The sequence below is a fragment of the Pseudomonas sp. GW821-FHT03C07 genome, from assembly GCF_059420925.1.
Map to the genome: position 1 here is coordinate 1 of NZ_JBWKUQ010000012.1, position 198,555 is coordinate 198,555.

At 61.3% G+C, this 198,555-nt stretch carries 171 protein-coding genes, 2 tRNA genes, 2 rRNA genes and 6 pseudogenes; 82 read left to right on the top strand and 99 right to left on the bottom strand.

Annotation, left to right across the window (positions count from 1 at the left end; genetic code table 11):
• Positions 1 to 140: 140 nt before the first annotated feature.
• From maiA to hmgA, 3 genes are read right to left on the bottom strand one after another with little or no spacing between them, the layout of a single operon-like run.
• Positions 141 to 779 carry a maleylacetoacetate isomerase gene (gene maiA, locus AC07VG_RS21530; protein ID WP_495001065.1) on the bottom strand — a complete coding sequence of 213 codons (639 nt, stop codon included), beginning with the start codon at positions 777 to 779 and terminating at the stop codon, positions 141 to 143.
• Between the two features lie 12 nt (positions 780 to 791).
• Entirely contained in the window at positions 792 to 2,096 is a 1,305-nt protein-coding gene (fahA, locus tag AC07VG_RS21535) for a fumarylacetoacetase (RefSeq protein WP_495001066.1), read from the bottom strand.
• Between the two features lie 3 nt (positions 2,097 to 2,099).
• Positions 2,100 to 3,398 carry a homogentisate 1,2-dioxygenase gene (hmgA, locus tag AC07VG_RS21540; RefSeq protein WP_495001067.1) on the bottom strand — a complete coding sequence of 433 codons (1,299 nt, stop codon included), beginning with the start codon at positions 3,396 to 3,398 and terminating at the stop codon, positions 2,100 to 2,102.
• 185 nt (positions 3,399 to 3,583) lie between these two features.
• On the opposite strand from hmgA, the gene AC07VG_RS21545 reads away from it, so the two are divergent.
• Positions 3,584 to 4,378: an IclR family transcriptional regulator gene (locus AC07VG_RS21545; protein WP_495001068.1), complete on the top strand. Its 795-nt coding sequence runs from the start codon at positions 3,584 to 3,586 to the stop codon at positions 4,376 to 4,378.
• Positions 4,379 to 4,525: 147 nt separating this feature from the next.
• Here AC07VG_RS21545 and AC07VG_RS21550 read toward each other — a convergent pair whose 3' ends face one another.
• The 3 genes from AC07VG_RS21550 to AC07VG_RS21560 form a co-directional block, all read right to left on the bottom strand.
• Positions 4,526 to 7,075 (bottom strand): LuxR C-terminal-related transcriptional regulator, encoded by a 2,550-nt coding sequence (locus AC07VG_RS21550; protein WP_495021852.1) that lies wholly within the window; start codon positions 7,073 to 7,075, stop codon positions 4,526 to 4,528.
• A 245-nt stretch (positions 7,076 to 7,320) separates the two neighbouring features.
• Positions 7,321 to 8,688 (bottom strand): DUF1329 domain-containing protein, encoded by a 1,368-nt coding sequence (locus AC07VG_RS21555; RefSeq protein ID WP_495001070.1) that lies wholly within the window; start codon positions 8,686 to 8,688, stop codon positions 7,321 to 7,323.
• Between the two features lie 24 nt (positions 8,689 to 8,712).
• A complete protein-coding gene (locus AC07VG_RS21560) occupies positions 8,713 to 10,497 on the bottom strand; it encodes a DUF1302 domain-containing protein (protein WP_495001071.1) in 1,785 nt (594 codons plus the stop codon).
• Between the two features lie 543 nt (positions 10,498 to 11,040).
• Between AC07VG_RS21560 and AC07VG_RS21565 the strand changes: the two genes are divergently transcribed.
• Positions 11,041 to 11,814, top strand: a complete 774-nt coding sequence (locus AC07VG_RS21565; protein ID WP_495001072.1) for an N-acetylmuramoyl-L-alanine amidase — start codon at positions 11,041 to 11,043, stop codon at positions 11,812 to 11,814.
• Between the two features lie 146 nt (positions 11,815 to 11,960).
• Here AC07VG_RS21565 and AC07VG_RS21570 read toward each other — a convergent pair whose 3' ends face one another.
• From AC07VG_RS21570 to AC07VG_RS21585, 4 genes are all read right to left on the bottom strand, one after another.
• On the bottom strand, positions 11,961 to 12,872 hold the full coding sequence (locus AC07VG_RS21570) for an SDR family oxidoreductase (RefSeq protein WP_495001073.1): 912 nt from the start codon (positions 12,870 to 12,872) through the stop codon (positions 11,961 to 11,963).
• 175 nt (positions 12,873 to 13,047) lie between these two features.
• Entirely contained in the window at positions 13,048 to 13,830 is a 783-nt protein-coding gene (locus AC07VG_RS21575; RefSeq protein ID WP_495021853.1) for a class II aldolase/adducin family protein, read from the bottom strand.
• A gap of 132 nt (positions 13,831 to 13,962) precedes the next feature.
• Positions 13,963 to 14,649, bottom strand: a complete 687-nt coding sequence (locus AC07VG_RS21580; protein ID WP_495001075.1) for an LrgB family protein — start codon at positions 14,647 to 14,649, stop codon at positions 13,963 to 13,965.
• On the bottom strand, positions 14,639 to 15,025 hold the full coding sequence (locus AC07VG_RS21585) for a CidA/LrgA family protein (protein WP_495001076.1): 387 nt from the start codon (positions 15,023 to 15,025) through the stop codon (positions 14,639 to 14,641). Before AC07VG_RS21585 ends, AC07VG_RS21580 begins: the two co-directional genes overlap by 11 nt.
• Positions 15,026 to 15,122: 97 nt before the next feature.
• On the opposite strand from AC07VG_RS21585, the gene AC07VG_RS21590 reads away from it, so the two are divergent.
• On the top strand, positions 15,123 to 16,028 hold the full coding sequence (locus tag AC07VG_RS21590) for a LysR family transcriptional regulator (protein WP_495001077.1): 906 nt from the start codon (positions 15,123 to 15,125) through the stop codon (positions 16,026 to 16,028).
• Between the two features lie 129 nt (positions 16,029 to 16,157).
• On the opposite strand, the gene AC07VG_RS21595 is transcribed toward AC07VG_RS21590, so the two are convergent.
• Positions 16,158 to 16,610, bottom strand: a complete 453-nt coding sequence (locus AC07VG_RS21595; RefSeq protein ID WP_495021854.1) for a flavodoxin — start codon at positions 16,608 to 16,610, stop codon at positions 16,158 to 16,160.
• 158 nt (positions 16,611 to 16,768) lie between these two features.
• Between AC07VG_RS21595 and AC07VG_RS21600 the strand changes: the two genes are divergently transcribed.
• A complete protein-coding gene (locus AC07VG_RS21600; RefSeq protein ID WP_495001079.1) occupies positions 16,769 to 17,233 on the top strand; it encodes a PAS domain-containing protein in 465 nt (154 codons plus the stop codon).
• 47 nt (positions 17,234 to 17,280) lie between these two features.
• Here the strand turns inward: AC07VG_RS21600 and AC07VG_RS21605 are convergent, their stop codons facing one another.
• Positions 17,281 to 18,252, bottom strand: coding sequence for a MerR family transcriptional regulator (locus AC07VG_RS21605; RefSeq protein ID WP_495021855.1), 972 nt, complete (start codon positions 18,250 to 18,252; stop codon positions 17,281 to 17,283).
• Between the two features lie 211 nt (positions 18,253 to 18,463).
• On the opposite strand from AC07VG_RS21605, the gene AC07VG_RS21610 reads away from it, so the two are divergent.
• From AC07VG_RS21610 to AC07VG_RS21640, 7 genes are all read left to right on the top strand, one after another.
• Complete coding sequence (locus AC07VG_RS21610; RefSeq protein WP_495001081.1) at positions 18,464 to 19,033, top strand: antibiotic biosynthesis monooxygenase; 570 nt, start codon at positions 18,464 to 18,466, stop codon at positions 19,031 to 19,033.
• 247 nt (positions 19,034 to 19,280) lie between these two features.
• Complete coding sequence (gene folM / locus AC07VG_RS21615) at positions 19,281 to 19,991, top strand: dihydromonapterin reductase (protein ID WP_495021856.1); 711 nt, start codon at positions 19,281 to 19,283, stop codon at positions 19,989 to 19,991.
• Between the two features lie 24 nt (positions 19,992 to 20,015).
• Entirely contained in the window at positions 20,016 to 20,576 is a 561-nt protein-coding gene (folE, locus tag AC07VG_RS21620) for a GTP cyclohydrolase I FolE (protein WP_495001083.1), read from the top strand.
• A gap of 2 nt (positions 20,577 to 20,578) precedes the next feature.
• Positions 20,579 to 20,950 (top strand): dihydroneopterin triphosphate 2'-epimerase, encoded by a 372-nt coding sequence (gene folX, locus AC07VG_RS21625; protein ID WP_495001084.1) that lies wholly within the window; start codon positions 20,579 to 20,581, stop codon positions 20,948 to 20,950.
• A gap of 75 nt (positions 20,951 to 21,025) precedes the next feature.
• Positions 21,026 to 21,322: a DUF1244 domain-containing protein gene (locus AC07VG_RS21630; RefSeq protein WP_495001085.1), complete on the top strand. Its 297-nt coding sequence runs from the start codon at positions 21,026 to 21,028 to the stop codon at positions 21,320 to 21,322.
• Positions 21,315 to 21,653, top strand: a complete 339-nt coding sequence (locus tag AC07VG_RS21635; protein ID WP_495001086.1) for a HopJ type III effector protein — start codon at positions 21,315 to 21,317, stop codon at positions 21,651 to 21,653. Before AC07VG_RS21630 ends, AC07VG_RS21635 begins: the two co-directional genes overlap by 8 nt.
• Before the next feature lie 123 nt (positions 21,654 to 21,776).
• Complete coding sequence (locus tag AC07VG_RS21640; protein WP_495021857.1) at positions 21,777 to 23,027, top strand: 2-aminoadipate transaminase; 1,251 nt, start codon at positions 21,777 to 21,779, stop codon at positions 23,025 to 23,027.
• A 118-nt stretch (positions 23,028 to 23,145) separates the two neighbouring features.
• On the opposite strand, the gene trxB is transcribed toward AC07VG_RS21640, so the two are convergent.
• Positions 23,146 to 24,108 (bottom strand): thioredoxin-disulfide reductase, encoded by a 963-nt coding sequence (gene trxB, locus AC07VG_RS21645; RefSeq protein ID WP_495001088.1) that lies wholly within the window; start codon positions 24,106 to 24,108, stop codon positions 23,146 to 23,148.
• A gap of 301 nt (positions 24,109 to 24,409) precedes the next feature.
• Between trxB and cysZ the strand changes: the two genes are divergently transcribed.
• The 4 genes and pseudogenes from cysZ (at position 24,410) to AC07VG_RS21665 (ending at position 29,377) form a co-directional block, all read left to right on the top strand.
• Entirely contained in the window at positions 24,410 to 25,165 is a 756-nt protein-coding gene (gene cysZ, locus AC07VG_RS21650; RefSeq protein ID WP_495021858.1) for a sulfate transporter CysZ, read from the top strand.
• A gap of 491 nt (positions 25,166 to 25,656) precedes the next feature.
• Positions 25,657 to 27,768 (top strand): tetratricopeptide repeat protein, encoded by a 2,112-nt coding sequence (locus tag AC07VG_RS21655; RefSeq protein WP_495021859.1) that lies wholly within the window; start codon positions 25,657 to 25,659, stop codon positions 27,766 to 27,768.
• A 191-nt stretch (positions 27,769 to 27,959) separates the two neighbouring features.
• A pseudogene (locus AC07VG_RS21660) lies at positions 27,960 to 28,076 on the top strand (sulfate transporter CysZ); the annotation flags it as partial.
• Positions 28,077 to 28,153: 77 nt separating this feature from the next.
• Positions 28,154 to 29,377: a glycosyltransferase family 4 protein gene (locus tag AC07VG_RS21665; RefSeq protein WP_495021860.1), complete on the top strand. Its 1,224-nt coding sequence runs from the start codon at positions 28,154 to 28,156 to the stop codon at positions 29,375 to 29,377.
• Between the two features lie 51 nt (positions 29,378 to 29,428).
• Here AC07VG_RS21665 and AC07VG_RS21670 read toward each other — a convergent pair whose 3' ends face one another.
• From AC07VG_RS21670 to AC07VG_RS21680, 3 genes are all read right to left on the bottom strand, one after another.
• Positions 29,429 to 30,532, bottom strand: coding sequence for an NADH:flavin oxidoreductase (locus AC07VG_RS21670; protein WP_495001108.1), 1,104 nt, complete (start codon positions 30,530 to 30,532; stop codon positions 29,429 to 29,431).
• Positions 30,533 to 30,790: 258 nt separating this feature from the next.
• Positions 30,791 to 31,273, bottom strand: coding sequence for a glutathione peroxidase (locus AC07VG_RS21675; RefSeq protein WP_495001109.1), 483 nt, complete (start codon positions 31,271 to 31,273; stop codon positions 30,791 to 30,793).
• A 136-nt stretch (positions 31,274 to 31,409) separates the two neighbouring features.
• A complete protein-coding gene (locus AC07VG_RS21680) occupies positions 31,410 to 31,895 on the bottom strand; it encodes an FKBP-type peptidyl-prolyl cis-trans isomerase (RefSeq protein WP_495001110.1) in 486 nt (161 codons plus the stop codon).
• Between the two features lie 5 nt (positions 31,896 to 31,900).
• Here AC07VG_RS21680 and AC07VG_RS21685 point away from each other — a divergent pair.
• From AC07VG_RS21685 to yihG, 3 genes and pseudogenes are all read left to right on the top strand, one after another.
• Positions 31,901 to 32,203 (top strand): annotated as a pseudogene (locus AC07VG_RS21685) (DUF3565 domain-containing protein); the annotation flags it as partial.
• Between the two features lie 57 nt (positions 32,204 to 32,260).
• Positions 32,261 to 34,360, top strand: coding sequence for a phosphate acetyltransferase (gene pta / locus AC07VG_RS21690; RefSeq protein WP_495001111.1), 2,100 nt, complete (start codon positions 32,261 to 32,263; stop codon positions 34,358 to 34,360).
• A complete protein-coding gene (gene yihG, locus AC07VG_RS21695) occupies positions 34,361 to 35,266 on the top strand; it encodes a 1-acylglycerol-3-phosphate O-acyltransferase, YihG family (protein ID WP_495001112.1) in 906 nt (301 codons plus the stop codon).
• 193 nt (positions 35,267 to 35,459) lie between these two features.
• Here yihG and cysN read toward each other — a convergent pair whose 3' ends face one another.
• From cysN to AC07VG_RS21710, 3 genes are all read right to left on the bottom strand, one after another.
• Entirely contained in the window at positions 35,460 to 37,358 is a 1,899-nt protein-coding gene (gene cysN, locus AC07VG_RS21700; protein WP_495001113.1) for a sulfate adenylyltransferase subunit CysN, read from the bottom strand.
• A gap of 13 nt (positions 37,359 to 37,371) precedes the next feature.
• A complete protein-coding gene (gene cysD / locus AC07VG_RS21705) occupies positions 37,372 to 38,289 on the bottom strand; it encodes a sulfate adenylyltransferase subunit CysD (protein ID WP_248794828.1) in 918 nt (305 codons plus the stop codon).
• Positions 38,290 to 38,500: 211 nt separating this feature from the next.
• Positions 38,501 to 39,259, bottom strand: a complete 759-nt coding sequence (locus AC07VG_RS21710) for a Nif3-like dinuclear metal center hexameric protein (RefSeq protein WP_495001114.1) — start codon at positions 39,257 to 39,259, stop codon at positions 38,501 to 38,503.
• A 102-nt stretch (positions 39,260 to 39,361) separates the two neighbouring features.
• Between AC07VG_RS21710 and algW the strand changes: the two genes are divergently transcribed.
• Positions 39,362 to 40,519: a Do family serine endopeptidase AlgW gene (gene algW, locus AC07VG_RS21715; RefSeq protein WP_495001115.1), complete on the top strand. Its 1,158-nt coding sequence runs from the start codon at positions 39,362 to 39,364 to the stop codon at positions 40,517 to 40,519.
• A 201-nt stretch (positions 40,520 to 40,720) separates the two neighbouring features.
• Here the strand turns inward: algW and hisC are convergent, their stop codons facing one another.
• The 10 genes from hisC to AC07VG_RS21765 form a co-directional block, all read right to left on the bottom strand.
• Positions 40,721 to 41,773 (bottom strand): histidinol-phosphate transaminase, encoded by a 1,053-nt coding sequence (hisC, locus tag AC07VG_RS21720; RefSeq protein ID WP_495021861.1) that lies wholly within the window; start codon positions 41,771 to 41,773, stop codon positions 40,721 to 40,723.
• Complete coding sequence (gene hisD / locus AC07VG_RS21725) at positions 41,770 to 43,104, bottom strand: histidinol dehydrogenase (protein WP_495001118.1); 1,335 nt, start codon at positions 43,102 to 43,104, stop codon at positions 41,770 to 41,772. Before hisD ends, hisC begins: the two co-directional genes overlap by 4 nt.
• Before the next feature lie 141 nt (positions 43,105 to 43,245).
• On the bottom strand, positions 43,246 to 43,881 hold the full coding sequence (gene hisG / locus AC07VG_RS21730; RefSeq protein ID WP_218223576.1) for an ATP phosphoribosyltransferase: 636 nt from the start codon (positions 43,879 to 43,881) through the stop codon (positions 43,246 to 43,248).
• A gap of 173 nt (positions 43,882 to 44,054) precedes the next feature.
• Positions 44,055 to 45,320, bottom strand: a complete 1,266-nt coding sequence (gene murA / locus AC07VG_RS21735; protein ID WP_495001119.1) for a UDP-N-acetylglucosamine 1-carboxyvinyltransferase — start codon at positions 45,318 to 45,320, stop codon at positions 44,055 to 44,057.
• A gap of 24 nt (positions 45,321 to 45,344) precedes the next feature.
• Positions 45,345 to 45,596: a BolA family protein gene (locus AC07VG_RS21740; RefSeq protein WP_495001120.1), complete on the bottom strand. Its 252-nt coding sequence runs from the start codon at positions 45,594 to 45,596 to the stop codon at positions 45,345 to 45,347.
• A 116-nt stretch (positions 45,597 to 45,712) separates the two neighbouring features.
• A complete protein-coding gene (locus AC07VG_RS21745) occupies positions 45,713 to 46,018 on the bottom strand; it encodes an STAS domain-containing protein (protein WP_495021862.1) in 306 nt (101 codons plus the stop codon).
• Entirely contained in the window at positions 46,011 to 46,670 is a 660-nt protein-coding gene (locus AC07VG_RS21750) for an MlaC/ttg2D family ABC transporter substrate-binding protein (RefSeq protein ID WP_495001122.1), read from the bottom strand. Before AC07VG_RS21750 ends, AC07VG_RS21745 begins: the two co-directional genes overlap by 8 nt.
• An 11-nt stretch (positions 46,671 to 46,681) precedes the next feature.
• Positions 46,682 to 47,149 carry an outer membrane lipid asymmetry maintenance protein MlaD gene (gene mlaD / locus AC07VG_RS21755; protein ID WP_495001123.1) on the bottom strand — a complete coding sequence of 156 codons (468 nt, stop codon included), beginning with the start codon at positions 47,147 to 47,149 and terminating at the stop codon, positions 46,682 to 46,684.
• Positions 47,149 to 47,946, bottom strand: coding sequence for a lipid asymmetry maintenance ABC transporter permease subunit MlaE (mlaE, locus tag AC07VG_RS21760; RefSeq protein WP_495001124.1), 798 nt, complete (start codon positions 47,944 to 47,946; stop codon positions 47,149 to 47,151). The genes mlaD and mlaE overlap by 1 nt, the downstream gene beginning before the upstream one ends.
• A 2-nt stretch (positions 47,947 to 47,948) precedes the next feature.
• The gene (locus tag AC07VG_RS21765; protein ID WP_495001125.1) at positions 47,949 to 48,758 is read right to left on the bottom strand and encodes an ATP-binding cassette domain-containing protein; all 810 of its coding nucleotides are present in this window, start codon (positions 48,756 to 48,758) and stop codon (positions 47,949 to 47,951) included.
• A 291-nt stretch (positions 48,759 to 49,049) separates the two neighbouring features.
• Between AC07VG_RS21765 and AC07VG_RS21770 the strand changes: the two genes are divergently transcribed.
• From AC07VG_RS21770 to AC07VG_RS21815, 10 genes are all read left to right on the top strand, one after another.
• Positions 49,050 to 50,024 (top strand): KpsF/GutQ family sugar-phosphate isomerase, encoded by a 975-nt coding sequence (locus AC07VG_RS21770; protein ID WP_495001126.1) that lies wholly within the window; start codon positions 49,050 to 49,052, stop codon positions 50,022 to 50,024.
• Positions 50,025 to 50,549 (top strand): KdsC family phosphatase, encoded by a 525-nt coding sequence (locus AC07VG_RS21775; RefSeq protein WP_495001127.1) that lies wholly within the window; start codon positions 50,025 to 50,027, stop codon positions 50,547 to 50,549.
• Positions 50,550 to 50,557: 8 nt separating this feature from the next.
• Positions 50,558 to 51,130, top strand: a complete 573-nt coding sequence (lptC, locus tag AC07VG_RS21780) for an LPS export ABC transporter periplasmic protein LptC (RefSeq protein WP_103498072.1) — start codon at positions 50,558 to 50,560, stop codon at positions 51,128 to 51,130.
• Positions 51,117 to 51,662: a lipopolysaccharide transport periplasmic protein LptA gene (gene lptA / locus AC07VG_RS21785; protein ID WP_248794845.1), complete on the top strand. Its 546-nt coding sequence runs from the start codon at positions 51,117 to 51,119 to the stop codon at positions 51,660 to 51,662. Before lptC ends, lptA begins: the two co-directional genes overlap by 14 nt.
• Positions 51,662 to 52,387: an LPS export ABC transporter ATP-binding protein gene (gene lptB, locus AC07VG_RS21790; RefSeq protein ID WP_495001129.1), complete on the top strand. Its 726-nt coding sequence runs from the start codon at positions 51,662 to 51,664 to the stop codon at positions 52,385 to 52,387. Before lptA ends, lptB begins: the two co-directional genes overlap by 1 nt.
• A gap of 187 nt (positions 52,388 to 52,574) precedes the next feature.
• Positions 52,575 to 54,071 carry an RNA polymerase factor sigma-54 gene (locus tag AC07VG_RS21795; RefSeq protein ID WP_495021863.1) on the top strand — a complete coding sequence of 499 codons (1,497 nt, stop codon included), beginning with the start codon at positions 52,575 to 52,577 and terminating at the stop codon, positions 54,069 to 54,071.
• 126 nt (positions 54,072 to 54,197) lie between these two features.
• On the top strand, positions 54,198 to 54,503 hold the full coding sequence (hpf, locus tag AC07VG_RS21800; RefSeq protein ID WP_017126531.1) for a ribosome hibernation-promoting factor, HPF/YfiA family: 306 nt from the start codon (positions 54,198 to 54,200) through the stop codon (positions 54,501 to 54,503).
• A 9-nt stretch (positions 54,504 to 54,512) separates the two neighbouring features.
• Positions 54,513 to 54,977, top strand: coding sequence for a PTS IIA-like nitrogen regulatory protein PtsN (ptsN, locus tag AC07VG_RS21805; RefSeq protein WP_495001131.1), 465 nt, complete (start codon positions 54,513 to 54,515; stop codon positions 54,975 to 54,977).
• Between the two features lie 2 nt (positions 54,978 to 54,979).
• Positions 54,980 to 55,837 (top strand): RNase adapter RapZ, encoded by an 858-nt coding sequence (gene rapZ / locus AC07VG_RS21810; protein ID WP_495001132.1) that lies wholly within the window; start codon positions 54,980 to 54,982, stop codon positions 55,835 to 55,837.
• Positions 55,838 to 55,853: 16 nt separating this feature from the next.
• A complete protein-coding gene (locus AC07VG_RS21815) occupies positions 55,854 to 56,126 on the top strand; it encodes an HPr family phosphocarrier protein (protein WP_177093208.1) in 273 nt (90 codons plus the stop codon).
• 222 nt (positions 56,127 to 56,348) lie between these two features.
• Here the strand turns inward: AC07VG_RS21815 and pmbA are convergent, their stop codons facing one another.
• Positions 56,349 to 57,695, bottom strand: coding sequence for a metalloprotease PmbA (gene pmbA, locus AC07VG_RS21820; RefSeq protein WP_495001133.1), 1,347 nt, complete (start codon positions 57,693 to 57,695; stop codon positions 56,349 to 56,351).
• A gap of 108 nt (positions 57,696 to 57,803) precedes the next feature.
• On the opposite strand from pmbA, the gene yjgA reads away from it, so the two are divergent.
• Entirely contained in the window at positions 57,804 to 58,325 is a 522-nt protein-coding gene (gene yjgA / locus AC07VG_RS21825; protein WP_495001134.1) for a ribosome biogenesis factor YjgA, read from the top strand.
• 51 nt (positions 58,326 to 58,376) lie between these two features.
• Here yjgA and tldD read toward each other — a convergent pair whose 3' ends face one another.
• From tldD to mreB, 8 genes are all read right to left on the bottom strand, one after another.
• A complete protein-coding gene (tldD, locus tag AC07VG_RS21830; RefSeq protein WP_495001135.1) occupies positions 58,377 to 59,819 on the bottom strand; it encodes a metalloprotease TldD in 1,443 nt (480 codons plus the stop codon).
• A 19-nt stretch (positions 59,820 to 59,838) separates the two neighbouring features.
• The gene (locus AC07VG_RS21835; protein WP_495021864.1) at positions 59,839 to 60,684 is read right to left on the bottom strand and encodes a carbon-nitrogen hydrolase family protein; all 846 of its coding nucleotides are present in this window, start codon (positions 60,682 to 60,684) and stop codon (positions 59,839 to 59,841) included.
• Between the two features lie 93 nt (positions 60,685 to 60,777).
• On the bottom strand, positions 60,778 to 64,593 hold the full coding sequence (locus AC07VG_RS21840; RefSeq protein ID WP_495021865.1) for a YhdP family protein: 3,816 nt from the start codon (positions 64,591 to 64,593) through the stop codon (positions 60,778 to 60,780).
• A gap of 75 nt (positions 64,594 to 64,668) precedes the next feature.
• A complete protein-coding gene (gene rng, locus AC07VG_RS21845; protein ID WP_495001138.1) occupies positions 64,669 to 66,126 on the bottom strand; it encodes a ribonuclease G in 1,458 nt (485 codons plus the stop codon).
• A 59-nt stretch (positions 66,127 to 66,185) separates the two neighbouring features.
• Positions 66,186 to 66,791 (bottom strand): Maf family protein, encoded by a 606-nt coding sequence (locus AC07VG_RS21850; RefSeq protein ID WP_495001139.1) that lies wholly within the window; start codon positions 66,789 to 66,791, stop codon positions 66,186 to 66,188.
• 84 nt (positions 66,792 to 66,875) lie between these two features.
• The gene (mreD, locus tag AC07VG_RS21855; protein ID WP_218223558.1) at positions 66,876 to 67,364 is read right to left on the bottom strand and encodes a rod shape-determining protein MreD; all 489 of its coding nucleotides are present in this window, start codon (positions 67,362 to 67,364) and stop codon (positions 66,876 to 66,878) included.
• Entirely contained in the window at positions 67,364 to 68,452 is a 1,089-nt protein-coding gene (mreC, locus tag AC07VG_RS21860; RefSeq protein ID WP_495021891.1) for a rod shape-determining protein MreC, read from the bottom strand. The genes mreD and mreC overlap by 1 nt, the downstream gene beginning before the upstream one ends.
• 147 nt (positions 68,453 to 68,599) lie before the next feature.
• A complete protein-coding gene (gene mreB, locus AC07VG_RS21865) occupies positions 68,600 to 69,637 on the bottom strand; it encodes a rod shape-determining protein MreB (protein WP_002555108.1) in 1,038 nt (345 codons plus the stop codon).
• A 256-nt stretch (positions 69,638 to 69,893) separates the two neighbouring features.
• Here mreB and gatC point away from each other — a divergent pair, with 256 nt between their 5' ends.
• The 6 genes from gatC (at position 69,894) to AC07VG_RS21895 (ending at position 75,393) form a co-directional block, all read left to right on the top strand.
• Positions 69,894 to 70,181 carry an Asp-tRNA(Asn)/Glu-tRNA(Gln) amidotransferase subunit GatC gene (gene gatC / locus AC07VG_RS21870; protein ID WP_191485694.1) on the top strand — a complete coding sequence of 96 codons (288 nt, stop codon included), beginning with the start codon at positions 69,894 to 69,896 and terminating at the stop codon, positions 70,179 to 70,181.
• Between the two features lie 16 nt (positions 70,182 to 70,197).
• Positions 70,198 to 71,649 carry an Asp-tRNA(Asn)/Glu-tRNA(Gln) amidotransferase subunit GatA gene (gene gatA, locus AC07VG_RS21875; protein ID WP_495001140.1) on the top strand — a complete coding sequence of 484 codons (1,452 nt, stop codon included), beginning with the start codon at positions 70,198 to 70,200 and terminating at the stop codon, positions 71,647 to 71,649.
• Between the two features lie 134 nt (positions 71,650 to 71,783).
• Positions 71,784 to 73,244 (top strand): Asp-tRNA(Asn)/Glu-tRNA(Gln) amidotransferase subunit GatB, encoded by a 1,461-nt coding sequence (gene gatB, locus AC07VG_RS21880; protein WP_495001141.1) that lies wholly within the window; start codon positions 71,784 to 71,786, stop codon positions 73,242 to 73,244.
• 286 nt (positions 73,245 to 73,530) lie between these two features.
• Positions 73,531 to 73,902, top strand: coding sequence for a septal ring lytic transglycosylase RlpA family protein (locus tag AC07VG_RS21885; RefSeq protein ID WP_495001142.1), 372 nt, complete (start codon positions 73,531 to 73,533; stop codon positions 73,900 to 73,902).
• Between the two features lie 49 nt (positions 73,903 to 73,951).
• Positions 73,952 to 75,001, top strand: a complete 1,050-nt coding sequence (locus tag AC07VG_RS21890; protein WP_495021892.1) for a calcium/sodium antiporter — start codon at positions 73,952 to 73,954, stop codon at positions 74,999 to 75,001.
• 11 nt (positions 75,002 to 75,012) lie between these two features.
• Entirely contained in the window at positions 75,013 to 75,393 is a 381-nt protein-coding gene (locus AC07VG_RS21895) for a carboxymuconolactone decarboxylase family protein (protein WP_495001143.1), read from the top strand.
• A 107-nt stretch (positions 75,394 to 75,500) separates the two neighbouring features.
• Here the strand turns inward: AC07VG_RS21895 and AC07VG_RS21900 are convergent, their stop codons facing one another.
• The 3 genes from AC07VG_RS21900 to AC07VG_RS21910 all read right to left on the bottom strand — a co-directional run bounded on the left by AC07VG_RS21900 (position 75,501) and on the right by AC07VG_RS21910 (position 77,575).
• On the bottom strand, positions 75,501 to 76,442 hold the full coding sequence (locus AC07VG_RS21900) for an AEC family transporter (RefSeq protein ID WP_495001144.1): 942 nt from the start codon (positions 76,440 to 76,442) through the stop codon (positions 75,501 to 75,503).
• A gap of 98 nt (positions 76,443 to 76,540) precedes the next feature.
• Positions 76,541 to 77,014 carry a WbuC family cupin fold metalloprotein gene (locus AC07VG_RS21905; RefSeq protein WP_495001145.1) on the bottom strand — a complete coding sequence of 158 codons (474 nt, stop codon included), beginning with the start codon at positions 77,012 to 77,014 and terminating at the stop codon, positions 76,541 to 76,543.
• Between the two features lie 3 nt (positions 77,015 to 77,017).
• Positions 77,018 to 77,575: a hypoxanthine-guanine phosphoribosyltransferase gene (locus tag AC07VG_RS21910; RefSeq protein ID WP_495001146.1), complete on the bottom strand. Its 558-nt coding sequence runs from the start codon at positions 77,573 to 77,575 to the stop codon at positions 77,018 to 77,020.
• Between the two features lie 163 nt (positions 77,576 to 77,738).
• On the opposite strand from AC07VG_RS21910, the gene upp reads away from it, so the two are divergent.
• Positions 77,739 to 78,377, top strand: a complete 639-nt coding sequence (gene upp / locus AC07VG_RS21915; RefSeq protein ID WP_495001147.1) for a uracil phosphoribosyltransferase — start codon at positions 77,739 to 77,741, stop codon at positions 78,375 to 78,377.
• A 1-nt stretch (position 78,378) separates the two neighbouring features.
• On the top strand, positions 78,379 to 79,653 hold the full coding sequence (locus tag AC07VG_RS21920) for a uracil-xanthine permease family protein (RefSeq protein WP_495001148.1): 1,275 nt from the start codon (positions 78,379 to 78,381) through the stop codon (positions 79,651 to 79,653).
• 129 nt (positions 79,654 to 79,782) lie between these two features.
• Here the strand turns inward: AC07VG_RS21920 and hemH are convergent, their stop codons facing one another.
• Both hemH and AC07VG_RS21930 read right to left on the bottom strand, forming a co-directional pair.
• Positions 79,783 to 80,808 (bottom strand): ferrochelatase, encoded by a 1,026-nt coding sequence (hemH, locus tag AC07VG_RS21925; protein WP_495021866.1) that lies wholly within the window; start codon positions 80,806 to 80,808, stop codon positions 79,783 to 79,785.
• A gap of 13 nt (positions 80,809 to 80,821) precedes the next feature.
• Positions 80,822 to 81,724, bottom strand: coding sequence for a TIGR01777 family oxidoreductase (locus tag AC07VG_RS21930; RefSeq protein WP_495001150.1), 903 nt, complete (start codon positions 81,722 to 81,724; stop codon positions 80,822 to 80,824).
• Between the two features lie 195 nt (positions 81,725 to 81,919).
• On the opposite strand from AC07VG_RS21930, the gene AC07VG_RS21935 reads away from it, so the two are divergent.
• The 7 genes and pseudogenes from AC07VG_RS21935 to AC07VG_RS21965 all read left to right on the top strand — a co-directional run bounded on the left by AC07VG_RS21935 (position 81,920) and on the right by AC07VG_RS21965 (position 87,161).
• Positions 81,920 to 82,906, top strand: a complete 987-nt coding sequence (locus AC07VG_RS21935; RefSeq protein ID WP_495001151.1) for an NAD(P)/FAD-dependent oxidoreductase — start codon at positions 81,920 to 81,922, stop codon at positions 82,904 to 82,906.
• Positions 82,903 to 83,118 carry a TIGR02450 family Trp-rich protein gene (locus AC07VG_RS21940; RefSeq protein WP_495001152.1) on the top strand — a complete coding sequence of 72 codons (216 nt, stop codon included), beginning with the start codon at positions 82,903 to 82,905 and terminating at the stop codon, positions 83,116 to 83,118. Before AC07VG_RS21935 ends, AC07VG_RS21940 begins: the two co-directional genes overlap by 4 nt.
• Positions 83,119 to 83,292: 174 nt before the next feature.
• Positions 83,293 to 83,817, top strand: a pseudogene (locus tag AC07VG_RS21945) (YbgA family protein); the annotation flags it as partial.
• Position 83,818: 1 nt separating this feature from the next.
• Entirely contained in the window at positions 83,819 to 84,742 is a 924-nt protein-coding gene (locus AC07VG_RS21950) for a MerR family transcriptional regulator (protein WP_495001153.1), read from the top strand.
• 29 nt (positions 84,743 to 84,771) lie between these two features.
• Positions 84,772 to 86,217, top strand: a complete 1,446-nt coding sequence (gene phrB / locus AC07VG_RS21955) for a deoxyribodipyrimidine photo-lyase (protein WP_495021867.1) — start codon at positions 84,772 to 84,774, stop codon at positions 86,215 to 86,217.
• A complete protein-coding gene (locus tag AC07VG_RS21960; RefSeq protein ID WP_495021868.1) occupies positions 86,210 to 86,341 on the top strand; it encodes a hypothetical protein in 132 nt (43 codons plus the stop codon). Before phrB ends, AC07VG_RS21960 begins: the two co-directional genes overlap by 8 nt.
• Positions 86,342 to 86,378: 37 nt before the next feature.
• Entirely contained in the window at positions 86,379 to 87,161 is a 783-nt protein-coding gene (locus AC07VG_RS21965) for an SDR family NAD(P)-dependent oxidoreductase (RefSeq protein ID WP_495021869.1), read from the top strand.
• 54 nt (positions 87,162 to 87,215) lie between these two features.
• Here AC07VG_RS21965 and AC07VG_RS21970 read toward each other — a convergent pair whose 3' ends face one another.
• Positions 87,216 to 92,069, bottom strand: coding sequence for a dermonecrotic toxin domain-containing protein (locus AC07VG_RS21970; RefSeq protein ID WP_495021870.1), 4,854 nt, complete (start codon positions 92,067 to 92,069; stop codon positions 87,216 to 87,218).
• Between the two features lie 173 nt (positions 92,070 to 92,242).
• On the opposite strand from AC07VG_RS21970, the gene AC07VG_RS21975 reads away from it, so the two are divergent.
• Positions 92,243 to 92,548, top strand: coding sequence for a YkgJ family cysteine cluster protein (locus tag AC07VG_RS21975; RefSeq protein ID WP_495001242.1), 306 nt, complete (start codon positions 92,243 to 92,245; stop codon positions 92,546 to 92,548).
• 29 nt (positions 92,549 to 92,577) lie between these two features.
• Here the strand turns inward: AC07VG_RS21975 and AC07VG_RS21980 are convergent, their stop codons facing one another.
• Complete coding sequence (locus AC07VG_RS21980; RefSeq protein WP_495021871.1) at positions 92,578 to 97,452, bottom strand: dermonecrotic toxin domain-containing protein; 4,875 nt, start codon at positions 97,450 to 97,452, stop codon at positions 92,578 to 92,580.
• Positions 97,453 to 97,729: 277 nt separating this feature from the next.
• Here AC07VG_RS21980 and AC07VG_RS21985 point away from each other — a divergent pair, with 277 nt between their 5' ends.
• Positions 97,730 to 103,951, top strand: a complete 6,222-nt coding sequence (locus AC07VG_RS21985; protein ID WP_495021872.1) for a TcdA/TcdB pore-forming domain-containing protein — start codon at positions 97,730 to 97,732, stop codon at positions 103,949 to 103,951.
• An 18-nt stretch (positions 103,952 to 103,969) separates the two neighbouring features.
• On the opposite strand, the gene AC07VG_RS21990 is transcribed toward AC07VG_RS21985, so the two are convergent.
• The 6 genes from AC07VG_RS21990 to hemA all read right to left on the bottom strand — a co-directional run bounded on the left by AC07VG_RS21990 (position 103,970) and on the right by hemA (position 109,330).
• Positions 103,970 to 104,488: an acyloxyacyl hydrolase gene (locus AC07VG_RS21990; RefSeq protein ID WP_495001160.1), complete on the bottom strand. Its 519-nt coding sequence runs from the start codon at positions 104,486 to 104,488 to the stop codon at positions 103,970 to 103,972.
• Between the two features lie 109 nt (positions 104,489 to 104,597).
• The gene (gene murI / locus AC07VG_RS21995) at positions 104,598 to 105,389 is read right to left on the bottom strand and encodes a glutamate racemase (RefSeq protein WP_495001161.1); all 792 of its coding nucleotides are present in this window, start codon (positions 105,387 to 105,389) and stop codon (positions 104,598 to 104,600) included.
• Positions 105,382 to 106,137, bottom strand: a complete 756-nt coding sequence (locus AC07VG_RS22000; RefSeq protein WP_495001162.1) for a molybdopterin-synthase adenylyltransferase MoeB — start codon at positions 106,135 to 106,137, stop codon at positions 105,382 to 105,384. The genes murI and AC07VG_RS22000 overlap by 8 nt, the downstream gene beginning before the upstream one ends.
• Positions 106,131 to 106,961 carry a peptide chain release factor N(5)-glutamine methyltransferase gene (gene prmC, locus AC07VG_RS22005; protein ID WP_495021873.1) on the bottom strand — a complete coding sequence of 277 codons (831 nt, stop codon included), beginning with the start codon at positions 106,959 to 106,961 and terminating at the stop codon, positions 106,131 to 106,133. The genes AC07VG_RS22000 and prmC overlap by 7 nt, the downstream gene beginning before the upstream one ends.
• On the bottom strand, positions 106,962 to 108,044 hold the full coding sequence (gene prfA / locus AC07VG_RS22010; protein WP_495001164.1) for a peptide chain release factor 1: 1,083 nt from the start codon (positions 108,042 to 108,044) through the stop codon (positions 106,962 to 106,964).
• Positions 108,041 to 109,330, bottom strand: a complete 1,290-nt coding sequence (gene hemA, locus AC07VG_RS22015; RefSeq protein WP_495001165.1) for a glutamyl-tRNA reductase — start codon at positions 109,328 to 109,330, stop codon at positions 108,041 to 108,043. Before hemA ends, prfA begins: the two co-directional genes overlap by 4 nt.
• A 184-nt stretch (positions 109,331 to 109,514) precedes the next feature.
• On the opposite strand from hemA, the gene AC07VG_RS22020 reads away from it, so the two are divergent.
• The 11 genes from AC07VG_RS22020 to AC07VG_RS22070 all read left to right on the top strand — a co-directional run bounded on the left by AC07VG_RS22020 (position 109,515) and on the right by AC07VG_RS22070 (position 120,462).
• Positions 109,515 to 111,239: a tetratricopeptide repeat protein gene (locus AC07VG_RS22020; RefSeq protein WP_495001166.1), complete on the top strand. Its 1,725-nt coding sequence runs from the start codon at positions 109,515 to 109,517 to the stop codon at positions 111,237 to 111,239.
• Positions 111,240 to 111,243: 4 nt separating this feature from the next.
• Positions 111,244 to 111,861: a lipoprotein insertase outer membrane protein LolB gene (gene lolB / locus AC07VG_RS22025; protein WP_495001167.1), complete on the top strand. Its 618-nt coding sequence runs from the start codon at positions 111,244 to 111,246 to the stop codon at positions 111,859 to 111,861.
• Between the two features lies 1 nt (position 111,862).
• The gene (gene ispE / locus AC07VG_RS22030) at positions 111,863 to 112,714 is read left to right on the top strand and encodes a 4-(cytidine 5'-diphospho)-2-C-methyl-D-erythritol kinase (RefSeq protein ID WP_495001168.1); all 852 of its coding nucleotides are present in this window, start codon (positions 111,863 to 111,865) and stop codon (positions 112,712 to 112,714) included.
• Between the two features lie 34 nt (positions 112,715 to 112,748).
• Positions 112,749 to 112,823, top strand: a tRNA-Gln gene (locus AC07VG_RS22035).
• 46 nt (positions 112,824 to 112,869) lie between these two features.
• Positions 112,870 to 113,811, top strand: coding sequence for a ribose-phosphate pyrophosphokinase (locus AC07VG_RS22040; protein ID WP_003171603.1), 942 nt, complete (start codon positions 112,870 to 112,872; stop codon positions 113,809 to 113,811).
• Positions 113,812 to 113,949: 138 nt separating this feature from the next.
• Entirely contained in the window at positions 113,950 to 114,543 is a 594-nt protein-coding gene (locus AC07VG_RS22045) for a 50S ribosomal protein L25/general stress protein Ctc (RefSeq protein ID WP_495001169.1), read from the top strand.
• Positions 114,544 to 114,712: 169 nt separating this feature from the next.
• Positions 114,713 to 115,297, top strand: a complete 585-nt coding sequence (gene pth, locus AC07VG_RS22050; protein WP_495001170.1) for an aminoacyl-tRNA hydrolase — start codon at positions 114,713 to 114,715, stop codon at positions 115,295 to 115,297.
• A 22-nt stretch (positions 115,298 to 115,319) separates the two neighbouring features.
• Positions 115,320 to 116,420 carry a redox-regulated ATPase YchF gene (ychF, locus tag AC07VG_RS22055; RefSeq protein ID WP_495001171.1) on the top strand — a complete coding sequence of 367 codons (1,101 nt, stop codon included), beginning with the start codon at positions 115,320 to 115,322 and terminating at the stop codon, positions 116,418 to 116,420.
• A gap of 406 nt (positions 116,421 to 116,826) precedes the next feature.
• Positions 116,827 to 118,284: a sensor histidine kinase gene (locus AC07VG_RS22060; protein WP_495001172.1), complete on the top strand. Its 1,458-nt coding sequence runs from the start codon at positions 116,827 to 116,829 to the stop codon at positions 118,282 to 118,284.
• 2 nt (positions 118,285 to 118,286) lie between these two features.
• Positions 118,287 to 118,721 (top strand): response regulator, encoded by a 435-nt coding sequence (locus AC07VG_RS22065; RefSeq protein WP_495001173.1) that lies wholly within the window; start codon positions 118,287 to 118,289, stop codon positions 118,719 to 118,721.
• Complete coding sequence (locus tag AC07VG_RS22070; protein WP_495001174.1) at positions 118,696 to 120,462, top strand: EAL domain-containing response regulator; 1,767 nt, start codon at positions 118,696 to 118,698, stop codon at positions 120,460 to 120,462. The genes AC07VG_RS22065 and AC07VG_RS22070 overlap by 26 nt, the downstream gene beginning before the upstream one ends.
• A 254-nt stretch (positions 120,463 to 120,716) precedes the next feature.
• Here the strand turns inward: AC07VG_RS22070 and AC07VG_RS22075 are convergent, their stop codons facing one another.
• The 6 genes from AC07VG_RS22075 to AC07VG_RS22100 all read right to left on the bottom strand — a co-directional run bounded on the left by AC07VG_RS22075 (position 120,717) and on the right by AC07VG_RS22100 (position 128,219).
• Positions 120,717 to 123,575 (bottom strand): autotransporter outer membrane beta-barrel domain-containing protein, encoded by a 2,859-nt coding sequence (locus AC07VG_RS22075; protein ID WP_495021874.1) that lies wholly within the window; start codon positions 123,573 to 123,575, stop codon positions 120,717 to 120,719.
• Between the two features lie 309 nt (positions 123,576 to 123,884).
• A complete protein-coding gene (locus AC07VG_RS22080; protein ID WP_495001176.1) occupies positions 123,885 to 124,925 on the bottom strand; it encodes a helix-turn-helix domain-containing protein in 1,041 nt (346 codons plus the stop codon).
• Between the two features lie 3 nt (positions 124,926 to 124,928).
• Complete coding sequence (locus tag AC07VG_RS22085) at positions 124,929 to 126,227, bottom strand: MFS transporter (RefSeq protein ID WP_495001177.1); 1,299 nt, start codon at positions 126,225 to 126,227, stop codon at positions 124,929 to 124,931.
• A gap of 213 nt (positions 126,228 to 126,440) precedes the next feature.
• Positions 126,441 to 126,752: a hypothetical protein gene (locus AC07VG_RS22090; RefSeq protein WP_495001178.1), complete on the bottom strand. Its 312-nt coding sequence runs from the start codon at positions 126,750 to 126,752 to the stop codon at positions 126,441 to 126,443.
• Positions 126,753 to 126,775: 23 nt separating this feature from the next.
• Positions 126,776 to 127,120 carry a CC0125/CC1285 family lipoprotein gene (locus AC07VG_RS22095; protein ID WP_495001179.1) on the bottom strand — a complete coding sequence of 115 codons (345 nt, stop codon included), beginning with the start codon at positions 127,118 to 127,120 and terminating at the stop codon, positions 126,776 to 126,778.
• Between the two features lie 175 nt (positions 127,121 to 127,295).
• Positions 127,296 to 128,219 carry a TAXI family TRAP transporter solute-binding subunit gene (locus tag AC07VG_RS22100; RefSeq protein WP_495001180.1) on the bottom strand — a complete coding sequence of 308 codons (924 nt, stop codon included), beginning with the start codon at positions 128,217 to 128,219 and terminating at the stop codon, positions 127,296 to 127,298.
• 218 nt (positions 128,220 to 128,437) lie between these two features.
• Between AC07VG_RS22100 and AC07VG_RS22105 the strand changes: the two genes are divergently transcribed.
• The gene (locus tag AC07VG_RS22105) at positions 128,438 to 129,451 is read left to right on the top strand and encodes a LysR substrate-binding domain-containing protein (RefSeq protein WP_495001181.1); all 1,014 of its coding nucleotides are present in this window, start codon (positions 128,438 to 128,440) and stop codon (positions 129,449 to 129,451) included.
• Between the two features lie 47 nt (positions 129,452 to 129,498).
• On the opposite strand, the gene AC07VG_RS22110 is transcribed toward AC07VG_RS22105, so the two are convergent.
• From AC07VG_RS22110 to AC07VG_RS22120, 3 genes are all read right to left on the bottom strand, one after another.
• Positions 129,499 to 130,086 (bottom strand): hypothetical protein, encoded by a 588-nt coding sequence (locus AC07VG_RS22110; protein ID WP_495001182.1) that lies wholly within the window; start codon positions 130,084 to 130,086, stop codon positions 129,499 to 129,501.
• Positions 130,087 to 130,090: 4 nt separating this feature from the next.
• Positions 130,091 to 130,534, bottom strand: coding sequence for a DUF3592 domain-containing protein (locus AC07VG_RS22115; RefSeq protein ID WP_495021875.1), 444 nt, complete (start codon positions 130,532 to 130,534; stop codon positions 130,091 to 130,093).
• A 220-nt stretch (positions 130,535 to 130,754) separates the two neighbouring features.
• The gene (locus tag AC07VG_RS22120; RefSeq protein WP_495001184.1) at positions 130,755 to 130,889 is read right to left on the bottom strand and encodes a hypothetical protein; all 135 of its coding nucleotides are present in this window, start codon (positions 130,887 to 130,889) and stop codon (positions 130,755 to 130,757) included.
• A 116-nt stretch (positions 130,890 to 131,005) separates the two neighbouring features.
• On the opposite strand from AC07VG_RS22120, the gene AC07VG_RS22125 reads away from it, so the two are divergent.
• On the top strand, positions 131,006 to 132,358 hold the full coding sequence (locus tag AC07VG_RS22125) for a Fic family protein (protein WP_495021876.1): 1,353 nt from the start codon (positions 131,006 to 131,008) through the stop codon (positions 132,356 to 132,358).
• Between the two features lie 91 nt (positions 132,359 to 132,449).
• Here AC07VG_RS22125 and AC07VG_RS22130 read toward each other — a convergent pair whose 3' ends face one another.
• The 4 genes and pseudogenes from AC07VG_RS22130 to AC07VG_RS22145 form a co-directional block, all read right to left on the bottom strand.
• A complete protein-coding gene (locus tag AC07VG_RS22130; RefSeq protein WP_495001186.1) occupies positions 132,450 to 133,502 on the bottom strand; it encodes a GGDEF domain-containing protein in 1,053 nt (350 codons plus the stop codon).
• Between the two features lie 136 nt (positions 133,503 to 133,638).
• Positions 133,639 to 134,406 (bottom strand): methyl-accepting chemotaxis protein, encoded by a 768-nt coding sequence (locus AC07VG_RS22135; RefSeq protein ID WP_495001243.1) that lies wholly within the window; start codon positions 134,404 to 134,406, stop codon positions 133,639 to 133,641.
• A 135-nt stretch (positions 134,407 to 134,541) separates the two neighbouring features.
• Positions 134,542 to 135,594: pseudogene (locus AC07VG_RS22140) on the bottom strand (cache domain-containing protein); the annotation flags it as partial.
• A gap of 218 nt (positions 135,595 to 135,812) precedes the next feature.
• Positions 135,813 to 136,595 (bottom strand): SDR family NAD(P)-dependent oxidoreductase, encoded by a 783-nt coding sequence (locus AC07VG_RS22145; RefSeq protein WP_495001187.1) that lies wholly within the window; start codon positions 136,593 to 136,595, stop codon positions 135,813 to 135,815.
• A 210-nt stretch (positions 136,596 to 136,805) separates the two neighbouring features.
• On the opposite strand from AC07VG_RS22145, the gene AC07VG_RS22150 reads away from it, so the two are divergent.
• Positions 136,806 to 137,954: an aldose epimerase family protein gene (locus AC07VG_RS22150; protein WP_495001188.1), complete on the top strand. Its 1,149-nt coding sequence runs from the start codon at positions 136,806 to 136,808 to the stop codon at positions 137,952 to 137,954.
• A gap of 227 nt (positions 137,955 to 138,181) precedes the next feature.
• On the opposite strand, the gene araH is transcribed toward AC07VG_RS22150, so the two are convergent.
• From araH to AC07VG_RS22185, 7 genes and pseudogenes are all read right to left on the bottom strand, one after another.
• Complete coding sequence (gene araH / locus AC07VG_RS22155; RefSeq protein ID WP_495001189.1) at positions 138,182 to 139,150, bottom strand: L-arabinose ABC transporter permease AraH; 969 nt, start codon at positions 139,148 to 139,150, stop codon at positions 138,182 to 138,184.
• A gap of 9 nt (positions 139,151 to 139,159) precedes the next feature.
• The gene (araG, locus tag AC07VG_RS22160) at positions 139,160 to 140,704 is read right to left on the bottom strand and encodes an L-arabinose ABC transporter ATP-binding protein AraG (protein WP_495021877.1); all 1,545 of its coding nucleotides are present in this window, start codon (positions 140,702 to 140,704) and stop codon (positions 139,160 to 139,162) included.
• A gap of 64 nt (positions 140,705 to 140,768) precedes the next feature.
• Positions 140,769 to 141,773 (bottom strand): substrate-binding domain-containing protein, encoded by a 1,005-nt coding sequence (locus AC07VG_RS22165; RefSeq protein ID WP_495001191.1) that lies wholly within the window; start codon positions 141,771 to 141,773, stop codon positions 140,769 to 140,771.
• Positions 141,774 to 141,837: 64 nt separating this feature from the next.
• Positions 141,838 to 142,713, bottom strand: coding sequence for an SMP-30/gluconolactonase/LRE family protein (locus AC07VG_RS22170; protein ID WP_495001192.1), 876 nt, complete (start codon positions 142,711 to 142,713; stop codon positions 141,838 to 141,840).
• A gap of 50 nt (positions 142,714 to 142,763) precedes the next feature.
• Positions 142,764 to 144,344 (bottom strand): aldehyde dehydrogenase (NADP(+)), encoded by a 1,581-nt coding sequence (locus AC07VG_RS22175; RefSeq protein WP_495021878.1) that lies wholly within the window; start codon positions 144,342 to 144,344, stop codon positions 142,764 to 142,766.
• Positions 144,345 to 144,354: 10 nt separating this feature from the next.
• On the bottom strand, positions 144,355 to 145,347 hold the full coding sequence (gene araD1 / locus AC07VG_RS22180; RefSeq protein ID WP_495021879.1) for an AraD1 family protein: 993 nt from the start codon (positions 145,345 to 145,347) through the stop codon (positions 144,355 to 144,357).
• Between the two features lie 16 nt (positions 145,348 to 145,363).
• Positions 145,364 to 146,018: pseudogene (locus AC07VG_RS22185) on the bottom strand (MFS transporter); the annotation flags it as partial.
• A 193-nt stretch (positions 146,019 to 146,211) separates the two neighbouring features.
• Between AC07VG_RS22185 and AC07VG_RS22190 the strand changes: the two are divergent.
• Both AC07VG_RS22190 and AC07VG_RS22195 read left to right on the top strand, forming a co-directional pair.
• A complete protein-coding gene (locus AC07VG_RS22190; RefSeq protein ID WP_495001195.1) occupies positions 146,212 to 147,948 on the top strand; it encodes an IlvD/Edd family dehydratase in 1,737 nt (578 codons plus the stop codon).
• 109 nt (positions 147,949 to 148,057) lie between these two features.
• Positions 148,058 to 148,780, top strand: a complete 723-nt coding sequence (locus tag AC07VG_RS22195) for a FadR/GntR family transcriptional regulator (RefSeq protein WP_495001196.1) — start codon at positions 148,058 to 148,060, stop codon at positions 148,778 to 148,780.
• 37 nt (positions 148,781 to 148,817) lie between these two features.
• Here the strand turns inward: AC07VG_RS22195 and AC07VG_RS22200 are convergent, their stop codons facing one another.
• The 5 genes from AC07VG_RS22200 to AC07VG_RS22220 form a co-directional block, all read right to left on the bottom strand.
• On the bottom strand, positions 148,818 to 149,621 hold the full coding sequence (locus AC07VG_RS22200; RefSeq protein WP_495001197.1) for an IclR family transcriptional regulator: 804 nt from the start codon (positions 149,619 to 149,621) through the stop codon (positions 148,818 to 148,820).
• A 62-nt stretch (positions 149,622 to 149,683) separates the two neighbouring features.
• A complete protein-coding gene (locus tag AC07VG_RS22205) occupies positions 149,684 to 150,994 on the bottom strand; it encodes an MFS transporter (protein WP_495001198.1) in 1,311 nt (436 codons plus the stop codon).
• An 87-nt stretch (positions 150,995 to 151,081) separates the two neighbouring features.
• Positions 151,082 to 152,230, bottom strand: a complete 1,149-nt coding sequence (dgoD, locus tag AC07VG_RS22210) for a galactonate dehydratase (RefSeq protein ID WP_495001199.1) — start codon at positions 152,228 to 152,230, stop codon at positions 151,082 to 151,084.
• A 48-nt stretch (positions 152,231 to 152,278) separates the two neighbouring features.
• Complete coding sequence (locus tag AC07VG_RS22215) at positions 152,279 to 152,899, bottom strand: 2-dehydro-3-deoxy-6-phosphogalactonate aldolase (protein ID WP_495001200.1); 621 nt, start codon at positions 152,897 to 152,899, stop codon at positions 152,279 to 152,281.
• A gap of 31 nt (positions 152,900 to 152,930) precedes the next feature.
• Positions 152,931 to 153,908: a 2-dehydro-3-deoxygalactonokinase gene (locus AC07VG_RS22220; RefSeq protein WP_495001201.1), complete on the bottom strand. Its 978-nt coding sequence runs from the start codon at positions 153,906 to 153,908 to the stop codon at positions 152,931 to 152,933.
• Between the two features lie 1,709 nt (positions 153,909 to 155,617).
• Between AC07VG_RS22220 and AC07VG_RS22225 the strand changes: the two genes are divergently transcribed.
• Positions 155,618 to 156,673, top strand: coding sequence for a methyl-accepting chemotaxis protein (locus tag AC07VG_RS22225; protein WP_495001244.1), 1,056 nt, complete (start codon positions 155,618 to 155,620; stop codon positions 156,671 to 156,673).
• Between the two features lie 115 nt (positions 156,674 to 156,788).
• Positions 156,789 to 156,865: transfer RNA gene (locus AC07VG_RS22230), tRNA-Met, on the top strand.
• A gap of 114 nt (positions 156,866 to 156,979) precedes the next feature.
• Here the strand turns inward: AC07VG_RS22230 and AC07VG_RS22235 are convergent.
• Positions 156,980 to 157,312 carry a hypothetical protein gene (locus AC07VG_RS22235; RefSeq protein ID WP_495001202.1) on the bottom strand — a complete coding sequence of 111 codons (333 nt, stop codon included), beginning with the start codon at positions 157,310 to 157,312 and terminating at the stop codon, positions 156,980 to 156,982.
• Positions 157,313 to 157,385: 73 nt separating this feature from the next.
• Positions 157,386 to 157,574 (bottom strand): annotated as a pseudogene (locus AC07VG_RS22240) (helix-turn-helix domain-containing protein); the annotation flags it as partial.
• 438 nt (positions 157,575 to 158,012) lie between these two features.
• Between AC07VG_RS22240 and AC07VG_RS22245 the strand changes: the two are divergent.
• A complete protein-coding gene (locus AC07VG_RS22245; protein ID WP_495021880.1) occupies positions 158,013 to 158,858 on the top strand; it encodes a LysR family transcriptional regulator in 846 nt (281 codons plus the stop codon).
• 1 nt (position 158,859) lies between these two features.
• Here the strand turns inward: AC07VG_RS22245 and AC07VG_RS22250 are convergent, their stop codons facing one another.
• From AC07VG_RS22250 to AC07VG_RS22265, 4 genes are all read right to left on the bottom strand, one after another.
• Positions 158,860 to 158,985 (bottom strand): hypothetical protein, encoded by a 126-nt coding sequence (locus AC07VG_RS22250; RefSeq protein ID WP_495001204.1) that lies wholly within the window; start codon positions 158,983 to 158,985, stop codon positions 158,860 to 158,862.
• Positions 158,986 to 159,342: 357 nt separating this feature from the next.
• Positions 159,343 to 159,681, bottom strand: a complete 339-nt coding sequence (locus AC07VG_RS22255) for a hypothetical protein (RefSeq protein WP_495001205.1) — start codon at positions 159,679 to 159,681, stop codon at positions 159,343 to 159,345.
• Between the two features lie 284 nt (positions 159,682 to 159,965).
• Positions 159,966 to 160,757: a type I methionyl aminopeptidase gene (map, locus tag AC07VG_RS22260; RefSeq protein WP_495001206.1), complete on the bottom strand. Its 792-nt coding sequence runs from the start codon at positions 160,755 to 160,757 to the stop codon at positions 159,966 to 159,968.
• Complete coding sequence (locus AC07VG_RS22265) at positions 160,754 to 161,020, bottom strand: ParD-like family protein (RefSeq protein WP_248794918.1); 267 nt, start codon at positions 161,018 to 161,020, stop codon at positions 160,754 to 160,756. Before AC07VG_RS22265 ends, map begins: the two co-directional genes overlap by 4 nt.
• Positions 161,021 to 161,395: 375 nt before the next feature.
• Here AC07VG_RS22265 and AC07VG_RS22270 point away from each other — a divergent pair, with 375 nt between their 5' ends.
• Entirely contained in the window at positions 161,396 to 162,829 is a 1,434-nt protein-coding gene (locus AC07VG_RS22270) for an acyltransferase family protein (RefSeq protein ID WP_495021881.1), read from the top strand.
• Positions 162,830 to 162,856: 27 nt separating this feature from the next.
• On the opposite strand, the gene lysA is transcribed toward AC07VG_RS22270, so the two are convergent.
• Positions 162,857 to 164,095 (bottom strand): diaminopimelate decarboxylase, encoded by a 1,239-nt coding sequence (gene lysA / locus AC07VG_RS22275; protein WP_495001208.1) that lies wholly within the window; start codon positions 164,093 to 164,095, stop codon positions 162,857 to 162,859.
• Between the two features lie 153 nt (positions 164,096 to 164,248).
• Here lysA and AC07VG_RS22280 point away from each other — a divergent pair, with 153 nt between their 5' ends.
• Both AC07VG_RS22280 and AC07VG_RS22285 read left to right on the top strand, forming a co-directional pair.
• Positions 164,249 to 165,184, top strand: a complete 936-nt coding sequence (locus AC07VG_RS22280) for a LysR family transcriptional regulator (RefSeq protein ID WP_495021882.1) — start codon at positions 164,249 to 164,251, stop codon at positions 165,182 to 165,184.
• Positions 165,185 to 165,228: 44 nt separating this feature from the next.
• A complete protein-coding gene (locus AC07VG_RS22285) occupies positions 165,229 to 165,432 on the top strand; it encodes a hypothetical protein (protein WP_495001210.1) in 204 nt (67 codons plus the stop codon).
• 353 nt (positions 165,433 to 165,785) lie between these two features.
• Here AC07VG_RS22285 and AC07VG_RS22290 read toward each other — a convergent pair whose 3' ends face one another.
• Entirely contained in the window at positions 165,786 to 166,193 is a 408-nt protein-coding gene (locus AC07VG_RS22290) for a PBECR2 nuclease fold domain-containing protein (RefSeq protein WP_495021883.1), read from the bottom strand.
• A 280-nt stretch (positions 166,194 to 166,473) separates the two neighbouring features.
• A complete protein-coding gene (locus AC07VG_RS22295) occupies positions 166,474 to 166,905 on the bottom strand; it encodes a nuclear transport factor 2 family protein (RefSeq protein WP_495021884.1) in 432 nt (143 codons plus the stop codon).
• Between the two features lie 11 nt (positions 166,906 to 166,916).
• On the opposite strand from AC07VG_RS22295, the gene AC07VG_RS22300 reads away from it, so the two are divergent.
• The 3 genes from AC07VG_RS22300 (at position 166,917) to AC07VG_RS22310 (ending at position 169,398) form a co-directional block, all read left to right on the top strand.
• A complete protein-coding gene (locus AC07VG_RS22300; protein ID WP_495021885.1) occupies positions 166,917 to 167,207 on the top strand; it encodes a tautomerase family protein in 291 nt (96 codons plus the stop codon).
• A gap of 183 nt (positions 167,208 to 167,390) precedes the next feature.
• Complete coding sequence (locus tag AC07VG_RS22305; protein WP_495001214.1) at positions 167,391 to 168,062, top strand: ATPase; 672 nt, start codon at positions 167,391 to 167,393, stop codon at positions 168,060 to 168,062.
• A 376-nt stretch (positions 168,063 to 168,438) separates the two neighbouring features.
• Positions 168,439 to 169,398: a cation diffusion facilitator family transporter gene (locus AC07VG_RS22310; RefSeq protein WP_495001215.1), complete on the top strand. Its 960-nt coding sequence runs from the start codon at positions 168,439 to 168,441 to the stop codon at positions 169,396 to 169,398.
• Between the two features lie 59 nt (positions 169,399 to 169,457).
• On the opposite strand, the gene ddlA is transcribed toward AC07VG_RS22310, so the two are convergent.
• From ddlA to AC07VG_RS22330, 4 genes are all read right to left on the bottom strand, one after another.
• Complete coding sequence (gene ddlA / locus AC07VG_RS22315; protein ID WP_495001216.1) at positions 169,458 to 170,552, bottom strand: D-alanine--D-alanine ligase; 1,095 nt, start codon at positions 170,550 to 170,552, stop codon at positions 169,458 to 169,460.
• Between the two features lie 225 nt (positions 170,553 to 170,777).
• Positions 170,778 to 171,230 carry a carboxypeptidase regulatory-like domain-containing protein gene (locus tag AC07VG_RS22320; protein WP_495001217.1) on the bottom strand — a complete coding sequence of 151 codons (453 nt, stop codon included), beginning with the start codon at positions 171,228 to 171,230 and terminating at the stop codon, positions 170,778 to 170,780.
• A gap of 291 nt (positions 171,231 to 171,521) precedes the next feature.
• Positions 171,522 to 172,391: a Dyp-type peroxidase gene (locus AC07VG_RS22325; protein WP_495021886.1), complete on the bottom strand. Its 870-nt coding sequence runs from the start codon at positions 172,389 to 172,391 to the stop codon at positions 171,522 to 171,524.
• A 74-nt stretch (positions 172,392 to 172,465) separates the two neighbouring features.
• A complete protein-coding gene (locus tag AC07VG_RS22330; RefSeq protein ID WP_495001219.1) occupies positions 172,466 to 174,070 on the bottom strand; it encodes a sensor domain-containing diguanylate cyclase in 1,605 nt (534 codons plus the stop codon).
• Positions 174,071 to 174,229: 159 nt separating this feature from the next.
• On the opposite strand from AC07VG_RS22330, the gene AC07VG_RS22335 reads away from it, so the two are divergent.
• The gene (locus tag AC07VG_RS22335; RefSeq protein ID WP_495001220.1) at positions 174,230 to 174,709 is read left to right on the top strand and encodes a RidA family protein; all 480 of its coding nucleotides are present in this window, start codon (positions 174,230 to 174,232) and stop codon (positions 174,707 to 174,709) included.
• On the opposite strand, the gene AC07VG_RS22340 is transcribed toward AC07VG_RS22335, so the two are convergent.
• Both AC07VG_RS22340 and AC07VG_RS22345 read right to left on the bottom strand, forming a co-directional pair.
• Positions 174,702 to 176,018, bottom strand: a complete 1,317-nt coding sequence (locus tag AC07VG_RS22340; RefSeq protein WP_495021887.1) for a methyl-accepting chemotaxis protein — start codon at positions 176,016 to 176,018, stop codon at positions 174,702 to 174,704. The two genes, AC07VG_RS22335 and AC07VG_RS22340, sit on opposite strands and share 8 nt — an antisense overlap.
• Positions 176,019 to 176,181: 163 nt before the next feature.
• Entirely contained in the window at positions 176,182 to 177,495 is a 1,314-nt protein-coding gene (locus AC07VG_RS22345; RefSeq protein ID WP_495001222.1) for an MFS transporter, read from the bottom strand.
• Between the two features lie 257 nt (positions 177,496 to 177,752).
• Between AC07VG_RS22345 and AC07VG_RS22350 the strand changes: the two genes are divergently transcribed.
• The 6 genes from AC07VG_RS22350 to AC07VG_RS22375 all read left to right on the top strand — a co-directional run bounded on the left by AC07VG_RS22350 (position 177,753) and on the right by AC07VG_RS22375 (position 186,909).
• Positions 177,753 to 179,171 carry a short-chain fatty acid transporter gene (locus AC07VG_RS22350; RefSeq protein ID WP_495001223.1) on the top strand — a complete coding sequence of 473 codons (1,419 nt, stop codon included), beginning with the start codon at positions 177,753 to 177,755 and terminating at the stop codon, positions 179,169 to 179,171.
• Positions 179,172 to 179,464: 293 nt separating this feature from the next.
• On the top strand, positions 179,465 to 180,151 hold the full coding sequence (locus tag AC07VG_RS22355) for a helix-turn-helix transcriptional regulator (protein WP_495001224.1): 687 nt from the start codon (positions 179,465 to 179,467) through the stop codon (positions 180,149 to 180,151).
• Positions 180,152 to 180,342: 191 nt separating this feature from the next.
• Positions 180,343 to 182,040, top strand: a complete 1,698-nt coding sequence (locus tag AC07VG_RS22360) for an acid phosphatase (RefSeq protein ID WP_495021888.1) — start codon at positions 180,343 to 180,345, stop codon at positions 182,038 to 182,040.
• A gap of 211 nt (positions 182,041 to 182,251) precedes the next feature.
• Positions 182,252 to 183,949, top strand: coding sequence for a molecular chaperone HscC (locus AC07VG_RS22365; RefSeq protein WP_495001226.1), 1,698 nt, complete (start codon positions 182,252 to 182,254; stop codon positions 183,947 to 183,949).
• A gap of 13 nt (positions 183,950 to 183,962) precedes the next feature.
• A complete protein-coding gene (locus AC07VG_RS22370) occupies positions 183,963 to 185,597 on the top strand; it encodes a J domain-containing protein (RefSeq protein ID WP_495001227.1) in 1,635 nt (544 codons plus the stop codon).
• Positions 185,598 to 185,736: 139 nt separating this feature from the next.
• Positions 185,737 to 186,909 carry a hypothetical protein gene (locus AC07VG_RS22375; protein ID WP_495001228.1) on the top strand — a complete coding sequence of 391 codons (1,173 nt, stop codon included), beginning with the start codon at positions 185,737 to 185,739 and terminating at the stop codon, positions 186,907 to 186,909.
• A 195-nt stretch (positions 186,910 to 187,104) separates the two neighbouring features.
• Here the strand turns inward: AC07VG_RS22375 and can are convergent, their stop codons facing one another.
• The 3 genes from can to AC07VG_RS22390 form a co-directional block, all read right to left on the bottom strand.
• Positions 187,105 to 187,749, bottom strand: coding sequence for a carbonate dehydratase (gene can / locus AC07VG_RS22380; RefSeq protein ID WP_495001229.1), 645 nt, complete (start codon positions 187,747 to 187,749; stop codon positions 187,105 to 187,107).
• A 69-nt stretch (positions 187,750 to 187,818) separates the two neighbouring features.
• Entirely contained in the window at positions 187,819 to 188,271 is a 453-nt protein-coding gene (gene rimI, locus AC07VG_RS22385; protein ID WP_495001230.1) for a ribosomal protein S18-alanine N-acetyltransferase, read from the bottom strand.
• Entirely contained in the window at positions 188,264 to 189,043 is a 780-nt protein-coding gene (locus AC07VG_RS22390) for an energy transducer TonB (protein WP_495001231.1), read from the bottom strand. Before AC07VG_RS22390 ends, rimI begins: the two co-directional genes overlap by 8 nt.
• A gap of 167 nt (positions 189,044 to 189,210) precedes the next feature.
• Here AC07VG_RS22390 and mksB point away from each other — a divergent pair, with 167 nt between their 5' ends.
• The 3 genes from mksB to mksF are packed head-to-tail and all read left to right on the top strand — an operon-like array spanning position 189,211 to position 194,031.
• Entirely contained in the window at positions 189,211 to 190,491 is a 1,281-nt protein-coding gene (mksB, locus tag AC07VG_RS22395; protein ID WP_495001232.1) for an Mks condensin complex protein MksB, read from the top strand.
• Positions 190,481 to 191,194 carry an Mks condensin complex protein MksE gene (gene mksE, locus AC07VG_RS22400; protein ID WP_495001233.1) on the top strand — a complete coding sequence of 238 codons (714 nt, stop codon included), beginning with the start codon at positions 190,481 to 190,483 and terminating at the stop codon, positions 191,192 to 191,194. Before mksB ends, mksE begins: the two co-directional genes overlap by 11 nt.
• Positions 191,191 to 194,031 carry an Mks condensin complex protein MksF gene (gene mksF / locus AC07VG_RS22405; protein WP_495021889.1) on the top strand — a complete coding sequence of 947 codons (2,841 nt, stop codon included), beginning with the start codon at positions 191,191 to 191,193 and terminating at the stop codon, positions 194,029 to 194,031. The genes mksE and mksF overlap by 4 nt, the downstream gene beginning before the upstream one ends.
• A gap of 190 nt (positions 194,032 to 194,221) precedes the next feature.
• Here the strand turns inward: mksF and AC07VG_RS22410 are convergent, their stop codons facing one another.
• From AC07VG_RS22410 to AC07VG_RS22430, 5 genes are all read right to left on the bottom strand, one after another.
• A complete protein-coding gene (locus AC07VG_RS22410; protein ID WP_495001235.1) occupies positions 194,222 to 196,525 on the bottom strand; it encodes a PqiB family protein in 2,304 nt (767 codons plus the stop codon).
• On the bottom strand, positions 196,518 to 197,141 hold the full coding sequence (locus AC07VG_RS22415) for a paraquat-inducible protein A (protein ID WP_495001236.1): 624 nt from the start codon (positions 197,139 to 197,141) through the stop codon (positions 196,518 to 196,520). Before AC07VG_RS22415 ends, AC07VG_RS22410 begins: the two co-directional genes overlap by 8 nt.
• Entirely contained in the window at positions 197,128 to 197,787 is a 660-nt protein-coding gene (locus AC07VG_RS22420; protein ID WP_495021890.1) for a paraquat-inducible protein A, read from the bottom strand. Before AC07VG_RS22420 ends, AC07VG_RS22415 begins: the two co-directional genes overlap by 14 nt.
• A 307-nt stretch (positions 197,788 to 198,094) precedes the next feature.
• Positions 198,095 to 198,210: ribosomal RNA gene (gene rrf / locus AC07VG_RS22425) — 5S ribosomal RNA — on the bottom strand.
• A 171-nt stretch (positions 198,211 to 198,381) separates the two neighbouring features.
• Positions 198,382 to 198,555 (bottom strand): 23S ribosomal RNA (locus AC07VG_RS22430); the annotation flags it as partial.

Sequence of the window (198,555 nt, forward strand, 5' to 3'; positions counted from 1 at the left end):
CCCCCCCCCCCCCCCCCCCCCCCCCCCCCCCCCCCCCCCCCCCCCCCCCCCCCCCCCCCCCCCCCCCCCCCCCCCCCGCTCCCACAAGTTTTACAGCGCGCTTTACTGCGGGGTGTTCCCTACAGTTTTTGCGGTGCGCCTTACAGCGGAGTATCCGGCTGGTTCGCCGGATGCGCCTTGATAAACGCCGGATGCTGTTCCGCCAAGGCGGCCACCCGACGAATACGTGGGTAAGCCTCCAGCGAGACCTTGAAACGCTGCGCCGCATACAGCTGTGGAATCAGGTAGACATCCGCCAGACCCGGCTCCTTGCCGAAGCAATAACCGACCTCGCCAATCAACTGCTCCACCGCCGCCAGCCCCTGGCTAACCCAGTGGGCGATCCACTCCTGCACCTGGGCGTCGTCATGCCCCCACTGGCGCAGCAGGTTGGTGGTGCCGGAGTTGTGCAGCGGATGAATATCGCAACCGATCAGCGCCGCCACCGCCCGCGCGCGGGCACGGGTCAGCAGGTCCGAGGCCAGCAGCGGCGGCTGTGGATAACGTTCTTCGAGAAACTCGATGATCGCCGGTGACTGCGTCAGCACATCGCCGGCGTCCGTACGCAAGGCCGGCACCCGGCCCTGCGGGTTCACCGTCAAGTACGCGGCCTGGCGCTGTTCACCGCCGCCCGGGGCAATAAGATTGATCGGCAGCGCGTGGTAATCCAGCCCCTTGAGGGCCAGGGCAATCCGCACGCGGTAGGACGAAGTCGAACGGTAGTAGGTGTAAAGCTCCATGGTCCTGTCCTCTCAACGCGCCGAGACAATCTTGCCCCGGCATTCGCCGAAGCCAATGGAAGCAAAACCTTCACGGCGGCAACGCGCCCGCAGGATGATTTCGTCGCCGTCCTCAAGAAACTTGCGCACTTCACCCGAGGCCAGTTCCAGCGCTTTCTTGCCACCTTCGGTGATCTCCAGCAGGCTGCCGAACTGCCCGGCTTCAGGACCGGACAAGGTGCCCGAACCGAACAGGTCGCCGGCCTGCAACTGGCAGCCGTTGACACTGTGGTGGGCAACCAGTTGCGCCACGGTCCAGTACATGTGCCGGGTGTTGCTCAGGGTCAAGCGCTGGGCCGGCAGGTTCTGCTCGCGCATGGCCTCGGTCAGCAGCAACACTTCCAGTTCGATATCAAAGGCACCGCCCTGCTGATCGCGCGCGTCGAACAGGTATGGCAACGGCTGCGGATCGCCTTGCGGACGCGCCGGCTGGGCCTGGCGGAACGGCTCCAGTGCCTCGGCCGTCACCACCCAGGGCGAGACGCTGGTGATAAAGCTCTTGGACAAAAACGGCCCCAACGGCTGGTACTCCCAGGCCTGGATATCCCGCGCCGACCAGTCGTTGAGCAGGCAGAAACCGGCGATATGCTCGGCGGCATCGCCGATGGCAATCGACTCGCCCATGGCATTGCCCGGGCCGATCCAGATGCCCAGTTCCAGTTCGTAGTCCAGGCGTGCACAGGGACCGAAGGTCGGCTCGCTCTGTCCGGCGGGCAAGGTCTGACCCTTGGGCCGCCGAACCTCGCTGCCGGACGGGCGTACGGTCGAGGCGCGGCCGTGATAACCGATGGGTACGTACTTGTAGTTGGGCAGCAACGGGTTGTCGGGACGGAACAATTTGCCGACATTCTGCGCATGCTCGATGCCGACATAAAAGTCGGTGTAGTCACCGATCCTGGCCGGCAGGTGCAACTGGCAATCGGCGGCCAGATGCAGCAGCTTGGCGCCCTGGGCTTCAATCTTGCCGCGCAGGCTGCTGCCTTCGCCAAGCAGTTCCAGCAGGCGAGCACGCAAGGCCACACGGGCTACGGCGCCGAGCGCAAAGAACGCATTCAACTGACCACCACGGGTCGCTTCGACAGCGACCTTGGCCTGGCCTTCAAACAAGCCAAGTTCCAGGGCCGCTTCCAGGTCGAAGATCTGCTCGCCAATCGCCACGCCACTGCGCGGGGTCGAGCCCTCGTAGCTGAACACCCCCAGCGGCAGGTTCTGCAACGGGAAATCGGCATGGCCGTTGGCGGACGCAACCCAGCTGCGAAGGATGGTTGGCTGAGTCATGGGTTATCTCCGATTCGGGTTGAAAGTGACGGGCACTGTGGCCCAGCAAGTATCGTAGTTGCTTTGCAGCTGCGGGCAATCCAGGGCGAAACGGCTCGGGCGCAGCACCTGGCTGGTCTCGAACATGAAGGCCATGGTGTTGTCGATCTTGCTCGGCGCCAGTTCGGCGGCAATCGCCCGGGTGCAGGTTTCACCGTCCGGACCATGGGCGCTCATGCAGCTGTGCAGCGACGCGCCGCCAGGCAGGAAACCTTCGGCCTTGGCATCGTAGGCGCCCTGGATCAGGCCCATGAACTCGTTCATCAGGTTGCGGTGGAACCACGGTGGACGGAAGGTGTTCTCGGCCACCATCCAACGCGGCGGGAAGATCACGAAGTCGAGGTTGGCCAGGCCAGGCACGCTGGTGGGTGAGGTCAACACGGTAAAGATCGACGGGTCCGGGTGATCGAAGCTGACCGTGCCAAGGGTGTTGAACCGGCGCAGGTCGTATTTGTATGGCACGTTGTTGCCATGCCAGGCGACCACGTTGAGCGGCGAATAATCAAGCTCGCAACCCCAGAGTTCACCGAGGAACTTCTGCACCAGGGTCGTCGCTTGCCGCAGGTCTTCATAGTGGGCGACCGGGGCCAGGAAGTCCCGCGGATTGGCCAGGCCATTGCTACCGATAGGGCCCAGGTCCGGCAGGCGCAGCGGCGCGCCATGGTTCTCGGCGAGGTAGCCACGGGCTTGCGGGTCAAGCAGTTCGACGCGGAATTTCAGGCCACGGGGCAAGACAGCGATTTCCAGTGGCTCGATCTCCAGCACCCCCAGCTCGGTGACGAGCCGTAGCCGGCCCTGCTCCGGAACCAGCAGCCATTCGCCGTCGGCATTGAAGAACACTCGTTCCATGGAACGATTAGCACGGTAGCCGTAAATACTGATGCCAGCCGGTGTCTGCGCCGCCGAATTGGCCGCCATGCTCACCAGGCCATCAAGCAAGTCGGTGGGCTCGCCCGGAATCTCCAGCGGGTTCCAGCGCAGGCGGTTGGGGGTGACCGCACCCAGCGGGCCACCGGCCAACTGCCGCTCCAGCTTGACGAACGCCGGGTGCCGGGCCGACGGCTGGATGCGATACATCCAGGTGCGCCGCGCTTCGCTGCGGGCCATGGTGAAAGCCGTGCCGGAGAACAGTTCGGCATACAGGCCGTAGGGTGCTTTTTGCGGGGAGTTCTGGCCGACCGGCAGCGCACCGGGCAGGGCTTCGCTGCTGAATTCGTTACCGAAGCCGGACTGATAGGCCAGCACCGTGGAATCGGGGTTCATGGAGCCTCCTGGAGGGAGTGGACCTGGGGCTGCCTCCAGATTCGGGAGGAGTGCAACACGGGTCGGTTTATTTTTATGGAGATGAAATTATGCATTACGTAACTTGATTATGCAGAACGTAATTTGATTGACAGTGCCCGTCAAGCTATAAAGACGCCCATTCGTCCCGGGATTACATTGCCTCCATGGAAAAGCCGCGCCCTACCAGCGACAGCAACGGTAAACAGAAAGTCCGCTCGGCTGAGGTCGGTACCGACATCCTCAAGGCCTTGGCCGAGCTATCGCCCAGTACTTCGCTGTCGCGCCTGGCCGAGCATGTGCAGATGCCGGCGAGCAAGGTCCACCGCTATCTACAGGCCTTGATCTCCAGTGGGTTCGCCGAGCAGAACCCAGCGACCAACCACTATGGCCTGGGTCGTGAAGCGCTGCGGGTCGGCCTCGCCGCGCTCAACAGCATGGACGTGCTGCACGTGGCGGCGATGCCGCTGGCGGAACTGCGCGACGACCTGAATGAAAGCTGTTTCCTCGCCGTGTGGGGCAACCACGGGGCGACCGTGGTGCATATCGAACCGGCCGTGCGCACGGTGACGGTGGTGACGCAGCTGGGTTCGGTGTTGCCATTGCTCAGTTCGTCCACCGGGCTGGTGTTCAACGCCTTCCTGCCGGATCGGGAAACCGTCGAGTTGCGTGAGGCGGAACTCAAGGCCGGACATCCGCATCCGCTGGCCGATGTCAGCGCGTATACCGCGACTTGTGAACAGATCCGCCAGCGCGGACTGCATTTCGTCCATGGCTTGCTGATGCCGGGGGTCGATGCCTTGTCGGCACCGGTGTTCAATGCCCTGGGCCAGGTGGCGGCAGTGCTGACGGTGGTGGGGCCGACGTCGCTGTTCCACGCCGATGAAAATGGCCCGGCGGCCAAGCGGTTGCTGGCGGCGAGCGAGGCGGTGAGTTGGCGGATGGGCTATCAGAAGACCTGAACCCTCTCGAACCTGGCGATATCCTGCAGCGAAACACCGTCCTTGTAGGAGCCGGCTTGCTGGCGATGGCGGCCGATCAGGCGATGCAAGACTCACTGGCCTCATCGCCAGCAAGCCGGCGCCTACAAGGACCGCATCAACCCGTCGTTAGCCCATCAAACCCAAAGCCTTGGCTTTGGCCACCGCCTGGGTCCGCCGCTCCACCCCGAGTTTGCTGTGAATCCGCCGCGCATGGGTTTTCACCGTGTGCAGTGAAATAAACAGCTGATCGGCGATCTGCAAATTGGAGCTGCCCAGGGCAATCAGCTTGAGCACTTCCAGTTCACGCTGGCTCAAGGGATTGTCACCGGTGGCGATCAGCACCTCCTCGAACCCCAGGCTCGCCAGCATCCCTGACTGGCGCAAACGCAACTCACGCAAGGCCTGTTGCAGGTTGCAGCGGCTGACCAGCGCCAAGCCCTCCTCCAAATGACTCTTGGCCAGCGCCGTTCGCCCTTGCAGAAACGCCACTTCCGCCAGTGCCAGGCGCAGCTCGGTTTCTATCCCCTGCATGCCGCGCCGCTGGGCCTGTTCAAGCAACAGCGCCAGCGCCTCCAGCGGCGCCTGAGCCTTGTGCAGATAGACCTGCGCCAGCACCAACAGGTATTCAAGACGTGGAATCAATTCCAGCGTCGCCGGGGGCGCCTGCACCCCATTCGCGCCGCTGTAGTGACGCAACACCCGGGTCAGCGCCTCTTCCGCCAGCTCGGGTCGCCCCTGCTGCAACCAGAAATGGCAACTGACCATCAGCAGCACCGCGCGATACACCACATCGGGGATATGCCGTTGCTGCATCAAACGTTCGGCGTCGCGCAGGCGGACAAACGCCTGGGCGTAATCGCCGTGGTTGGCATCCAGCAAGGCCAGCCCGAGAAAGCCGTACAAGGCCTGTTTATCCTGGCTGCGCAGGCACTCGTCCAGACCCGTCTGAAAATACTCGGCCGCCTGTTGATCGCGGCCCTGGCGCAGGGCGATCCGTCCCTGACGCAAGGCGATCCGCCCCAGCAGCGGCCCGGCCAGATGGCGTTTGGCCGATAACAGGGCCTGCATGTTGTCCAGCAGGCTCTCGCTGCGGTGCAGGGCACCACGCTGCTCCAGCAACTGCGCATGATCCAGCTCCAGCAGCGCCTCGAACAGCAACGAGCCTTGTGCCCGCGCCAGGCACAGGGCGTCGCGACTCAAGGCGTGAGCCTGCTCCAACTCGCCCGCGAGCAGCGCCTGCTGGGTCAGCCCCGACAAACAGAACAACCGCGCCGGCCAGGCGGCTGGCGGCAGATCCTGCAAGGACTCGAGAAAATGCCCACGCGCACATTGCGCCTGTCCCTGCAAATGCAGCAACCAGCCCTGCTGGGCCTGCCAACGCGCCACCAGTTGCCGTTGTGCCGCCGCCGATGGCTGCGGGATAAAACGGGCCATCTGCTCGATGCTGTGGGCCGCCTCGTCGAAGCGCCCGGCGAACAGCAACGCGGTGGTGATCAAGCCCACCAGATGCGGCGTGCCGAACATCAGCTCGTCTGGCTGATGCTCGTGCAGGCGCAACAGCAGCGCCACGTTCTGCTCCTGGAACAGGTAATCGAAGGTGAAGTTGTGCAACAGGCTGGCCGCCACTTCGAACTCTTCGGCGGCCAGGGCCTGCTCCACCGCCGCCTGCCAGTCACCGTGGGCGCTGAACCACTGGCAGGCGCGCCGATGCCAGGAGCGTCCGGCCGGCCAGGGTTCATCGCGCAGCAACAGGGCCAGTGGCGCGAACACCCGTAGCCATTCCGCGGAGTCTTCCCAGGGTTCGATAAAACACCCCAGCTCTTGCAGGGTGCGCATCCACTGGGCGCCCTCCCCCGCACCGAACAGGTGCTCGCAGAGGTCGGCATTGAAACGTGGCAGATGTACCAACACGCGCCAGGCTTCGGCCAGCTCCGGTGCCAGGGCATCGAACAGTTCGTGTTGCAGGTAGTCGAGCAAGGTCGCCGAACGTCGCGACCCGGCGTCGGGCGCGTTGGCGATCCAGGCCGGCGCCTCGAGCATGGCGACCCGCACCCCGGCGCACCATCCGGCGGTGTACTGGTCCATCCGGTCGAGGCACTGCGGGGTCAGGGTGATCGACGGATGACTGACCAACCGTTCGATTTCACCGCGCGCGAAGGCCAGGCTCGGGCCTTCGACTTCGTAGAGTTCACCTTCGAGCAACAGCCGCGGCCAGTTGCAGTGCGGCCGCCGCCGCACGCCCAGCCACCAGCTGAGGACCGGACTGCTGACCGCCAACAAGCGATCGAGCAGTTGATCCAGTGCCGGGTTGGGCAAACGACAGTAGTCGTCGAGAAAAATCCAGGTGGGGGTGGTCCAGCGCGCCAGCCGTGCCAACAGACTCGACTCGTCCTGGGGCTCGTCCAGCCCCAGCGCCTGGGCCAGGGCCGCGCAAAATGCGTCGGTCGTGAGGCTCGCCCCGGACAACGGCAGCCAGCACACGCCACAGCTGGGTGGGGCTTGCAGCAAGCATTCGGCGAGCAGGGCGCTCTTGCCGCTGCCGGCGGGCGCACAGAGCAAGCGGACCCGTGCCTGGGACTCGATCAACGGGGTACTCAGACGCGGACGTGGCAAATGACGGGAGGATAAACGAGGCAGGAACCCGGGACGGTCCAGACGCGGGGTCATGGCGGTCATTGCGGCGGCCTTTCTTGATTTTATCCAGTCACCCTAGCCCTGTTCGAGCCGGAGGATGAACAAATATTCAGGAAACTTATCGCTGACCATAAAAAACAGGCCCCAAGGGCCAATGAAAGGGATCTTGAAAACACCCCAAACCCTGTAGGAGCCGGCTTGCCGGCGATAGCGGCCGCAAGGGCGACGCAAGGCTCAAGGGCCTCATCGCCGGCAAGCCGGCTCCTACAGGGGGGATGGCGAAGCGTTTAGCGCACCCCGCTTGCCCGCAGCGCCGCCGGCGTGTAATCCGCCGCCTTGCCGACAAAACCGAACTGGAAGCTGTGCTTCTCTTCGTTCTTCATGCCCAGGGCGATATAGCGCCCGGCAATCAGGTCATACAGCGCTTCAACGGTATAAGCCGGCACCTGGTGGTCGTAGTAGAACTGCGCATGACCTTCAGCCACCCGCCACAGTTGGCCGCGACCGTCGTAGTGATCCACCAGCGCGACCTGCCAGCTGTCCTCGTCGATGTACATATGACGCTTGGCATAGATATGCCGCTCGCTTGGCTTGACCGTGCCCTCGATTTCCCAGACCCGGTGCAGCTCGTAGCGGGTCAGGTCCTGGTTGATATGCCCGGCCTTGATCACGTCGGTGTACTTGAGGGTCGGCGAGTCCAGCTTGTAGCTGTTGTAAGGGATGTACATCTCCTTCTTGCCGATCAGTTTCCAGTCGTAGCGGTCCGGCGCGCCGGAGAACATGTCGAAGTTGTCCGAGGTACGCAGGCCGTCGGCGGCGGTGCCCGGACCGTCATAGGCGACTTGCGGGGCGCGACGCACACGGCGCTGGCCGGCGTTGTAGACCCAGGCCAGGCGCGGCTCCTTCACCTGGTCGAGGGTTTCGTGCACCAGCAATACGTTGCCCGCCAGACGCGCCGGCGCGGTGACTTCCTGCTTGAAGAAGGTCAGCACGTTGGCGCCCTTGTCCGGCGCCAGGTCGGGAATTTCCGATGGCACGGCGGCTTCTTCCTCGAAGGTGATCGGGGTGAAGGAGCCGTCGGTCTGCGGCGTGGCCTGGGTGATGGTGCGGCGCAGGTTGCCGCCGTGGTAGCGGGTGATGTGGTTCCACAGCACTTCCACGCCGTTCTTCGGAATCGGGAAGGCGTAGTAGCGGTTGCCGGTGAAGTTCGCCAGACCGTTACCGTCGTTGATTGCCGTGACATTCAGGGCGCTGCGCTTGGCCGCCTCCAGAACCGCATCCGGCAGCACCACGCTGCGGTGCGTCGGATAGACCGGGATCTTGTAGGTCTGCGGATAACGCTTGAACATCGCCAGTTGGCCTTCGGAGAGCTTGGCCTTGTACTGTTCGGCGGTGGCCGCAGTGATGATGAATAGCGGCTTTTCATTGGCGAACGGGTCGGCCAGGAAGCCTTTGCTGTCCACCGCGCCGGCGTTTTTCGGGATACCGCCGGTGTAGGCCGGGATCGAGCCGTCGGCGTTGCCGGCCTTTTCCGCGCCGATGGCAGTCAGGCTGGTACCGAGCTTGGCCGCTTCCTCCGGGGAAACCGCCGCCATTACGTTGGCTGCCAGCAGGCTCAAGGCCAGGGCGCCACATTGCAAAATCATCTTGCGCATAAAGTTGTCCTTCTCAAGCCTGGATCAGAAGTTCGCGCCGACGCTGAGCGCCACGAAGTCACGGTCAATCAGGGTGTTGTAGTTGCCACCGAAAAAGTCGGTGTAGCTGAGGCTCGCGGTGTAGGTGTTGCGGTAGTCGGCGTCCACACCGATGCTGACCGCCTTGGCGCCCTGGTTGAACAGGCCGTTGGGGCCGTATCCCTTGACGTCATGGGACCAGGACACGTTGGGCTTGAGGTTGATCCCGGCGAACACGTTGCTGTAGTCGAGGATCGCCCGGGCACGGTAGCCCCAGGAGGTCGCGGTGACGAAACCGCTGGTATCGCCCTGGTAACCATAGGCACCGTAGACCGAGTCACGCCCGTAACGCAGCTTGTCCTTGGTCTCCAGGCCGCCGACATAGGTCATCCCCGCCTCGCCCACCAACGTCAGGCGCTCGGCACCGAGGACCTGGTCGAAGAACTGCGTGAAGGTGGTTTGTACCTGGGTGATTTCCTTGCGACGGTAGCCGGAGTTGTCCGAACCAGGACTGGTCTGGATCGGCGAGGCGGCGCCACCGGCAATCGGGTTGACCAGCGCCAGGGTCAGGTCGGTGGTGTTGAGCTGCACCGGAGCGTTGGGACGATAGCTGATCTCGCCACTCCAGGCGGTGCCGGTCGGCAGGGTGGTGGAGAAGCTGGCGCCGTAGAGGCGGATGTCTTCCGGATACTCAAGGTAGTACTGACCGCGTCCCAGCATGATGCTTTGCGCCAGACCGCTACGGAAGGCGGCTGGCGCCAGCGGCAGGATACTGCCCAGCGCCGTGATGGTGCTGGCACTGGCGGTGGTGGTGCCGACGGTCGGGGTACGACTGTGGTAGTTCATGAAATACAGGCCGTACTCGGTGTCGCTGCCCAGCCAGCGCAAGGCCATGCCCCATTGGCCGCCGTCACGGGCATCGCGGTCATCGCCACGCTGCACCACGACACCTTCCGGAGTGACCTGAAAGCCCTGGCCGAACGCCGCGGCCAGCGGTTGCAGCGGCGCAATCGCCGGACTGCCGACGGTGTAGTTGTTGTTGCAACCGTGCTGCACCACATCGTTGCCGAAGAAGGTGCCGCAGTTGTCGACGACGGTGTTTTCCCAGTTCAACTGGTAGAACCCTTCGACCGTCAGTTGGTCGGTCAGGCTCTGGGAGGCGAAGAACATGTTGACCGGGATCAGGCCTTCCTTGATCTCGGCACCTGGCCGGCGGAAGGCCGATACGTCGATGGGGTTGATGCTGTTGATCGAGTTGCCGATAAAGGTACTCTCACCCCAACTGACCACCTGCTTGCCCAGGCGCACGGTGCCCGGCAGGTCGGCGATGGAGTAGTTGTGGTAGACGAAGGCGTCGAGCAGTTGCGCGCCGGAAGAACGTGCCGCTTCATCGCGATGGTGATCGCTGATGTCCTTGAAGTCCTGGCCGCCGTCGGCTGTCGCAAAGTCGTACCAGTACTTGCCGCGGACGAAGACGCCGGTGTCACCGTATTTCAATTCCAGGTCGTGAATACCCTTGATGATCTTCGAGAAGGCTTCGCCCTTCTTGTAGTTCAGGCGTCCGTCATCACCGGTGGCGGCCTGGCCGGTACCGCCATTGGGCACCCCCACCAGGCTCTTGTCGGCATCGCGCAGGCCCCAGCTCACGCCGGCCGACAGGGATGAGTCGAATTTGCCTTCGATTTCTCCGATGTTGAACGAAACAGCCTGCGCCTGCGCACTGACGCTCATGGCAACCGCGATGGCCAGAGCCTGCGGCGTGAAGATGGCGCGCATTGTTGTTTTTGTCATGCGTCTTCCCCGGTGTGTGACAGAAGGCTTCACCCTACTCACCACCAACGGGAGCGATAAGCGCACCAAGGAGGTATTCGTGCTGTACCTCGAAAGGATGAATGCAGGCTTGCGACGCGGTTTGCAGCGGACCATCGAACCGGTGGATAGCGTGTCATAGCGCACATGGATAGAGGATTGTCCGGGATGACTCCGGTTGCCGCAAATGGAAAAGCGACTGTTACCCCAGCGGTAACGGTGATTGTCGCAAAGCGGGCTTTTTCAGCCGGGGGCAGGTCCTTATTATGCTCATCATTCATTGTTTACTGACGTTGATTTACTCCTTGATCGAACGTCTTCCCTTGGCCACTGCGTTTGCAGTGGCCTTTTTTATGCCTGCGTCATTCGCCCCCGTACAACGTCTCATCAGCGCTGACACGAGCAAAATCAAACACCGAGACCCTTCGTACACGGTTGAAAGACCCAAGCCTCTTCCCACTGATTGAGACCGGGATTCACTCTGTAGCACTCAACTACATCACGTCATGGGGAAAGGAATCGCTGATGAAACCGATCAACTACAACGCCTACCGCAGCACGCGGAGTTTCAACGACCGGGTTCGCTTGCTGGTCATGCATTACACCGCCGGCGACTTCGCCAGCGCCCTCGGGTTTCTGACCGGTCCTAATGTCAGCAGTCATTACCTGGTGCCCGATGTCACCGACCCGAGCTATCTCCAGGCTGGCTTCAAGGAACAGGAAGTGTTCAATCTGGTCGACGAACAAAAACGCGCCTGGCATGCGGGCATCAGTGCCTGGGACGGCAGGACGCAGCTCAATGACACCGCGATCGGCATCGAGATCGTCAACCTGGCGTCCGAGAGCGCGGGACAGTTTCATTTTCCGCCTTATGAGCCGCGGCAGATCGAAGTGCTCAAGCAATTATCGCTGAATATCCTCGCCCGCTATCCCGATATCGGCCCCACCCAGGTGGTCGGGCACTCGGATATCGCCTGGAATCGCAAGAGTGATCCGGGAGCCGCCTTTCCCTGGCACGACCTGTATCTGTCGGGCATCGGTGCCTGGTTCGACGAAGCAACCCGCGACCAGTACCTGCGCAAATACACGTGCGACGGCCTGCCACCTCGGGCAACGGCATTGGAGCAGTTCAAAAAGTATGGGTATGACGTGACGGGAGCGGACACGGAGAAGGGATTCAAACAACTGGTCAGGGCGTTCCAGTTGCATTTCCGGCCAAAGGATTATGCCGGCGCGCTCGATGCCGAGACCGCCGCCATCCTCGCGGCGTTGGTGGAGAAATACTTCCCAAGGGCATAAAACCGACACAGGGCCAGCCCTTATCCCGGTCATTGAAAACACCGCGTACTGTACAAGCCGGCTTGCTGGCGATGAGGCCCTTGAGCCCTGCATCGCCGGCTCGGCAGCGCCTACAGGTGCTGCCTTGTGTCAGGTAGAGCCGTTATTCAGGCTATGTACTTCTGCAGGTTCACCATCATTTCCCGTAGCGCTTCGGGTGTGTCCTTCGGATGCACGGCACCCTCGAAATCGCAGATCTGCTTCCAGCTGGCCGCCACGTCTTCCACGGAAAAACCGTTGTGCGGGTCGAAGCCGGCGCCCAGGCTGCGCTCCCAGCGGGTCTTGCCGATCCAGCCGCCACCGACTTCGAACAGACCGGAAGTTTCATCGCACTGCTCACTGCCGAGGAACACCACCAGCGGGCTGATCAGCTCCGGCTTGAGCAGCTCGAAGACCTGCGGCGGGATCAGGCCTTCGGTCATGCGCGTGCCGCCAGTCGGGGCGATGGCGTTGACCAGGATATTGTTCTTGCGGCCCTCGATGGCCAGGGTCCGGGTCAAGCCATACAGGCCGAGCTTGGCCATGCCATAGTTGGACTGACCAAAATTGCCGTAGATGCCGGACGTCGACGCGGTAAAGATCACCCGCCCGTAGTTCTGCTGGCGCAGATGTGGCCAGGCGGCGTGGGTGACTTTGTAGGCACCTTCGACATGCACCCGGTAAACCAGGTCCCAGTCGGCGTCCTCCATCTTCAGGAAGGTCTTGTCCCGCAGGATCCCGGCGTTGTTCACCACCACATCGATACGGCCAAAGGCATCCAGGGCGTTCTGCACGATCTTGTCGCCATCGGTGACCGAGTCGTGGTTGGCCACGGCGGTACCGCCGGCCTCGCGAATCTCGGCCACCACCTTGTCCGCCGCCGAGGCGTTGGCGCCCTCACCGTGGGCCGAGCCGCCGAGGTCGTTGACCACCACTTTCGCCCCATGGCGGGCGAACAGCAGTGCATGGGCACGCCCCAGGCCGCCACCGGCGCCGGTAACGATCACCACTTTATCTTCGAAGCGCACAGACTCACTCATACAGGACTCCAGCCAGGGCCGATGGAAATAGAAGCCGAGTGTCGGACACCCGGCCTTTGCTCACAATAAAGTCGGCCAGGGCTGAATAGTGTGCGATAAGGCAGCGGGATAGTCCGGCCCTGGCCGCGACTGCCCGCATTGACGCCCACTCCCCGGGCAATCCCGGACGCTGGCCTCAGAGTCTGAATCCGGGGTCCTGCTGGTCCAACTTGCGCAGCAGCGCCGGCCAGGCCAGCGCACCGCCCATGCCCTGGGCGCTACGGGTCACCGCGGCGACCATGGCCTTGGCCCCGGCGAGAATCTGCGGCTCGATGACGATCAGTGGCGCCGCGCCATTTTGCGCCAGCACCTGGATATCGCAGGCCCGTTGGAAGGTGAACATCATCAGGAAGGTATCGGCGATGGTCGAGCCGCAGGTCAGCAGGCCGTGGTTGTGCAGCATGAGAAAGTTGTTTTCGCCGAGATCGGCCTGCAACCGCGCTTTCTCCTCATGGTTGAGGGCCACCCCTTCGTAGGCGTGATAGGCCAGGCTCGACAGCACGAACAGCGATTGCTGGCTGATGGGCAGCACGCCCTGCTGCTGCGCCGAGACCGCGACACCGGCGGCGGTGTGGGTGTGCAGCACACAGGTCACGTCGTGACGCACCTCATGAATGGCGCTGTGGATAGTGTAGCCGGCCGGGTTGATCTCATAGGGGCTGTCCAGCAACTTGTTGCCGGCCTGATCGACCTTGACCAGGCTCGACGCGCTGATCTCGTGGAACATCAGCCCGTAGGGGTTGATCAGGAAATCCTCGGTACCCGGGACCTTGGCCGATATATGGGTGAAGATCAGGTCGTCCCAACCGTGCATCGCCACCAGGCGATAACAGGCGGCCAGGTCCACGCGGGTCTGCCATTCGGCGGCGCTGACTTGGCTCTTCACATCGGGTGCGGCGGTAACAGGGGCTGCGTTCACGGCACTGACCTCGGCGGTTTTCGGTTTTTATTCTAGTACCCGCCAGTCTAGAGCAGCCCGTTGCCGCAACGGAGTTGCCTTGCCAGCCAGCTTGATGACCCAGCGAGTCAGCCAGGGCGGCCGAAGATGAAATCAGATCATTGCCGCCAACAAGGGCGCGGCAAACAGGTTCAGCAGACCGGTCAGAACCATCACCAGGCCCGCCACCGAGCCCTCTTCACCGCCCACTTCACGGGCGCGGCTGACCCCGGCACCGTGAGCCCCGACGCCGAACAACGCACCGCGCGCCAGACTGCTGCGCAGCGGCAACCACTTGAGCAGCAGCCCGCCGAGAAACGCCCCGAAAACCCCGGTGACCATCACGAACACCGCGGTCAGCTCGGGCACGCCACCCAGGTTCTGCGCCAGCGGCATGGCAAAGGGCGTGGTGATCGAGCGCGGCACCAGCGACAAGGTCAAACTGTTATCCAGCGACAGCGCCCTGGCCAGCCAGTAAGAGCTGCCGATAGACGCCGCGCTGCCGGCCAGCATCCCCAACAGCAACGCCGGGCCATGGCGCAGCAGCATCTGCCGCTGCTGCCAGATCGGCACCGCGAAGGCCACGGTGACCGGCCCCAGGATCAACATCAACCAGTGGGTATCGCGCGAGTATTCGGCGTACGCCGTGTGCAGCGGTAGCGCCACCGCGAGCAGCACGAAGGGCACCAGGATCAGCGGCGACAGCAGGTAACGCCCCGTGCGGCCATACACCCAGCGGCTGAACACATAGGCCAGCAGGGTCAGCCCCAGCCAGAACAAGGACATCCACTCAAGCTTCACGACGGGTGCTCCAGCGACAAACGAACTCGACGGTAAAAGCGGTCGCCAGCATCACCGCCAGGGTACTGACGCCGATCACCAGCAGGATCCGCCAGCCGTCCTGGCGCACCATGGCGCCATAGTCCAGCAGGCTCATCAACGCCGGGATGAAGAACAGCAACATCTCCGCCATCAACAACCCGGCCCCCAGTTGCAGGGTGGCAGGCTTGACCCAGCCAGTGGCAAAGGCCAGCAACAGCAGCGCCAGGCCGATCACCCCGCCGGGAATCGGCCAGTGGCTCCAGGCGGCGAACAGCATGCCCAGCTGATAGAGCCCCAGTAATACGGCCAGTTCGGCCAGCAGGCGACAGGATTTTTTCAGCAATAGACGGTTCATCGGATTCAGTCCTCTCTGGAAACCAATTTTAAAGTTGTCGCTACCATCCCAAAAGCGAATTGTTAGACTAGAAGTCATTCCAATTTGGAATCAGGTCATGGAATTCAAGCAACTGCGCAGCTTTATCGAGGTGGTCCGTCAGGGCGGCTTCACCCAGGCGGCGAAAACCCTGCACATCAGCCAGTCGGCGGTCAGCAAGCAGGTTGCCCAGCTCGAACACGACCTCGCCACGCCATTGTTCGATCGCCAGGGTTCACGGGTCCTGCTGACGGCGGCCGGCGGCGTGGTGCTGCAACGGGCTGAAGAAATGCTGCGCCTACGCGACGGGTTGCTCAGCGAACTGGATGACCTGAGCCACCTGGCCCGCGGCGAACTGCGCCTGGGTCTGCCGCAACTGGGCGGTGAAACGCTGTTCGCCAGCCTCTTCGCCGAGTACCGGCGGCGCTACCCGAATATCAGCATTCACCTGCTCGAAGGCGGCAGCCTGAATATCGAGCCGGCGGTGCTGAGCGGCGAACTGGAGCTGGGCGGCAGCCTCAAGCCGAGCGACCCGGCGTTCGACTACCAGCTGTTTTGCGACGAGCCACTGGATGTGTTGCTGGCGAACGATCATCCGCTGGCCGAGGAAGGCTCGATCCGCCTGGAACAATTGGCCGATACGCCGTTTCTGTTGTACCAGCGCAGTTTCGTGCTCAATCACCGCCTGATGGAAGCTTGTCGGCAAGCCGGCTTCACCCCCAAGGAGAGTGGACGCAGCGGCCAGGCCGACTTTCTCGCCGCGCTGGTGGCCGCCGGGCAAGGCGTGGCGCTGCTGCCCAGCGTGGTTGCACGCTCGCTGATACGACCCGGCGTGGTCCGCCTGACTTTGAGCTCACCTAGCGACCTGCGCTGGGATATCGCCTTTATCTGGCGCCGCGGCGCTTACCTGTCGAAAGCCGCCCAAGCCTGGCTGGCATTGTTGCGCGAGCAGCCAGTCAGCCACCGGTACAATACCCCCGTGTAGGAGCCAGCTGGCTGGCGATTGCGATCCGATAGCCAACATCGTTGTCGCCTGAACAATAGCTATCGCCAGCAAGCTGGCTCCTACAGTGTGGTATTTCAAGACAAGATCGGCGACGCCCGCTCGCAGGCCTTAGCGCAAGGCGCTGATGAACTCGGCCAGCCACGGCTCGGCATCGGTTTCCGGGGTGACGCTTTCGCTGGCATCCAGACGCAGCATTTCCTTCACCTCCCGCACGCCCAGCTCGGCAAACAACTCACGCATCTGTTCGCCTCCGCCACAGAAAGTATCGCCGTAGCTGGAATCACCCAGGCCGATCACCCCGCCCGGCAGGCCACGCCACGCCGCCGGCAACTGGTCGCGGATGGCGTTATACAGCGGTTGGAGATTGTCCGGCAGCTCACCCATGCCAGTGGTGGCGGTCACGGCCAGGAAGGCCTCCGGGGCGAAGGCCTGAACATCGGCCAGGGTCGCCCGCGGGTTGTGCCAGGCTTCAAAACCGGCCTCGCGAAGGATTTTTTCAGCGTGGCGGGCAACTTCTTCGGCGGTGCCGTAGACCGAGCCGGAAAGGATGGCAACTTTCATCAATCTGATCCTGATGCTGGATAAAAACCCCAGGATACCAGCAGATGAGAGACTTTCTCACAAAACCCGCCCCTCGCCGCAAGCAAATGGAATGGATTATTCAAGACGATGTCTTAAACTTCGACAGATTCGTCAATGGACTGCGGGTGCGCTGAAGAATGATAAATCCCAAACTGTTGCAACTGGTGATTGATGCGTCGAACGACGGTATCGTCGTGGCCGAACAGGAAGGCGAAGACCATATCCTGATCTACGCCAACCCGGCGTTCGAACGCCTGACCGGCTACACCAACGAAGAGACTCTCTACCAGGATTGTCGTTTCCTGCAGTCGGGCGACCGCGACCAGCCGGCACTGGAACTGATCCGCGAAGCCCTGCACACACGCAAGCCGTGCCGTCAGATCCTGCGCAACTACCGCAAGGATGGCAGCCATTTCTGGAACGAGCTGTCGCTGTCCCCCGTGCTCAACGAAAGCGACCAACTGACCTATTTCGTCGGTGTACAGAAAGACGTGACGGCGCAGGTCAAGGCGCAACAGCGGGTAGCCCAACTGGAAGCAAAACTGGCCGAGGTTCAGGCTGAGCTGGATGCGCTCAAGGCCGCCACCGGCCAGCCGCGATAACCCAGGCAGCAATCCCCCGTCGGCCAAGGCAGACGCCTGATCGTCGATCAGGTATCGAGCCGACCGGCCAGCAATTGCTGCAAGCGCCGGCGCATCAGCCGGCCGTCATTGCCCAGGCAGCCGATGCTCGAGCCTTCCAGGCGTTCCTGCAACAACTCCGCAACATCCCCGGCCAGCATCACCGCGCAGTCCACCGACAGCGCCAGGCGATTGAGCCGGCGTGGCAGGTCGGCCATCGGCGAACGGTTGGAATACAGCACCAGCGCCTCGGGCCGGACCCTTTCACAGACCAGGGTCAGTTCATCGAAGGGCTGGCCAACTGCCAGAACGCTGACGGAGCGGTCGCCGTCGCCCAGCAACAGGCCGGCCACCAGCAATTCGAGTTCACGACATTGATCCGGTAAAGCGGCGAGCACGATACGCTGGGAAGGCAGCCCGCGAACCAGGTGCAGGCGCTGCAGGACCCGCGCGCGCAGGAACGCATCGAGAAACAGCCACTCGCTGACCTGGCCGAACTCGTTCGTCTGCAGCAGCAGGCGCTGCCACAGCGGCAGGAGGATATTCTGGAACACCACGGTCAGCGGATAACAGGAAAACACCTGCCCGTAGAGGCGTTCGAGGGCCGGTTCGTCGAAAGCGCTGACCGCGGCACGCAATTGCGCCTGCCACTCATCCCATTCCGTCTGGGCAATCGATTGCGTGGAAATGCCGGTGGGTGTGTGGATGGACACGGCCTGGACGGCGGTTTTCGCCAGAATCTTGCCCACCTTGCTCACCGCCACACCGCGCTCGATCCAGCCCATGATGGTACGGACTGTCTCGATATCGCTCATGGCATAGAGCCGATGCCCACTTTCGGTGCGCGTCGGTTGAATCAGACCGTAGCGTCGCTCCCACGCCCGCAGGGTGACCGGGTTGACGCCGGTCAGGCGCGAGACTTCACGAATGGGAAACAACTCCTCCTGTTTCAACGCCCGCAACAGCGGCGTGGCAGGTTCAAGTTCGGTCATGACGGGCATCTGTCACACATTTATGAATAGGATTTGACCGATATTCTAGCCCACGGGATCCAACTCTCTGCAAATCGTACGCAATACGAGTCACTTGCTTGGTGCATTTCGCGAGAATAGGGAATAATTCTTGCCTGTCCACACACGCAGCCCACCACCCCGGCGCTGCGTTGCGCATCTGCCTTACCCGGGCGGCATGCTTGTCTTACGGAGATACATGATGTCTACCTCACCCGTCACCATGATGGTTGCCCGGCGTGTCGCCGAGGGCCGCTACCAGGAGATGCTCGCCTGGTTGCATGAAGGCGAATTGCTCGCCACCGACTTCCCCGGTTACCTGGGCTCCGGCGTGCTCGCCCCGCCGTCCGGCGATAACGAATTCCAGATGATTTTCCGCTTCAACGATGCCGCGACCCTCAACGCCTGGGAGCATTCCGCCTCGCGCAAGGCCTGGTTGGCGCGTGGCGGCGACCTGTTCGCCGGGCCGCAGGAACGGCGGGTCAGCGGCATCGACGGCTGGTTCGGCGCCGTGGGCCAACGACCGCCACGTTGGAAACAGGCGGTGGCGATCTGGCTGGCGTTCTTTCCGGTGTCGCTGCTGTTCAACTTTGGCCTGGGGCCGTTGCTGGCCGAGTTAAGCCTGGGGCCGCGGGTCCTGGTCAGTACCCTGGCGCTGACACCGTTGATGGTCTACTTCTTCATTCCGCTGTCGACCCATTTGCTGGCGGGTTGGTTGCACAGTACGAAGGCCTTGGCGCTGCCGAGCGACACGGCCACCGCCAGGCGTTGAAACAACAGGGTCCTGTAGGAGCCGCCGGTCGACGCTCGATTGCCAGCGATAGCGATGCAGCATTCACCGCCGTCATCGCTGGCAAGCCAGCTACAGGTTTCGCGGTGCCAATAAGACCCCGTTCTCATTGACAGATCGGTACCGTGGCAGCGCTCGCCACGTACAACGGTTGTACAAGCCCAGTGGCTGGTATAGTTTTGACTTCAACGTCAACCGACGCCTCTCCACCGCTTGCCACGAGCCATCGATGCCACCGTCTAGTGCCCCAATCCTGATTACTGGCGCCGGCCAGCGTGTCGGCCTGCACTGCGCAGAGCGACTGCTGGCCGACGGCTACCCGGTGATCGTCAGCTATCGCAGCGAGCGTCCCGGGGTCCAGGCCCTGCGCGACCGCGGTGCCACCGCGCTGTTCGCCGATTTCTCCAGCGAAGCCGGGATCCTGGCCTTTATCGAGGCGCTGAAGCAGCACACCGACTGTCTGCGGGCGATCGTTCACAATGCCTCGGCCTGGATTAAAGAAGGCCCTGACAATGAAACCGCGGCCTTTACCCAGATGTTCAGCCTGCACATGCTGGCGCCCTATCTGATCAACCTGCATTGCGCCGAGTTGCTGGAGCGCTCGCCAATGGCCGATATCGTGCATATCAGCGACGATGTCACCCGCAAGGGCAGCAGCCAGCATATCGCCTACTGCGCCAGCAAGGCCGGCCTGGACAGCCTGACCCTGTCCTTCGCCGCCCGCTACGCGCCACGGATCAAGGTCAACGGCATCGCCCCGGCCCTGCTGATGTTCAACCCCGACGACGACGCGGTGTACCGCGCCAGGACCCTGGCCAAATCGGCCCTGGGTATCGAACCCGGAGCCGGGGTGGTCTACCAGAGCCTGCGCTACCTGCTGGACAACCCGTATGTCACCGGCACAACCTTGACCGTCAACGGCGGCCGGCACCTTAAATAAGCCGCCCCGCGAGGAACCCTTTCCATGAGTGCCACACTGCCCGAGCATTACCGCGAAATCCTTCTGGGGCTGGGCGAAAACCCCGACCGCGAGGGCCTGTTGGACACCCCGAAACGGGCCGCCAAGGCCATGCAATACCTGTGTCACGGTTATGCCCAGAGTCTCGAAGAAGTGGTCAACGGTGCGTTGTTCGCCTCCGACAACGACGAGATGATCATCGTCAAGGACATCGAGTTGTACTCGCTGTGCGAACACCACCTGCTACCCTTCATCGGCAAGGTCCACGTCGCCTACATGCCGACCGGCAAGGTCCTGGGGCTGTCGAAGATCGCCCGGATCGTCGACATGTTCGCCCGTCGCCTGCAGATCCAGGAAAACCTCACCCGGCAAATCGCCGACGCCATCGAACAAGTGACCCAGGCCGCCGGCGTGGCGGTGGTGATCGAAGCCCAGCACATGTGCATGATGATGCGCGGCGTGGAAAAACAGAATTCGACCATGAACACCTCGGTGATGCTCGGCGCCCTGCGCGACTCAAGCACCACCCGCATGGAGTTCCTGCAACTGATTGGACGGAGCAAGTAGCAATGCCACAACTTCAACCAGGCATGGCGCGCATCCGGGTCAAGGACCTGTGCCTGCGTACCTTTATCGGCATCAACGAAGACGAGATCCTCAACAAGCAGGATGTCCGGATCAACCTGACCATCCTCTATGCGGCCCAGGAAGCGGTGCGCGACAACGACATCGATCACGCCCTGAACTACCGCACCATCACCAAGGCGATCATCCAGCATGTGGAGGGCAACCGCTTTGCCCTGCTCGAGCGCCTGACTCAGGAGCTGCTCGATCTGGTGATGAGCAACGCAGCCGTACTTTATGCCGAGGTCGAGGTCGACAAGCCCCACGCGCTGCGGTTTGCCGAGTCGGTGTCGATTACGCTCGCGGCGAGCCGTTGAGCCACTGAGCCGTCTGGCATTCGCCGCGCCAGGCTCTTATCATCGCGGCCTACCTTCACCCCCACAGAGTCCATCATGACCGAGCAAGAACGCCTCGAACTCGAAGCCGCCGCCTTTCGCCGGCTGGTCGCCCACCTGGACAGCCGCAAGGATGTGCAGAACATCGACCTGATGAACCTCGCCGGGTTCTGCCGCAACTGCCTGTCCAAGTGGTACAAGGCCGAAGCCGACGAACGCCAGATCGAGGTCAGCCTCGACGACGCCCGTGAAGTGGTCTACGGCATGCCTTATGCCGAATGGAAAGCCCAATACCAGCAAGAAGCCAACGCCGAACAACAGGCGGCGTTCGCCAAAGGAAAACCCCATGAGTGATTTGAACACCCTGCGTGCCAGCCTCAACAGCGGCGCCCATGTTTTTGCCGAGACCCTGGCGTTCGTTGCCGCCGGTTACGACTACCAGCCACAAGCGTTCAACAACGGCGGCGTGGAAAACGCCGCCGGACAGAACGAAGGCTCGTGCAAGACCCTGGGTCTGGCGCTGCTGGAAGGCTTGAGCGATCAGGAAGCGTTGCTCGCCTTCGGCGAACATTACCGTTCGGTCCTGGCCACCCCCGAGGGCAGCGACCACGGCAATATCCGCGCGTTGATGAGCCACGGCCTGGCCGGCGTGAAGTTCACCCAGGCGCCGCTGACTCGCCGCTGATCCAGGGCCCGGCCAGCACATCGCGACTTTTAAGATTGACCCGGCGACTTTATTTCGTTTGCCGGGGAGCGCTGCTCACGGCTTAGATAAAAAGAAGTCTTCCTTCTTTCGAGTCAGGTCTCCATGAGCAGCGAAACCATCAGCCAGTCGATCTCCATCGTTCACCCCATCAGCCTCAGCCACGGCAAAAACGCCGAGGTCTGGGACACCGACGGCAAACGCTATATCGACTTTGTCGGCGGCATCGGCGTACTCAACCTCGGCCATTGTCACCCGCGCATCGTTGGGGCCATTCGCGAACAAGCCACCCGGCTGACCCACTACGCATTCAACGCCGCGCCGCATGCGCCCTACCTCGAACTGATGGATCGGCTGACGGCGTTTATTCCGGTGTCTTACCCGGTCAGCGGCATGCTCACCAACAGCGGCGCGGAAGCGGCGGAAAACGCCCTGAAAATAGTCCGTGGCGCCACCGGCCGCACGGCCGTGATTGCCTTTGACGGCGCCTTCCACGGCCGTACCCTCGCCACCCTCAATCTCAACGGCAAAGTCGCCCCCTACAAACAGAAAGTCGGGGTGCTGCCAGGACCGGTGTATCACCTGCCCTTCCCCAGCCAGGACAACGGCGTGAGCTGTGCCGAGGCGCTGAAGGCCATGGAGCGGCTGTTCAGCGTCGAGATCGATGTCGAGGACGTCGCCTGTTTTATCCTTGAACCGGTGCAGGGCGAAGCGGGATTTTTGGCGCTGGATGTGGAGTTCGCCCAGGCCTTGCGACGTTTCTGCGATGAGAAAAATATTCTGCTGATCGCCGATGAAATCCAGTCCGGATTCGGCCGCACCGGGCAGCGCTTTGCCTTCTCGCGACTGGGGATTGAACCAGACCTGATCCTGCTGGGTAAAAGCATTGCCGGCGGTGTGCCACTAGGAGCGGTGGTCGGACGCAAGGCGCTGCTCGACAGCCTGCCCAAAGGCGGACTGGGCGGCACCTATTCGGGTAACCCAATTGCTTGTGCCGCGGCATTGGCGACCCTGGATGAGATGACTGACGCTCACTTGCAAGCCTGGGGCGCGCAACAGGAAGAGGCGATTGTCAGCCGTCACCAGGCTTGGCGCGCCAACCAGCTGTCACCCTATCTGGGGCGCTTGACCGGTATCGGCGCCATGCGTGGCATCGAGTTGATCAACCCTGACGGCAGCCCTGCGTCGGCACAGTTGACGCAATTACTGGCCCTGGCCCGCGCGGCCGGCTTGCTGCTGATGCCCAGCGGCAAGTCGCGGCATATCATCCGGCTGCTGGCACCTTTGACCACTGAAGCGGCGGTGCTGGAGGAAGGGCTGGATATCCTTGAGGCATGCCTGGCCAGACTTGCCTGACCCTTGCATGCGGTTCACTCAAGCCGAATGCGTCCCCTGATGTGGGAGCGGTGCTTGCCCGCGAAGAGGCCCTTCAAGGCGCTGAAAAGCTTCGCGGGCAAGCACCGCTCCCACACAATCAGAACGAAGCGTTCTGCAGGTCGTCGAGGTAGCGCTCGGCGTCCAGGGCCGCCATGCAGCCGGCGCCGGCCGAGGTAATGGCTTGACGGTAAACGTGGTCAGCCACGTCGCCGGCGGCGAACACACCTTCCACGTTGGTAGCGGTGGCATTGCCTTCACGGCCGCCCTGCACCACCAGATAGCCGTCTTTCAAGGTCAACTGCCCCTCGAACAACGAAGTGTTCGGGGTATGGCCGATGGCGATGAACACGCCGTCGACTGTCAGCTCGTCGAAGCTGCCGTCGTTGTTCTTCAGGCGGGCACCGGTGACGCCCATGTTGTCGCCCAGCACTTCGTCCAGGGTGGCGTTGAGCTTAAGGACAATCTTGCCCTCGGCGACGCGAGCATGCAGCTTGTCGATCAGGATCTTCTCGGCGCGGAAGGTCTCGCGACGGTGCACCAGGGTCACCTTGCTGGCGATATTGGCCAGGTACAGTGCCTCTTCCACGGCGGTGTTACCGCCACCGACCACGGCGACTTCCTTGTTGCGATAGAAGAAACCGTCACAGGTCGCGCAAGCGGAAACGCCCTTGCCCATGAACGTCTCTTCCGACGGCAGGCCCAGATAACGAGCGCTGGCGCCAGTGGCGATGATCAGCGCATCGCAGGTGAAGGTGCCGCTGTCGCCCACCAGGGTGTAGGGCTTCTTCGCCAGGTCCACCGCGTTGATATGGTCGAAGACGATTTCGGTTTCGAAACGCTCGGCGTGCTCTTTCATCCGGTCCATCAGCGCCGGGCCGGTCAGGCCGTGCACGTCGCCGGGCCAGTTGTCGACTTCGGTGGTGGTGGTCAACTGGCCGCCGGCCTGCATGCCGGTGATCAGCAGCGGCTTGAGGTTGGCACGCGCGGCATAGACCGCGGCGCTGTAACCGGCAGGGCCGGAACCGAGAATAATCACCCGCGAATGACGTACTTCAGACATGACTCACTCCTATCGACCGCCCGTCAGCTACCGGTGCGGAGCGCCGGCGGACCGGCTGGAATAAAAAAGGACTGCGACAGCACTTGGGGAAGGCTTGTAGCACACAGTCCTGAAAAATAATGAGGTGCAGCGTATCGAGGAGGCGAAGATTAAGGAAATACGCAATAACAATCCAGCTCATAGCGGCTCTCTATCCTGAGCGCTGTTATTTTCGACGCCTTTGTTACTGCAAATGTCGGCCCTTTCACCGCCCCGGCAAAGTCGGTAAGGTCGGCGCGTTTTCCTTCTCTCGGAGCACGTTATGCCCGCACCCGTCCTGTCCGGCCCGCAATACCTGCGCGAAGGCCTGAAACTGGTCCTGAGCCCGGGCCTGCGCCTGTTCGTCCTGCTGCCGCTGGCGATCAACCTGGTGCTGTTCGTCGGTTTGATCTACCTGGCCGGCCACCAGTTCAGTGCCTGGGTCGACAGCCTGATGCCGACCCTGCCGACCTGGCTGAGTTTCCTCAACTACATCCTCTGGCCGCTGTTCGTGGTGCTGGTGCTGTTGATGGTGTTCTTCACCTTCACCCTGATCGCCAACGTGATTGCCGCGCCCTTCAACGGCTTTCTCGCGGAAAAGGTCGAAGTGGTGGTGCGCGGTACCGACAATTTCCCGGCCTTCAGCTGGGCAGAACTGCTGGCGATGATTCCGCGCACCCTGGCGCGGGAAATGCGCAAGCTCGGTTACTTCCTGCCGCGGGCCATCGGCTTGTTGATCCTGTCGTTCATCCCCGTGGTGAATATCATCGCCGCTCCGCTGTGGTTGCTGTTCGGGGTGTGGATGATGGCGATCCAGTACATCGACTACCCGGCGGACAACCACAAGTTGAGTTGGCAGGGCATGCTCGCCTGGCTGCGGCAGAAACGCTGGCAGTGCATGAGCTTTGGCGGGATCGTCTACCTGGTGCTGCTGGTGCCGGTGGTCAACATCGTGATGATGCCTGCCGCCGTGGCCGGGGCGACCTTGTTCTGGGTTCGTGAGCGCGGTGAAGAAGCCGTGGCCAGCGAGAAGCGCTGAGGCAGCGCAAACCTTTTAGAGACCGTTCGCTAATCACGCTTGAACTGCCCTTTCCCAGCCCACTGATACACAAGGCTGGTACACATGGCACTGATAGCACAACCGTTCCGGCACCCTGTTGCAACGGTCTACCGAGTCAAGCGGGAGGTCTAGGTAGTAGGCCTCCTACACTGGGGGGGAAGGAATCACGCACGCCCTAAGTGATATCATCTGGCCTTCATCCTAAAATTTATCAATTTGATACCGCCCTTTGAGTCCTTGCATCGAGGCAACGCCAATGGTGGGATCGTAAAGTAAGTCGGCTAAACCGGATACACCGCCAATACCGGTGATGTGCAGGTGCGCTGGCAGTTCTGATCCGTTAAATTGAGTTCACCGGATAACGCCCATTTTTCAGTCATGAACGATGGGCGTTTATCTTTCGGTCGGCAGCGGATGTGTACGAAAATCCTTTGCACAACAGTCTCCACTCCCGAATTGGAAGAGCCCGTATGAACGGCACACCGACAGCGTCCGGAAGTACGCAATTGACGCTCTCCGAAGCCATGACCCTGGCCCATCAACACTGGAACGCGGGTCAGGCACAAAAGGCCGAGCAGCTGTGTCAGCGCATCTTGGCGCAATGGCCACAACAGGCCGACGCGCTGCATTTACTCGGGCTGATTGCCCACGCTTTTGGTCGGCTGGAGTTGGCAGTCACCTACATGCGTCAGGCCTGCCTGACGTTGAGCGCACCGGCGATTTACTTCAGTAACCTTGCCGAAATGTGCCGACAACAAGGCCTGCTGGTGGAGGCCGAACAGGCCGGTCGACAGGCCGTTGCGCTGGATCCCGCGCTGGTGGATGCCTGGAGCAACCTGGGGATCATCCTGCAGGAAAGCGGCAAACTGGACGACAGCCTAGAGTGTTTAAAACGCGTCGTAACCCTGCGACCGGAGTCTGCACAGGCGCACAACAATCTGGCCAACACCTATCGCCGCCTGGATCGACCGGACCGTGCCGAGTGGCATTACAAACAGGCGTTGACCCTCGACCCGAATTACGCCGAGGTATACAGCAACCTGTCTTTCTTGCTGAGTTCACAAGGGCATTTCGACGATGCGGTGGCGGCCGGACGACGGGCCATCGAACTCAACCCCCGGCTGATCGATGCGTACCTGAATATCTCCGAAGCCGAAACGCAACGCTTGAATCATGGCGAGGCGTTGCGCTGGCTGGATGCACTGAACACGTTTGCTCCCCAGCATGTCGGTGGCCTCACGGCACGAGCCCTCGTTTTGAAAAATGACGAAACCCAGCGGTGCGCACGGCAAGCGCTGGCATTGGCGCCCAACGACACCCGTGTCCACAACGCCATGGGCAATGCGCTACAGGCCGTCGGTCTGCACGATGAGCCCCTGGAGCATTTCAATCAGGCGCTGGTATTGCCTGGCCCGGTGACCGAAGAGGCGATGATCGCGCGAGCCGTACTGCTTCTGGAAAGTGGTCGCGAGGAAGAGGCCACTGTAGCCTTCGAACAGGCTTTGACCGCGTTTCCGGGGTCGATCCGGGGCCCGCTCGCCCTCTGGCATCTGCTGGGTCGGGCCATTCGCCTGCAAGGCCGTATCGTCGAAACCCTGTCGATCCAGGAAATGATCGTGCAAGCGCAGCCGGCCAACATGGCGGCTCGTTTCGATCTGGCCGAAACCCTCCTGCTGCTCGGTAACTTCACCCGGGGCTGGCAGGAATACCGTTTTCGCTACGAACAACAGCACACCCAGGCGCTGGCCCGGCGAGTGCAGCGACCGCGCTGGCAGGGCCAACCGATCCCTGGCAAGACCCTGCTGATCCACGATGAGCAGGGCTTCGGCGATACCTTTCAGTTCATCCGCATGGTGGCCTGGGCCCGCAATCGCTGCGGCGCGCGAGTGGTCTTCCAGGTCAATCCGGAAAGCCTCGGACTGGCCCGGCGTTACCTGGGCAGCGAGGACGTCATTGCCTATAACGAGTTGCCACCGGACTTCGATTTTCATTGCGAACTGATGAGTCTGCCACTGGCCATGAACCTGCAACCGAGCGATCTGCCAGGCAGCGTGGCGTACCTGAGTGCGGATCCGAGCCGCGTGGAAAAATGGCGCGCCCGGCTGGCGAACTTGCCACGGCCACTGGTCGGGCTGGTCTGGGCCGGTCGTCCGACCCACTGTAACGATCTCCGGCGCTCAATCGCCCTGAGCGATCTGGCACCTTTGGTCCAGCCGGGCGTCACCTTCCTGGCCTTGCAGAAAGGTCCGGCCAGCGCCCAGGCCGCCACGCCACCCGAGGGCATGTCCCTGGTGTCGCTGAGTGATGAAATTCTCGATTTCGAAGACACCGCGGCCCTGATGATGCTGATCGACCTGACGATCTCCGTGGACTCGGCGCCGATCCATCTGGCGGGCGCGCTAGGGCGCCCGGGCTGGGTCATGTTACCGTTCGTGCCTTGTTGGCGCTGGTTGCTGGAGCGGGACGATTCGCCCTGGTACCCGAGCCTGCGGCTGTTCCGCCAGCCGGGGCCGGATCAATGGCAACCGATGCTCGAATCCATGGCCCAGGACCTTCGCCAACTATCAGTCCAACCCCAATGAGCACTTAGGGGCGGTGGCTGCCGGCAATCCTCACAGGTTGCGCCGATCCGAATCAGCACGCCGAGCCCCCCGCGCACAGGCAATTTGCCGCGTGATCAGGTCGATACCGATAGCTTTGTACTGACCAGCTTTTATCGGATAACCCGTCCAGACCTGCCGTTGACCGTCTATATCGAGGGCGACGGCATGGCCTGGCGCTGCGGGTGCCGGTGGTCAACATCGTGATGATGCCGGCGGCGGTGGCCGGGGCGACCTTGCTCTGGGTCCGTGAACGGGGCGAAGAAGCCGTGGCCAGCGAGAAGCGCTGAGGCATTCACGCCACCTCGTCACAAATCCATCATCAAACAGCCACAGTGTCGCAACCGCCCGGGGCGACACTGTAAACATGACGACAGCTCTGCATATCACCCTGATCACCGAAACCTTCCCACCGGAAATCAATGGCGTGGCCAATACCCTTGGCCGCTTGTGCGACGGATTGCGCGCCCGCGGGCATCAGATCGAGCTGGTCCGCCCGCGCCAGAGCTGCGACCAGGCCCGTCCCAGCGACACCGAACTGCTGCTCTGCCGTGGCTGGCCGCTGCCTGGCTATCCCGGCCTGCAATGGGGGCAGTCGTCGATGCACAAGTTGCTGCGGCGCTGGAAAAGCCAACGCCCGGACGTGCTGTATATCGCCACTGAAGGCCCCCTCGGCTTGTCGGCCCTGCGCGCGGCCAGGCGTTTGGGCATTTCCGTGGTCAGCGGTTTCCACACCAACTTCCAGCAGTATTCCCATCAATACGGCATGGGTTTGCTGACGCGCGTACTGACCCACTACCTGCGCTGGTTCCACAACCGCTCCAAGCTGACCCTGGTGCCCAGCGTCAGCCAGCGCATGGAGCTGGAGCGGCGGCATTTCGAGCGTCTGGAACTGCTCTCCCGTGGCGTCGACAGCCAGTTGTTCCATCCGGCCAAGCGTTTGAGTGCTCTGCGCGACAGCTGGGGGCTGGCGGACGGTGATATCGCGTTGCTGTATGTCGGACGGCTGGCGACCGAGAAAAACCTCGGTTTGCTCAAGCGAACCTGCGAGCGTCTGCGGGAGACTTATCCACAGCGGCGGATGAAGTTGGTCGTGGTCGGCGATGGTCCACAACGCGGCGTGCTGGAAAAGGAATTGCCCGAGGCGATTTTCTGCGGCACACAGCGGGGCGAGGCCTTGGCCTGCCACTATGCGTCGGCGGATCTGTTCCTGTTTCCGAGCCTTACCGAAACCTTCGGCAATGTGGTGCTCGAGGCACTGGCGTCAGGGTTGGGGGTGGTGGCTTACGATGAGGCCGCGGCGGCCCAGCATATCCGCCATGGTTACAACGGCGTGCTGGCCATGCCTGGCGACGAGGAGGCGTTCTGCGATGCCGCCTGCTGGTTGCTGGAAGGTCGGGAGACCTTGCGCAATGTGCGCCTCAACGCCCGCCAGCATGCCAGCCGGCAGGGCTGGGGGGCGATTGTCGAGCAGTTCGAGAAGCAGTTGCGCGAAGCCTGCGACGCTCCGCCTGTGGATAAACATGTTTCGGCCATGCCGGCGGATGTCGTCGCGACAACCGCCCTCCTGAAAACACCACCAAACCTGTAACTGGCTTGCCGGCGATGGCGGCCGCACAGCCACCATCATCGGCGCGGCCGCTTACACCAGGCTCATCAACGCCTCACGGCTGAACGGCAGGATGTCCTGCTCGCGCCCGTCGCGTACCTTCACCGCCCAATCCGGGTCCACCAGCAGGGCACGGCCCACGGCGACCAGGTCGAACTCGTCGTTGTTCAGACGCTCCAGCAGTTTTTCCAGGCTCGCCGGCTGAGCCACTTTGTCGGTGTTGACCATGAACTGCAGGAACTCGCCATCCAGGCCGACGCTACCCACGGTGATGGTCGGCTTGCCGGTCAGCTGACGGGTCCAGCCCGCCAGGTTCAGCTCGGAACCGTCGAACTCCGGCTCCCAGAAACGCCGCGTGGAGCAGTGGAAAATATCCACGCCGGCGTCGGACAACGGTTTGAGGAATTCGCCCAGGGCCTCCGGCGTTTGCACCAGACGGGCACTGTAGTCCTGCTGCTTCCATTGCGAAAAACGGAAGATGATCGGGAAGTCCGGCCCCACTGCCGCGCGCACGGCCTGGATCAGCTCGATGGCAAAACGTGAACGCTTGGCCAGGCTGCCAGCGTATTCGTCAGTCCGCTGGTTGGTGCCTTCCCAGAAGAATTGGTCGATCAGGTAGCCGTGGGCGCCATGGATCTCGACACCGTCCATGCCGATGCTTTGGGCATCACGGGCGGCCTGGGCAAATGCCGCGATCACCGCGTCGATGTCCTGCTGGGTCATTCCGTGCACCACGACCTGACCGTCCTTGAGCTTCTCGCACGGGCCATAACCCGGCACGCTGGCGTCTGGCTCAGTGCCCAGGCGCCGCACATTACCCACGTGCCAGAGCTGCGGAACGATCTTGCCACCTTCGGCGTGTACCGCGTCGACAACCTTTTTCCAGCCGGCCAGGGCCGCTTCGCCGTAGAACTGCGGCACGTTCGGATAACCATTGGATGCCAGGTGACCGACGGTGGTGCCTTCGCTGATGATCAGGCCGACACCCGCCGCCGCACGCTTGCGGTAATACTCGATGACTTTCGAATTGGGTACGCCGCCCGGGGAAAACGAACGGGTCATCGGCGCCATGACGACACGGGTCGGCAACTCCAGCGCGCCAAGATGGAAAGGTCGGAACAAGGCTTTAACGGGCATGGGAGCACTCCACGGCGCAGGGGGAATTTATGATCAGGATAATATTCCGCCGTGAACACGCCGCCCAGCACTATTGATCTGAGTGATTAAGCTTTAGAAGTGCCAGGAAAGGTATGGCTGTGGGAGCGGAGCTTGTCGGGACGCCGCACCGCCGCGAAGAACGATAACGCGGTGTAACTGAAAAACCGCGCTGCCTCATTCGCGGGCAAGCTCCGCTCCCTCAGGAAGGAGTAGAGCCAACCCATCTGAACAGCAGCATCAAGCCAGGGCTTTTTCGATCGCATGGATCACCGCCGGATCATCCGGAGCGGTACGCGGCGAGAAACGTGCCAGCACGCGACCATCCTTGCCCATCAGGAACTTCTCGAAATTCCAGGTGATATCGCCAGGGAACTCCGCGCCCTCGCCCGCCAGCAGACGGTACAGCTGGTGCCGGTCATGACCGTTGACCTCCAGCTTGCTGCTCAACGGAAAGCTCACGCCATAGTTCAGACTACAGAACGCCTGGATCTGCTCCTCGGAGTCCGGCTCCTGCCCGGCAAACTGGTTGCACGGCAGACCCAGCACGCTGAAGCCCTGAGCCTTGTATTGCTGATAGAGGTGCTCAAGGGCGGCATATTGGGGCGTCAAGCCGCACTTGGAAGCCACGTTGACCACCAGCACTACATGCCCTTTGAAAGGCGCCAGCGGCAGTTCCTGACCATCCAGCGCTTTTAGTGTCAGATCGTGAAAAGCACTCATGACGAACTCCCGTTTTTCCCGGACTTATACGCAAACATTGTTGCCCGACAGCCTGACAGGTTTCCAGTTAAAAACCGCAGCGGACTAAAAAGGCGCCCGTGGGCGCCTTCCAACTACCAGAGCTTAGCAGCAGAAATCAGTGGTGATGGCCGCCTTCGCCATGGACGTGACCATGGGCAACTTCTTCCTGGCTGGCGTCACGGATTTCGATGATCTTGACCTGGAAAGTCAGGCGCTGGCCAGCCAACGGGTGATTGCCATCAACGGTGACATCGTCGCCGTCCAGATCGCGGATGGTGACGATCTGCATCTGGCCGTCCGGAGCGGAAGCGTGAAACTGCATGCCCACTTCCAGCTCGTCGACACCTTCGAACATGCTGCGGCTCAGGGTGCTGACCAGTTCAGCGGAATATTCGCCGTAGGCGTCTTCCGGCTCGACGACCACCTTCAGCTCGTCGCCGACCTTCTTGCCTTCCAGGGCCTTTTCTAGACCTGGGATAATATTGCCGGCACCGTGCAGGTAAACCAGCGGGGCGCCGCCGGCAGAGCTGTCGATGACCTCACCAGCATCGTTGGTAAGGGTATAGTCGATGGAGACAGCCTTGTTGGCAGCGATCGTCATATGAGCGAGACCTTTTGCATAGGAATAAAGAGCGGACAAGTCTAAACAAGGATTCGTCCGAAAGCGAACGGAACCCGGACAGACGGCCCAAGGCCACGCCTGTCACTATTATCGGCTTTCATCAGGACGAAGACGGGCATTGGGTCGCCGAGCTTTCTTGCGGCCATACCCAGCACCTGCGCCATCAACCGCCCTGGCAGTCGCGTGCCTGGGTGCTCGACCCGCGGCAACGGGCGGAAAAAATCGCTCAAGGCTTTGAATGTGGTTGGTGCGCTCAAGGCTCGGTTAACGATAACCTTGGCGACTGAACTTCGCAGACAGCCAGTCATAGGCCGTCGCACTTGCGCTCCCTAAAGAGAATACGCATGCAAACTTTTTTTATCGCGCCCACCGATTTTGGTGTGGGTCTGACCTCGATCAGCCTCGGGCTGGTACGTACCCTGGAACGCGCCGGCCTGAAAGTCGGCTTTTTCAAACCCATTGCCCAGCCCCATCCCGGCGACCTGGGCCCGGAGCGCTCCACTGAACTGGTGGCCCGCACCCATGGCCTGAAACCGCCACAGCCGCTGGGCCTGGCCCATGTCGAGCGGATGCTCGGCGACGGCCAGCTCGATGAGCTGCTGGAAGAAATCATCACCCTCTACCAGCAGGCCGCCGTCGGCAAGGACGTGCTGGTGGTCGAAGGCATGGTCCCGACCCGCAGCGCCAGCTACGCCGCGCGGGTCAACCAGCACCTGGCCAAGAGCCTGGATGCCGAGGTGATCCTGGTCTCGGCGGCGGAAAACGAAGTGCTCAGCGAACTCTCCGGACGGGTGGAACTGCAGGCCCAACTGTTCGGCGGCCCCAAGGACCCGAAAGTACTCGGCGTGATCCTCAACAAGGTCCGCACCGACGAGAGCATGGCCGATTTCTCCGCCCGCCTGAAGGAGCATTCGCCACTGCTGCGCAGTGGCGATTTCCGCCTGCTGGGCTGCATCCCGTTCCAGCCCGACCTCAATGCCCCGCGCACCCGCGACGTCGCCGAACTGCTCGGCGCGCAAGTGCTCAACGCCGGTGACTACGAGCAACGGCGCATGAACAACATCATCATTTGCGCCCGTACCGTGCGCAACACCATCGACCTGCTCAAGCCCGGCGTGCTGGTGGTGACTCCCGGCGACCGCGACGACATCATCCTCGCCGTAAGCATCGCGGCGATGAACGGCGTGCCCCTGGCCGGCCTGTTGCTGACCAGCGACACCCTGCCCGATCCGCGCATCATGGAGCTGTGTCGTGGAGCGATGGCGGCGGGCCTGCCGGTGTTGTCGGTGAGCACCGGCTCCTACGACACCGCCAACCAGCTCAATGGCCTGAACAAGGAAATCCCCATCGATGACCGCGAGCGCGCGGAGATTATCACCGACTTCGTCGCCGGGCACCTCGACGCCGACTGGTTGCACCAACGTTGCGGCACCCCACGGGAAATGCGCCTGACCCCGGCGGTGTTCCGTTATCAATTGATCCAGCGCGCCCAGGAAGCCAACAAGCGCATCGTCCTGCCCGAAGGCAGCGAACCGCTGACCGTGCAGGCGGCCGCCATCTGCCAGGCCCGCGGCATCGCCCGCTGCGTGTTGCTGGCCAAGCCGGCGGAAGTCGAAGCGGTGGCCCGCGCCCATGGCTTCGAATTGCCGCCTGGGCTGGAGATCCTTGACCCGGACCTGATTCGCGGACGCTACGCCGAACCCATGGTGGCCCTGCGCAAGAGCAAGAGCCTGAACACACCGATGGCCGAGCAGCAACTGGAAGACACCGTGGTGATCGGCACCATGATGCTGGCACTGGACGAAGTCGACGGGCTGGTCTCCGGGGTCATCCACTCCACCGCCAACACCATCCGCCCGGCCCTGCAACTGATCAAGACCGCGCCGGGTTGCACCCTGGTGTCGTCGGTGTTCTTCATGCTGTTCCCGGACCAGGTGCTGGTCTATGGCGACTGTGTGATGAACCCCCATCCGTCGGCGGCGGAGCTGGCCGAAATCGCCTTGCAAAGCGCCGACTCGGCCCAGGCCTTCGGCATCACCCCACGGGTGGCGATGATCAGCTATTCCAGCGGCGAATCGGCCAGTGGCGAGGAAGTGGAGAAAGTCCGCGAAGCCACTCTGCTCGCCCATGAGTCGCAAAGCACCTTGCTGATCGACGGCCCGCTGCAGTACGACGCCGCGGCCAACGAAGCCGTGGCCCGGCAACTGGCGCCCAACAGCCAGGTGGCGGGACGCGCCACGGTGTTCGTGTTCCCCGACCTGAACACCGGCAACACCACCCACAAGGCGGTGCAACGCAGCGCCGACTGCGTCAGCCTGGGGCCGATGCTGCAGGGCCTGCGCAAGCCGGTCAACGATCTGCCGCGTGGCGCCCAGGTGGACGATATCGTCTACACCATCGCCCTCACCGCGATCCAAGCCGCCAACCGACCTGTGGATATCTAGATGCTCGACTTTATGCCTGCGTCCCTGCGCGGCGTGATCGCCTCGCTGCTGTTGACGTTGAATACCCTGCTGCTGTGCTCGTTCCTGTTCTGCGTGGCCCTCCTCAAGGCCCTGCCCTTTGCCCTGACCCAGCGTTTCACCGGCTGGTTGATGAACCATACCCATGAAGCCTGGGTCAGCAACAACAAGGCCTGGATGCAACTGGTCCGCCGGACCCGCTGGCACCTCAGCGGCCTGGAGGGTCTGGACTACCAGCATTCCTACCTGGTCACCAGCAACCACCAGAGCTGGGTCGACATCATGGTCTTGCAATACGTGCTCAACCGGAAGATCCAGCCGCTGAAGTTCTTTCTCAAGCAGGAGCTGATCTGGGTCCCGGTGATCGGCCTGGCCTGGTGGGCCCTGGGTTTCCCCTTTATGAAGCGCTATTCCAAGGCGTATCTGGAGAAGCACCCGGAAAAGAAAGGCAAGGACCTGGAAACCACCCGCAAGACCTGCGCGAAGTTTCGTGACAACCCTGTGGGTATCTTCAACTTTGCTGAAGGCACGCGCTTTACCAAGGGCAAGCATGCGCAGCAGCAGTCACCCTTTCGTTATCTGCTCAAACCCAAGGCCGGTGGTATCGCCTTTGTGCTGGATGCCATGGGCGAGCAGTTGGAGTCCATCGTCAACGTGACCATCCACTATCCAGGTGGCAAACCGGGCTATTGGGATCTGCTGTGTGGCAACGTGCGCGACGTGGTGGTGCACTTCCAGGAACTGAAGATCCCGCCGCAGTTTGTCGGCAGGAACTATGACCAGGACGGCGAATACCGCCTGGCGTTCCAGGGCTGGATCAACCAGCTGTGGGAGGACAAGGACGCCTTGCTGGCGCAGATGCATCGCGAGTATCCCGTCAAGTCTTGAGGCGTCTGCAAGGGCCTCTTCGCGGGCAAGCTCCGCTCCCACAGGTTTTCGGTCGTGCACAGATCTTGAGCACGACCCGGACATTGTGGGAGCGGAGCTTGTCGGGGCGCCGAACCGCCGCGAAAGCGATCTCCAGAACGCAAAAAACCCGCAGCCGATCACTCGACTGCGGGTTTTTTAATGCATCGGATCCTTAGATCGCGCCGCGCTGGCGCAACAGCTCCAGGACTTTCTTCACGCTGTCTTCCAACGACAAAGCCTGCGTATCCACCATCAGGTCGGCATTCAACGGCACGTCGTAGGGAAACGACTCGCCTGGAATATTATCGCCACCGGCCGCATACAAGCCCTGGGGATCACGCGCCTGACAAGCCTGCGGCGAAGCCTGGACGTACACCGTCAACATACGCTCGGCGCCAATCAGTGCCTTGGCCTGCTCACGACCTTCGGCATCCGGCGCAACGAACGCGGCCAGGGTCAGCAGGCCAGCCTCGTTGAACTGACGCGCCACGTGGGCGGCACGCCGCCAGTTCTCGGTGCGCCCGGCGCGATCCTGCAGCAAGCCCTTGTTCAGGTCATGACGCAGGTTCTGGCCATCCAGCACGAACACCGCACGACCCAGGTCGAACAACTTGCGCTCCACGGCGTAAGCCAGGGTGCTCTTGCCCGCGCCCGACAGGCCGGTGAACAGCACCGTCGCCGGTTGCTGGCCAAAACGCTGGGCACGCTCCTCGGTGGCGACATGGGCCAGCTTGCCGTGATGGGTGGTGCTGCCATGGGCCAATGGCTGGGCGACAATCATGCCGGCGCCCACGGTGCCATTGGTCAGGCGGTCGATGATGATGAACGAGCCGGTGGTGCGGTTGCTGTCGTAACCGTCCAGGGCAATCGGTGCATCCAGGGCGATCCTGACCTTGCCGATTTCGTTCAACTGCAAGGCGCTGGCCGGACCTTCTTCCAACGTGTTCACATCGACCTTGTTGACGATGCTGGCAATCGAACCCGGCACGTAGCTGGTGGCGCGCTTGATGTCGTATTTCTTGCCCGGCAACATCGGCTCTTCAGCCATCCAGACCAGCATGGCCTCGAAGCTGTCGGTCACTGGCGGGACATTGTCGGCATGCACCAACAGGTCGCCACGGGAGATATCGATCTCGTCTTCCATGGTCAGGGTCACCGCCTGACCGGGACCGGCGTGCTCCAACTCGCCATCGAAAGTGACGATGGACTTGACCCGGCTGCTCTTGCCCGAGGGCAGCACCACCACGTCGTCGCCCTTCTTCACGATGCCGCTCGCCAGGGTGCCGGCGAAGCCACGGAAGTTCAGGTTCGGCCGGTTGACGTACTGCACCGGGAAACGCAGGTCGGTGAAGTTACGGTCGCCCGCCACTTCCACTGTTTCGAGGATTTCCATCAGCGACTGACCGGTGTACCAGGGCGAACGCTCGCTCTTGTTCACCACGTTGTCGCCCTTCAAGGCCGACATCGGCACAAAGTGCATGCTGGTCGGCTTCAGCTTCAAGCCTTCGGCGAACTTCAGGTAGTCGGCCTTGATCGACTCGAACACGCCCTGGTCGAAGTCCTTGAGGTCCATCTTGTTGATGGCGACGACGATGTGCTTGATCCCCAGCAAGGAGGCGATAAAGCTGTGGCGACGGGTCTGGGTCTGCACGCCATAGCGGGCGTCCACCAGGATGATCGCCAGGTCACAGGTCGACGCACCAGTGGCCATGTTGCGGGTGTACTGCTCATGGCCGGGGGTGTCGGCGATGATGAACTTGCGCTTGGCGGTGGAGAAATAGCGGTAGGCGACATCGATGGTGATGCCCTGCTCGCGCTCGGCCTGCAGGCCGTCGACCAGCAACGCCAGGTCGATATCGTCACCGGTGGTGCCGACTTTCTTCGAATCGCGGGTGATGGCTTCCAGATGGTCTTCGTAGATCATCTTGGAGTCGTGCAGCAGGCGCCCGATCAGGGTGCTCTTGCCGTCGTCGACGTTACCGCAGGTCAGAAAGCGCAGCAGTTCCTTGCGCTCGTGCTGGCCCAGGTAGGCGAGGATGTCCTCGCTGATCAAATCAGATTGATGCGACATGCTTAGACCCTACTTAGAAATAGCCCTGACGTTTTTTATCTTCCATTGAGCCTGCGCCATCGTGATCGATGACCCGGCCCTGACGCTCGGAAGTACGCGTCAGGAGCATTTCCTGAATGATGTCCGTGAGGGTTTCAGCCTCGGACTCCACCGCGCCCGTCAACGGGTAGCAGCCAAGGGTACGGAAACGCACCTTCTTCTTGACGATGCGCGCCTTGTCCTCGTCGGACAGGTGCTCGAGGATCCGCTCGTCGTCGATCATGATCAGCGTGCCGTTCTTCTCGATGACATCGCGCTCGGCGGCGAAATACAGCGGCACGATCGGGATGCCTTCGAGGTAGATGTACTGCCAGATGTCCAGCTCGGTCCAGTTCGACAAGGGGAAGACGCGGATCGACTCACCCTTGTTGACCTTGCCGTTGTAGACGTTCCACAGCTCCGGACGCTGATTCTTCGGGTCCCAACGGTGCTTGCTGTCGCGGAAGGAGTAGACGCGCTCCTTGGCCCGCGACTTCTCTTCGTCACGCCGGGCGCCACCGAAGGCCGCATCGAAGCCGTACTTGTCCAGGGCCTGCTTGAGGCCCTCGGTCTTCATGATGTCGGTGTGCTTGGCACTGCCGTGGGTGAAGGGGTTGATGCCCTGCGCCACACCCTCTGGGTTCACGTGGGTGATCAGGTCCAGGCCCAGCTCGGCGACCATCTTGTCGCGGAAACTATACATCTCCTGGAATTTCCAGCGAGTATCGACATGCATCACCGGAAACGGCAGCTTGCCCGGGAAAAACGCCTTGCGCGCCAGGTGCAGCATCACGGCGGAGTCTTTACCGATGGAGTACAGCATCACCGGATTATCGAACTCGGCGGCCACCTCGCGGATGATATGGATGCTTTCCGCCTCCAGCTGTTTCAGATGCGTCAGTTTGTCGACCATGGCTACTCACGAAAAGCGTTCTTATGGACGGCCAACGGGCCGTGTTCGAGCGAGGCATGCTAGCACAGCACCCTATTCTATTGAGGGGGCTAACTAGATCGAAACGGTATAAGAATATACCCCCCTGTTTGGCCAGATCGGACCTGGGGGAGCGGAGCTTGCTCCCACAAGGGCAGCGCACCCACCCGGGCAAATCGGTGTTGTGCCGTTGCTAGATCGGATTCGGGCAATCGATAAACAGATGCTCCAGGGCGAAACGTCGCGCCAGGTACTCGCCCAGCGCCTGCACGCCATAACGCTCGGTGGCGTGATGGCCGGCGGCGATAAAGCTGATGCCGTTCTCCCGTGCGCTGTGGAAGGTCTGCTCGGACGCCTCGCCACTCAGGTACAGGTCCACACCGGCCAGCACCGCCTGGTCGATATAACCCTGGCCACCCCCGGTACACCAGCCGACCCGACGAATCATCTCATCGCCTTCGATCAGCAACGGCTCGCGCCCCAGCACTTCCTGAACCCTGCGCGCGAAGTCACGGGCGCTCAGCGGTTCGTTCAGCGAGCCCACCAAGCCGACAATTTTCGGGTTTTCCGGGTCCAGCGGGCCCTCCACGGTAATATCCAGTTGCCGCGCCAACTGCACGTTGTTGCCGACCTCCGGGTGCAGGTCCAATGGCAGGTGATAGGCCAATAAACTGATATCGTGCTTGAGCAAGGTCTTCAGCCGACGCTGCTTCATGCCGGTGACACAAGGGTCCTCGCCCTTCCAGAAATAACCGTGATGCACCAGGATCAGGTCGGCCTCGGCCTCGACGGCCGCATCCAGCAACGCCTGGCTGGCGGTGACACCGCTGACGATACGCATCACCTGCGGCCGGCCCTCGACCTGCAGGCCATTGGGGCAATAATCGGCAATCCGCGCGCTGTTTAGAAAGCGATCCGCTTCCTCGACCAACGTATTCAATGAAACCGCCATAAAAACTCCTGAATATCCCATTCAGAGGCGCTCGCGGCCTCGTATAATGCGCCACATTATGGGCCGTCCGACATGGCCTGCAACCTTCCAGGACTTTGCTCAATGCTCAAGGCTCTGCGTTTCTTTGGCTGGCCGTTGCTGGCCGGTGTGCTGGTAGCTTTGCTGGTTATCCAGCGCTACCCGCAATGGGTCGGCCTGCCCAACCTCGATGTGAACCTGCAACAGGCGCCGCAGACCACCCTCAACCAGCAGGGTCCGGCCTCCTACGCCGACGCGGTGACCCTTGCCGCGCCAGCGGTGGCCAACCTGTACACCACCAAGATGGTCAACAAGAACAGCCATCCACTGTTCGAGGACCCGCAATTCCGACGTTTCTTCGGCGACAACCTGCCCAAGCAGAAGCGCATGGAGTCGAGCCTGGGCTCGGCGGTGATCATGAGTCCCACCGGCTACCTGCTGACCAACAACCATGTGACTGCCGGGGCCGACCAGATCGTGGTGGCCCTCAAGGACGGTCGCGAAACCCTGGCCAAGGTGGTCGGCAGCGATCCGGAAACCGACCTGGCGGTGCTCAAGATCGATCTGCCGAACCTGCCGTCGATCACCATTGGCCGTTCGGATCAGATCCGCATCGGCGATATCGCCCTGGCCATCGGCAACCCGTTCGGGGTTGGCCAGACCACTACCATGGGCATTATCAGCGCCACCGGCCGCAACCAGTTGGGCCTGAACAACTATGAAGACTTCATCCAGACCGACGCGGCCATCAACCCCGGCAACTCCGGTGGCGCGCTGGTGGATGCCAATGGCAACCTGACCGGCATCAACACCGCGATTTTCTCCAAGTCCGGCGGTTCCCAGGGCATCGGCTTTGCGATCCCGATCAATCTGGCGGTGGAGGTGATGAAGGCGATCATCGAGCACGGCCAGGTGATTCGTGGCTGGCTGGGGATCGAGGTACAGCCCCTGACCCAGGACCTGGCGGAGTCGTTCGGCCTCAGCGGTCGTCCGGGCATCGTGGTGGCGGGGGTGTTCCGTGACGGTCCGGCGCAGAAGGCCGGTTTGCAACTGGGGGATGTGATTCTCAGCATCGACGGCGAACCGGCCACGGACGGTCGTCGCTCGATGAATCAGGTGGCGCGGATCAAGCCGACCGACAAGGTGGCCATCCAGGTGCTGCGCAACGGCAAGGAGCTCAAGCTGATCGCCGAGATTGGCTTGCGCCCACCGCAGCAGACGCCGCCGCAGGAAGAGGAATAAGGTCACCCTGTCGATGCGGGGCCTGGCTTTGCTCCTGGAAGTCCCGCGTCGTCTATCAGGCCGCTATCGCCAGCAAGCCGGCTCCTACAGGGGCCGTGACAACAGGGCACTTTGCGCTGAGAGTGCCGACTTGTAGGAGCCGGCTTGCTGGCGATGGCGACGCTGAAGATTGCATCGCCATCGCTGACAAAGATCAAAGCGTCAGAGATCGCCCAGGGCGTCGATCAGGGCCTGGTTCTGAGCAGGCAGCCCGATGGTGATCCGCAGAAACTGGGCAATCCGCTCCTGCTTGAAGTGCCGCACGATCACCCCCTGCTCCCGGACCTTGGCCGCCAGTGCCGCCGCATCGTGTTGCGGGTGACGGGCGAAGATGAAGTTCGCCGCCGACGGCAACACCTCAAACCCCTTGGCCTGTAACTGCGCCACCAGCCACTCGCGACTGTCGATGACCTTGCGGCAGCTGTCCTCGAAATACGCCCGGTCCGCGAACGCCGCCGCCGCGCCGGCAATCGCCATGCGGTCCAGCGGGTAGGAGTTGAAGCTGTTCTTGATCCGCTCCAGGGCCTCGATCAGGTCCACATGCCCAACCGCCAGGCCGACCCGCAGCCCCGCCAGAGAGCGCGACTTGGACAGGGTCTGGGTCACCAGCAGGTTCGGGTAACGGTCCACCAGGCCGATGGCCGTTTCGCCACCGAAGTCGATATACGCCTCGTCGACCACCACCACCGAATCCGGACTGGCCTTGAGTATCTGCTCCACCGCGTCGAGCGCCAGCAGGCAACCGGTTGGCGCGTTCGGGTTGGGGAAAATGATCCCGCCGTTGGGCCGGGCGTAATCCGCCACACGGATCTGGAACTGCTCGTCCAGTGGCACAGCATCGAAGCTGATGCCGTACAGGCCGCAGTACACCGGATAGAAGCTATAGCTGATATCCGGGAACAGCAGCGGCCGGTCCTGTTGGAACAGACCATAGAAGATGTGCGCCAGGACTTCGTCGGAACCGTTGCCGAGAAACACCTGGTTGGTCTTCACCCCGTAGTACTCGGCCACGGCGTGCTTGAGCAGGTCGCCGTTGGGGTCCGGGTACAGGCGCAGGTCGTCGCTCACTTCAGCCTTCATCGCGGCCAGGGCCTTGGGCGAAGGACCGTAGGGGTTTTCATTGGTGTTGAGCTTGACCAGCTTGCTCAGCTTCGGTTGTTCACCTGGCACATAGGGCACCAGGTCCTTGACGAATTTGCTCCAGAACTTGCTCATGCTTGTTTCCCCTGTTCCTTATCAGCGACGATCCGGTATTCCGCACTGCGGGCGTGAGCGCTCAGCGACTCGCCACGGGCCAGGACCGAAGCGGTTTTGCCCAGTTCGGACGCGCCCTGCTCCGAGCAGAAAATGATCGACGAACGTTTCTGGAAGTCATACACCCCCAGCGGCGACGAGAAGCGTGCGGTGCCGGAAGTCGGCAACACGTGGTTGGGACCGGCGCAGTAGTCGCCAAGGGCCTCGGAAGTGTGACGGCCCATGAAAATCGCCCCGGCATGACGGATCTGCGGCAACCAGGCCTGCGGGTCGGCGACCGACAGCTCGAGGTGTTCCGGGGCGATGCGATTGGCCACGTCGATGGCCTGCTGCATATCACGCACCTGGATCAGGGCACCGCGGCCGTTGAGCGAAGTCTCGATAATCGCCGCGCGCTCCATGGTCGGCAGCAGCTTGGCGATGCTCGCGGCGACCTGGTCGAGGAACGCGGCGTCCGGGCTGACCAGGATGGCCTGGGCATCTTCGTCGTGCTCGGCCTGGGAGAACAGATCCATGGCGATCCAGTCCGGGTCGGTCTGGCCGTCGCAGACCACGAGGATCTCCGACGGTCCGGCGATCATGTCGATACCGACCTGGCCGAACACGTGACGCTTGGCCGTGGCCACATAAATATTGCCGGGGCCGACCACCTTGTCGACCTTGGGCACGCTCTCGGTGCCGTAGGCCAGTGCCGCGACCGCCTGAGCCCCGCCGATGGTGAACACCCGATCGACCCCGGCAATGCACGCCGCCGCCAGCACCAGTTCGTTGATCTCACCACGCGGGGTCGGCACCACCATCACCACTTCGGCAACCCCCGCCACCTTGGCCGGAATCGCGTTCATCAGCACCGAAGACGGATAGGACGCCTTGCCCCCCGGCACGTACAAGCCGGCGCGGTCCAGTGGCGTGACCTTCTGGCCGAGCACCGTGCCGTCGGCCTCGGTGTAGCTCCAGGAGTCCTGCTTCTGCTTTTCGTGGTAGCTGCGCACGCGCTCGGCGGCCTTTTCCAGGGCCTCGCGCTGCGGCGCGGTGATCCGCGTCAGAGCCAGTTCCAGGCGCTCACGGGGCAGGATCAGGTCAGCCATGGAAGCGACTTCCAGGCCGTCGAAACGCTGGGTGAATTCCACCAGCGCCGCATCGCCGCGCTCGCGCACGGCCTTGATGATGTCCAGCACCCGCTGGTTGACCGAGTCGTCGGACACACTTTCCCAGCTCAGCAGATGATCCAGATGATGAGCAAAGTCAGGATCGGCGGCGTTGAGTCGGCGAATTGCGTTGGACGTGGTCATAGCGAGGGCCTCAATAATTGGCAAATGCTTGGGAACAGCAGATCTCAGGCGCCGCAAGACAACCAAGCCATCCGCGTGGGCACCTGAGAATTCTGGCTATGACACGGATAGATGGGCGCGGCTCAAGGCCGCGCAATTGAATCAGCTGCGGTGTCGCGACTCCACTGCCTTGCGCAGGGTATCGATCAGGGACTGGATACGGGCGTGCTGCATTTTCATCGACGCCTTGTTCACCACCAGGCGGGAGCTGATGGTGGCGATCAGTTCCTGGGGTTCCAGGCCGTTGGCCCGCAGGGTATTGCCGGTGTCGACAACGTCGATGATCTTGTCGGCCAGGCCGATCAGCGGCGCCAGCTCCATGGAGCCGTAGAGTTTGATGATATCGACCTGACGGCCCTGTTCGGCGTAGTAGCGCTTGGCCACGTTGACGAACTTGGTCGCCACGCGCAGACGGCCCTTGGGCTCGACGGCACCGATGGCGCCGGCGGTCATCAGCCGGCACTGGGCGATCTGCAGGTCCAGGGGTTCGTACAACCCCTGGCCGCCGTATTCCATCAACACATCTTTACCGGCCACACCGAGGTCAGCCGCGCCATGCTCGACATAAGTCGGCACGTCGGTAGCCCGCACGATCAGCAGACGGACGTCGTCCTGGGTCGTGGGAATGATCAGCTTGCGGCTCTTGTCCGGATTCTCGGTCGGCACGATGCCCGCTTCAGCGAGCAGCGGCAGGGTGTCATCGAGAATGCGGCCCTTGGACAGTGCAATGGTCAGCATGGGAAAACCTAATTCCTTCAATCAGGATACTGCAACACTCTAACAGACCGACCCGCCCCTGTAGGAGCAAGCTTGCTCGCGATGGTAGTCGGGGACACCGCGGGGCATCAGACTTCCCGCGTTATCGTTGACGCCCATCGCGAGCAAGCTCGCTCCTACAGGGGGGAACAGCACTAGCCCGGAACGCGGCGGATCTTGGCACCGAGCATCTGCAACTTCTCTTCGATGCACTCATAACCACGGTCGATGTGGTAGATGCGGTCGATCAGCGTGTCACCTTCAGCGGTCAGCGCCGAAATCACCAGGCTGGCCGAAGCCCGCAGGTCGGTAGCCATGACCGGCGCGCCTTTCAGGCGTTCGATACCGGTGACGATGGCAGTGTTGCCTTCGACCTGGATCTTCGCGCCCATGCGATGCAGCTCGTACACGTGCATGAAACGGTTTTCGAAAATCGTCTCGATCACCGCGCCAGTGCCTTCAGCGATGGCGTTGAGCGAAATGAACTGGGCCTGCATGTCGGTCGGGAATGCCGGGTACGGCGCGGTGCGCACGTTGACCGCCTTCGGCCGCTTGCCATGCATGTTCAGCTCGATCCAGTCTTCACCGGTGGTGATTTCGGCACCGGACTCTTTCAGCTTCTCCAGCACGGCTTCAAGAATGGTCGGATCGGTGTCCTTGACCTTGACCCGGCCACCCGTAGCGGCCGCGGCCACCAGGTAGGTGCCGGTCTCGATACGGTCCGGCATCACCTTGTAGGTGGCCGAGTGCAGGCGCTCGACACCGTCGATGGTGATGGTGTCGGTACCGGCACCGCTGACCTTGGCGCCCATGGCGTTGAGGAAGTTCGCCAGGTCGACCACTTCCGGCTCGCGCGCGGCGTTCTGCAGCACGCTGCGGCCACGGGCCAGGGAGGCGGCCATCATGATGTTCTCGGTACCGGTCACGGAGACGGTATCAAAGAAAAAGTTCGCCCCGCGCAGGCCGCCTTCCGGCGCCTTGGCCTTGATGTAGCCGCCTTCGACGTCGATCACCGCACCCATGGCTTCCAGGCCGCGGATGTGCAGGTCCACCGGACGCGAGCCGATGGCGCAACCGCCAGGCAGGGCAACTTCGGCTTCACCGAAACGGGCGACCATCGGCCCCAGCACCAGGATCGAGGCACGCATGGTTTTCACCAGCTCGTACGGCGCGATCAGGGTCTTGATGCTGCGCGGATCGATTTCCACGCTGAGCTTCTCGTCGATCACCGGCTCAATGCCCATGCGCCCGAACAGCTCGATCATGGTGGTGATGTCGTGCAGGTGCGGCAGGTTGGCCACGGTCACCGGGCCATCGCACAGCAACGTGGCGGCCAGGATCGGCAGGGCGGAGTTCTTCGCCCCGGAAATGCGGATTTCGCCATCAAGACGAACGCCGCCAGTAATAATCAGTTTGTCCATAAGGGTCTCGACGCCAATTCAGGCTCAGGTGCGCTCGGCCCAGGCCGCGCGGCTGAAAAATTTCATAGTGACCGCATGGATGCTGCCATCGGCGATCCACGGGTTCAAATGGGCATAGATGCTCTGCTGACGCTTCACCGGGCTCAGGGCCACCAGTTCGTCGCTAATTACGTTCAGCTGGAAGTTGCAGCCTTCGCCTTCAACTTCAACCTGCACTTTTGAAAGAGTGTCCGACAGCTTTTCTTCAAGGAAGCTCTTTACTTCGTAAGCCTGCATGCTCAACCTCAATCGGCGCCCAACGCGCGCGGGTCGGCCATCATACAAAAAAGCCCCGCGCCTGCGAACCCCGCATTGCAGGACACTGACGGGGGGCTTCTTTATTCATGGCACTATCAATGAACGCCGAGGATCTCCGTCAACTCGGAAACCTCGGCGATTTCTCGCATGTCTTGCGGCATGGCGCGAATGCTCAAGGCTTTGCCGCCCTCGGCGGCGTCACGCATGAACGCCAGCAGCAAGGCCAGGCCGACACTGCTGGATTTCTCCACTGCGGAGCAGTCGACCACCACGGCCGGCGCAGTGCTGGCCTTGATCAGCACCTGCCCGTCCTTGCGCAAGGCCGGGCCGGTGCTGTAGTCGATCACCCCGGCCAGCAGCACTTCACCTGCCTCACCGGCGCGAACGCTGGCTTCACTCACTCTGCGCGCCCTTCTGCGGGTTTTTCTCGGATTCGGCCTTGGCCTTCTCCACTTCGCTGGCCCAGTTGTTGATGGTCTGGTCCAGGTTGTTGTTGTTACGTTGCATCGCATCGGTGAACTGATCGCGGAACAGCTTGCCGATATTGATGCCGTTGATGATCACGTTGCGCAGCTTCCACTCGCCGTTGATTTTCTCCATGGTGTAGGAAACCGGATAGATCGCGCCGTTGTTGCCCTTGACGGTCATGCCGACGCTGGTACGGTCGCCCGACTCATCCTTGGGCTGATCGACGGTGATGCCCTGGTTGTTGTACTCCAGCAAGGCGTTGCCGTAGAACTGGAACAGGCCCTTCTTGAAGTTTTCCTCGAAGGTCTTCATCTGCTCGGGCGTGGCCTTGCGCGAGTACTTGACCGTCATGATGCTTTTGGAAATGCCTTCGGCATCCACCACCGGGCCGATGATGGTGTTCAGCGCCTCATAGAAAGCTCCGGGGTTCTGTTTGTACTGCGCCTTGTTCGCTGTAAGGTCGGCCAGTATCCGGTCAGTGGTGTTCTTGACCAGGTCATGGGCCGAGGTCGCAGCCAGGGCAGTGCCCATCAAGGGCAAGGTCGCCAGCAGCACCAGCAGACTACGTCGCAACATCGAGATCATGGAAAAACTCCTCATTTGGCGTCTTTATTCACGGTATTGAGCAGGAATTTACCGATCAGATCTTCCAGCACCAGCGACGACTGGGTGTCGTGGATAGTCCCACCATCCTTGAGCAGGGTGTCTTCCCCGCCCACGCTGAGGCCGATGTACTTCTCACCGAGCAAGCCCGCCGTGAGGATAGACGCAGTGGAATCAGTCGGCAGGTTGTTCACGCGTTTTTCAACTTGCATGGTCACCCGACCGGTGAAACTGTCATGGTCCAGATCGATCGCCGTTACCTTGCCGATGGTGACACCGGCCATGGTGACCTTAGCTCTGACAGTCAAACCGGCGATATTGTCGAAGTACGCATATAATTTATACGTTTCAGTGTTTGCCGTAGGGGACAGTCCACTGACCCGCAACGCAAGCAGCAGCAAAGCCAGGATGCCAGCCAGCAGAAAAAGGCCGACACCGATTTCCAGGGTGCGGTTTTGCATCAGAAATCTCCAAACATCAAGGCGGTCAGAATAAAGTCAAGGCCCAGCACTGCCAGGGAGGCATAGACCACGGTCTTGGTCGTGGCACGGCTGATCCCCTCGGAAGTGGGTTCGCAGTCGTAGCCTTGAAACACGGCAATCCAGGTCACCACGAAGGCGAACACGATACTTTTGATGATGCCGTTCAGCACATCACTGTTGAACGTCACACTGTTCTGCATGTTGGCCCAGTAGGAGCCCTCATAGACCCCCAGCCAGTCCACCGCCACCCACGAACCGCCCCAGATCCCAACCACGCTGAAGATCATTGCCAGCAGCGGCAGGGAAATGAAGCCGGCCCACAACCGCGGCGCGATGATGTACTTGAGCGGATCGACACCGATCATCTCCAGGCTGGAAAGCTGCTCGGTGGACTTCATGTTGCCGATTTCGGCGGTCAGCGCCGAACCGGCCCGCCCGGCGAACAGCAACGCGGTGACCACCGGCCCGAGCTCGCGCAACAGGGTCAGGGCGACCATCTGCCCCACCGCCTGCTCGGAACCGTAGCTGGAGAGGATATTGAAACCCTGCAGAGCCAGGACCATGCCGATGAAGACCCCGGAGACGACAATGATCACCAGGCTCATCACGCCCACGGAATGCAATTGCTTGATCAGCAGCCCGAAGCCGCCGCCGATGCTGCCGCGGCCGAACAGCACATGGGAGAGAAACAGGGTCGAACGACCGAACACGGCGAGCACGTCCAGGCCCGAGCGACCGAACAGACGCACTCTCTCGATAATGGATTTCTTGCGCATTGTCAGCGCTTCCCCAACAGGTCGGTGCGGTAGTCCGGCGCCGGAAAGTGGAACGGTACGGGACCGTCGGGATCGCCCTTCATAAACTGGCGGATACGCGGGTTATCGGCGTTCATCAGTTCTTCCGGGGTACCTTGCCCGAGCACCTCGCCATCACCGACCACATACAGGTAGTCGGCGATGCTGGCGGTTTCGGCCAGATCATGGGAGACCACAATGCTGGTGATGCCCAGGGCGTCATTGAGCAGGCGGATCAAGCGCACGAGTACGCCCATGGCGATCGGGTCCTGACCGACGAACGGTTCGTCGTACATGAGGATCTGCGGGTCCAGGGCAATGGCCCGGGCCAGAGCCACACGACGTTTCATGCCGCCGGACAATTCGTCGGGCATCAGGTCGACCGCCCCGCGCAGGCCTACCGCCTGCAATTTGAGCAGGACAATGTCACGAATCATTTCTTCCGGCAGTTCGGTGTGAACCCGCAGCGGAAAGGCGACGTTCTCGAAAACGTCCAGGTCGGTGAACAGTGCACCGCTCTGGAACAGCACGCCCATGTGCTTGCGCGCATCGAACAGATCGCCGCGCGACAGGGTGGGGAGATTCTGACCATTGACCCAGACTTCGCCGCCGCTAGGGCGCAGTTGCGCGCCTATCAGCCGCAACAGGGTGGTCTTGCCGCACCCGGAAGGCCCCATGATGCCGGTGACCTTGCCTCGCGGGATACGAATGTCGACATTATTGAAGATGCTGCGCGCACCGCGCTTGAAGGTCACACCCTTCAGCTCGACCGCGTAGGCGTTATCGGCGCTCATCTAAACTCCTTGCGATGCGGCCTCGGACTCGGACACCCGGCCTCTCTTGAAAAGAGGCGCATACGTCCTGAGCGGGCCGAACTAGCCGCGAACTATATCACCGCTGATACGAGCCGCCCAAGACCGAAGCCACCCTTGTTCAGGATAAATACAGCCGGGCTTGACAGCTTGCGAGATAAAAACCGAAGGCAAACTCCTACAGCCTCCACGCAAAACGCAATGATCTAGTGTGAGTGGAGAAGTCATTGCCGCTATAATCGCGCCTTTTCATCAGGCTAACCGATTTCTGACATGAGCCAATCCAGCGACCTGATTCAATCAGCACAACGCACCATCCGCCTCGAACGCGAAGCCGTAGAAGGCTTGCTCGCCCACATCGACGCGGATTTCGTACGCGCTTGCGAAATGATTCTGGCCAGCAAGGGCCGTGTGGTCGTGGTCGGCATGGGCAAGTCCGGGCACATCGGCAACAAGATCGCCGCGACCCTGGCCAGTACCGGCACCACGGCGTTTTTCGTGCATCCCGCCGAGGCCAGCCACGGCGACATGGGCATGATCACCCGGGACGACATCATCCTGGCCCTGTCCAACTCCGGCTCCACCGCGGAAATCGTCACCCTGCTGCCCTTGATCAAGCGCCTGGGCATCCAGTTGATCAGCCTGACCGGCAACCCCGACTCGCCGCTGGCCAAGGCCGCCGAAGTCAACCTGAACGTGCATGTCGAGCATGAGGCCTGCCCGCTGAATCTGGCCCCGACCTCCTCCACCACCGCCGCCCTGGTGATGGGCGATGCCCTGGCCGTGGCACTGCTCGAAGCCCGCGGCTTCACCGCCGAGGACTTTGCCTTTTCCCATCCGGGCGGCGCCCTGGGTCGTCGACTGTTGCTGAAAGTGGAAAATGTCATGCATGCCGGCGACGAGTTGCCACAGGTACTGCGCGGCACCCTGCTGAAAGACGCGCTGATGGAAATGACGCGCAAAGGCCTCGGCATGACCGTGATCGTCGAAGCCGACGGGCGCCTGGCCGGGATCTTCACCGACGGCGACCTGCGCCGGACCCTGGACCGCACCATCGACATTCACACGGCCCTGATCGAAGACGTCATGACTCCCCACGGCAAGACCGCACGGGCCGAGATGCTCGCCGCCGAAGCCCTGAAAATCATGGAAGACCACAAGATCAGCGCGCTGGTGGTGATCGACGGCGAAGATCGCCCGGTGGGCGCCCTGAATATGCACGATCTGCTGCGCGCGGGAGTGATGTAAATGAACGACGATCTGTTGCAACGCGGCAAAGCCATCAAGCTGGCGGTCTTCGACGTCGACGGCGTGCTGACCGATGGCCGCCTGTACTTCCTCGAAGACGGCAGCGAATTCAAGTCGTTCAGCACCCTCGACGGCCAGGGCATCAAGATGCTGATGGCCGCCGGCGTGCAAACCGCTATTATCAGCGGTCGCAAGACCGCACTGGTCGAACGCCGCGCGCAGAACCTCGGCATCCCCCATGTCTACCAGGGTCGCGAGGACAAGCTGGTGGTGCTCGACGCCCTGCTCGCCCAGCTCAATCTAAGCTATGAACAGGTCGCCTACCTGGGTGACGACCTGCCGGACCTGCCGGTGATCCGCCGCGTCGGATTGGGCATGGCGGTGGCCAACGCCGCCAGCTTCGTCCGCGAACACGCCCACGGTATTACCCGGGCCCGGGGTGGCGAAGGCGCCGCCCGCGAATTCTGCGAGCTGATCCTGCAAGCCCAGGACAGCCTTGAAGCGGCTCACGCCGCCTACCTGTAGAGCTATTTATGCTGAGCAAGAAAATTCGCAACATTCTGCTGTTCGCTGTCATTGCTGCGATTTTCGCGGCTGTTGGCTACTGGAACATCAGCCCGGAACGCTTCCTCGAGCGCCCGGTGGCGCAGGTCGATGAAACCCAGATCGACTACTACGCTATTAACGCCCACAGCATTCAGTACATGCCGGACGGCCGGGTCCAGTACGACCTGACCGGTGACAAGGTCGAACACCTCAAGGCTTCCGACGTGACCCTGGTGACCAAGCCCGACATGCACATCTACCGTGGCACGGTCTATCCCTGGCACGTCCAGAGCGAGCACGCCGAGGTCAACCCGGACGGCACCGAGATCGAACTGATCGACTCGGTACGGGTGGCGCGCACTGACGAACTACAGCGGGAAGTGATCATTACCAGCAGTCGAATGACAGTATTCCCACAGAAGCAATATGCGCAGACCGAGCAAGCCGTTAGAATCGACGGTGCCGACGGCGTGACCACTGGCAAGGGAATGAAAGCGTATTTGAACGACAGCCGGATACACCTGCTGTCCAATGTAAGAGGACAGTATGAGTCTCGTTAAAACCCTCCCTATTTTGCTTGGCCTGGGTGCGGCACTGGGAAGCGTGAGCGCCTGGGCACTGCCGACCGACAGCCAGCAGCCCATCCGCATCCAAGCCGACGACGCTCAACTGGACGACAAGCAAGGCATCGCCACCTACAAGGGCGATGTGGTCATTACCCAAGGCTCGATGATCGTCAAGGGCAACACCGTGACGCTGACCCGGACCAAGGACGGCGCCATCGACGTGGTGACCTCCGTGGGCAACCTGGCCTACTTCGAGCAACTGCAGAAAGTCGGCGATCCGAAGCCGGTGCAGGGCTATGGCGTGACCATCCAGTACCACGCTCAGCAGAACCGCATCATCCTGATCGACAAGGCCAAGGTGATCAACGACGGCAACACCACCGAAGGCGAGAAAATCGTCTACGACACGGTGAAGCAGATTGCCCAGGCCGGTCGCGCCAACGGTAGCGCGATCACCGCACCGCGCCCACGCATCGACATGGTCATCCAGCCGAAGCAGAAAACCGAACAGCAGAAGGCGCAGTAATGGCAACCCTGAAAGCCCAGCATCTGGCCAAGGCCTACAAAAGTCGCCAGGTGGTGCGTGATGTCAGCCTGTCGATCGACAGCGGGCAGATCGTCGGCTTGCTCGGCCCCAACGGTGCCGGCAAGACCACCTGCTTCTACATGATCGTCGGTCTGGTTCAGGCCGACCAGGGTCGCGTGCTGATCGACGACCAGGACGTCAGCCACCAGCCCATGCACGGCCGCGCGCGCGCCGGGATCGGCTACCTGCCCCAGGAAGCGTCGATTTTCCGCAAACTGTCGGTGGCGGACAACATCATGGCAATCCTCGAGACCCGCAAGGACATCGACAAGAACGCTCGCCGCAAGGAGCTGGAAAGCCTGCTGCAGGAATTCCACATCAGCCACATCCGCGATAACCTCGGTATGAGCCTGTCTGGTGGCGAACGGCGTCGCGTGGAAATTGCCCGCGCCCTGGCCACCGCGCCGAAATTCATCCTGCTCGACGAACCCTTCGCCGGGGTTGACCCGATTTCCGTAGGCGATATCAAACAGATCATCTATCACCTCAAGGCCAAGGGCATCGGTGTATTGATCACCGACCACAACGTCCGCGAGACCTTGGACATCTGCGAAACCGCCTATATCGTCAATGATGGACAGCTGATTGCCGAAGGCGATTCGGCCACCATCCTGGCCAACGAACTGGTCAAGGAAGTCTACCTGGGCCACGAATTCCGCCTGTAAACATCGAGGCAAAGGATCAAGCGCCAGAGCGCGCCCCGTTCAATAAAAACCACACAATTTTTATTGTTACAACGCTCTAGGCAAAGGCTCGGGTTTCAGGCATATAATTTGCTTATGTTTGGCGCCCCGGCGCCCTGTAGAGTGGATGGCGCATGCGCGCCGGCGAATAAGGTGTTAAGCCCCTGCCATGAAACCATCGCTAGTCCTGAGAATGGGCCAGCAGCTGACGATGACACCGCAGCTGCAACAGGCCATCCGCCTGCTCCAATTGTCGACCCTGGACCTTCAGCAGGAAATCCAGGAGGCCCTGGAGTCCAATCCGATGCTCGAACGCCAGGAAGAAGGCGACGACTTCGACAATACCGACCCGCTGGCCGACAACGCCGAGCACAAACCCAACACCGAGGTCGAAGAACCGTCCTACCAGCAGGAAACCGCGCCGACGGTGGACAATCTCGAGGAAGGCGACTGGAACGAGCGCATTCCCAACGAGCTGCCCGTCGACACCGCCTGGGAAGATGTCTACCAGACCAGCGCCAGCAGCCTGCCAAGCAACGATGACGACGAGTGGGACTTCACCACCCGCACCTCGGTCGGCGAGAGCCTGCAGAGCCACCTGCTCTGGCAACTGAACCTGGCACCGATGTCCGACACCGACCGGCTGATCGCCGTAACCCTGATCGACTGCATCAACAATCAGGGCTACCTGGACGAGACCCTCGAGGAAATCCTCGACGCCTTCGACCCGGAGCTGGATATCGAGCTGGACGAGATCGAAGCGGTGCTGCATCGCATCCAGCAATTCGAACCGGCCGGCATCGGCGCGCGCAACCTCGGCGAATGCCTGTTGCTGCAACTGCGCCAGCTGTCGGCCCGCACGCCTTGGCTGGCCGAAGCCCAGCGCCTGGTCAGCGACTACATCGATCTGCTCGGCAGCCGCGACTACAGCCAGTTGATGCGGCGCATGAAGCTCAAGGAAGACGAACTGCGCCAGGTCATCGAACTGGTCCAGAGCCTCAACCCGCGCCCGGGCTCGCAAATCGAGTCCAGCGAAGCCGAATACGTGGTGCCGGACGTGATCGTGCGCAAGGACAACGAGCGCTGGCTGGTGGAACTGAACCAGGAATCGGTACCCCGCCTGCGGGTCAACCCGCAGTACGCCGGTTTTGTCCGGCGTGCCGACACCAGCGCCGACAACACCTTCATGCGCAACCAGTTGCAGGAAGCTCGCTGGTTCATCAAGAGCCTGCAGAGCCGCAACGAAACCCTGATGAAGGTCGCCACCCAGATCGTCGAGCACCAGCGCGGCTTCCTGGAGTACGGTGACGAGGCGATGAAACCGTTGGTCCTGCATGACATCGCCGAAGCGGTGGGCATGCACGAATCGACGATTTCCCGGGTGACCACGCAAAAATTCATGCATACCCCCCGCGGTATCTATGAACTGAAATACTTTTTCTCCAGCCACGTCAGCACCTCCGAAGGCGGCGAATGCTCGTCCACGGCGATCCGCGCGATCATCAAGAAACTGGTTGCAGCGGAAAATCAGAAAAAGCCGTTGAGTGACAGCAAGATCGCTGGTTTACTGGAGGCACAAGGCATTCAGGTGGCCCGTCGTACCGTCGCCAAATACCGTGAGTCCCTGGGGATCGCCCCCTCCAGCGAGCGGAAGCGACTGATGTAGTGGACGGGGCCGCGTTACAGCGTCTGGGCTGCTTTCTGAAAGTCGCCGATCGGTGACTTTCAGGGCGTAGCACTGTGGCAGGCAATCGCCTGCCGCGTTATGCACTGGCAACGAAGGAGAAGCTGTATGCAAGTCAATATCAGTGGACACCAACTGGAAGTGACCGAACCCCTGCGTGCTTACATCGGCGAGAAACTCGACCGACTGGAGCGTCATTTCGACAAGATCACCAACGTACAGGTGACCATGGCCGTCGAAAAACTGAAGCAGAAAATCGAAGCCACCTTGCATATCCACGGCGGTGAAGTGGTCGCCAACGCCGAGCATGACGACATGTATGCGGCGATCGACCTGCTTACCGACAAGTTGGACCGACAACTGAAAAAGCATAAGGAAAAGAACCTGCACCTGCTCCAAGGTACAGGTCGCTGATACCCATCCATGATCCGACTTGAAAGCATCCTGACCCCCGGCCGTTCCTTGGTGAACGTGCCGGGCGGCAGTAAAAAGAAAGCCCTCGAGCAAATTGCCAACCTGATCAGCCAGGAAGTTCCTTATCTGGCGATGCAGGATGTCTTCGACAGCCTGATCGCGCGGGAAAAACTCGGCTCGACCGGTTTCGGCAATGGCATTGCCATCCCGCACTGCCGCCTGAAGGGTTGCGTGGCACCCATCAGCGCCCTGATGCATCTGGACGCCCCCATCGATTTCGATGCCATCGACGGCGCGCCGGTTGACCTGCTGTTCGTCCTGCTGGTCCCGGAAGCCGCCACCGATGCCCACCTGGAGCTGCTACGGCAGATTGCCAGCATGCTCGACCGCAAGGACGTGCGTGACAAGCTGCGCGGTGCAACCTCCAACCAGGCCCTGTATCAGGTGGTCCTGGACGAGCAGAGTGGTCACTGACCATGCGCTTGATCATCGTCAGTGGTCGTTCCGGCTCGGGTAAAAGTACCGCCCTCGATGTCCTCGAGGACAGCGGCTACTACTGCATTGACAACCTACCGGCCGGCCTGTTGCCGGAACTGGCCGAGCGCGCGCTGATCCATACCGAGCTGGCGCAACCGCTGGTGGCCGTTTCCATCGACGCGCGCAACCTGCCCAGCCACCTGTCGCGCTTCCCGGAACTGCTCGATGAAGTGCGCAGCCGGCACATCCAGTGCGATGTGCTGTACCTGGACGCCGACGAAGAAACCCTGCTCAAGCGTTTTTCCGAAACCCGTCGCCGCCACCCGCTGAGCAATGCCAATCGTTCCCTGGCCGAGGCCATTCGCGACGAAAGCAACCTGTTGGGGCCGATCTCGGACCTGGCCGACCTCAAGGTCAATACCACCCACCTGAACCTCTACCAACTGCGCGACACCATCAAGCTGCGCCTGCTGAACCAGCCGGAACCAGGCACCGCCTTCCTGGTCGAATCGTTCGGCTTCAAGCGCGGAATGCCGGTGGATGCCGACCTGGTGTTCGACGTACGTTGCCTGCCCAACCCCTACTGGAAACCGGAATTGCGCGAGCAGTCCGGGCTCGACCAACCGGTGGCCGAATACCTGGCCGCACAAGCCGACGTCGAGGAAATGTACCAAGATATTTCCAGTTATTTGCTCAAATGGTTGCCGCGTTTTGCCGCCAGCAACCGGGCTTATGTCACTATTGCCATCGGCTGCACGGGCGGGCATCACCGCTCCGTCTACCTCACCGAACGCTTGGGCAAGGCCCTGCAACAATCCCTGAAGAACGTCCAGGTCCGCCACCGCGACCTTAGCTGAAAGGACCACCACCGCGATGCCCGCTCTGGAAATTGAAATCATCAACAAACTGGGTCTGCATGCCCGCGCTTCGGCGAAGTTCGTCGGCGTGGCCGGCCAGTTCCCCTGCCAGATCCGCGCCGGGCGTACACCGGAAAGCATGGTCGACGGCAAGAGCATCATGGCCATGATGATGCTCGCGGCCGGCAAAGGCACCAAGATCCACCTGAAGACCGAAGGCGAGCAGGAAGACGATGCGATGGCCGCGCTGGTCAAGCTGATCAACAACTATTTCGACGAAGGCGAATAACGCCGGCCTGCCCCGTACTCTGTAGGAGCGAGCTTGCTCGCGATGGTAGCCCTGACACCAAGGGGCACCAGGTTCCCCGCATTATCGTTGACGTCCATCGCGAGCAAGCTCGCGCCTACACCCTTCGCCAACAGGCGTTTCAGTCAGGCCATTGCGGGCGTGTAAAACGCCACAAAAAAGGCGCGCCATCCAACGGATGGCGCGCCTTTTTAATCAGTGCAATCAGCTACCGGCGACGGTCATCCGCTCGATCAATACCGAACCGGTACGGATATGGCTGCGCAGTTCCAGATCGCTGCCCACCGCGACGATCTGCTTGAACATATCGCGCATATTGCCGGCAATGGTCACTTCCTGAACCGGGAACTGGATTTCGCCATTCTCGACCCAGAAGCCCGCCGCACCGCGCGAATAATCCCCGGTGACCATGTTCAGGCCATGGCCCATCAACTCGGTCACCAGCAGGCCGCGGCCCATGCGCCGGATCAGCGCGTCCTGGTCCTCGACCCCATGGGTGACGAACAGGTTGTGCACGCCACCGGCGTTGGCCGTGCTCGGCAGGCCCAGCTTGCGGCCCGAGTAGGTACCCAGCACGTAGGAGACCAGGGTGCCATTTTCGACGAACGGCTTGGCATAGGTCGCCAGGCCGTCGCCGTCAAAGGCCGAGCTGCCCATGCCCTGCATCAGGTGCGGACGCTCGTCGAGGGTCAACCATTCCGGGAACAGGCGCTGGCCCATTGCCCCTTCGAGGAATGACGACTTGCGGTACAGGTTGCCGCCGGAGATTGCCGAAAGGAAATTGCCGAACAAACCACCGGCCAATTCCGCCGAGAACAGCACCGGCACTTCGCAGGTCGGCACCGGGCGCGCACCCAGGCGGCTGGCCGCCCGCTGCGCGGCCTTGCGGCCAATGCCCGCGGCATCCGCGAGCAATTCACCCTGGCGATTGACGTCATACCAGTAATCGCGCTGCATCTGGCCATCGCCTTCGGCGATCATCACGCAGCTGAGGCTGTGCCGGGTCGAGGCCGAGCCGCCGATAAAGCCGTGGCTGTTGCCATACACACGGCAACCCTGGGACGTACTCAGGGTGGTGCCGTCGGCATTCTTGATCCGGCTGTCGGCGTCGAACGCCGCCGCTTCACAGATCAAGGCGCGCTCGATGGCCTGCTCGGGTGTGATGTCCCAGGCATGGAACAGGTCGAAGTCCTTCAGCTCCTTGGCCATCAGGGCGGCATCAGCCAGGCCCGAGTGCTGGTCTTCCGAGGTGTGCTGGGCGATGGCCAGGGCCGCCGCCACGGTTTCGCGAATCGCCTCGGGACCGCTGGCCGAGGTGCTGGCCGACCCCTTGCGCTGCCCCACATACAAGGTGATGCCGAAGCCCTGGTCGCGGTTGAACTCGACGGTTTCAACTTCCCGCTGGCGCACCGAAGTCGACAACCCCTGTTCCAGGGACACTGCCACTTCACAGGCACTGGCGCCCTGGCGTTTGGCTTCGGCGAGAATCTGCTCGACCTGCTCCTGCAGGACCGGCAACGCCTGCGGGCCGACGCTTTGTGCTGAACTCATGGCTTTCTCCACTCAAATTCTGCTTTCGGTCAAGGTCTTCGAGCGACCGGGCCGGACAAGCGGCCCCCGACTGGTTATCATGGCGACGTTTCTTTGCGGACTGCCACCATGGTTGATTCTTACGACGACTCCCTCGATGGGGAGAAAAGCAAAACCCAGGTCAAACGCGAGCTGCATGCTCTGGTTGATCTCGGCGAGCGCCTGACAACACTCAAGCCCGACTTGGTGGCAAAACTGCCACTGACCGACGGCTTGCGCCGTGCCCTGGCCGAAGCGCCGAAGCACACCGCGAATATCGCGCGTAAACGGCATATCCAGTTCATCGGCAGGCTGATGCGCGACCAGGACACTGACGCCATCCTGATGTTGCTCGACCAACTCGATGCCTCCACCCGGCAATACAACGAACGCTTCCACAATCTCGAACGCTGGCGCGATCGCCTGATCGCCGGCTCCGACGATGTCCTGGAAAAGTTCGTCGTCGAATACCCGGACGCTGATCGCCAGCAACTGCGTTCCCTGATCCGCCAGGCTCAACACGAGCTTGCGCAGAACAAAGCGCCGGCCGCCAGCCGTAAAATCTTCAAATACATCCGTGAGCTGGACGATACTCAACGCGGTCTGCGTTGATCTTCGCCCCGGGTGAGTCGCCTTGGCGCTCACCCGACGCTCCACCTCTTCCTACGACCCCGTGCCACCCACGGTGATAGCATCGATCTTCAAGGTCGGCTGACCGACACCCACCGGCACCGACTGCCCATCCTTGCCGCAGGTCCCCACGCCGCTGTCCAGCGCCAGGTCGTTGCCGACCATCGACACCCGACTCATGGCTTCCGGGCCGTTGCCGATCAGGGTCGCGCCCTTGACCGGTGCGGTGATCTTGCCGTCTTCGATCAGGTAGGCCTCGCTGGTGGAGAACACGAACTTGCCACTGGTGATATCGACCTGGCCACCACCGAGGTTGGCGCAGTAGATACCGCGTTTCACCGAAGCGATGATTTCCGCCGGATCGCTTTCACCGCCCAGCATGTAGGTGTTGGTCATGCGCGGCATCGGCAGGTGCGCGTAGGACTCGCGACGACCGTTGCCGGTCCGCGCCACGCCCATCAGCCGGGCATTGAGCTTGTCCTGCATATAACCTTTGAGCACGCCGTTTTCGATCAGCGTGGTGCACTCGGTTGGCGTGCCTTCGTCATCGACGCTCAGGGAACCGCGCCGGCCCACCAGGGTACCGTCATCGACGATGGTGCAGAGTTTCGAGGCGACCATTTCGCCCATCCGCCCGCTGTAGGCCGAACTGCCCTTGCGGTTGAAGTCGCCTTCCAGGCCGTGGCCGACCGCCTCGTGCAGCAGCACCCCGGACCAGCCGGAACCGAGCACCACCGGCAAGGTACCGGCTGGCGCGGGAATCGCCTCGAGGTTGACCAGCGCCTGGCGCAAGGCCTCGCGGGCATACCCCATGGCCCGGTCTTCAGTCAGGAAATAACGATAGTCGGTACGCCCGCCGCCGCCGTGACCGCCGCGTTCGCGACGACCGTTCTGCTCGACGATCACGCTGACATTGAAGCGCACCAGTGGCCGCACATCCGCCGCCAGGCCGCCGTCGGTGGAGGCAATCAGAATCCGCTCCCAGACCCCGGCCATGCTCACCGAGACCTGCTGGATACGCGGATCCAGGGCCCGGGTGGCGACATCGACCCGCTTGAGCAACTCGACCTTCTCGGCCCGGCTCATGACGTCCAGCGGGTTGTCCGGCGCATACAACTGCGTGACATCCTGGCTGCTGAACACCTGCACCTTACCATGCTGCCCGGCCCGGGAAATCGAGCGCGCGGCACGCGCCGCCGAGCCCAGGGCTTCGAGGGTGATCGCGTTACTGTAGGCAAAGCCGGTTTTTTCGCCGGACTGGGCGCGCACGCCGACACCCTGGTCAAGGTTGAAACTGCCTTCCTTGACGATGCCGTCTTCCAGGGCCCAGGACTCGGAAATCTGCCCCTGGAAATACAGGTCGGCGGCATCGATGCCCGGCCCGGCCAGATCGCTCAGCACTGCTTGCAGGCTTTCGATGGTCACGCCACCCGGCGCCAACAGGTGTTCGCTGACTGAGGACAACAACTCGCTCATAGTTTTGCGCCTTATTTCGTCATTCCGATGCAGGTCGCTGCGCGCCCTGCGAGAAAAAGCGCCGATGGCTCACCACCGGCATCCGCGCCCGGATGGACGCCTGTTCATTACTGTCGCGTTCGGCCAGCAACACCGCTTCGCCTTGATCCTGTTCGGCGACGATACGCCCCCATGGGTCGACAATCGCCGCATGGCCGAAGGTTTCCCGTGGCCCCGGATGCACCCCACCCTGGGCCGCCGCCAGCAGGTAGCACTGGGTCTCGATGGCCCGGGCGCGAATCAGCACCTCCCAATGCGCCGCACCGGTCACGGCGGTAAAGGCCGAGGGCGCGCTAATCAATTCGGCACCGGCCTTGCGCAACTCGCTGTAGAGCTCGGGAAAGCGCAGGTCGTAACACACGCTCAGACCCAGGCGCCCGACCGGGGTGTCGGCCACCACCACCTGGCTGCCATAAGCATAGTCATCGGATTCGCGATAACGCCCGCGCGTGTCCGCCACGTCCACATCGAACAAATGCAGTTTGTCGTAACGTGCCACCGCCTCGCCCTGCTCGTCGATCAACAGCGAACAGGCGTTGGCCTTGGCATGCGGCTGGTCGACGGGCGGCAACGGCAAGGTGCCCGCCACTATCCATAACTTGAGGTCGCGGGCGGCCTGTTTCAACCAGGGCAGGATCGGTCCTTCGCCCAAGGCTTCGGCCCGACCGATCTCGGCGATGTCACGACGCCCCATGGCGGCGAAATTTTCCGGCAGCACGGCCAGCCGCGCTCCGCCTTCGGCAGCCCGCTCCAGCAGCGCGCGCGCCTGGGCCAGGTTGGCCAGGACATCGCTCTGGCTGACCATCTGGATGACGGAAAAGGTCATGGCGCACTCCTTCAAAGACATAGCGTCATGCTACTCCATGCAGCTGCACGCCCAGTACGAAAAATGCCAGCGCAACCGATTTGCGCCGGGGCCTTACTTCGACTTGTCAAACGGCTTGTCGAAAGTGATCTTCGGTTCTTTCCAGGGGCCCGTGACGCTGTATTTGACGCTGGCGAAACGCGCTACGCGGTCGCCGATCAACTTGTCGATCAGGAACAGTGCGCCGCCGATGGCCGGCGCGCCGACGATCAACGCGGCAATCGGCAGATTGTTGGTCACCGGCAAGGTCACCAGCAGCTTGGCATCGACCCGATCGGCGACCATATCGAGGGTGCCGTTGAGCTCCAGGTTGCTCGAAGGCCCGGTCAGGGTGATCGGCATGCGCGTCACATACACGCCATCGCTGGCCACCAGCAGGCCCTTGACCCGGTCGTAGCTCAGGCCTTTGCCCAGCAGGTCGGAAAAGTCCAGGCGCAGGCGGCGACCGATGGAGTTGAAGTTCAACAGGCCAAATACCCGCAGGGCCTGGGCACCGCCATCGGCCTCAACGAACTGGCCCTTGTTCAGGGTTGCATCGATACTGCCCGAGAAGCGCTTGGGCCCGACCCAGGCCGGCGAGCCGGGCCAGCGGCCGTCGACGTCGACGTGGAAATCCTCACTGGTGACGGTCGGGGCAAAGCTCCAGGCCTTGAGCACGTCCGCCAGGTTCTTGCCCTCCAGGCGCCCGTTGAACCAACTGCCGCTGCTGCCCGGTAGTCCTTCCCAACCGCCGGAACCTTGCAGCAGCATGCCCTTGAGGCCAAGATTGAGATCATTGAGCTTGATGCCCGTGGGGGTCGGACGCGCCTTGAGCGACCAGGCACCCACCAGGTCATTGCCCTGGAACAGTTGCTCGATGCTCAGGTCCACGGATGGAATCTGCCGCGGATCGACCGACGCCAACGGATCCGGGGCATTCTCATCCGCCACCACGCTCGGGTCCGGCGCCGGCAAACGCACATAGGCCAGCTTGACGCCAATCGGCACACCTTTGGTATCCGGCAAGGTCACGCTGCCCTTGACCTGCTGGCTGTCGATCTGCAAGCCCCAGGCATTGGCGCTACGGGCCATCTGCAGATTCACCTGGTCGAACTGGATACCGAAAGCACTGAGCTTGTCGACCTTGACATCCTCGCTGCTGAGCAATTGCTTGGCACTGCCGCCCGGATCCTGCCCCACATAACGGTCGGCGACGGCCTGCCAGGACTCCAGGTCGAGCTCCGACAATACCCCGCGGACTCGCAGGCCCTTGGTCGCCGGTAGTTGGGCATCGCCTTCACCGAGGAGCAGTTCACCACGCCCCTCGCCGAACCTGCCGCTCGGCGCGGCAAAGGTGAAGTTGGCCAGGGTGCCGTAATCGAACCAGTAACGCCGTTCGGCGCCTTGCAGGGTCATGCGGAACACGCTGTCGCGGCCCTGGCTGGCCGGCATGCCGAACGGCGCCGGCAAGTCGACGGCAACGCCCTTGAGGTTGGAGTTGATCATCAACTGGCTGTCGGCGCCGTCCAGGGTCAGTTGCAACTGGTAAGGCAGGTCGCCCGAGACCGGCAACGCCTGGCCGACACCCAGCCAATCGCCGAGTTTCTTGATCGCCACCTGCCCCTTGGCCACCACCCGGGTATTGAGACTGCCCGCTTTGCCGTCGGCGAAAATCTGCGCGCTGATGGGCCGCTCGAATGCCTGGGCACTGATGTTTTCGGCACTCAGCCCCTTGGTGCTGTCGAAGCGGAAGCTCCCCTTGAGCTGGCTCAGTTCCAGGGCCGGATCAGGCAGCTTGAGCGTGGCCTTGTCGGTCTTGAAATCCACCAGGATCTTCGGTGCCTCGGCCTTGACCAGCGGCACATCGAGGCTCACCTTGCCCGACAGGTCACCTGTGGCCTGCCAACCGGCAAAGGTCGCGGCGGTGCCGATCGGCGCTTCCTGGAGAATCTTCAGACCGTCGCCCAGCCCACCGGCAAAGTTGCCGTCAAGCAACATGCGGCTGTGCTGCCCACTCGGCACATGGGGAATATTGACCACGATGTCGCTGACCTGGGTGTTGAGCAACTGGCCTTCGCTGGCCTTGATCCGCACCCCGCTGTCTTCGATGAAGACATCGCCCTTGACCTTGCTGACATGCGGCCAGCCCGGCTGGAACGCCAACTCCGTATCATGGACTTTGAAGAACAGGCTGATATTGCGCGCCGCGGCCGAGGCGTCGTGGTTCAGCGACCCCTGGTACTGGAAGAAGCCCTGCTCCACCGCGCCATGCAGGATCGAGCTGCGCAACCATTCGTCCAGCGTCGGGCTCAACACCGCCGGCAGGTACTTGGACGTGAAGCGACCTTCGCCATCCACCAGGCCGACCCGCAGATCCATGTAGTCTTCCGTGCCTTGGGCGAAGTGCAGGCGAATGAGGAAATCGGCGGCGATCCTGCCCTCTTCCCCGAGCACCTTGATGTAGGGCGCAATCAGGGTGAAACCTTCCTGGTCCAGGCGCCAGGTCAGGCGTGCATTGGCTTGCAGGTACTGCCAGGGGTTGTTGAAGATCGGGTACAGATGCAGGGAAAAATCCTTGCTGTCCATCCGCAGTTCGCCCTGGCCGAGGTCGCCGCTGATGCTGCCGCTGACGTTACGCGCCGCCGGGGCGCCATGGTAGGCGTCGAAACCGACCCGCTCCAGGTTCGCGGCGAAACTCAGCTTTTGATCACCGGTTTCTTCAGGGCGGTAATCCAGCAGCACATTGCGCAAGGCGCCGCTGACTTTCAGGTGATCGATAGCCGTGGCCAAGCCCTCGGGCAAGGGTGCCAGGGCATCGAGCAAGGGGGTGATCGGCGTCAGGTCGAGGCGATCGGCCTGCAGGTGCCAGTGCTCCGACGCCTTGTCAGTGGCGGCAAGTTGCTGCAATTGCAGATGGCTTTCCCAGCGCGTCTTCCCCAGGTTCATGGCCAGGGAATTAAGCTGCACGTCAAAACCCTGTCCGGTGTGCTGGACATAGGCGTTGAGGGCCAGGTTGTCGATGCTCACCGCCTTGCGCTGGGCATAGGCGCCCTGGAATTGCGGCGCATTGAGCCGGACCACGGCGTTCTGCACCGTGCCATTGGCCCAGTTCAACCAGAACTCGCCACCGGCCTTGAGCTCGGTGATTTTCATTTGCCCGCTCAGCCGCGCCGGCAGCCAGCGCGCCCAGTCGCTTTGCGGCAGGCTCAGGTAGGCCTGCGCGCTGCCGTTGCGCCAGTCGCTGGCGCGCAGGCGGGTTCTCAGGTTCAGGGCCACCGGCTGGCCGTCGGGCAAATTCAAGCGCAGGTCGAGGCGTTGGCGCGACACACCGCTTTCCAGGTTGAGACCGACATAAGTGAGGGTCAGCGGCGACTCGCCGAATGGCTGCAAGGTCACCTGACTGTCGAGCACCGAGAGCTGCTTGATCATCTGCCAGCGGGTCAGCAGCTGCGCGGGGTCCAACGGCTGATCGTCCTGGACCGGCAAGCCCTGGAGAGCCCAGTGGCCGTCCTGGTCTTCCTTCAGGCTCAGTTGCAGGCCGCCCAGTTCAAGATGGGCGATCCGCACTTCGCGAGCCCGCAGGCTGGCCCAGAGATCGGGCACCACCTGGACCTTGTCCAGCAACAACATCGACGCGCCCTGGCCGACCTTCACGTCGTGGGCCAGCAGCACCGGGGCCAGGCCGTGCCAGCGCCCTTCCAGGCTGCCGATGGACAGCGGCAGCCCCACGGCGGCCTGGGCCCTGCTTTCGATCTCGGCGCGATACTCGGCCACCAGCGGTACCAGTTGCCGGCCCAGGCTGACATATAACGCCACCAGCACCAGCAGCAACGCACAGAGGCCCATGCTCCAACGGGTCAAGCCGGCAACAAAGCGTGTCAGACGCTCCATGTCAGTGCCCCCTCAGGCAAGGTTCAATGAACAGGCCGACGCAGGACCGGGCTAGCAGGTTCTCAGTACAGGAAATCAGAGCAGCACCACGTCATATTGTTCCTGGGAATACATGGTCTCGACCTGGAAACGAATGGTGCGGCCGATAAAGCCTTCCAGCTCGGCGACATTGCCGGACTCTTCGTCCAGCAGGCGGTCGACGACCTTCTGGTTGGCCAACACTCTATAACCTTCGGCCTGGTAGGCGCGGGCTTCACGCAAAATTTCACGAAAAATCTCGTAGCAAACCGTTTCCGGGGTCTTCAACTTGCCACGCCCCTGGCAACTGCTGCAGGGCTCGCACAGCACCTGCTCAAGGCTTTCGCGAGTGCGCTTGCGGGTCATCTGCACCAGGCCCAGCTCGGTGATGCCGATGATGTTGGTCTTGGCGTGATCGCGCTCCAGTTGTTTTTCCAGGGTCCGCAGGACCTGGCGCTGGTGCTCCTCGTCTTCCATGTCGATGAAGTCGATGATGATGATCCCGCCGAGGTTACGCAGGCGCAGTTGCCGGGCAATCGCGGTGGCCGCTTCGAGGTTGGTCTTGAAGATGGTTTCTTCGAGGTTGCGATGGCCGACGAAAGCACCGGTGTTGACGTCGATGGTGCTCATGGCTTCGGCCGGGTCGACCACCAGGTAGCCGCCGGACTTGAGCGGGACCTTGCGTTCCAGGGCCTTCTGGATCTCGTCCTCGACGCCATACAGGTCGAAGATCGGCCGCTCGCCGGGGTAATGCTCCAGGCGGTCGGCGATTTCCGGCATCAGTTCGGCGACGAACTGCGTGGTCTTCTGGAAAGTTTCCCGCGAGTCGATACGAATCTTCTCGATCCTCGGGCTGACCAGGTCGCGCAAGGTGCGCAGGGCCAGGCCCAAGTCTTCATAGATCACGCTGGGGGCGCCGATGGTCTTGATCTGCGCGCCGATCTGGTCCCAGAGGCGCCGCAGGTAACGGATGTCCATCATGATCTCGTCGGCCCCGGCGCCCTCGGCCGCCGTGCGCAGGATAAAGCCGCCGGCTTCGGTGATGCCTTCACGGGCCACGCAATCGCTGACCACCTGCTTGAGGCGCTCGCGCTCGGCTTCGTCCTCAATCTTCAGGGAAATGCCGACATGCGCGGTACGCGGCATGTACACCAGGTAACGCGAGGGGATCGACAGTTGTGTGGTCAGGCGTGCGCCCTTGGTGCCGATGGGGTCCTTGGTGACTTGCACCACCAGGCTCTGCCCTTCGTGCACCAGCGCGCTGATGCTCTCCACCGCCGGCCCTTCGCGCATGGAAATTTCCGAGGCGTGGATAAACGCCGCCCGGTCCAGGCCGATATCGACGAACGCCGCCTGCATGCCCGGCAACACCCGCACCACCTTGCCCTTGTAGATATTGCCGACAATTCCGCGTTTCTGCGTACGCTCGACATGAACCTCTTGCAACACGCCGTTCTCTACCACCGCCACGCGCGATTCCATCGGCGTGATGTTGATCAGGATCTCTTCACTCATGGCTGGGTCTCGTTCAGGCGCTTTCACAATAAAGTTGCCGTATCGCGGGCGTGCGGCAATCAGCGCACGACAAGGTTTTGCCAACAGGGTATGCCGAAATGGCCAAGCAGTTCTGCGGTTTCGCACACGGGCAGGCCGACCACGCCGGAATAACTGCCGTTCAGCCCCGCCACGAACACCGCCGCCAGACCTTGAATAGCATAGGCGCCGGCCTTGTCCCGTGGCTCGCCGCTGGACCAGTAGAGATGAGCTTCTTCCGAGTTTATCGGGCGAAATCTCACCAGACTGCGTACCACCCGCGACTCGCAGCGCTCACCGTCGAGCACGGCAATGGCCGTCAGCACTTCGTGTTCGCGAGCGGACAAAGCCTGCAACATGGCCAGCGCATCGGCTTCATCCACCGGTTTACCGAGAATCCGACCATCCAGGACCACGGCGGTATCGGCACCCAGCACGCAGGTACCGGCCGCGGCTTGCCCGGCACCCAGGCGCGCACGCCCGGCCGCGGCCTTGCTTCGCGCCAGACGCTCGACGTAGGCCAGCGGGCTTTCATCGGACAGCGGGGTTTCATCGACCTCGGCACTGATGACGCTGAACGGCACGCCGATCTGCGTCAGCAGTTCACGCCGACGCGGTGAGCCGGAAGCCAGGTAGAGCGAGGTCATCGAGACATCTCCATGTCGGGGCTCTTTATAGGAGCTATGTCAGCAGAGTCAGCAACTCACCCGGAAATGACCGGCGAGATCCCGTCAGTTGATTTTGTAGCGGCGCCGCAGTCCGCGCAGACCGAAGCTGACCCAAGGCCAGAGCAAGGCGCTGACCAGGGCCGGCAGCACCAGCGCCAGGGTCGGTTGGCGATTGCCGGTCAAGGCGCTGAGCCAGAGTTGCACCAACTGCGCCAGGCCGAAGATCACCAGGAGCACCAGGCTCTGTTGCCACATCGGGAACATCCGCAGACGTTGTTGCAGCGACAGCACGAGGAAAGTGATGAGGGTCAGGATCAATGCGTTCTGCCCCAGCAGGGTGCCGTAGAGCACGTCTTCGGCCAGACCCAGCAGGAACGCGGTGACCATGCCGATCTTGTGCGGCAGGTACAGCGCCCAGAACGCCAGCAACAGCGCCAGCCACAACGGGCGCAGGATCTCCATGAACTGTGGCAGCGGCGAAACGCTGAGCAACAGGCCGATGGCGAAGGTCAGCCAAACGATCCAGCCATTGCGGGAAAAGGTACCAGCCATTATTCCTCCGTCCGGGGGGCTGCCCGTGGCGCCGCTGGCGGTTTGCTGGCGGCGGGTTTGGCAGCGGTTGGCTTGACGGCATGGGCCGCCGGCTTGGCCGGGGTTGTCGGCGCAGCGGCAGCAGAGGCCGGTGCGGCCGGTTTGGCCGGGGTCACTGGCGCGGCAGCCGGCTTGGGCACCGTGGCCGGCACTAGCGGCGCGCCGTCACCGCCCTGGCGTTCCGCTTCCTGGGCCTGGGCGGCTTCGTTGGCACGTTCTTCCGGGGTCCGGCTGTCGCTGAACACCAGCAACAGGTAACGGCTGCGGTTCAACGCAGCAGTCGGCACGGCGCGGACAATGGCGAAAGGCTGGCCGGAATCGTGGATCACTTCCTTGACCGTCGCCACCGGGTAGCCCGCCGGGAACCGCTGGCCCAGGCCGGAACTGACCAGCAGGTCGCCTTCCTTGATGTCAGCGGTGTCGGCCACGTGGCGCAGTTCCAGGCGCTCGGGATTGCCGGTACCGCTGGCAATCGCCCGCAGGCCGTTGCGGTTGACCTGCACCGGAATGCTGTGGGTGGTGTCGGTGAGCAGCAGCACGCGCGAGGTGTAGGGCATCAACTCGACCACCTGGCCCATCAGGCCACGGGCATCGAGCACCGGTTGGCCGAGAACCACGCCATCACGTTCACCCTTGTTGATGATGATGCGATGGGTAAAGGGGTTGGGGTCCATGCCGATCAGTTCGGCGACTTCGACCTTCTCGTTGACCAGCGCCGAGGAGTTGAGCAACTCGCGCAGGCGTACGTTCTGCTCGGTCAAGGCCGCGAGTTTTTGCAGGCGCCCTTGCAACAGCAGGTTTTCGGTCTGGAGTTTTTCATTTTCGGCGACCAGTTCGGTACGACTGCCGAACTGACTGGCCACACCTTGCCACAAACGTTGCGGCAGGTCGGTGACCCAGTACGACTCCATCAGTACCAGCGACATCTGGCTGCGTACCGGCTTGAGCAGCGTGAAACGGGCATCGACCACCATCAGCGCGACCGACAGCACGGCCAGCACCAACAAGCGCACGCCCAATGAGGGGCCTTTGGCAAAAAGCGGTTTAATGAGCCGCTCCTCCCAGGCAATGAGTCATTTTATTCATACGGCATCACACCGGCCTGGATGAAGTTGACAGAAGATAAACGCAACAGGCAGCACTGCAAATGCAAAGTGCTGCCTGCGCGCGGAACAGCATAGAGCTTCTCAGCGAACTTACTCGCTGGAAAGCAGATCCATGGTGTGCTTATCCATCATTTCCAGGGCGCGACCGCCGCCACGGGCGACGCAGGTCAGCGGGTCTTCGGCCACGATCACCGGCAGACCGGTTTCCTGGGCCAGCAGCTTGTCGAGGTCACGCAGCAAGGCGCCACCGCCGGTCAGCACCAGGCCACGCTCGGCGATGTCCGAGGCCAGTTCCGGAGGCGACTGCTCCAGGGCGCTCTTCACCGCCTGGACGATGGTCGCCAGGGATTCCTGCAGGGCTTCCAGGACTTCGTTGGAGTTCAGGGTAAAGGCACGTGGCACGCCTTCAGCCAGATTACGCCCGCGGACGTCGACTTCACGGACTTCGCCACCTGGATAGGCAGTACCGATTTCCTGCTTGATGCGCTCGGCGGTGGATTCACCGATCAGGCTGCCGTAGTTGCGACGCACGTAGGTGATGATCGCTTCGTCGAAGCGGTCGCCGCCAACCCGTACGGATTCGGCATAGACCACGCCGTTCAGGGAGATCAGTGCGATTTCAGTGGTACCACCACCGATATCGACCACCATCGAACCACGGGCTTCTTCCACCGGCAGGCCGGCACCGATCGCAGCCGCCATCGGCTCTTCGATCAGGAACACTTCACGGGCACCGGCACCAAGGGCCGATTCACGGATGGCCCGACGCTCGACCTGGGTCGATTTGCACGGCACGCAGATCAGCACCCGAGGGCTGGGCTGCAGGAAGCTGTTTTCATGCACCTTGTTGATGAAGTACTGGAGCATCTTTTCGCAGACGCTGAAGTCGGCGATCACGCCGTCTTTCATCGGACGAATGGCCGCGATGTTGCCCGGCGTACGGCCGAGCATGCGCTTGGCCTCGGTGCCGACGGCGACGACGCTCTTCTGGTTGCCATGGGTGCGAATCGCAACAACCGATGGCTCATTCAGGACGATACCGCGCTCGCGCACGTAGATAAGGGTGTTGGCTGTGCCCAGGTCGATGGAGAGATCGCTGGAAAACATGCCACGCAGTTTCTTGAACATTGGAAAGGGACCCTGGGCAACGCGTGGGTAAAAAAGTGCGGCAAACTCTAACAACGACGGGGATTTTGGGCAAGGCGCCAATATGTTAAATTAGGCGTTTTTCCGAGCACCATCCCATACAATCGCGGCCATGTGACCGTAGAAATGCGGTAGTGTTCCGACAATCGTAAGTCGCGCCCGCACTTATTGACACTCTTTATTGTGTATTGCCTAACCGAACGGACCCCTTCCGTCCGGTTTTCCACTGGAGATCCCCATGGCGCTTGAACGCTCCGACGTGGAAAAAATCGCTCACCTGGCCCGCCTGGGCCTGGTCGAAGCCGATCTTCCACGCACCACCGAAGCCCTGAACAGCATTCTGGGCCTGGTCGACCAGATGCAGGCTGTCGATACCAGCGGCATCGAACCGCTTGCCCACCCTCTGGAAGCGAATCAGCGCCTGCGCGCCGACGTCGTCACCGAGCGAAATCACCGCGAGGCTTATCAGTCCATCGCGCCAGCGGTCGAAAACGGCCTGTACCTGGTTCCGAAAGTCATCGACTAAAGGGAAAGAGCCTGCAATGCATCAGATGACCCTGGCCGAGATCGCCCGTGGCCTCGCCGACAAGAAATTCTCCTCCGAAGAGCTGACCCGGACCCTGCTGGCGCGCATCGCCCAGCTCGACCCGCAGCTCAACAGTTTTATCAGCCTCACCGAGGACCTGGCCCTGAGCCAGGCCAAGGCCGCCGATGCCCGCCGTGCCGCTGGCGAGAACGCGGCCCTGCTCGGCGCGCCGATCGCCCACAAGGACCTGTTCTGCACCCAGGGCATTCGCACCAGCTGCGGCTCGAAGATGCTCGACAACTTCAAGGCGCCCTATGACGCCACCGTGGTTGCCAAGCTGGCCGCCGCCGGCACCGTGACCCTGGGCAAGACCAACATGGACGAATTCGCCATGGGTTCGGGTAACGAGTCGAGCTACTACGGCGTCGCCCGCAACCCGTGGAACCTGGCACACGTGCCGGGCGGTTCGTCTGGCGGTTCGGCCGCGGCAGTTGCCGCGCGCCTGCTGCCGGCCGCCACCGGCACCGACACCGGCGGATCGATCCGCCAGCCGGCGGCGCTGACCAACCTCACCGGGCTGAAACCGACCTACGGTCGTGTTTCGCGCTGGGGCATGATTGCCTACGCTTCCAGCCTCGACCAGGCTGGCCCGCTGGCCCGCAGCGCCGAAGACTGTGCCCTGCTGCTGCAAGGCATGGCCGGCTTCGACCCGCAGGACTCCACCAGCATCGACGAGCCGGTACCGGATTACTCCGCCAGCCTCGGCACCTCGATCCAGGGCCTGCGCATCGGCGTGCCGAAGGAATACTTCAGCGCCGGCCTCGACCCGCGCATCGCCGAACTGATCCAGGCGAGCATCAAGGAGCTTGAGAAACTGGGCGCGATCGTCAAGGAAATCAGCCTGCCGAACATGCAGCACGCGATTCCCGCGTACTACGTGATCGCCCCGGCGGAAGCCTCGTCGAACCTGTCGCGCTTTGATGGCGTGCGTTTCGGCTATCGCTGCGAAGATCCGAAAGACCTCACCGACCTGTACAAGCGCTCCCGTGGCGAAGGCTTCGGCGCGGAAGTCCAGCGGCGCATCCTGGTCGGTGCCTACGCGCTGTCGGCCGGCTACTACGACGCCTACTACCTGCAAGCACAGAAGATCCGTCGTCTGATCAAGAACGACTTCATGGCCGCCTTCAACGAGGTCGACGTCATCCTTGGCCCGACCACCCCGAACCCGGCGTGGAAGATCGGCGCGAAGAACAGCGACCCGGTCGCCGAGTACCTGGAAGATTTCTACACCGTCACCGCCAACCTCGCGGGCCTGCCGGGCCTGTCCATGCCGGCCGGTTTCGTCGACGGCCTGCCGGTGGGCGTGCAACTGCTGGCCCCGTATTTCCAGGAAGGCCGTCTGCTCAACGTTGCGCACCAGTATCAGCTCAACACTGACTGGCACACCCGCACACCCCAGGGGTTTTGAAGCTGCTGCGCTCGGTAATGCTGCGTTGAAAACTGACTCGTAATGCTCATTGACTAGAGTCAACTCCGCTTACTCGTCAGTTTTCGCCTTGCCTTACCTTCGCTCGCGACGTTTCAAAAAACCCTGGCAAGACTTTGAGGAATAACACCATGCAATGGGAAGTCGTGATCGGGCTGGAGATTCATACCCAGCTCGCCACCCAATCGAAGATTTTCTCCGGTAGTGCCACTACCTTCGGTTCCGAGCCGAACACCCAGGCGAGCCTGGTTGACCTGGGCATGCCCGGCGTCCTGCCGGTGCTGAACCAGGAAGCGGTGCGCATGGCGGTGAAATTCGGCCTGGCGATCGACGCCGAGATCGGCCAGCACAACGTGTTCGCGCGCAAGAACTACTTCTACCCGGACCTGCCCAAGGGCTACCAGATCAGCCAGATGGAACTGCCGATTGTCGGCAAGGGCCACCTGGACATCACCCTGGAAGACGGCACCGTCAAGCGCGTCGGGATTACTCGGGCGCACCTGGAAGAAGACGCCGGCAAGAGCCTGCACGAGGATTTCAGCGGCGCCACCGGCATCGACCTGAACCGTGCCGGCACGCCGCTGCTGGAAATCGTTTCCGAACCGGACATGCGCAACGCCAAGGAAGCCGTGGCCTACGTCAAGGCGATCCACGCCCTGGTGCGCTACCTGGGCATCTGCGACGGCAACATGGCCGAAGGCTCGCTGCGTTGCGACTGCAACGTCTCGGTCCGGCCCAAGGGCCAGGTCGAGTTCGGCACCCGCTGCGAGATCAAGAACGTCAACTCGTTCCGTTTTATCGAGAAGGCGATCAACACCGAAGTGCAGCGCCAGATCGAACTGATCGAGGACGGCGGCCGGGTGATCCAGCAGACCCGCCTGTACGACCCGAACAAGGACGAGACCCGTGCCATGCGCAGCAAGGAGGAAGCCAACGACTACCGTTACTTCCCCGATCCAGACCTGTTGCCGGTGGTCATTGAGGATGCCTTCCTCGATGAAGTCCGCGCGCAACTGCCGGAGCTGCCACCGCAGAAACGCGAGCGCTTCCAGGCACAGTTCGGCCTCTCGGTCTACGATGCCAGCGTGCTGGCTTCCAGCCGCGAGCAGGCGGACTACTTCGAAAAAGTCGTGAGCATCGGTGGCGACGCCAAGCTGGCGGCCAACTGGGTCATGGTCGAGCTCGGCAGCCTGCTGAACAAGCTGGGCGTGGACATCGACCAGGCACCGGTCACGGCCGAGCAACTGGGCGGCATGTTGCTGCGGATCACCGACAACACCATCTCCGGCAAGATCGCCAAGATGGTCTTCGAAGCCATGGCCAACGGCGAAGGCAGCGCGGACGAGGTGATCGAGGCCCGTGGACTGAAGCAGGTCACGGACAGCGGTGCCATCGAGAAGGTGCTGGACGAAGTGCTGGCGGCCAACGCCGAGCAGGTCGAGCAGTATCGGGCGGCGGATGAAGCCAAGCGCGGCAAGATGTTCGGCTTTTTTGTCGGCCAGGCGATGAAAGCCTCCAAGGGCAAGGCCAACCCGCAGCAAGTCAACGAACTGCTGAAAAGCAAGCTCGAAGGCTGATAGCGGTCAGGCTCTCAAGGGCGCTAGAAGCTTCGCGGGCAAGCTCCGCTCCCACAGGATCGAGTCGTACACAAAGTTTGTGTTCACCGTCGAACTGTAGGGGCTTGGCTTGCCTGCGATGAGGTCCTCAAGGGCGCTAAAAGCTTCGCGGGCAAGCTCCGCTCCCACAGGATCGAGTCGTACACAAAGTTTGTGTTCACCGTCGAACTGTAGGCGCCTGGCTTGCCAGCGATGAGGTCCTCAAGACCACTGCAAACCCCACAGGCAAACCGTTAGAGGACACCCGATGAAGCGTCTGCTCGCCGCCCTTGCCTTCCTCAGCCTGCTGGCCGGCTGCGCCAGCCACGACATCAACCCGCGCGGCTATGACGAAACCGGCATGGCCTCGTATTACGGCGCCAAACACCAGGGCAAACGCACCGCCAGCGGCGAACCCTTCAACCCGCATGCAATGACCGCCGCCCACCGCCAACTGCCCTTCGGCACCCGGGTCAAAGTCACCAACCTGGCCAACGACAAATCGGTCATAGTGCGCATCAACGATCGCGGCCCGCACACCCGTGGGCGCCTGATCGATCTTTCACGCGAAGCGGCCACCCAATTGGGTATGCTGCAAGGCGGCACTGCCCGCGTACGCATCCAAAGCCTCGACGACTGACCGCTGGAGCCCCGCCATTTTCGGATTGACCACCCTTCCCTGGCTAAGCCTGATTCAACTGAGCGGCGGCCTGTTGCTGCTGATCGTCGGCGCCGAACTGCTGGTGCGCCCCGCCGTGCGCCTGGCCGCGAGCCTGGGGGTCAGGCCGCTGCTGATCGGCCTGAGCGTCGTCGCCTTCGGCAGCAGCGCACCGCAGTTGGCGGTCAGCGTGCAGGCGGCCGCGGCCGAGAATGCCGATATTGCAGTGGGCAGCGTGATCGGCAGCAATATCTTCAATACCCTGGTCACCCTGGGCCTCTCGGCGCTGATCATACCGTTGCGGGTTTCGCGCCAGTTGATCCGCCTGGATATCCCGTTGATGATCCTCGCCAGCCTGCTGGTGTTCGGCCTCGCGTTCAATGAAGAATTGGGGCGCCTCGACGGCCTGGTGATGCTGGGCGCCTTCGCGCTGTACCTCGGCCTGCTGCTGCGCCAGTCCCGCCATCAGCACCGTGGCGCGCCGCCGCCCAGCGCCACACACAAATCCGCGCCCTGGCTGAGCAGCCTGGCGTGGATGGGCCTGGGCCTGGCACTGCTGGTGGTGGCCGGGCACCTGCTGCTGGACGCCGCCGTCGACGTGGCCACCGAGCTGGGCCTGTCCGAACGCATCATCGGCCTGACCGTGGTGGCGGTCGGCACCTCGCTGCCGCAACTGGCCACCTCGCTGATCGCCGCCATGCGCGGCCAGCGGGATATCGCCGTGGGCAATGTGATCGGTGGCAACCTGTTCAATCTGCTGGGGGTGCTCGGCCTCACCGCGCTGCTCGCCCCCACGCCGCTGTCGGTGTCGCCCAACGCCCTGGCCTTCGACCTGCCGGTGATGCTTGGCGTGGCCATGCTGTGCTGGCCGGTATTCTATTCCGGCTACCGCATCACCCGCGCCGAAGGCCTGTTGTTTCTGGGCTTGTATCTGGCCTACGGCCTGCACATGGTGTGGTTCACCACCGGCATGCCGATGGCGGACAGACTGGAACGCCTGATGCTGTTTTTCATCCTGCCGGCGCTGCTGGCGTACCTGCTGTTCAGTACGTTCAGGGCCTGGCGTCGCCAACACTCATAGGAGCTGCTGCAATGACCGATCAGAAGAAACCCGGTGTCGAGATGCGTCGTCAGGTCATGGGCGATGCCTTCGTCGATCGTGCCCTGGGCAATGCCAGCGAATTCAGCCAGCCGTTGCAGGACTTCGTCAACGAACATGCCTGGGGCAGTGTCTGGAATCGCGAAGGGTTGTCGTTGAAGACCCGCAGTCTGATTACCCTGGCGGCACTGACGGCACTCAAGTGTCCGCAGGAGCTGAAAGGTCATGTACGCGGCGCCCTGAACAATGGCTGCACGGTGGAAGAAATTCGTGAGGCGCTGCTGCATTGCGCGGTGTATGCCGGGGTACCGGCGGCTATCGATGCGTTCCGCGCGGCCCAGGAAGTGATTGACGCCTACCAGAAGGCCGATTGACGACCTGTAGGAGCCAGCTTGCTGGCGATGAGGCCAGCGCGCCTTGCATCGCCTGATCGGCCGCTATCGCCAGCAAGCTGGCGCCTACAGGGGGTCGGTGCCAGGCGTCAGATCCAGCCGCCCCACTGCAAAACAAAGATGCCGATGTTCGTCGTGATCGCCGCCATCAGGGTGGTGATCACGATAATCGCCGCCGCCAGCTCGTGATTGCCGTTGGCCGCCCGGGCCATGACGAAGCTGGCCGCGGCCGTCGGGCTGCCGAAGTAGAGAAACAGAATTCCCAATTCCGCCCCGCGAAAGCCGCAGAGCCAGGCACCCAGCGTCGACAGCAGGGGCATGCCGACCATCTTCACCAGGCTCGCGCTCAACGCCAGGTCGCCGCTTTTACGCAACGCCGCCAGGGACAAGGTGCCGCCAATGCAGATCAACGCCAGCGGCAGGGTCATCTGCGCCAGATAATTACCGGAGGTCTCCAGCCAGCCGGGCAAGCTGATCTGAAAATAGGCAAAGGGCGCCGCCACGATCACGCTGATGATCAGTGGATTACTCAGCACACTCTTGAAGATGCTCCAGGGATCGGACTTGATCACCGGACTGTAGACCGCCAGGACAATGGTCGACAGGGTGTTGTAGAACAGGATCACCAGGGCCGCGAGAATCGCCCCCAGGGAAATCCCGTAGGCGCCGTACATGCTCGCCGCCAGGGCCAGGCCGATCACCCCGTTATTGCCGCGAAAGGCACCCTGGGTATAGATCCCGCGATCGATCTCGGGGCAACGCCAGATCGCCCAACCCCAGGCGCCGGCAAAGCCCACCAGGGTGGCGACGGAGAAATACCCCAGGACCTTGGGCTGCAGCGCCGCATGCAGGTCGGCATGGAGGATGCCGAGAAACAGCAGCGCCGGCATGGTGACGTTGAACACCAGTGCCGAGGCCGTGTGGATAAAGCTGTCGTTGATCCAGCCCACGCGCTTGAGCGCCACGCCCAGGAACAACATGGCGAAGACGGGGGCGGTGATGGTCAAGATACCGAGAAAGATGGCCAGCATGCCCAGGGAACCCGTTGCCTGTCGTTAGGTGGCTAATGATACGGCAAAATCGCCCGTCTGCCCGTCCAAAGGTGCGCGATCGAGCGAAAGCCACGTGCTCAATCGAACTGCGCGCGCATCCAGGCCTGGTACGCGGCGACCTCGGCTTCGCCCTCGCGAGGTGCCCAGCTCGCCATCTCGCCCTCACCCACCGGGCGATACGGGCCGGCCTTGCACTCGAACATCACACTGTCGGCTTCCAGCACCACCAGGCCATGGAACACCCCGGCTGGCAGGTCGACACCCGGACAATCACCGCCGGCCTGCAAGACACGCTTGTCCAACAGCGACCCCGCCTCATCGAACACCAGCAGGCCCAGGCGCCCCTTGAGCACCAGCAAGGTTTCCGCCTTGTCGGCACTCAGGTGTCGGTGCGGGGCTATATAGGTACTGGGTTGCAAGCCGACAGCCAGGCGATGGCACGGCTCGTCCATCTGGTGAAAATTGTGATGAACCCGGCCACGGGGGCTCGCCGCGGCCTTATCGGCCAACTCAGCGAACAAACCGGCATCGAGAAAGCTTGGCGCGCCCATCCCTTACATCCCCTTGACGGCGTAGATGCCGGCGGCGTTGCGCCAGTAGCCCTTGTAATCCATGCCGTAGCCGAAGATATAGCGGTCGACGCACGGCAGGCCGACGTAGTCCGCCTTGAGGTCCGGACGGGCCTTGCGGTCGTGCTCCTTGTCGATCAATACGGCGGTGTGCACGCGGCGCGCCCCGGCGTGTGTGCAGAAATCGATGATCGCGCCCAGGGTGTGCCCTTCATCGAGGATGTCATCGATGATCAGCACATCGCGGTCAATAAACGAGACTTCCGGCTTGGCTTTCCAGAACAGTTCGCCGCCGCTGGTTTCGTTGCGGTAGCGGGTCGCGTGCAGGTACGAGGCTTCCAGCGGGAAGTCCAGGTGGGTCATCAGCTTGCCGCAGAAGATCAGGCCGCCGTTCATCACGCAGAACAGCACCGGGTTGCTCTCGGCCAGCTCGGCGTTGATCTGCGCGCCGACACGGGCGATGGCCGCTTCGACTTCGGCGTTGCTGTACAGGCAGTCGGCTTCGCGCATGACTTGACGGATATGCTCGAGATCAACGGACATGGCGCTCTCCAAAAGGCGGCTTGTGTAAGAAAAGCGGGCAAAGGTACGCACCCGGCGCGACCAGATCAAGGGTTTCTGGACTAACGTACTGCGGGTCTATAGGACAACAACTACGGATAGATTAATCTAAGCCGTTTTTTGCCCGCCGTCGGAGCCTATTCCCATGCCCATCCGTGAGATCCGCCACCCGTTGATCCGCCACAAGCTCGGCCTGATGCGCCGCGCTGACATTAGCACGAAGAACTTCCGTGAGCTCGCTCAGGAAGTCGGAGCGTTGCTGACCTACGAGGCGACCAAGGACCTGCCCCTGGAAACCTACGAAATCCAGGGCTGGTGCGGTACTGTCCAGGTCGAGAAGATCGCCGGCAAGAAGATTACCGTGGTGCCGATCCTGCGCGCCGGTATCGGCATGCTCGAAGGCGTACTCAGCCTGATCCCGGGCGCCAAGGTCAGCGCCGTGGGCGTGGCCCGCAACGAGGAAACCCTCGAAGCCCACACCTACCTGGAAAAACTGGTACCGGAAATCGACGAACGCCTGGCGATGATCATCGACCCGATGCTCGCCACCGGCGGTTCGATGGTCGCGACCATCGACCTGCTGAAGAAAGCCGGTTGCAAGGACATCCGTGCGATGGTCCTGGTGGCGGCGCCAGAGGGGATTGCTGCCGTTGAGAAAGCGCACCCGGACGTGACCATCTACACCGCCTCCATCGACGAAAAGCTCAACGAGCACGGCTATATCATTCCGGGCCTGGGCGATGCCGGTGACAAGATCTTCGGCACCAAGCAGAAGGACGCCTGACATGCAGGATGAGTTCAACGACCCGCTCTGGCGCACGGTACTGTCTGGCGCGCAAATGCTTTTCGTGGCCTTTGGCGCCCTGGTGTTGATGCCGCTGATTACCGGCCTCGACCCGAACGTCGCGCTGTTCACGGCGGGCCTGGGGACTCTGTTGTTCCAGGTGGTGACCGGGCGTCAGGTGCCGGTGTTCCTTGCTTCGAGCTTTGCCTTTATTACCCCGATCATCCTCGCCAAGGGCCAGTTCGGCCTGGCGGCGACCATGGGTGGGGTAATGGCGGCCGGCTTCGTCTACACCTTCCTCGGCCTGGCGGTGAAGATCAAGGGCACCGGTTTCATCGATCGGCTGCTGCCACCGGTGGTGATCGGCCCGGTGATCATCTCCATCGGCCTGGCCATGGCGCCGATTGCCGCGAACATGGCAATGGGCAAGGCCGGCGACGGCAGCGAACTGATTCATTACCAGACCGCCATGCTGATCTCGATGCCAGCGCTGCTGACCACCCTGATCGTGGCCGTGTTCGGCAAGGGCATTTTTCGCCTGGTGCCGATCATCTCCGGGGTCCTGGTCGGGTTTGCCATGTCGTTCTATTTCGGTGTGGTCGACACGGCGAAGATCGCCGCCGCCGCCTGGTTCGCCCTGCCGCACTTCACCGCACCGGCATTCAACTGGCAGGCGATCCTGTTCATTGTCCCGGTGGCGCTGGCGCCGGCCATCGAACATATCGGCGGGGTGATCGCGGTGGGCAGCGTGACCGGTCGCGACTACCTGAAGAAGCCGGGCCTGCACCGCACCTTGCTCGGTGACGGTATCGCCACCACGGCGGCCGGCCTGTTCGGTGGCCCGCCCAACACCACCTACGCCGAAGTGACCGGCGCGGTGATGCTGACCAAGAACTACAACCCAAAAATCATGACCTGGGCGGCGATCTTTGCCATCAGCCTGGCGTTTATCGGCAAGTTCGGTGCGTTGTTGCAGAGCATTCCGGTGCCGGTGATGGGTGGGATTCTTTGTCTGCTGTTCGGCTCGATTGCGGCGGTGGGGATGAACACCCTGATTCGCCACAAGATCGACCTGGGCGAGGCGCGCAATCTGGTGATTGTGTCGGTGACCCTGGTGTTCGGTATCGGCGGTGTGTTGGTGGGCACTGGCACCGGGCCGGATGACTTCGGCCTCAAGGGCATCGCGCTGTGCGCCGTGGTGGCGATTGCGCTGAACCTGCTGCTGCCGGGTAATGACGGTTGGAAAAACAAGAAGGCGGAGGAGCCGTTGTTGTAAGGCTATCCGCTGCTGTTGTGGGAGCCGGCTTGCCGGCGATGGTAGCGACGCGGTGTCCTGTCAGACCGCGTCGCCTGGATCGCCGGCAAGCCGGCTCCTACAGGATCGTGGCGTTTTCGAGATTTGCGTTTACAGGGCCAGCGGCGCCCGCTCGCACAAGGTGTTCAACGCCGTCGCCCATTGCGGCTCATCGTTCAAACACGGCACCAGCACCAACTCCGCGCCCCCCGCCGCGACAAACTGCTCGCGCCCGCGATCACCGATCTCCTCCAGCGTCTCGATGCAATCAGCGACAAACGCCGGGCACATCACCAGCAGCTTCTTCACCCCGGCCTTGGCCAGTTCATCCAACCGCGCCTCGGTATAGGGTTCGATCCACTTCGCCCGCCCCAACCGCGACTGGAACGACACCGACCACTGCCCGTCCGCCAGGCCAATGCGCTCGGCAAACGCCGCCGCCGTGCGCCGGCACTGGGCGCGGTAGCAGGTGGAGAGCAGCGCCGGCGAGGCATTCTTGCAGCAATCCACATCCTTGAAACAATGACTGCCGCTGGGGTCGAGCTTGGTCAGGTGGCGCTCCGGCAAGCCATGGAAACTCAGCAGCAAGTGATCAAATCCCTGGGCCAAATAAGGCTGGGCGCTGGTCACCAGGGCATCGAGGTATTCCGGCTGGTCGTAGAACGGCTGCAGGATGGCAAACGCCACGTCGAGCTTGCGCTCGCGCACCACCCGCCGGGCTTCTTCAATCACCGTGGTCACGGTGCTGTCGGCGAACTGCGGATACAGCGGCGCCAAGGTCACCCTGCGGATGCCTTGCTTGGCCAGGCGGGTCAGCACCGTCTCAAGCGACGGCTCGCCATAACGCATCGCCAGTTCCACCGGGCCCTGGGTCCACTGAGCGGTCATCTGCTGCTGCAAACGACGGCTGAGCACCACCAGCGGCGAGCCCTCCTCCCACCAGATCGAGGCGTAGGCATGCGCCGACTGCTCCGGGCGTTTGATCAGAATCAGCGACACCAGCAGGCGCCGGACCGGCCAGGGCAGATCGATCACATAGGGATCCATCAGGAATTGATTGAGGTAGCTGCGCACGTCCGCTACCGAAGTGGAAGCCGGAGAACCCAGGTTGACCAGAAGCAAAGCGTGATCGGTCATGCAACGTCCTATTTCAGAGGCGGCCCGAGAGATCGTCGAGGGCCGCTGGCAGATCGTTAAACTGAAAAACAAATCCCGCCGCCAACAACCGGGCCGGCGTCACGCGCTGGCCGCCGAGCAGCAACAGCGACAGTTCACCCAGGCCCAGGCGCAGGACAAAGGCCGGCAGCGGGATCAGCGCCGGGCGATGCAGGACCTTGCCCAACGCCTTGGCGAACGTCTTGTTGCGAACCGGCTTTGGCGCGCAGGCATTATAGGGACCCCGCGCATCACTGCGATGCAGAAGAAAATCAATCGCGGCGATTTGATCGCGCACATGAATCCACGGCATCCACTGCCGACCGTTGCCGATCGGGCCGCCCAGCCCCAGTTTGAACGGCAGCAGCAGGCGCGACAAAAAGCCGCCCTCGGCCGCCAGCACCAGGCCGGTTCGCACCAGCACCACGCGAATCCCCAGGGCCTCGGCGCGCTGCGCGGTTTCTTCCCAGGCAATCGACAGGCGACTGGCGAAATCCTCGCTGACCGGCGGCGAATCCTCGGTCAGTTCACGCTCACCACCATCGCCGTACCAGCCGACCGCCGAACCGGAAATCAATACCGCGGGACGCTGCTCGCGACCTTCCAGCCAGGCCAGTAGGGTTTCCGTCAGCTGGATCCGACTGCTCCAGAGCAAGGCCTTGCGCCTGTGGCTCCAGAGCCGGTCGGCAATCGGCGCGCCGGCCAGGTTGATCACCGCGTCCAGCGGCTCGCCGGCCAATTCCTCGAGATGCCGCACACCACGCACCTTCGCGCCGCACAAACGCGCCACCTGCTCCGGCCGACGACTCCAGACAGTCAGGCGATGCCCCTGCGTCAACCAGTAATCACACAGTTGACGTCCGATCAAACCAGTACCGCCGGTCAGCAATATGTGCATGAGTGCGTCCTCGCGTAACGTTTTGTCGAGAGCGTTAGTCTATTTTTAAAACAGGGCTCTTTTCTCACGACAGAAATGTGTTTTAACAATAGGACAGTGTGAACCGACAGGCAGGTCGCAACCTATACCAAAAAACAAGATTGTACAGGTTTTGCTGACGGCGTAGTCTGTGCTGACAGGTAACGAGGCCCACCCATGACTGTACCTATCGCAATAATCGGAGCCGGCATCGCCGGGCTCTCGGCCGCCCGGACATTGCACGACGCCGGGTATTCCATCGAAATCTTCGACAAGAGTCGCGGCAGCGGTGGGCGCATGTCCAGCAAGCGCAGCGATGCCGGTGCACTGGATCTGGGTGCGCAGTACTTCACCGCCCGCGACCGTCGCTTCGTCAAGGAAGTCCAACGCTGGCAGGGTGAGGGCTGGGTTGCCGAATGGGACCCGCAGCTCTACAACTTCCAGAACGGCCAGTTGAGCCTGTCGCCGGACGAGCAGACCCGCTGGGTCGGCACGCCGCGCATGAGCGCGATTACCCGCGGCTTGCTCGGCCACCTCCAGGCGCATTTCAGCTGCCGGATCACCGAGGTGTTCCGCGGCGAACAGCATTGGCACCTGCAGGATGCCGAAGGCTACACCCACGGTCCGTTCAGCCAGGTAATCATTGCCACCCCCGCGCCCCAGGCCACCGCGCTGCTGGCCGCCGCGCCGAAACTCGCCGGGGCCGCCGCCAGCGTGCAGATGGAGCCGACCTGGGCCATCGCCCTGGCCTTCGACACGCCGCTGGAGACGCCGATGGAAGGCTGCTTCGTGCAGGACAGCCCGCTCGACTGGCTGGCCCGCAACCGCAGCAAGCCGGAGCGCGACAACCAGCTCGACACCTGGGTCCTGCACGCCACCAGCACCTGGAGCAAGCAGCACCTGGACCTGCCCAAGGAGGCCGTGATCGAGCAGTTGCACGGCGCCTTCGCCGAGCTGCTGCACGCCAGCATGCCGGCCCCGGTCTTCACCCTCGCCCACCGCTGGCTCTATGCCCGTCCGGCCGGCGCACGGGAATGGGGGGCGCTGGCCGACGCCGACCTGGGCCTGTACGTGTGTGGCGACTGGTGCCTGTCCGGGCGCGTCGAAGGCGCCTGGCTCAGCGGTCAGGAAGCCGCCCGGCGCTTGATGGAACACCTGGGTTGAAACGCATCAACCCGTGCAAGCTGCTGCTGTCGAAATGGACGGCAGCCCGCCCCCAGAACCGGGAAAAACATTTCCTGGTCACCGAACTGTTTCGCGATGAACAAGGCACTGTGCTCGAAGTCGAGCTGCAAGCGGTGATGAGTCAACGCAACCAACGTCTGAGTTGGACCCAACTGAAAGATACCGCGACCTGGCAGATGGGTTGGCGATAAGCGCAGCCAAATCCTGTACAAATAATTTGACTTGTACAACATAGAACCTATGATGAAACTTAGTTGTACAAGAACACTTTCCTGTACAAGTATTTCTTCTGGAGGTTCTCCATGCCTTTCACCCGCGAGTTGCCGTGCAAACCCAGAATCGCCGTCAGCGCCTGCCTGATGGGTATCGAGGCGGAAGAAGACTGCCGGCTGGACAATGCGGTTCTGCGGGAAAATTTCCTGACCCGGGTCGTCGCCTACACGGCCTGGCAGGTGCTGCGCCAAGCCGGCCTCACGCGACGCGCTCTGACCGAGTTCCACGCCCGCTACAAATACCTGCTGATGGCCCATGACCCGTTGCAGTACAAGGTGCTCGGCCAGTTGCTGGGGAACATGGGCAACGGTGATGCGCACACCGTCGGCCCGCGTTATTTCAGCCAGTTGATGGCGGCCCTGAAAAAATGCGCGACCCGCCGCACCCATACCAATGTCCTGCAACACCTCAGCGGCTACCTGAAGCGGAGCCTGAGCAGCGCGGACAAACAGGAAATGCTCCAGCTCATCAGCCAGTACCGCCAAGGCATCGTGCCACTGGTGGTGCCGCTGACCCTGCTCAAGCAACACTTCCGTCAACACCCTGATCCCTACATCGCCCGCCAGGTATACCTGCAACCGCACCCGGAAAACCTCAGTCTGCGTCATGCCCTCTGACATGAGCGACGCCCCTGAAGCGCCCGTCGACTACGCCAGCGCCCTGGAACAGGGCTGGTTGCCCATTCGCGAAGTGGCCCGGCAAACCGGCGTCAACGCCGTGACCCTGCGGGCCTGGGAACGTCGCTATGGCCTGGTGGTGCCGCACCGGACCGCCAAGGGCCATCGGTTGTTTGGTGCCGAGCACGTGCAACGGATCCAGGCCATCGTCACCTGGCTCAATCGCGGGGTCGCGGTCAGCCAGATCAAGCAACTGCTCGATAGCGGCCCGGCACTGGCCGAACCGCCCGCCAACGACTGGCAGGCCTTGCGCCAAGACCTGGTCCAGGCCATCAGCCAATTGGCCGAGCGCCAGGTCGATGACCGTTTCAACCAGGCCATGTCGTTATACCCGCCGCGCACCTTGTGCGAGCAATTGCTGCTGCCACTGCTGGCGGAACTCGAGCAACGCTGGCGGGGCTCGTTCGGCGGGCAGATGGAGCGAACGTTCTTCTACACCTGGCTGCGCAGCAAGCTGGGCGCGCGGGTCTATCACAATAACCGGCAACTCAAGGGCGCACCGATCTTGCTGGTCAACCATTCGGATCTGCCCATGGAGCCGCACCTGTGGCTGACCGCCTGGCTGGTGAGCAGCGCCAACTGCCCGGTGGAAGTCTTCGATTGGCCCTTGCCGCCCAACGAACTGGCGCTGGCCACCGAGCACCTCAAAAGCCGCGCGGTGCTGCTGTATTCGAGCAAGGCCATGAGCCTGGCGGCCCTGCCGAAGCTGCTGGGGGGTATCCACTGTCCGATCCTGATTGCCGGACCCACGGTGTGCATCCATTTCGCCGAGTTGTCCGTAAGCCCCCAGAAGCGCGCTGACATGACCCTGGCCGAAGACCCGTTGTCCGCGTACCAGAGCCTGACCCGGCTCGGACTGATCTAGCGCCCTCGCCCATGACACAAGGAATGGCTATGCAACTGCTCTGGCTGCGCAGCGATCTGCGCCAGCATGACAACACCGCCCTGGCCGCTGCCGCCGGGCAAGGACCGACGGTCGCCGTTTACCTGATAACGCCCGGGCAATGGCGGCGGCATGACGATGCGGCGTGCAAGGTCGACTTCTGGCTGCGTAACCTGCAGGCCCTGAGCAAGGCCCTGGCGACGCTGAATATCCCGCTGTTGATTCGCCATGCCCCAACCTGGGAGCGGGTGCCCGAGGTGCTGGGCAACCTGTGCCAGTCGCTGAAGATCGCCGCCGTGCACGTCAACGAAGAATATGGCGTTCACGAAAGCCGCCGCGATCAAGCCGTGGCGCGCACCCTTGAAGCGCAGGGCGTGAACTTCCACAGCCACCTGGATCAGCTGTTCTTCAAGCCCGGCAGCGTACTGACCCGTAACGGCACCTACTTCCAGGTTTTCAGCCAGTTCCGCAAGGTCTGCTACAGCCGCCTGCACAGTGCCTTGCCGCGCCTGATCAATACGCCCAGGGCCCAGGCAGCGCTGGCGCTCGAAGCCGATCCGGTGCCCTGCGAGGTTGAAGGGTTCGTCCCCCCCAGCCAGACCCTGCGCGACCTCTGGCCCGCCGGCGAGGACGAGGCCCGGCGACGCCTGACAACCTTCGCCGAGCAGCAGATCGACGATTACCAGAGCGAACGGGATTTCCCGGCCAAACCCGGTACCAGCCAACTCTCCGCCTACCTCGCCGCCGGCGTGATCTCGCCCCGCCAGTGCCTGCACGCAGCCCTGCAAGGCAATCAGGGCGAGTTCGACAGCGGCAGTCCCGGCGCCATCACCTGGATCAACGAACTGCTCTGGCGCGAGTTCTACAAACACATCCTGGTCGGCTATCCGCGGGTCTCGAAGCAGCGCGCCTTCCGCCCGGAAACCGAAGCCCTGGCCTGGCGCCAGGCCCCGGAAGAACTGGCGGCCTGGCAGGAGGCGCGCACCGGCCTGCCAATCATCGATGCGGCCATGCGCCAATTGCTCGAAACCGGCTGGATGCACAACCGCCTGCGGATGGTGGTGGCGATGTTCCTGACCAAGAACCTGCTGATCGACTGGCGCGAAGGCGAACGCTTCTTCATGCGCCACCTGATCGACGGCGATCTGGCGGCCAACAATGGCGGCTGGCAATGGAGCGCCTCCACCGGCACCGATGCGGCGCCCTACTTCCGGATTTTCAACCCGCTGAGCCAATCGGAAAAATTCGACCGCGACGGGCTGTTTATCAAGCGCTGGCTACCGGAACTGGCCGGCCTGAACAAAAAGGCTGTGCATAACCCGGCGACACTCGGCGACCTGTTCGGCCTGGCGAGTTATCCACAGCCCATGGTCGATCTGGGCCACAGTCGCGAGCGCGCCCTCGCCGCCTTCAGGCAGCTGCCACAACGACTGGAAACTGGAGGTGTCTATGAGTGAGTTCCTGCAAACTATCGTCCGGATGTACGCCGCCGGTGATCGGCAATACAACTTTCACGGACTGGATCACGTTCGTGAAGGCCAGGTGTATCAGCGCCGATACATGAGCTATCGTCATCCATGACTGGCCAAGGGACGGTCTGATTGAAAAGGAGACTGGGATGCGCATTACACCTCCACGACGTGTCTGGCTCACGGGTGCCAGCAGTGGCATCGGCGCGGCCATCGCCGAAGTCCTGCTCAAGACCGGTGTCCACCTGGCCGTCAGTGCCCGCAGCCTCGAACCGCTGCAAGCCCTCGAAAAACGTTACCCCGAACAGCTCCTGCAGGTGCCCGGCGACCTCACCGACAGCCAGCAAGTCCGCGAAATCGGCGAGCGCATCAGCCAGGTCTGGGGCTCCCTGGACACGGTGATTCTCAACGCCGGCACCTGTGAGTATGTCGATGCCCAGGCCTTTGATGCTTCGATCATCGAGCGGGTGGTGCGGACCAACCTGCTGGCCAGCAGCTACTGCATCGAAGCCGCCTTGCCGCTACTGCGCACCGGCCACCAGCCGCACCTGGTGGGCCTTGCCAGTTCGGTCACCTTCCTGCCGCTGCCACGGGCCGAAGCCTACGGCGCGTCAAAGGCCGGAATGCGCTATCTGTTCGAATCCCTGCGCGTCGACCTGGCCCACGAAGGCATCGCCGTGACCGTGGTCAGCCCCGGTTTCGTCGATACCCCGCTGCCCCGGAAAAACGACTTTCCCATGCCGTTGCGCTGGTCGGCCGAGCAAGCCGCCGAGCATATCTGCGAAAAGCTCAGGCAGCGGCCCCTGGAAATTGCCTTTCCGGCGCTGTTCATGAGCGGGCTCTGGCCTCTCTCGCGCCAGCCCAAACAGCAGCAACTGGCCATCAGCCAACGCAAGGCCCGCGATTCCGCCCCATACAAAGACCCGCCATGAAACTTGAGCCGGCAGGGCCGCATCCTCGCGAAAGGCGCGGGTGTCCAGCACCCGCTACAGTCGTTTCAGTTGCTCGACCAAGGCCGTCTCCACATCGGCGGCGTTGAAAAAGAATTTACGGGCCATAGGCAGACTGATCGCACTGCGCCAGATATCCACAGCCGCCTGCGCGCGGCCCGGCCGCCCTCTGCGGATCAGCTCGAAACGCTCACTTTCGGCGCGCGTCTGATCCTTGGGACCGAGAAAGCGCTCCTTGCGGGTTTTCAGGTGAGCCGCCCCGAGTTCAAAGCCATCATCGAAGGTGGCCAGGCTCTCGTAATGGAAATGGGCCACCCAGAGCAGGGCGCTCTTCTTGCCCGAAGCCGCCTTGTCGAGGATCAGGTATTCCTGCAGGTAGCCACCAGAGCCGAGCAGGCTACGCGGCCCGTTCTTCCTGATATCGATAGCGCCCTGGCGCTGGAGAAAGTCGACCCGGGCCATGTCCGGCAGGCTGGCCTTGGTCGCCTCGACCCGGATCAGCAACCCTTCATTGACCAACTCCAGGGCCAACGCGCGCAGCTTGCCCACTTGAGTCTGGCCGCTGGCCTTGTCGACCGCGGCCTCGACAGACGCCAGGCGTTCTTCGAGTTGATTGGCCAGGCGCTCGAGTTTTTTTGACTCGCCTTCCAGCACATCCTGAAGAAACACCGGGTCACGGATCGGCTGCTGCAACCGCGCGGCCTTATCGAGGGCCTTGGCCAGTTCGGCGCGGGCATCGCGCAACTCCCGATGGGCCGCCAGCCTCTGCGTATCCGCCTCCGCGAGCAGGCGCTTGATCCCGATCGGTGGCTTGGCGGCGGCCGGTGGCGGTGTCGGCTCGGGCGCCTTGATCTCCTCCCAGTAAGTCCCTTCGGCGCTTTCCTGGAACAACAGGGTTTCATCGTCGCCAACGATCTCAACGATTTCCTTCGTCTGACCGGCGGTCGTCGGCCTGACCTTCCCCAGGTAGAGCCCACCCCTGGAACCACGGGTCTGGATCAGGCCGGGGGTTGTCTCGAATTCTTCCTGTACGGCAATGTCACTGGCCTGCTCATCGAGCATTTCGCCAAGGGCCTCCAGGGCCTCGTCGCGCAGTTGCCCGATCAGTTCGCCCAGGCGCTCGGTATAGACCAGGGCCCTCTCCGCCGGCTGCTGCTGCCGCCAGAATTCGATGATCTGCAAACTCGACTCATAATTTTCGATACAGGTATTGAGCACGCGGCGGCGGCGTCTCGCGGAGATATCCATGTCCAGTTCGAGATTGACCCGCGAGCGGCTGGCCATGGCCGCCTCCTGGGTCTTCTCCCGCAACGCGGGATAGGTCCGCTCGCCGCGCTCCAACTCGTGGATACTCAACCAGCGCAAGGTATGCAATTGTGACGACTGCGTATCCAGCACGGTCCGGGCGCCCCGCGTATCGGCGTTGATCTTGTCGCGAACCTTGGCCCCCAGGCCCGGATACTCCTCCAACCGGGCGTCAACCAGCTTTTCCTGCCGATGCCAGCCCAGCATCTCATCATTGACCTTGACCTTCTTTACATGATGCGCCAGAAGGCGCTCATACAACGCCGAACCCGGCCCGGCATTGGTCGCCCACGCCCGGGCATGCTCTTCAGCCGAAAGCTTGCCCTCCTCACGAACCCTGACCAGCACATCGACGAACTCGCGACAGCCGCCAAGCTGAACCCCGAGGAATGCGCACACGGCGTCCTTCCACTTATCCACCGGCTTGAGCCTGGCCTGGTCTTCGCGCAGGGCGATGCTCTGCCCGGTCAGGTCGAAGGCCTTTCGCGCCTCCTCGATAAACCGCTGTCGGGCTTCGCTGCGTATCGCTTGGGAGTAATCCCCGGCCTCTTTGCGTTGCAGGTCGAGCCGGGCCAGGGAAGCCCTGCGCATCGCCAGCTTGCCATCGGTTTCGATGACCCTGTGCCGTTCGTCCAACGCCTTGGCGGCCGCGGCTTTTTTTGCCTGCATCTGCTTGATCGTCTCGCGCCCGCCGCGTCCCGAGCCGCCACGCAGGCGCAGCCTCAGATCCGGCAGCCAGCGGCCTTCGCCGACGTGCTTCAAATAGAAACCTTGTTCCAGGCCGTCGGGCGAGATCACTCGCACACCGCCCTCGCCATCGCTGACCACGGCAAACACCCAGCCTCCTATGCGCGCCGCCAGTTGGTTGCCCTCCTTCAAGCGGATCAGCCCCTGATACTCACCGGAAGCAATCACTTCGCCCAAGGCCTGCCAGTCAATCGAGGACAGCGAATAGCGCTTCATCGCCCAATCGACGATGCTCCTGCGCGAGGACGTCTCGCCTGGCGCCACCGGGTTTTCAAGATTCATCGGTATCGGCTTGTCCGGCCCTTCGCTGATCGTCGCCCGGGTCCGTGCACGGTAGCCCTCGTGTATCGGAATCCTGCGCGGGACTTCGACGGGGGCCTGGAGATGGCTCAGTCGATGCCCCAGGATAAACGCTATATTGACCAGGATATCGGCCCAACCGCTGGCCTTCGCACCGGGATCCTTTTCCTGCAGGCGGCGCAAATCGGCCTCGAGACTGGCGACCACGGCGAAGATCCAGCCGGCCACCGCCGCCGGCCCGCGGATAAACATCAGGACCACGTTGAACAACTGCCAGCCGCCCTCCTTCAGGGTCGCCCAGCGCAGCTCGGCGTTGGAAACCGACTGCCGATCCGCCAGGGCGATCAGGGTCCTGGCCGTCGAGACGAACAAGTGATGCAGATAGTCGCCCCGCACCCAATCCTCGCCAAGCGTGGCCGGGGCCACCGGCAACAACGCGGCGAAATCATCTTCGAACGAGCGAACCCGATGTGGTTCGATAAAACCGCCATTGGCATAGGTACGGCGGGCCTGGTCGCTCATCCAGGTCAGGACACTGTCCTGCAACGGGCCGAGTGGCTTGATTGCCTCGAACAGGGCGTTGAAGCTCGGATATTGTCGCAGTGTCTCGACCGCGGGCGTCGGCCGCGCATCCTCGTCGCGCGGGCAGAAGGTCCGGTCCGGCGCGGCCTGCAACGCCTGGAAGGCCGACTCCCGCGGCCTGGCCTTGGCGAGCAGCGGCCGATAGAGGATCACCGGACCGTGGCGGCTATCCTTCGGCCCGATCAGGAACATCGACGCCACGACATCGGCCGGCGCATCGGCCTCGGACTTGAAGGCCAGGGGGCGCAGGACAATCTGTTGTCCGTCCACCCACTGCCTGGCGGCCTCGGCCTGCATCACGGCCTCGACATAACGATACCCCGTTTCATCGAAGTCCGCTTCGCCGCGGATCTTCAATTCCAGTGCCTGCATGGGCAACTGGACCCGCAGTTGCTCGCTGAACAGTTTTTCCCGAGCGTGCGCCTCGTCGGCATCGTCGATGAGCTTGGACTTGAGCTGTTCCAGGTAGGTACGGCCGATGTCGACGGCGCTGACCAGGCCCTTGAGGTAGTCCGGGGTCATCCAGGCGGGCACCGGCGCTTCGAGGGCGCAACGACGGATACTGATCCGCATCTTCACATGCCGGAAGCCGCCGAGATTCTCCAGGGCCAATTCGGTCAGGCTCATGCGGACCGTCTCGACACTCCCCAGCGCGCCACCGCCCGCGGCGACGGCGGGCACCGCGACGGTCTTGTCGAGTTCCAGATGAATATCATCGGGATCGGCAATCCCGAGGACTTGCGGATGATCCTCGCGCATTTTCTTCAGCAGCGTCCTGGCGGCGAAGCCCGGCAGGTCGCCGACACCGTCGAGAAACGCCTTGCCGCCCGAGGCACGTTGCACCTCGGCGAGTTTTTCCAGCAGGGCGCGATAGGCCGTTATGTCTTCGGCGCGGGCCCCCAGCAGCCAATACGGCAGGGCATCGCGCAGCGCGGCCAGTTCCTCGGGCAGTTCGAGCACCGCATGGGGCTGCTTTGCCACGGGCGCGAAAAACCAGCGATCGGGGCGAATGATCGCATCGAGCCGGCGCTGGTAGTCCTCGACCGTCCACTGGGGATCGCGTCCGATCAGAGCGATCTCCTGGAGCTGATTGTCGAGCAAGGCCTCGCCGAGGCTGGCCACGGTCCGTTCCAATAGCTCGGGCGGATCGTCCTGCTTCCAGAGCAGGTGCTCGCGATACTCGATATCGCGGCCGTTGGCCCGGGCACTCATGAACAACGGCACCAACTGTCCGAGGTCCGTGGAGTCTGCCCTGAACAGTCCCCAGGACAGACTGAACACCAGGGGCATCTGCTCGATGCCGTGTTCCTTGCGCCGGGCGATCAGCAGCGGCAGGGCCTCGGGCCCTCCCCCGCCCCAGCGGTCCTTGCTCACGGCACGCATACCGTAAAGGGCGAACTGCCTGTCGGGCTTTTCCAGATCAACCGTCAGGAAGTCACGATAGTGTTCACTGCCGACCATCAGAATCCGCGTCAGCATCGCGCAGAGACGCAGAATGCGGCTGTTGCCTTGCGGGTCCTCTTCGTTCCAGTAGTCGACCAAGGCCTGCTTGAAGAGCTCAAGAAGGACCTCGCCCCACTCTCTGATCATGATCTGGGTCGCCGCCGCATCCACCAGATATCGGTGCCAGGTACCAGGCACGTCGCGGCGGATTTCCAATACGTGCTCAGTGCTGAAAACCGGCGCGACACCCGTGGTGAAATGCTTGAGCACGAGGTCGATCAAGGCGTTGTATTGGTAACCGGAAAATACCCTTTCGCCCTCATGCACCGACCATCGAGGTTCTCCGACAACCAGGTGCGAAGCGTTGCGCTGAGGTTCCCAACGAGTAAAAAAGCGTTCCTGAATGTTCGACAAAGCCACGCCGCGCAACGTCGGCGGGTCGGCGAAAAGCGCCTTGACCGCGTCGATCGACTGCTCAAGCGATAGGCGCGGCGAGGTGATTGCATCCTTCATGTCTGACTCCCTTCAAATCGGAAAATGAGCCTGGGCTCGACCGCCGTCGGTCAGGACCGAGCGCGGGTTCACCGGGAGTAAACACAGAGTGCGAACCGGCTTTGTGGTATCCAGCTATCGGGAGGCGGTCTGTTCCGGCATACAGGGCCATGGCAGTGACATACACTGGCGCCATGACCATGATCCCCCTGACCGACCTCGCCACACCGGCGATCAGCTGCTCCACCTGCGCGGCCTGCTGCTGCCGGCTGGAGGTCCTGTTGATCACCGATACCGGTGTTCCCGAACGTTTTATCGACATCGACGATTGGGGCGGCGAGGTGATGTTGCGCCTGGACGATGGCTGGTGCGCGGCGCTGGATCGCGACAGCATGCGCTGCACCATCTACGAGAAACGCCCACTGATCTGCCGGGAATTCGAAACCGGCTCGGCGGACTGCCTGGAAGAACGCCGCGGGATCGCCACGGCCTATCGATAGCGCCAAGCGCGGGGCCGCCCCCGGTAGACCTAAAGCTGGCGCAGTTGCTCACGCACCACCACTTCCCGTTCCGGGGCATTGAAAAACAGCTGGCGCGCCATGACCAGGCTGATCTCGCTGCGCCAGATCCGGAACACCTCCAACGCTCGCCCCGGTTGCCCCTGGCGGATGCGTTCAAAGCGCTCCTGCTCGGCCCGGGCCTGCGCCTTGACCCCGAGGAAACGCTCGTCCCAGCGTTTCAGATGGGCGCCATGGGATTGTGGCTTGCCGTCCTTGTCCAAGGCGCCGCGTATCACGAACAACTCCTCCGGAGTGACTTTATCCGGATAGTGGAAATGCGCTACCCAGATGTTCTTGCCGGTCGCCTTGTCACGCACCACATATTCCTGGAGAAAATCGCTTTTGCCGAGTTTGGTGCGCGGCCCGTTGCGAAAAATCTCGACCTCGTTGTGCTCCTTGAGAAACAGCAAGCGTTCGGTGTCCGGCGCACTCGACTTGGTCACGGCGATTCGCGCCAGCAATCCCTCATGCCTGAGCGTCCCGGCCTGGAGACGCAGTTCCGAGGCATGAACCTGGCCGGCGGAGACTTCGCTTTGCGCCACCGAACTGTTCGCCTCGGCCAGCGCACGGTCGATTTGCCCGGCCAGCGCCTCCAGCGCCCGCGCCCGTACTTCGAGCACATCCTGCAGATAGATCGGGTCTTTGGTGACCGGGACCTGCTGCCGGGCGATCTCGATCTCCCGGCCGGCCTGACGGATCTGGCTCTCGGCCATCAGCACCAGGCGCCTGAGGCCCGGCTGCGGCTGGGGTCTGGGCAAGGAGGCGGCAGCCGGCTTGGGCAACGGCTGCCAGTAGCCATCTTCTTCTTCAACAAAGGAGTCGATCGGTTGACCGGTCTGGGGATCCATCAACTCGACCACCTCATGGCCATCCTGAGGCCTGTCTCGAACATAACCGATATAGTTTTTCTTACGACGGGTACGGATAATTTTCCGGGTCTTGCCGGCGGGCTCCGAGGGTAGCTCAGGCTCGTCTTGCAGGGGGGCCTGCGCCTCAATGCGCTCGACCAGGCTGCGCTCGGCCTCTTGCTGCAACTCCACCAGACGCTGGACAAACAGATCGCCCCAGACCAGACGGTGACCTGGCGGCAAGAACCCGGTCTTGTACTCGACCATGGCCAACGCTTCGTTATATTGACTCACACAGGTGTTGAGCACCGCCATGTCCGCCTCGGCGGACAGGGGCGAGGTAGATCGCTCATCGAGAATGGACTGGGAGGCCAAGGCACTACGCAGGTCGTCGAGTTTCGTCCAGATATCGCTCTCGAGCTGCTGCGGATCCAGTTCCCTGAAGCAATACAGCGCGAGCCGACACGCCCTGACGGCTTTCAGTCCAGGCACATTGCTCTTCCTGTCCCTGATCTCGCGAATGGCCTGATAATCCGTCAAATTCTGGTTGCGATGATTGCCCAGTTCGCTGAACGCCTGTTTCTCTCGCTCCGACCAGTCGATAAACAGGTCCGCGGCGCGGTTTTCCCGTAGCTCCAGCCGTTGCGTTTCCAGCAAGACCCGGCCCGATTCGTCCTGATAGGGCAGACGCCCAATGATCCGCACGCAACGATGCTCGATAATCCTTATCGCATCCAGGGCAATCTGCATCGACATGACGAACTGATGCAAGGTGTCAAAGAGTTTCCCCTTGTACCCCCGCAGGAATAACGTCTCGTTCATCCGCAGCTCGTTGAGCTGTTGCTCGTAACCGTCGATCAAGGCTTTTCCCAGGTCGCCGATCCGATCCATGCGGGCGAACCACTGCTGGGCGGTATAGCGGTCGGGATTGTCGTCCATCCTCACCAGCATCTCCCGCTCGGGAAACAACGCGCGTGCATGTTGCCGCTGCTCCGTAACGCGCAGTTCCCACCCCTCCATGAAGCGCTCACGGACCGAGTCCCTCTGCTCCTGCTCCCGACGTTTTTGCTCAAGCAGGGCGGCTCTTCTTTTCCCGATGTTTCCCTGACGCCCCGATCCGCCGCGCAGACGCAGCTTCAGGTCCGGTGTCCAGGTTCCCGCACCATCGCTTTTCAGATAGAACCCATCACGCAGACCGTCCGCAGAGACCACCTGCACATTGCCTTCGGTATCCGCCTTCACAGCAAACAGCCATCCTCCGAAGTAGGCCGCCAGCCGGTTTGATTCCTTCAATCGGATCAGCCCCTTCAGATCGCCGGATGCAATGACCTCGCCCAGGGTCTCCGGCTCGGGCCAGGGATACGGGTGAATCTTCAAGGTGAACGAACTGAGCGTCGGACGCGAGGCGGCCATGCCTGGCGCCACGGGGTTGTCCAGTTTCATCGGCAGCGGCCGGTCCGGCCCTTCGCTGACTGTCGCCCGGATCGGCGCGCGCCGGCCCTCATCCACCGGGATCTGCTGCGGTGTCTCGGTGTGCGCCTGGCGGCGGGTCAAGTGATGCCCGAGAATAAAAGCAATATTGACCAGTATATCGGCCCAGGCACTGGCCTTGGCCCCGGGGTCCTTTTCCTGCAGCCGCCGAAAGTCGGCATCGACACTGGCGACCACGGCGAAAATCCAGCCGGCCACCGCCGCCGGGCCGCGGATAAACATCAGCACCACGTTGAACAGTTGCCAGCCGCCCTCCTTCAAGGTATTCCAGCGCAATTCGGCATTGGACACCGATTGCCGGTCCGCCAGGGCGATCAGGGTCCTGGCCAGCGAGCCGAACAGGTGATGCGGATAGTCGCCCGGGACCTCCGCGTCATCGAGCGTGGCCGGCGCCACCGGCAACAGCGCGGCAAAATCGTCCTCGAACGAGCGCCGCAGATGGGGCTCGACAAAGCCGCCATTGGCGTAGGTGCGCCGGGCCTGATCGCTCAACCAGGTCAGGACGCTGTCCTGCAATGCACCGGGTTGCTTGAGCGCCTCGAACAGGGCCGGTAGCGTCGGGTATTGCAGCAGCGGCTCGACGGCAGGCGTGGGACGGGCGTCATTGTCGTGAGGACAAAAATTCTTGTCCGGGGCCGACTGGAACTGCTGGAAAGCCGACGCCTGCGGACCGGCCTTGGCGAGCAGGGGACGATAGAGAATGAACGGACCGTGGCCAGTGTCCCTCGGACCGATAATGAACATCGACGCCACGACATCCGCTGTCGCATCGGATTCGGCCTTGAAAGCCAGGGGGCGCAGGACGATCTCCTGGCCATTCACCTGGCGCTTCTGCGCTTCGGCCTGCAATACCGCCTCGACAGTGCGGTATCCCGATTCGTCGAAATTCGCTTCACCGCGAATCTTCAGCTCCAGCGCCGCCATGGGCAATTGCACCCGCAGTTGCTCGGTGAAGAGTTTTTCCCGACGCAGGGCCTCGTCGGCGTCGTCGATAAGCTTGGCCCGCAGTGTATCCAGGTAGGTTTTGCCGATGTCCACGGCCGTCACCAGCCCCTTGACATAGTCCGGGGTCAGCCATTCGGGAACCGGCCTGTCCACGCCACAGTGGCGAATACCGATCTTCATCTTCGCATGCCGAAAGCCGCCGAGATTCTCCAGGGCAAAATCCGTCAGGCTCATCCGCACCTTTTCCACCGTCCCCAGCGCCCCGCCCGCGCCCCCGGCGACGGCCACCGCGACGACCTTGTCGAGTTCCAGGCGAATATCATCAGGGTTGGCGATATCGGCAGCGGGTGGATGGTCCTCGCCCATCTTCTTGCGCAGCGCCTTGACCGCGAACGTCGGCAGATCCCCCACATCATCGAGAAATGCCTTGCCACCCGAGGTTTGTTGCACATCGGCGAGTTTTTCCAGCAGGGAGCGGTAGGCGCTGATGTCTTCGCTCGATGCACCCAGCAACCAATGCGGCAAACCATCCCTGAGCGCCGCCAGCGCTTCGGGCAACTCGACCACCCTATGGGGCTCTGCCCGCACCGGCGTAAAAAACCAGTCATCGGGACGGGTAATCGCATCGAGCCGGCGCTGGTAGTCCTCGAGTGTCCACTCGGTATCGAGCCCGATCAGGGAAATCTCCTGAAGCTGGTTTTCCAGCAGGCTTTCGGCAAGGCTGGCGAGGGCCTGCTCCAACTGCATATCCGGGTCGCCCTGCTGCCAGAGCAGATGCTCGCGGTACTCGATATTCCGACCGTTGGCCCGGGCACTCATGAACAAGGGCACCAGTTGTCCGAGATTCGTGGTACCGGCCCTGAAGAGGCCTTTGGCCAGGCTGAGCACCAGCGGGCTCTGCTCGATACCCCGCTCCTTGCGGCGGGCCACCAGCACGGGCAAGGCTTCAGGATAGGCGCCCCCCCAGAGGTCCTTGCTCACCGCCTGTATGCCATAGAGGGCCAGTTGCTGCTCGGGCCGTTCCAGATCGATCGACAGAAAGGCACGATGCTGTTCACGACCGGCGGACAACATCCGCCCCAGTATCCTGCCAAGACGATAAAAGCGGCTGTAGCCTTGCTCATCCTCCGCGTTCCAGTAGTCGACCAATGCCTGTTGATAGAGTTGCAGCAGGATATCTCCCCACGACCCGAGCGTCGCCTGGATTGCCGCGGCCTCAACCACGAACCGGTCGCCGGGCAAACTCTCGAGCCTGATCTCCAGCACATGCTCGGCGGTAAAGACCGGCGCGACCCCGGTCGTAAAATGCTCGAGCACCAGGTCAATGACCGCACGGTATTGATAGCCACCCGAGAACCTTTTTCCATCGCGCTCCAACCATTGCAGTTTGCCGACATACAGATGCGAGGCATTGCGCCGCGGGTCCCAGCGGCTGAAAAAATACCCCTGGATGGCCGACAAGGCCACTTCCCGCAAAGTCGGCGGATGGGCGAAAAGCGCCTTGGCCGCCTCGATTTCGTGCTCAAGCGACACGCCCGGCAGTGTGACAGCATCATTCATACCGACTATTCCCTTCAAACAGATCCGACAGGCTTGGATTCAAGCGGCCATGCCTGGCACCGCACAGGTACAAGGGAAGTAGGCGCCTGACACACCCAGTCCATGCGGTATCCGGCTATAGCTCCAAACGCGGGGCCGAATCGGGGCGATTTCAGCTCCGAGTCAGGGACGCATCCCATATATCCAGTGAACCGGCTCAATCCACACTTGCGACCAACGCGTCACAAGCAGCGGGCAGCTCGACAGTTGCCCCCCCGGACCCCGAGACCACTGACCCATGAACACCCCCTCTCCCGTTTCCTCCCCTCCGCCCTGTATTTCACCCTCCTGCGCGACCGACAGCACGCCCATCCAGACGCGACTGCTGCTCTCGCTCAATACCGCCAATGCGCAAGTGGCGGCCCTGTTCAACGAACTGCCCGAGCCGCTTCTCACCACGGGTGAAACGCAGGCGACAGCCACGCTTGAGCAGATACGCCAGCAACAGCCGAGTTACCTGGCACAATTGCAACAGTTCTGGAGCCAGTCCAATGGCGTCACCGCCGGTCAGCCCGCCGGGCAATGGCTCGCGCAGATCCTGAAAACCCAACTCGACAGCGAGGCGCAGCTGCGCAGCGCCGATGGGACGCTCTGCGCTGACGACCGACAACTGATTGACCAGGTGCTCAACCATTCCACCCGGGCACAACGCGAGGAGTCATTGCCGGTACTGCCCAAGGTCCGGCGGCCCGGGGTGTACGATATTCTCCGCCAGGACGCAAACACCTCGGACAATCCACCGTGGCCCGGGGCATTCGTGATCACCGGCAGCGACGGTGCCGCTTTGCCGGGTAGCGACCCCGACCCAAGACATTTCAAGGGCAAGACCGCGGTCGAGATCCACAGTGAGCTGGGCCGGGTCGTGCTGTACAGCCTGGAGGACGGTCTCGAGTCCTTTGACTCGCTCAAGCTTTTGCACACAACGCTGCAAGCGCGACTCGGAGAAAAAATCGCCCAGCGTTTCAGCGCGAACGGTGACAAGCACGAAAGCGTCTTCGAGCGACAGGTACAGGCATTGCGCAATGCCCAGCAAGAGCGGGTGCGCGAGGCCTTTGCCGAGCACGAGGCGGACACGCCGGCGGACCTGCTGGAACGCATCAAGGCCGCCGCGGACCTGCGCGACATCCTGGATATCGGCACTCGCCTGAATCGGCGGGCGCAACTGCTGCACTACCGCACCTGGCAACAGCGCTTCAAGGGGGGCAGCATCGAGGACTGGAAATGCTATCAGGCGGCGTCCTGGCAAGTGCGGGCAAGCCACTTGGCACTGAAGGCGGCGAGCACTGTCGCGAGCGCGGAGCGGGAACAGGCGCTACGTAACACCTGGCAATTCGCCAATGCCGCCGCCATGCAACTGGCGGCCCTGGAAGCCACGTTCCACGGTCGCATCGACGCCCGCCAGCGACAATGGATCGAGGTGGTGCTCGACTATCCGGACCCCGACACCCGCCCCACCCTCGGCGCCTACGCCATTATCGCCAATGCCCTGGGCTGGCGGGCGCCCACCCAAGCGCCGCAGAGCGCGACCCCTATCATCAGTGGTGGCGTACTCGCGATCAGCAGCGCGGATCCGAGCGATCCTGGCGTACTGCTGTATACCCCGGACGCACCTGACAGCCACGACTGGGTAGCACTGAACCAGCTCCACGACCTGGGCCAACGCTTCCCGGAACCCGCGTGGACCGACTACTTTAGCGCGCGACTGGCAACATCGGAGAACCCCGCAGTACCGTTGCCGACACCCGAAAACGCTGCTCACTTCCAACTGCTGCCCATGCCAGGCAACGTGCAGCAGCACCTCTACGAAATACAGGCAAGCGGGCAAATCGACACAGTACCGCAGCCGAACAGTCACTCCATTTGGCGCAAGATCAGCATCGACGCCACGCAACCCGAGGCACCGGCAATAGCCGGGCGCCTGCGATTACTGGGTGGCGCGCCGACACAGCCCTCCTCGTCGCGACGGCGGTCGGCAATCGCCGGCCTGGTTCGCCTGGGGTCGTGGAACCCCCAGGTGATGAACATCGTGCCGCCGATCATGACCAGCCTGCCTGACTGGCCAGCGGGCTGCAGCCTGGTGATTATTGACAACAGCCAACTGGGACCTGGCTGGTCGGTCCGTTACGGACTCAATGAAGACAGCTATGGATACCGGGTGAATCCGGATATTTTTACCACCCGTCACGATGTCGTGCTGTACCGGTCCGCTCCTGATCATTACAGCGTCAGGCTCAATGGCGGACGGTTGGACGTTCCCGCCGGAGATGACAGCTTCTTCCATGCCGTGGCCCTGTCGCTGAACCGCGGCCATGAGAGCGGCGCGTTCAACATAGAAAGACTGCGCAATGCCGCCGCCGATCAGATCGAACACAATCCGCGGATCGCGCGCCTGGTGAGCTCGGCGTATCTGCCTCTTTATACCCGCGCACTTGAACGCTGCATGGAACTGGGCGTCTGGCTGGGCGATGAGGTCTATCGAGAGCTGCTCGCAATCCTCAAGGGCGAGCCCAATCCCCACGGTCTCTTCCTGCCGGCCATCCGTTACCTGGAGGCGACCTTGCCGTCCCATTCGGCGAGCCTCAGGGACGCGGTCGATGCCGCATTCAATGCCGTCCGCGAGGACTATCAACTGCGCGCGCTGCCTGCCGAAATACGCCGGATCATCGATGCTCACATTGACGCCCACCCGCGTCCAAGCTTGTTCCTGTCGAGCGACGCACCCGACAGGAAAGCATTGTTCGAAACCCTGCTGGTCCGCCCCTCACCTGCGCCAGACATCGAATTCCTGGTTGAACACAGCTACATTTTTGATCACAACATCCGCCATCTCACGCTGGAGTACGGGGCCACAGCCACACAGCTACGCCAGTATGCAACCCTGTATCCGGGGAATTCGATTACCGCCCGGCGTGACTTGCTGAGGGCCGTGCTCGGCCGTTTCCCGGCGCTGCTTGAACGGCTGGATATCATTTTCAGTTCACCCGCCTTGACCCCTCCCCTGGGTGCGGGACTCAATATCAATCAAATCGCCCACTTGCTGCGAGACCCGCAAACCTCGACGAACAGGCTGCGCTTGATCGCCCGCTGCGCGGATGCCGGCATCGCGCCGATCAACCTGCTGGGCAACGCCGACTGGCTGAAGTCACTGACTGACGATGTGCTCGGCCGACTCCTCGACTATCGACAACCACTGCGGGAACTGGCCGATCATATGGAGCTCCACGACATCAGATCGATGCTTTCCCCCTTCGACCCCGGCTTCGCCTTATGGAGCCCGGACCGGTTCCACTCGGCGCCGCTGGCGAATGCCCGACTCAGGCTGCTGCTCGATACGCCCCGGCTATTCAGCCTGCTCAGGCAACGCTCGGGCCGAGTGGCCGCCAATATGTGGAGGCAACTGAGCAGTGCGACCCATGACGAGGCCAGGATTCGTCAGGTGCTGGCCAATCCGCGCACGCTCAGCAGCCTGCGCCAGCTGGAAAGGGCGCTGAGCGCAGAGCTGCCGATCACGACCGCAGGCGCCGGGCCCTCGACCAGCGTGGCGCAGTCGCAGCCGGCCGGCCTGAGGGGCTATGCGGTCAACTGGTCGGAACAGGCATTGCCAGGGCCGGATGAGCAAGGCCTGTATTATGCGACCGATGGCAGGACGTACATCCTCCAGGCCGGCCGCTACTACGAGGTCCGCCGCATCGCCGGCAAGTTCCAGATCGTCCATCCCATCCATGGCCTCATGAGCCCGACCTATGAAGTGGCGAGGCGCAGCGACGGCTCGTGGATACTCATCGACGTCCCCGGCCTGGGCGGCGATGTACGCCACCCCTATCCCGCCATCGCCGAGCAATCGCGGAGACAACGCGACGCATTCGCCGACCTTGGCCAGGCGGCGCAACAGGAGTGGCAACAACTCGCGGCCAGTGCACCACTGTCCGAGCGGGTTCCCGACCTGCGCACCCTGGAGCCCATCGGCGGAGGCTACACGCTGGAGCTCATCGGCGCGCCACGCCGGCGCCTGACGCTGGAGAAAGCCAGCCCATTGGCCCAACTCTCGACACGCATCCGCAATACCCTAAGCACGCTCCAGCAGCACTTCGAGCTCCACAACGGTCAGTTGCAACCGCGCCCGGGCGTGACTCACCACGAAGTGATCCACAGCCTGGCGCAACTCGATGGGCTGCACAGCCTGAATAGCGGCTTCGCCTTGTTGCTGCTCAATAGCGGCAAGCGCTTTTCCCTGTCGGCGCAACTGGCCAGTGCCGTCCAGGTGCAGTTCTATACCCAATTGGCTCTGGTGGTCGTGGGGGTCGCGACCGATGCGAGCCTACTGGTCAAGGCGATTTACCTCGGTCTGAAGGATGCCGGCCACCTGGGCAGCGAAACCCTCAGCCTGCTGGACAAGGCCGGTCGCGGTATCCGCCTGGGCGGCAAGACGCTCACCCTGCGTGGACTGCTGGCCGCCGGCAATACTTTGCTGGTCCTGGCCAGCCTGGGGGTCGACAGCTATCTGCTCGCCCATGCCGAGAGCGCCGAGGACAAGGCCCTCTACGGCAGCAACGTGGGGCTCGATAGCGTGGCGCTGGGCACGGTCCTGGCCGGCTTTGCCGAGGGCGCCGAGGTCCTCGGGCCGCTGTCGATACCGCTGGCCGGCCTGGGCCTGGGCGCCAGCAGCCTGGTCTCGGGGTTCTTTGCCAAGGCCCATCAGGTCCTCGCCACAGGGGAGCAATTCGCCCAGGAGATCGAGGCCTACCGCAGCGGTTACGTCGAGAATCCTGAAACCCATGGGCTGCGCACAAGCGGCCCGGTAGTGGTGCGCCATCTGGATCAGCGTAACGGTCAGGTCTATCTGGGCAGCCCGAAGATCTACAGCGTCGACAATTCCCGTTCAGGCGATCCGCGAGTGATCCTCGACGAGCGTGAGGCGATCGATGTCGGTCGGCTCCTGGAGCTGCCCACGCAGCTGCCGCTGCCCGTTTCAAACAGCATCCGCGCCCTCCATCTGCCGGCCACGCCCGAGCATACCTACCGGCCACAATATGGCTGGCTGGTCGGCGCCACCCAGCGCAATGACGCTGAATTGCAGCTGTTCAAGGCGCTGGAACAAAAGACCCGGGGCAAGTTCATCGAAGCCGAATGGGTGACGCTGTTCGAGAAGATCGTGGAAAAACTGCAGCCGCACTACCACCTCACGCGCATCCGGATCAGCCTGGGGCAGAAGGCGCCGGCGCTGGTCATGGACGATCCCGGCGAGGGCGCCGGGTATCTGAGCTATGACATCGAAGGCCAGGGCAGCCAATATGACCTGTATCTGAGCGACGGCCCGCGGGTTCATCTGTCCAGTTGCACCACATCCCCGCCCTCCACCTGGGTGCTGCACACCGACAACCTGAGTCGCCCGGACGATATCGGGTTCGAGGCCGAGCACCTGACGGTGGGCGACGTTGTGCTGCAAGTCCAGGACCAAAACACGGTGTATGTCGTCAACAAGGCCGACGAGGCCTACCGGTTGGACCTCGCTGGCGGCCGACAGACACTGGTGACACTGAGCGCGCGGGACTACGAGAATGTCGGCACGCTGGTGCAGCGCCTGCAAACGCTGCAGGGCCAGCAACGACTGGGATCGCCGGTGCATCTCGAAGACCTGTGGGTATCCGGCTATCCGGGCCGCGGCATTTACTATCGCCCCACCGACGGCACCTTCATGGCCATTCCCGTGGACGGGGAAGATCACGGCGAGGCGCTGTACCAGATCCCGGTGCCGCCCGAAACGCTGATCATCGCCCCCAGCGCGCAGCGCGAGAAGGTCCAGGAAGCCGCGGCCACACTGGCGACGATAACGGCCCATCTGAACACCCAGTACCGGAAATTCGGCGGGCGCTCGGCAGGCTTCTGGAGTGCCCACCCCGCCAATGGCCTGCCCGACAACGAGAAGCTCTATGGCGATTTTTTGCGCGCGCAATACCGCCTGCAGGTCCGGCGCGCACATCTGCACAACGGTTACTCCGAGACCGCATACTCGATGATGGTGCAATTGCTGCCCAACCACGAACGCGACCGCTCGACCCAGGGGGCCCGCCAGGTGCCGGTGCATCGGTTGAACATCAACGGCTACCCCTCCGACGACGTGCTGATACTCGGCGACCCCCATCAGGGACTGCTGCTGTTGTATGTGCCGGAGCCACAGCCGGCCTTGGCCGAGTTCAGTGGCATCAGTGAACTCAAGGCCGGTGTGCAACAGCTGGCGGCTGGGGATAGCACCCGCCAGGCACTGCAGGAACACTTCCCGCGCCGCAACCGCGCCAGTAACCACAGCGCGCTCTGGGGCTACACGGGAACGGACGAGGCGCTGGAAAAGCTCGGCGACAACGGCGACTGGAGCCTGCTCCAGATCGACCGCAGCGCCATCGATAACGAGGACGTGTTTGCTGCCCTGGCCAGCCTCAAACGCCAAAGCGAAGGTGGCTGACCCGCGGCAAATGCTCCGTTACAACGGCATCGTATAGTGCAGCGCGTAGCTTTCGATGCCTTCGTTAGGCGTGCGCAGACCCGCGTTGGAGTAGTGGGTCGCACGGATCCCGACTTCATGCCCGCCGGCGAAGCGCAGGCCGAAGCCCACGCGGTCCTCGAAGAGGAAGGCCGAGCCCAGCTTGTTGCCTTCCACTTCGGTGTGGGCAAACAGGGCGACGCCGATCCCCGCCTCGATATACGGCTTGATCGATGCCCCGGAAAACTCGTAGACGAACACCGGTGAGAACGACAGGCTGTGATTGCCCGAACTCTTGTCACCTTCCCAGTAGGTGTAGGCACCGTTCCAGTAACCGGTCAGGCGCCCCACATCGCTTTGCAGCCAGCTTTTCTCCCAGTCCGATTGCAGGCCCAAGCGATAGCTGCGGGTCGAATCGCTGGTCTGGCCAATCGAGAACTCGACGCCGGCGGCTGGCGCCATGGCGCCATACCCCAAGGTAGCGGCCGCAATCGCAGCCAAGCAGAACAGTCGTTTCATAAGAAACTTCCTATGTCCAATGCACTTCAGGTACGGCTCAACAGCCCCCCGCAACAGAAACCTGACGTGAGGCATAAGCTCACGGGGATTCGCCGCTCTACGCCGACGTTTACCCTGTAAAGCTTTGCACAACGCCGGACTTCTGCCAGAGCATTGGCAGAATTTTCCTGAAATGATCCGGGTCGGCGCTGGTCCAGAATTGCGCTTCGCGCACAGGTCCCGGTGATAGCAGGTCGCGCGCTTCCAGCAGACGCTGAAGTTGCCGGGCCACGGCGGCGCCGGTGTCGATCAGGCTGATGGACGGCGGAATCATCTCCAGCAGCAGCGGCTTGAGGAAGGGATAGTGGGTGCAGCCGAGGATAATGGTGTCGCAGCCCGCCGCCAGCAAAGGGTCGACATAGTAGCGTAGCAACTGGCGCAAGGCCTCGCTGTGCAAATCCCCGTCTTCGATCATTTCCACCAGGCCCGGGCAAGGCTGGGTGATCACCCGTACATCGTTGGCAAAACGATCGAGCAAGGCAGCGAACTTGGCGCTTTGCAAAGTCCCGGTGGTGGCCAGCACGCCGACCACGCCACTGCGGGTGGCCGCCGCCGCGGGTTTGACCGCCGGCTCCATGCCCACCAACGGCCAATCCGGGTAACGCAGGCGCAAATCGGCAGCCGCGGCCACCGTCGCGGTATTGCAGGCAATCACCAGTGCCTTGGCGCCTTGCTCACGACAGAAGTCAGCGATCACCGAGCAGCGCTGGCGAATGTACTCCGGGCTTTTTTCACCGTAGGGGATATGCCCGCAGTCGGCGACATAGAACAGCGACTCATTGGGCAACAGCGCCTGGATTTCCTTGAGCACCGACAAACCGCCGACGCCAGAGTCGATGACCGCGATCGGTGCGTCACGCATCGCCGCCACCACAGACGCTGCACTGCGGATCGCGCTTGACCCGCAGCTCACGGAATTTCGTGCCCAGGGCATCGATCAGCAGCAGGCGGCCGACCAGCGGCGCGCCGAAACCGGCCAGCAGCTTCAAGGCTTCCAGCGCTTGCAGGCTACCAACCAGGCCCACCAGCGGACCGATGACGCCGGCCTCGCTGCAGGTCAGCTCAGCTTCGCTGCCGTGCCCGTACAAGCAGTGATAACAAGGGCTTTCCGGACGACGTGGGTCGAACACCGAAAGTTGCCCTTCGAGGCGAATCGCCGCACCGCTCACCAGCGGCTTGCCGGCGGCGACACAGGCCGCGTTCACCGCTTCGCGGGTGGCGAAGTTGTCGCAGCAATCGAGCACCAGGTCCACCGCCGCCACCGCGACACCGAGGGAATCGGCGTCGAGGGCCTGGCGATGGGCGACCAGGGTCACTTCAGGATTGATCGCCGCCAGCCGCCGCAGCGCCGAGTCGACCTTGCTCGAACCGATGCTGGTGGTGTCGTGGATGATCTGACGCTGCAGGTTGGTCAGCTCGACCGTGTCGAAGTCCGCCAGGTGCAGTTCACCGACGCCGGCGGCGGCCAGGTAAAGCGCCACTGGAGCGCCGAGGCCGCCCAGGCCGACGATCAGTACCCGGCTGTTTTTCAGACGCAACTGGCCGTCGATATCGACCTGTTGCAACAGGATCTGCCGGCTATAGCGCAACAGCTCCTGGTCGCTCAGCACGATAGGCACCCCAGACTGATGCGTTGATGGCCGCCCAGGTCAGTACGGCTGTGAACGTCGCTGAAACCCTGCGCCGAGAGCAACGCACGAACGGCTTCGGCCTGATCGTAACCGTGTTCGAGCATCAACCAACCATCGGCCTCCAGGTACACCGGGGCCTGGGCGATGATCAAACGCAGATCGTCCAGGCCGTCGGCACCGGCCACCAGGGCGCTGGCGGGCTCGAAACGCACATCGCCCTGGGCCAGATGCGGGTCGCTCGCGGCAATGTACGGCGGGTTGCTGATGATCAGATGGAAACGCTGACCGTCCAGGGCGCTGAACCAATGGCTGCTCAACACCGTGGCGTTGTCCAGGCCCAGGCGCTGGCGATTGCGTTCGGCCAGGGCGACGGCTTCCGGCACGCGGTCCACCGCGGTCACTCGCCAGGCCGGACGCTCGCTGGCCAGGGCCAGGGCAATCGCCCCGCTGCCGGTGCCCAGGTCGAGCACCTGTGCCGGGGTCGCCGGCAGCCGCTCAAGGGCCGCTTCCACCAGCAGCTCGGTGTCCGGACGGGGAATCAGGGTATGCGGCGCGACTTCCAGGTCCAGTTTCCAGAAACCCTGCTGGCCGAGAATATAAGCCACCGGCTCGCCACCACGACGGCGTAGCAGGAAGTCGGAAAAGGCCAGCGCGGCTTCGCTGCTGACGATCTTTTCCGGCCAGGTGTGCAGGTAACTGCGGGACTTGCCCAGGGCGGCCGCCAACAGCAGTTCGGCATCCAGGCGCGCGCTCGGCGAGTCAGGCAGTTCGGCGGCGCGCAGCAAGCTGGCAATAATGGTCATTCAATCACCCAAGGCGGCCAGTTGATCGGCCTGGTATTCGGCCAACAGCGGCTCGATAACGGCTTCCACCCCCCCGGCCAGGACTTCATCCAGGGAATACAGGGTCAGGTTGACACGATGGTCGGTGACCCGGCCCTGGGGGAAGTTGTAGGTACGGATACGTTCGGAGCGGTCGCCCGAGCCTACCAGCAGCTTGCGCTCGCTGGCGATGGCGTTGGCCGCGGCGCTGGTCTGCTGGTCGTTGAGCTTGGCCGACAGCCAGGACATGGCGCGCGCCCGGTTCTTGTGCTGGGAACGCTCTTCCTGACATTCGACCACGATGCCCGAAGGCAAGTGGGTGATGCGGATCGCCGAGTCGGTCTTGTTGACGTGCTGACCACCGGCGCCGGAGGAGCGATAGGTGTCGATGCGCAGGTCCGCCGGGTTGATCTCGATGGCTTCCTGTTCGTCCGGCTCGGGCAGTACCGCGACCGTGCAGGCCGAAGTGTGGATGCGCCCCTGGGATTCGGTGGCCGGCACGCGCTGGACGCGGTGGGCACCGGATTCGAATTTCAGCTTGCCGTAGACGTTGTCGCCTTCGACCCGGGCAATGACTTCTTTATAGCCGCCATGCTCGCCGACGTTTTCCGAAAGGATCTCCAGGCGCCAGCCGCGCCGCTCGGCATACCGCGAGTACATGCGGAACAGGTCGCCGGAGAAGATCGCCGCCTCGTCGCCGCCGGTGCCGGCGCGGATTTCGAGAAACACGTTGCGGCCGTCATTCGGGTCCTTGGGCAGCAACATGCGTTGCAGGTTGCCCTCCAGTTCGAGCAGTTGCTCCTTGGCTTCGCGGACTTCCTCGACGGCCATTTCACGCATGTCCGGATCGCTGTCCTTGAGCAGCGCCTGGGCGCCCTCGAGGTCGGACTGCACCTTCAACACCAGTTTGTAGGCCGTGACAATCGGCTCGACTTCGGCGTACTCCTTGGAATAGGCGCGGAACTTATTCTGATCGGAAATGACTTCGCCATCGCCAAGCAAGGCGGTCAGTTCCTCGAAACGGTCCTGGAGGATGTCCAGCTTATTGAGCAGTGACGCTTTCATTGCGGTTTCTTATCCGAAAAGCTATCCGATGAGCCCTCACCGAGGGCAAAGAGTTCCTGGGCCATGGCCAGCGCATCGAGGCGGCCTTCGGCGGACAACTTTTTCAGTTGCACGCTGGGCGCATGCATCAACTTGTTGGTCAGGCCGCGAGCCAGTTGCATCAGCACCTCCTCGGCGCTGCCGCCATTGGCCAGCAGCCGCTGCGCCTTCAGCAATTCTTCGTCGCGCAGGCGCTCGCTCTGCTGGCGGTAGGCGCGCAATACATCCACCGCGGCCAGCTCGCGCAGGCGCGCCATGAAATCGTCGACACCGCTGCTCACCAGTTCTTCGGCGGCTTGCGCGGCGCCCTGGCGGCTCTTCAGGTTCTCGGCGACCACTTCGTGGAGATCGTCGACGCTGTAGAGGTAAACGTCGTCCAACTCGCCGACTTCCGGCTCGATATCCCGGGGAACGGCGATGTCCACCATGAAGATCGGCTTGTGCTTGCGCAGCTTCAAGGCACTTTCCACCGCGCCCTTGCCGAGGATCGGCAACTGGCTGGCGGTGGAACTGATGACGATGTCGCTGTGCACCAGCTCCTGGGGAATATCGGCCAACAGCACCGCATGGGCACCGAACTCTTCAGCGAGGATCTTCGCCCGCTCCAGGGTCCGGTTGGCCACCACGATACGCTTGACGCCCTGCTCGTGCAGGTGGCGGGCGACCAGGGTGATGGTTTCGCCGGCGCCGATCAACAACGCGCTGCTGCGCTGCAGATCGCTGAAAATCTGTTTGGCCAGGCTGACGGCGGCAAAGGCCACCGACACCGGGTTCTCGCCGATGGCGGTGTCGGTGCGCACCTGCTTGGCGGCGCTGAACGTGGCCTGGAACAGGCGCCCGAGCAACGGACCAACGGTTCCCGCCTCCCGCGCCACGGCATAGGCCGACTTCATCTGGCCGAGAATCTGCGGCTCGCCCAGAACCAGCGAATCCAGGCCCGAGGCCACGCGCATCATATGACGAACGGCGGCATCGTCTTCGTGCACATAGGCGCAGGCCCGCAGTTCTTCGAGGCTCAGGTGGTGATAATCGGCCAGCCAGCGCAGGACCGAGTCCGCGGTAATGTGCTCCTGCTCGATATACAGTTCACTGCGGTTGCAGGTGGAGAGGATCGCGGCTTCGCGGCTGTCGGTGAGGCGACACAGCTGCTGCAGGGCCTCCACCAATTGCTCGGGGGTAAAAGCCACGCGCTCGCGCACGTCTACGGACGCCGTCTTGTGGTTGATGCCGAGTGCGAGGAAGGCCATTCAGGGTCGCTGATGATGTCGGGAAGCCGACAATTGTCCACCTTCGACTGATTCAGAACAACCATTGCCGACTATTGTCCTAATGTAACGTTGCTATAAGTGTCTGGTGAGCGTCTCGGGTATGGTTCTGCCCACCGCTTGTGTCATGATGACCCGACCCGCAGGTAAGTCGTCCTTCTCCTATATGAATAGATCCTCCGCGTTGCTCCTCGCTTTTGTCTTCCTCAGCGGCTGTCAGGTCTTGGCACCCGTGTTGCCGGGGCGTACGCCACCGGCTGAAGACACCACTCCGGCCCCGGAAAAGCCCAAGGTCTACAGCTCGTTCACCGAAGATACGGTGTTCAGCCTGTTGAGCGCGGAGTTGGCCGGACAGCGAAATCGTTTCGATATCGCGCTGGATAACTACGTGACCCAGGCGATCAACACCCAGGATCCGGGGATTTCCGAGCGGGCCTTCCGCATTGCCGAGTACCTGGGCGCCGACCAGGCCGCCCTCGATACCTCGCTGATCTGGTCGAAAAACGCCCCGAACGACCTTGAGGCGCAACGCGCGGCGGCCATCCAGCTGGCGCGCAGCGGGCGTTATGACGACTCCATGGTCTATATGGAGAAGGTCCTGCAAGGCAAGGGCGATACCCATTTCGACTTTCTCGCCCTGTCGGCCGCCGACACCGACCAGGACACCCGCAACGGCCTGAAGAAAAGTTTCGACCGCCTGCTGCTCAAGCACCCGAAGAACAGCCAGCTGATTTTCGGCAAGGCCCTGTTGCTGCAACAGGATGGCGATACCCAGGGCGCCTTGACACTGCTGGAGAAAAACCCGCCGGAAGACGGCGAAATCGCCCCGATCCTGCTGCGCGCACGCTTGCTGCAAGTGCTGAACCGCGGCAAGGAAGCCTTGCCGATCCTGGAAAAAAGCATCAAGCATTACCCGGACGACAAGCGCCTGCGACTGACCTATGCGCGGATGCTGGTGGAACAGGACCGCATGGCCGACGCCAAGACCCAGTTCTCCAGCCTGGTGCAGCAATACCCGGAAGACGATGAGTTGCGTTTCTCCCTGGCACTCGTCTGCCTCGAGGCCAAGGCCTGGGATGAAGCCAAGGGTTACCTGGAAGAACTGATTACCCGCGACAGCCATGTCGACTCGGCGCACCTGAACCTGGGCCGCATCGCCGAAGAACACAACGACCTGCAGACCGCCCTGGATGAATACGGGCAAGTCGGGCCGGGCAACGATTACCTGCCGGCGCAACTGCGCCAGACCGATATCCTGGTCACCACCGGGCGCGGCGCCGAGGCCTCGAGCAAACTCAAGACGGCCCGCGACGAGCAGCCGGACTACGCGATCCAGCTCTACCTGATCGAGGCCGAGATTCTTTCCGCCAACCATCAGGGTGATCGTGCCTGGAGCGTCCTGCAAAAGGCCCTGTTGCAGTATCCAGACGACCTCAACCTGCTTTACACCCGTGCCATGCAGGCGGAAAAGCGTAACGATCTGGCACAGATGGAGAAAGACCTGCGCGCCATCCTCAAGCGCGAACCGGACAATGCCATGGCGCTGAACGCCCTCGGCTACACCCTGTCGGACCGCACCACCCGCTATGCCGAGGCCAAGGAGCTGATCGAGAAGGCCCACCAGCTGAACCCGGAAGATCCGGCCGTGCTCGACAGCCTCGGCTGGGTGAATTTCCGCCTGGGCAACCTCGACGAAGCCGAACGCCTGCTGCGCCAAGCCCTTGAGCGTTTCCCCGACCAGGAAGTCGCCGCGCACCTGGGTGAAGTCCTGTGGGCCAACGGCAAGCAGCGCGAAGCCAAGCAAATCTGGGGCAAGTTCCTCAAGGACCAGCCCGACAGCCCCCTCCTGCGCAGCACCATCAAGCGCCTGACCGGTTCCGAGACTCTTTAAGCTTATGTTTTTGCGCCACCTCGTTGTTTTCAGCCTGATCGCCCTGCTCGCCGGTTGTGCGGGCTTCGGTGCCCGTGAATCGGTCGAAGGTCACGGTGACCCGGCCCTCTGGGCCAAACACAAACAGCAATTGAGCAGCCTCGACGGCTGGCAGATCAATGGCAAGGTCGGTATCCGCGCACCGAAGGATTCCGGCAGCGGCACCCTGTTCTGGCTGCAACGCCAGGATTACTACGATATCCGCCTGTCCGGCCCGCTGGGTCGCGGCGCCGCGCGCCTGACCGGGCGTCCCGGCCAGGTGACCCTGGAGGTTGCCAACCAGGGCCGCTATGCCGCCACCAGCCCCGAGGCCCTGCTCCAGGAGCAATTGGGCTGGGAGCTGCCAGTGTCCCATCTGGTCTGGTGGGTCCGCGGTCTCCCCGCGCCTGACAGCAAGAGCCGCCTGAACCTGGACAGCGACAGCCGCCTGGCTTCCCTGGAACAGGATGGCTGGCAGGTCGAGTACCTGAGCTACAGCGAGCAGAACGGTTACTGGTTGCCCGAGCGCGTCAAGCTGCACGGTCGCGACCTCGACGTGACCCTGGTAATCAAGGACTGGCAGCCGCGCCAGCTGGGGCAGTGAGATGAGCGCCGCACGCCTGACGCTGCCCTCGCCGGCCAAGCTCAACCTGATGCTGCACATCCTCGGTCGCCGTGAAGACGGCTATCACGAGCTGCAGACCTTGTTTCAGTTTCTCGACTACGGCGACGAACTGAGCTTTGCCGTGCGTGACGACGGTGTGATCCAGTTGCACACTGAATTCCCGGGCGTGCCCCACGACAGCAACCTGATCGTGCGCGCCGCGAAGAAACTCCAGGAACAATCGGCTTGCTCCCAGGGCATGGATATCTGGATCGAAAAAATCCTGCCCATGGGCGGCGGCATCGGTGGCGGCAGCTCGAATGCCGCGACCACCCTGCTCGGCCTCAATCACCTCTGGCACCTGGGTTGGGACGAAGATCGCCTGGCCGCGCTGGGCCTGACACTGGGCGCCGACGTCCCGGTTTTCGTCCGTGGACACGCGGCTTTCGCCGAGGGCGTGGGGGAAAAACTCACCCCGGTAGACCCCGAAGAACCCTGGTATGTCGTGCTCGTTCCGCAAGTCTCTGTAAGTACAGCAGAAATTTTTTCCGATCCGCTGTTGACACGTGACTCTGCGCCCATTAAAGTGCGCCCCGTTCCCAAGGGAAACAGTCGTAATGACTGCTTGCCGGTTGTCGCAAGGCGTTATCCAGAGGTACGTAACGCTTTGAATTTGTTAGGTAAATTTACCGAAGCAAAGTTAACCGGAACTGGAAGTTGTGTGTTTGGGGCCTTCCCAAACAAAGCTGAAGCTGATAAAGTCTCGGCCCTTCTTACAGAGACCCAAACAGGGTTTGTGGCAAAGGGAAGCAATGTTTCGATGTTGCATCGCAAGCTGCAGAGTCTGCTCTAGGAATCGAGTACTGGGTACTCGTTGCAACAGATACAGGGGCGTCGCCAAGCGGTAAGGCAGCAGGTTTTGATCCTGCCATGCGTTGGTTCGAATCCAGCCGCCCCTGCCATTTTCCTATACTCATCCAGGTTACCCTCAGCCTTCAGGTACTGCGCGTGTCCAAGATGATGGTCTTTACGGGGAACGCCAACCCCGATCTGGCTCGACGTGTCGTACGTCAGCTGCATATCCCACTCGGTGACATCTCTGTCGGCAAGTTTTCCGACGGCGAAATTACCGCTGAGATTAATGAAAACGTCCGCGGTAAAGACGTCTTTATCATTCAGCCGACTTGCGCTCCGACCAACGATAACCTGATGGAACTCGTCGTGATGGCAGATGCCTTCCGCCGTTCCTCAGCCACTCGAATCACTGCGGTGATCCCTTACTTTGGTTATGCCCGTCAGGATCGCCGTCCGCGTTCCGCGCGTGTGGCTATCAGCGCGAAAGTCGTCGCTGACATGCTCACCGTCGTCGGCATCGACCGTGTTCTCACGGTTGACCTGCACGCAGACCAGATCCAGGGTTTCTTCGATATTCCGGTAGATAACATCTACGGCTCCCCCGTTCTGGTGGATGACATCGAAGACCAACGCTTCGAAAATCTGATGATCGTGTCTCCGGACATTGGTGGCGTCGTGCGTGCACGGGCCGTTGCCAAGTCGCTGGGCGTGGATCTGGGCATCATCGACAAACGTCGTGAGAAGGCCAACCACTCCGAAGTGATGCACATCATCGGTGACGTCGAAGGCCGCACCTGTATTCTCGTCGATGACATGGTCGATACCGCCGGCACCCTGTGCCACGCGGCGAAAGCCCTCAAGGAACATGGCGCTGCCAAGGTCTTTGCCTACTGCACACACCCTGTGCTGTCGGGTCGCGCGATCGAGAATATTGAAAATTCCGTGCTGGACGAGCTGGTGGTGACCAACACCATCCCGCTGTCCGCTGCCGCACAAGCCTGTGCGCGTATCCGTCAACTGGATATCGCACCGGTAGTCGCCGAAGCGGTTCGCCGCATCAGCAACGAAGAATCGATCAGCGCGATGTTCCGCTAAGGGCCCTGCCCTTTCGGATGTCTCGCTGACGAAAAGCGCCCCGCCCCAACACCTGTTGGGGCGGGGCTTTTTTGCCCATACCGCCTTTAGCGCTGGTCGCAAACGCTAGGGTGGATGTGGTTAATTTGGAGAGTCAACATGAACGAATTTACCCTGAATGCTGAAGTGCGTTCCGACCTGGGGAAAGGTGCGAGCCGCCGCCTGCGTCGTCTCGCTAGCCTGGTTCCAGCTGTAGTTTACGGTGGCGAAAAAGCCCCTGAATCCATCAGCATGCTGGCCAAAGAAGTTGCCAAACTGCTCGAAAACGAAGCGGCTTACAGCCACATCATCGAGCTGAACGTTGGCGGCACCAAGCAAAACGTGATCATCAAAGCCCTGCAACGTCACCCGGCCAAAGGCCACGTGCTGCACGCAGACTTCGTGCGCGTTGTGGCCGGTCAGAAACTGACCGCTCACGTGCCTGTGCACTTCGTCAACGAAGCGGCAGCCATCAAGAAAGGCGGCGAGATTTCCCACGTTGTGGCCGAAGTCGAAGTGACCTGCCTGCCAAAAGATCTGCCTGAGTTCATCGAAGTCGACCTGGCTGACGCCGAAGTCGGTTCGATCATTCACCTGTCGGACCTCAAAGCTCCGAAAGGCGTTGAGTTCGTCGCACTGGCTCACGGTAACGACCTGGCTGTTGCCAACGTTCACGCGCCACGTGTTGCACCGGAAGCTGACGCTGCCGAGTAATATTTACTCCGTAACGTTGGAGTCATGGAAACATCGCGAGCTGGCAAGTAGCGAGTAAAGCGGGCGGGATCGCGAAGTTTGCATCATGTAAATGAGCGCGTTTCGTCCACTTTCGCCGCTACCTGAGTAGCGCCGATGTTATCCACAACTCCTAGGAAGGGCCCCTGTCGTGACTGCCATCAAACTGATCGTTGGCCTGGGAAATCCAGGCCCCGAATACGAACAGACCCGGCATAACGCGGGGGCCCTTTTTGTTGAGCGCATCGCCCACGCCCAAGGTGTCAACCTGGTGGCCGATCGCAAATATTTCGGCCTGACCGGGCGCTTCAATCACCAGGGTCAGGACGTTCGTCTGTTGATCCCCACCACCTACATGAACCGTAGCGGCCAGGCCGTTTCGGCATTGGCTGGATTCTTCCGCATCACGCCTGAAGAAATCCTGGTGGCCCACGACGAACTGGACCTGCCTCCCGGCGTCGCCAAGCTCAAACAGGGCGGCGGACACGGCGGGCACAACGGCCTGCGTGACATCATCGCGCAGCTCGGCAACCAGAATACCTTTCACCGCCTGCGGCTTGGCATTGGCCACCCGGGCGTTGCCAGTATGGTTTCAAATTTCGTCCTGGGTCGTGCGCCACGCGCCGAACAGGAAAAGCTCGATGCCAGCATCGATTTTGCCCTCGGCGTGCTGCCGGATATCCTCGCCGGGGAATGGAACCGCGCGATGAAAAACCTGCACAGCCAGAAGGCCTGACTCTTACCCGAGGGGAAACACCATGGGATTCAACTGCGGCATCGTCGGCCTGCCCAACGTCGGCAAATCCACCCTGTTCAACGCCCTGACCAAATCCGGTATCGCGGCGGAGAACTTCCCCTTCTGCACCATCGAGCCGAACAGCGGTATCGTGCCGATGCCTGACCCGCGCCTGCAGGCCCTGGCCGAGATCGTCAAGCCCAAGCGCATCCTGCCGACCACCATGGAATTCGTCGACATTGCCGGCCTCGTCGCCGGGGCTTCGAAGGGTGAAGGCCTGGGCAACAAGTTCCTCGCCAACATCCGCGAGACCGATGCCATCGCCCACGTGGTCCGCTGCTTCGAAGACGAGAACGTGATTCACGTCTCCAACAGCGTCGACCCCAAGCGCGACATCGAGATCATCGACCTGGAACTGATCTTCGCCGACCTCGACAGCTGCGAGAAGCAACTGCAGAAAGTCACCCGCAACGCCAAGGGCGGTGACAAGGACGCCGTGGTGCAGAAGGGCCTGCTGGAGCAATTGATCGCCCACTTCACCGAAGGCAAGCCGGCGCGCAGCCTGATGAAGAGCATGAGCGACGACGAGAAAGCGGTGATCCGCGGCTTCCACCTGCTGACCACCAAGCCGGTCATGTACATCGCCAACGTCGCCGAAGACGGCTTCGAGAACAACCCGCTGCTGGACGTGGTCAGGGCCATTGCCGAGGAAGAAGGCGCGGTGGTGGTGCCGGTGTGCAACAAGATCGAAGCGGAAATCGCCGAGCTTGATGACGGTGAAGAGAAGGACATGTTCCTCGAAGCCCTGGGCCTTGAAGAACCCGGCTTGAACCGTGTGATCCGTGCCGGCTACGAAATGCTCCACCTGCAGACCTACTTCACTGCTGGCGTCGAGGAAGTCCGCGCCTGGACCGTGCGTGTCGGTGCGACCGCGCCACAGGCTGCCGGTGTGATCCACACCGACTTCGAGAAAGGCTTTATCCGCGCCGAAGTGATCGCCTACAACGACTTCATCCAGTACAAGGGCGAAGCCGGGACCAAGGAAGCCGGTAAATGGCGCTTGGAAGGCAAGGAATACATCGTCAAGGACGGTGATGTGATGCACTTCCGCTTCAACGTGTAAGCGCGCAGCCGGATTCCGGCGGACACTAAACCCCCGTACTCACGCAGTGATACGGGGGTTTTTTTATCCGTTTAATCGAGTAGCTCTGCGACGGGGGCTCTGGGGGATCCTGGACGGCGAGCTCGTCTTTTCAGCTCAGCCCGGCCCTGACTGGTGATCTTTGCTGAGCGGGTAAGCACGTATTTATTAAATTTGAGGACTTGCACCGAGGTTTGCTGGCATTGCGCTATGCTCTACTCCATTAGCTGGAGGATGCCATACCCATCGGGGGTAGCTAGAAGAGCAGCTACCCGTCGTACAAGCCGCAGGCGTCAAGCTACACCTTTGACAACCGGCTAAAGTCATCAAAATGTTTAACCATGGAAAGCTTTCGAGGCTTTGTAAAGGGACGGCGATGACTAATGGCATGCATTATGATCATTTCAGACTTGTCGTTGATGCAGCGCCGACGGGTATCGTTATGGTCGACCCCAAGGGTGACATCGTCCTGGTGAACCGGCATCTGTTGGGCGTATTTGGCTATGCTGAATCAGAACTGCTAGGGCAACCGATAGAGTTACTGCTGCCTCAGTCCCTACGTCCGACTCACCCGGCGAAAGTACGCGCTTTTTTCAATAGCCCTTCTGTCCGTTCCATGGGCGCTGGACGTGACCTGTACGCGGCCCGAAGCGATGGAAGCGAGTTTCCAGTAGAAATTGGCCTGACCCCCGTGGACACTGAAGAAGGCCTTCATGTCCTTGCTACTATTGTGGATATCACCGAGCGCAAAAATGCTGAGAAGCTGCGTGCCCGCACCCGTGATCAGTTCAATGCTGTCGTGGAAGCCTCTCCAACCGGCATTGTGATGATCGATGAAAATGCGCGTATTACCTTGGTTAACTGTCAGATTGAACGCCTATTTGGTTATTCGCGCCATGAACTGATCGGCCAACCCATTGAAATTTTGTTACCCGCGCGAATGCGTATGAGCCACCCTGAAAAGGTGAGAAGTTTTTTCATTAACCCCACCACCCGATCGATGGGAGCAGGGCGTGACCTTTATGCGGCCCGTTTTGATGGAACTGAATTCCCTGTCGAGATTGGTCTGAATCCGCTTGATTTGTTCGATGGGCGCCAGGTCATGGCGACTATTGTTGATATCACCGAACGAAAAAAAGCCGAGGTCAAGCTCCTGCGCGCCAATGAGGGATTGGAGCAATTTGTGTACGTTGCTTCGCATGATCTGCGCTCGCCTCTGCGGGGCATTGCCGATCTGTTGGAGTGGATCAAGGAGGATATTCAAGACACCCCCAACGAAAGCGCGCTGAAGAATATTGATCGGGCCAGGCTCCGGGTGGAAAGGCTTGAATACCTGATTTCCGATTTATTGATTTACGCACGCGCTGGCTCAGTGGATGCGGAAGTCTCGTGCATCGACTTTCAAGCTTTTTTTTCACAACTATTGGAACTGCAATCCCTGCAGGCAGGTTTTGAAATCAAGCTCAACATTGGGCCAGCCAATATCTATGCTGCGCGCACGCCAATTGAGACGGTGATGCGTAATCTGGTCTCTAACGCGGTTAAACATCATGATCTTGATCACGGTGTATTGACGATCAGCGTGCTGGACAAGGGAAAGTTCATTGAATTTTCGGTTGGCGATGATGGCCCCGGAATACCTGAGCACGCACAACAACGTATCTTCAAGTTATTTCAAACTGCGTCGTCGAGTGAGCGACAAAGTTCGGGGGTGGGCTTGGCTGTCGCCAAGAGGCTGACGGAAGCGCACGGCGGCTGGATTGTTGTTGAATCCCAGGATGGTCAGCGTGGAACCACTTTCCGCGTCAATTGGCCGAATACTCGGCCGGACATGGGAGCAAGCTAACCATGGCACAATCACACAACTCCGGGTTCTCGATTTTATTAATCGAAGATGATGACGTCGCGGCTGAAGCCGCTATGCGCAATCTGAAAAAAAGTGGGCTTGACTACCCGTTCTATACGGTTGCCAATGGTGCCGAAGGCCTCGCTGCTCTGCGCGGTAATAGTCCCCACGGGACACTGCCTAAATCCACCATCGTACTGCTCGACCTCAACATGCCGGTGATGGATGGTTTTGAGTTTCTCGAGGCTCTGCGCGCAGACCAAGAACTTCGCTCCAAGGTCGTGTTCGTGCTAACGACGTCGGACGCTGATGCGGACCGCACGCGGGCTTATCACAACTGCATTGCTGGTTACATAGTGAAATCTGCCTTGGACAGCAGGCTTTCCAATCTTGCCAATCTGTTGAAGTCCTATGACGCAGCCATCACACTCGCCTGATACGGCAGTTGAGATAGGCATAATACGCCTCTTGCTCGTTGATGATGACGATGTCGACCGCGAGCGTATTTGTCGCCTCTTGGCTAAAAGCAGCGTCCCGTGTACGGTGACTGAGTCCTCGACATTGGATAAAGCACGTTCCTTGTTAGTCTCGAATGACTTTGATTGCGTGTTTTTAGACTACCACCTTGGTGAAAACATTAGCACAGAACTCCTGCGCGAGATTAAATCAAGCTCGAAACCCTATCTACCTGTCATCATAGTAACCGGAAGCGACAATGAGCGCCTGGTCGTACAAACTATGCAGGATGGTGCGTACGACTTCATTTCCAAAACCCATCTACAGGTAGGCCTGGTAGAAAGCATTTTGCTGAATAGCCAGGTCCGCATCAAGCTGGAGCGCGAATTGCGTTCCGAGCGCGAGCGGCTTGAGTACCTGAGCTTTTACGACACATTAACCGGCCTACCAAACCGCGCGTTGTTTTTTGACAGGGCAGAAAACAACCTGCAAACGGCATCCCGTAGGGGTGAAGCGTTTGCGATCATGCAGATTGACCTTGATCTATTTAAAAACGTGAATGATAGCTTTGGACATTGGGTCGGAGATGTCGTGCTGACTGTCGTGGCACAGCGCATCAAATCCGTTCTGCGAGGGGCCGACACCGTCGCACGTTTTGGCGGCGACGAGTTTGCGGTCGTATTGTCCGAAGCCTCTACCTCAGAAGTTGCTTTGCATGTTGCTGAAAAGATAACCCAGGAAATTCGCAAACCTATCTCTGTTGACAAACATGTGGTGATCATTGAGTCCTCGATCGGTATTGCCCTATACCCATCGCAGGGCGAGTCCGTTCAAACGCTCCTCCTTAAGGCCGATTGGGCCATGTACGCGGCAAAAAAAGGCGCCAACCTTTACCTGACGTACGCGGAGGGCATGGAATCCATGCGTCAATGTCCAGCTCTCGAGAGCGAGCGCTTGCGACAAGCACTTGACCGCCAAGAGTTGTTTGTTGAATATCAGCCCATTATGGACCTGTGCAGCCAAGACATTGATGGTTTCGAGGCGCTTGTACGCTGGCGCACTCAGGACGGAAAAGTCGTACCACCTGACGTGTTCATCCCTCTTGCCGAACGATCTCCACTGATCCGGCCACTGACTTACTGGGTGCTCGGCGCGGCTTTAGACCAAGCTCAAGCTTGGCGCGCTCAGGACTTGGCACTAACGATATCCGTCAATATTTCTGCGCGAATGCTCGATGACACGACCCTTACGCAACGTGTCTTGCAGGAACTGAAGGTCCGTGGACTTCCGACGTCGCTACTAACACTAGAACTCACCGAAACGGCACTTATGTCTAACGTAGAAAGGGCCAGGAAAATTCTGGAAGAACTTATAGACTCAGGTATTCGTATTTCCATCGACGATTTCGGTGCAGGGTTTACTTCATTTAAATATCTGCGCCAGATGGATGTCTCGGAAATCAAAGTGGACATGGCGTTTACCACCGATTTGAAAGAAGGTTCGCGTGATAGGGTGATTGTTCGCTCCATCGCACAGTTAGCCAACGGCTTTGGAGCTACAGCCGTGGCCGAAGGCATAGAGAACCTTAGCGACGTTCCCAAACTGCTGGCGCTCGGTTGTCATAAGGGGCAAGGTTATGGGATTGCGCATCCGATGCTGGGCAAACTCGTTGCTGGATGGATAGCCAATTGGAATACAAGCCGGGTTTTGTTAAATAAATAACCAGAAAAGCCATCCCCCTTTGACCTTGCTGGCACTATTAACTATATCCATAAAACCAGCTTTACCATGGAAAGATCGTGGACCGCCCCAAACCGCTGGCGTGCTTGACGTCTTTCAGGCGAAGACTCATCAAGCCTCATCATCGCGATAGATGCGCACAGGATTTTCGTCCACATCCGCTGCCGACCGAAAGATAAACGCCCATTGTTCATCACTGAACAATGGGCGTTATCAGGTCAGTTGAACCTAACGGATCAGAACTGCCAGCGCACCTGCACATCACCGGTATTGGCGGTGTAACCGCTCGCCGCCTCCAGGGTGTACTTCGCCGACAGGCTGAGGTTTTCGCTGCGCAGCAGCGTCACGCCCAGTGCCAACACCCCGGTGTCGGCGACCGGTTTCGCCCCCGGGCTGGTGAAGCTGGTGGCGCCCGAGGTATCGGCGGCGTAGTTGGCGACCGATTGCAGGCCGTTGTCGTGGTACTCATGCCGCCAGGTCAGTTGCGCCGAAGGCACGACGCTGCCGTAGGACGTGGCGAAGGAACGCTCCAACTTGGCGCCCAGGTCGCTCTTCAGCGAAGTGCTGTTGCTGGAATCCAGGTGCAGCGCCGCGCCATTGCCGCCGCTTTCGGTGTAGCTGTCCTGGCGCAAGGTGCTGTAGGTCAAGCCGGCAATCGGTGTCAGGATGACGTTGGCCATCGAGGCGCCGAGGTCGATAGGGTAGCCGGCTTGTGCCGAGGCAATGTACTGCATGCCATCGTGTTGACCTTTGGCCGCGCCATTGAAACCGCTGAAGCTGATTTCACGCTGGGTATCGTACTGATGCTGGATGGCACCCAGCGACAGGTCCAGATACCACGGCTGGCCCTGGTAGCTGGCATAACCGAACAGGCCGTAGGACTTCACGTCGGCGGAACTGCCGCTGTTGTCGCCGTCGTTGTTCACCGTGGTCTTGGTGTAGCTGAACAGGCCGCCGGCGCGCCAGCTGTCGTTCAGCGCGGCATCGGCGCCCAGCAGGAAGCCGCTGTAGCGGGCGTGGTAGCCGGCAATATCGTCGCGCTCGCCCAGGCGCGAACTGCCACCGAAGGCCTGGCCCCAGAGCCCGGTGTTGCGGGCGCTTTCTCCGGTGGCCACACCGCTGCCGGCGCTGTCGTTCTGTGCGGTGCGCAACCCATCGAGGTGCGCCGCGGCGACATTGAGGACTTGCACGGTGGAGGCGGTGGACGCCTGGGTGGCGGCACTGCTGTTCGCGGTCGGGCTCAACTGCGCCCCGGCGTGGTTGCCGGCGGCCGAAGAGTCGAGGGCCGCGGCGGCGTTGAACAGGTTCATCAGACCGGCATCGACACCGCTGTAATTGAACAGCCCGGTCAGGGGGGCGTTGCTGTTGGCGCTGGAGGCCTGATTGATCGGCGTGGCCCCTGCCGTCGCCGTCCCCAGCGTCACCAGCAAGTCGGCATTGGCGCCATCGGCCACACTGGTACCTGCGGCGTTAAAACCCGCAACCGTGTAGTGCAGGCTGTCGGCGTTGTAATTCGTCCCCGCGGAATTGGCTTGAATCACCACGTAGCGTTGGCCTTGGGCAAAACCATAGCTGCCCAGCTTCTGCAGGCCGATCGTCGAACCCGAAGCGACGTTCGCGCTGCCGGACACCACCAGGCGCCCGTAGCCTGCGTCGGTGTTGATATTACCGGTGGTCACGGCATTGTTGGCCACGCCGAGGATCAGGCTGGCGTTGGCGGCCTGCTGGTAATTACCGGTGATATGGATCGTGTTATTGACCTGCAGCGTGCCTTGGTTGGACACGTTGAAGCTGCCGACATTGATATTGTCGTTAAGCAGTTGATTGCCAAGACCGAATACCAGGTTCGAGGTGGTATTACTGATCGTGCCGATCGTGCCGCCGAAACCGGTCAGGGTGCCGAAGGTCAATCCCGTGCCACCGTTGATGGTCAGGTCCTGGCTGGAGAGGTTCGTGATATCGCCCGCCATCGTGCCTGAGTTGGTAATCACGCCAGGGGTGCCGCCGAGCACGCTGGCCGCCTCGTTGTAAAGCGCATAGCTGCTGCCGGTGATCAGGCCGCTGTTGCTTAGCGTACCGATCGTGCCGCTGTTGTCGATGCCATAGCCGGTGCCGGCGCCGCTGACAGTGCCGCTGATCGTACCGCTGTTGTTCAGCGTGCTGATCGTGCCGCTGTTGACGATGCCATAGCCGAAAGTACCAGCGTTGCTGTTACTGCCGCTGATGATGCCGCTGTTGTTCAACGTGCCGATGCTGCCGTTGTTGCCGATGCCCTCATAGTAGCCGCCGCTGATGGTGCCGCTGTTGCTCAGCGTGCCGATCGTGCCGCTGCTGCTGTTGGCGAAGCCGGTACTATAGCCGCTGATGGTAGCGCCGGCATTGTTGGTCAGCGTGGTGATGCTGCCGTAGTTGAGCATGCCGTCGGCAGTGCTGCCGTTGATGAGGCCATTGTTGGTCAGCGCGCCGATCGTGCCGTCGTTGCGGAAGCCGCCGTTGCCGCCACCACTGAGAGTGCCACCGACATTGTTGGTCAGCGCGGTGATGCTGCCACTGCTGTAGATGCCGCTGTTGTTGCCGCTGATAAGGCCGCTGTTGATCAGCGTGCCGATCGTGCCCTGGTTGTTGATACCGCTGCTGCCGCTGGCGCTGATGGTGCCACCAGCATTGTTGGTCAGCGTGGTGATGCTGCCAGCATTGTAGACACCTGTACCAATGGCGCTGATGGTGCCACCAGCATTGTTGGTCAGCGCGGTGATGCTGCCGCTGCTGTAGATGCCGCTGCCAGCGCTGCCGCTGATGAGGCCGCTGTTATTCAGCGCGCCAATACTGCCGCTGTTGTTGATGCCATTGCCGCTACCGCTGCCGATGAGGCTGCCGTTGTTGAGCAGCGTGCCAAGCGAGGATCCCGTTGCCGACACTGCCGTGCCACTGGATACCGAGACGCCGCTGTTGACCGTGAGATCGCTATTGGTCCATGAAACCTGGTTAGTGGTATTGGAGGAGATAACCGTCGGGACCGGAGCCGCACTCGCCATCGCCGTCGTGGGCGCCAGCGCCGCCAGCGCCGCCGTTATCGACATGCTTAATAGGGTCAAGCGGCCAGCCGTCGATGGCTGTCGATACCTGGATGGGCGTATCGTCATGTACTGCATTTTTTCTCCCCTGTGTCACTTTTTGAAATAATTATTAAATTCGCCGGAGTTTATTCAATCCGCTTTCACAGCCTTGACCGTGCGTCCAAGTTACTGAAATAAATCATTACAACTTACTCTTAAAGGGAATGACTCGCAGGGACGACGGAAAAACGACGTATCGCTGGCGTCAAAGATCGCGATCCTCGACAACCGCGGCGCAACATGCGCAGACAATCAATGCGAGGAAGAATACGTGTCCAATCCTGGAAGTTAACGCCCAAGCGAAGCGGCATAGGCATGCAAATCCTGCGGAGCCATGTCATAGGCTCGGCGAAATGCGCGCGTAAAACTCGATGCGTTGTTAAACCCCAGCCCGAAGGCAATATCTTTTACCGCCAGATGCGGAAAGCGGACCAGATCACTGGCCGCCGCACGCAGCCTGCGGCTGCGGATATAGGCCGCCAGGCCGCCTTCATGGGCAAACAAGCTGTAGACGCTGGCGCGCGACAGATGCAACTGCTGCAAGACACTGTCGGGCGATAAATCAGGCTCGTGCAGATGCGCCTCGACATAACGCCGCACCTGTCCATATACGGCTGCGCGCACCGCCGCGCGGGCGTTACCGGAAAGCCCCGCCTGCTGGCTGAAAGCCGTGGCCAGCAACTGAATCCCTGTGCGAAAGGCACTATCCGCTTCGTCCTTGCTTAGACCGACGATCTGTTGATTGAGTGTCAGCAGATGCGCAACCAGCACCCGTGTTAACGGCGTGGTCGCTTCAACCCGTCGACCATGCAGAGAGGCAGCATCGGGAAAGACCTCTTCCACCAATGCACGCGGCACGAAAAATATCAGCATTCGGCCATGAAAACTCTGGATGGTGCACGGCTGAGCCAGGTCCTGCACCAGAATGCTCGGCGCCGAGGGCCGGTGCGTGTCGAGCCAATGCGCGTAACCCTTCATGTGCGCGGGCGTTCCCTCCAGGAACAGGCTAAAAGAGAGATCGCAGACGCTCTCCGTCGACACGCGCCCGAGTGAGCGCTCGGCCACATTCGGGCTGGTGTGAATATCGAAGAAGCTCAAAGGACCGATCGAGTAACGGCAAAGCGAAGCCGCGAAGGTTTCCTCGCCCTTGGCTGATGGCGGGCGCAGATCGTAGACCGGATCCATCCGTTCTTGCCAGGCCAAAAAGCTCAGGTTGGCATCGCCTTGCACGCTGAAATGACTGCACGTGATGCCAGGCGCGAGGATGGGCCGCTCCGGCGGCAACAGCAGGCGCCTTTCCGGCATGCCATCTAACACCATATCGCTCATTCGTCAGTCTTCGTGAACGGTATCGGGAAACCGGATCAACGCGAACAGGCTGATGCATAAGGTTGCCAGCAGATACCAGGCGGGCGCCATCGGGTTGCCGGTCACGCCGATCAGCCAGGTCACGATAAAGGGCGAAAAACCGCCGAAAGTCGCCACGCCCAAACCGTAAATGATGGAAATGCCGGTGGCCCGGTGGTGACGCGGAAAAGCTTCGAGCATCATCACCGAACTGGGCCCGGTGTTGGTTAACGCCAGCGCGACATAGCCCATGATAATGAGCAATGAAGCAATCTCTCCGACACCATGCGTCAATGCCAGGAACGCGGGGTAAACCAGCAGGATACAGCCGGTCAGCAGCAGGTACTGGATCGGTTTGCGGCGGGGTTGTCGATCGGAAATACCGCCCAGCAACGGTGTGCCAAGGAAAATGACCGTGCTTGCGAGACAGGCGCACAGCAGACTGAAGATGGGTGGCAGATGCAATACCGTCACCAGGTAAGTCGGCATGTAAAACACCATGATGTAAGCACTCGCCGAGGGCCCCGCCATCGACAGTATCCCCAACCACAGCGCGCGCGGATGGTGAGCGAACATACTCTTCAGCGAGGGGCGATAGGTTGCATCCATCGGACGCTCGGTCATTTGCTGTCGCAGATACCATCCGACCGGCCCGATCAGCATTCCCAGTATGAAAGGGATCCGCCATCCCCAAAGCTGCATGGCTTCGGGCGTCAGCACTGCCGTGGTGCAGGCGCCGATCAACGCGCCGGCCAGCGCGGCCACCCCCTGGCCGGTGCCCCGCCAACTGGTCAGGTAACAGCGGCGGCCTTTTTCAGCCAACTCCATCAAGGCCGCCGTAGAGACGCCGATTTCCCCGCCCGCCGCGAAGCCCTGCAGCAGCCTTGCCAACACCATGAGCAGCGCTGCCGCCCAGCCGATGGAGGCGTATGACGGGGTGAATGCGATGATGCCGGTGCCCAGCGTCATCAGCGTGATCGAGAGCGTCAGTCCCGCCTTGCGCCCCTTGCGATCCGCCAGATTACCGATGAGCAGCGCCCCCAGCGGACGCATGATGAAACCGACGCCGAATGTGGCGAGCGAAAGCAGCAGCGATACGAGGACGCTGCCCGATGGAAAAAAGAGTTTGCCGATGATGACAGCGGAAAAGCTGTACACCGTAAAGTCGTAGGTGATTAAACCGTTACCAATGGCAACCGCCCAGATGATGCGCTTTGACTGTTCATCGGCGCGCAGGGCCTCTTCAGCGACGGGCATTGGGACTGAGACGGGAAGCATGGTCATTTTAGCCTTTAGTTATCGAGCAAAATCCATGCCCAACTCAGCAAAATCCATGCCAGAGAATTCAAAGCGCTGTACGAGTATCAAAACAGAAACTGGCCGTGATATTTCACACCGAACCGATCACAACGGCCACTTTTCTTCGTGTGCCTGCGGATTCCACACACATCCGAGCACCTGCTCCACGCTCATCCGGTCAGGGAGGAGTCGCGGCCTTCAGCCATGTGTCATGATCAAATCGCAGGCCCGGACCGGCGCGCCGGAACTCAGCATGTGGCCCTTAGCCTTATACACGCTAGCGCCGACTGAGAGTTCGCCGTTGAATTTGAACTGCCAGATGACATCGGGATTGCTGATGCGGTAGCCGATGCCCTGCAAGTCCAGCATGTTGTTGGCGATGTTACCGGTCAAGGTTTCCACCACGATATCATTCTTACGGTAGGCGTTGACGGTACCGCCGTTCACTTCCATGGTGAACTTGGCCTGATAGGCGCTTTTACCGTTGTTCGTGTTCGCATCGCAGCTCATCAAGCCATTCCATTTCTCTGCTGTCAACACAGGCGCCGGTCTCGCCTGCGACGGTGGTGTGGCGGGGTTGTGGAGGCCTCGGCTTGCGACAGCACCGGGGCCTTCAATTGCCTCTGTGACGGGATGAAAAACTCATAACCGTTTTGCGTGGTCAATTCGGCGCAGCGATAAATCCAGTAATACCAGACCATGTCGCGCGAGGTTTGCCCATTGCCGTTGAAGACGACACGATAGGTGCTGTCGTCGATTTTGGTTTCAGTGTAACCGCCGGTGAATCCATGCGGTCCGTAGGCAGTGGTGCATCCGCTCAGCAACGCTGCTGTCAGCAACAAGCAGGGTAAGGCCTGGCACCACGGGTTAATCATCATGGATGACGAATTGACCTTGTTATTGTTGTGGATATATCTTGAAAAACGCCAGAATATTATCCTGACTTACGGCTGTATGGGGGTACAAAGTTCTACCCGTGTTCCGTCGGGGCATCAAACATAGGAAACCGTTTGTCCCCAGCCGCGATTTGTGTGGCGCCTGTGTTAACCCTCATTATGATACCGGCAACACAATGTTGCTTTCCTGGTAATAACGTAGCGCGCCAGGATGAAAGGCTATGGACGAGCCCAAAACAGCATGCGCAGGTGTGATTTCCTTTGCGGCGGGAAGTGTCTGTGCAAGTTCAGGAGCGTGCTCCAGAAGTGCCTTGGTGATCTCATAAGCCTGTGACATCGCCATTCGCTCATGCGCCACGAAGAGTGTTTTCCCAACCGCAACGCAAATGTCCTGGTCGATCCCTGGATAGGTGCCCTTGGGTATCGGTGCCACGAAATAGAACGGACCGTATTTTTCGACCATCTTGGGGACGGCATCGCCGGTGGCCAGCAGACGAACCTTGATCCCCGGCGTTGCCGCCAGATCGAGAATCACTGGCCCGGGCAACGTGGCATCCCAGGCGAAGGCGTCAAGCTTGCCGTCCTTGAGCGCCTGGGCAGCCTCCGGATATTCCTGGTGGACATGTGCGCCCAGGTTATCAGGCGTGACACCATAGGCTTCCAGTACCCGAAGTGCTTTGACCTCTGTCCCGCTGCCTGTCAACCCAGTCGATACGCGCTTGCCTTTCAGGTCGGCTACCGTGTCGATTCCCAGTCCTTCGAGAGTCACGATATGCATGTATCCGGAGGTCGTGCTCAGGAGGGTTTTCACCGGCACTCGCTCGGGGAAGCCGTCGAGCCGACCTTGAGTGGCAGCCCATGAAACATCGGCCTGGGCGAGAGCGAGCTCAATTTTCCCCTCTTGAAGAAGTTTCATATTCTCAGCGGCACCACTGGTCACGACGGCTTTAGCATCGATCTCTGGTGCGTACCTGGAGATCACTGCTGCCAGACTATTACCCAACGGGTAAAACACCCCGCCTTTGCCGGCAGTCCCGATAGCAAGTTGGCTGCGCGTCTGGGCCAGGAGTGATTCAGGCATTGCCGCAATCACTAGCGATGCCCCAACTCCCGTCCCAATGAGCTTGATGATCTGCCTGCGTGTCATTGTTGTCATAGCACACCTTTCATTGATATTTACGATGTTTGACCCACCAGGATCTTCGCCGGGCATCCGTATATCTGATGCCGGGCGAATGCTATTTTCCCGCGACGGGAGCAACAAACGATTTGTTTGGCATCGATGCATGAGCTAGAGTCATGCATGATTTTTACCGACAGACTTCAATGAAGCGCGCACTCCCTCCATTACTCGCACTGCGTGCCTTCGAAGCCGCCGCGCGTAGGTTGTCGTTCACCCATGCGGCGCTTGAACTCAACGTCACCCAGAGCGCAATCAGCCGACAGGTGCGTGCGCTGGAAGAGCATCTGCAGCGCAAGTTATTTATCCGTCTGACAAGAAAAATTGAACTGACCGAAGAGGGCCAATCCTTCTACGAAGCGATACGCAAGGCGTTTGAACAGATCGAGGAAGCGAGCGCGATTGCAATCGGCAGGCGTGCGCGCACAGTACTGACCATCAGTGTATTGCCAACTGTCGCCTCACTCTGGCTGATGCCGCGTCTGAGTTCATTCTGGCAGTCGAACCGGGATATTGAAGTACGGATAGTTGTCTCGACCGAGCCCGTTGATTTTCAGGCGCAGCAGGTCGATATGGCGATCAAGGTCGGACCGTTGCCGGGCAAGTGTTATCAAGCGAAACAACTTGAACTGGGTATTGGCGGCGAGATGGTGAAAGAATGGCGTGGTGTACAGGCCGATATGCTCTTTCCAGATGTGCTGGTGCCGATCTGTAGCAAGCACTTGCTTGAGCGCGGAGCACCGTTGAAAGAACATGCCGATTTGCAGTGGCACACGCTCATCCATACGGCGATCCGCCGCCATGCGTGGCGGGACTGGCTGAGCGCCCATGACGTTCATTTCGATACACGTAAGAATGCCATCGATTTCGGCCAATACTTCATGTCCCTCCAAGCCGCGCGCGACGGCGAGGGTGTCGCATTGATACCTTCCATACTGGTCGACAGTTTTGATTTGAATACCGAGCTGGTTCGACCGTTTCCGACAACGCTTGCCAGTGCCGGGGAGTATTACCTGCTGACGCAAAAGGCACGCTATGAAGAACGGGCGATCAAGCGTTTCCGCCAGTGGATTCTTACGCAGACAGCCATATCAACGTCAGGCAGCACTCCAAGTGAGTCTGTTTTGAACTGATGGGTCAGTTGGCCTCGGCACGGACAGCCAGCAACAAGCCCATCGCACTAGAACAGATAGCCCATGTAGATCGCGGCGCTACCACCGGCCTGCACGCCAGCGTTCATGCCGGCCATGACCACCGCCCCCTTGGCCGACTGCAGCAACTGCCGGTTGACCGTGGTGGAGGCAATGAGCGAGGTTGCCGGGTTGGAACTCAGAACCGCCGCCAACGCCAGCAGCTTGGGATCAAGTCCGAACAACAGCGCCGTGGCCGAACCGCCGACCACCAGCCCCGCCCCCACTTCGGTATACAGGCAAGGCCCGGTGATGTCGTCGCTGGTCAGATCACGACTGAGCAAGGCATCGCTGACAAACACCTTGCCGGTACTCGGGAAAGCCTCCGCCGCACCGGCTGCACCCACGCTCTTACCCTTGAGCTGGATATTGATCTTGCCGAAACGCGGCAGGCGCGCGCCAAATCCGACCCCCACCCCGACGCCACCGTAGCGATAGCTGACGTTCTCGCCCTGGGGCGAACGCAGGATGATCGAACCACCACTGCCCGCCACCAGGGCCACGCTCAGACCGCCGCCGCTGGCGGTCTGATACTGCCAGCGACTTTCATTGACCGGGATCGGGATGTTGTAGCTCATACGTTCAAAGTCCTTTAAGTGAATGAACCGCACCGCGACCGCGCCGGCTGATAGCCCTCAGCAGACCGGTAATAATGAACACCAGACCGATACCACCCAGTACCCCCGGAGTGCCCCACAATGCGGCCGGGTCATCGACGGTGGCGCTGCTGGCCGGCTGCTCGGGCAGGTAATACACCCGCACCGGCTGATCCTTCTGGTAGCCGAAGATAAAGCCGCCCTGGGGGTAGGAGATCTTTTCACCACTGCTGGCGGTGAAGGCGATCTCAGGATGCGAGCCACCGGCATTCAAGTGGCTGACGATGCCATCGGCGGTCTGTGCGTGGGCGAGGAATTCGCGTCGATCAAACGTGAGATTGACGGCAATGCCCAACAAGACGATACCAATCAGGGCAAAAAACAGTCCCTGGAGTATCGTCCCGAGGCGTGACGGGGTGAGGTTAGCCATGGCTTGTCTCGGTATTCGTCCATGAAAGAGGCGCTCAGGATAACAAGAAACTTCGCTATATCGCACTCCAGCAAAATAGGCCCCCCCCCTGACATGATGGTGCCCTACCCTCCCGAAAAGATTCTGACCCGAGAAACAACCGCGCCTCTCAAGCAGCCCTCAACCTGCCAGTCCTGCCGGCTGTTCGTCGAGAAGCGAATCCAACAACTGCTGCACCACTTCAATCTGAAGTGACAGCGTGGCGCACCGCCGACTCAGGATGGGCGCAATTGTGATAAGCCAGCGCACGATCAATGGTTTTCGGATCAAAGTCTGTGCAAGCACTCAACGAGGGATTGGAGATAGTCTTGAGCATCTCTGAAACTCCTGTAATAGATAGTAAAGAACCTCTTGGCCTTGACCTCTTCAAGGCCAGACAGGTGCGACTCGCGAGTCAGTGAACTCATATGAGCTGATACCAGACCCGCCCAAATGGCCAATGCACCCGACGCCCTCATCGCCGCCCTCCAGCGCCGAACCCAAGGCAGCAACCCTTGGATCAGCTCTAGTGAACTGCTGAGCGAAGTGAACATAAGCTGGTCCACGATCAAGCGCCATCTGGACGATCTGGTCAGGTCTGGAGAAGTCATTCGGGAAGGTAAAGCACGCGCCACTCGCTATCGACTGGCTGGCAGCAATGCTGCCCCACTGCCCGGCAGCATTGCGGTCTCCACACCAGGGGTAGCTCCTGCCTGGTCAACCGAAAGTCAGACACTGCGCCAAGCTCTGCTGCAACCTCTAGGCCTGCGCAACGCCGTCACCTACCAACGCACCTTCGTGGACAACTACGTCCCCAACCAGACCTCGTTGCTACCAACCTCACTCGCCACGACCCTGATGGAAGAAGGACGCATGCGCGGCCAACAACCGGCGGGCACCTACGCACGCAAGGTCCTGGAGCCCCTGCTTATCGACCTGTCCTGGTCCTCTTCGCGCCTGGAGGGCAACCGCTACTCATTGCTCGCCACCGAGCAACTGTTCAAGAGCGGAGCCACCGGTGGCGACCTGGATGCCGTGATGCTGCTCAACCACAAGGCAGCCATCGAGTTCATGGTCGACACCGTCCCCACCTACGGCCTGACCACTCCGGTGATCCAGAATCTGCATGCACTGCTGATGCAGGATCTGCTGGCCGACCCGAGCGGCCTGGGCACCATTCGCCAGAAAGTCGTCAATATCAGCGATACCACCTACCTGCCCAGCCAGGTCCCGTCCCTGCTTGGCGAAATGCTCGAATCCATCCTGGAGAAGGCCAGGCAGATCAAGAACCCGGTCGAGTCGGCCTTCTTCCTGTGGGTCAACCTGGCCTATCTGCAACCTTTCGACGACGGCAACAAACGCACGAGCCGTCTGGCGGCCAACGTCCCGCTGATGCTGTACAACAGCGCGCCGTTGTCCTTTCTGGATGTGGATGTGCGCGATTATGCGCACGCCATAATGGGCGTCTATGAACACCTGGATGTATCGCTGGCCGCAGACCTGTTCGAATGGGCCTATCGCCGCTCGATCAGGAAGTACGAAGTGACCCTGGAGGCCATGGGCAAACCCGATCCCGTTCGGGTGCAATTCAGGGAAGCGCTGAACGAGTCCATTGGCGCCATTGTGCACGACGGCAAGACCTGTGAAGAGGCCATCGCCGACTTATCGCTGCCCCTCGATCAGGCGCAGCTACTGCGCCCATTGCTGATGGACGAACTCAGGGTGCTGGGTGTCTTCAACTGCGCGCGCTACCGGTTGACGATGAAGCAGACCGAGAGCTGGATCAATGCCGGCCGCCCTTTGTAGGGGCGAGCTTGCGGGCAAATGAGAGCGGCCCGTCGCTCGGCTCAACACTACGGCGCGATCTGCACTTCACTCGGCAACACAGCCAGCCCCCTCAAGCCAGTACCACTTCCACCCTGTTGCGGCCAGCCGATTTGCCCTCGTAGAGCGCGCGATCGGCCCGGGCAATCGCGTTGCTGAGTGCCTCTTGAGCGCGATATTGGGTGATGCCGATGGACAGCGTCACGCTGACTTTATTGTCGTCACTGTCAATCACCAACGCCTGGATCGCCTTGCGTATGCGTTCCGCGATTGCAGCCGCCTGGTCAAGATCGGTTTCCGGCAATATCGCCAGAAACTCTTCGCCGCCCCAACGGCCAATATAATCCTGCTCGCGCATCGAGCTGTCGAGTAAGTCGCTCACGGCATTGAGCACCCGGTCCCCCACATCGTGACCGTACTGATCATTGATGTGCTTGAAGTGATCGATATCCATCAACATCATGGTCAGGTTGTTGGGGCGTCGATGGTGCCGCGTCAACTCTTTCTCGGTCAGCGCAATCATGTGCCGACGATTGAACAGGCCGGTCAACGAGTCGGTCGTCGCCATCCGCGCCAGGCTCTTGTGCGCACGGGTCACGGTGATCACATAGAACAGCGCCAGGTAGCTGAACATGCAGAACACCACCGTCAGGTTGAAAACATGCACACCCAACAAGGCATTGGAGGAAATGGGTTGCAGCGGCTGGATGTACCACATGAGCACATCCAGCCCCACATAGTAGGCCCACAGGCAAGCGGCGAGGGTCCAGGCGCTGCGGGGACGCATGGTCACGAACAGGGCCGGTATGAACATCAGCAGAAAATAGTGAAAGCCACTTTCCCAGCCAATCAGCACGGTTCCCAGTCCTGCGTGCACCAGGACTTCAGTGCGGATCAGCAGGATCGCCAGCCGATTACGCCGCTGGCTGAACGCGCGATAGGCGTAGACATACATGGCCACGCTGATCACGTTGACCCAGGCCAGGATGGGTGAGCCAAGCAGGAGAAAAATAAACAGAAAGGCGACATCCACCGCGCCGGCCAACTGGCAGCAACGCATGGAAAGCTGCCAGAACTCGGGACGGGCGACACTCTTGTGCGAGTTTTCCGAGGGTATGCCTGGCATCGAACCTGTTACCTCAAGTGCCGGTCGCGAGTCGCGGTTTTTACTTAGGTTGACTACCTGATAACCGGCAGCCAGGGAGCGTCTGAAGTGTAGTGAATCGCCGGGCGGTCAGCCACCCGGCAATATCATAATGCCTCTACGACTTGAAGCGCCCCACCAGCCCGTTCAGTTCATCCGAGAGGTGCGAAAGCCGACCTGAGTCTTCTTGCGCGGAATTGGCCAGGCTTTCGACCAACTGCGCCTCGTCGTAGATCTGCTGGATATGTCGATTGATCTCTTCGGCGACACTGTGCTGCTCTTCCGCCGCCGCCGAGATCTGCAGGTTCTGATCGCGGATTTCATTGACCGACAACTGGATACCTTCAAAGCTGTCACGGGCGCTCTCGATCGAGGACACACTGGCCCGCGACAGGTCCAGGCAACTTTCCATCTTCTGCGAAACTTCCTGGGTCTTGCTGCCGAGCGTATTGAGCAGCTGGTCGATTTCCCCGGTGGAGTCGGACGTGCGCTTGGCCAGGGCCCTGACCTCATCCGCAACCACGGCAAAACCGCGGCCCTGGTCACCGGCCCTGGCGGCTTCGATCGCCGCGTTCAGCGCCAGCAGGTTGGTCTGTTCGGCGATGGCGCGGATGGTCCCGAGAATCTGGTTGATATTGCGGCTGCCCTCCTCCAACTCGACCATGGCCTGGGACGATTCGGTCAAGCGCCGCCCTAGCCGGCCGACATTCTCGGTGGTCAACTCGATCTGCTGCTTGCCTTCGGCCACACGGTGGTGCCCGCTCTCGGCGGAGTCGGCGGCGGCACTACAGGAGCGGGCCACTTCGTTGGCGGTGGCGACCATTTCGTTGAAGGCCGTGGACACCAGTTCCACCGCTTCACGCTGGCGACCGGCCGCCTGGTTCATGTTGTGCGCCACCTCGCTGTTGACCCGTGAGGCATCCTGCAGGTTGGTCGAGGCGGCACCGATACGTTGGATCAACTGGCGTATCGCGGCGAGAAACTTGTTGAACCAGCCGGCCAGCTCCGCCGTCTCGTCCCGGCCCTGCACCTCGAGATCGCGGCGCAGGTCACCCTCGCCCTCGGCAATCGATTGCAACCCGGTGCTGACTTGGCCGATCGGCTTGACGATGACCTTGGCGAACGCCGCCGCGAGCAGTGCAAAGAGCAGCACCAGCACCACCACGATCCCCGCCGTCAGGTAGGTCATGCGCGTGGCCGCGCCCATGACTTCGTTGTACTCGATCAAACCGACGTAGCGCCAACCCAGGCCGGGCGATGTCCAGATATTGGCCATATACCTGACCCCGTTGATCTCCACTTCGGTGGAGCCTTGCTGGATGGCCGCCAGTTTGCCGTAGGGCTCGCCCAGGTCCTTGAGCGACTTGAAGTTGTGCGCGGCGTCACGCGGATCGACCAGCACGGTGCCATCCTCGATCAGCATCACATAGCCGCTTTCGCCGAGCTTGATGCTTTTGACCAGCTCGGTAAGGTTTTTCAGCGAAACGCTGACGACAAACACACCCTTGGCCTTGCCCGCGTCATCGAGCATTGCCCTGGCGCTGCCAACCAGCGCCAGGGCGTCCTTGTCATAGTAGTAAGCCGGCGTGCGCACCGCCTTGCCCGGGCTGGCCATGGCGGCCTTGTACCAGGGCCGCGCACGCGGATCGTAGCTCGACAGCTGCGGGTCGTCCGGCCATTTGGCGTAGCTGCCATCTTCCAGGCCGATGGAAATGATCGCCGCGGCCGGGTGCGTCGAGCCATAACGCGCAAACAGATCAATGACCTGTCGGGCGGCCGGCGGCATCGGCTGGCTGGCGGCATCGGCAGTCTCATAGTGCTTGAGGCTGGTGACCGATGTGTATACAGGATCAGCGGCCATCTGATCGACGTTCTGCTGAGTTCCGTCGAAAAACTGCCGGATATTGCCGTCGATCTGGCGTATCTCGCGGGTGCTGCCATCAATAAACTGATCGACCGCCTGCGACCGTATATTCAATACCGATATCACCGCCACCAGGCTTACAGGAATGAAGGCGACCAACACAAAGGCGAGAACGAGCTTGTTTTTTATTTTCATTGTAACGATCACCATCCGAGGAAATGCGGTGCGAATGGCCAGACTACACGGACAAATAGCGATTTGCCACCGAGCCTGCCTCGGTTGATTTGACGGAATATCCGCCGATTTTTCGTATACAAAATTAATAAATATTGTGGCGAACACAAAGACTGATCACACGAACTCTCACTTCATGTCGCAGCACGGTTGAGCTGATTCCTGTATTCGCTCAAATCAGCTCATCCAAACGCCTATACCCAACCCCCATCGACGATGAAGTTTTGCGCGGAACACATGGCGGACGCCGCGGAGGCCAGGAAAAGCGCCATGTTGGCGATATGCAAAGGTTCCACGCTACCTGGCAGGCACTGGCTGCGACTGATCAACGCCCTGGCGGCATCATCGACCCAGAGAGCAAGCTGCTTTTCGGTCATCACCCAGCCGGGAACCAGGGTGTTGACCCTGATGCGCCATGGCCCCAACTCCCGCGCCAAGGCCCGGGTCATGCCGTGAGTGGCCGCTTTGCTGGCCGCGTACACCGGGTATCCGCTGGAGGCCATCATCCAGCCAATCGAACCCAGGTTGATGATCGTGCCTTCTCCCGCGGCCTTCATCATGGGGACCACCGCCCGAGCGGCAAAAAAAGCATGCTTCAGATTGACCGAAATCAGCTTGTCGAATGTCTCAGAGTCAACTTCATCCAAGGTATGCCGGACATCATTGGCGGCATTGTTGACCAGGACCGTCACCGGCCCCAGGGTTTGCGCAAAGCGCCCGATCGCCTCTTTATAGGCGCTCTCGTCAGTGATATCGCAGTGAGCGAACTCAACCCGATGGCCCTCGGCCGACAATTGCGCCGCCAGCCGTTCGCCTTGGCTCTTGGCCATATCCACAAAGGCCACCTTGGCTCCCTGCCGGGCAAAGGCGCACACCATGGCCTCGCCAATCCCTGAAGCACCACCGGAAATCAGTACGGTTTTATTTTTCAGGTCCGCATACACGGCCTGCGGACCGGCGTCCGTTTCGTTATTCATCTGACGGTTACTCCACAGTAAGCATTTCGATTCAAGCAGTTGGACTCAAGGTGTGCCTGGGCACGGATGGATCACTTTTGCCAACCTGCCAATTAGTCTTATTTTATATTGCAAAACCGGCATTCAAGGCTATAAATTTGTGGGAATTTCGGAAAATTATCGCGAATTAGTAGAACTATTCAACTCAACAACAATAAAAGGAGTTCAACCATGCGACAATCCCGGCACCTGCTTTCCGGCCTCGGTCTTTCCCTGATGATCAGCAGCTTCGGCGCCCAGGCTGGCGGCCTGTCCAGCGAACACAAAGCGTTTGGCAAGACCCATGATGGAACCGCCGTCGAACAATATGTGTTGCGCAACAGCCATGGCCTGCAAGCCACGGTCATTACCTACGGCGGCGTTCTGCAGTCGTTGAAGGTGCCGGATAAAAACGGCAAATTCGAAGACGTGGTACTGGGCTTTGACGATGTCCAGGGCTATCAGAGCGGCAAGGCATTCTTCGGCGCAACCATCGGACGCTACGGTAATCGCCTGGCCAAGGGTGCGTTCGAACTGGATGGCAAGCGTTACCAGGTGCCGCTTAACGACGGCCCCAACGCGCTGCACGGCGGTGCGCTGGGTTTTGACAAGCGTGTCTGGAAAGCCCAACCGGTCAAGAGCAAGGATGCGGTCGGCGTGAAGCTGAGCTATCTGTCGGCGGACGGTGAAATGGGTTTTCCCGGCAACCTGAAAGTCGAGGTCACCTACAGCCTCAACGACAACAACGAGCTGCGTATCGAGTACAAGGCCAGCACCGACAAACCCACGGTACTGAACCTGACCAATCACAGTTACTTCAACCTCGCCGGGGCCGGTAACGGTGATGTGCTCAAACAGCTCGCGACCTTGAATGCCAGCCATTACACCCCGGTCAACGGCACGTTGATTCCAACCGCTGAACTGGCTCCGGTCGCCGGCACGCCGATGGACTTTCGCCAACCGACCGCCATCGGCCAGCACATCAGGGACGATCATCCGCAACTCAAGTTCGCCGAGCCGAAACAGGGCGGTTTTGATTTCAACTGGGTCCTGGATACCAAGGGTGACGTCAGCCAACTCGCCGCCGACGTGCGCGACCCACAATCCGGCCGGCGCTTGCAGCTCTATACCAGCGAGCCTGGGGTGCAGTTCTATACCAGCAACTTCCTCGATGGTTCGGTCAAGGGCAAGGCGGGCAAAACCTACGCCCACTGGGGGGCGTTTACCCTGGAGACCCAGCACTATCCCGACTCGCCGAACCAGCCGGGCTTCCCGTCAACGCGGTTGGACCCAGGCCAGACCTATACCCAGAACACTGTCCTGAAATTTTCCGCTGATTGAACCTGAAACCTGAAACCTGAACTGAACCTGTAGGAGCTGTCGAGCCTTGGCGAGGCGGCGATGACGACGGTACAGGCAACATTGATGTTGCCTGATCTACCGCTATCGCCGCCTCGCCAAGGCTCGACAGCTCCTACAATATCGAATATCGGTGTCAAACCGCGAAGCTTTTGGCAGCCTCAAGGGCCTCTTCGCGGCGTTCCAGCTCCCACATTGAACAACCGTGCTCAGCGTTGTTTCAGGCGATCAATCACCACCGCCAGCAGCAGGATCGAACCACGGATCACATACTGGTAAAACGTGTCGATGTTTTTCAGGTTCATCGCATTCTCGATGATCGCCAGTATCAGCACCCCGGCAATCACATGCCGAATCATCCCCACCCCACCACTCAACGACACCCCGCCCAGCACGCAGGCGGAAATCACCGTCAATTCGAAACCCTGGCCAATCATCGGCTGGCCGGAGGTCATGCGCGAGGCCAGGATCACCCCGGCCAACGCTCCGATAACCCCGTGCACGGCGAAGATGATGATCTTGGTCCGGTCGACGTTGACCCCGGCCAGCAGCGCCGCTTCCGGGTTGCCACCAATGGCCATGGTGTTGCGCCCATAGGTGGTGTAGTTCAGCAGCCAGCCAAAAAACAGGAAACAGCCGATAGTGATCAAGATCGGCACCGGCACGCCAAACAACTGGCCATTGCCGTAGATGAAGAACTGATCCTGGGACACGCCGACCGCCTTGCCGCTGGCAAAGATATAGGCCAGGCCCCGCACGATCTGCATGGTCGCCAAGGTGGTGATCAGCGCATTGACCCGCAGCTTGGCAATCACGATCCCGTTGATCAGCCCGACGATCAGCCCCATCAGCAGCGCCGCGCCGATACCCAGCAACACGCTGTCGGTGTCGCGCATCACCACCGCCGCAACGACCCCGGCACAGGCAATCACCGAGCCCACCGACAAGTCGAAATGCCCGGACGCCAGGCAATACAACATGGTGCACGCGGCAATGCCGGTGGTGGAAATCGCCAGGCCCAGACCGCGCATGTTCAGGGGCGAGAGGAAGTTGTCGATGAGCAAGGTGCAGAGCACAAAGATCCCCAACGCCGCCAACAGCATCGCCCAATTGTCGAGAAGGCTGCGCAGGTCCAGGGCTTTACGCGCCGTTGGTAAAGTGTTGTCTTGGATGGTCATAGTCACCTCTCAATTCTCCAGGCCGTCAGCGCGTTGGCGCGGCAAGGCCAGTTGCAGCAAGTTGGATTCATTGGCCTGTTCGCGGCTCTTTTCGCCACGCATCGCGCCTTCACAAAGCACCAGGGTGCGGTCGGAAATGCCTATCACTTCCATCAGGTCGCTGGACACCACGATCACCGCCACCCCACTGGCGGCCAGGTTATGGATGATCTGGTAAATCTCGGCTTTCGCGCCGATATCGATACCCCGCGTTGGCTCGTCAAGCAGCAGGACCTTCATCGGCATCGACAGCCAACGGCCAAGAATGGCCTTCTGCTGATTGCCCCCCGACAGGTACATGATTTTCTGCGTCGAATTAGGCGTTTTGACTTTCAACGCCTTGATCTGCTTGTCGGCATTGCCCCGCTCCCAGCCGTCGCGCAACAGCCAGCCAAAGGCGGAATTGGCGCCGCGGGCACTGATGTTGATGTTCTCGGCAACGCTGGAAAGCGGCATGATGCCTTCCTTCTTGCGGTCCTCGGGACACAGCAGGACACCGGCGGCGATGGCATCGCGCGGCGAGCGTAGCTGCAGCGCCTCGCCACACAGCTGCAGACTTCCGGCGGTGCTGCGCTCAAGACCGCAGAGCAGGCGCAGCAGCTCGGTGCGCCCCGCGCCGACCAGGCCGAACAGGCCAAGAATCTCGCCCTTGTGCACCTCGAAACTCACCGGCGTACGCAAGCCCGGTCCCAACAGACCATCGACCTTGAGCGCCACCGCGCCACGTTCACGTGGACGGTAATCGTAGATGTCCTGAATGTCGCGACCGACCATGCAGGTGACCAGTTGATCGTGGGTCAGCGCGTTCATGTCCTCGAAGGTACGCACGTAGCGACCGTCCTTGAACACGGTCACCGCATTGCAGATACGGAACACTTCCTCCATGCGATGGGAGACGTACAGCACCACTTTGCCCTCGTCCCGCAGGCGCTCGATGATCGCCATCAAGCGCTCGATTTCCCGGGCGGACAAGCTGCTGGTGGGTTCGTCGAAGGCAATCACATGGGCGCCACGGGACAACGCCTTGGCGATTTCCACCAACTGCCGTTGCCCCAGGGACAGACGACCGACCTTCGTCTGCGGATCGATTTCATCGGCCAGGCCCTTGAGACAGGCCAGTGCATGCTGGCGCAATGCAGCACGGTTGATCACCCCGAAACGGGCCGGCAAGTGCCCGAGAAACAGGTTTTCCGCCACGCTCATTTCCGGCACCAGGTGCAATTCCTGGTGGATGACCGCCACGCCGCTGGCAATGCTGTCGGCGGCGCACTTGAAGGCCATGGTCTGCTCGCCGATCTGCAAATGGCCGCTGCTCGGGGTATAGGCGCCGCCGAGGACCTTGAGCAAGGTCGACTTGCCCGCGCCATTTTCGCCCATCAAGGCATGGACCTGCCCCGGGTGGGCGGTAAAGCTGATGGCGTCCAGCGCCTTGACCCCGGGAAAGGTCTTGCCGATGCCGTTGAAGCGCAAACTGGCGCCGACACTGTGCTGTTGTTTGTTCAATTGCGCGTGCATAACCACCTCATCACACCGATCAGGCAGCCCCGTCGCCAAGGCCGCCGAGGACAGCAACCGATCTTCAGTTCCACAGACCGATCTTTTCCAGTTCCTGCTTGAAGTTGTCGCGCGTGATCAGCGTGACCTTGTCCATCGCGGTGTATTTCAGTGGTTCCTTACCGGTGGTGACCCACTCGAACATCATGCTCGCGGTGTTGTAACCCTCAAGATGCGGGCTGGGCAGCATCGAGCCGAAGAACCCGCTGTTGGGCTTTTTCAACTCGCCGATGGCGTCAGTGCCATTGATCCCGACACCGATGACATTGGTGGCGGCGAAACCGGCGCTTTCGGTGGCGCGCACGGCGCCCAGCACGGAGTTGTCGTTCATGCCGCCGACGATCAGTTTTTTCGCCGCGCCCGGCAGTTTCACCAGGGCCGAGTTGGTGGCGTCCATGCTGCCTGGCACGTCGAGGGTCTTGAGCGGCGCAAACAGGATGTGGTCTTTCGCCAGGCCAGCGTCTTCGAGCGATTTGACCGAGCCATCGGTACGTTTTTTACCCGTATCGAGCTCATTGTAGGTGGTGATCACCGCGTAGGTGTCTTTCCAGTCCCAGCCACGCTTCTTCGCTTCGCCAGCCATCGCCGCGCCCTGCTGCTGGCCCACTTCGAACGCCGCCATGCCCAGGTAAGGCACGTCTTCCATGAACTTGCCCTTGGCATCGACAAAGCGGTCATCGACGGCGATCACCTTCAGGTCATTGGCCTTGGCCTTGGCCATGATCGCCGGCCCGAGGGACACGTCCGGCGCGCAAATCACAAAGCCCTTGGCACCATTGGCGGCGAGACTGTCGATGGCCGAGAGGGTTTTCTCACCGTCCGGCACGGCGATCTTGATCACGGTAAAGCCCTTGTCCTTACCGGCCTTTTCCGCGAACGCCCATTCGGTCTGGAACCAGGGCTCTTCCGCCTGCTTGACCAGAAAACCGATCTTCACCGGCTCGGCGGCCAGCAACAGGCTGCTCAGGCTGACGGCCGATGCTGCCAGGGCGATACAGCACAGGGAACGGATTGCACGACGACGATTCATAAGGTGACTCCTTGTTTTTGTTGTGAGTGCGAGTGGTGAACCGGTACAGCCTGGTGTTCGACATTTATCCGGCAAAGCGGTGACAGAGAGTCCCCGGGGTTTCGACCTCAATGGCCAGCACCGCGCCGTCCAACGGGTGATTGAGCGGGCTGGCGGCACTGGTGATGTACAGGGTTCGCAGATCCTTGCCACCGAACACGCAACTGGTGGGGCGGCTGACGGGCAGCTCAATCACCCGATCGACCTCGCCGTTGGGTGCCAACCTGAGCAGGCAGCCACCGTCCCAACGGGCGTTCCAGAGGTAGCCTTCGGCGTCCATCGCCGAACCGTCCGGGACGCCGCGCGGGTGCGGGCCAAACCATTCCCGCGCCGGGCCGAGCTGGCCGTCGCTGCCGAGCGAATACTGATACAGCGTGCCGTCCAGGCTGTCGCCGAAATACAACTGCGTGGCGTCCTCGCTCCAAAGCAAGGTATTGGGAATACCCAGGCCGCGCGCCAGAGGCGTGACTCGCGCATCCGCATCGATCCGAAACAAGCCACCGCAACGGCGCAGAACGGGGAGGTCTTCGCCCTGCTCGCCGAGGTTGTTCTGCATGGTCCCCAGCCAAAGCCGGCCCTGGGCATCGCAGCGGGCCTCGTTGGCCCGGTTGCCCGGTTGCGGATCAGCCACGCAAAGCAACGTCAGGCGCGGCGTTTGTGCCACGGAGCTCAGGTCGAGTCGATACACGCCACTGCTCAAGGTGACCAACGCATCGCCGCTTGCGCAGGGGATAAACGCCGATACCGGCTCCGGCAGTTGCCAGATCTGTACGTCGGTACCCGTCATGCGCAAGGCCTGTTTGCCAGCAATATCGACCCAATACAGGGCCTGGCCCGGGGCGTCCCAGAACGGGCCTTCACCCAATTGCGCACGGTGTGCGGTGACTGCGGTCCACGACATGAAGCCTCCTCGGGTGTTCGGATTTTCAGTGGCCGACAAACGGGTTCACGTTACAGCGGGTCGCGGGATGGCAGCCCATCCACCAGTCGTTGAATGCGCAACGGGTTGGCATTTTTCAAAGCGTCCGGGAGCAGGCTGTCGGGGTAGTTCTGAAAGCACACCGGGCGCAGGAAGCGGTCGATGGCCAGGGTCCCCACTGAAGTGCCACGCGCATCGGAGGTCGCGGGATAGGGCCCGCCGTGCACCATCGCGTCACAGACCTCAACGCCGGTCGGATAACCGTTGAGCAGGATCCGCCCGACTTTCTGCTCCAGGAGTGGCGTCAGCTCGCTGAACTGCCGCAAGTCCTCGGGCTCGCCAATGATCGTCGCCGTCAGTTGGCCGTGCAGGCCGTTCAACGCGGCGCCGAGCTGCGCCTGATCGGCCACTTCAACGAACACGGTGGTCGGACCGAAGACTTCTTCTTGCAGTACTTCATCCCCCGTGATCAGCAGGCTGGCATCCGCCTTGAACAGCTGTGGCTGCGCCTGATTGCCCACTTGCACAGCGCCGGCCAAGTGCTCGATGCCAGGGTGGGCAAGGAGCTTTTGCAAGCCGTTGCCATAACTGCTCAGGGTGCCGGCGTTAAGCATGGTTTGCGCGGGTTGGTCGCCGATCAGTCGGGCGACCTGCTGGATGAACGCGGTGAACTGCGGCGAACGGATACCAATCACCAGACCGGGATTGGTACAGAACTGGCCGCAGCCTTGGACCACCGAGGCGGTCAGATCACGGGCCACGGTTTCCGCCCGCGCTTGCAGCGCCCCGGGTAACACGATCACCGGGTTGATGCTCGACATCTCGGCGAACACCGGAATCGGTTGCGGGCGCGCCGCCGCCATGTCGCACAATGCTCGTCCGCCCTTGAGCGACCCGGTGAAACCGACCGCCTGGATCGCCGGATGCTTGACCAGCGCTTCGCCGACTCCGGCGCCGAAGATCATGTTGAACACACCGGCTGGCATCCCGGTGGTTTGTGCCGCCCGCATGATCGCATCGGCGACCCGTTCGGCAGTTGCCATGTGGCCGCTGTGAGCCTTGAACACCACCGGGCAACCGGCCGCCAGCGCCGACGCCGTATCCCCGCCCGCGGTGGAAAACGCCAGGGGAAAGTTGCTGGCCCCAAACACCGCCACCGGCCCCAGGCCGATGCGGTACTGACGCAAGTCCGGGCGCGGCAACGGCTGGCGCTCGGGCAGCGCCCGGTCGATACGCGCCCCGTAGAAATCGCCGCGACGCAGTACGTTGGCGAACAGACGCATCTGGCCACTGGTACGGCCTCGCTCGCCTTGAATCCGCGCGGCGGGCAACGCGGTCTCACGACAGACCAGGGCGACAAATTCATCGCCCAGCGCGTCCAGCTCATCGGCCACCGCCTCCAGGAACTGGGCCCGACGCTGCGCACTCAGGGCCCGATAGACCGGGTAAGCCAGCGCGGCCGCCTTGGCGGCGGCATCGACTTCCTGCGCAGTCGCCTGGTAGAAATCATGGGACAAGCGTTCACCGCTGCGGGCATCGATACTCTGAAGCCTGACGCTGCCGGTCGCGCTGCGCTGGCCGCCGATGTAGTTGTGGCCAAAAAACTGGGTCATGCCTGTCTCCTTAAAGAGTCCCTAGGGTTCCGGGTGCAAACACCGCGTCGACAGCGCGAATACCGTTGATCAATGGCGCACCGAACTCCGCCTGGCTGATTTCGAACACATCGCCCGGCTGCGTCCGGACACCGTCCGCGAAAGACAGGGTGGCGGTACCGAAAAAGTGAATGTGTACATCCCCCGGCCGCAGGAACTGAGCGTACTTGAAGTGGTGGTACTCAAGATTTTCCAGGCTATGGCACATATTGGCTTGGCCACTGAGGAACTCGTTCTGCCACAACACCTCACCATCACGCACAATGCGACTGGTACCGGCCAGGTGCTGGGGTAGCTCACCGACCCGCAGTTCTGGACCGTAGCTGCAATTGCGCAACTTGGAGTGGGCCAGGTACAGGTAATTCTTACGCTCCATCACGTGATCGGAGAACTCGTTGCCCACGGCATACCCCAGGCGATAAGGCTTGCCGTCCTGGCCGATGACATACAGGCCGCCGATTTCCGGCTCTTCGCCGGCGTCTTCAGCGAACGGTGGCACGGCAAATGCCTGGCCCGGACGCACGACGATGCTGCCGTCGCCCTTGTAGAACCATTCCGGCTGCACGCCGGCCTGACCGGCGGCGGGTTTACCGCCCTCCACGCCCCATTTGAAGATGCGCATGGTGTCGGTCATCGCGCTGTCGTCACCGCCCTGCTGATGCATCTTGTCCCGCGCCGCCGCACTGCCCAGATGGGTCAGCCCGGTACCGCTGACCAGCATATGCGCCGGGTCCGGATGATCCAGTGGCACCAGCACCCTGAGCTCAGCCAACAACTCGGCGTAGTCATGACTGGCCCCCAAGCCGAGGTTCTGTACCTGTTGCCGCAGATCGACACCCGCCTCGATGGCGGCCAGCGCCAGCTCGCGCACCGTGCGCAGCGATTGCACTTCACGTACCCGGCCGTCCTCGACCACGCCAACCCGACGCTCGCCGTGACTCAATTCGAACTGAACTAAACGCATGAAGCTTCTCCTGATTGCCGATCACGAACGGACCGATGTAGCCGCCCAGGTTGTCCGCCGGGTTGATCAACGCAATCCCTGTCGCCGCACTGGCGCCGGCAAAAAAACGCCCCGGCAAGGTCCAGAACACCGCGGTACAGGAAAACAGCGCGAACGCCACCAGGCACAGCGCCGCCAGTTACAGCAGCGGGACGCTCAGCCTGATCCATCCAGGCAACCTGCCGCGGGCCATCGGGCAGATAACGCAGCACCGGCCAGGTCAGCAAAATCGCCGGCGTACCGATGGCGATGAGCAGCCACTGCCAGCCGTGCAGGCCGAGGATCCCGTCCATGCCGAGCAGCAAGCGCATCAGATAGAAACTGTAGGGCCCCTGGACAAATGCCATGCCAATGGTGATGGCGCCCCAGGTGAGCATGATCCGCGCGAACCAACGCCGTGCGCCGAATCGGTCGAGCATCAGGTTGCTGGGGATTTCCAGGAGGAAGTAGCCAATGAAGAACAGGCCGGCCCCCAACCCATACGCCGCATCGCCGATGCCGATATCAGCGCCCATGTGCAATTTGGCGAAGCCTACTGCAGAGCGATCCACGTAGGCGATCAGGTACAGCAGGATCAGGAACGGAATCAGTTTCAGCGTGATGCGACGAATCAGCCGCAGTTCCTGGCTCATGAGATCGATTTCCGATTGTTGTTTTTATGGAAGCTCGGGGGACGCCTCTCGCGGAAAACCGCCAGGGTCATGCCTCAGTTGCAAACGACTATATAGTATTACTATTTACCCAACAACACTTCCAAACCCAAGATTTTGCGCTTATGTTAGACCCAGCAAAGAACAATATAGTCTTACAATAAGAGAGCTGACCATGTCCGATAAAAAACCCGACCTGCGCTCCGCCCAGTGGTTTGGTACGGCCGACAAAAACGGCTTCATGTACCGCAGCTGGATGAAGAACCAGGGCATTGCCGACCATCAGTTCCATGGCAAGCCGATCATCGGGATCTGCAACACCTGGTCGGAGCTGACCCCATGCAACGCGCACTTCCGCCAGATTGCCGAGCACGTCAAACGCGGCGTGATCGAGGCCGGTGGCTTTCCCGTGGAGTTCCCGGTGTTCTCCAACGGTGAATCGAACCTGCGTCCGACCGCCATGCTCACCCGCAACCTGGCGAGCATGGATGTCGAGGAAGCCATTCGCGGCAACCCGATCGACGGCGTGGTGCTGTTGACCGGCTGCGACAAGACCACCCCAGCGCTGCTGATGGGCGCCGCCAGTTGCGACGTACCGGCCATCGTTGTCACCGGCGGGCCGATGCTCAACGGCAAGCACAAGGGCCAGGATATCGGTTCGGGCACCGCGGTCTGGCAACTCAGCGAACAGGTCAAGGCAGGCACCATCAGCCTCGACGACTTTCTAGCCGCCGAAGGTGGCATGTCGCGCTCGGCGGGGACCTGCAACACCATGGGCACCGCCTCGACGATGGCCTGCATGGCCGAAGCACTGGGGACTTCCCTGCCCCACAACGCGGCGATTCCGGCGGTCGATGCACGCCGTTATGTCCTCGCGCACATGTCCGGCATGCGCGCGGTGGAGATGGTTCGCGAAGACTTGAAACTGTCGAAGATCCTCACCAAGGAAGCCTTTGAAAATGCCATCCGTGTCAACGCCGCCATCGGCGGCTCGACCAACGCGGTGATCCACTTGAAAGCCATCGCCGGGCGCATCGGCGTCGAGCTTGACCTGGATGACTGGACCCGGATCGGCCGTGGCATGCCGACCATCGTCGACCTGCAACCGTCCGGGCGCTTCCTGATGGAAGAGTTCTACTATGCCGGCGGCCTGCCGGCGGTGTTACGCCGCCTCGGCGAAGCCAACCTGATTCCCCACCCCAAGGCCTTGACCGTCAATGGCAAGTCGCTCGGCGAGAACACCCGGGAGGCGCCGATCTACGGCCAGGATGAAGTCATTCGCACGCTCGCCAACCCGATCCGCGCCGATGGTGGTATCTGCGTACTGCGCGGCAACCTGGCGCCGCTCGGCGCGGTGCTCAAGCCGTCCGCCGCCAGTGCCGAACTGATGCAGCATCGCGGCCGCGCGGTGGTGTTCGAGAACTTCGACTTGTACAAGGCGCGGATCAACGATCCGGAGTTGGACGTCGATGCCAATTCGATCCTGGTGATGAAAAACTGCGGCCCGAAGGGTTATCCCGGCATGGCGGAAGTCGGCAACATGGGCTTGCCGGCCAAACTGCTGGCCCAGGGTGTCACCGACATGGTGCGGATTTCCGACGCGCGCATGAGCGGCACGGCGTACGGCACCGTGGTCTTGCACGTGGCACCGGAAGCGGCGGCCGGCGGACCTTTGGCCATCGTCCGGGAAGGCGACTGGATCGAACTCGATTGTGCCAATGGGCGCCTGCATCTGGACATCCCGGACGCCGAACTGGCGGCGCGCATGGCCGACCTGCAAACGCCGCCGCCACTGATCGTGGGCGGCTATCGCCAGCTGTACATCGACCACGTGCTACAGGCGGACCAGGGCTGCGATTTCGACTTCCTGGTGGGTTGCCGCGGCGCCGAGGTGCCACGGCATTCACACTGATCGTCATGAAGCGGCAGCATTCCCCAGCGGTTCAGGCGCGCAGGAGCGCCTGAAAGGAATGGGAGCGATGCTATGATGCGGCGTATTTCGTCAGAGCAGCCTCCCTGTTATGGAACACCAGCCCCCCAAGCCACGCAAGAGCATGCATGCCCAGATCGTTCAGGAACTGGGCATGCACATTGTCTCCGGACGTTTCAAACCGGAAGAGCGTTTACCTATGGAGGCAACGCTGTGCGAGGAATATAAAGTCAGTCGCTCGGTGCTGCGCGAAGCCACTCGGGTACTGAGCGCCAAAGGGCTGGTGTACTCCAAGCCACGGGTCGGCGCGGTGGTCCGCCCCCGCGTGAAATGGCACTTGCTGGACCCAGATGTGCTGTCCTGGCTGATGCAGTCGACGCCGCACAGCGAGTTCTTCAACACCCTGGCCGGCGTGCGTCGCATCCTCGAACCGGAAATCGCCGCCATGGCCGCCACCACGGCGACCGATGCGGATATCGCGATCATCGAAAAAGCCTATAAAGCCATGGAAGCGGCACAGACCCACGCGAACCTGTTGCAGGCGGACCTGGATTTTCACCGGGCGATCGCCGATGCAACCCGCAACGACTTGCTCGCCTACATGTGCAACATGCTCTCGCTGCCGCTGCGCGAGTCCATCAATATCACCAATCAGCGTCCCGACAGTCAAAGGCTCAGCCTGCCCCGGCACAAGGCGATCCTGACCGCCATCAAGAATCGTGACGCCCTCGGTGCCCGGCATGCCTCGCTGGTGCAACTGGACGATACCCGGGTCGCCCTGGATGCCGTGATGAACGTCCTCACGCCGCTGTAAGCCAACGCGCTATCAACCAGGCCCGCACGTATCTGACTCAGGCCTTGGCCCCCAGCTCCGCGGAGAGCCGCGCGGCAACCTGTTTGATCAACGGGATCAGTTCGGCCATTTTCTCCAGCGGCATATAGGGCACGGTACTGGCGATGCTGATCCCGGCGACGATTCGCCGGCTGGCATCGCGTACCGGTGCCGCGACGCAGCGGATCGACGGTTCATTGTCTTCCAGGTCAAAGGCGTAGCCGCCCGCCACGTATGCCAGCATGCGCTGCTGAAATTGCTCCCAGGATTGCTCCGGGAGCTGCGGCCATAACAGATTTTTCCCGGCCACCGGCACGCTGAGCCGATACAGGCGCTGCCATTCCTCTGGCGAGTCATCGAGCATCAGTGCCTTGCCGATCCCGGTGCGCGCCAACGGCATGCGATGCCCGACCCGCGAACGCATTTCCGGACCATTACGTCCAGGGTTCTTGTGCAGGTAGAGCACGTCATCGTCGTCCCGAATCGCCAGGTGAATGGTGTCGCCGGTCAACACCGACAATTCATCCAGGTAGGGGCCGGCCAGGGTCACCAACGGCAACTCTTCGCGCGCCTGAAAACCCAGCTCGATCAGCTTGGGCCCGAGCAGATAACCGATTTGCGGCACCACCCGCAGATAACGTTCATCCACCAGGCAACTGGCCAGTCGATGGGTGGTGCTGCGGGTGGTGCCGATCAGCCGGGCGATTTCCTTGAGGTCACGCGCACCACTGGCCACGGCTTGCACCACACCGAGGCCGCGGAGCAGCGTCTGGGTACCGGTTGGCGCGGCGTCCTTGGCATTTTTTGCGGCGTCTTCCTGCATATCCGGCCTTCAACAATGAGCGAGAGAACGGGCGGCATTATGGTCGCCCGGTCTGGCGCTTGCTAGAGCTCGATCCGCGCCACCTTGCCCACCAGCAACACATAAGACAGTGCGCCGATCAGCGCCAGCACGGCGATATAGGTGATCGCCGGGGCGAAAGAGTCGCCGCTGGCGAGAAAGCCGATGACGATTGGCGTGGTGATTGCCGCCAGATTGCCGATAAAGTTGAACACGCCCCCCGTCAGCCCCAACAAGCGGGCCGGCGCCAAGGTCGAGACCAGCGACCAACTGATCGAGGCCATGCCATTGCCGAAAAACGCCAGCGCCAGGCAGGCGATCACCCACGGCGTCGATTCGACAAAGTTGGCACCGATGATCGAAGTGGAAATCAGCAAACCGCCAATGATCGGCAACTTGCGGGCAAAGCCGAGCGGCGCGCCACGGCGGATCAACCAGTCGGAGAAGAACCCCGAGCAGAGCACGCCGACGAACGCCGCGAGAAACGGCAGCGATGCCAGCAGGCCGGACTTGATAAAGTCCATGCCACGGTATTTCACCAGGTAGGTCGGAAACCAGGTCAGAAAAAACCACAACGTCGAATTGAGACAGAACTGTCCGAGGTAGATACCCCACAACTTGCGTTTGCTCAACACGATGCCCAGGTCCGTCCAACTGAACGCGGTCTTGCGCCGGGCGGTCTCGGCCTGGATATCGACCAGCCCGCCGCCCTCACGGATGAGCTCGATTTCCGCCGGATTGGCACCCTTGAAATCCCGCGGCTCGCGATACACCGCGTACCAGACAACTGCCCAGAGAATCCCCACCACACCGGTACTGACAAACACCATGTGCCAACCGTATTGATGTTGCAGCCAGGCCAGTACCGGGGTCAGAAAGGCCAGCCCGACGAACTGCCCGGAGGTGTAGAAACCGATGGCGGTCGCACGCTCACGCTCGGGAAACCAGGTGGTCACCACCCGACTGTTGATCGGATAGGCCGGCGCTTCCAGGGCGCCCACGGCCATGCGCAACACGAACAGCGCGATAAAGCTGGCGGCGAAGCCGAGCAGCACCGTGGCCAGCGACCACAGCAGCAGTGCGACGCTGTAGAGGATGCGCGGCGGCACTCGGTCCACCAGCCAGCCACCGGGAATCTGCATGGCCGCGTAGGTCCAGCCGAACGCCGAAAAGATCAGCCCGACATGGATCGGATCGATCGCCAATTCGCTGGTCAGCGCCGGGGCCGCGATCGACAGGTTGCTGCGGTCCAGGTAGTTGATTACCACGGTGATGAACAGCAACAGCATGATGAAAAAACGCTTGCGGCTCGGTGTCACCAACGACACTGGCCCGGTAAAGATTTCCGGCTGCATGGGGAGTGCCTCTTCTTATGATTATTGAGGGCGTTGGCTTGCAAAAAGACGGCGGTCTGGGCACCGACCGTCAAAGTCCGGCAGGGCTTACCACTCGGCAAAACTGCCATCGGCATGGCGCCAGATCGGGTTGCGCCAGCGGTGGCCGATGGCGGCGCGTTCAATCACATATTCCTCGTTGATCTCGATACCCAGGCCCGGGCCGTTGGGGATTTTCACGAAGCCTCTGTCGTAGTCGAACACCCGCGGATCCTTGACGTAATCGAGCAGGTCATTGCTTTCGTTGTAGTGGATGCCCAGGCTCTGCTCCTGGATAAAGGCGTTGTAGCAAACCGCGTCCAGTTGCAGGCACGCCGCCAGCGCAATCGGGCCCAACGGGCAATGCAAGGCCAGCGCGACGTCGTAGGCTTCGGCCATGTTGGCGATCTTGCGGGTTTCGGTGATGCCGCCGGCATGGGACGCATCCGGCTGGATGATGTCGACGTAGCCTTCGCTGAGCACCCGCTTGAAATCCCAGCGCGAGAACAACCGCTCGCCCAGCGCGATCGGCGTGCTGGTCAGCGGTGCCAGTTCCTTCAAGGCCTCATAGTTTTCGCTGAGCACCGGCTCTTCGATGAACATCAGTTTGTAGGCATCGAGCTCCTTCATCAGCACCTTGGCCATGGGTTTGTGCACCCGGCCATGGAAGTCCACGCCAATGCCGACATTGGGGCCCACCGCATCACGCACGGCGGCGACGTTGGCCAGCGCCAGGTCGACTTTCTCGAAGCTGTCGACGAATTGCAGCTCTTCGGTGCCGTTCATTTTTACCGCGGTGAACCCCCGCTCGACGGCTTCCCTGGCCGCCCGGGCGGTGTCGGCCGGACGGTCGCCGCCGATCCACGAGTACACCCGGATCTTGTCACGCACCTGACCGCCGAGCAGATCACTGACCGACACCCCCAGGGCCTTGCCCTTGATGTCCCACAGCGCCTGGTCGATCCCGGCCAGGGCGCTCATGTGCACGGCGCCGCCACGGTAGAAACCGCCGCGATAGAGGACGGTCCAGATATCTTCGATATTGCGCGGGTCCTTGCCGATCAAGTAGTCCGACAGTTCCTCAACCGCCGTCGCGACCGTGTGGGCGCGGCCTTCGACCACGGGTTCGCCCCAGCCGGTCACACCTTCATCGGTTTCGATCTTGAGGAACAGCCAGCGCGGCGGAACGATAAAGGTCGTCAGTTTGGTGATTTTCATCTTGTGGTCTCTCTTGCTCAGAGGCGGCGCACGCGGCGCCGGAAAGTCTTAACGCAACGTGTTCCAAGCCTGCACATAAGCGTTGGCGCGGACCGCCACTTCATCCGCTGTCAGCCCCGGTTTGAACAACCCGGACCCCAGGCCGAAACCGCTGACGCCCGCTTCGACAAATACCCGCATGTTGTCCGGCGTGATCCCGCCCACCGGAATCAGCAAGGTCCCGGCCGGCAGCACCGCCAACCAGGCCTTGACCACCGCCGGGCCCATCTGCTCGGCGGGAAACATCTTCAGCACATCGGCGCCTTCGGCCAGCGCGGCAAAGGCCTCGGTCGGCGTGGCGACGCCTGGCGACAAGTACAGCCCCGCCGCCTTGGCCGCGCGCAGAACCTGGGGATCACTGTGCGGCATGACGATCACCTGCCCGCCCGCCGCCTTCACCTGCTCGACCTGTTCCGCAGTCAACACCGTACCGGCACCGACCAGGCAATCGGCGGGCAACAGGTCGCGCAGGATGCGGATACTGTCGTACGGTTCAGGCGAGTTGAGTGGCACTTCAATGACGCGAAAACCGGCCTGATACAACACCTCGCCGATGGCCGCCGCCTCTTGCGGACGCAGGCCACGAAGGATCGCGATCAGACCGTTTTTCGCCAGTGCTTGCTTGAGCATGTCAGACCTCTTGGTAATTGAACGTCGGCGCTCAGCCGAGCAGCCCGGCCGCTTCGGCCAGCTGCCATAAACCGCGCTCGGTGGCCTGTTCGGCCAGGCTCACCTGAGTAAAGCCGCAGGTAGCGAGCGCTCGGCTGTAGCGGGCGCAGAGTTGGGAATTGCCGATCAGGATGATCGACGGCAAGTGGGCGCTGTTGCGTCGATGGCGCTGCACGCTGGCGAGGGCCGCGAGTTCATGGCCAATCAACAGGCCCGACAGATAGTCGGTTTGTTCGGCCGCGCTCAGCTCGCCCGTCAGACCGAGGCTGCGCGCACTGAACAGGGTCGACAGAGGCCCGATGTCGCCATCGGCGGACAGCGCCACCTGCACGCCGCGATCAAACGCTGCGCCGTCAAAGGGCGCGCCGCGCTGTTGGGTACGCCCCAGAATGCTGTGTTCACTGAGCACGGCGAACACCTCGCCGGTCATGAAGGTGTCGAAATGGCGGATGCAGCCGTCGGCCACTTCGACCCATTTCGAATGGCTGCCCGGCAAGCCGATCAGCAGATTGTCGCCAGCGCCCGGCGGCAAACTTTGCAGCACGCCGAGGACCTGGGTCTCTTCACCGCGCATCACATTCGGCAAGCGCGAACGCTGGATTACCCCGGGCACGATATGCACAGCGACACCGCGCAAACTGTGCACGATGTTCAGGGCGGAGCCCAGATTGGCGACATTCGCCGGGGTGTCGCAGTAGGCGGCCTCAGCCCACCCCTGGGCGCTGCCGACCATACCGCAGGCGATCACCGCCAGTTCGGGCTGAGCATCGAGCCAGTCGCCACAGGCCTCATCGAAAGCCAACTCAAAACCATTGGCGCACATCTGGCCGGCGATCATCCGCGGCACGCTGGGCAACTGCATGATGCCCGACGACAGCGAACGCTGTTCGAGTACCTGGCCACCAGCCGCGAGTTTGTAAGCCCGAAGTGAGGTGGTCCCCCAATCGAGCGCAATCAATTGCGCCTGCATCGCTTCACCTGAAATTTATTTTTGGACAGTGAGTGCGTAGAGCTGATGAGGACGACTATAGACCTAACGCGGCAGAAGTCTCAATATATAAATTAACATCCCATATATAGGGATTAAAGTTGCAAAAATGATCTACGCCCGAGTGCAATATTCCCCGCCGTTTGCGTCTTGCAGAAGGATCGCGCCCAAGCCGGGCAAGGGCCCGCCAGATGTTCCAGCAGCGCCGCACCGATCCCGCCAAAACCGAACATCAGGCCGAAGCCCCCCGGCAATCATCCCGACATCGCCCTGACCGAACGCAATGATGATCAGCGCCGCCAGCAACGGGCTGGTTTGTGGCGGCGCCGACGCCAAGGTCGAGCCGTCAGAGGTTTGCATAAGGGCCATGAAGTGATTCCGTAACACGGATGGATGCACAGTTGCAGGTGCAGCAACGTGCCATTTTTCGGTGCAGCCACACCAGATACTTGTGGAGCTAACAATCGGATTTTCTCGATGAAATGACTAGTAGCGTAACGCCATTGGTCTGAATCTTGCGTGCTCTGAGTGCTTACAGCACGCCCTCTTACAAAGGGGAGCGAGAATGGGAAGTTTCGCTACAACGGCTGACCTACAACGCCTCACTGGCGGACTTCCAAAGTATCTAACGACGGCTCCCGTTACGATCGCACCAAAATCGTGCGCGGCGCCTTGAGGAGTAGTCGACCATGCACGCTTTTTTATCACCGGGGATTCGACTGCTGGGCCACTTCGGGTTCGCCCGCAAGTTTCAGGTACTGTTCCTGTTGTTTATCGTGCCGCTGATGGGCAGCCTGTACCTGATCGGCCAGGATTATCGCGGCAAGCTGGCACTGATCACTGAAGAACGTGCCGGCGTCAATCAACTGCTGTCCCTCGACTCGCTGGACAACCTGCTGGAGGCCCAGCGTGACCGCGCCGCCCGTTGGCGCGCCACGGAAACCAACCGGCAACCGACACCGGCCACCCTCGCGGCCATGGCGACGCTGGACAAGGCCCAACCGGAAATCGACCAGGCCGTCGAGAAACTGGGCAAGACCCTGCAAAGCGAAGGGGCCGATGCCGACACCCTGAAGCGCTACCAGGCCCTGCAAGCCGCCCTCGCTGGCCTCGACTCCGCCAGCCTGAGCAAGGTCGGCTGGTGGCCGGACGGCTACGATCGCTTCACCAGCGCCTTGAGTGCATTGCAAGCGCTGCGCGAGCAGGTCGCCATGGACAGCCGTCTGATCCTCGCTCCGTGGATGGAAACCTACCTGCTCACGCAAATCGCCACCCAGCACGCGCCGGACCTGATCGAGCGGGTTGGCCGCCTGGCCAGCGTCGGTCAGGCCTCGGTGGTCTCGGGCCAGTTCAGCCTGCAAAGCCGCCTGCAACTGAAGGACCTGCGCGGTCGTATCGGCGATGCCCGTGAACAATTGACCAAGACCGGCAACCTGCTGGAAAGCCGTCTGCCGCCGGAGCTGAAAAGCTGGGCCGAGCGTTACCATGCCAGCCTGAAATACCTGGACGATGGCCTCAAGATACTCGACGACGGCATGTTCGGCGGCAGCATCAGCCTCAAGCCCGATGGCTTCGAACAGACCCTGGACAAGATGCTCGGCGAACTCGCCAGCTTGCGCCAGGACAGCCTCACCTCCCTCGACAGTCGCCTGGACTATTACCACGGTGCGGCCATCCGCCAGTTCAGCCTGATGGCGGGAATTTTTGGTTGCCTGCTGCTGGCGGCGCTGTACCTGTTCGTCTGCCTGCAAGCCTCGATCCGCCGTAGCGCCAGCGGCATCACCCTGCTGGCCGAATCCCTGCGCGACGGCAACCTTTGCCTGCAAGTGCCGGTGGAAGGCCGTGACGAGCTCGCGGCCATCAGTACCGCGCTGAACGTCGCCGTGGTGCAACTGCGCACCAGTTTGCAGGGGGTCGACCATGAGACCCTGCAACTGAGCGCGGCGGTGCGCACCCTCAACACCCACTCCAGCGGCGCTCTCAGCGAAGTCGAGACGCAACAGGCGCAAATCAGCCAGATCGCCGCGGCGGCCACGCAACTGGCGGCCACCTCCCTGGGCGTGGCGCAGAGCTGTGAACAGGCTTCCGGCAGCGCCCAGAACACCCAGCGCATTGCGTCGGAAAGCAGCCGTGACAGCCAACGCACCACCGCCAGCATCCAGCAGTTGAACCAGCGCCTGAACGAAACGGCCGCGGCCCTGGGTCGAGTCAGCGAACAGGGGCAACAGATCCAGCTGGTGGTCGACACCATTCGTGGCGTGGCCGAGCAGACCAACCTGCTGGCCCTGAACGCCGCCATCGAAGCGGCGCGGGCCGGCGAGCAAGGGCGCGGCTTTGCGGTGGTGGCGGATGAGGTGCGCAGTCTGTCGCAGCGCACTCAATCGTCGACCGCACAGATCGCCAGTACCGTCGACAGCCTGCGCTCCACGGTCAGCCAGGCGGTGAGCCTGATGGAGGCGGCCTGCCTCCAGGCCGAGACCGACGCCCAATCGGTGACCGGGCTGGGCCAGCGGCTGGTGGAAATCGCCGGTGCCGTACAGACCGTCACCGACACCCTGGCACAGATCGCCACGGCGGTGGACGAACAGGCGAGCACGGCGGACGAGGTCAGCGGTAATATCCAGCAGATCGACCAGGCGGCTGTACGGCTGCTGGAAGGGGCTCGCGCGGTCAACCGCGCGGCGGACAGCCTGAGCGAAGGTAGCAAGGCCCTGAGCGACAATACCGGGCGTTTCCGCCTGAGTTGAGGGGCTTAAGGCCCACGGTTTTTGCCGTCGGGCCTTAAGCGGTTGATAGCGTAGAGAAAATTTTCAGATATTTGCTTGACACAATATCGTTACCGGCGAATAATGCGCGCCACTTGGCTACATAGCTCAGTTGGTTAGAGCATAGCATTCATAATGCTGGGGTCCGGGGTTCAAGTCCCTGTGTAGCCACCAAGTACTAAAAACGGCTTACCGAAAGGTAGGCCGTTTTTTTATGCCTGGAGAAAAGTGGTGGACAAGGAAGGCAGAAACGACAGACCCGGAGATGGGCCTCGCGGAGCTCAGAATTTACGGGTGGATGAATTTTGCCGCCGTGAAGGCGAGCCCTGCGAGAACGGCCGAAATTTGCACGAAGCGCCAAGTCGAGTCACTGACGACTTTTTGAACGTCAGTAGCGATTGAGCCGCGCAGAGCCTCCACATCGAACTTGGTTGCCATGTTCTTTTCGACGCTGTCGAGTTTTGTCTCGACGCGAGCAAGCCGCTCCCTGATCTCAGGGATTACCTTCTCCAAGGCCGCTACGCGTGCTTCCATGGGATGATCTCCAGGCGGTTCCTCACCACCAGTATTGCTCGCGTCCCCTTTCTTGTCATCCCACTGACCAGAAACGACATCACCCATTTTCCTTCTCCATGGGAGACAAGCCTTCCACAACTTTTTTGACGCTGGTGTAAACCTGGCCGCCCCTGGTGCCTTAGTGATGCTCAAGTGCCGCCAACACATGCCCCGGATCATTGTGCAAAGCCCGCAACAACGCCCTTGCCGGCCCCTCTGGCTCACGTCGCCCCTGCTCCCAGTTCTGTAGCGCCCCTACCGGTACATCAATCGCTTTCGCAAACCGCGCCTGAGAAAACCCGGTCGCCTGCCTGATCATTTTGACCTTCTTAGTCGTTCAGGTACGGTGACGCAACACTCAACCGACCACTCGCCTGAGAACGCACTCACGTACAGTAAGAGGCTTTCAGAAGACAAGGCAGTGCGACTTGGTTTGGGGGGCCAGGAAACTTCGTTCGAACCACGAGGCGCTTGCGCTCACGGATGTGTGCAGACAGGAATGGGCATGATGAAAACGACCGCCAGTTTATGAACTGTACGTTTTCCAGTCTGCTAGAACGGTCTGCGATGACAGGAACACACCCTATGACTTTCGAGGCACCCAGACTGTAAAAAAACGCTCCCTCCGACACCTCTCAAATCCACACCAGACATCTCGCAGACGCCAGGCCGAGGTAAATCATACGGCTGCAAAAGCCGCCTTCGGCACACATGTCACTTGTCATGGTAACTTCACTACCTTCGATACAGGACCTCAGGCGCAACCATGAAAATGCCCGACATCGATGCTATCCAGGCGTTTGTCCTGGTCGCGGAACTCAAGAGCTTCACCCGCACCGCTGATGTTATAGGCGGCACCCAAGCGGCTATCAGCCTGAAGATAAAGCGCCTGGAAGAAACCCTTGGTCGCAAGCTGCTGGAACGCACGCCGCGACGGGTCACGTTATCGGCTCACGGGCAGACTTTCCTGGCCAGCGCACGGCACTTGCTGGATAACTACCAGCAAGCGATGAACTGCTTCGGCAAGCAGAAACGCACCCTGCGGGTCGGCGTCAGCCATCACATTGTCGGGGCCGATCTCACCCTGTGGCTGCGACGCATGGCGAACACCGACCCGGAGGTTATCGTCGCCTTCAGCCTGGGCACTTCCCGGGACATGCTGGAGAACTACGAACAGGGCAAGCTGGATGCGGCCTTGATCCTGAGGCATGACAACCGACGCCAGGACGGTGAGGTGATTGGCGCAGCGCGATTCATCTGGATGGCCGCACAAGACTTCGAACTGCCACCCGGAGCAGCTTTACCCCTGGCGATACAACCGGAGCCCTGCGGTATGCGGAGCATGGTGATGGCGGCGCTACAAACACAGAACCGCCCTTGGGAAGAGGTTTTTGTCGGCAGCGGGATTCTGGCCATCGGCGCAGCAGTGGCGGCCGGCATTGGAATAGGCGCGATGGTCGGGCGCATGGCGCCAAACGGCTGTGTCGACGTGGCACAACGGATCGACCTGCCGCCCCTGCCCTCGCGTGAAATCGTGCTCTATACCGCACAGCGCGACGCCCAGGCGCAAGCGCTGATCAGTACGTTGAGTGCCGACATTTCAAACGGTTGAGCTAGAAGAACAAGCGTCCGGTCAAGGCCATCATCATCGTCAGGCTCAGCAAGCCCAGGCTGACGAGGACGAATGCCGCGAGATGTACAAGTATGATCATCAGCGAGCGCATTCGATACTGTTCCATATTGGCTTCCTTGGTGGGTTCCAGAAGCACCAGTATGGAGAGGGGAATAGTGCGTGAAACAGACGTCGCGGGCTATTTCAGTGATAAGCGTTGCGCTTGCTGCGAGCGCATCAAGGTGGCCAATCAGATGCATGGTTTTCTAGCACCACGGCAGCCCCCAGGCACGATCACCGTCACGCAGCACAAAGCAGCACGAGCGCATCCGCCAAGCCCTCCGTGAGCGGCAGCGGGCAAAGCATTGGCGAAACCATCAGCGTCACCGCCTAAGCGCTGTTGAAGTCAGTCAAACCTCCAAACCCCGCTCGGCGGGGTTTGTCGTTATACGGCGGGACCTACGTAGCAATGCCTCGCAACGACTTAACGCGCCGGAATCGGTTGTGGCTGGTAGTAGTAGCCCGGTGGCGGTGCCTGGTAGTAGACCGGCGGCGGTTGCTGGATATACACCGGCTGCGGCTGGACATAAACCGGCTGTTGCACGTAAACCGGAGGCTGGGAGTTGGCGACGACCGAGCCTACTACGAGACCACCGACCACTGCGCCCAACAGGGCTGGACCACCCCAGCCCCAGCCCCCACCGTGACCGTAACCATGACCGTAACCATAACCGTAGCCACCACGGGCCTCAGCCTGCCCTGCAATGGCGAGTACGCCAATGAGCAAGACAGCTACTTTCATTTTTGAGAGTCGACTAATCATGATAAGTCCTCTTCTTTACACCGAACCGGCTTTAATAATATCTCCGGGAATACCTCTCAGACAGTTTTTTTCGATGAATTCACAACCTACCAAAGTAAATATTGGGTAAAGCCTGTACCCCGTCCGTTACCTGAACCGATGCTGAATTAAACATCTGTATTGAGCGGTTTCATGAATAACCCCCTCACAATCGCCGGCCCGGGCGGCGAGCGACGAAACGCCACCCCAGGCAGCTGACGAGTTGAAAGCCCAGCTGGGTTGATGTCGTTGGCGGTTTCAGGCGTCTAAACAACCGCTGGATACTCATCGGACTTGTCCGGCCAAGGGGTCAACACCTCGAAGCCGTTGTCAGTGACGGCCACCATATGCTCCCACTGGGCCGAGAGTGAGTGATCCTTGGTGATCACCGTCCAGCCATCGGCCAGGGTTTTCACATGACGTTTGCCGGCGTTGAGCATGGGCTCGATGGTGAAGATCATTCCGGCTTTCAGGGTCATGCCCTGCCCCGGATAACCGTAATGCAGAACCTGCGGCTCATCGTGGTAGATCTTGCCGATACCATGACCGCAGTACTCGCGCACCACGCTGAATCCGTCCCGTTCGGCAACGCTCTGAATCGCGTGACCGATATCGCCCAGCGTGACCCCGGGGCGGACCACACGAATACCGGCGCACATGGCTTCATAAGTGGTCCTGACCAGGTGGCGAGCTTGCGCGCTGGGCTCACCGACGAAGTACATGCGACTGGTGTCGCCGTACCAGCCATCCTTGACCACGGCGATGTCGATATTGACGATGTCGCCATCCTTCAGGGCCTTGGCCGTCGGGATGCCATGGCAGACCACCTCGTTGACAGAGGTACACACGGTTTTCGGAAAACCGTGATAACCGACATTGCCGGGAATGGCCTTCTGCACGTTGACGATGTAGTCGTGACAAAGCTGATCCAACTGGTCGGTGGTGACCCCCGCCTTGACGTGGGGAGCGATCATCGCCAGCACCTCGGCGGCCAGCTTGCCCGCCGTGCCGGACTGGGCTATTTGCGCCGGCGTATTGATTTTGACGTTGCTCTTCATTGCTGGGCTCCCGGCGCGGCATGAGCCCGAGCGCCTTGCGAAAGATCCGCGAGCGCGCACAACTGTTTCACATCGAGGCCGCCCTCCAGTTCGGCACGTACCAGCAAGCGGCTGATGTCGCGGTGATCCAGGTTGGGATGCAACTCCGCCAGCATGCCGATGCGCATCCAGTGCTCGGCCTGGGCATTGATCGAACGACTCAACGCATCGCTGGCGACACGCAGGTTCTCATGCATGCTCTCTGAAATTTTGACGATACCCATGGGCCCACTCGATATGAATTATATATGAAACGTATATTATCCGATCATGACCTGGGATCGCAATCTCAGCGCCAAGTTCTATGCCGACCTGTTCGGTAACGCCCCCTCCAATGGAGTAGTTGGCAGCCTCCGACCACCCCTGTATAAAGCTCGTGCCAGTGGCACCTTGCCACCCTCCCGATGCCAGCGCTTTGGCCGATGTCATCAGGCTGATGAGGGGGTTGGCACAGGCTTATGTTTCAACTATCTCGTCACCGACCCTCCGGATGGAGACACGCTGATTTGGATATATTCGAGGAGCCCCTTAGAGGCAGCCCGGACGATCATCGCGTACAAGGCGCCCCCATAAAAAATCATGGAATTTGAGCGGAAATAATGGAGAAAGCTTCTACGCAGCACAGTCTGGCCTACAACCCGGCGCTCGATGGACTGCGCGGCCTGGCTATCGCCCTTGTCTTTATCACTCATTTAAACATGGGTTTTACCGGCGGTTCCTTTGGCGTCGACCTATTTTTCGTGCTCAGCGGATACTTGATTAGCGAAGTGCTTAACAATGCTCGAGAGAGCAAAAATTTCCTCTGGATATTCTATTTCAAGCGTTTTTTGAGACTGTTTCCGGCACTGGCCGTCTTGTGCATTGTTGTCGTTGTCATCTGTGGCGTTTCTGGTGGCCGCAGCAACATATATGAAGATGTATTATCGTCCATCTTGTACTCGCAGTCGTGGACGTCAGGGTTCAGTGACGGGTTCAGTTTCTATCTTGGACATACCTGGTCCCTTTCCGTCGAGGAGCAATTCTACCTTTTATTTCCTATCGTCTGGATATTGGCCACACGGACAACGGCAAAGACGACGTTCTTTATTTTTTTGCTAGTGCTTGCGCTGGCCGTTGCCTATGCCATGTACATGGCCAAAGCGCAACTGTCGTATGCCCGAATATATTATTCGGCTGATACCCGGTTTCAAGCGATCTTGATCGGTGCCGTCGGCGCGGTTGCCAGCAGAACACCGTTCGCCCGGCAGTTCTTGGAACGTTTTATCGCAACCCTCCCTCTCTTGCCCATGCTCGCTATCGGTTGGATTTGCAGTTCCTGGACGTGGAGCATCCAACATAGCCTGATCATGTCCGCTTTCAGTCTTATGCTGATTCTGCGATTGACACTGAAGAGCGGCACCCTCGACGCAAAGCTATTGAGCCTCCCGCCTCTCGTCAACCTCGGCAAGATTTCGTATAGCTTTTATCTCTGGCACGTTCCCATACTCGTACTGCTTCAGTTTCATTTCAAACTGAGCTTTGGGTATGTGGTTATTATCGGGCTGCCCGTTTCTCTGCTCGCCAGCATGGCCTCGTATCGGTTGATTGAACAGCCAACACTCAAACTCAGGACCCTCGTTTCGCCTGAAAAACAGGCTAAATTCGGACGTTATGCAGTGCCGGCTTCAGTGCTGTCGATTAGCCTCGGGCTGGTATATTTCCAGTTTTCGGACATTGATAACTTTGTCCGCGGGACAAAACTCGCCGTAACCGCTTATGGCCCTACCGTCTATCAGATAGGCGATAAAGGACCGCTGCAACCGGACGGCTCTCTTGTTATGTGGATGGCGCTGAACAGCCGGGCGGACATGCTCTCGAACGCCACTATATCCGAATTACAGTCACTCACTTTTGTCGGAAAGTCCGGCATCACCATTGTGGTCCCCCAGTCCATATTGACCACCCCCGGAAAACATATAGTCAAGGTCTTTACCGCGGCTGGAAAGTTACAACTACCGCCGATGGACCTTGACATCGTCGCCGCACCTTTATAAATAATACCGATGCCCAAATCGTCCTTCTTAGCCGCCCTCCTCAAGCTGCAACAGCGTACTCAAGCTCTGGCGCGTCCTGATCAGGCGAGACTCGCGCTCAGTCACCAACACTTCCGCCGCCTGGGTACGGCTATTGTAGTTGGAGGACATCGAGGCGCCGTAAGCGCCAGTGGTATGGAACACCAGGTAATCGCCCACCTCGGCAATGGGTAACAGGCGAGACTCGACGATCCCGCCTTCGGACTGGGTGAAGACGTCGCCGGACTCGCAAAGAGGCCCGGCCACAACCGTCGCCCGCATGGGCAATGGCTCATCGCGCCGGGTCAGCAATGAGATTTCGTGATAACTGCCGTACAGCGACGGGCGCATCAGGTCATTGAAGCCGGCATCGACCAGGGTGAAATGATTGCCGCCCATTGGCTTGGTGGCACGCACCTCCGATACCAGCACACCGGCCTCCGCCACCAGAAAGCGTCCCGGCTCGATTTCCAGGCGAATGGCGTGGCCCAGATGGCGCTCAATCCGCTTTCTGGCGTGATCCCACTGCGCAAAATAATGATCGACATCGACCGGCTGTTCTCCGGCCCGGTAGGGCACCGATAAGCCGCCACCTGCTGAAATGGCCTCGATATCCTGGTCCAGGCCCACCACCAATTCGGCCAGGCTGCCGCACACTTGCTGTAGATGCTGGTAGTCCACCCCGGAACCAATGTGCATGTGCAGCCCCACCAGGCGCAGGCCGTAATCCCGAACCAGCGCCAGGGCTTCTTCCAACTGGGCATGCCAGATCCCGTGCTTGCTGTTTTCGCCACCGGTATTGGTCTTGCGGCTGTGCCCGTGGCCAAAGCCCGGATTGATCCGCAGCCATACGCGGTGACCAGGGGAAAGCGGCCCCAGCTGATGCAGCATGTCGATTGAACCGATATTGACCTCGACCTGTGCTTCGACCACTCGCTGCAAGGTTGCTCGATCAAACACATCGGCCGTGAACACGATACCTGCCACGCCTTGCACAGGATCAGTGCTGAATCCGGCCTGCAGTGCGCGCTCGATCTCGCCGAGAGAAACTGCGTCCACCTTCGCCCCGGCCTCGCGCATCGAACGCAGGATATGGAGGTTGGAACAGGCTTTCTGGGCAAAACGCACCGTGTCGAAAGCAGCCAGCTGCCGGATGCGTTCTTGAATCAACTGACCGTCATACACCCACAAGGGGGTGCCATGGCGCTCGGCCAGTTGCCGCAACAGGTCGTCAGCGAGGGTTTTCATATCAGCAGGCCTCCGGTAAGCAATGCGCGCGCAGCAAAGGGGCTATCGCGCAGTCGGGGGCATGATGCAGAAAGAAGGCTCAGTCATAAAATATCAATATTCGGTAAAGCTATTCATTTACGATATGGGCATCAAAGAGGCCGAGCCCAGACCATGTCAGCCACGTTACGCCATATAGAAGTGTTCAGGGCAGTCATGACCACCGGCAGTGTGACGGAAGCCGCGGCCATGCTGCATACCTCTCAACCAACGGTCAGTCGCGAGTTGGCGCGTTTTGAACAACTCACTCAACTCAGATTGTTTGATCGTGTGCGTGGCCGCTTGCGACCGACGGCCCAAGCCCTCTCGCTATTCGAGGAGGTGCAACGGGCCTACTTCGGCTTGGGGCGGATTCTCAACACAGCGGCGTCATTGCGGGAGTTCGAGCAGGGCCCGTTGTCCATTGCCTGCCTGCCGGTGTTCTCGCAATCCTTATTGCCCAGGGCGTGCCAGCGTTTCGTTACGCAGTTCCCCAAAGCGAGCATGAGTATCACGCCACAGGAATCGCCGTTGCTGGAGGAGTGGCTGTCGGCTCAACGCTTCGACCTGGGGCTGACCGAAGTGGCGAACGCGCCGCCGGGGACAGAGCTGTCGCCCTTGATGACGGTGGATGAAGTCTGTGTCTTGCCGACGGGTCATCCGCTTCTGGAGAAGCCGGTACTGGCACCTGAGGACTTCGTCTCGAAACCCTTCATCAGCCTGTCCAGCCTCGATAGCTACAGGCAGCAGATCGACGAGATTTTCCGCCAAGCCCAGGTCGAGCGGCACATGGTGCTGGAAACCCATAGCGCCGCTTCGGTCTGCGCCATGGTTCGCGAGCGCGTCGGCCTGGCCATCGTCAACCCGCTGACGGCACTGGATTTCGTCGGGCAAGGCCTGGAGATCCGCCCGTTCAGCGTTTCGATTCCCTTTACTGTCAGCCTGATCAAACCTTTGCACCGCCCAGCTTCCAGGTTGGTCAGCCTGTTTGAGGAGGCGTTGCGGGAACTGGCTTCGGCGGTTGAAGCTCGATTGGCGGCGATCCGTGCTCAATCGAGTGTGAACTTGTAGACTCCAGGCATTGATTCTCTTACCCGCTACAAGGACGTACGAAATTGCTCGATGTATTGGCCGAAGTGATTTTTCACGCCATTTGCTTTCCCGTTGGCTGGCCCATCGTGAAACTGATCACCCGAGGTAAATACCCAGCCAAGGGTTCATGGTTCGCCGAAACGCCAGAAGCCCAATGGACGAGTGCCGTGGGACTTGCGGCCTTGACAATTGCCATGATGGCGGCCCTGAAGCAGTTTGTCATGTAGCCTCCTGCCCCCTCATGATTTGCAAACTATTCGCGCTTGACGATAGCCTCAACGGTGAATACTCTTGTCAACAGAGCGCGAAATCGACTGCCTTGCAGGGCAACAGGCGACGTAGGTACCTCGGCGATACTGCAAAATCGGCGTAAGGTGAGACCTCTCATCCCATTTCCTGAGGATGCTAATATCAGGATTCAATTCCCAAAGGGCAGCTTATCAAAGCTGCCCTTTTTCTTTGCCCTTCAACTCATAACGCCGATACAGCAACTCGCCCTGGCGATGCTTATTCATCGACCTTGAGGGAGCATGAAAGAAACTCCAGAGAACGTGCCCTCGCTGAATATCTACCACTACGATCATATCGTTTTTGGCTTCATCGGCATTGATAAATGCAGTCGATGCCCCCCATGGGTATATGCAATGCGCCATACCTCAAAAGGGCCTGTCAGGGTATCCAGAGCATGCCTGACATAGCGCTCTCGCGAATCTGCACGTTTCTCAACAATATGATCCAAGCTATTACGTGGCACCCACACGATACCCACAGGTGTTTCAAAACTGACGACGGCAATTGAAATGTCAGTGAAACCGAAGTGTTCGTAAAGAATAGCTAGCGCCCCTTCAAAATTGTCGGCACGCGTAACCTCCTCAAGCGCAGCAGATCGCAGCTCTCTGGTGAGTTTTCGAAGATCGGGCAAATCGAAATCAAACCACTTGAGCTGACCAGGCTCTTCCCTGGTCTGTAGGCGCACATCTGTAGTCATTAAATGTATTCAACGATTGCGGGGCACCTAGACTAACACCAACTTCACACTGATTTTTCGCCCCCCTTATCATTTAATCGCCAAAACCTCTTGGCATCACCATTCACACAAATAAAGAGGATAATCCCTACATGCAATATCAAACAGCCCTGTATTGACAGACGGTGCAAATTTTCAAAAAGACAACTTCAAGTACCGATAAAAATTCGAAATGAAAAATCAAATAATACCTGTGGCTCAGACCATATCGGTCTGAGCTCTCCCCTCTGTTACACAAAGATCAAAGATGAAAGGCCTGCCGCCCCACCAACAGCCATTTGCCGTGCTGTTTCTGCCAGACCTGGAAGTTTTCGATCTCGGTAGGCACCAGTTCGCTGCCCTTGATCGCCTGTCCCGAAAAATGATGACGGACAAACGCCACGTCACCTGACAGGGTAATGGTCTGGTTCTGCATCTCCAGCGTCTTGAAGGCGCTTTTCCCTGTTTCGATATCGCCGATAAAGTCTTTCTTGCCCTGCACCTTCCCGCTGGAATGACCGTAGGTCAGGTTCTCGGAGGTCAGGGCTTTCAACTCAGGAATGTTCCTGCTCAACATCGCCTGGGTCAGATGGTCCACCGCGGCGGCAACCTCCTTCTCTCCCGCCGAAGGGGCCGCGGCTACGTAGCCACTGAAGAGGCAGAGGAAACCAATAAGCAATTTGATTCTTTTCATCGGGCATTTCCTTGTTGTTATGGGTACATGAGCGGCTCTCGCTGCCGACCATATCGTCAGTCATCGTACAACACAACAGCCTTTTGCCGAGCGGCCCCACGGACAAAGTGCTTGTTTATCCAGGCGACCTGGATGGGGGCCGAACGGTTGAGGTCAAGAAAGCGTTCTACAAGGCAACCGCCGAGGGGATTCACACCAGGACCGGACTGCGCAAAGAGGATGTGTGGATCAGCCTGGTCGATGTAAAACACCAGGACGGGTCGTTCGGCAACAGTGAGATGCAGTACGCGCCAACCGAATGAGATGACATTTTAAATATTGGGGTGGCGCACTCAATGCGGCGCCCCATTGACGGCTACACTTCAAGGCACGGCCGCCTATCATTCGTTCAATTGATAGTAACCATCAAGGAATGCAAGTTCAGTTTTTCTGTCAAAGGAGGAGGATAGCGTTATGCCGAACCGACTTCAGAAGGAAAACGCGCGATGAGAATTTCTACCTTGCTGGCTCTTGTCGCCGTATTGACCGGCGGTTTCCTCGCCACCACCCCCACCTACGCGGCCGACGATCAGTCCTGCCATTTCCTGCCGGTGGCCGATAGCGCCGCCAGCCTGAAACATGCCCAGTCAGTGGGAGTGCTCTACAGCGAAAACACTGTCAGCACGCTCCAGTACCTTGAGCGCTACCACAGCGTTGCGCTGAGCGGCGCGAAGAACGCCGCGCTGGACCCGCGCATCAGCGACGCCTTCGTCAACAGCTCCGATCCGAAGCTGGCCATCGACTGGCTGATGGGCTCACTGCAGAAACAGTTCACCTCGGTGACCGTCTATGACAACCTTGATGCATTGGTAAAGGCCCGTCCTGACGTGGTGGTGATGCTCGACACCTACAGCCGCCTGGTGACCAAACGCAACAACCAGTTCGAAGCACGTTTCGTCGCCACCTTCTACGATTCGAACCTGCAATACATCGGCAAGGCTGAAGGCGTCGGTGGCAAGGAGCTGCCTTCGATCTGGGTCCATGGCAAGGCCGCGCCGGAGATTGCCGCGCAAATCAACCAACAACGCGAGTTGCAGGTCAACGCCCTGAAGCAGTTCGATACCTCGCTCAAAGCGCTGGTCAGCTCGGGTGAAACCGACCGGGTCGCCACCAACTGATACCACCCATCGCCAGGGGGAGCCACGCTCCCCCGGCTCTTTTCGACTCGCCCGCCAATCAATATCCCTCCTCCGCCGATAACCGGATATAAGGCTATTGGCGTGAGTGCGAGTGCCTTCGAACAGTCGCTGACGAAACATTAAGATTCGCATTTGAGAACATAGGCGATCGGTATACGAAACAATTTTTCAATCGCCCTGATTATTTAAATAGCCTGTGTATCCCACCCAACTTTTAAGTATGCTTTGTCCCTTGTTCATGCCTGTTTCAAGGCGAACGCCAATGATTGTCGATCACATCAAAGCTGCCACTTAATTAGCCGGAACGCCTTGAGTGCCGCGAGCGGATAGTCATTTGCGAATAATGGAAAAGCACATGATGAATGATGAAAAGTTCTCCGAAGACGCTGAGGACCAATACTGCACTCCCGCCGAACGAGCGACAGCGGCTTCCCGTTGTACCTGGGCGAGCGTGGGCGTCAATCTGGCGCTGTCCTGCACGCAGATCGTCGTGGGTATCCTGTCGAAGTCCCAGGGCCTGATTGCCGACGGTATCCACTCTCTGTCGGACTTGATTGCCGACTTTGTGGTGTTGTTCGCCAGCCATAAGAGCAAGCAGGACGCCGACGATGGCCATCCCTATGGGCACCTGCGCTTTGAAACCGCCGCCTCGATGATCCTCGGCCTGCTGCTGCTGGCCGTGGGCATCGGCATGGTCGGTTCGGCCGTGCTCAAGCTGCAAACCCCGGAGTCCATCCAGACGGTCCATATGACGGCCTTGTGGGTGGCGGGCGCCGCGTTGCTGACCAAGGAACTGCTGTTTCGCTACATGCTCGGAGTGGCGAAGAAGGTGAAATCGAGCCTGTTGATTGCCAACGCCTGGCATGCACGCTCGGATGCGGCCTCGTCGCTGGTGGTCGGTATCGGTATTGTCGGCAACCTGGCGGGCTATCCGATTCTCGACCCGATTGCCGCGCTGGTGGTCGGTGGCATGATTGCCAGGATGGGCTGGTCGTTCGGTTGGAACGCCTTGAATGACCTGATGGACAGCGCCGCTGATGAAGAAGAGGTGGCCTCCATTCGCACCACGCTCCTGGAAACCCCTGGCATCAAGGGCGTGCACGATGTACGCACGCGCAAAATGGGCGATATGCTCGCGGTCGATGCGCATATCGAAGTGGAAGCTTCGATTTCCGTTGAGGAGGGGCATGCGATTGCCGTGGCCGCGCGGGAAAATGTCATGCTGCGCCATCGGGTCCTGAACCTGATGACGCACATTGACCCCTGGCATCGACCGGACCTGGATCATCTCGACCCGTCCCGATCCGGAGCCTGAAACCCAGGTTCTTCCAAGCGTTTACCAGGCCTGAAGCGCGCGAAGCGGCTTCGGGCCTTTTAACGACTGTTCTTCAGATTCTTGCGCATCGCATGCCGCTCCAGCGCCAGTTCGATCAGACGGCTGACCAGTTCGCTGTAACTCATTCCCGCCGCCTGCCAGAGCTTGGGGTACATGCTGATGCGGGTAAAACCGGGCAGTGAGTTGACCTCGTTGATCAACACTTCACCGTCCGCGGTAAGAAACACATCGACCCGCGCCAATCCGGAGCAACCCAACACCTGGAAGGCCTCAATGGCCTGCGCGCGAATGCGCTCGCTGTCCTGTTCGCTGAGCGCCGCCGGCACCACGACTTCGGCAGCCTGCTCGTCAATGTATTTGCTGTCGTAGGAATAGAAGCCGCTGCGCACGACGATCTCGCCGCAACCGCTGGCCATCGGCTGGTCGTTGCCGAGGATCGCGCATTCGATCTCCCGCCCGCTGACCGCCGATTCAATCAGGACCTTTTCGTCGAAGCCCAGCGCCAGGGCCAGCGCGGCCTGGTACTCCTCGGCCGTCTCGACCTTGCTCACACCCACCGAAGAGCCCTGGTTCGCCGGTTTGATGAACAGTGGCAGGCCCAGCTTCACCTGTGCGGCCTCGAAGCCGAACCTCGCGGCGCTGGCCCGGTTCACGGTGATAAAGGGGGTCACCGCCAGCCCGGCATCGCGCAACAGACGCTTGCTCACGTCCTTGTCCATGCACACCGCCGAGCCCAGCACATCGGAGCCGACAAAGGGCAGCTCGGTCATGCGCAACAAGCCTTGCAGGCAACCGTCTTCGCCGAGGGTGCCGTGGACGATAGGGAAGATCACATCGACCTGCTCCAGCAGCGCCTGGCTGCTGGTGTCCACCAACTGCTGACTGGACTTGCCGGGGACCACGGCCAGTTCGCGATTGGATTGGTTCAAGGCGATAAGCGCCGGGTTTTCGGCATTGATCAGGTAGTTGGAGCTGTCGTTGAGGTGCCAGCGGCCCTGCTTGTCGATGCCGATCAGGATCGGCTCGAAACGCTCGCGATCCAGCGCATCGACCACATTGCGCGCCGATTGCAACGACACCTCGTGCTCGGCCCCCAATCCACCGAAAATAATCCCGACTCGCAACTTGCCCATCTTCCGACCTCGTGTCCAAATCTGTGTTTCAGGGGAATTCCCTCTGTACGCAGACTATTCGCAAGGCGGGGATTTGGCATCCCCCTGATGGGGAATTTCTTGATGGCCACACTACAGTTGGCTTGCCAGTGATTGCGCTGCAAGAGGCAACGCGGTTATCACCGGCAATTGTGATGCCGTACGCACCGCGCCACCGCTGGCAAGCCAGCGCCTACAGGACGCGCACTATTCGTTTCGCCAATGCACACTCACCGTCTGACTGGCTTCGCCATTGAGGACGACACTCTGTCTTTCCTCATGACCATTATATTGGCTGACAACCTCGTACTTGCCTGCGGGCAACTTGACGTACACCATCGGCCCGACCTGGCTCAGAGACAGCACCGAGGCGCCCCCGACCTTGTGGATCGTGATATCCACACCAGGCATGTATTCCCCTTTGGGCCCCACGGTCGAAACAATATGCAGGTTGTAACCGTGGGTATGAGCCAATGCCTGGCTTTCATCCTCGCCGATACCGCCGGTCAGGTAAGACACGCCGTTCTGAGTCTGCGGCGATAGCTGCACCGCTTCCTGGTTGATCGGTTCACTGTCACCCACAGCCCGAACCGTCGGCGACACGCCCAACAGCACAAGGCCAGGCAAGGTACAGAGCAAAAGAGCACGAATGGAGATCATGATGAACACTCCCTGGCTCCGGTGGAGCCCGAGTCTCATCCTTCTGCGGGCTGTCGCCCGATTTCATTCGACAGTCGGGTGCGGGTCTCTGGATGGCGAGCAAGCTGCGTGGATGAGCGGGGGGGTTAACTTCATTTCGCAGCGACTGCACCTTAAGTTTAGTGCCAACCGACAGCCCGCTTAGATCAATTTCAAACCAGGCCGGGCCCGGATAGGACGACCAGTTTCCAGAGAGAGGGGTGAAAACGCCCGATGCGCGACATCGGGCGTGGGGTCAGGCCAAGCCTGGACTCAAGCGGCGCCCAGCACGCTCAGGTCCAAACGTCCTTCGCTCAACGGCGGGCACCAGTAGTAGCCGCCGGTAATCGGCCGACTGAAGCGATACAAAGCGTCGACGATGCCATCGTCCAAGCCACTCATACGCCGCAATTGCGCCTCGAAGGCCGCGAAGGAATGGCCGAACGCCAGGAACATCAGGCCGGCGCCCTGCTCGTTCGACCAGGGCATCGAGCGACGCACCACGAAGGCCTCCGGGGCAAAGCGCTCCTGGGCGGTACGTTTGACGTGGGCGGACTCCGGCGCGGCGTCCAGCTCCTCATTGTCGCTCTTGCGCCGCCCGATGATGTTGTCCTGCTCATGGGCTGGCAGCGCGGCGAAACCGTCCAGGTCATGCTGCCACTGCTGGATCGCGGCAAAACTGCCGCCGTCCGCGGCGATCCCGGCCTCGACGGCGGCCTCGTCCTGCGGGTTTTCGGTGCCGTCTTCATAACCGGTCAGGTCATGACCGCTCTTGTGCCGGAACGCCTCGGTCATTTGCACCAACCTCAAGGCCGGCGCCAGCGCCTGCTCCAGCGCACGGCTGCGGTGCAACAACTCGCCACGGTCTTCACCCTGCAACCAGCACCACAGGGCATGCTGGGTCGACGGATTATCCACACCCGCCCCGGTGATCACGGGAAAGGCCCGCAGCCCCGGGACATGAGCGCCCAGCACCTGCACCAGCGACTCGCCAAAACCGACCACGGTGTGCTTTACGTCCACCAGCCGGGTGAGATTGTCCAGTGCAGCCGGCAATGCTTCGGCGGATTCAAGGGCGAAGAACAGGTGGCGTGCCTGCAAGGGCACAGGCTTGGCGAGAATGCCGGGCTGGTAGTGACTCATGGGAACTCCTTTGGGAAAGCTTGGAGTTTACCTTTGTTGCGCCCGCTACGCTTGCGACTGAGCCGGGAGCATCCTCAGAGCTTGTGGGTCATGTAGCGACCGCGCCCGGTTTTCTTGGCTTGGTACATGACCCGATCCGCGGTCAGCAGCAGCGCATCGGCGGAGCTTTCGCCGTTGCCCAGGGCGATACCGATCGAGACCCCCACCTGGCAAACCGTACCGGCAATGAGAAACGGCGTACTCAGCGCCGCGATGCACTTGGTGGCCACGGTAATCACGGTTTCCTCTGCATCGGTGCCCAGGTCGCTGAGCAGGACAACGAACTCATCACCGCCGATACGCGCCAGGGTATCGCTCATCCGTACCACAACCCCAAAGCGCTTCGCCACCTGACGCAACACCTCGTCACCGGCCTCGTGCCCAAGGGTGTCATTGATCCGTTTGAAGCCATCGAGGTCCATGAACAACAAGCCGACCTGCGTGTCTTTGCGCTGGGCCTGGGCCAACACCTGACGCAGGCGGCCAGACAGGTGATGTCGGTTGGGCAAGCCCGTCAGCGTGTCGTGATGAGCTATCTTTTCGAGTTCCGCCTGTTTCTCGTTGAGTTTGCGCAACAAGCGATTGAACGCCGAGATCAAGTGACCGACTTCATCGTGACGAACCACCGGCAAGGGTGCATGCGGCAGTTCGTCACGGGTCATGCAGTCTGCCTGCGCGGCGGCCTGGAACAACGGACGAAAGACAAAGTACAGCACGATGGAGCAGATAGTGCCGAACAGAAAAATCGAGGAGATAGCCCCCTTGATCAGGAAACTCTGGGTCCGCTCAACGGTTGCAAACGCCTCGCGGCTCGGCAAACTGGCCACGATAAACCAGCCCGTACTGGGCACGGAGGCCATGGCGCGGACCTCCTCCTGGCCCTCGGCGTTGAGGGTAATCCCGGCACCGCGAAACCCCTCCATGGCCCGGTCCTGCAGCACATTGAGCCCCTCAGGCGCTGTCGGTTTGAAGGCCATCCCAAGCCGGGAGGAGCCGACCTGCAGGTGACTTTCCGGAAAAACCAGTTGGAACGCCCCGGTTGCCATTCGCCCGCGACTTTGCAGCAATGAATCAAGGAACCCGGGAGCGGCGAGTGCCGTCATGCCAACCAGTACCGCCCGCACCTTACCCGCGCCATCTCTGATGGGGGCGGCTACCGGTAGCATAAGCTGGGCGTCTGCCTGACTCACCACTGGCCGTCCGATCAGCGACTTACCGGCCAATCCCGCCTGAATATAATCACGATCGGCATAGTCCGTGTCGGCCGCGTCCTCGTCGGGATAACCCGCCACCCGTTTGCCCATGGCGTTGACGATGAAGGTATCGGTCGAGAACAAGGCCTGGTAGGGGGAGCGCTCTTTCAGCCAGGCTTGCAGTTGTTCAGGCTGTGCCAGTAGCTCAAGGGGCACGCTGTCCGCGAGGCGCTCGACCAATAGCCGAGAGCGAATAATCTTGGTGTCGACATCGTGCGCGACATAACTCGCCAACGCCAACTGCTGGCCTTCCACGACGGCGCTCAAATCCTCGCGCAGAAAGTTGGTCAGCACGTAATAGCGTATGACAGCGCCAGAAATAACAATGCACAGCGCCAACACCAGCAGTCGGGTCAACACGCTGTTGTAGATTCGGGCAAAGGTCAAAACTGCATGATGTTTTTTTGACATTACGGGAGTGTAACCGACGACATTGCACTTTTCGCTATTTTCCCCAACCCTACGCGAACGCCGCCGCAGAGCCTTACACAGGCCGGATCGCGCTTGGCCCGCACGAACCGAACCTCTCTTATCAGGAGCTGGACCATGTCAGACACCAGAAACGCCTCATTTGATGCCATCGCCCGGGAACTCGGCTACAGCTTCGACGGTGAAATGAAGATCGGCGGTAACTACGTGCCGGCGGTGCGCAACGATCTTGAAGTGTATGTCAGCGGGCAGATTCCGCGCATCGACAATACCGTGATGGTGACGGGCCGGGTCGGCGCCGAAACCACACTGGAGCGGGCACGGCACGGGGCTCAGATCAGCACCATGCGCGCCCTGGCGATTTTGCGACAACTGCTCGATGGCGACCTGGGGCAGATCAGGAAAGTCTTGCGCATCAATGTGTATGTGCAGAGCGCGGCGGACTTCACCCAACAGAGTGAAGTCGCCGACGGCGCGTCCGAGGTACTGTATTCGGTGTTCGGCGAAGCCGGGGTGCATACGCGCACCTCGGTCGGGGTATTCCAACTGCCGAAAAACGCCTCGGTCGAGGTGGATATGGTGGTGGCGCTCAATTAGTCAGCTGGTTGGCGAACTGCCCGACCGCATTGACCACCTTCTGCGCGCCGTCCTGGATCTCGACGATCACCGTGCCCGCCTCCGCCGCCAGCGCAAGACCTTCCTCGGCCTGGGTCTTGCCGCTGTTCATCAGCGACACCGCATCGCGCGCCATATCCTGGTTCTGCCGCACCACGCCGACGATCTCGTCGGTGGCCTGGCTGGTGCGCGAAGCCAGCTGCCGCACTTCGTCGGCCACCACCGCAAAACCACGACCTTGCTCACCCGCGCGTGCCGCCTCGATCGCCGCGTTGAGCGCCAGCAGGTTGGTCTGCTCGGCGATGCCACTGATGGTCTTGACGATGGAGCCAATCACCTGGGACTGCGCGTTCAAGGCTTCGATGCCGTCACTGGCGGTTTGCATGTGGGCCGCCAGGTCACGCATCACTTCCACGGCCTGGGTCACCACGGTGGTCCCGCGCTGGGCGGTGCTGTCGGTCTGCAGTGAAGTGCTGTAGGCAATGTTCGCCGCTTCGGCCACCGCCTTCTCCTGGTTCACCTGGTCGGTGATCACGGTGGCGAACTTGACCACTTTGTAGAGCTTTTCGTTGGCATCGAGTACCGGGTTATAGGACGCCTCCAGCCAGACCTCGCGACCACGGCTGTCGACCCGTTTGAAACGACCGGCGACGAACTCGCCGGAATTCAAGCGTTTCCAGAAAGCCTGGTAATCGGCGCTGTTGTATTCCGCCGGCTCGCAGAACAGGCGGTGATGCTTGCCCTGGATCTGCGCCAGGCTGTAGCCCATGGCGCCGAGGAAACGGTCGTTGGCCGTGAGCACGTCACCGGCCAGGTTGAACTCGATCACGGCGGTGGAGCGCAACAGCGCGCCGATCAGGTTTTCGTGCTCGCGGGACGATTCGATGGTCCGGGTCAGGTCGTTGGAGTAAATCGAAAAACTGCGGATTCGCCCCTGGGAATCCCGAATCGGCTGCAGGATCGAGCGCAGCCAGGCTTCCTGGCCGTTGCCGCGCAACAAGCGCACCGCGCCGCTGAAATGCTCGCCACGGGTCAGGGCATTCTTGAAACGCTGGTGAAAATCCGAGTGTTTGAGGTAGTCCGGCACAAACTCGTCAAGACTGCGCCCCAGCAGCGAACCACTCGGGTAGAGCATTTCCTGGGTGAAGTTCTGGTTGACCGATTCGATGCGACCATCGGGGTCCAGGGTCAGCACGAGCATTTCCTGTTCCAGGCTGTCCTTGACTTGCTGGAGACTGGAGAGTTCTTCACGAAGAGCCGACAGCTCCTGCTTCAAGCGTTTGTTAAACATGGAAGGCACCGATGGGCAAATGAAAGCGCGGGTAATCTGACATTGGCATCGGCTAGGGCAGTTTTTTCTGAAGGAAGATTCCGGGTTATTCAATCAGCCGCGGTTCCTCAAGAAAGTCACCGAGACGCGCTGAGTGCAGCGCGTCGCTACCGACGGACGCGGCTCAGCAGCCGCGAACGCTCGAAGCCTCGGCCGTCGCGGCTGCACGTGGAGCGAAGTACAACGCGATCAGCACCCCGACGCCGCCCATCACCGCGCAATAACCAACGCAGACCCAAGGGCTCCAGGGCATCAGGCCGATCAGAAACAGCGGTGTGGTGCTGGCCCAGAGTGCATAGGCAATGTTGTAGGTAAAGGAAATACCAGAGACCCGGATGCGCGCCGGGAACAACCCCACCATCACCGAAGGCACCGCCCCCACCACGCCACAGGCCAGGCCCGCCAGGGCATAGGCCAGGCCAATCCATTCAGCACCATGGATCAGGCAGCTGTAGAGCAGCGCGATGCCCAGCGGCAGCAAGGCGCTGTAGAACAGCACCGCGCGCCAGGCACCGATGCGGTCGACCAGCAGGCCCGCCAGCACGCAGCCAATGTTCAGAAACACAATCCCCAGGCTGCTCAAGGCGAAGGTATGACTGGCACTCATGCCAAAGACTTTCTGCATCACGGTCGGCGTGACCACCACCAACACCACCACCGCCGAGGTCAGCACACAGGTCAGCAGCATCGCCGGCAGGATCGCCCGGCGGTGGGTGCGCAAGACCGCCTGCAGCGGCACCTCCTCGCCCTCCTCCCGGCGCGCCTGCAAAGCCATGAACACCGGGGTTTCACTCAGCCAGCGACGCAACCAGACCCCGATCACGCCGAATACCCCGCCCAGCAGGAACGGAAAACGCCAGGCGAAATCGAGGATCTCACTGGGGCTGTAGATTCGCGCCAGGGCGGTCGCGGTCAAGGCGCCCAGCAGATAACCGAAGGTCAGCCCGGCCTGCAAAACCCCCAGGGCATAACCACGCTGCCCGGGCGGTGCGTGCTCGGCGACGAAGACCCAGGCACTCGGCACCTCGCCGCCCACCGCCGCGCCTTGCAATACCCGCAGCAGCAACAGCAGCAGGGGCGCCCAGTAACCGATCTGGGCATAGGTCGGCATGATCCCGATCAGCAGACACGGCAGGGCCATCATCAGGATGCTCAAGCTGAAGACCCGCTTGCGCCCCAAGCGGTCGGCGAAATGCGCCATCAGGATGCCACCAAGCGGTCGCGCCAGATAGCCGGTGACGAAAATCCCGAAGCTTTGCAGCAGGCGCAACCATTCGGGCATTTGCGGGGGGAAGAACAGGTCGCTGAGGGTCAGCGCGAAGAACATGAAAATGATGAAATCGTAGATTTCCAGCGCACCGCCCAACGCCGCCAGGCCCAGGGTCTTGTAGTCGGACCGGGCAAAACGACGGGCATGTGGAATGTGATCGACAGTCATGAAAACACTCTGGCAACGTATTCAAGTAGCGCATCGGCCCGTTAGGCCGGCGCTGCAAAAAATCGGAGGATACCTGAGTTTGCCAATGGCATTGGGCCGATATCGCCAATGGCCCCTGGATAAGCAATATCACTCTGCTACTAACCAAAATCGGAAAATGCCACGGGATTGATTTATCGTGGACACCAGCCCGCAGGTTGCGCCCCCAGCGTTGCGCCTGTGGCCCCCAATAAGATCAAGAACAAGAGGACCGTCCAATGGCCGCTGCTATCGAAACCAGCCGCTACGCCCGCTTTGCCCTGCACTGCTCGAATTGGGCCGAGCGCTGGTTTCCCGACTCCTGGGTGTTCGCCGCGCTGGCGGTGATCGTCGTCACCCTGGCCACCCTGGCCATCGGCGCCAAGCCGAGCGAAGCCGCGATGGCCTTCGGCGACGGTTTCTGGAGCCTGATTCCCTTCACCATGCAGATGGCCTTCGTGGTGATCGGCGGTTATGTGGTCGCCAGTTCGCCACCGGCGGTGAAGCTGATCGACCGCCTGGCCCGGCTGCCGAAGAACGGCCGCTCGGCGGTGGCCTGGGTCGCGCTGATTTCCATGGTCGCCTCGCTGCTGAACTGGGGCCTGTCCCTGGTCTTCGGCGGCTTGCTGGTCCGCGCCCTGGCGCGCCGCACCGACCTGCGCATGGATTACCGCGCCGCCGGTGCCGCGGCCTATCTGGGCCTGGGCGCTGTCTGGGCCCTCGGGCTGTCCTCGTCCGCCGCCCAGTTGCAGGCCAACCCGGCCAGCCTGCCGCCGTCGATCCTGTCGATCACCGGGGTGATTCCGTTCACCCAGACCATCTTCCTCTGGCAGTCCGGTGTGCTCCTGTTGGCGCTGATCGTGGTCTCGCTGGTGATCGCCTACGCCACCGCACCAGGGCCTGATTCGGCCCGGGATGCCAAGGCCTGCGGCGTCGACCCGAGTTTCAACCTGCCACCGCTGAGCAAGCGCTCGCGCCCCGGTGAATGGCTGGAATACAGCCCGCTGCTGACCATTCTGCTGGCCCTGCTGGCCGCCGGCTGGCTGTTCCACGAGTTCTCGACCAAACCGGCGATCAGCGCCATTTCCGGCCTGAACACCTACAATTTCCTGTTCCTGATGGCCGGTGCGCTGCTGCACTGGCGTCCGCGCAGCTTTCTCGACGCAGTGGCCCGCGCGGTGCCGACCACCACCGGCGTGCTGATCCAGTTCCCGCTGTACGGTTCCATCGCGGCGCTGATGACCACGGTCAAGGGCGGCGATGCCCTGACCCTGGCTCACCACATCTCGACCTTCTTTACCCAGATCGCCTCCCACGACACCTACGCATTGCTGATGGGCGTGTACTCGGCGGTGCTGGGCTTCTTCATCCCTTCCGGTGGCGGCAAATGGATCATCGAGGCGCCCTATGTGATGCAGGTGGCCAATGACCTGAAATACCATCTGGGCTGGGCGGTGCAGATCTACAACGCCGCCGAGGCGCTGCCGAACCTGATCAACCCCTTCTACATGCTGCCGCTGCTGGGCGTGCTGGGCTTGAAGGCGCGGGACCTGATCGGCTTCTCCTTCGTGCAACTGCTGGTGCATGCGCCGCTGGTGCTGTTCCTGCTCTGGGCACTGGGGACAACGCTGGCCTACAACGGGCCGGTGATGCCATAGCACCGCGAGCCTTCGGGCTGCAATCCTGGACGAATTCAAGAGCGCTGTGACCAGCGCTCTTGCGACTCGCTCCGACCTGAAAACCATCAATGCAAGCTTCAGTCTCAAAAACGACGACGCGAATAGTCACAATGCTGAATTGATGCTGAACACGTGCACAAGAACGCAAATAATTATGTAGGCCGCTGTTCACGTCATGTATTAGTCTGCCTAGACAAAACCAGCACGATCGTACCATCGACTTTTTCAGAACGTGCCCAGCCCCACCCGTCGTGCTTCAAGGTGGATGCATCATGAACCAGTGGAAAGAAGAGCAACTGCGGCTTCTGGGTTCAAAGCAAGACGAGCAGGAACTGCTCGAACTCTTGCCCGGCCTGGTCAGGCAACTAGGCTATCCCTATTACCGCTACGTCAAACTGGGCCACGGGACCGCCGCCTGGATAAAGAACAATTATCCCGAGGAATGGAACCGGTACTACCAGGACCAGAATCTCCAGAAAATAGACCCGCTGCTGACCCGCGTCCGGCATTCGCACCTGCCCGTGTTCTGGTCGCCGGAAACTTTTGCCAAGTCCCCCGCGTTCTGGACAAAAAAGCAATCGTTTGGCATACGCTATGGCTGGTCCCAGGCAGTACAGCATGTGCAGGGGCACCAGAGCATCCTGTGTGTCGCCCGCTCCGAGGGGGAAATCGACCGTCGCGAGTTCTATCACCACGCCGGACATATCCTGTGGCTGTGCAATGTCCTGCATTCGGCGGCCACCCGCGACCTGCCGACAACGCCCATGTATCTGTTGTCGCCTCGGGAAGTCGAGGTATTGAAGTGGTCGGGCGAAGGTAAGACCGCGCCGGAAATCGCCCAGTTGCTCGAGCTCAACGTGCGCACCGTGAACTTCCATATCGCCAACGCGATCAGCAAGACCGGCACCACCAACAAAATCGCGGCGATGGTCGCGGCGATTCAGTGCGGGGCCTTGTAAGGCCCCCGGAAAAAGCTCAAGCCCGCCACTACCACCAGCAAAATTCCGTAACCCAATTCCTGCCCCACACCCTCGACAATCGGCATACTGCCCGGCGGCAGAACGGATCTGTCGCTGTTCCGTCATATTGCATTGCTAAGTTGCGATGCGAAATATTTTGATACGTCAAACCCAGCCAGCAGGAACCCAGGATGAGTGACGAGAAAGACCTCGACCAGTCGCAAGCGCCCGAAACCGATAACCCCACTGACACCAGTCGTCGCCGCTTCCTCGGTGGCGTGGCGGTGCTGGGTGTTGGCGCGACGCTGACCGCCTGCGGTTCCCCGAGCGAACCCGGCAAGCCGGACAGCCGCGAGCTGTCGGGCGCCGAGTTGGACAAGGCGTTGCGCGACCAGGTGAAAACCGTGGTGGTGATCTACGCCGAGAACCGCAGCTTCAACAACCTGTTCGCCGACTTCCCCGGCCTCGAGAAACCCTTGTCGGCCCTCGCGCCTGCCGACTACCAGCAACGCGATCGCGATGGCAGCCTGCTGCAGAGCCTGCCGCCGGCCTGGGGCGGTGTCCTGCAGATTGGCCCGCAAACCGTCGATGGCGTGACCTATCCGGCGCAAACCCAGTTCCAGCAAAACCTGCCCAACGCGCCTTATGCCCTCAAGGGCCCGGACGGCGAGGACCTGCCCCTGAGCCTGGTCACCCGCGACCTGTGGCACGTGTTCTACCAGAACCAGATGCAGATCAACGGCGGCAAGAACGACCAGTTCGTCGCCTGGGCCGACTCCGGCGGCCTGACCATGGGGCACTACGCCCAGAACCGTTACTCGTTGCGCCTGTGGGACGTGGCCAAGGAGTTCGTGCTCTGCGACAACTTCTTCCAGGGTGCCTTCGGCGGTTCGTTCCTCAACCACCAATACCTGATCAGCGCGGCCGTGCCCTTCTACCCGGACGCCGCCAACTCGGTGGCCAAGCCGCAGATCGCCACGCTGCAAAGCGACGACCCGCTCGGTACGCACCTCAAGCCTCTGGACAAGTCCCCAGCCAGCGCCATGAGCGGCGCGCCGCAGTTCGGTCCGAGCGCACTGACCCCGGATGGCTACGCGGTCAACACCATGGCTCCGCCCTACTGGCCGACCTGGATCCGCGACACCGAACATCCAGACTATTCCAAGCCGGGCCTGCCCACAGTGCTGGTACCCCAGGCCCACGAACACATCGGCGACAAGCTGTCGAAGAAGAACGTCGACTGGGCCTGGTACGCCGGTGCCTGGCAGGCCACCCTGGACCAGTTCAAGGACTCGGGCGGCATTCCGAAGATCCCGAACTTCCAGTACCACCATCAACCCTTCAACTATTTCAAGCAGCAGGGCCCGGAAAACCCCGGTGAGCGGGCCAAGCGCTTGCGCGACGGCGGACTGGGCGAGGACCCGAGCAGCAACAAGTTCCTCGCCGATGCCCAAGCCGGCAAGTTGCCAGCGGTGACCTTCTACAAACCCCAGGGCAACCTGAACATGCACGCCGGTTACGCCGACGTGGCGTCCGGCGACCGGCATATCGACCGTATCCTGAAAGTACTGCGCGAAAGCCCGCAATGGAAAAACATGGTGGTGGTCGTCACCGTCGATGAAAACGGCGGCTGGTGGGACCATGTGGCGCCGCCGCAAGGCGATCGCTGGGGCCCGGGCACACGGGTTCCGACCCTGGTGGTTTCGCCCTTCGCCCGCAAGGGCACGGTGGATCACACGGTGTATGACACCGCCTCGATCCTGCGCCTGATCACCCGGGTGTTCCAGTTGGAGAAACTCGATGGGATCAAGCAGCGCGATGACGCGATGACTGCCCGTGGCCAGAAGCCGATGGGCGACCTGACCAACGCCTTGCGCTTTACGCTCTGAGACAGGCACTCCGAGGAGTCAATGGCTGACCCATGCTCCTCTCGCCCCGCCCCTGCAGGAGTCAGGCTCCTGCAGGTTCCGGCATACCCTGCATCGATCAAACAATAGCCTAGAGCCACTATCCGCTTTACCCCCTCCGCACTCCGGTAATATCCTTGCCTGATAGTATTCTGTTTCAGAATTTTACCGAGCGAAAAGGGAGTTCGTCGTAATGATCGTAGGGATTGACCTGGGGACCACCAACAGCCTCGTTGCCGTCTGGCGCGGAGAAACCAGCGAGTTGGTGCCCAATGCCCTCGGCCAGTTCCTCACACCCAGCGTGGTTGGCCTGGACGATGAAGGCCGGGTACTGGTCGGGCAGGCGGCGAAAGAGCGACTGCATACCCACTCGCAAACCACCACCTCACTGTTCAAGCGCCATATGGGCAGCGCCCAGGAAGTACGCCTGGGCAATCGCCTTTTCCGCCCGGAGGAACTGTCCGCCCTGGTCCTCAAGAGCCTCAAGGAAGACGTCGAACGTGCCTACGGTAAAACCGTGCACGAGGCTGTGATCAGCGTCCCGGCCTACTTCAGCGATGCCCAGCGCAAGGCCACCCGTATCGCCGGAGAGCTGGCGGGGCTGAAAGTCGAAAAACTGATCAACGAACCCACTGCCGCCGCTCTCGCCTATGGCCTGCACCAGCGGGACAAGGAGACCTCGTTCCTCGTCTTCGACCTTGGCGGCGGCACTTTCGACGTATCGATTCTTGAACTCTTCGACGGTGTCATGGAGGTCCGTGCCAGCGCCGGCGATAACTTCCTCGGCGGCGAGGATTTCGATAGCGTATTGCTCGAGTCCTTTATCGACAGTCAACGCGCAGTCGCGGACTTCCCAGACCCGGCAAGCGTCAGCCAGGCACTGCGGCGCGAAGCCGAACGGGTGCGCAAGGCGCTGGGCCAGGATGCCAGCGCCGAGTTCAGCCTGCGGGTCGACGGCCGGCAGTGGAGCAGGACCGTTACCCAGCAGCAATTGGCCGAACTCTACGCACCGCTGCTGGAACGTCTGCGCGGTCCTATCGAACGGGCGCTGCGCGATGCACGGATTCGTGTCAACGACCTGGACGAAATCCTCTTGGTGGGGGGCACCACGCGCATGCCACTGGTGCGCAAGCTCGCCGCCAGCCTCTTCGGACGCTTCCCGTCCATCAGCCTCAATCCGGACGAAGTCGTGGCCCACGGTGCCGCGGCGCAGGCCGCGCTGAAGGCGCGTTCCGCCGCCCTGGAAGAAGTGGTACTGACCGACGTCTGTTCCTACACACTCGGGATCGAAACCTCTCATCAGTTCGGCCAGCAGATCGACAGCGGGCACTACCTGCCTATCATCGAGCGCAACAGCATCGTACCGGTCAGCCGGGTCAAGCGCGTGTATACCCTGCAAGACAACCAGGCCGTGGTGGTGCTGAAAATCTATCAGGGCGAAAGCCGCCTGGTACGCGACAACGTCTTTCTTGGCCAACTGGAAATGACGGTGCCCAAGCGCAAGGCCGGCGAGGTCGCGTTGGATGTGCGCTTCACCTACGACAACAACGGCTTGCTCGAAGCCCAGGTCAATATTCCACTGACTGGCGAACAACACTCGCTGATCATCGAGAACAACCCCGGGGTGCTTTCACCGGAAGAGATCCAACAGCGCTTGCAGGCCCTGACCTTGCTCAAGGTGCACCCACGCGATCAGCAGGTGAACACAGTCCTGAGCGCACGCCTGGAACGCCTCTACCAGGAAAGCCTCGGTGAGCTGCGCGAACGTATCGGCCAGTGGGCCGGGCAGTTCCAGCAAGTGTTGGAGGGCCAGGACGAACGACGCATTCGCGAGGCCCGTCAGAATCTGATCGAACAGTTGAATAAACTGGACAACGGTATCTGGCACTGACAGGAGTCGCGAGATGAATTGCTGGACGCTGTTGCACCTGCCGGAAGACGCCGATGAACGCAGCATCAAGCGCAGCTACGCGCGACTGCTGAAAAGCAATCGCCCGGATGAAGAGGCCGAAGGTTTTCAACGCCTGCGTGAGGCATACGAAAATGCACTGGCGATCGCCCGCTGGCGGGATGAAACCTCGACAGAAGAAGCACAGCACCTGCCTGTGAGCAACTTCGCCGCCGAGCCGCTGGAACACGCGCAGAAGCACGACTGGTCCCGGCCCGCGGAGATTCAGCCACTGGGCACAGGCCTGTCGGCCCCCGTCCTCGATGACCCGGTTCCCGCGCTGGTGGCCGAGCTCAGCGAACAGAACCTGGCCGAGCGTTGGCAGCAGGCCCGGCAACAGCAATGCGCCGAAGCGTTCCAACAGGCATTGCTGCGGCTGTGTTTTGAACAACCGGGATTGCGTAGCCCAATCGCCGCCTGGGCCGTTCAGCAGCTGGAATGGCTGACGCCCTGGCAAACCGTGCGCATGACACCCTGGCAAGCTGAAGCCTTGTCCAGTGGGTTGCTGCAGGAATATCGGCAGACACTGCAGGACCTGCTGGAGGCCGGGCAGGAACGGCCATTCCTCCAGCAGTTGAAAAACTACTCGCAACAGCCTTGGATAAAGATTTTCGACCGAAGCCAGGAATGGCAACGGATCGTGCTGCAGTTGCTGAACGAAACCCAATGGAGCGTGCCGCTATTCGACCGGGTCTGCCAGGCGTTCGGCTGGGACGACAAGGCCGGTGTTACCCCCGAGCCACACTGGGTCTGGCAATCACTGAACCAGCGCTGCGAACGCGAAGCTTTCTACGAGGAACTGCAAACCAGGGCCTTGAACCATTTCTATGGGGGCCCCGCGCCAAAAGCCGCCTTTCTGCTGCTGACGCCCCTCACGCTCTGGCAACAGGGCCTGGAGTTCAAGCACTTCACCCATAATCATTGGCAAGCCTGCCAGGATCTTTCGGATCAACTGGCCCACCGGTATCCGGAACTTATCGAACGCCTGCCAAATCGCGACGTCTTTTTCTGGCGCCAGTTCCTGCCGCGCTCCGTGCCCCCCTCTGGCTGGCGATGGTTATGGGCCGGCTGCTCGCTGGCAGTGACCTTGTCAACGCTGCCCTCATGGCAAATCTGGCAAGCCAAGGGCACGCTCTGGACGAGTCTGATGACCTCACTGTTGACTGGTCTGATCCCAGTGATCATCGGCGTCTACGCGATGCGTTTTTGGCAGCCCCTGTGCTGGCACCTGATGACGATCGATTTGTGGCTGAGCCAGCATCTGTTGCCCAAACGCATCAACCCGACCCGGCATTGGCTGGTTATTCGCCATGGCGTGCCGCAGGCGTTGATTGCGTTACTGTTCCTGGCCTGGTCAGGTGGCTTGGGCATGGCGACATTCATCGGCATCGGCGCCATCGGCCTGTTCGACAACAAACGCCCGCGTTGCGAACGCCCCGACTCGATCTGGCGACACCCCTGGCAGGCCATCCAGCACCTCACTCAGTGGAGTCCCCTGCAGCTGGGATTCTTCCTGCTGATGTTGTGCATCACCGTCACTTGCTTGCTGGTGGTCCCCGGCTATCCGTTGACCACGGGCAGCAGCCGATGAAGTCCGGGGGGAATGCCTACGCTTGGTCAGGGATATCAAGTACAAGAAAAATCACAGTTTCCCCATAACGGGAAAGCAGTACCTGCCGCAGTATGACAAGTCACCTCACCCGATGGTCAACGCTGAAAAGGATCTGAGCATGTCAAAAATCGCTGTATTGACGAGTACCTTAGCCGCACTCACCCTGAGTACCCTCGCTCACGCCGATGTCGAAATGAAACTGGGCAGCCGGGAGCGCGTCACCCAGCTCTTCGCCTATCCCAACAATTGCAATGTCATCTGCTTTCGCCCCTGGACCCTGGAACAGACCGCCGAGCACTATCTGAACCAGAGCGTGAAGCGTGACGGCTACCTCAACGCCAAGGTGACGGTGAAAGCCGACGCCGGCCAACTCTATGCCCACTTCAGCGGCGTGCCGAACGGTTATGACAAACCGCTGGAGCAAGTGCTCAATGCCGGCGAACTGGCCTACAAAGGCGCCTCCAAACTGAATGCCGACGGTAAATGGGCCTACAACTGGTACCTGTTCCTGCCGCTGGGCCTGGCTCTGGACAACCGCAAGAGCGTCGAACTGCTGCACTTCCCGCCGGATTACTCGTTGACCCAGGCCCAGGACTACCTGGAGTCGGCTACCACCGACCGCTGGGCCGAGCTCCTGACCGACAATGGCATCCCCAAGGAGCAGACGCCGGGTTACCAGACCATCGTCGACATCGCACCGATTGCCGCGCCGTCCAACGCCGGCAGTACCCTGGAAACCGTCTACAGCTACTTCACCGACTACCAGACCACCATGGTCAAGGAAGTCAGCATCACCACCAAGGGCACGGCGTTGCCGATGGTGGCCTTCGGTACGCCGGTGCGTAACTGGATCAAGCAGCAATATGGCGCGGACGTCGGTGTGCTACAGCTGGGTCTCATCCGCCCGACAGCGGGGGCGATAGTACCGGTATTGGGCTCCAACCACCCGAGCTACATCTGGTACGCGGCGGACCCGGCCAGCTACGGTGGTGACCAGGCGAAAGCCGATGCGGCGGGCTTGAAAGTGATGGGGCAGGACTTGAGTGCCGCCTGCTGGCAGGCCGGCATGGGCCAGAAACCGGACAGCGATCCGGCGGCGCAGCTGAAAAGCTGTACCGACAACTGGCAGGTGACCAACACGCAGAAAACCTGCGTGCTGTTCTACGAGTCGATACGCAAGCTGTCGGAAGCCGATGCCGAGAAGAAATGCTCGACCACGGCGATCAAGACGCAACTCAACCAGCTAAAGCAACCGGCGCCAGCGCCAGTGACCGCGATGCCGGCCATCTGACCAACGCCGCAACACCCACTGTGGGAGCCGGCTTGCCGGCGATGGGGCCCTTGGGTCTGGCATTGACCTCAAGGCCGCCATCGCTGGCATGCCAGCGCCTACAAGGTCCGTGTCGTGTACAAAATCCGTGTTCGACACGGCACTGATGTGGGAGCCAGCTTGCTGGCGATGGCATACTCACAGCCTATGCAGGCCTCAGGGCGCTTCCACCGGCCGCAACCGGTACTGCGGTGGCAGCTGCTCAATCCCGCTGATGGTGGCGTTCAGACTCTTCCAGCGCCCATCCTTGATCCCGTAGATGCAGCCGTGGATCGACAGGCTCTGCCCACGATGCCAGGCGTTCTGCACAATGGTGGTATGACCGACGTTGGCCACCTGCTGGATCACGTTCAACTCGCACAAGCGGTCGACCCGCTCCTCTTCAGTGGGCAACTGCGCCAGCACTTCACGGTTCTCGTAGTACAGGTCGCGAATTGACCGCAGCCAGCCATCGATCAGGCCCAACTGGCGATCCTGCATCGCGGCCCGCACGCCGCCACAACCGTAGTGGCCGGTGACCAGGATATGCTTGACCTTGAGCACATCCACCGCGTACTGGATCACCGACAGGCAGTTGAGGTCGGTGTGCAGCACCACGTTGGCGACGTTACGGTGTACGAACAGATCGCCCGGCAGCATGCCGACAATCTCGTTGGCCGGCACCCGCGCATCGGAGCAGCCGATCCAGAGGAACTCCGGAGTCTGCTGACGGGCGAGCTTGGCGAAGAACTCCGGGTCTTCTTCCTTGATCGCAGCGGCCCAGCGCTCGTTGTTATCAATCAGATCCTGTAGTTCGTTCATGCTCTGCTGCCTCAAGATAGTCCGAAGTTATGACACCCGACCCCGACTTGGGGTCACGTGGGGAAATCCTCAGTCAACCAGCGTACACGCCATCACCACCGCATCTTCGCGTCCGCCCACCGCCGGATAGTAGTCGCGACGACGGCCGACTTCATTGAAGCCATAACGCTCATACAGGCGGAAGGCCGCCTGATTGCTGTCGCGCACCTCGAGGAAACACTCCCGGGCCTCGGCCGCATGGGCCCGCGACATCAAGTGTTCGAGCAGGCGCAAACCCAGGCCACGGCCCTGGCTCTCCGGCTTGACCGTGATATTGAGCAGGTGCGCCTCATCGAGAATGATCTGCACCACGCCATGCCCGACCTGCTGGCTGCCTTCGAACATCAGCCAGATCTGATACTTGCCCAGACCATCGAGGAAAATCCCACGGGTCCAGGGATGGCTGAAGGCCGCGTATTCGATCTTCAGGACCGCATCCAGGTCCGCCTCGGTCATCGGGCGAAAACTTACCGCATCACTCATCGTTACTTTTCCATCGCGCCATCAGCCGGCGCATGGCTTGCCAGACATCAGCCTTGCGCTGTGGCTCATCCATCAATAATTCCAGACCGGGCAGCGCCCAGGCCGATCCCAGGCCTTCGACCTGCAGTTCACGGTTGTATGATTCGGCATTGGCCTCACCGGCAAAACGCACCGCCGGCAGGCCGATCAGCCACAGGCAGGCGCACTCGCCTTCTTCCCGCCGGGCCTGGACGAAGCCCTGGACAAAGTCCCGCGCCGCCTCCGGGCCCTGGTCGAGGTTGCCGCGGACCAGCAGCGGCCAGCGCACCGGCTCGCCGACGATCTGCGGGCTGTCCGGCAGCCCGGCGGCGCGCAGCATGTCCTTGAGCAACAGGTAGGCCGGGTCGCGGCTCTGGAAGGGTTCGCCCGTGGGTAACTCCACCAGCACCAGGCAACGTCCGGCGCGTAACAATTGCAACGCGAAACGCGGCGGCGGCACCTGAACCACCTTGACCGGGGCCGGCGCCTCTTCGGCGACAACCGCCGGCTTGCTTTCCGCGCGCTGGATTGGCGAGGGCCGTGGCACTTCGATCTTCGCCCGTTCGACGGGCTTGGCCAGCGGTTCGGCGGCGTTACGCGCCTCAGGCACGGGGGCCTGGACCTCGACCAACGGCTCCGGCTCCACAAACAATTCCGCCCGCGACGGCGCGGCGAACGGCAGTTCGGTGCGGGGCAGCCAGTGGACCACCTGCATGGCGGTCAGATAAGCGCGGCGGCGGGACTCGATAAGCAAAGGTCGGCCATCTGTGGATAAGTTGAAGCAGGGATTCTACCGCCCTTCGGCGAAGATCGCCCGCAGTTGATCGCAAGAACGCCAAGCCTCTGATCAGCTGGGGATAAATCGGACGCGGCATGCAGTACAATCGCTGCTTTTAATTTGCTAACCAGCCGGCCTCCCCCATGATCGAACCCAAGCGCGTCTTGCGCGCCCTCGCCGAGCACTGGGCCCTTCTGGAGCCTCTGTGCGAACACTTCGACCAAGGCACCCTGAGCCTCGGTGAACTGCGCCAGCAACTGGCCGCCCAGCAGTTGGACAGCACGCCCCAGGACATCACCAGCCTGCTGGACGTGTGGATTCGCCTGGATATCCTGGTGCCCGTGGCGAAAAGCCCGAACCGTTTCGAGCTCAATGCCCAGATCCACGACTTCCTCGCCTACCTGCGTCGCGAACACCGCCTGGGCCTGTGCCTGGAGATCGAAGCCTACCTGCGCCACCTCGAACGCCTGGCAGGCTACATCCAGGACGCCTTCGACATCCGCGACGGCAACGACCTGGCCCGCCAGCTGCGCCTGCTCGACATGCGCGTGCGCGATGTACTGAAAAAGCTCGCCAACGACGAACAGGCCCTGGTGGCCGTCGCCGAACGGGCCAAGACCAGCGACCGACAGATCCCTCTACGCCAGCGTTACGCCGAGGTCCTGGCGACCTGGGACGAATACGTCGAACCGATGATCCAGTTGGTGAACGCCGACGGCGCCTTCGAACAGGGCGTGCGCAAGGTCGAGAACGTGCTGTTGCGCATGCTCAGCGAACAGCAACGCCTCGGCCACCTGGTGGACGACGACATGCTGCTGCGCACCCACGCGCGGATCCTGGAAATGCAGACCAGCGCCCAGTTGACCCTGCGCCATGCCCGCGAACTGCTGCTGCCGCTGCGTGAAGAAGCGCGCCGGCACAACGCCGTGACCCGTGGCGCCGCCCTGGCCCTGTCGGTGATCCGGCGCAAAGGCCTGGACGCCGTGCCACAAGCGGCGATGCCGATGTTCAGCCGCCCGCAAAGCACCTTTCTCGGCAGTTCCGGCCAGGTCGAGGCGTATGTCTACGCCCTGGCCCGTTTCGAGGCCAAGCCGTCGCGTTTCCCCAAGGCGCACAAGTCGTCCAATGGCGGCGAGTCGCCACGGGCCCCGCGCACGGTCAAGGAAATGCTCGAACGCTGCAGCGATGCGCTGCCGATGCCGGACCTGATGAGCTGGCTGCTGGAGCAGGAACCGGACGGCGCCACCGACGAATTGCTCTACTGGTTCTCGCGCCTGTCGCGGGAAAAACGTTTCCAGCGCGAGCGCCTCGAACGCCGCGACTACCACACCCAGGAGCACCAGGTCAGCCTGCGCTCCTTCGCCCTGCTCTCGCGTGTCGAAGAAGCCGGCGAGAATTCCGCGAGCACTCCCCATGCATCTTGATCTTTCCGAACTGTCCCAGCTGGCGCCGATCTTTCGCGAGCTGTTCAAGGGTTACCACGTCAGCCGCCGCGACCCGGAGCTGTACGCCCAACTGTCCAATTGCCAGGACCAGTACCGCAGCCTGTTCAAGGCCCTGGGCTTCGAACTGGTCTGCGACACCCGTGGTTTCTACTACTTCGTCCCGGACAACGCCGCCGCCCAGGTCAACAAGACCGCCCAGCGCCTGGCGCTGTTCACCTTTATCCTGGTCGAACACCTCGCCGACCAGGGCCGCGACCCGGTGGCCGTGCTCGACGGCGGTAGCCTGGGCCGTGACGAACTGCCGTCGCTGCTGGACAAATACCGCGACCTGTTCGTCCAGGCCGAAGTCACCACCCAGGAGGAACTGGAAGAGAAGATCATGCGCCGCATGACCCAACTCGGCTTCGCCCTCGAGGAGCCCGGCCTGTTCCGCTTCCTGCCACCGATGCACCGTTTCCTCGACGTCTGCCTGTCGGTCCAGCAGGACCGTGACATGGCCGCCAGCCTGCACAGCGTGCTGCCATTGCCGACGCCGGTACTGGTGGATGACGACAGCGACGAAAAACTGCTGGAAACCGATGACCCGCTGGACCTCAGCGAATTCGTCGAGGCCCCTGAAGAAAGTGAAGAAGACGCGCTGGCCCGGGCCATTGCCGCCGAGCAACAGGAGATGGACGCATGAGCCAGGAACGCTACGGTATTCGCCGCTTCGCCCTGCTGAACACCGCCGGCTACAGCCTCGGTCTGTTTCCGCTGGAACATCCGCTGTCGGTGTATGGCGCCAACAACCTGGGTAAATCGGCTTCGATCAACGCCTTGCAGTTCCCGATCCTGGCGCGCATGTCGGACATGAGCTTCGGCAAGTACAGCCTGGAGCAGTCGCGGCGCTTCTATTTCGCCACCGATACCAGCTACATCCTCGTCGAAGTCGCCCTGCCCCACGGCCCGCATGTGATCGGCGTGGTCGGACGCGGCCCGGGCGGTGGTTTCGGCCACCAGTTCTTCGCCTACGCCGGGCGCCTGGACCTGGCCCACTACCAGAAAGACGACACCTGCCTGCGCCAGAAGGAGCTGTTCAACAACCTCGAGCGCAACGGCCTCAAAGCCTACGAGCTCAAGCCCGATGAACTGCGCCGGCTGCTGGTCGGCGGTCACACCTCGATTCCACTGGACCTGACGCTGATCCCGCTGCGCTCCACCAGCGAACAGAGCCTGAAGACCTTCCGCGCGCTGTTCATCAACCTGCTGCACATGCGCGAGATCACCGCCGCCAAGCTCAAGCAGCTGTTCCTCGATGCCTTCGAGCACAGCCTGCGTTCCGGCAGCGTCGACTATATCGCGGCCTGCGAGGAAGCCTTCCGCGACGTGCGGCGCATGGAACAGGACTACAACGCCATGGTCGCCGCCGGGCCCCTGGTCGAGGCGCTGGCCTCGGGGGTGCGCCAGCGCGATGTGCTGCGCGGCAAGCTGCACCGGATCTCGCCGTTGCTGGACTCGTTGCTCGGCACCTGGTCGGACTATGCCGGTGCGCGCAAGGAAGAGCTGCTGATCCAGTCCGAACATTACCGCAATGAACAGGACGCCCTGCAGAACGACCAGCGCAGCAGCACCCAGGAACTGATGCGCCTGGAGCGGGAAATCAGCGACCTGCAACGCTGGCTCGGCGAGTTGTCGGTGCTCAAGCATCGCTTCGCCCTGGTCAACGATGTGAAGGTGCTGGAGCAGCAGCTGCTGGCAGCCAAGGATGCCCACGACGAACTGGCCGGTGCCCTGGCCCAATCCCGGCAGTTCAGCGCCGAGGACCTGGAAGAGCGTCTGCGCGACCTGGAAAAACGCCTGAAGTCGGTGAAGCAGCAACTCGATCACGCCGACAACAACAGCTATGCGCGCTTGCGCGAAGAGTTCTCGCAACAGGACGTCGAACGCCTGATGCGTCTGTTCAACAGCGCCCTGTTCAGCCTGCCGCTGGGCGAGCACGGTATTGCCCTGGACGAGGAAGGCCAGTGGGTCAAGTCCATGGAACTGATCCTCGACGGCTTCAAGGGCGAGCGTTTCGAAGTACCGGGCCTGTCCATCGACCTGTCCCATATCGAGCCGCCGGCGCTGCAAGCCCTGGCCGATCGCGCCGCGTTACGTGACCAGAAAGAGCGCCTGGACAAAGAGCTCAAGCAATTGAAAACCCAGCAGGCCGTTGCCGCCGACCGGGCCGCGAGCAAGACCCAGACCGAAGCGCTGTACCAGCAGGTGCTGGATGCGCAGAAAGCCCTGGAAGACTTCCGTCGCGCCCAGACCCTGAGCGCCGAGGAAGGCGACAAGTTGGAGCAGTTGGCACAACTGGAAGCCGCGCAGGATGAACTCAAGCGCTCCAGCGACGCCTTCACCGAGCGCGTCCAACAGCTGTCGGCCAAGCTGCAACTGGTCGGCCGGCAGATCGGCGACATGGAAGCCAAGCAACGCACCCTCGACGACGCCCTGCGCCGTCGCCAGTTGCTGCCGGCCGACCTGCCGTTCGGCACGCCGTTCATGGATCCGGTGGACGATTCCATGGACAACCTGCTACCGCTGCTCAACGACTACCAGGACAGCTGGCAGGGCTTGCAGCGGGCCGACGGACAGATCGAGGCGCTGTACGCCCAGGTGCGCCTCAAGGGCGTGGCCAAGTTCGACAGCGAGGACGACATCGAGCGCCGCCTGCAACTGCTGATCAACGCCTATGATCACCGCACCGACGAAGCCCTGACCCTGGGCAAGGCGCGCCGTGCGGCGGTGACCGATATCGCCCGGACCCTGCGCAATATCCGCAGCGACTACGACAGCCTGGAACACCAACTGGCGTTGTTCAACCGCGAGATCAACAAACGCCAGGTGTCCAACCTGCAAAGCTTCCGCATCGTGCTGGCGCCGAACAAGGAAGCGCTCAAGCACATCGACCAGATCATCCACAGTGCCGGCCAGTATGAGGAAGGCGAGACGCTGTCGGTGTTCGACCTGAGCCAGAGTGCCGATCAGGACAACAAGAACGAAGAAGCCAAGGAATACCTGGCGCGGCTGGTGGCGGCCAACCACAACCAGCTGGGCTTGAAGGACCTGTTCGAGCTGGCGTTCGAGATCACCAAGGTCAACGGCCAACCGGTGATCCATACCGATATCGACGGCGCGGCGTCCAACGGCACCACCATGACCATCAAGGCGCTGACCAACATGTACCTGTTGCTGCACCTGATGGACCGCGACCAGGCCGGGCGCGTGCGTCTACCGTACTACCTCGACGAGGCCGCGGACATCGACGAACGCAACCAGGCGGCGCTGCTCGAGACCAGCCTGCAACTGGGCTTCGTGCCGATCCTGGCGAGCGTGAAGCCGCAGGTGTCGGCGCACGTGGCCATCGACCTGGAAGGCGGCAGCGGACCGAACGGGATCTATATCGACGAGGCGGACTGGAAGTACATTCGCCGGCACGATCAGGTGCGGGCGCCACTGCCAAGTGAAGCGGCGGAACCGGAGCTCGACGAGGTCTGACTCCGGAAGCTGGAAGGCAAAAGGCCGCGATCATTGATCGTGGCCTTTTTATTTTTGGGGGGTGCTTCACCGAGAAACACCACCACACCGAGAACCCTGTAGGAGCCAGCTTGCTGGCGATGAGGCCAGTAAGCCTTGCATCGACCTTTCGGCCGCCCTCGCCAGCAAGCCGGCGCCTACACAAACAGCGCTATTTGCCGAGGCTGATCTTCGGCGCCCAGGTCAGCCATTCATCCTCGAACTTGTCGAATAGCGGGAAGGTCTGCAACGGCCGCGCCGCCCCGCCCATGCGCTCGCCATCCGGCGTGGCAAAGGCGATCCCGCCCTGGATCAGGGTCTCCAGCGACTCGGTGCGCACCGTCGCGCCCTTGAACAGGCCGAAGTCGAGACCAAAGCCACTGGTGTTCCAGAACCGGCTACCACTACGCACCAACGGCGCGTAACGCGGCTCGATCAGAATATGGATCAGCACCCGGTCGGCGGTGTCCCCCAGCTCATACCCCGTGACCTTGCCCACCGTCACCTCGCGGTAAGTCACCGGCACCCCCTCCTTCAGCGAACCACGCCGCGCCGCGCTCAGGGTCAGGCTCAAGCCGGCTTGTGGCACCGCCACATCCGGCGCTTCCTTGAGCGCGACAAAATCCTTCTGCACCCCGAGCTTCTTCGTCGCCGGCTGCACTTCGAGATACTGCCCGGTGACCAGGGTTTCCAGGTTGGCGGTCTTGATCAGGCCCAGCTGCGGCTTTACCACCCAGAACTGACTGCCGATCCGGGCGATGCGCTCCGGCACTTCGGTAATCCGCGCCGAGAGCAGCACCGACTGCAAGTCGTCACTCAGGTCGACACTTTCGATCTTGCCCACATCCAGGCCCTTGAAACGGATCGGCGTGCCGCTGCGCAATCCATCGGCGCGATCAACCCGAATGGTGATCAGGGTGCCTTGCTGCTGTGCCTCGTCATGGTTGGCGAACAGACGGAAACGCGGAATGCGTTTCTGCAGCGGAGCTTTGTCCTGTGGGGTCTCGAAGGCAATACCGCCGGACATCAGGCTTTGCAGCGATTCGCTTTTCACCTGGATGCCCCCTGTCAAACCACCGCTCAGGGTGATACCGCTGGCGTTCCAGAAGCGACTCGAGGCGTTGACCAGGTTTTCATATTCCTTCTCGATATGGACGCCAATCACCACTTGCTTGCGCGTACGGGAGAACTGGTAACTCTGCACCGAACCGACTTTCACCTGGCGGTAGAGCACCGGGCTGCCGACATCCAGGGAACCGAGGTTGTCGGTGAACAGCACCATGTGCAATCCCGGGGAGCGCAGGTCGAGGGGCGGGGCCTTGGCCCGGGCCTCGAACTCGCGTTGCGGGTGAGCGCCCTTGTCGCCGGGACGAATGGCAATGTAGTTGCCTTTGACCAGGGCCTCGAGCCCGGTGATGCCGGCCAGGGAAATCGACGGCTTGACCACCCAGAACTGGGTACCGTTCACCAGGTAGTCTTCAGCCAGCGGATCGAGGGTCAACTCGGCGTTGGCACTGGCCAGGTCGGGATCGATCTTCAGGGCTTTGAGGCTGCCGACCTGGATCCCCTTGTACATCACCGGCGTACGCCCGGCCTGCAGCCCTTCGAAGTCGCTGAGCTTCACTTTGACGCGGATCCCCGCCTGGGCCGCGTCGAAATCCTCATAGAGGCGGAACGGCAGGCTCGGATCGGTGGGTGGGCTGTCCTTGCGATTCTCCGGCGTGGCGAAGGCAATACCGCCGGCGACGATGCTGGCCAGGGACTCGCTGCGCACCTTCACACCGGACAGGTTGGCATCGATACTGATGCCGCTGGCGTTCCAGAAGCGCGTGTGTTTGCGCACCAGGTTGGCGTAGGCCGGTTCGATAAAGACCTTGAGCTCGACCATGTTCTGGTCCGGGGACAGTGCATAGCTTTTGATCTGGCCGACCTGGATCTGCTTGTAGAACACCGGACTGCCACGGTTCAGGGAACCCAGGCGATCGGCCTTGATGGTGATGTGCAGGCCCGGCTTGAGGTCCGACAGCGGCGGCTCCTGGGTCAACGCCTTGAACTTGCGCTCCGGTTCGCCATCACCGGGGCTGACCGCGATGTAGTTGCCGGACACCAGGGTGTCCAGGCCGGTAATCCCCGCCAGGGTCACGCTCGGTTTGACCAGCCAGAAGCGGGTATTGGTGCGCAGGGACGACTCGACGTCCTTGTTCATCTCAATGGTCGCGGCGACCCCCTTGGTCGAGCCCTCGACATCCAGACTCAAGCCCTTGACCTTGCCGATGGGCATGCCCTTGTAGACAACCTCGGTCTTGTTGGCCTGGATGCCCTCGCCGCTTTCAAAGCGCACCTGGATTTCGATGCCGGTCTGGTTGTAGGCCCGCCAGCCCAACCAGCCGCCGATGACCAGGGCAATCAGCGGCAGGACCCAGACGGCCGACCAATTCGAGGCCGGACGGGTTTTGGCTTTTGGCAAATCACTCATGGTCGTCGTCCGACTCCGTGTTATCCCAGATGAGTCGGGGATCGAAAGTTACTGCGGCAAGCATCGTCAAGATCACCACACTGGCAAAGGCTATCGCGCCGAGATTGGCCTCGACACTGGCAATTCTGCCAAAGTTCACGATCGCCACCAGGATGGCAATCACGAAGATATCCAACATTGACCAGCGGCCAATGAATTCGATGAAACGGTACATGATGATCCGCTGGCGGGCCGACAGCGGCTGGCGGCGCTGCACCGAGAACAATAGCAGGGCAATGCCCACCAGTTTGAACGTGGGTACCAGGATACTGGCGACAAAAACCACGGCCGCGATGGGAAACATGCCGTGCTGCACCAGGGTAATGACACCCGACATGATGGTACTGGGATCACCCTTGCCCAGAGAGCTGACGGTCATGATCGGCAGCATGTTGGCCGGGATGTAGAGAATCGCCGAGGTTAGCAGCAGGGCCCAGGTCCGCATCAGGCTGTTGGGACGCCGTGGGTGCACGGAGGCACCGCAGCGGGTACAGATCTGCTCGTCGCTGTCTTCTTCCTGCCGGTTCAACTCATGGCATTCCGTGCAGATCAGAATGCCTGCATCAATCGCCCGCATGTACATCCTCTCCCGATAACGCCTGCCAGATCTGGTGGGGCGACATGACCACCTCCAGCAGCACTTGGACCAGCAGCAAAGCGACAAAGCAGGCCAGGCCCAATCCGAGGCTCAGCTCCGCCAGGTCGGCGAGTTTGACAATCGCCACCAGCACACCCATGAGATAGACCTCAAGCATGCCCCAATCGCGCAGGTGATGGTAAATACGGTACAGCAGCAAGCCGTAGCTGCGCCCAATATCCCAGCGAATGCTCAACAGCACGGCCAACTGGCAGAGCAGCTTGAGCAGGGGGATCCCCATGCTGCACAGGAACACCACCACGGCGACGCCGGACATACCGGTATGGTACAGGCCCAGTACACCGCTCCAGACCGTGTCGGCGGAGGTCCGACCCAGAAGATTGAGCTGCATGATCGGTAAAAAGTTCGCCGGGATGTACAACAGGAGCGCGGCGAGCACCAGGGCCAGGCTACGCTCGATGACATTGTGGCGATTGGCGTAGAGCTCATAGCCACAGCGTGGGCACTGGGCTTTTTCGCCGAGGCCGAGTTGGGGTTTGAGCATCAGCAGGTCGCATTCGTGGCAGGCCACCAACGTGTCCAGGGGGAGTTCCGACACCTTTGCGGGGTCAACCGGATCCGACATAAATGGGCTCGGGTTCTGTAAAAGACGGTGCCTATTCTAGTGTTCCTGCTCGAAAATAACTGTGCAAAATTCGTCTGGAGTTGAGCCTTGCAGCGCCCATGCGGCCGCCATCGCCGGCAAGCCGGCTCCTACAAAGACCGGGCACGGCGCTATCCCTGCGCTGGAACACCCGCCCCCTGTAGGAGCCAGCTTGCTGGCGATGACGATCGAACAGTCGCCACAGGAGGCCGGACCTGGCGCCGGACATTTGCGCAGCACAAAAACAAAACCCCTACCTGCATACGCAGATAGGGGTTTCGGAATTTAATCTTGACGATGACCTACTCTCACATGGGGAAACCCCACACTACCATCGGCGATGCATCGTTTCACTGCTGAGTTCGGGATGGGATCAGGTGGTTCCAATGCTCTATGGTCGTCAAGAAATTCGGTAGCCAGGTCGTTTTCTCTTGCGAGATCACGCTCCAGCAAATGGGTATGTGACAGCTTGGTGTTTTGTGAGTCGCAAACTTTCGGTCTGTATCGTCTTCACACACCGCAATCTGGTGCTCTTTCGCTTTTCAGCTCGAAGCAAGCAAATTGCTTGGGTGTTATATGGTCAAGCCTCACGGGCAATTAGTACAGGTTAGCTCAACGCCTCACAGCGCTTACACACCCTGCCTATCAACGTCGTAGTCTTCGACGGCCCTTCAGGGAACTCAAGGTTCCAGTGAGATCTCATCTTGAGGCAAGTTTCCCGCTTAGATGCTTTCAGCGGTTATCTTTCCC

Coding starts and splice junctions, on each gene's coding strand:
- maiA (WP_495001065.1), bottom strand. CDS start 779: ATGGAGCTTTACACCTACTACCGTTCGACTTCGTCCTACCGCGTGCGG.
- fahA (WP_495001066.1), bottom strand. CDS start 2,096: ATGACTCAGCCAACCATCCTTCGCAGCTGGGTTGCGTCCGCCAACGGC.
- hmgA (WP_495001067.1), bottom strand. CDS start 3,398: ATGAACCCCGATTCCACGGTGCTGGCCTATCAGTCCGGCTTCGGTAAC.
- AC07VG_RS21545 (WP_495001068.1), top strand. CDS start 3,584: ATGGAAAAGCCGCGCCCTACCAGCGACAGCAACGGTAAACAGAAAGTC.
- AC07VG_RS21550 (WP_495021852.1), bottom strand. CDS start 7,075: ATGACCGCCATGACCCCGCGTCTGGACCGTCCCGGGTTCCTGCCTCGT.
- AC07VG_RS21555 (WP_495001070.1), bottom strand. CDS start 8,688: ATGCGCAAGATGATTTTGCAATGTGGCGCCCTGGCCTTGAGCCTGCTG.
- AC07VG_RS21560 (WP_495001071.1), bottom strand. CDS start 10,497: ATGACAAAAACAACAATGCGCGCCATCTTCACGCCGCAGGCTCTGGCC.
- AC07VG_RS21565 (WP_495001072.1), top strand. CDS start 11,041: ATGAAACCGATCAACTACAACGCCTACCGCAGCACGCGGAGTTTCAAC.
- AC07VG_RS21570 (WP_495001073.1), bottom strand. CDS start 12,872: ATGAGTGAGTCTGTGCGCTTCGAAGATAAAGTGGTGATCGTTACCGGC.
- AC07VG_RS21585 (WP_495001076.1), bottom strand. CDS start 15,025: ATGAACCGTCTATTGCTGAAAAAATCCTGTCGCCTGCTGGCCGAACTG.
- AC07VG_RS21590 (WP_495001077.1), top strand. CDS start 15,123: ATGGAATTCAAGCAACTGCGCAGCTTTATCGAGGTGGTCCGTCAGGGC.
- AC07VG_RS21595 (WP_495021854.1), bottom strand. CDS start 16,610: ATGAAAGTTGCCATCCTTTCCGGCTCGGTCTACGGCACCGCCGAAGAA.
- AC07VG_RS21600 (WP_495001079.1), top strand. CDS start 16,769: ATGATAAATCCCAAACTGTTGCAACTGGTGATTGATGCGTCGAACGAC.
- AC07VG_RS21605 (WP_495021855.1), bottom strand. CDS start 18,252: ATGCCCGTCATGACCGAACTTGAACCTGCCACGCCGCTGTTGCGGGCG.
- AC07VG_RS21610 (WP_495001081.1), top strand. CDS start 18,464: ATGTCTACCTCACCCGTCACCATGATGGTTGCCCGGCGTGTCGCCGAG.
- folM (WP_495021856.1), top strand. CDS start 19,281: ATGCCACCGTCTAGTGCCCCAATCCTGATTACTGGCGCCGGCCAGCGT.
- folE (WP_495001083.1), top strand. CDS start 20,016: ATGAGTGCCACACTGCCCGAGCATTACCGCGAAATCCTTCTGGGGCTG.
- folX (WP_495001084.1), top strand. CDS start 20,579: ATGCCACAACTTCAACCAGGCATGGCGCGCATCCGGGTCAAGGACCTG.
- AC07VG_RS21630 (WP_495001085.1), top strand. CDS start 21,026: ATGACCGAGCAAGAACGCCTCGAACTCGAAGCCGCCGCCTTTCGCCGG.
- AC07VG_RS21635 (WP_495001086.1), top strand. CDS start 21,315: ATGAGTGATTTGAACACCCTGCGTGCCAGCCTCAACAGCGGCGCCCAT.
- AC07VG_RS21640 (WP_495021857.1), top strand. CDS start 21,777: ATGAGCAGCGAAACCATCAGCCAGTCGATCTCCATCGTTCACCCCATC.
- trxB (WP_495001088.1), bottom strand. CDS start 24,108: ATGTCTGAAGTACGTCATTCGCGGGTGATTATTCTCGGTTCCGGCCCT.
- cysZ (WP_495021858.1), top strand. CDS start 24,410: ATGCCCGCACCCGTCCTGTCCGGCCCGCAATACCTGCGCGAAGGCCTG.
- AC07VG_RS21655 (WP_495021859.1), top strand. CDS start 25,657: ATGAACGGCACACCGACAGCGTCCGGAAGTACGCAATTGACGCTCTCC.
- AC07VG_RS21665 (WP_495021860.1), top strand. CDS start 28,154: ATGACGACAGCTCTGCATATCACCCTGATCACCGAAACCTTCCCACCG.
- AC07VG_RS21670 (WP_495001108.1), bottom strand. CDS start 30,532: ATGCCCGTTAAAGCCTTGTTCCGACCTTTCCATCTTGGCGCGCTGGAG.
- AC07VG_RS21675 (WP_495001109.1), bottom strand. CDS start 31,273: ATGAGTGCTTTTCACGATCTGACACTAAAAGCGCTGGATGGTCAGGAA.
- AC07VG_RS21680 (WP_495001110.1), bottom strand. CDS start 31,895: ATGACGATCGCTGCCAACAAGGCTGTCTCCATCGACTATACCCTTACC.
- pta (WP_495001111.1), top strand. CDS start 32,261: ATGCAAACTTTTTTTATCGCGCCCACCGATTTTGGTGTGGGTCTGACC.
- yihG (WP_495001112.1), top strand. CDS start 34,361: ATGCTCGACTTTATGCCTGCGTCCCTGCGCGGCGTGATCGCCTCGCTG.
- cysN (WP_495001113.1), bottom strand. CDS start 37,358: ATGTCGCATCAATCTGATTTGATCAGCGAGGACATCCTCGCCTACCTG.
- cysD (WP_248794828.1), bottom strand. CDS start 38,289: ATGGTCGACAAACTGACGCATCTGAAACAGCTGGAGGCGGAAAGCATC.
- AC07VG_RS21710 (WP_495001114.1), bottom strand. CDS start 39,259: ATGGCGGTTTCATTGAATACGTTGGTCGAGGAAGCGGATCGCTTTCTA.
- algW (WP_495001115.1), top strand. CDS start 39,362: ATGCTCAAGGCTCTGCGTTTCTTTGGCTGGCCGTTGCTGGCCGGTGTG.
- hisC (WP_495021861.1), bottom strand. CDS start 41,773: ATGAGCAAGTTCTGGAGCAAATTCGTCAAGGACCTGGTGCCCTATGTG.
- hisD (WP_495001118.1), bottom strand. CDS start 43,104: ATGACCACGTCCAACGCAATTCGCCGACTCAACGCCGCCGATCCTGAC.
- hisG (WP_218223576.1), bottom strand. CDS start 43,881: ATGCTGACCATTGCACTGTCCAAGGGCCGCATTCTCGATGACACCCTG.
- murA (WP_495001119.1), bottom strand. CDS start 45,320: ATGGACAAACTGATTATTACTGGCGGCGTTCGTCTTGATGGCGAAATC.
- AC07VG_RS21740 (WP_495001120.1), bottom strand. CDS start 45,596: ATGCAGGCTTACGAAGTAAAGAGCTTCCTTGAAGAAAAGCTGTCGGAC.
- AC07VG_RS21750 (WP_495001122.1), bottom strand. CDS start 46,670: ATGATCTCGATGTTGCGACGTAGTCTGCTGGTGCTGCTGGCGACCTTG.
- mlaD (WP_495001123.1), bottom strand. CDS start 47,149: ATGCAAAACCGCACCCTGGAAATCGGTGTCGGCCTTTTTCTGCTGGCT.
- mlaE (WP_495001124.1), bottom strand. CDS start 47,946: ATGCGCAAGAAATCCATTATCGAGAGAGTGCGTCTGTTCGGTCGCTCG.
- AC07VG_RS21765 (WP_495001125.1), bottom strand. CDS start 48,758: ATGAGCGCCGATAACGCCTACGCGGTCGAGCTGAAGGGTGTGACCTTC.
- AC07VG_RS21770 (WP_495001126.1), top strand. CDS start 49,050: ATGAGCCAATCCAGCGACCTGATTCAATCAGCACAACGCACCATCCGC.
- AC07VG_RS21775 (WP_495001127.1), top strand. CDS start 50,025: ATGAACGACGATCTGTTGCAACGCGGCAAAGCCATCAAGCTGGCGGTC.
- lptC (WP_103498072.1), top strand. CDS start 50,558: ATGCTGAGCAAGAAAATTCGCAACATTCTGCTGTTCGCTGTCATTGCT.
- lptA (WP_248794845.1), top strand. CDS start 51,117: ATGAGTCTCGTTAAAACCCTCCCTATTTTGCTTGGCCTGGGTGCGGCA.
- lptB (WP_495001129.1), top strand. CDS start 51,662: ATGGCAACCCTGAAAGCCCAGCATCTGGCCAAGGCCTACAAAAGTCGC.
- AC07VG_RS21795 (WP_495021863.1), top strand. CDS start 52,575: ATGAAACCATCGCTAGTCCTGAGAATGGGCCAGCAGCTGACGATGACA.
- hpf (WP_017126531.1), top strand. CDS start 54,198: ATGCAAGTCAATATCAGTGGACACCAACTGGAAGTGACCGAACCCCTG.
- ptsN (WP_495001131.1), top strand. CDS start 54,513: ATGATCCGACTTGAAAGCATCCTGACCCCCGGCCGTTCCTTGGTGAAC.
- rapZ (WP_495001132.1), top strand. CDS start 54,980: ATGCGCTTGATCATCGTCAGTGGTCGTTCCGGCTCGGGTAAAAGTACC.
- AC07VG_RS21815 (WP_177093208.1), top strand. CDS start 55,854: ATGCCCGCTCTGGAAATTGAAATCATCAACAAACTGGGTCTGCATGCC.
- pmbA (WP_495001133.1), bottom strand. CDS start 57,695: ATGAGTTCAGCACAAAGCGTCGGCCCGCAGGCGTTGCCGGTCCTGCAG.
- yjgA (WP_495001134.1), top strand. CDS start 57,804: ATGGTTGATTCTTACGACGACTCCCTCGATGGGGAGAAAAGCAAAACC.
- tldD (WP_495001135.1), bottom strand. CDS start 59,819: ATGAGCGAGTTGTTGTCCTCAGTCAGCGAACACCTGTTGGCGCCGGGT.
- AC07VG_RS21835 (WP_495021864.1), bottom strand. CDS start 60,684: ATGACCTTTTCCGTCATCCAGATGGTCAGCCAGAGCGATGTCCTGGCC.
- AC07VG_RS21840 (WP_495021865.1), bottom strand. CDS start 64,593: ATGGAGCGTCTGACACGCTTTGTTGCCGGCTTGACCCGTTGGAGCATG.
- rng (WP_495001138.1), bottom strand. CDS start 66,126: ATGAGTGAAGAGATCCTGATCAACATCACGCCGATGGAATCGCGCGTG.
- AC07VG_RS21850 (WP_495001139.1), bottom strand. CDS start 66,791: ATGACCTCGCTCTACCTGGCTTCCGGCTCACCGCGTCGGCGTGAACTG.
- mreD (WP_218223558.1), bottom strand. CDS start 67,364: ATGGCTGGTACCTTTTCCCGCAATGGCTGGATCGTTTGGCTGACCTTC.
- mreB (WP_002555108.1), bottom strand. CDS start 69,637: ATGTTCAAGAAACTGCGTGGCATGTTTTCCAGCGATCTCTCCATCGAC.
- gatC (WP_191485694.1), top strand. CDS start 69,894: ATGGCGCTTGAACGCTCCGACGTGGAAAAAATCGCTCACCTGGCCCGC.
- gatA (WP_495001140.1), top strand. CDS start 70,198: ATGCATCAGATGACCCTGGCCGAGATCGCCCGTGGCCTCGCCGACAAG.
- AC07VG_RS21885 (WP_495001142.1), top strand. CDS start 73,531: ATGAAGCGTCTGCTCGCCGCCCTTGCCTTCCTCAGCCTGCTGGCCGGC.
- AC07VG_RS21895 (WP_495001143.1), top strand. CDS start 75,013: ATGACCGATCAGAAGAAACCCGGTGTCGAGATGCGTCGTCAGGTCATG.
- AC07VG_RS21900 (WP_495001144.1), bottom strand. CDS start 76,442: ATGCTGGCCATCTTTCTCGGTATCTTGACCATCACCGCCCCCGTCTTC.
- AC07VG_RS21905 (WP_495001145.1), bottom strand. CDS start 77,014: ATGGGCGCGCCAAGCTTTCTCGATGCCGGTTTGTTCGCTGAGTTGGCC.
- AC07VG_RS21910 (WP_495001146.1), bottom strand. CDS start 77,575: ATGTCCGTTGATCTCGAGCATATCCGTCAAGTCATGCGCGAAGCCGAC.
- upp (WP_495001147.1), top strand. CDS start 77,739: ATGCCCATCCGTGAGATCCGCCACCCGTTGATCCGCCACAAGCTCGGC.
- AC07VG_RS21920 (WP_495001148.1), top strand. CDS start 78,379: ATGCAGGATGAGTTCAACGACCCGCTCTGGCGCACGGTACTGTCTGGC.
- hemH (WP_495021866.1), bottom strand. CDS start 80,808: ATGACCGATCACGCTTTGCTTCTGGTCAACCTGGGTTCTCCGGCTTCC.
- AC07VG_RS21930 (WP_495001150.1), bottom strand. CDS start 81,724: ATGCACATATTGCTGACCGGCGGTACTGGTTTGATCGGACGTCAACTG.
- AC07VG_RS21935 (WP_495001151.1), top strand. CDS start 81,920: ATGACTGTACCTATCGCAATAATCGGAGCCGGCATCGCCGGGCTCTCG.
- AC07VG_RS21950 (WP_495001153.1), top strand. CDS start 83,819: ATGAGCGACGCCCCTGAAGCGCCCGTCGACTACGCCAGCGCCCTGGAA.
- phrB (WP_495021867.1), top strand. CDS start 84,772: ATGCAACTGCTCTGGCTGCGCAGCGATCTGCGCCAGCATGACAACACC.
- AC07VG_RS21960 (WP_495021868.1), top strand. CDS start 86,210: ATGAGTGAGTTCCTGCAAACTATCGTCCGGATGTACGCCGCCGGTGAT.
- AC07VG_RS21965 (WP_495021869.1), top strand. CDS start 86,379: ATGCGCATTACACCTCCACGACGTGTCTGGCTCACGGGTGCCAGCAGT.
- AC07VG_RS21970 (WP_495021870.1), bottom strand. CDS start 92,069: ATGAAGGATGCAATCACCTCGCCGCGCCTATCGCTTGAGCAGTCGATC.
- AC07VG_RS21975 (WP_495001242.1), top strand. CDS start 92,243: ATGACCATGATCCCCCTGACCGACCTCGCCACACCGGCGATCAGCTGC.
- AC07VG_RS21980 (WP_495021871.1), bottom strand. CDS start 97,452: ATGAATGATGCTGTCACACTGCCGGGCGTGTCGCTTGAGCACGAAATC.
- AC07VG_RS21985 (WP_495021872.1), top strand. CDS start 97,730: ATGAACACCCCCTCTCCCGTTTCCTCCCCTCCGCCCTGTATTTCACCC.
- AC07VG_RS21990 (WP_495001160.1), bottom strand. CDS start 104,488: ATGAAACGACTGTTCTGCTTGGCTGCGATTGCGGCCGCTACCTTGGGG.
- murI (WP_495001161.1), bottom strand. CDS start 105,389: ATGCGTGACGCACCGATCGCGGTCATCGACTCTGGCGTCGGCGGTTTG.
- prmC (WP_495021873.1), bottom strand. CDS start 106,961: ATGACCATTATTGCCAGCTTGCTGCGCGCCGCCGAACTGCCTGACTCG.
- prfA (WP_495001164.1), bottom strand. CDS start 108,044: ATGAAAGCGTCACTGCTCAATAAGCTGGACATCCTCCAGGACCGTTTC.
- hemA (WP_495001165.1), bottom strand. CDS start 109,330: ATGGCCTTCCTCGCACTCGGCATCAACCACAAGACGGCGTCCGTAGAC.
- AC07VG_RS22020 (WP_495001166.1), top strand. CDS start 109,515: ATGAATAGATCCTCCGCGTTGCTCCTCGCTTTTGTCTTCCTCAGCGGC.
- lolB (WP_495001167.1), top strand. CDS start 111,244: ATGTTTTTGCGCCACCTCGTTGTTTTCAGCCTGATCGCCCTGCTCGCC.
- ispE (WP_495001168.1), top strand. CDS start 111,863: ATGAGCGCCGCACGCCTGACGCTGCCCTCGCCGGCCAAGCTCAACCTG.
- AC07VG_RS22045 (WP_495001169.1), top strand. CDS start 113,950: ATGAACGAATTTACCCTGAATGCTGAAGTGCGTTCCGACCTGGGGAAA.
- ychF (WP_495001171.1), top strand. CDS start 115,320: ATGGGATTCAACTGCGGCATCGTCGGCCTGCCCAACGTCGGCAAATCC.
- AC07VG_RS22060 (WP_495001172.1), top strand. CDS start 116,827: ATGCATTATGATCATTTCAGACTTGTCGTTGATGCAGCGCCGACGGGT.
- AC07VG_RS22065 (WP_495001173.1), top strand. CDS start 118,287: ATGGCACAATCACACAACTCCGGGTTCTCGATTTTATTAATCGAAGAT.
- AC07VG_RS22070 (WP_495001174.1), top strand. CDS start 118,696: ATGACGCAGCCATCACACTCGCCTGATACGGCAGTTGAGATAGGCATA.
- AC07VG_RS22080 (WP_495001176.1), bottom strand. CDS start 124,925: ATGAGCGATATGGTGTTAGATGGCATGCCGGAAAGGCGCCTGCTGTTG.
- AC07VG_RS22085 (WP_495001177.1), bottom strand. CDS start 126,227: ATGACCATGCTTCCCGTCTCAGTCCCAATGCCCGTCGCTGAAGAGGCC.
- AC07VG_RS22090 (WP_495001178.1), bottom strand. CDS start 126,752: ATGAGCTGCGATGCGAACACGAACAACGGTAAAAGCGCCTATCAGGCC.
- AC07VG_RS22095 (WP_495001179.1), bottom strand. CDS start 127,120: ATGATGATTAACCCGTGGTGCCAGGCCTTACCCTGCTTGTTGCTGACA.
- AC07VG_RS22100 (WP_495001180.1), bottom strand. CDS start 128,219: ATGCCTGAATCACTCCTGGCCCAGACGCGCAGCCAACTTGCTATCGGG.
- AC07VG_RS22105 (WP_495001181.1), top strand. CDS start 128,438: ATGCATGATTTTTACCGACAGACTTCAATGAAGCGCGCACTCCCTCCA.
- AC07VG_RS22110 (WP_495001182.1), bottom strand. CDS start 130,086: ATGAGCTACAACATCCCGATCCCGGTCAATGAAAGTCGCTGGCAGTAT.
- AC07VG_RS22115 (WP_495021875.1), bottom strand. CDS start 130,534: ATGGCTAACCTCACCCCGTCACGCCTCGGGACGATACTCCAGGGACTG.
- AC07VG_RS22120 (WP_495001184.1), bottom strand. CDS start 130,889: ATGCTCAAGACTATCTCCAATCCCTCGTTGAGTGCTTGCACAGACTTT.
- AC07VG_RS22125 (WP_495021876.1), top strand. CDS start 131,006: ATGGCCAATGCACCCGACGCCCTCATCGCCGCCCTCCAGCGCCGAACC.
- AC07VG_RS22130 (WP_495001186.1), bottom strand. CDS start 133,502: ATGCCAGGCATACCCTCGGAAAACTCGCACAAGAGTGTCGCCCGTCCC.
- AC07VG_RS22135 (WP_495001243.1), bottom strand. CDS start 134,406: ATGAACCAGGCGGCCGGTCGCCAGCGTGAAGCGGTGGAACTGGTGTCC.
- AC07VG_RS22145 (WP_495001187.1), bottom strand. CDS start 136,595: ATGAATAACGAAACGGACGCCGGTCCGCAGGCCGTGTATGCGGACCTG.
- AC07VG_RS22150 (WP_495001188.1), top strand. CDS start 136,806: ATGCGACAATCCCGGCACCTGCTTTCCGGCCTCGGTCTTTCCCTGATG.
- araH (WP_495001189.1), bottom strand. CDS start 139,150: ATGACCATCCAAGACAACACTTTACCAACGGCGCGTAAAGCCCTGGAC.
- araG (WP_495021877.1), bottom strand. CDS start 140,704: ATGCACGCGCAATTGAACAAACAACAGCACAGTGTCGGCGCCAGTTTG.
- AC07VG_RS22165 (WP_495001191.1), bottom strand. CDS start 141,773: ATGAATCGTCGTCGTGCAATCCGTTCCCTGTGCTGTATCGCCCTGGCA.
- AC07VG_RS22170 (WP_495001192.1), bottom strand. CDS start 142,713: ATGTCGTGGACCGCAGTCACCGCACACCGTGCGCAATTGGGTGAAGGC.
- AC07VG_RS22175 (WP_495021878.1), bottom strand. CDS start 144,344: ATGACCCAGTTTTTTGGCCACAACTACATCGGCGGCCAGCGCAGCGCG.
- araD1 (WP_495021879.1), bottom strand. CDS start 145,347: ATGCGTTTAGTTCAGTTCGAATTGAGTCACGGCGAGCGTCGGGTTGGC.
- AC07VG_RS22190 (WP_495001195.1), top strand. CDS start 146,212: ATGTCCGATAAAAAACCCGACCTGCGCTCCGCCCAGTGGTTTGGTACG.
- AC07VG_RS22195 (WP_495001196.1), top strand. CDS start 148,058: ATGGAACACCAGCCCCCCAAGCCACGCAAGAGCATGCATGCCCAGATC.
- AC07VG_RS22200 (WP_495001197.1), bottom strand. CDS start 149,621: ATGCAGGAAGACGCCGCAAAAAATGCCAAGGACGCCGCGCCAACCGGT.
- AC07VG_RS22205 (WP_495001198.1), bottom strand. CDS start 150,994: ATGCAGCCGGAAATCTTTACCGGGCCAGTGTCGTTGGTGACACCGAGC.
- dgoD (WP_495001199.1), bottom strand. CDS start 152,230: ATGAAAATCACCAAACTGACGACCTTTATCGTTCCGCCGCGCTGGCTG.
- AC07VG_RS22215 (WP_495001200.1), bottom strand. CDS start 152,899: ATGCTCAAGCAAGCACTGGCGAAAAACGGTCTGATCGCGATCCTTCGT.
- AC07VG_RS22220 (WP_495001201.1), bottom strand. CDS start 153,908: ATGCAGGCGCAATTGATTGCGCTCGATTGGGGGACCACCTCACTTCGG.
- AC07VG_RS22225 (WP_495001244.1), top strand. CDS start 155,618: ATGGCGGGAATTTTTGGTTGCCTGCTGCTGGCGGCGCTGTACCTGTTC.
- AC07VG_RS22235 (WP_495001202.1), bottom strand. CDS start 157,312: ATGGGTGATGTCGTTTCTGGTCAGTGGGATGACAAGAAAGGGGACGCG.
- AC07VG_RS22245 (WP_495021880.1), top strand. CDS start 158,013: ATGAAAATGCCCGACATCGATGCTATCCAGGCGTTTGTCCTGGTCGCG.
- AC07VG_RS22250 (WP_495001204.1), bottom strand. CDS start 158,985: ATGGAACAGTATCGAATGCGCTCGCTGATGATCATACTTGTACATCTC.
- AC07VG_RS22255 (WP_495001205.1), bottom strand. CDS start 159,681: ATGATTAGTCGACTCTCAAAAATGAAAGTAGCTGTCTTGCTCATTGGC.
- map (WP_495001206.1), bottom strand. CDS start 160,757: ATGAAGAGCAACGTCAAAATCAATACGCCGGCGCAAATAGCCCAGTCC.
- AC07VG_RS22265 (WP_248794918.1), bottom strand. CDS start 161,020: ATGGGTATCGTCAAAATTTCAGAGAGCATGCATGAGAACCTGCGTGTC.
- AC07VG_RS22270 (WP_495021881.1), top strand. CDS start 161,396: ATGGAGAAAGCTTCTACGCAGCACAGTCTGGCCTACAACCCGGCGCTC.
- lysA (WP_495001208.1), bottom strand. CDS start 164,095: ATGAAAACCCTCGCTGACGACCTGTTGCGGCAACTGGCCGAGCGCCAT.
- AC07VG_RS22280 (WP_495021882.1), top strand. CDS start 164,249: ATGTCAGCCACGTTACGCCATATAGAAGTGTTCAGGGCAGTCATGACC.
- AC07VG_RS22290 (WP_495021883.1), bottom strand. CDS start 166,193: ATGACTACAGATGTGCGCCTACAGACCAGGGAAGAGCCTGGTCAGCTC.
- AC07VG_RS22295 (WP_495021884.1), bottom strand. CDS start 166,905: ATGAAAAGAATCAAATTGCTTATTGGTTTCCTCTGCCTCTTCAGTGGC.
- AC07VG_RS22305 (WP_495001214.1), top strand. CDS start 167,391: ATGAGAATTTCTACCTTGCTGGCTCTTGTCGCCGTATTGACCGGCGGT.
- AC07VG_RS22310 (WP_495001215.1), top strand. CDS start 168,439: ATGATGAATGATGAAAAGTTCTCCGAAGACGCTGAGGACCAATACTGC.
- ddlA (WP_495001216.1), bottom strand. CDS start 170,552: ATGGGCAAGTTGCGAGTCGGGATTATTTTCGGTGGATTGGGGGCCGAG.
- AC07VG_RS22320 (WP_495001217.1), bottom strand. CDS start 171,230: ATGATCTCCATTCGTGCTCTTTTGCTCTGTACCTTGCCTGGCCTTGTG.
- AC07VG_RS22325 (WP_495021886.1), bottom strand. CDS start 172,391: ATGAGTCACTACCAGCCCGGCATTCTCGCCAAGCCTGTGCCCTTGCAG.
- AC07VG_RS22335 (WP_495001220.1), top strand. CDS start 174,230: ATGTCAGACACCAGAAACGCCTCATTTGATGCCATCGCCCGGGAACTC.
- AC07VG_RS22340 (WP_495021887.1), bottom strand. CDS start 176,018: ATGTTTAACAAACGCTTGAAGCAGGAGCTGTCGGCTCTTCGTGAAGAA.
- AC07VG_RS22345 (WP_495001222.1), bottom strand. CDS start 177,495: ATGACTGTCGATCACATTCCACATGCCCGTCGTTTTGCCCGGTCCGAC.
- AC07VG_RS22350 (WP_495001223.1), top strand. CDS start 177,753: ATGGCCGCTGCTATCGAAACCAGCCGCTACGCCCGCTTTGCCCTGCAC.
- AC07VG_RS22355 (WP_495001224.1), top strand. CDS start 179,465: ATGAACCAGTGGAAAGAAGAGCAACTGCGGCTTCTGGGTTCAAAGCAA.
- AC07VG_RS22360 (WP_495021888.1), top strand. CDS start 180,343: ATGAGTGACGAGAAAGACCTCGACCAGTCGCAAGCGCCCGAAACCGAT.
- AC07VG_RS22365 (WP_495001226.1), top strand. CDS start 182,252: ATGATCGTAGGGATTGACCTGGGGACCACCAACAGCCTCGTTGCCGTC.
- AC07VG_RS22370 (WP_495001227.1), top strand. CDS start 183,963: ATGAATTGCTGGACGCTGTTGCACCTGCCGGAAGACGCCGATGAACGC.
- AC07VG_RS22375 (WP_495001228.1), top strand. CDS start 185,737: ATGTCAAAAATCGCTGTATTGACGAGTACCTTAGCCGCACTCACCCTG.
- can (WP_495001229.1), bottom strand. CDS start 187,749: ATGAACGAACTACAGGATCTGATTGATAACAACGAGCGCTGGGCCGCT.
- rimI (WP_495001230.1), bottom strand. CDS start 188,271: ATGAGTGATGCGGTAAGTTTTCGCCCGATGACCGAGGCGGACCTGGAT.
- mksB (WP_495001232.1), top strand. CDS start 189,211: ATGATCGAACCCAAGCGCGTCTTGCGCGCCCTCGCCGAGCACTGGGCC.
- mksE (WP_495001233.1), top strand. CDS start 190,481: ATGCATCTTGATCTTTCCGAACTGTCCCAGCTGGCGCCGATCTTTCGC.
- mksF (WP_495021889.1), top strand. CDS start 191,191: ATGAGCCAGGAACGCTACGGTATTCGCCGCTTCGCCCTGCTGAACACC.
- AC07VG_RS22410 (WP_495001235.1), bottom strand. CDS start 196,525: ATGAGTGATTTGCCAAAAGCCAAAACCCGTCCGGCCTCGAATTGGTCG.
- AC07VG_RS22415 (WP_495001236.1), bottom strand. CDS start 197,141: ATGCGGGCGATTGATGCAGGCATTCTGATCTGCACGGAATGCCATGAG.
- AC07VG_RS22420 (WP_495021890.1), bottom strand. CDS start 197,787: ATGTCGGATCCGGTTGACCCCGCAAAGGTGTCGGAACTCCCCCTGGAC.